The following is a 172,571-nucleotide window of genomic DNA, read 5'->3' on the forward strand; positions in this document are numbered from 1 at the left end:
GGGAAGTAGGTGGAGTCCTTGGCTTTGAAGTCGTCTTCTGACATGCCCCAGTGCACCCATTGTGTGCCGTCGCCGGGGCGCCATACGGCGGCGAACTTTCCGTCCTTGATCAGGAGGGTGGTGATGCGGAGTCCTTGTGGGAAGTAGGTGGAGTCCTTGGCTTTGAAGTCGTCTTCTGACATGCCCCAGTGCACCCATTGTGTGCCGTCGCCGGGGCGCCATACGGCGGCGAACTTCCCGTCCTTGATCAGGAGGGTGGTGATGCGGAGTCCTTGTGGGAAGTAGGTGGAGTCCTTGGCCTTGAAGTCGTCCTCCGACATGCCCCAGTGCACCCACTGCGTGCCGTCGCCCGGGCGCCACACAGTTGTGAAGGCATCGGTCATGGTGTCCCCCCTGTCAGGCGGTGGGTAAGGCGGTCGGCTCTATCGCGCCTCCTCTTCGCGTCCCGAGGCGTCTTGGACCCTGGTGGCGGCGGTGGGGCTGGGTCGAGCATCGTTCCCGGGCCGCATTCGGCGCCCATCATGACGAAACCTTCTTCGCCTCTTCCAGTGCCTTCTCGTACTCCTTCTTGGCTACCGTCAGTCTCGCCTGAAGTTCGAGCATGGCGTCGCGCCGCTGCTCGGCGGTTTCACCCGGCCTCACCTGACCCAGCAAAGCCTTGACCGACGGCGTGTTCATGGCTGGGGTGTAAGGGTTTTCGGGATTCAGGAGATGCTCGACATGGTTGAGCGCCATCGAGATGGTCTGGACTCTTTCGAGAGCTTGCAGCAGCCTGTTCTGCGCCTCCTGCTCCGCGGGGCTGAGATCTACCTCGTCCGAATCTGAGTCCATGAGCGCTCATCCTTACCGTGAGGACTGTTCGCAGGCCAATCGGTTGCGGTTGTCGTCCGAGTTTAAGAACTTTTCATCGGATCCACGTGACAACGGCCGTTTGTCCGACGCGGCGACATGAATCCACGGCGGCCCGGGCGCGCGGAGTTCAGGGACGAGCGGCGAGGGGGCCACAGGGGCCCACACGGACCAGCACGCGCAGCGGACCGCCGGATCACCGGCGGCCCGCTGCGTCTCAGCTCGTCGTACCGCTGGGCAGGCCGGCGGTCAGCTCGCGCAGACGGCGTACGCCCGCACCTTCCAGTTGCTGCTGAAGCCGTCCTCGTCCTCCGCGGCGCTGACGGTCACGGTGGTCGAGGTCGTGGGCAGCATCTGGGTCAGGCGCACCTGGCCGTCGCCGCCGAGGATCTCGCCGCCCACTCCGTGCACCCGGGTGCCGGGCGGGCAGGTGGCCACGGCCGACCGGGTGGCGGCGGAGTTGTAGAGGCTGTCGTTGATGACGCGCTGCTCACCGGGCAGCGGGTCGGCGCAGATCGCGGTGGCGTCCAGCCACCACGTGCCGGCGAAGCCGGTGCCGTCCTCGGCACCCGCCACCACGACGCTGTTCTGGTGGATGCGCAAATCCTCCAGGACGACCTCGCTGTTCGACGCCCCGACGACCGCGCCACCGACCCCGATGGCGTGCTTGCCGGGCGGGCAGGACTTCTCGAACCAGTTCGATGTGCCGAAGCTGCTGGGCGCCGAACTGCCGGACACGGTCACCAGACCCGCGGGCGCGGGGGCGCACACCGCGCTCGCCGTGACCGCCCAGTCGCCGCCGACCCCGTTCTCGTCCTCACGGCCGGTCACCGAGTACGTGTTGCCGTCGACCAGCGGTCGCATGATGTCCATGCCGACCTGCCCGAGGCCCGCGCCGGTGATCGCGCCGCCACCACCGATGACCTTGGTGCCGGACGGACACGTCGCGGGCTGCGACTTCGCGAAGGTGTTGCTGGGGCCGGTCGTCGTCTTGATGCTCAGGCCGGGCACCGCCGCCACCGGCCCGGTGAGGACCACCTGGCCGAGCACGAGCGCGCTCAGCGCCGCCCCACCCACGGCGGCCGTCCGACGCGACCACCGGGTGCGGTTCGATCCCTCTCGCATGATGTCTTTCCTTCCTGGGTTGTTCGTAGCGATGACACCGGTAGGAGCGCGGTGGGGTCGGGATGCCAACAGAAACTCCCGAAGAAAAAATTCGGCGGCTTTACTGGACGCGTCGAGGAGCAGCGAGGGACACGGATGGACACGGCGGCACAGGACGACACCGCACTGGTCGAGGCGGTGCGCCGCGGCGAGCGGGCCGGGCTGGAGGGCATGTACCGGCGGTACGCCGACCGGCTGTACACGTACGCCCGGACCATGCTGCGCGAGCCGGAGGCTGCCGCGGACGCCGTGCACGACGCCTTCCTCACCGCAAGCCAGCGCATCGGCCAGCTGCGGGAGCCCGACCGGCTGCGCTCCTGGTTGTACGCGATCGTGCGCAACGAATGCCTCCGGCAGCTCCGGGAGCGGGCCCGCTCCCTGCCGCTGGAGGAGGCCGACGAGCCGGTGGCCGACGCCGCCGACCCGGCCACGGGCGTCAACGCCGAGCAGGTACGCGACCTGGTGCACAGTGCCGCCGCCGCGCTGAACCCGGGCGACCGCGAGGTGGTCCACCTGGCCATCCGCCACGACCTGTCGTCCGCCGACATCGGCGCGGCCCTCGGAGTGCCCGCGAACCACGCGCACGCCCGCCTGTCGCGCGCCCGTTCGCAGCTCGAACGGGCGCTGGGGGCGCTGCTGGTGGCCCGTACCGGGGCCCGGGACTGCCCCACCCTCGCCGGCCTGATCGACGGCTGGCAGGGTCGGCTCACGCCAACCCTGCGCAAGCGGGTCTCGCGGCACATCGAGAGCTGCGCGGTGTGCGGACTGCTCCGACGGGAACAGCTCAGCCCGTCCGCGCTGCTGTCGGCGTACACGGCGCCGGCCTTCCTGGTCGTTGCCGACACGGTGTGGCCGAGGCTGGCCGAGGTCTGCGCGACCGATGTCCTGGCCGGGACGGCGGACACTCCGGCGAGTTCGGTCACGGCCGACCCGGCGACCGATCCGGCGCGTGCGGCGGACCAGCCCTCCGTGGCGGAGGGTGCCGGGCCGGCGGACGGACCGGTCGACGGGCCCGCGCCGGCGGCCGGCGAGGCGGTGACCCCGGCTGACGGGGCGGTGACCCCGGGCGGCGAGACCGTGGCCCCGGCCGGCGAGGCGGCGCCGCCGGACGGTGCGGCCGTGACCCCGGGCGGTGGGGCGGTGACCCCGGGCGGTGGGGCCGTGGCCCCGGGCGGCGAGGCGGTGCCGCGCGGTGCGGTGGTGCCGGGCGGTGCGACGCACCGTGCGGCGGCGCCACGGTCCGGCCGGTCTCGTACCGTTCGGCCCGCCGCCGGTGCGGACCACGCGGTGCGGGCGACCCAACCGGGCCGCGACCCGCGCCGTCGGCGAATGGCCGCGACCACGGCTCTACTGATCCTTCTCGCCGTCCTCGGCACCTGGGCACTGACAACCGGTCGCCCGACCGCCGGCCGGGACGGCTCCGGCCGACCGGTGTCCGAGGCGCTCGCATCAGCGGCCGGTGGCCCGGCGGAGCCCGCCGTCGCGTCGCTGCCGTCCGGCACGGCCATGCCAGCCGGCACGCCGGGGCCGGCCGGCGCCACCGGTGCGACATCCGGGACCGCTGCCGGGCCAGCGGGTGGCGACGGGGCCGCCCGGACGGATGCGCCCGCCGCGCCCGACGTCGTGCCGGACGGCTCCGCACCGGCAACCTCCAGACCACCGACCGTGCCCCGGCCGACCGGCACACCGCAGGTCGCCGCGCCGTTCACCGTTTCCGCCACCGCGCGGGTGCGGTGTGGCGCGGACACGTACAGCCTCACGGTGCAGGCCACCGGCAGCGCCGCGCTCAGCGGTGCCGAGATTCGCTGGACACCCACCGGGGGCAGGACGTCGGTCCGGGCCATGACGACGGACGGATCGGCCGCGCGGGTGACCGTCGGGCGGCTGCGGGCGCCGACGCTGACCTGGTCGGTAAGGGCGACCACAGCGGACGGCCGCACGGCGCGGAGCGCGACCTACACGGTCACCGATCCGTGTGTGCGACCGGGATAGCCGGGACGGCGCCTGCGCGGGCCGGAAGCGGGGATTGGCATACGGTGCCGGGTGGTGACCCTGAGGCTCGAGCCGATGACCGACAGGCAGTACCTCCGCTACCGGGAGCGGCGGAGGAAAGCTACGCGCGGAACATCTGCGATTCCGGGGCGATGCCGCTGCCGGAGGCGCGCCGAAGGCGCAGGAGGACTACGGGACACTGCTGCCCGACGGCCTGGCGACGGAGCGTCTTCGGCTTCAACCTTCCCGCCCGCGTTGTACGAACAGATGGGCTTCGAGGTGACGGCTCTCCGGATGCGCAAGCGGCTGTAGCCGGGAAGGCCGGTACGACGGTGCCGGCCGGCCCTCCGGTACGTGGCCCGTGACCCCTCGGCCCGGCCGGTTCAGATCCCGCGACGCGCGGCCCACTCGTCGGCGAGCATTGCGAAGACGAGTTCGGTGCTCCACCCGCCCTTGAAGAACTCGTTCTCGACCAGGCGGGCCTCCTGCCGCATCCCCAGCCGGCGCGCCAGCCGCGCCGACGGGTCGTTGCGCTCGTCGACCCGCGCGACGACGCGGTGCAGGCCGAGGTCCTCGAAGCCGAGGCGGAGCAGGGCCCGCGCCGCCTCGGTGGCGTAGCCGTGGCCGCCGAAGGCGGGATTCACCGCGTAGCCGAGTTCGCCGCTCGCGTGCACGCGGCTGTGCCAGAACAGCACCACGTCGCCCACCAGCTCGCCGGTGTCGGCGACCTCGACGCCGAGCGTCAGCGCCTGCCCCTCGTCGGTGAGTTCCCGGCGCGCCCACACGGACGAGATCCGGTCGACGACCACCTGGCGGGTCATCGGCTCGAAGGGCACGTAGCGGCACACGTCCGGTCGGCTGCGGTAGGCGAGCAGCGCGTCGACGTCACCGCCGGTCAGCGGCCGCAGCAGCAGCCGCTCGGTGCGGACCGGGTACTGCGGACGTAGGGCGACCTGCGTGGGAACGGACATCGCGTCATCGTGCCACCGCCTCGCCCCGTACGCCGCCCGCAGGGCCGGGGCGCACAGCTCCTCGGCCGCCCCGCCGCCGGACGGCCGGCGGATGGCGTACCGACGGGGTTGGATGAGGGGATGAGCTACGCGAAGGTCAACGGGCTGCGCCTGTGGTGGGAGGAACACGGCGAGGGCCGGCCGTTGCTGCTGTTGCACGGCGGCTTCGGGGCGGTGGAGATGTTCTCGGCGATCCTGCCGGCCCTGGCCGCGCGTCGCCGGGTGATCGCGGTCGACCTCCAGGGGCACGGGCGCACCGCCGACGTCGACCGTCCGCTGCGTTTCGAGTCGATGGCCGACGACGTCGCGGCGCTTGTCACCCGGCTCGGCCTGGCCGAGGCCGACCTGCTGGGTTATTCGCTCGGCGGCGGGGTGGCGCTGCGTACCGCGATCCAGCATCCGGCGCTGGTGCGCCGGCTGGTCGTCGTCTCCGCGCCGTGCCGGCGGCAGGGCTGGTATCCGGAGGTGCTGGCGGGCATGCCCGAGCCCGACGAGGAGGCGGGCGAGCGGATGCGCGGCACGCCGCCGCACCAGCTCTACACGCGGATCGCGCCCCGGCCCGAGGACTGGCCCACGCTCTGGGCGAAGACGGGCGAGCTGCTGCGGCGCGACTACGACTGGTCGGCCGAGGTGGCCGCCCTCGTCGCGCCCACGCTGCTCGTCTTCGCCGACGCCGACTCGGTCAGCACCGCGCACATGGTGGAGTTTTTCGGGCTGCTCGGCGGTGGCCACCGGGACGCCGGCTGGGACGGCGCCGACCGGCCGGCCTCCCGGCTGGCCGTGCTGCCCGGGCTCACCCACTACGACGTCGCGGCCTCGCCGGCGCTGCCGGCCGCGGTCCTGCCGTTCCTGACCCATCCCGTGGCGACGCCCGGCTGACGCCGGGACCCGTCGGGCCGGGCCGGGCGCGGACCGGGGCCGGGCGCGGCGGGACCGGGAGTACCGCCGCGCCCGGCGGCGGGTCAGCTGGTGAAGCCGCCGTCCACGTTGACCACCGCCCCGGTGACGTAGCCGGCCTCCGGGCTGGCCAGGTGCGCGACGGTCGCGGCGATGTCGGCCGGCGCGGCGTAGCGGCCGAGGGCGGTGAAGCCCGCGATCGCGGCGGCGTTCGGCCCGTCCGCCGGGTTGGCGTCGGTGTCCGTCGGCCCCGGATTCACCAGGTTGGCCGTGATCCCGCGCGGGCCGAGTTCCCGGGCGAGGCCCCGGGTCAGGCCGACCAGCGCGGTCTTGCTCATCGAGTAGAGCGACAGGCCGGGGAAGACGGCCCGCTCCCCGACGTTGCTGCCGATGTTGATGATCCGGCCGCCCTCGGTGAGGTGGCGCGCGGCGGCCTGCGCGGCGAGGAAGGGGGCCCGGACGTTGACCGCGAGCGTCCGCTCCACCTCGTCGTCGCCCAGTTCCGTGACCGGGCCGACCAGGAAGACCCCGGCGTTGTTGACCAGGATGTCCAGCCGGCCCAGCGCCGCGGCCGTCCGGTCGACCGCGTCGCGGACGGCGGCCGGGTCGGCGCTGTCGGCCCGGACCGCCAGCGCCCGCCGGCCGAGCGCCTCGACCTGCTTGACCACCACCGCCGCCCGGTCGGTGGAGTGCTCGTACGTGATCGCCACGTCGGCCCCGTCCTGCGCCAGGCGCAGGGCGACGGCGGCGCCGATGCCCCGGGCGCCGCCGGTGACCAGGGCGACCTTTCCGTTCAGTGTCGTCATGCCAATGATCGTCGCCGGGGCGGCCGATCCCGGTCTGGCGGCGATCGGACGCCTCGTTCCGGAGCCGACGCGGGGTCCGGTTCCCGCGTCCGCCCCCTCCGGCGGCCCGGTTACCCGGCTTCGGTGGGGCGGGCGTAGTGGAGGATGACGACGCCACTGTCGAACGGGCGGGTGCCCACCAGGTCGAACCGGCGCGGGTCGAATCCGCGGTCGGCGAGCGGGATGCCGCTGCCGATCACGTACGGGTTGAGCTTGATGATCAGCTCGTCGACCTCGGGCAGGAGCTGGCCGGCGAGCTGGCCGCCGCCGCAGAGCCAGATGTCGCGGCCGGGCCGGCGCTTCAGCTCGCGGACGAACTCGACCGGGTCGGTGGAGACGATCTCCACCTCCGGCTCGGCGGCCGGGGGCAGGGTGCGGGAGAAGACGTACTGCTTCAGGTGGGCGTACGGGCTGGTGACGCCGATCTTGAGGGCCGGGTCGTAGGTGGCCCGGCCCATCACCAGGGCGTCGAAGCGGCCCTTTGGCTCGTCGATGCCGAACTGCGGGTGGGTGAACGTGGGGAGCGTCTGCGACCAGTTCGCCGCCAGGTGCGCGGCTAGGTCGGCGTCCAGACGGAAGAAGTCGGGCGACCCGTCGGGGGCGGCGATGAAGCCGTCGAGGGTGCTGGCGATGTAGTACACGAGCTTGCGCAAACCGGTTCCCCAATCACTACTGGTGTCGTGGATGACTGTACTACAGCCGTCGTGGATCCTGCTAGGGTTCTTCTCATGGCGCGGAACGTGGAGCGGCGGACGGCCCTGGCGGACGCGGGGCTGCGGGTGCTGGCGGCGACCGGGGCGCGGGGGCTCACCCACCGGGCCGTCGACGCCGAGGCGGGCGTGCCTACGGGCACCGCCTCCAACTACTTCCGCTCGCGCGACGCCCTGCTCGGCGCGCTCGGCGAGCGGATCATGGAGCGGTTCGCCCCGGACGAGGAGGTCCTGGCCGAGCTGGGCGCCCGCGAGCCGTCGCTGGAGCTGTTCGTCGACTACCTGCGGTACATCGTCGAGCGGACCACCCGGCAGCCCGACCTCACCCGGGCCCTGATCGAGCTGCGGCTGGAGGCGGTCCGCCGCCCCGACCTGGCCCGGGTCCTCGGCGACACGCTGCGCCGGGGCTACCGCGACGACGTCGCGTTCCACGTCGCGTCCGGGTTGCCGGGCGGCGCGTTCGAGGTCGCCCTGCTGCACTACGCCATGGACGGGCTGCTGCTCGATCTGCTCAGCACGTCCATCGACGCCGGTTTCGACCCCGACGAGGTGGTCGTGGCGTTCGTGTCCCGGCTGGTGGGCGGCGCGACCGACCGGTGACCCACGGAACGTGACCACGCCCGGACACCGGGGACCGGACGCGACGGGGCGCGTCGCCCCGCCCGGGTCGGTCGCCCAGGAGTGTTCCCCGGCGCAGCGGGAATCCGTCCCCGGACGCACCTGGGGAGGAGCGACCGATGACGCGTGGCGGCGGACTGACGATCGGCGTGCTCGGCTCGTACGGGGGCCGCAACCTCGGCGACGAGGCGATCCTGACCGGGCTCCTGGCCGACCTGCGGGAGCAGGAGCCGGACGGGCGGATCATCGTCTTCTCCCGTAACCCCGAGCACACCCGGGTCGCCCACCCCGACGTCGAGGCGGTGCCGTGGGAGGGGATCAGCCGCACCGACTCCGCGCTGGTCCTGGGCCAGCTCGACGTGCTGATCCTGGGCGGCGGCGGCATCCTCTACGACCGGGAGGCCCGCCGCTACCTGCGGGTGGTCCGGGTCGCCCAGGAGCGCGGGCTGCCGTTGCTGACGTACGCGGTGGGGGTCGGGCCGCTCAGCGAGAGCATCGACACCGGGATGGTGCGGGAGACGCTGGCCAGCGCCGCCCAGGTGACCGTGCGGGACCAGGAGTCCCGGATGGTGCTGGAGGAGGCGGGGCTGCTCAACCCGATCACGGTCACCGCGGACCCGGCGTTCCTGCTCGAACCCGAGGACTTCCCGGCGGAGCTGCTCCGCGAGGAGGGCGTGCCGGCGGGGAAGCGGCTGGTCGGGATGAGCGTACGGGAGCCGGGCCGGGCCGCCGAGCGGCTCGACGTCGACGGCTACCACCGCCTGCTGGCCCAGATCGGCGACTTCCTCGTGCACCGGATCGACGCGTACGTGCTCTTCGTCCCGATGGAGCGCGACGACATCCGGCACTCCCACGGCGTGTTGTCGCACATGACCGCCGCCGAGCGGGGCCGGATCCTGCACGGCAGCTATCAGCCCGAGCAGGTGCTCGGGCTGATGCGTCACTTCGACCTGGCCGTCGGCATGCGACTGCACTTCCTGATCTTCGCCGCGATGGTCGGCACGCCGTTCCTGCCGCTGCCGTACGCCGGCAAGGTTTTCGACCTGGCCCAGCGGCTCGGTGTGCCGGCGCTGCGGGGCGTGGAGCGGGAGGTGGAGGGCCCGCTGCTGGCCGAGGTCGACCGGCTCTGGGACGAGCGGGAGAAGCGGGCCGAGGCCACCGCCCGGCGGGTGGCCGGCGTGTGCGACGAGGCCCGGGGGACCTCGCAGGTCACCCGGGCGGTGCTGGAGAGCCTCCGCGCCCGCACCCTGAGCGGGGTGTCCTGAGGCGGCGACGCCCACCGGCCCCGGCCCGCCGCCGAACCCGGGCCCCGGGCCGGCTCAGACCGCCGGCCCGCGCCAGCAGTAGCGCCACCCGTCGGCCCCGGCATCCACGGACTCCAGCTCGTAGATCTCCGCCTCGGCCAGCCCTTCCGGGCCGAGGTGGTGGTGGGTCAGCGGCGGGCGGCCGTTCGTGTCCAGTTCGACGGTGACCGTCTCGCCGTCGGCCGTGCCACCCACCAGCGGGATTTCTGCCGTTGATGCCATGCGCCCATCCTGCCCCGCCCGGCCCGACCCCGCAGCGGATAGCGCGGCAGCGCGCGGGCCCGCCGGACGGCACGGCGAGGGGCAGCGCGCCGGCCCGCCGGACGACTAGGGTCCGCGGATGGCGGAGATTCCGATCGACCCCACGCTCGGCCCGGTGCTGGCCCGTACGGGCGACGAGCGGGCCGTGCTCGAAGCGTTCCTCGACTTCCACCGGGGAGTGCTGCTGCGCAAGCTGCGCGGGCTCTCCGACGCCGACGCGGCCCGCCGGCTGGTGCCCTCGGCCACCACCGTCGCCGGCCTCGTCAAGCACCTGACCCTGGTGGAGCGGAACTGGTTCCCGTGCCTGCTCGCCCCCGGCCCGGACGACGTCTACCTCACCTCCGAGGAGGACGCGTCGGCGAGCTTCGCGCTGACGGCGGAGGACACCGTCGAGCGGCTCGCCGGGGCGTACGAGCGGGCGTGCGCCCGGTCCCGGGAGGTCGCCGGGCGGTTCGACCTCGACCACGTCGTCCCGCACCCGCAGCTCGGCGAGGTCTCGCTGCGCTGGATCCTGGTGCACATGGTCGAGGAGACCGCCCGGCACGCCGGGCACGCCGACATCCTCCGCGAGCTGACCGACGGCGCCACCGGCGCCGTCTGACGGCCACCCGGGGAGGCGGTGCCGCCCGCCCCCTGACGTCAGGGGCGTGGCAGCAGGCCGGCCGGGTACTCCATGCCGTCGTGGGTGCAGGCCGCCGCCGCGACCCGGACCCCGTACGCCGCCGCGGCGGCCGGCGGCACGCCGCGCAGCCGGGCGGCGATCACGCCCGCCGCGAACGCGTCCCCGGCGCCGTTGGTGTCGACGACCGGGGCGGGCGCCTCGGCGGCGGGCACCCGGGTCGGCCCGCCGTCGCCGGTGTGCAGGTCGGCGCCGTCCGCCCCGTGGGTCACCAGCACCGTGCGGGGCGCCAGCGCGGCGGCCAGCGCGTCGGAGCCCGCGCCCAGCCGGACCCCGCTGACGAAGACCACGTCGGCCGCCTCGGCGAAGGGGCGGTGGTAGGGGTTCTCGCCGTCCCAGTCGTGCAGGTCGGTGGAGAGGGCGGCCCCGTCGGCGAGCCCGGCGCGCAGGTCGGGCAGCAGGGGAGGGACCCAGTCCATGATCGACAGATGCACGTGCGCCGAGTCGCGGGCCAGCGCCGCCAGCTCGGCCGCCGCGAACGGGGCCGGCCCCCGCCACGGACGCGGGTCGTAGAGCGACATCCGCCGCCCCGCCGGGTCCACCATGTTCACCGACCGCCGCGTGCCGGCCGGGGCGTCGCCGAGCACGGCGTGCACACCGGTGCGGGCCAGCGCCGCCCGGACGACGTCCCCGGCCGGGTCCGCGCCGAGGATGTCGACCACCGCCACCCGGAGCCCGAGCGCGTGCGCGGCGAGCGCCAGCCCGGAACCGGTGTTGCCGATCCGCAGCTCGATGGGGTCGACGGTGACGGAGTCCGCGGCGGGCAGCGGGATCGCGGGCACCCGCACCCGCACGTCCACGCCGAGGCCGCCGATCACGAGGAGGTCGAACATTCGGCCGACCCTAGTCGGAGCGGGTCGGCAGGGCGCTGCCGGCCGACCCGCTCCGGGGGTCACTCCAGCGGCTGGGGTTCGAGCTGGTCGGGCGCGGGGGCGGTGCGCTGCCGCGGCGCCGTCGTCCGGCGGACCGCCGGGCCCTCGGCCAGCGCGAGGTCGAAGACGTTGCGGAAGAGCCGGGACATCGCCGCGTCGGTCGCCAGCGCCCCGGCGAAGGTGATCGAGGACGCGCTGAAGACGAAGCCACCGTTGGGCTTCTCGACCAGCACCATGGCCGCGCCCCCGCCGGTGTTCTGCCCCCGGGCGATGACCTCGGTCGAATCGGCCTCGCCGTCCAGGCCGAGCATGGCGTCGGTCTCCCAGCCGCTGGCCGCGCCGTTGTAGCCGGCGAGGCCGAAGCGGCTGCCCACGGTCAGGCCGGTGCCGGCCAGCAGCTTGTGGTCGCGCAGGACCGCGTACGGGGCGAAGGTGAACCAGCTGGCGCTGGTGTAGTTGACCCCGACGAGTTGCGAGGCGGGCAGGCCCAGCGAGTTGTAGGTGTCCCGCCGCCCCTCCGGGGTGCGGAACGTGACGGCGCTGCGGTCCGCGCTGAACCGCACCCGCTCGTAGAGACCGTTGCCGCCGGCGTAGATCACCCGGCCGCCGCCGGCGAGGTAGTCGGCGAGGTGCTGGCGCATCTCCTCCGACCAGTACTCGGGGTGGCTGCCGAGCACCAGCACCCGGTACCGGGCCAGCCAGCCGCCGGAGACGTGCAGGTCGGTGTCGTCGTAGCAGTCGAACTCCAGCCCCTGCCGGGTCATCCAGCGCATCAGCAGCACGTCCGACCAGAGGGTGTGCTCCAGGTTGCCGGTCGCCTCGACGTTCAGCTCCGTCGACGGCCGGCGCAGCGAGAACGTGCGTGTCCCCGCCATGTCCCCGCAGTACTGGTAGTGCCCGCCCCACGTGTTGTACGCGTGGTAGGTGTTCGTCGGCAGCAGCATCGCGATGTCGTGCCGGGGCGTCGCCGGCTTCACCACGAACGGCACGTGCCGGCGCAGCTTGTGCGGGCCCTCGAGCCGGGCCGCGTACAGGCCGGACGGCCAGCTCTCGGGGATCGACAGCGTCAGCGTGTCCGACCAGTCGCAGCCCGACTGGAGGTAGCCGGTCGGCAGCACCTGGAGTCTGCCCGTCACGCCGGTCGGCTCCTTCACCACCTCCGGCGCGCCCTCGCTCGGCGCCACCCGTACGACCGACGCGGTGAGCGTCGGGAAGGTGGTGGAGACCGCGATCCGGGCGGTCGAGCCGGCGGTCACGGTCGGCGTCCGCGCGTACCCCTGGAGGGCGGCCTGGCTCTGCAGGGTGAAGCCGCTGCCGACGGTGCGGCCGGAGCCGCCGTTGGCCCAGGTCGCCCGCCGGTCGGTGCCCGCCTTGGACCAGTTGGTGATCCGGTAGGTGACCAGGCTGCCGGTGGCGCGCCGGGTGGGGTCGCTCGGCTGCACGCCGTAGAGGGTGCCCTGCCCGACGCAGATCAGCCCGTTGATGGTCAGCTCGTTGAAGCCGTTGCCGATCCGGATGCCGGAGCCGGCCGCCCACCTGCCGCCGCCCAGGTGCTGGTACCAGTAGATGGCGCCGTGCCGGTACGCGTAGATCACCCCGGAGCCGTCCGCCACGCCCTGGAAGCTCTTGAAGCCCCGGGTGATCCGGCTGCCGCCGGTCCACTTCCCCGTCGACGGGGTGTACTGGTAGCCGTACAGGTCGCCCTCGGCGTCGACCCCGTAGACCGTGCCGCCGAAGCCGAACAGGCGGGGGAACTTCTGGAAGCCGCTGCCGATCTGCCTGCTGCCGCTCCAGTAGCCGGCCCCGGTGGTGTAGTTGGTGCAGACGTAGCGGTAGTAGTGGATCGTGCCGTCCGCCCGCACCCCGTAGAGCGAGCCGTCGGCGCTGCCGAGGACCGTGCGGAACTGGTGCCAGCCCGAACCGATCTTGCGGCCGGAGCCGGTGGCCCATCCGGTCACGCCGGTCTGCCAGCCCCAGTGCCGGTACCAGAGCAGCGATCCGTCGGCCTGGATGGCGAAGATGACCCCGTTACCGCCGCCCACGAGCTGGATGAAGCGCTGCTCGGGGTCGTAGCCGGGACCGTCGGCCCGGGCGGGGGCGGCGGGCGCCGCGAGCACCGAGGGCGTGGCGGTGGCCGCGGCCAGCGCGCCACCCGAGGCCAACACACGACGTCGGGTGATCCGACGGTGGACGCGCAGTGACATTTGCGAAGAACCTTCCCCGTTGTCGAGCCAGCGCAATCTAGCCGTCGGCCGAGGGCCGCGGGGGGAGGGGTGAGGGGGTGGCGCCGAAAGTCGTTCGGAAAACGGCAGAGACCGACCGATCGGACGATCCGGGCCCGTCCGGCGCCTCCGGTCACACCGGGCACGGCGTGCGCGCCGGGGTCGCGGCCGGCCCGATATCCTCGCCGAGTCGTCACGAGGAGGGGGACGCGTGCTGGTCGTCCACGGGGTGTGGCGGTGGGGCGTCGGGCTCGCCGTCTGGGCCGAGGACAGCACGCTGCCGGCCCGCGCGCCACGCCGCCCCGGCCGGGCGCCCCGGGAGCGGCCGCACCCGTTCGCGGCCGGCCACCCGACGCTGGCCGCCGCGCTGGCCGAGGCGGCCGATCCGGCCGACCTCGGCACGGCGCTGCTCACCCTCCCCACCCGGGCCGGCTCGCCGCTGGACTCGCCGGAGCTGGTCCGCACCGCCGTCGCGGAGCCGGTCCGTGGGCCGGTCACCCTCGCCGGGTGGCGCGTTCCCGTCCTCCGGTACGCCCCGGACGCCGCCCTGGCCCTGCTGCGCGGGCTCGACGGGCTGGCCGTCGTGCCCGGCGCGACCCTGCGTCACCTCGCCGAGCTGGCCGACTTCGCGGTCGAGCTGGCGGCCCGGGGCCGGGTCCTGCCCGGCCTCGCCGCCCCGGCGTCGGCGGGCTCCACCGACGGCGCCCCCGCGCCGACCGGGCGGCCCGAGGGCGCGGGCAGGTCGGGGAAAGCCGGCCACGACGGCACGCGCCGTCGCGCGTCGCAGGGCGGCGACTGGTCCACCGTGGACGAGCAACAAGTGCGGGTCGCCGCCCGGGCGGTGTGGCGCCCCCTGCTGACCGGCACGGACGCGGCCTGGGCGCGGGCGCTGGCGCTGGCCCTGCCGCCGGCCGCGCGCGCCACCGCCGACGCGCCGGCCCGCCCGCGCGCCGCCGCCGACGCGCCGGCCCGCCCGGGCGCCACCGGCGACGACGGGCCGGGCATCGACGACGGGCCGGGTGAGCTGGTCGCCGACGCGCTCGACGCGCTCACGGACGCCGCGGTCCGGGTGGCGCTCGCGGAGACCGCGCTGGCCCGGGGCGTACGCCCGAACGGCGCCGTGCCGGCCTGGCTGGCCGCCCTCTCCGGACCGGTCCGGGACTTCACCGCCGAGCCGGCCGCGCTGGAGACCCTCCGTGCCGAGCTGGCCGCCTGGCAGCGCGACGCGGCCGGCGGTGCGGTGCGGGCGAGCTTCCGCCTGGTCGAGCCGCCCGCCGACGAGATCGCCGAGCCGGTCGTCGTGGTGCCGGCCGACCCGGCGGCACCGGTCGCGACGAGCGGGACGTGGCGGGTCGAGTTCGGGCTCCAGGCGGCCGACGAGCCGAGCCTGCACGTGGACGCCGGGCAGGTCTGGCGGGCGCCGGAGACCGTCGCCGGGCTGGCCGGCCGGCGGGACGACCCGCAGGAGACCCTGCTCGCCGAGCTGGGCCGGGCCAGCCGGCTCTGGCCCGAGCTGGACACCGCCCTGCGCACCGCGACGCCGGAGGCGCTGGAGCTGGACGTCGAGGGCGCGCACCGGTTCCTCCGCGAGGGCGCACCGGTGCTGCACGCCGCCGGCTTCGCCGTGCTGCTGCCGTCCTGGTGGCGGCGCCCGTCGTCGCGGCTGGGCGCCCGGTTGCAGGCCCGCAGCCGGACCGCTCCCGGCACCGTCGCCGCAGGCGGCGGAGTCGGGCTGGACGCCCTGGTCGACTACCGCTGGGAGGTGGCCCTCGGCGACCAGCCACTGACGGCCGAGGAGTTGGCGTCGCTGGCCGCGCTGAAGACCCCGCTGGTGCGGCTGCGCGGGCGGTGGGTGGAGCTGGACCCGAAGCGCCTCGCGGCCGGCCTGCGGCTGCTCCGGTCCTCCGGCGAGCTGACCGTCGCCGACCTGCTCCGCCTGGGCCTGGCCGACGGCGGTCAGCCCGACGCCCTGCCCGTGCTGGAGGTGAGCGCGGACGGGGCGCTCGGCGACCTGCTGGCCGGGGCGGTGGAGCGGCGCCTCACCCCGCTCGATCCGCCGCCCGGGTTCCACGGCACGCTGCGGCCGTACCAGCGGCGGGGGCTGGCCTGGTTGGCGTTTCTGCAGTCGCTCGGGCTCGGCGGGGTGCTCGCCGACGACATGGGGCTCGGCAAGACGGTGCAACTGCTCGCCCTGCTCGCGCAGGACCCGCCGGAGGCCGGCCCGACGCTGCTGGTCTGCCCGATGTCGCTGGTGGGCAACTGGCAGCGGGAGGCGTCCCGGTTCACGCCGGAGCTGCGCGTACACGTGCACCACGGCGCGGAACGGGCGCGGGGAACGGCGTTCGCGACGGCCGTGCACGAGGCGGACCTGGTCGTCACCACCTACTCCGTGGCGGCCCGGGACGCGGTCGACCTGGCCGGCATCGACTGGCACCGGGTGGTGGTCGACGAGGCCCAGGCGATCAAGAACGCGGCCACCCGGCAGGCCGAGGCGGTCCGGGCGCTGCCCGCCCGGCACCGGATCGCTGTGACCGGCACGCCGGTGGAGAACCGGCTGGCCGACCTCTGGTCGATCATGCAGTTCGCCAACCCGGGCCTGCTGGGCCCGGCGGCGACCTTCAAGAAGGCGTACGCGGAGCCGATCGAGCGGCACGGCGACGCCGAGGCGGCCGAGCGGTTGCGCCGGATCACGGGCCCGTTCGTGCTGCGCCGGCTCAAGACCGACTCCTCGATCATCTCCGACCTGCCCGAGAAGCTGGAGATGGAGGTGCTCTGCAACCTCACCGCCGAGCAGGCGTCGCTCTACCGGGCGGTGGTCGACGACATGCTGGCCCGCATCGAGTCCAGCGACGGCATCGAGCGGCGCGGGCTGGTGCTGGCCACCATGACCCGGCTCAAGCAGGTCTGCAACCACCCGGCCCAACTGCTGCGTGACGGGTCGGCGCTGGACGGCCGCTCCGGCAAGCTGGCCCGGCTGGAGGAGATCCTGGACGAGGTCCTGGCGGCGGGGGAGCGCGCCCTGCTGTTCACCCAGTACGCCGAGTTCGGCGGCATGCTGCGCGGCCACCTGTCGGCCCGGTTCGGCCGGGAGGTGCTCTTCCTGCACGGCGGCGTCGGCAAGGCCGACCGGGACGCGATGGTCACCCGGTTCCAGTCCCCGGACGGGCCGGCGATCTTCGTGCTGTCGCTCAAGGCCGGCGGCACCGGGCTCACCCTCACCGAGGCCAACCACGTGGTGCACGTCGACCGGTGGTGGAACCCGGCCGTCGAGGACCAGGCCACCGACCGGGCCTTCCGGATCGGCCAGCGGCGCCGGGTGCAGGTCCGCAAGTTCGTCTGCGCCGGCACGGTGGAGGAGAAGGTGGCGGCGCTGATCGCCGACAAGCGGAGCCTGGCCGCCTCCGTCGTCGGCACCGGGGAGCAGTGGGTCACCGAGCTGTCCACCGCGCAGCTGCGCGAGCTGTTCACCCTGGAGGCCGGGGCGGTGGTGGAGTGAGCGGGCAGCGCGAGCGCGACGGCGGGGCGACCGGCAGGTTCGCCGACTACGGCCGGCCGCGCCGGGTCGACGGCGGGCTGCGGGCCCGCAGTACCCGGGGCGCCATCGGCCGGTCCTGGTGGTCGCGGCGCTTCCTGGAGGTGCTGGAGTCGTTCGCCCTCGGCACCCGGCTGACCCGCGGCCGGTCGTACGCGCGGGCCGGCCAGGTCGTCCGCCTGGACGTCGCGCCGGGCACCGTCAGCGCCGTGGTGCAGGGCTCCCGCGCGCAGCCGTACGAGGTGAGCATCGCGCTGACCCCGTTCCCGCCGGAGCTGTGGTCCCGCGTCGAGGCGGACCTGGCCGCCCAGGCGTTCTTCAGCGCCCGGCTGCTCGCCGGCGACCTGCCCCCGGAGCTGGAGGAGCTGTTCGCGGCGGCCGGCGCCCCGCTCTTCCCGGCCGGCGTGGCGGAGCTGCGCCAGCGGTGCAGCTGCCCCGACTTCGCCGTGCCGTGCAAGCACCTCGCGGCCACCTTCTACCTGCTGGCCGAGGCGTTCGACGCCGACCCGTTCCAGCTGCTGCACTGGCGGGGCCGGGGTCGGGCCGAGCTGCTCGACCGGCTGCGCGCCCTGCGGGCCGGGACCGCCGCCGCCGACCTGCCGGCCGGCCCGTCCACCGTGCCGTCGGGCGGCGACGCCGCCTCCGGTCCGCCCACTCTGGAGCGCCGGGATGCCGGCCCTGGGCCGTCCACACCGGAGTCCCGCGATGCCGGCGGGTCGTCCGCCGGGCAGCGCCACGATGCCGGTGGCGGGCCGTCCATCGTGGACCAGCGCGGCCCCGGCGACCGGCGGGACACCGTGGACCCTCCGCCGGCCGGGGCCGCGCGGGCGCTCGCCGGCCTGCCGCCGGCGCCGCTGGCCGAGTCGGTCGACCGGTTCTGGCTGCCGCCCGTCCCGCTGCCCGACCGGCCGCCCAGTCTGGCGACCGGGCCCGACCTGCTGCTGCGGCAGCTCGGCGCGCCGGCCCCCGCCATCGGCGGGCCCGGCCTGGTCGAACGGCTGCGGCGGGCGTACCGGCTGCTCGGCCGGTGAGGAGGTCCTTCCCCTCCGCCGGATCGCCGGCCGTTGTCACCCTGCGCGGTGTCGGCGGCGCGGCACGGCCGCGCCGGCCGGCGGATCGCCGGCCCGTCGGGACCGTCGTCGCCCGGTCAAAGCCAGCGGCGGCGGAACCGCCACATGAGTGCGGCGTTGGCCACCAGCACCACCGCGCAGATGGCCCCCGCCAGCCGGCCGGCCAGCACGGTCATCGCCGGGAGCGAGGCCCACAGCACGATGGTCAGAAGCATCAGCCACCGGCTCCGGCGGGCCCGGGCCCGGTGGTCGAGCCGGGCGAAGAACGCCGGGTCACTCTCCCGGAGGTGACGGGTGATCTGCTCGAACCTGCGCTGATCCTCTTTGCTGAGCATGTGCCTTCCCCTCACGCGTTCAGCGGTTCGGCGGCATACCCGCTGCGGCGGCGGCTCACGCTCCCGTCCTGGTGCTACTTTGCCGCCCGCGCGGGCGGCGGCGTGCCGGGCCCGGGGAACGGGCGCTTCAGGGCACGCTTGTCCGCACCTCAAATTCGCCTGTGCCACTGAACGCGGCGGCAAACGTCGGCTGACCGGAAATCGTTACGTCCGACCCGTGGCGTGCCGCGTACGCCCTGCTCGGGAGGTCCGTGCCGGGGCGGGTGGAAACCCCTGCCCGCCGCGCCGTGCTCCACCGCCTTCCCCAAAACCCCTGACCCGCCCCCGCCCCGCTCGCTCGCGCGATCTTGCAGTTTCGGCCCTCGTTTCGCGCTGAATGGCCGGTATGCCCGGGCACAAAGCGCAAGATCGCCGGGCCGGGCTGGGGCGGCTCAGGGCGGGGGTGGGGTGGGCTAGCGGAAGGGGCGGTGGGTGGTGGCCGGGCGGGAGCCGACGGGGCGCGGGCGGCCCGGGCGGGAGCCGGCGGGGCGGGTGGCCGCCCAGCGGCGGCGCGGATTGTGGTGGCGGGGCGGCGGCTCGGCCCCGCCCGGCTGACGCGCGGTGTCGTCGGTGGACATGTAACCCCCCGCTCCCGGCGCGGACGCGCCGTCGCCGTGCTCAACGAGCACCGGCCCTCCGGCGTCGCGTCCGAGGCGCTCGGCGGGAACCGGGGCTTCGGCGTCGCGCCCGTCGCGTCCGAGGCGCTCGGCGGGAACCGGTGCTCCGTGCGGCCGTCGAGGGGAGGCGGTCACATGCCCCGGCGGGGGAGCGGCAGGTGCCCGGGGAGGAGGTCGGAGGTGAGCGTGACGCCGGTGGCCCGCAGGGCGTCGATCAGGGCGTTCTGCACCAGGTAGGAGTCCGGCAACTGCCAGCGGGCCTGCTCGGGTGCGACCGCCCAGCGGACGGTGCCCTCGGGCAGCCGGGTCGGCGGGGCCGGGATCCACGAGCCGGGGCCGTGCCGGACCACGTGGAAGCAGTGGTCCAACTCGGGGCGGAGCGGATCACCGGGGCGGACCAGGAACATCCAGCGGCCGGTCGGGGTCACCAGCACCGGCCCGCGTACGCCGACGCCGGCCGGGTGGGTCTGCACCGCGTCCAGGACGTGCCGACCGAGGTGCGTGGGGACCTCCAGCACGTCGAACGCCCGCCCGGTGGGCAGCAGCACGCCGTGCGGCCGGGTGCGCCACCAGGTTGCCACCCGCGCCGGGTCGGCGCTCGCCGCGTGCTCCCAGTTCTCCAGCGCCGGGTGGCAGCCGACCGTCGGACAACCGGCGCGCCCGCAGACGAAGCGGCTGCGGGCGAGGCAGGCGCCGGGGGTGACGTCCCAGCCGTGCGCCGCGTAGCGCACGGCCACCCGACGCAGCCGTACGCGCTCCAAGGGCGACAGTTGCACGACGCGCGGCCCGACATTCCCCCACATGTGCCATCTCCCTTCGCCGCCCGGTCGGCGTCCAGGTCGCATGTCGAGCACCGTCACTGCCGTAACCCGCGATCGTTGAGCTGACGAACGGCTCATGCAACTTGCACGAAATCTACGAGAACTGGCTGTACGGCTGACGTACACGCTGTGCGACCAGCGGAAACCTGAGGCGTACCGCGCGCCCGCAACCGCGATGGGTCGACCGGCCGCCGGCCGGGTTCGGACAGGGGAGGGATGGGCAGATGGACGAGTTACCCATAGGGCGGCGGGTGGCCTACTGGCGGGGGCGGCGCAAGATGTCCCAGCAGGTCTTCGCGGACCGGCTGGGCAAGTCGAAGAGCTGGGTGGACAAGGTCGAGCGCGGGGTGCGCCGGCTGGACAAGTTCTCCGTCCTCTACGAGATCGCCGACATCCTCCAGGTCGACGTGCAACTGCTGCTCGGCAAGGACCCGGAGCGGCGTACGGACGCGTTGAACTGCATCGACCAGGTCGAGGTGCAGGAGATCCGGGCGGCCCTGGAGCGGTACGACTCGATGAGCGCGTACTTCGACGCCGCGCCGTACCCGCCCCCGCTGGACGACATGCGCAAGGCCGTCAACCACGCCTGGCTGACCTACCAGTACGGCCGCTACGGGATGCTCACCCGGGCGCTGCCGAAGCTGCTGCGCGACGCCCAGGCCGCCGACGCCGGCTACGGCGGCGACGAGGGCCGGGAGGCGGCCCACCTGCTCGGTCAGGTCTACCAGATCGCCTCGTCGGTGCTGCGGAAGCTGGGCGAGTGCGACCTGGCCTGGCTGGCCGCCGACCGCTCGATGGCGGTCGCCCAGCGCGCCGACGACCCGCTGCTGGCCGGCATCGCCACCACCCGGGTCTGCAACGCGCTGGTGGCGATGGGTCGGCCCCGCCCCGCCCTCGAACTCAACGTCACCATCGCCAACCGGCTCGCCCCCGGCGGCAGCAACGAGGCGTCCCCGGCCCGCCTCTCGGTCTACGGGATGCTGCTGCTCCAGGGCGCGATGGCCGCCGCCCGGATCGGCGACTCCGCCACGGTCGGCGACCTGATCAACGGCGCGCAGGAGGCGGCGACCCTGCTGGGCGGCGACCACAACCACTACTGGACCTCGTTCGGGCCGACCAACCTGGAGCTGCACCGGGCAGCCGCCGCCGTCGAGCTGGGCGACGGGGGCCGCGCGGTGGAGGTCCACCAGCAGCGGATCCAGGAGCCGACGTTCAACGCGCTGCTGCCCGAGCGCCGGGCCCACCACCTGCTCGACATCGCCCGGGGCTTCGCCCAGGTCGGCGACGTCTCCAACGCCGGCGAGATGCTGCTGCGCGGCGACCGCCTCGCCCCGTCGGAGATCCGCTGCCGGCCGATCGCCCACGAGGTGATGGCGGACATCCTGCGTCGCACACGTGGTGCGCCGCCTTCTCCGATTGCGGAGTTGGCTGAGCACATGGGAGTAGGGGTATGAGCGCGGAGCCGGCCTGATGACCGGCCCGCACCCGAGCAGCGAGCGCCGCGAGGTGCTCTACGTCATCGCCTGCGGTTCGCCGCTGGCCCGCCACGTCGGCCGGCTCGTGGAGCTGGCCCAGCAGGACGGCTGGGACGTCTGCGTGGTCACCACGCCGGACGGCGCGAAGTTCGTCGACCGGGCCGCGCTGGCCCGGCAGACGGGGCACCCGGTCCGCACCCACTACAAGAACCCGGGTGACCTCGACGTGCTGCCGCCGGCGGACGCGATGATCGTCTGCCCGGCGACGGTCAACACGGTCAACAAGTGGGCGGCCGGGATCACCGACACGCTGGCCCTCGGGCTGCTGGTCGAGGCGCAGGGACTGGGGGTGCCGCTGGTGGCCGTGCCGTACACCAACGCGGCGATGGCGGCCCACCCGGCCTTCCGGGCCGGCATCGCCCGGCTCGCCGAGTGGGGGGTGACCGTGCTCTTCGGCGACCACGTCGTCCCGCTGCACCCGCCCGGCACCGGCGAGCGCCACGTGCACGCCTTCCCGTGGGCGACGGGCCTGGCCGCCGTCCGGGACCGGCTCTGCCCCGTCGCCTGACGCGCAAGGAGGTGGTCCCTTGCTGACGCTGTACGTCAGCAAGGGACCACCTGGCGCGCCCGGTAGTGGCGGGGACACGCCGTCGCGTCGGTGGGCGACGCCCCCGGCCACGGCCCGCGCCGGTAAGCTGGCCCGCCGTGAGCACCAACGCGGACCCGCCGACCGTCTCCGACGTGGTCGCCGAGCTGGAGCGGCGCTACCCGCCGGCGTGGGCCGAGGAGTGGGACCGGGTCGGGCTGGTGCTCGGCGAGCCGTGCGCCCCGGTGCGCCGGGTCCTCTGCGTGGTCGACGTGGTGCCCGAGACGGTCGCCGAGGCGCTCGACGCCGGCGTCGACATGATCGTCGCCCACCACCCGCTGCTGCTGCGCGGCGTCTCCTCGGTGGCTCCGACGACCTACAAGGGTCGGATCGTCCACCGGCTGATCAAGGCCGACGTGGCGCTGTACGTCGCGCACACCAACGCCGACGTGGCCGACCCGGGGGTCTCCGACGCGCTCGCCGCCCGGTTCGGGCTGACCGGGCTGCGCCCGCTGCACCGGCCCGCGCCCGGCTCGCCGGCCCACGGCGCCGGCCGGGGAATCGGCCGGATCGGCGAGCTGCCGGAGCCGATGACCCTGGCGGAGCTGACCCGGCACGCCGCCACGGTGCTGCCCGCCACGGCCTGGGGAGTTCGCGCCGCCGGGGACCCCGGGCGTATGGTTCGAACCCTCGCGGTCAGCGGCGGCGCGGGGGACGCTTTCCTCGCCGACGCGACCGCCGCCGGGGTGGACGCGTTCCTCACCGCCGACCTGCGGCACCACCCGGCGGGCGAGCACCTCGCCGCCGACGGCCCGGCCCTGCTCGACGCCGCCCACTGGGCGACCGAACGACCGTGGCTGGACGACCTGGCCGCCATCCTGCGGGAGGCGACGGGCGTCGAGACGCTGGTGTCCGACCTGGACACCGACCCGTGGACCGTACACGCCGCCCCACCCGCGGTGGACGACAAGGAGCCCCGACCGTGAAGGCTGACCCGCAGGTCCAGCGCCGCCTGCTCGACCTCCAGGCGATCGACACCACCCTCGCCCAGCTCGCCCACCGCCGCCGCACGCTGCCGGAGCGGGCCGAGCTGGAGGCGCTGGCCCGGGAGCTGTCCGCGCTGGAGGACGAGCGGGTCCGCGCCCAGGTGGCGGTCGACGACCTGGACCGGGACATCGCCCGGCTGGAGAAGGACGTCGACCAGGTGCGCGCCCGCAAGTCCAAGAACGAGGACCGGCTGGCCGCCGGCACCGGCCCGGCCCGGGAGCTGGAGGCCCTCCAGCACGAACTGGCCTCGCTCAACCGCCGCCAGGGCGACCTGGAGGACGCCGAGCTGGAGCTGATGGAGCAGCGGGAGACCGCCCAGGGCGTGCTGGACGGCGTCGAGAAGCGGCTCGCCGAGGCCCGGGAGAAGCGGGACGCCGCCGAGCGGCGCCGCGACGAGCGCCTGGCCGAGATCGCCAAGGAGGAGGAGTTCAAGCGCGGCGCCCGCCAGCCGCTCGCGGTCGACCTCCCGGCCGACCTGGTCCAGCTGTACGACAAGATCCGCGAGGACTCGGGGCTCGGCGCGGCGCTGCTCACCGCCGGCCGGTGCGGCGGCTGCCGGCTGGACCTCTCGGGTGCCGACCTGGCCCGGATCCGCAAGGCGGCGCCGGACGAGGTCGTCCGCTGCGAGGAGTGCCGGCGCATCATGGTCCGCACCAACGAGTCCGGCCTGTAGCCGGTGGCGCCGCGCGTGGTCGTCGTCGAGGCCGACGGCGGGTCCCGGGGCAACCCCGGCCCGGCCGGCTACGGCGCGGTGGTCCGCGACCCGGGCACCGGTGAGGTGCTGGCCGAGCGGAGCGAGTCGATCGGCGTCGCCACCAACAACGTCGCCGAGTACCGGGGGCTGATCGCCGGGCTGGAGGCGGCCGCCGAGCTGGGCGCCAGCGAGGTCGAGGCCAGGATGGACTCGAAGCTGGTGGTCGAGCAGATGTGCGGCCGCTGGCAGACCAAGCACCCGGGGCTGCGCCCGCTCGCCGCGCAGGCCGCCGGCCTGGTGGACCGCTTCGCGGCGGTCCGGTTCAGCTGGATCCCCCGGGAGCGCAACCGGCACGCCGACGGCCTCGCCAACGCCGCCATGGACGCCGCCGCCGCGGGCCGCGTCCCGGCCCCGGCCCGGGTCGAGGCGCCGCGCGTCGTGGAGCCCCCGCGCGAGGTCGCCGGCCCCGATTCGGCCGCCCGGGCGAGGGCCCGCGAGGTGGCCGCCCGCGCCGCCTCGGCGGCGACCACCGGCACCGACCCGGCGACCGCGCCCGCCTCCTGGGAGCCGCGGCCGAGCTTCACCGCCACCCGGCTGATCCTGGTGCGGCACGGCGAGACCCCGTACACCGAACAGCGCCGCTACTCCGGCCGCGGCGACGTGCCGCTGTCCGAGCGGGGTCGGGCCCAGGCCCGGGCCACGGCCGCCCGGGTGGCCGAGCTGGCCCCGTCCGTCGCGGCCGTGGTCAGCTCGCCCCTGTCCCGGTGTACGCAGACCGCGGAGGCGATCGCCGGGGCGCTCGGCGGGGTGCCGGTCCGTCGGGAGGACGACCTCGTCGAGTGCGACTTCGGGGCCTGGGAGGGGCGTACCTTCGCCGAGGTCCGCGAGGAGTGGCCGGGGGAGATGGACGCCTGGCTCGCCTCCACGCGGGTGGCCCCGCCCGACGGGGAGTCGTTCACCGACGTCGCCGAGCGCTGCCGTCGCGCGGTCGACGGGCTGTGCCGCGCGTACCCCGGGGAGACCGTCGTGGTGGTCTCGCACGTCTCGCCGATCAAGCTGGTGCTGCGTGACGCGCTCGCGGCCGGCGACGGGTTCCTGCACCGGCTCTTCCTGGACGCCGCCGGCATCTCGGTGCTGGACATGTGGCCCGACGGCGGCGTCGCCGTGCGCACGGTCAACGACACCGCCCACCTTCCCGCCGACTGAGTCAGCCGGCGAGGAACCGTTCCACGGCCGTCGCGAACGCCTCGGGCTCGTCGACGAACGGGACGTGGCTGGAGCGCGGCAGCATCACCAGATCGGCTTTCGGCAGGATCCCGGTCAGCTCGTCGACGGCCTCCGGCGCCGGCGCGGCGTCGAGCGCGCCGGCCACGACCAGGGTCGGCACCGCCACGTCGGCCAGGGCCGCGCGCAGGGCGGCGCGGTCGACGTCGATCCCGGCGTAGAAGCCGGCGGCCGGGGCGGGTGCCCGGTCCTTCTCCTGCTCGGCGGCGTGGGCGCGGGCCCGGTCGGTCCACTCGCCGTACAAGAACGGGGCGGCGGCGAGCCGCAGCGGGCTGATCTCCGTGTCGTCGGCGCCGCGCGTCGTCGCCTTGCCCCAGGACTCCATCGCCGACGTCGCCTCGGCGTACCACGGTTCGTCGGCGCGGCGGGCGTGCGCCTGCGCCATTCCGAGCGGTGCGGTGAGCAGCAGGCGCAGGCTCGGCGTGACCAGCACCAGCCGGCGAAGGCGGTGCGGGTAGCGGGTGGCGTACAGCAGCGCGACGCTCGCGCCGGCCGAGTGGGCGAGGAGGTCCATCCGGTCCAGCCCCAGGTGGGCGCGGAGCGCCTCGACGTCGTCGACGATCCGGTCGCAGCGGTAGCTGGCCGGGTCCGCCGGTACCGCCGAGTCGCCGCTGCCCCGGCTGTCGAGCAGCAGCAGCGTCCGGCTGGCGGACAGGCCGCCGAGGTCGCCGAGGTAGCGCGACGCCTGGGCCGGGCCACCTGGCAGGCAGACCAGCGGCCGGCCCTGGCCGAGTCGGTGGTAGGCGAGGGTGGTGCCGTCGTACGACGAGAAGGTCGGCATCAGGGCATGGTGCCAGGTCCAGTTGGCAATCGGTGGCCCACCATTTGGCGCAGCGGATCAACCGTTCGGCGCAGCAGCGTCCTCGGGCTGAACGTGATGGCGGTCACACGGCCGTAACCTCCGGCCGTCACATGACGATCCACGACCACCCGGAGGTGTGTCAGATGGCCGCACCCGAACCGGCCGCCCCGGATCCGGAGGCGCGGGTGACCGCGTCGACCCGGGCGAAGGACAAGAGCCCCTGGAACTGGTTGCTCTTCATCCCGATCGTGGTCCCGCTGATCCCGGTGTTCTTCAACGGCGACTCGCCCCGGTTCCTCGGCTTCCCGCGCTTCTACTGGCTCCAGCTCGCCTACATCCTGCTCGGCGTGGCCACCACGACGCTGGTGTACCAGATGACGAAGAAGCGGGGTGGGCGCTGATGTGGCAGGACCACCTCACCGAGATCATCGTCTTCTCGCTGCTGTTCCTGCTGGTCAGCGGGATGGGGTTCGTGGCTGCCCGGTGGCGCGCCCCGAAGGACATGGCCCACCTCGACGAGTGGGGGCTGGGCGGGCGCAACTTCGGCGGCTGGATCACCTGGTTCCTGGTCGGCGGTGACCTCTACACGGCGTACACCTTCGTGGCGGTGCCGGCGCTGATGTTCGGGGCCGGCGCGGCCGGGTTCTTCGCCGTTCCGTACACCATCGTGATCTATCCGATGGTGTTCCTGGTGCTGTGCCGGCTCTGGTCCGTCTCGCACCGGCACGGCTTCGTCACCCCGGCGGACTTCGTCCGCAGCCGGTTCGACTCCCCGGTGCTGGCGCTGCTGGTGGCGATCACCGGCATCGTGGCCACGATGCCCTACATCGCGCTGCAACTGGTCGGCATCGAGGCGGTGCTCAAGACGATGGGGGTCACCGGCGAGAGCGCCCTGGCCCGGCACCTGCCGATCATCGTCGCGTTCGCGATCCTGGCCGCGTACACCTACCAGTCCGGGCTGCGTGCCCCCGCGCTGATCGCGTTCGTCAAGGACACGCTGATCTACATCGTGATCCTGGTGGCGGTCATCTGGCTGCCGTACAAGCTCGGCGGCTGGGGCGAGATCTTCGACGCCGCCGACGCGAAGTTCGACGCGTCGCCGAACCCGAACGACGGGGTGCTGCTGGGCGCCAACAACCAGCTCCAGTACGTCACGCTGGCGTTCGGCTCGGCGCTGGCGCTGTTCCTCTACCCGCACAGCATCACCGGCGTGCTGGCCAGCCGGAACCGGGACGTCATCAAGCGGAACATGTCGGCGCTGCCCGCGTACAGCCTGCTGCTCGGGCTGATCGCGCTGCTCGGCTTCATGGCCATCGCCGCCGGGGTGAAGCCGCTGCCCGGGGCGAAGGAAGGGAGTGTGGACAGCAACACCGTGGTGCCGGTCCTGTTCGACCAGCAGTTCCCTGACTGGTTCGCGGGCGTCGCGTACGCGGCCATCGGGATCGGCGCGCTGGTGCCGGCGGCGATCATGTCGATCGCGGCGGCGAACCTGTTCACCCGCAACATCTACAAGGAGTACCTGAAGCGGGACGCCTCCCCGGCCCAGGAGGCGAACGTATCGAAGATCACCTCGCTGGTCGTGAAGGTCGGGGCGGTGGCCTGCATCGTCTTCCTCGACCCGCAGTTCTCCATCGACCTCCAGCTCATCGGCGGCGTGATCATCCTCCAGACGCTGCCGGCGGTGGCGCTGGGCCTCTACACCCGCTGGTTCCACCGTGGCGCGCTCATCGCCGGCTGGGTCGCCGGCATGGGGCTGGGCATGTGGATGCTCTACCAGATCCCCAACGCGGCCACCGGGCGCAAGCACTTCGGCGGCTCGGCGTTCCCGCTGGCCGACTTCGGCTTCGACACCCCGAAGACGATCTACGTCGGGATCGTGGCCGTGCTGGTCAACCTGGCGGTGGCGGCGCTGCTGACGGTGGTGCTGCGGGCGGCGAGGGTGCGCGACGGCGGCGACGGCACCACGCCGGACGACTACTTCGCCGACGAGGGCGACCCGCGGGTCGTGCCAGGTGGGGGCCGGGACGCCGACGCCGCCCCGGAACCGGTCGCCTGAGCGGCTCGCGCAGTCCGTTCGCCCCCGGGTCGTGACCGGCCCGGGGGCGACGCGCGTCCGGGTGCCGGCGCGCGGCGGGTGCCCGGCGGGCCGCGCCGGCACGCCGACGCGGCGGGCGCCGCCCGCTCAGCGGCGGGGGCGGGACTCCAGGGACTGGTTGAGCCGGTGCAGCATCTCGGCCAGGGTCCGCCGGTCGTCGGGGTGCCAGTCGGCGAGGATGGTGCCGTAGAGCCGGGCTCGGGCGGCCCGGACGGCGGCCACGCGTTGCAGGCCGGTCGGGGTGGGGGAGACCACCGTGCCGCGCCCGTCGGTGGGATCGGGCTCGCGCACGATCAGCCCGTCGCGCTGCATCGCCGAGACCTGCCGGGTGACGGTGGAACCGTCGAGTTCGAGCCGGGCGGCGAGCGCGGAGACGTTCTGCGGGCCGGCGCGGTCCAGGTGGCGCAGGATGACGTACGCCGCGCGGTCGAGCAGCCGGTGCTCGGCGTTGCCGGTGCCCCGCCGGGTGGCCTCGCCGAGCCGCATCAGCAGCGCCACCTCGGTCTCGATCCGGCCGAGGACGTCGTCCTCGCTCTCCGTGGTCCGGTCGTCCGCCATGGCTGTATAGTACAGGAAAACTACCTGTACGATACAGCTATCTGGGAGGCGGAGTGGATCGGCGTTCCGAACCGAACCGCAGTGCCATCTACGCCACCGTGCTGGTGGCCTTCCTCGCCATCTCCGGCATCGCCGTCGTCGACCCGATCCTGCCCGCCATCGGCGAGGCCATCGGCGTCACCCACTGGCAGGTGGAGCTGCTCTTCACCGCGTACATCGCGGTGATGGCCCTCGGCATGATCCCCGCCACGCTGGCCAGCGGCCGGTTCGGCTTCAAGCCCGTCCTCGTCGCCGGGGTCTCGATCGTCGGCGTCGCCGCGATCCTCGCCTCGTTCAGCGGCGACATCGTGCAGCTCTCCGTGCTGCGCGGCTTCTGGGGGCTGGGCAACGCGATGTTCTTCGCCACGGCCATGGTGGTGCTGGTCAGCCTCGCCGTCGACCGGGAGTGGGTGGTCGGGCTCTTCGAGACCGCGCTCGGCCTCGGCTTCGCCGTCGGCCCGCTGCTCGGCGGCCTGCTCGGCGGGGTCAGCTGGCGGCTGCCGTTCTTCGTCTGCGGCGTCTTCATGGTCCTCGCGCTCGCCGTCGCCGCCCGCCGGCTGCGCGAGCCGGCAGACCGGCAGCCGCCCGTACGGGTGGGCCAGATCTTCGCCACCTACCGGCGGCCGGCGTTCGTCGCGCTCTGCGTCGTCACCGCCGCCTACAACTTCGTCTTCTTCGTCGTCCTCGGCTACACACCGCTGTTCCTGCACCTGGACGTCATCCCGCTCGGGCTCGCCTTCACCGGCTGGGGCATCGGCCTGGCCGTCGGCATCCTGCTGCTCGGCCACCGGCTCGCGCACCGGATCGGCGCCGTGCAGACCGTCGGCGTCGCGATCGCCGGCCTGCTGGTCTGCATGGTCCTGTTCGCCACCTCGGGCAGCACCACGCAGTCGCTGGTGGTGCTCGTCGTCTCCGGCCTGTTCATGGGGCTGGCCAACGCCAACCTCACCGACCTGGCGCTCGGCCTGGGCGGCGGCGACCGGCGGCTCGCCACCGGCGCGTTCAACCTGGTCCGCTGGGGCGCCGCCGCGCCCGCGCCGATCCTCTCCGGCAAGCTCGCCGAGCACTCCCTCGCCCTGCCGTTCCGGGTCGGCGCCGCAGTGCTCGCGGCCGGTGCGCTGGTGTATCTCGGCTGCGCGCACGCGATGGCCGCCGGCCACGGCGAGCGGGTGCTCTGGTCCCGCTGGAACCGGGCCGCCGCCGACGCCGAGCGCGCGCCGGAGGAGCCGGTCGGCGAGGCGTACTGAACCGACGTCCCTGCCCGCGCTGGCCCGGGTGACCCCGGGGGGTCTCGTCGCTCCAGGGGCGCGCCGGGTCAGCGCAGGGCGCGCGAGAGCAGGTAGAGGCCGATCACCGAGCCGAAGACCACGATCAGGGTCTTGAGCACCACCGGCGGCAGCCGGCGGACGATCCGGGCACCGGCGTACCCACCGACCAGCGTCGCCGGGGCGACCAACGCGACCGCCGCCCAGTTCACCGGGCCGAACAGCGCGAACACCACGAGCGTGGTCAACCCGACCGCGGCGGAGAGCAGGTTCTTGATCGCGCTGACCCGGGCCAGCGTCGCGTCCAGCACCAGGGCCAGGCCGGCGACCAGCATCACCCCGAGCGCGGCGCCGAAGTAGCCGCCGTACACCGCGCCGACCGCGACCATGGCCTGCACGCTGACCGTACGGCGGCGCGGCGACAGGTCGCGCGGATGCCCGACCAGCCGGCGCAGCGGGTCCTGGAAGGCGAGCACCGCCGTCGCCCCGAGCACAAGGAAGGGTACGACCAGTTCGAACGCCCTGGCCGGGGTCGCCAGCAGCAGCAGCGCGCCGGCGACCGTGCCGACGATCGTGGTGGGCAGGAGCGTGGCCAGCGCCCGCCCGCGCGGCAGGTCCTGCCGGCTGCCCGCCACGCTCGCCACGTACCCGGGGAAGACGGCCACCGAGTTGCTCACGTTCGCCGGCACCGGCGGCAGGCCCACGGCGATCATCGCCGGGAACGTGATGAGCGAGCCCCCGCCGGCCACCGCGTTGACCGTGCCCGCGGCGAGACCGGCGGTGAGCAGCAGCGCGACGTCGGAGAGGTCCATGGTCCCCAGAGGCTAGTACGCCGCCTGCCCGGCCGCCGGTCGCTGTGTCCCGGGGTGGTGGACGCCTATTCCCGGAAGGGGCGGCAATAGACGCGGGGTGCGCGTCGTTAGGATGAGTGCGCGACGGACGAGTCGACCGGGCGGTCGCGTCGGCGGGCTCCGGCCCGCCGCCGAGGAACGTCCGGACTCCACAGGGCAGGGTGGTTGCTAACGGCAACCCGGGGTGACCCGCGGGACAGTGCCACAGAAAACAGACCGCCGACCCCATCGGGGACGGTAAGGGTGAAACGGTGGGGTAAGAGCCCACCAGCACCCCGGGTGACCGGGGTGGCTCGGTAAACCCCACCCGGAGCAAGGCCAAGAAAGGGCCGTCATCGCAGGATGACGACCCGCGCAGACGCTTGAGGGCTGCCCGCCCGATGTCTGCGGGTAGGCCGCTGGAGCCTGCCGGCGACGGTAGGCCGAGATGGATGGCCGCCGCCGGCGCGTGCCTTCGGGCGCGTGCCGGTCACAGAATCCGGCGTACAGGTCGACTCGTCCGTCGCCCACCAGGTCGCAGCCTCGATCAAGGCTGCGACCTGCGCGTATGTCAGGCTGCCTATGGGTGTTGGTGGTCATCATTGGTCCGCGTTCGACGCCCCGGAGGCGCCTCGACGCCCTGGGGGCGCCCGGTTCGTCAGGGGGTCACCCGGGTAGCCGAGCTGTCGCCCGGCAGGCCCGACATGTTGGCCTCGCACCCCGCCGCCGGCGGGCTGCACGGTGAGTAGCGCGGCGGCCTGGCCGTGCTCGCTGCCCGACCAACGCACCCGCACTGTCGTGCGGAACCGCATCGACCTTCGGTGCGCGACGACGCCTCCTCCGGCGACCAGAAGCGTCACCGCCTGGTTGCCCGCGAGACGAAAATGATGCAATTCCACCTTGTGAGGGATTCCGGGCAGTCTGGCGTGACGTGCCCTTTTACTCCTCGTTGCCCCCGGTGTCAACCATCCATACCACGGGGGATTACATGAGGAAGACCTCCACGCCGCGCAGGCGGGGCGGCATCTACGCGCCGCTGACCGCGTTCGCGCTGCTGTCGGGTGCCCTGCTGCTCGCGAGTGGCTCGCCGGCCGCCGCGGCGCCGGCCGACCAGGGGCACGTGCCGTCGTCGGACCCGAAGCTGCACCTGACCAAGACCGCGGACCCGGCAAAGGACGTCAAGGCCGGTGACGAGATCATCTACACCTATACGGTGACGAACAAGAGCAAGGGTACGAAGCGCCCGATCACGTACATCAGCGTCGACGACGACACGGTCGCCGACATCACCTGCGAAGACACATCGCTCAAGCCCAAGGAGAGCACCACCTGCACCGGCACCTACACCGTCACGAAGGCCGACGTGAAGGACGGCAAGATCGTCAACACCGCCCGGGCGAGTGGATGGTTCGACAGGCAGGAGGTGGAGTCCAACGAGGCGACGTTCACCGTCCACACCAGGCCGCAGCAGGTCAGCCTGTCGATTGACAAGAAGGCCCGGGTCGAGTCGGACTGCAGCAAGAAGTGTGAGAACGACGGCTATGCCGCCAAGGGCGACAAGATTTTCTACACCTACCGGGTGGAAAACACCGGCACGGCCACCATCACCAACGTCGGCGTCGAGGACCCGACCGCCGGCAAGGTGGTGTGCAACAGCAACACGCTGGCGCCCGGCACGAAGACCGACTGCCACGCCGACAAGCCGTACGTGGTCGACAAGGACGACGTGAAGGCCGGCAAGGTGGTCAACACGGCCCGGGCGACCGGCACCTACTACGGCAGGAAGGTGGTCTCCGACCCGGTCACCGTCACCGTCTGCATCCGCGGGGGCAAGTACGACCACCGGCACGACGGCAAGGACGACGACAAGGAGCTGCCGGTCACCGGCGACAACACCGCTCCGGCCCTCTCCCTGGCGGGCGGCCTGCTGGCCGCCGGCGGTCTCCTGATCGGGGCCAGCCGGATCCGCCGCAGGGCGGGCGCCCAGGTCTGACCGGTACGGCAGGAACTCCGGGCATCGGCATCCGGTGCCCGGAGTTTCCTGTCTGCACCACGGCCGGGGCCGGGACGACGATCATCGGGCTCGCACCGCGCCTGCCGGCCCTCGCGACGAGCCGCCGACGGCGCGACCCACCCTCCTCGCCCCCACACCGTCCTGGCCCTGACGGCGCTCACCCGACCGCACCGGGCACAGCATGTCGGGTCGGGCACCCTCCCGCGCGCCTAGCGTTGCTGCTGGGAACAGGGAAGGAGAACCGGGTGCTGGAACGGCTCAACCAGGCCATGGAGCACATCGAGCGGCACCTCGACCAGCCGATCGAGGTGGCCGAGCTGGCGCGGATCGCGGTGACGTCGGAGTACCACTTCCGGCGGATCTTCTCCGCGCTGGCGGGCGTCGGCCTGTCCGAGTACATCCGCCGCCGGCGGCTCACGGTCGCGGGCGCGGAGGTGCTGGCGGGGGAGCGGACGCTGCTCGACATCGCCGTCCGCTACGGCTACAGCTCCACCGAGGCGTTTGCCCGGGCGTTCCAGGCCGTGCACGGCGTGGGGCCCGGCGAGGCCCGGCGTACGGGGGCGGCGTTGCGCTCCCAGCCCCGGATGTCCTTCCGACTCGTCGTCGAAGGGAGCAGCAGCATGCGATACCGGATCGTACGCAAGGAGGAGTTCCGGCTGGTGGGCCGCAAGGCGCGGGTACCGCTCGTGCACGAGGGGATGAACCCGGCGATCGTCGCCTTCGTCAGGGGCATCGACCCGGAGACGGTACGCCGGATCGAGGCACTGTCCGACCAGGAGCCGCAGGGCATCGTCAACGTCAGCGACAACGTGGCCGACGGCCGCGCGGAGGGCACCGAGCTGGACTACTGGCACGGCGTGGTGACGGGCGCCGACGCGCCGGAGGACCTGGACGCGGTCACGGTGCCGGCGGGCACCTGGGCGGTCTTCGAGACCTCCGGGGCGTTCCCGCAGGCGGTGCAGTACCTGTGGCGGGACGTGTTCACCCAGTGGTTCCCGTCCAACCCGTACCGCAGCCGGCCGGGGCCGGAGATCTCCCGTACCCGGATCTCGGCGGACGGCGCCGAGGCGGAGGCGGAGCTGTGGATCCCGGTGGAGCCGGTCAGCCGCTGATCTCGGCCAGGACGCGGCGCTGGAAGGCCCGTGCCTCCGGCCCGCTCGGCGGCGGCCCGCCCGCCTGCGCGGCGATCGACCGCGCGACCAGGTCGGCGGGCCCGCCGTCGCGGGCCGGAGCGGCGGCCGGGCCGACGGCGGGGTCGTTCGGCCAGGCTCCGGCGGTCGGGTCCGCCGGCCAGCCGTCGGCGATCAGCCGGCGGCCGGCGTCGGCCTTCGACAGCCAGACGCCGTGGCGGACCTTCACCAGGGACCGGCAGGCGCCGAGCACCGCGTCCTCGGCCCCGGGGGCGGGACCGTCGCCCGGCGGGGTCGGCAGGGCCAGCCACCAGCGCAGCGCGTCCGTCAGCAGGCGGCGCAGGTCGGCGGGGGAGAGGTCGGCGAAGGTCTCGGCGGCCGGCGGCCCGAGCAGGGCGTGCCCGCACTGGTGCAGGATGCTGCGGTCCAGGCCGTACCAGAACAGGCCGTCCCCGGCCGGCCGGTCGGTGGCGGCCCAGGTGGCCCGGAACGCCATCCGCGCTCCGGTGTTCAGCTCGACCTCGAAACCGGGCTCCGGCGTGCCGGAGGCGGCGACCGCCCGGCGGTAGACGACCAGTTCCAGCCCGCGCGCGGGGCACGGCAGGGCCTCGTGCCGCAGCCGCGCCACCAGTTCGTGCCTGCGCGCCAGGTCGAGGGCGTCCGCGCAGACCAGCGCCACGTCGACGTCGCTGCGCCCCGGCTGGTACGCGCCCAGCCCCACCGAGCCGGCCGCGTACGCCCCGACGAGGTCGTCGCCGAGGACGTCGCGGGCGGCGGCGACCAGGTCGGCGAGGTAGCGACGCAGGGCCGGGTCGAGGTCAGTCATCGGACTCGGTCCACACCGTGCCGGCGGGCAGGAACCAGGCGGCCTGGTCGGCACCGAGGGCGTACGCGAGGACCAGCCGGGCGTGCCGGTCCAGTTCGGGCAGCCGGTGCGGCGGGAACCACTCCACGGACACCGACTCGTCGTCGTTGACCCGGGCGGTGCCGGTCAGCAGCCGGCACTCGAAGCCGAGGTTCAGGTATTCGCAGCGGTCGCCGTTGGGATAGGTGTGCGGGTGGGTGAGGACGCTGCTCAGCCGCACCGGCTCCACGTGCAGGCCGGTCTCCTCCCGCACCTCGCGGACCACGGCCGTGGCCGGCTGCTCGCCGGGCTCGACGACGCCGCTGACCACCGACCAGCGCCCGTCGTCGGCGCGCTTGCCGAGCAGCAGCTCGCCGGCGTCGTTGCGGACCACCGCGCTGACGCTCGGCAACCAGAGCAGGCTGTGGCCGACGTGCTCCCGGATCCTCAGGATGTAGTCCGATGCGCCCACCCGGCGACCCTAACCCGCATTCCGGCCGGCGGCCCGCCCCGCGTCACCCCGCCCAGCTGATCTCCCGGGCGACCCGGGCGTACTCCTTCGCCAGCTCGGCGTCGATGCGCGCCATCCGGTCCTCGGTGAGCACCACCGTCGCCTCGTGCGCGGGCCGGCTCTCCATCATCCGCCGCCGCAGCCCGGCGGGCGGGTGCGAGGAGAAGAGCGACACCTCGTCGCGGACGGAGAGCTGGCGCAGCAGCGGCAGCCGCTCCTCGGCCGCCGCGCGGGCCTCGGCCGCCGCCGTCCGCCACCGGTCCGCGCCGTGCCCGGCCCGCGACTCCCGGCGTACGGCGAGCGCCGTCGACTCCATCGCGAGCATCACGTCCAGCAGGCCGACCGCGCCCGCCGTCCCGGCGGCCCGGGCGGACATCTCGTCGGCCAGGTACTCGGCGCGCTGGCTGTCCCGCAGCGCGATGCTGACCAGGACCAGGTGCGCGCCGAACAGCAGCCGGGACAGCACCCAGCCGAACGCCTTGCCCAGCGCCTCGCCGGCCATCTCCACCAGACCGCCGGAGGACACGGTGTCCACCGGTCGGACCAGGTCCGCCGCCGAGCCGAGCATGGTGAAGGCGGGCTGGCTGAGCAACATCCGGCGGGGGTCGCCGTTGACGAAGTGACCCAGCTCGTGGCCGAGCAGCGCCACCCGCTCCTGCGGGCCGAGCACGCCGAAGAACGGCAGCCCCAGGCAAAGCACCCGCCGCCTGCGCACCCCGACCAGACCCGCGTACGCGTTCAGGTCGCCGTCTACCCCGACGACGTCCGGGACGGGCGCGCCCACCGCCGCCGCCACCTCGTCGACGAGGGCGTGCAGCTCCGGCGCCCGCTCCCGGGTGAGCACCTCCAGGTCCGGGTCGAGCCGGCCGAACCGGGGCCGCAGCGCGACGGCCAGGCCGAGCAGCGCCACACCGAGCAGTACGGACAGGCTCGGGAAGGGGAACGCCACGACCAGCAGGACCCCGGTGACCGCGAGCGCGACCACCGCGCCGATCAGCACCAGCGACGCCGCCGCGGTCAGCAGCGCGGCGCCACCCCGCCCGTTCGCGCCGAGCGGGCGCCCGACCAGGCGGGCGTACTGGCTGCGGGTCATCCGGAACGCTAGCCGGTAGGTCCACCGGTCCACCCACGCCCAGCCGAACTCGCGGTCACGCCGCCGGCCGTCGTACGCGTCGAGGTTCCACTCGCAGCCGGCGCACCAGGGGACGGCCTCGGCCAGCGACACCGTGGCGGCGCCGCATCCGGGGCACGTCCGCGTGCCGGACGTCGTGTCGATCACGACGCCCGATCCTGCCGACGGTCACCGTCCACCGGAACCGGCTGTTCAGCCGATGCCCGCCCCGGGTGCCGTCGGGCGGCGGCGTTGACCGCACCTGTGGCGTGCGGGCGGGTCAGTCCGGGCAGGACAGCCGTTCGAGGGCGGCCGGGCCGGCCTCGGCGTGCACGACCTGCGCGAAGCAGGCCGACGCGTCGGCCTGCTGCCAGCCGAAGACGGACGCCGCCGTCTTGGTCACCCGGACCCGGAACACCAGCCGGACCGCCGGGGCGGACGCCGGCCCGTCGCTGCGCACCGTCAGTACCTCGACCCCGGCCACCGAGCCGGCCGCCTGCCGCAGCGTCGACTCCCCTGCCCCGGGGTCGGCGAGCAGCCGTGCGCGGACGAGCTGCGCGGTCGCGGTCACCTCCCGCTCCGTCCGCTGCTCCAGCCGCTGCTGCGACCGGTCCCGCAGCAGCGGCAGCCCGGCGACCACACCGATCGTCGCCAGCACGGCCGCCAGCACCGTGACGGCCAGCCCGCGCCGCAGCCACACCGATGTTCCTCCCCCGCGTCGCACGGGGGGATTGTGCGACAGCGGCGCGCCCGCGGCTGCCCCGTCGGGGCCCCGTTGGGTGGCCCCGAAGGGCCCGAACGCCCTGTTTTCGCAGTTCCCGCCCCCGCGGCCGGAGCCACGTCTACTGTGGAGAAGGCCGGCGACTTGTGGTGTTCCGGTGGCGGGCGGGTGGTTCGCGGTGCACAGTGATCCCATGAGCGACAGCGGAAGCGGTGCGCACTACTACTGGTGCACCCGCCACCACCGGGTCGAGACCGATGCCGACGTGTGCCCCGCCAAGCACGTTCTCGGGCCGTACGCCTCAGCCGCCGACGCGGAGAACGCCCTGCAGTTGGTGCGGGAGCGCAACGAAGCGTGGGACGCCGAGGACGCCCGCTGGGCCGGGGAGGACAGATAGGCGGCGCGGGACGGCCCGCGTCGAGGTACCCCGTGCTCCGCGAGGGCGAGAGCACGTCCCCAAGGAGGGAACCGAGATGGCCGAAGCACAGCAGGCCACCACCCGCCCGGCCGCCAGACGTACGCCCGCCAGGAAGACCGCCGCGGCGGAGCGCTCCGCGGGCGCGACCCGGACCGCGCGGCCGACCACCGCGGCGAAGAAGGCGCCGGCCAGCAAGGCCGCCGGCGGCGCCGGGCGGGCCCCCGCGAAGAAGACCACGGCCGCCGCGAAGAAGACGACGGCCACCGCGGCGAGGAAGGCCCCCGCGAAGAAGGCGGCGACGACGGCCGCCACCACGGCGAAGAAGACCACGGCCGCCGCGAAGAAGACCACGGCTGCCGCCGCGAAGAAGGCGCCCACCGCGGCGAAGCGGACGACGACGGCAGCGGCGAAGCGGACGACGGCCGCGGCGAAGAAGGCCCCGGCGAAGAAGGCGGCGACGAAGGCCGCCACCGCGGCGAAGAAGACCACCGCGCCGGCGAAGAAGGCTCCCGCCAGGACGGGCGCCGCCGCCCGCAAGGTCACCTCGGTGGCGAAGAAGACCGCCACGACGGCGGCGAGGAAGACCGCCACGGCGGCGAAGGCCCCGGCCAGGAAGGCCCCCGCCACGAAGACGACGGCGGCCCGCACGACGGCCGCGACCCGGCCCACCGGCGGTGCCCGCAAGGCGGCGGCGAAGAAGGCCCCGGCGAAGAAGGCGACCGCGACGTCGTCGGCCACCGCCCGCAAGGCGGCCGTGAAGAAGGTCCCGGCGAAGCGGACCACCGCCGCCAAGGCGCCGGCCAAGACGGTCACGGTCACCGCGCGCAAGGCGCCGGCCCGGGCCACCGCCGCCCGCGTCACCGCTGCCCGCGCCACCGCGCCCCGCGCCGGGAGGGCGGGCGCGCGCAAGACGACCGGCTGATCCCGGCGTCGCGGCTCGCGGCGCGTGCCGGGAAGCGGATCATCCGCCACACTGTCAGGATTGACCCCGTGGTGATCCGACGCGTACTCGCGCCCCGCATCGACTTCGGCGCGCTGCGCCGCGAGCTGGGACTGCCCGAGGGTTTCCCGGCCGCGGCGCAGCGCGAGGCCGACGACGCGGCGGCGGCGCCGCCCCGGCCGGCCGTCGACCGCACCGACATCCCGTTCGTCACCGTCGACCCCGCCGGCTCGCGCGACCTCGACCAGGCGATGCACCTCGCCCGCCGCGCCGGCGGCGGCTACCGGGTGACGTACGCGATCGCCGACGTGGCCGCGCACGTGCGCCCCGGCGGCGCGCTGGAGGAGGAGACCTGGCGGCGCGGGCAGACCGTCTACCTGCCCGACGGGACCGTGCCGCTGCACCCCGAGACCCTCAGCGAGGGCGCGGCGAGCCTCCTGCCGGCCGTCGACCGCGCCGCCGTGGTGTGGACCGTCGACCTCGACTCCGACGGCGGCACCGTCGGGGTCGCGCTGGAGCGGGCGCTGGTCCGCAGCCGGGCCCAGCTGGACTACGTCGGCGTCCAGGCGGCCGCCGACGCCGGCCGGCTGCCCGACCCGATCGCCCTGCTGCCCGAGATCGGGGCCCTGCTCACCGCCCGCGGCCTGCGCCGGGGCGCGATCAACCTGCCCCTGCCCGAGCAGGACGTGGAGGCCGACGGCGACGGCTGGCGGCTGGTGCTGCGCGGGCCGGTGCCGGTGGAGGAGCACAACGCCCAGATCTCCCTGTTGACCGGGATGGCCGCCGCCGACATCATGCTGGCCGGGCGGATCGGCCTGCTGCGCACGATGCCGGCGCCGAAGCCCGAGGCGGTGGCGCGGCTGCGGGCCGCCGCCGCCCCGCTCGGCGTGCACTGGCCCGACGGGGCCGGCCCCGGCGAGGTGATCGCCGGGCTGGACCCGTCGCAGTCCCGGGCGGCGGCCTTCGTCGACCAGGCGGCCGAGCTGATGCGCGGCGCCGCGTACACCGCCTTCGACGGCGCGCCGCCGGAGCAGCGGGAGCACGGCGGGGTCGCGGCAGCGTACGCCCATGTCACCGCGCCGTTGCGGCGCCTGGCCGACCGGTACGCCACGGAGGTCTGCCTGGCCCTGCACGAGGGCCGGCCGGTGCCCGACTGGGCCCGCGCGGCGCTGCCCCGGCTGCCCGAGGTGATGGCCGCCACCGACCGGACGGCCTCGGCGGCCACCCGGGGCGCGATCGAGCTGGCCGAGGCGGTGCTGCTCCAGCACCGGGTGGGGGAGACCTTCGACGCGGCGGTGCTGGACGTCGACGCGGCCCCGGACGGCCGGGCCCGCCCGGGTCGCCGGCCCGGCGGCACGGTGGCACTGGACGACCCGCCGGTGCGGGCCCGCTGCCTGGGCGAGCTGCCGCTGGGGGAGCGGATCCGGGTCCGGCTGGTCACCGCCGACCCGGTCGCCCGCTCGGTCGCCTTCGAGCGGGCCTGACCCGACCTGCCCGCCCCGACAGGGCCGGCGACGGCGGGCGCAGCGGGGTTTGTCACAGCGCCGGCCGCTGCTGCCGGCGGGGCGGGTTTGCGAGGATGGCGACATGGCTTACGACGCGAGCACCCTGCCCGACGTGTCCGGGCTGACCGTCGGCATCATCGGCGGCACCGGCGACCAGGGGCGGGGCCTCGCCTACCGGTTCGCCCGGGCCGGCCAGAAGGTGCTGATCGGCTCCCGGTCCGCCGAGCGGGCCGCGCAGTCCGCCCACGAGATCGCGGCGCTGCCCGGCGTTCCGGCCGGGGCCGAGGTCGCCGGTGCCGGCAACGAGGAGGTGGCCCGGCTCAGCGACGTGGTCGTCATCGCGGTGCCGTGGGACGGGCACGCGGCCACCGTCGCCGCGCTCGCCGGGCCCCTCGCCGGCAAGATCGTCATCGACTGCGTCAACCCGCTCGGCTTCGACAAGCAGGGCCCGTACGCGCTCGCGGTGCCGGAGGGCAGCGCCGTCCAGCAGGCCGCCGGGCTGCTGCCCGACTCCCGGGTCTGCGCCGCCTTCAACCACGTCAGCGCGCCGCTGCTGGCCGACCCGGAGATCGACCGGATCGACCTCGACGTGCTGATCTGCACCGAGGACCGGGAGCTGGTCGGCGTGGTCGCCGCGCTCGCCGCCCGGATCCCCGGCATGCGCGGCATCTACGCCGGTCGGCTGCGCAACGCCCACCAGATCGAGGCGTTCACGGCCAACCTGATCGCCATCAACAAGCGCTACAAGGCGCACGCCGGCATCCGGGTCACCGACCTCTGACGCCGGGCGGGGCGGGTCAGCCCCGCCGGGACCGCGAAGCGGTGTCGGGTCCGCCCGGGCAGCGACCCTCCACTGTGCCCTCGATGGCGGCCGGGCTCTGCGCGGCGCCCCCACGACGTCCAGCAGTGATCTCCGCCGGGCACGGTCCGGCGGCGCGTACGGCCGCCGGACCGGCTGACCGGCGTCAGAAGGTGTGCTCGGCGGCGGGGAAGTCGCCGCCGCGGACCTCGTCGGCGAAGCGCCGGGTCGCGTCGGCGAGGGTCCCGGCCAGGTCGGCGTAGCGCTTCACGAAACGGGGTGCCTTGCCGGCGCGCAGGCCGGCCATGTCCTGCCAGACCAGCACCTGGGCGTCGGTGTCCGGGCCGGCGCCGATGCCGACGGTCGGGATCGGCAGCTCCGCCGTGATCCGCTTGGCCACCTCGCCGGGCACCATCTCCAGCACCACGGCGAACGCGCCCGCCTCGGCCACGGCGCGGGCGTCGGCGATCACGTCGTCGGCCGCGTCGCCGCGCCCCTGGACCCGGTAGCCGCCGATGGCGTGCTCGCTCTGCGGGGTGAAACCGATGTGCGCCATCACCGGGATGCCGGCACCGGTGATCGCCGCGATCTGCGCCGCGCAGCGCCGGCCGCCCTCCAGCTTCACCGCGTGGCAGCCGCCCTCCTTCATGAACCGCACCGCCGTGCGCAGCGCCTGCGTCGGGCCCTCCTCGTACGAGCCGAACGGCAGGTCGCCGACGACCAGCGCGTGCCGGGTCGCCCGGACCACCGCGCGGACCAGCGGCAGCAGCTCCTCGACGGTCACCGGCACCGTCGTCTCGTAGCCGAAGACGTTGTTCGCCGCCGAGTCGCCGACCAGCAGCACCGGGATGCCGGCCTGGTCGAAGATCGAGGCGGTGTACTGGTCGTACGAGGTGAGCATCGGCCACCGCTCGCCGCGCTCCTTGGCGACGATCAGGTCGCGGGTGCGGACCCGCCGGGTGGCCGGACCGCCGTAGAGGGCGGTCACCTCGGACGGGGTGGACTCCACCATGACTCTCTCCTTCCTCGAGGCCGCGTGCGCGGTCCCCGGGTTCCGCCGCGATCGTCGCACCACCCGACCGGCCGGCGGCAGAGCTCAGTGGAGGATGTCACTCCCGGGCCGACGCCGAACCGGCCCGGGAGCGGCACGGCTCAGCCGTCCTCGCGCCACCGGTTCGTGATCGGCAGCCGCCGGTCCCGCCCGAACGCCTTCATCGAGATCTTCGTGCCCGGCGCGGACTGCCGCCGCTTGTACTCGGCGGTATCCACCATCCGCAGCACCCGGTCGACGACGGCCGGGTCGTGGCCGGACGCGACCAGCCCGTCGCGGCCGAGGTCGCCGTCGACGTAGCCGATCAGGATCGGGTCGAGCACGTCGTAGTCCGGCAGCGTGTCGCTGTCCAACTGGCCCGGGCTCAGCTCGGCGCTCGGCGGCTTGCCGATCGAGCTCTCCGGGATCGGCGGGGTCTCGCCCCGGCGGGCGGCGTCGGCGTTGCGCCACTTCGCGAGCCGCCAGATCAGCGTCTTCCAGACGTCCTTGACGGGGTTGAAGCCGCCGACCGAGTCGCCGTAGAGGGTGGAGTAGCCGACTGCCAGCTCGCTCTTGTTGCCGGTGGTCAGCACCAGGTGGCCCTCCTGGTTCGACAGCGCCATGAGGATCACCCCGCGGACCCGCGCCTGGAGGTTCTCCACGGACACGCCGGAGAGCGACATGTTCGCCAGGAAGGTGTCCACCATCGGCTGGATCGGCTCGACCCGGTAGTCCAGCCCGGTGCGCTTCGCCAGCTCCGCCGCGTCCTCCCGGCTGTGCTCCGAGGAGTGCTGGCTGGGCAGCGACACGCCGACCACCCGGTCGGGCCCGAGCGCGTCGACGGCCAGCGCGGCCACCACCGCCGAGTCGATGCCGCCGGAGAGGCCGAGCACCACCGACGGGAACCGGTTCTTGTTGACGTAGTCGCGCAGGCCGAGCACGAGCGCCTGCCACACCTCGGCCTCGTCGGCCACGGGGGCGATGGTGCCGCCGGTGGCGACGGGACCGCCGGCCGGCGGCGGGACGGCGTCGACCGCGGCGCGCACCACCCGCATGTCGTCGGCCAGCGCCTGGTCGGGGTCGGTCGGCTCCCCGGCCGGCGGCAGCTCGACGTCGTGCACCAGCAGGTGCTCGACGAACTGCGGGGCCCGGGTGAGCAGCGTGCCGTCGGCCGTCACGATCATCGAGTCGCCCTCGAAGACCAGCTCGTCCTGGCCGCCGACCATGTTGACGTACGCGATGGTCGCCCCGGCCTCGGCGGCCCGGCGGCGCACCAGCGGCAGCCGGATGTCGTCCTTGTTCAGCTCGTACGGCGAGCCGTTGATGTTCAGGACCAGGCCGACGCCGGCCTGGCGCGCGACGGCGAACGGGCCGCCGGCCTGCCACAGGTCCTCGCAGATGGTCAGCGCCACGTCCACCCCGCCGATCCGCACGACGGTCAGCGCGTCGCCGGGGACGAAGTAGCGGTCCTCGTCGAAGACCCCGTAGTTGGGCAGGTGGTGCTTGAAGTAGGTGGCCACGACGCCGCCCCGGTGCAGCAGGGCGGCCGCGTTGCGGGCGCCGTGACCCGGCTCGGCGTCGCCGCTGACCTGCGGCGGGCCGTCGGCGTCCAGGTAGCCGACCAGCACCGGCAGCTCGCCCAGCCCGTCCGCCGCGAGGTCGGCGGCGAGCCGCTCCAGCGCGGCCTTCGACGCGGCGACGAAGGACCGCCGGAAGACCAGGTCCTCGACCGGATAGCCGGTCAGCGCCATCTCCGGGAACGCGACGAGCTGGGCGCCGGCGTCGGCGGCGCGGCGGGTCCAGTCACGGACCAGGCCGGCGTTGCCGGCGAGGTCGCCGACGGTCGGGTTGACCTGGCACAGGGCGAGACGCAGGGTGGGCATGCCCTCATCTTGCCCCAGCCGTCCGGGCCCGACACGCTGGGCGGGGGCGAGACGGCGGCCACCGCCGCAGGGCGCTGCCGGACGGCGGCGGCAAGCCCGGCGGCGACAGCGACGACGGCGGCGGCCCGTCCCGTCGGGCGGGGCGGGCCGGTCGGGCGGGAGCCGCGACAGGGCGGGACGCGCGCCGGCCGGTCGCGTAACGTCGGCGTAACGAGGCGGGTGGAGACTGGTCGGTCAGGCCGGGGCGCCCCCGGTCGAAGGCGGACAACAGTGTCGCGAGGGGTGGAAGTGGACCGTCAGCAGGAGTTCGTCCTCCGTACGCTGGAAGAGCGGGACATCCGGTTCGTCCGGCTGTGGTTCACGGACGTGCTGGGCACGCTCAAGAGCGTGTCGGTGGCCCCCGCCGAGCTGGAGGCGGCCTTCGAGGAGGGCATCGGGTTCGACGGCTCGGCGATCGAGGGTTTCGCCCGGGTGTTCGAGTCGGACATGGTGGCCATGCCGGACCCGACGACGTTCCAGGTCTTCCCGTTCGAGGGCGGGGTCAGCGGCGAGAGCGCCCGGATGTTCTGCGACATCCTGCTGCCCGACGGCGGCCCCTCCTGGGCCGACCCCCGGCACGTGCTGCGCCGGGCGCTGTCCAAGGCGGCCGAGAAGGGCTTCACCTTCTACACCCACCCCGAGATCGAGTTCTTCCTGCTGGAGAACGGCCCCATGGACGGCTCGGTGCCGATCCCGGTGGACACCGGCGGCTACTTCGAGCACACCACCCACGCGGTGGCCCGCGACTTCCGCCGGCAGGCGGTGCTGGCGCTGGAGCGGATCGGCATCTCGGTGGAGTTCAGCCACCACGAGGTCGCCCCCGGCCAGCAGGAGATCGACCTGCGCTACGCGGACGCGCTGACCACCGCCGACAACATCATGACCTTCCGGCACGTGGTGAAGGAGGTCGCCCTCTCCACCGGAGTGCAGGCCACCTTCATGCCGAAGCCCTTCACCGACCAGCCCGGCAGCGGCATGCACACCCACCTGTCGCTGTTCGAGGGGGAGCGCAACGCGTTCCACGACGCCGGTGACCCGATGAAGCTGTCCAAGGTGGCCCGCGCGTTCATCGCCGGGCTGCTGGTGCACGCCCGGGAGTACACGGCCGTCACGAACCAGTGGGTCAACTCCTACAAGCGGCTCTTCCCGCAGGCGCTGCCGGACCGGGTCACCGAGAGCCCCGCGTACGTCTGCTGGGGTCACCTCAACCGGTCGGCGCTGGTCCGGGTCCCCGCCTACGGCAAGCCGAACTCGGCCCGGGTGGAGGTCCGCTCGCCGGACTCGGCGGCCAACCCCTACCTGGCCTTCGCGGTGCTGCTCGGCGCCGGCATGAAGGGCATCGAGGAGGGCTACGAGCTGCCGCCGGGCGCCGAGGACGACGTCTGGTCGCTGACCAGCGCCGAGCGGCGGGCGATGGGCTACGAGCCGCTGCCGGAGAACCTGGCCGAGGCGATCGACGTGATGGCCGGCTCCGAGTTGGTCGCCGAGGTGCTCGGCGAGCACGTCTTCGACTTCTTCCTGCGCAACAAGCGGGCCGAGTGGGAGCAGTACCGCCGCGAGGTCACCCCCTACGAGCGGCAGCGCTACCTGTCGCTGTAGGGCGGGGGCTGCCGCCGCTGGCGTACTGCCGCTATCGTCTCGATCACCGCGCCGGCACCCCCGCCGGGCGCAGAGGTCGGGGAGGCAGTCGGTGCTGGAGGATCTGCTCAGCGGAGCCTGGCAGAGCGTCGTGTTCGGGGTCGTCGGGGTGGCCCTGATGGCGGCCGGGTTCGGGCTGGTCGACGTGCTCACTCCCGGCAGGCTGCGGGAGCTGATCTGGGTGCGGCGCAACGGCAACGCCGCGCTGCTGCTCGCCGCCAACCAGCTCGGCATCGCCGGGATCGTGTTCACCGCGATCCTGACCAGCTACAGCGACTTCGCCAAGGGGCTGGCCTCGACGGTCCTCTTCGGCCTGATCGGGCTGGCCATCATGGCGCTGGCGTTCTTCGTGCTGGACCTGCTCACCCCGGGCAAGCTCGGCGAGATCATCTGCTCCGACGAGCCGCACCCGGCGGCCCGGGTCAGCGCCGCCACCCACTTCGGCGCCGCCCTGATCGTCTGCGCCTGCATCGCCTGAGCCGGTCCGCCCGCGCCCTGTCGGAGCGGAGTGACCCCGCTCCGCTCCGTGACCACGGTCTGCGGGCACTGCGACAACCGGGCCCGCGGGCGGAGCGGTCGCGTCGCACCCCCGTCGTAGGTTGCGGGGGTGAACCGGACGGACCGTCTCTACGCCCTGGTGGAGGAGCTGCGCGCCGTGTCGCCCCGGCCGCGCAGCGCCCGCTGGCTCGCCGAGCGCTTCGAGGTGAGCACCCGCACCATCGAGCGCGACATCGGCGCCCTCCAGGAGTCGGGCGTGCCGATCTGGGCCGAGCCGGGCCGCACCGGGGGCTACGCGCTCGACCGGGCGCGCACCCTGCCGCCGGTCAACCTCACCCCCGCAGAGGCCGTCGCCTTGGCGGTGGCGCTGCACCGCATGCGCGGCACGCCGTTCGGCGCCGCGGCCGGCACCGCGCTGCGCAAGCTGGTCGCCGTGATGCCGGCCGCCGACGCCGCCGAGGCCCACCGGCTGGCCGCGCGGGTGCACCTGATCGGCGAGGGGCCGGTCACGCCCGTCCCGGCCGGGGTCGCCGACGCCGTACGCGCACGGCGCGTGCTGCGCATCCGCTACGCCGACCGGGCGGGCGCCGGCTCGCTGCGCGACGTGGAGCCGCTCGGCTTCCTCGGCAACCCCCGGCACTGGTACCTGCTGGCCTGGTGCCGGCTGCGCGGCGGCATCCGGGCCTTCCGCACCGACCGGATCACCTCGGTGACCATGCTCGGCGAGCGGGTGCCGGAGCGTGAGCTGGCCGTCGACGACCTCGACATCCCGCACGACCGGATCCGCCGGCTCAGCCTCGTCTGACAAGGACCGGGTTGCCCTCCGGCGCGCGGCATCCTGCCCCTCTTGGACACTTCCGCCTGCTGCGGGATCCGGCCGAACCGCCGGAGAAACACCGACAGGACGGTGTCGCGGGCGGGGCCGAGGCTTTCTCCTGACGGCGCCGGTCGACCGGCCGGCGCGGGGAACGGGAGGCCACACATGACCATCAGCAACGCCGTCACCTGGTTCGAGATCGGCGCCGAGCGGCCGGACGAGGCCCAGCGTTTCTACGGCGACCTGTTCGGCTGGAGCTTCACCGAGGAGGGTACGGCTGAAGCGCCGTACCGGACGACCGAGGGTGGCGCCGGTGCGGGGATCAGCGGAGCGATCCGGGGCACCGGCGGGGCGGGCCCCGACTACGCCATCTTCTACGTGCAGGTGGCCGATGTGGCCGACGCCTGCCGGCGGGCCGAGGCGGCCGGCGGCAAGGTGCTGGTGCCGCTGAAGTCCACCGGCAACGGGCTCACCTTCGCCCACCTGGCGGACCCGGCCGGCAACCACGTCGGCGTCTTCGCCCCGCCACCGGGCGCCTGAGCCGCCCGCGCCGGCGTGAGCCGTGCGGCGTCGGCGTGAATCGCCCGCGAGCGGCGTGAGTCGTGCGGCCGGCGGCCCGAGCCGGGCGGCCGGCGGCCCGAGCCGGGCGGCCGGAGGCCGGCGCCGCCGCCGTCCGCCCCGGCGAGGTCGCCGGGGCGGACGGCGTACGGTCACTTGCCGGCCGGGCCGCCGTGCCCGCCGCGACCGCCCGGGCCGGGGAAGACGCCGGCCTCGGCGGCCGCGGTGATGGCGTCCGCCTGCTCCTGGGTGAGCTTGCCGTCCTCGACCGCCTGCGCCAGGCGCTCCTTCAGCGCGGCCTGCCGGTCGGCGGAGTCACCCCGCTCGGGCCGGTCGGCCGGCTTCCGCGCCTCGCGCACCTTCTCCAGCGCGGCCGTCACCTTGTCGGTGGGGACGCCCAGTTCCTCGGCCAGGGCCTCGGCGAACTCGGCCTGCCGCTCGGCCTGCTGCTGCTGCTGCCGCTCGTCGTTGCCGCTGCCGCTCTCGCTGGCGCTGGCGCTCGGCGTCGAGGTGCCGCCGTCCGCGGCGAACGCGACCGTCGGCGCCGCGATCCCCACGCCGAGTACCCCGGCCGCGGCCAGGCCGGCCAGCAGGTGCTTCTTCCTCGTGGTGCCGGACATGCTGTCCTCCATCAGGTCGGTGGGTGGTGCGATGACCTGACCGACGGTGACCAACCCGGCTGGAGGAAAGCCGTGGTGAACCTGTCAGCGAGCTGGCAATCCGCCCGCCGAGCCGGACAAACGGGTTGCCGCGGCGCGCGCCGGCGGTCAGGGTTGGCGGTCGGCAGGCCCACCGGGGCGGAGCAACGACGGAAGGTGACCCTCGTGGCGTTGGCGAAGATCCGGGAAGTGCCGCTCACCGGGGCGGACGCCGGCCCGTACGGCATCACCGTCGGCCCCGACGGCGCGCTCTGGCTGACGCTGGTCCATGCCGGCGCGGTCGCGAGGGTGGGCGCGGACGGCGACCTGCGCACCTGGCCGGTGGCGGCCGACAGCCGGCCGCTGATCGTCACGCCGGGCCCCGACGGCGCCCTCTGGTTCACCCGCTCCGGCGACGACCGGATCGGCCGGATCACCACCGACGGGGAGCAGAGCGCCGTCGCGCTCCCGCCCGGGAGCGGCCCCTGCGGCATCGCCGCCGGTCCCGACGGCGCCCTCTGGTACGCGGCGATGACCGCCGACGCGATCGGCCGCGTCACCACCGACGGGGAGGTGACCCAGTTCCCGCTGCCGGTGAGCGGCGGCTTCGCCTCGATGGTCGCCGCCGGCCCGGACGAGGCCGTCTGGTTCACGCTCAACCGGGCGAACGCGGTCGGCCGGATGGGCACGGACGGCGCGGTGGCGCTGCACCAACTGCCGACCGAGGGCGCCGCCCCGGTGGGCATCACGGCCGGAGCGGACGGCGCGCTCTGGTTCGTCGAGATCGGCGCCGGCCAGCTCGGCCGGATCACCCCGGACGGGCGGATCGACGAGTACCCGCTGCCGGACCGGGCCGCCCGGCCGCACGCGATCGTCGCCGACCCGGCCGGCGGCTGCTGGTTCACCGAGTGGGGCGGCAACCGGATCGGCCACGTCGCCCCGGACGGCACGATCGTCACCCACGACCTCCCGACCCCGGCCGCCGAGCCGCACGGCATCACGGTCGCCCCCGACGGCACGGTCTGGGCCGCCCTGGAAACCGGCGCCCTGGCCCACCTGACGCCCTGACCCGCCCGAGCCGGTTCAGCGGACGGCGGGGGCGATCGTGAGGGTGGCCGTCGTCGTGTCGAGGGTGGCGTCGGTGCCGACCGGGACGGTGAGTTGGCCGACGCCGTGGCCGACGGGCAGGCCGCCGAGGACCGGGACGCCGAGGTCGCCGAGGCGCTCGGAGAGCACGTCGGCGACGCTGGTCGACCAGCCGTCCGCGCAGCCGGTGAACTGACCGACCGCCACCCCGGCCAGCCCGTCCAGCGCGCCGGCCCGGCGGAGCTGGGTGAGCATCCGGTCCACCTTGTACGGCGGCTCCTGCACGTCCTCGACCAACAGGACCGCCCCGGTCAGGTCCGGCATGTCCGGGGTGCCCAGCGACGCCACGATCAGGCAGAGGTTGCCGCCCAGCAGCGGGCCCGTGGCCCTCCCCGGCACCCGCACCGGGAACGTCTCCTCCTCGGCGACGGCCGTCACCGTCACCGGCTCGGTGGTCATCAGGGCGGCGTGCAGCGACTCGGCCGAACGCAGCGGGGTGCGCTCGTCCAGCCAGGCCGCCCCGGGGCCGTGCACCCCGGCCAGCCGGGCGCCCCGCCACAGCGCCAACTGCAGCGCGGTGATGTCCGAGAACCCGGCGACCACCTTCGGGTCCCGGCGTACGGCGGCCATGTCGATCGCGTCGACGATCCGCTGCGCGCCGTACCCGCCCCGCGTGCAGATCACCCCGCGCACCTCGGGGTCGGCGAACGCCGCGTTCAGGTCGGCGGCGCGCAGTTCGTCCGCGCCGGCCAGGTAACCCTGCCGGGCGTACGCGTTCGGCGCCAGCACCGGCCGCAGCCCCCAGCCGGTGAGCAGCTCGATGCCCCGGGCCACCCGCTCGGGCCGGGTCGGCCCTGACGGCGACACCAGCATCACCGTGTCGCCGGGGCGCAGCACCGGCGGTCGTACGGCGGCGGCGGGGGTCGTGCTGGCATGGTCGGGCACAGCGGCAGAGCCTAGTCGCGGCGGGGCGCGGTGCACGTACCGGTCGGCGGACACCGCCGGGCGTGGGACGCCTGGTCCGGTCGGCCGTCGAGGCCGCCGCCGCGCCGGCGGAGGCGTTCGGGGCCCGCCGGAGTCACCGGCTAGCCTCGACGTCGTGGCTACCGCGTTGGTGATCGAGAACGACCCGACCGACGACGTCCGCCGGCTCGGCGAGTGGCTGACCGAGGCGGGCCTCGACCTGTGGGTGGTGCGCGCGCACGCCGGCGACCAGCTCCCCGCCGACCTGGAGGGATACTCCGCGCTGGTGGTGCTGGGCGGCGAGCAGCAGGCGTACCCGCTGCCCGACGGCTCACCCGGTGCGCCCTGGTTCCCCGCCGTCGAGGGGCTGCTCCGCAAGGCCGTCCGGCACCGGGTGCCCACCCTCGGCATCTGCCTGGGCGCGCAGCTGCTGGCCACCGCCCACGCCGGCGAGGTCGAGCGCAGCGCGTCCGGGCCGGAAGTCGGGCCCGGCGTGGTCGGCAAGCGGGACGCCGCCGACGCCGACCCGCTGTTCCGCTACGTCCCGCTGATCCCCGACGTGCTCCAGTGGCACGCCGACGAGATCACCGAGCTGCCCCGGGGCGCCACCCTGCTGGCCGCCTCCACCCGCTACCCGCACCAGGCGTTCCGCCTCGGTGACCGGGCCTGGGGCCTGCAGTTCCACATCGAGTGCGACACCGCGATGATCGCCGACTGGGCCACCGACTCGACCCTGCTGGCCGAGCTGGGCTACGACCCGGACCTGGTGGTGGCGGCCTGCCACGCGGTGATGGTCGACGTCGAGGAGGTCTGGCAGCCGTTCGCCGCCCGGTTCGCCGCGCTGGCCCTCGGCGAGCTGGGCGACGATTCGTCCCGCCGCAGCTTGCCGCTGCTCGGGCAGTGATGAGCCGGCCGACCAGCGCCGCGGGACGGCTCGCCCGCTACGGGTTCGGCATCGTCGGCGGCGACGGCGCCACCCGCGCCGCCGACCTGCTCGGCCCCGACGGGCTGGGCCTGTGGCGGCCGGACGTGCAGGAGCCGACCGACGACCGTGCGGCGGAGCTGCTCGCCGCGCTCTCCCGGGCCGCCGATCCGGACCTGGCGCTGCGCCAGCTGCACCGCATCGTCGAGGCCGAGCGCCGGGCCGCCGGTCCGGCAGCCGCCGGTTCGGCGCTGCTGGAGGCGCTCGCGGACGACCCGGGGCTGCGCCGCCGGCTGCTCGCCGTCCTCGGCGCCTCCTCGGCGCTGGGCGACCACCTGGTCGCCAACCCCGACCAGTGGCCGGCCCTGCGGACCGCCCCGGACGGGCTCGCGCCGACCGCGGAGGGCCGGCTCGACCTGTCCGGCGACGGGCAGCCGGTCGCGGTGCTGCGCAGGGCGTACCGGCTGGCGCTGCTGCGGATCGCGGCGGCCGACCTGACCGGCGGCCGGGGCCTGGAGCAGACCATGGCCGCGCTCTCCGCGCTGGCCGACGCGACCCTCGCGGCGGCGTACGAGATCGCCGTCGGCGAGCTGCCGGAGGGCACCTCCCGGCCCCGGCTCGCCGTCGTGGCGATGGGCAAGTGCGGCGGCGACGAGCTGAACTACGTCTCCGACGTCGACGTGATCTTCGTGGCCGCCGAGGACGACGACCTCGCCGCGGCCACCACGGTCGCCACCCGGCTGATCCACGTCTGCGGGCTGGTGGCCTGGCCGGTCGACGCCGCCCTGCGGCCCGAGGGCAACCGTGGCCCGCTGGTGCGGACCCTGGCCAGCCATCTCGCCTACTACCGGCGCTGGGCGCGGACGTGGGAGTTCCAGGCGCTGCTCAAGGCCCGGCCGGCGGCCGGCGACCTGACGCTGGGCCGGGAGTGGATCGACCAGCTCGCCCCGCTGGTGTGGCGGGCCGCCGAGCGCCCCGAGGCGGTCGAGGACGTCCGCGCCATGCGGCGGAAGATCATCGACAACATCCCGCCGAAGGAGCTGGAGCGCGAGATCAAGCGCGGCCCGGGCGGGCTGCGCGACATCGAGTTCGCCGTCCAGTTGCTGCAACTGGTGCACGGCCGGGGCGACGAGTCGCTGCGGGTGCCCGGCACCGTCCCGGCGCTGCGCGCGCTCGTCGCCGGCGGCTACGTCGGCCGGGCCGACGGGGAGGCGCTGCTGCGCGGCTACCGCTTCCTGCGCGGCGTCGAGCACCGCCTCCAGCTCCAGGGGCTGCGCCGCACCCACACCGTGCCGACGGAGCCGGCCGCGCTGCGCTGGCTGGCCGCCGCGCTGGACTATGCGGCCACGCCGGGCCGCAGCGCCGTCGAGGAGTTCCGCGCCGAGTGGGTCACCCACGCCACCGAGGTACGCCGGCTGCACGCCAAACTGCTCTACCGGCCACTGCTGGAGTCGGTGGCCCGGGTGCCTGCCGACGGGCTGCGGCTGACCCCGGAGGCGGCCCGGCACCGGCTGGAGATCCTCGGCTTCGCCGACCCCGCCGGGGCGCTGCGGCACCTCCAGGCGCTCACCGGCGGGGTGAGCCGCACGGCGGCCATCCAGCGCACCCTGCTGCCGGTGCTGCTCAGCGAGTTCGCCGACGCCCCCGAGCCGGACCGCGGCCTGCTCAACTACCGGCAGGTCTCCGACAAGCTCGGCAGCACGCCCTGGTATCTGCGCCTGCTGCGCGACTCCGGGCCGGTGGCCCGCCGGCTGGCCCGGGTGCTCTCCTCCTCCCGCTACGCCGCCGACCTGCTGGCCCGCGAGCCGGAGGCGCTGCGGATGCTGGCCGAGGAGAGCGAGCTGACCCCACGGCCGAGGGGGGTGCTCTGCGAGGGCTTCGCCGCCGCGGCGGCCCGGCACGCCGACCCCGTCGAGGCCACCCGGGCGATCCGCGCGCTGCGCCGCCGGGAGCTGGTCCGCGTCGCCTGCGCCGACCTGCTGAGCCGGGCCGGTTCGCTGGCCCCGTCGCCGCCCCGGCCCGCCGGCGGGCGGGCCGCGCTCGGCCTCGCCGACGTCACCGCCGTCGGCGCTGCCCTGGCGGATGTCACCGACGCCACGCTGGCCGCGGCGCTGCGCGCCGCCCGGGCGGCCCAGCCGCCCCTGCCGGGGCTGCGCTTCGCCGTGATCGGCATGGGCCGCCTGGGCGGGTACGAGTCGAACTACCTCTCCGACGCCGACGTGCTCTTCGTCTACGACACCCCGGCCGGCGCCGGCGAGAACGCGGCCGGTGCGGCGAGCGCCGCCCACGCGATCGCCGAGGAACTGCGCCGGCTGCTCGGCATGCCCGCGCCAGACCCGCCGCTGGGCGTGGACGCCGACCTGCGCCCGGAGGGCCGGCAGGGCCCGCTGGTGCGCAGCCTCGCCGCGTACGCGCAGTACTACGCCCGCTGGTCGAAGGTGTGGGAGGCGCAGGCGCTGCTGCGCGCCCGGTTCGTCTGCGGCGACGCCGACCTCGGCGCCGAGTTCGAGGCGATGGTCGACCCGGTCCGCTACCCGGCCGACGGGCTGACCCGCGAGCAGGTGGTGGAGATCCGGCGGATCAAGGCGCGGGTGGAGCACGAGCGGCTGCCCCGGGGCGCCGACCCGGCCACCCACACCAAGCTCGGGCGGGGCGGCCTCGCGGACGTCGAGTGGGCGGTGCAGCTGCTCCAGCTCCGGCACGCCGGGACGGTCCCGGAGCTGCGCGGCACGCGTACGCTCGACGCCCTCGCGGCGGCCCGGGACGCGGGCCTGGTCGACCCGACGGACGCCACCGAGATGGCGGCCGGCTGGACCCTGGCCGCGCAGGTCCGCAACGCGCTGATGCTGGTGCGCGGCCGGGCCGGTGACCAACTGCCCCGGCACGGCGTCGAGTTGGCCGGGGTGGTCCGGCTGCTGGGCCGCGACGATCCCGGCGAGTTCCTCGACGAGTACCTGCGCACCGGCCGCCGTTCCCGCGCGGCGATGGAACGGGTGCTCGACGCCTGAGCCGGCCGCGCGGCCGGGGTGTTCCGGCCGCCGCCGGGGCTACCGGGTGCGGCGCACCAGCACCACGTTGTCGACCAGGATCCCGGTCTCGCCGTCCGGGCCGGTGGCCTGGCGGCGCGACGTGTCGCGCCGTTCGGTGTGCCATCGGTCAGGGTCGAGGTCGAGCGACGCGAAGGTCTCCTGCGGGGTGGGGCAGCGCACGTCCGGGTGGTGGGCGCGCCCCCACGGCGGCATCTCGCCGTGCTCGACGACGAGCAGCCGGCCGCCGGGGGCCACGGCCCGGGCCGCCGACTGGAGCAGCCGTGCCCGGGGAAACTCCAGCGGCGACTGGAGGAACTGGGCGGAGACCAGGTCGTATTCGCCCGGCGGGAAGGTCCGGGTGAGGTCGTGCCGGCGGAACTCGATGCGGGAGGCGACCCCGGCGGCGGACGCCTCCTCGGCCGCCCGGTCGAGAGCGGTCTCGGCGACGTCGACCGCGGTCACCCGCCAGCCCTGCCCGGCCAGCCAGATAGCGTCGCCGCCCTCACCGCAGCCGAGGTCCAGCACGGTGCCGGCCGGCAGCGCCCCGGCGACCTCGACCAGGACCGGGTTCGCCCGGCCGCTCCAGACCCGGTCGCGCCGCTGGTAGAGCTCCTCCCAGAACCGCGCGGTCTCGTCGTCCACGTCCGGGTGCGGCCGCGGGGCGACCACCGGCGCCGCCGGAGCGTCGTGGTGGTGGTGATGATGGTGGCCCTGCCGGGTGTCTCCGGCCGTCGCGTCGTGGTGCACCTCTCGTCCTCCTGTGCGCTGCCCTCGGTGACCTGTCGCGTCGATCGTGCGCGGCGCCGGCGGAGGGAGCAAGGAACGTTGCCGAGATGGCAAAAAGACGGGAGGCGCCCGGTCAGCTGCCGAGGCGGTACGTTCCGGCGCGCGGCACGGTCACCGCGGTCCAGTCGCCGTCGGCGGCGACGGTGGCGCCGCCGGAGGCGGTCAGCCACCGGCTGTGCCGCACCCGGACCGGCACCGTGCCGGCGGCCGGCGCCCGGAAGGTCACCGAGGCGCCGTCCCGCGCGACGAGGTCGGCCGGCGCGCCGACGATCGGGGTCGGCTCGGCGACCGCCCAGACCCGCCAGTGCGGGCCGGACCAGACGGGCGTGAGATACGGCAGCCCGCCCGTGACCAGCTCGGCCTCGGCCCGCCCCACCCACGACAGCGGGGCGTCCGGCACCGCGACGAACTGCACCGCGTTCTCGGCCAGCCAGTCCCGGTAGCTCGCGGCGGTCAGCTCCACCCCGGTGCCGGCCGCGCCCGGGACGGTGGTGAAGAAAAGGGGGTTCCGGTCGATGTCGGCCTGCCGCAGCCAGCCCCGGGCCAGCGGCACCTCGCCCAGCCTCGCCGCCTCCCAGTAGTTGCGGGTCGGCGGCACCTCGACCCGGCCGGTGAGCCGCTGCCCGTCGAGGAACTCCCGCAGCGGCGCGAAGTACGCGGCCCGCCCGGTCGGGTCGTCGACGCTGCGCAGGTCGGCGGGGGGCGCCGGCGGCTGCCACCAGCACACCGCCGCCAGCAGCGCGGCCAGCGCGACCCGGCCCCGGACCGTGCCCCGCCGCTGCGCCCCGCCCCGGCCGCGTCGGGCCCACCACCGCGTCAGCCGGGCCGGGGGGCGGGCGGCGGCGGCCAGCAGCGGAAGGGCGAACATGACGGCCAGCCGCGTGGCGTTCAGCCCGACCGGGGTGTGCGCCAGCGCCGCCGCCAGCACCCCGGCCGCCGAGAGCAGCGCACCCACGCGCACCGGCCGGTACGCCACCAGCGCGGCGACCAGCAAACTGGTCAGCACGGCGCGCAGCGTGTCGGTGCGGCTGATGTTCATCCAGCCGCCGTCGCCGAAGAGCAGCGCGGTCGCCCCGAGCGGCAGCGCGGCGGCGACGCCGAGCGCCAGGCCGTCGGCGTACCGGCGGGTGAGCAGCAGCGCCGCGCCGGCCAGGCCGACGAAGAGGCCCGCGACCGGGCTCGTCGCCGAGGCCAGCAGCGCCCCGGCGACCGCCAGCCCGAGCCGCGCGAGCCGCCGTCGCCGCGCCCGCCGGTCCGGGGCGGAGCCGGCCGGTGCGGCCGGGCCGCGGGGAAGGGTGAGGGCGAGCAGCGCGCCGAGGCCGAAGGCCACCCCGAGGCCGTACGTCACCCGGCCCGAGACCAGGTTGCCGGCGATGGTGACGACCCCGACCAGGCTGCCGAGTAGCGGCCGCGGCACCCCGGTGCGAACCAGCAGCGCCGCGAACGCGGTCGCCGCCGCCACCAGCGCCAGCGCGCCGGTGACCCGCACCCCGAGCAGCGCCATCACCGGCTGGGAGACCAGGCTGTAGCCGAACTGCTGGACCCCGCCGTACCAGCGCAGGTCGACCGGGGCGAGGCCGTGGGCGGCGAAGAAGTCGGCCCGGGCGACCTGCGCGGCGAGGTCGGAACCGGTCGGCGGGAGGGCGAGACACGTCACGCCGAGGAGCACGGCGGACGCGGCGGCCACCGCCACCACCCGACTGCGCCGCATGCCCACCTCCGTACCGCGACCACCGTACTGGCAGCATGTCCGGCGTGCCTCACCACCTCGCGCGCTGGATCGGCCTGGCCGGCTCGACGCTGCTCGCCGTGGCCGCGTTCCTCGGCGGAGCGCTGCCCGACGGCGATCTGCGCCCCACCCCGGTCAGCATCTGGCAGGGTCCGCACGGCCCGCTGATCATCGCCGCCTGGGCGGTCGGCACCGGGCTGATGGCGTACGCCTGGTGGGCGCTGCGCGGCCGGGTGCCGTCGACCCGCTGGGCCCTGGTCACCGTCGGGCTCTGGCTGCTGCCGCTGCTGGTCGCGCCGCCGCTGGGCAGCCGGGACGTCTACGCGTACGCCTGCCAGGGCGCCAGCTACTCCGCCGGCATCAACCCGTACGAGCAGGGCGTCTCGGCGCTGCCCTGCCCGTGGCTGGACACCATCTCCTACATCTGGCGGGACACGTCGGCCCCGTACGGGCCGCTGTTCGTGCTGCTCGCCGGGGCGGTGGTGGAGGCGACCGGGTCGCTGTACGGCAGCATCGTGCTGTTCCGGCTGCTCGCGGTGGCCGGGGTGGGGCTGACCGCGGCCTGCCTGCCGGTGCTGGCCCGGCGCTGCGGCGTGCCGGCCGGCCGGGCGGTCTGGCTGGCGCTGGGCTCGCCGCTGATCGGGGTGCACCTCGTCTCGGGGGCGCACAACGACGCCCTGATGGTGGGGCTGCTCGTGGCCGGGCTGGCGGTGGTGGCGGCCCGGCCGGGTCGCCCCGGTCCGCTGCTGGCCGGGGGAGCGCTGCTCGGCCTCGCCGCCGCCGTCAAGATCACCGCGCTGGTGGTGGTGCCGTTCGCGGCGCTCGCCGCGATCGTCGGGGCGTACTCGATCAGGGCGCTGCTCCGCGACGGCGGGTGGGTGGTCGGCGGGGCGCTCGCGGCGGTCGTCGGCGCGACCCTCGCCACCGGCCTGGGCTTCGGCTGGGTCACCGGGCTGGAGCAGGGCGGCCTGGTGATCGCCTGGACCTCGCCGCCGACGGCGGTGGGGCAGACCGTCGCCTACCTCGCCGCGCCGTTCGGCTGGCACGGCGACCCGCTGCCGGCCACCCGGGGGATCGGGATGGCCGTGCTCGCGCTGGTGCTGGTCTGGCTGTGGTGGCGGGCCCGCACCCGGGAGCCGCTGTGGCACGCCGGCCTGGCGCTGGCCGCCACCGTCGCCCTCGCCCCGCTGTTCCACCCCTGGTACTGGACGTGGCCGCTGGCCGTGCTCGCGGCCACGTCGCGGCGCACCGGCTGGTTCGCGGTCGTCGCGGTGGTCTCGGCGTTCCTGGTCCTCGCGGACGGCACCGGGCTGGCCCGGTACAGCAAGACGGTCGGCGCCCCGCTGATGACGTTGTTGGTGATCGTGGTGGCCGTCCGCTTGGTACGGTCGGCTCGGGCGGCCCGCCGGCCGGCCGCCGTGGACTGAGGAGAGGACGCCGGTGACCACTCCCGGCTCCCTGCCGCCGACCCCGCCCGACACCTCGCGACCCACCTCGCCCGACACCCCGCCGACGCCCGGCGCCGCCCGCCTGGCCCGGTACGCCGGCCTGGCCGGGGCGGTGCTGCTGGCCGTCGCCGGCTGGCGGGGCGGGGCGCTGCCGTCGATCCCGCTGGACGCCACCCCGGCGGACCGCTGGCGGTCGGACTCCGGGCCGCTGGTGCTGGACGCCTGGCTGGTCGGCACGGCCCTGCTGGTCGGCGCCTGGTGGGCGCTGCGCCGGGGCGCGCCGTCGACGCGGTGGGCGTACCTGACCGCCGGGCTGTGGGCGCTGCCGCTGCTGGTCACCCCGCCGCTGGGCAGCCGGGACGTCTACTCCTACGCCTGCCAGGGCTGGGCGTACGCGCACGGCGTCGACCCGTACGCGACCGGGGTGGCGGAGGCCGGCTGCCCCTGGGTGGAGTCGGTCGCGCCGCTCTGGCGGGACACGCCCGCGCCGTACGGGCCGTTCTTCGTGCTGCTCGCCGCGCTCGCCGTGACCCTCGGCGGCGGCCTGGTGGGTACGGTCGTGGCGCTCCGGCTGGTCTCCGTCGCCGGGCTGCTGCTGGCCGCCCTCTGCCTGCCGGGGCTGGCCCGGGCGGCCGGCGTGCCCACCCGCCGGGCGGCCTGGCTGGTGCTGGCCTGCCCGCTGGTCGGGGTGCACCTGGTGGCCGGCGCGCACAACGACGCGGCGATGCTCGGTCTGCTGCTGCTGGGCCTGCTGGTGCTGGTCCGCCGGCCCGGCAAGCCGAAGCCGCTGCTGGTGGCCGGGGCGCTGCTCGGGCTGGCGGTGACGGTGAAGGCCACCGCCGTGGTGGTGCTCCCCTTCGCGGCGCTGGCCGCGGTGCTGGGCCGTTACACCGTACGGGCGCTGCTGCGCGACGCCGGCTGGGTGGCCGGCGGGGCGCTCGGCGCGGTGGCGGTCGCCTCGCTGCTGTCCGGCCTCGGGCTGGGCTGGATACGCGGGCTGACCCGCAGCGGCGACTCCGAGCAGTGGACGTCCCCGCCGACGGCGGTGGGCTTCGTCGTCGACTACGCGGGCGGGCTCGTCGGTCGGGACCCGGCCGCGGTGCCGGTGACCCGCACGGTGGCGCTGCTGCTGCTCGCCGTGCTCGTGGTGGCGCTGTGGTGGCGGGCCTGGTCGGAGTTGCGCGGGCTGAACGACGTCCGGCAGCGGGTGGCCCGCCTGGACGCTGCCCGCCCCCGGGTGACCCTGCTCGGCGCGGGGCTGGCGCTGGCCGCCACGGTCCTCCTCGCCCCGGTCTTCCACCCCTGGTACGCCACCTGGCCGCTGGCCCTGCTCGCGGTCGCCGCGGCCCGGACCACCTGGTTCGTGCTGCCCTGCGCGGCGGCGGCCTTCCTCACCCTGCCCGACGGCGCCAGCCTGGCCCGGTTCAGCAAGGCCCCGGGCGCGCTGGCGATGACCGCGCTGGTCGTCGGGCTGGCGGTGTGGGGTCTGCTCCGGCTACGCCGGTCCCGTGCCGCGCGCCACGGCTGACGGGTCGTGCTGGTCGACCGGGACGGTGCGCTCAGCGGTGCGCCCCGCAGGTTGGGCAGCGGGTGCCGTGGCCGACCGGGCCGGGCCCGCGCACCCGACGGCGCAGGGCGATCGCCAGCGGCAACAGCGCGGGGCCGGCGAGCCCGACCACGAGGGCCGTCGCGGCCAACGCGGTCCACCCCGGCCGGGGCGCAGCGTTCAGCAGACCGTCCGCCGCCCCGGCCAGCACATGCACCGACAGCAGGCCGATCGGGGTGAGCAGCACCAGCAGCGCCCAGCCGCCCCGGTGGTCGGCCCGCAGGGTGAGCCCCGCGCCGAGCAGCAGCACCACCACGAGCAGCACCACGGCGGCGCCGGGCAGGATCTGTTCCGCCGTCCAGCCGTAGTAGCTGACGTAGAAGTCGTAGCGGGGTACCAGGTTGACACCCGTGAGGCCGGCGGCGCCGACGGCGAGCAGGGGAGCCGCCCGGAGCCGCGCCGGCAGCCGCTCGGGCAGGCCGAGCGCCACCAGCCCCAACCCGACCTGCGGCAGCAGCACGAACAGCGGCGGGCGGGGCAGGCCGGCGAGGGCCGAGACCGGCACGACCGCGACCGTGAGCAGGAGGGCGAGGGCGAGGCCCCGGCGGGTCCACCGGCCCGGCGCCGCCGCGTGCACCGCCGCGACGAGCAGCCAGGCGGCCCACACCCCGATCCCGAGCGAGACGAACGGTCCGGCGCTCGGCACGCCCCACTTCGCCGGTGGTGGGTGCAGTTCCAGCACCGACCAGACCGCCGCCAGCGCGGTCGCGGTGAGGAAGGCGAGCACGGCGGCGAGGCGTACGCCCGGGATCAGGTCGGCGGCCCCGGCGGCCCGCAGCCGCTGGCGGAGGCCGCCGCGCAGCAGGTCCGCGGCGTCGGCCGGGGATGGCCAGCGCCGGCCCGGCCCGGCCAGGTCGAGGTACGTGCCGACGATCTCGGCGCCGCGCGCCCGCCGGTAGTCGGCGGGATAGGCGAGCAGCAGGCGCAGGTAGCGGCGCTCCAGGTTCGTCATGCCAGCCCTCCCGCGACGCGCGGCGCCGCCGGCCGGGCCTTCGCCACGCGGGCGCGCAGCCGGGCGGTGGCCGCCTCGACGTTGCGGCGCAGGCGCTCGGTCTCGGCGGTCAGCGTGGCGTCGCCGGTGGGGGAGAGGCGGTAGTAGCGGCGCAGTCGGCCGTCCACCACCTCCTCCCGGTCGACCTCCACCAGGCCGGCGTCCGTCAGCCGGTCGAGTGCGCCGTAGAGGGTGCCCGGCCGCAGCGCCACGCGCCCGTCGGAGAGGGCGGCGACCTCGCCGATCAGGCCGTAGCCGTGCATCGGCTCGCCGGCCAGCGCGGTGAGGATCAGGAAGGTGGGTTCGCGTAGCGGAGTGTCCACGCCTCGCAATATAACGGACGCGAAGGTATGCCGGCGGCCGTAACGCGACCGGTCGGAGGAACCGTTCCACCCGCGTCGCTCCCGCGCCGCGGTCGCCCGCGCTGCCCTGGCCGCCCACGCTGCCTGGACGGCCACGCTGCCCTGGACGCCCGCGCGCCCAGCGGATCGGTCGCGTCGAGTGGAACACCATGGGTGTCAAGAAGCTCCGGTAACACCCATGGTGTTCCACTGACCCGCGAGTAGCGGAGCCGGCCCGGTCGGGTGGAACCGTGGAGTCGCTGGTGGCAAGAAAGAAGGCCCTGGGCGAACCCAGGGCCTTCTTCCTGATCTCAGGTCAGCAGTCGAAGTACATGGCGAACTCGTGCGGGGTCGGGCGCAGGCGCACCGGGTCGACCTCGTTGGTCCGCTTCCACTCGACCCAGGTGGAGATCAGGTCGGGCGTGAAGACGCCGCCGTCGAGCAGGTAGTCGTGGTCGGCCTCCAGCGCGTCGAGCACCTCGGGCAGCGAGCCCGGCACCTGCTTGACGTCGCCCCACTCCTCCGGCGGCAGGTCGTACAGGTCCTTGTCGATCGGCGCCGGCGGCTCGATCTTGCTCTTGATGCCGTCGAGGCCGGCCATCATCATCGCCGAGAAGGCCAGGTAGACGTTGGCCGACGGGTCCGGCACGCGGAACTCGACGCGCTTGGCCTTCCGGTTGCTGCCGGTCACCGGGATGCGGGTGCAGGCGGAGCGGTTGCGCTGCGAGTAGACCAGGTTGACCGGCGCTTCGAAGCCCGGCACCAGCCGGCGGAACGAGTTGACCGTCGGGTTGGTGAAGGCCAGCAGCGACGGGGCGTGGTGCAGCAGGCCGCCGATGTACCAGCGGGCCATGTCCGACAGGCCGGCGTAGCCGGTCTCGTCGTAGAACAGCGGCTCGCCGTTCAGCCACAGGCTCTGGTGGGTGTGCATGCCGGAGCCGTTGTCGCCGAAGAGCGGCTTCGGCATGAAGGTGGCGGTCTTGCCGTTGGCCCACGCCTCGTTCTTCACGATGTACTTGAAGAGCTGGAGCTGGTCGGCCGCGTGCAGCAGGGTCGAGAACCGGTAGTTGATCTCGGACTGGCCGGCGGTGCCCACCTCGTGGTGCGAGCGCTCCACGGTGAACCCGGTGTCGACCAGCCGGCGCACGATGCTGTCGCGCAGGTCGGCGTAGTGGTCCACCGGCGGCACCGGGAAGTAGCCGCCCTTGTACGGGGTCTTGTAGCCGCGGTTGCCGCCCGGCTCCTCGCGGCCGGAGTTCCAGGCGCCCTCGATCGAGTCGATGTAGTAGAACGACTGGTGCGCCGAGGTCTCGTGGCGGATGGAGTCGAAGATGTAGAACTCCGCCTCCGCACCGAAGTAGGCGGTGTCGGCGATGCCGCTGGCCGCCAGGTACGCCTCGGCCTTCTTCGCCACGTTGCGCGGGTCCCGGCTGTAGGCCTCGCGGGTGAACGGGTCGTGGATGAAGAAGTTGAGCGCGAGGGTCTTCTGCGCCCGGAAGGGGTCGATGAAGGCGGTGGCGACGTCCGGGAGCAGGAGCATGTCCGACTCGTGGATCGCCTGGAAACCGCGGATCGACGAACCGTCGAAGGCCAGGCCCTCGGTGAAGAATTCGTCGTCGACGGACTCGACCGGCAGGTTGAAGTGCTGCATCACACCGGGCAGGTCACAGAAACGTACGTCGACGAACTTCACGTCCTCGTTCTTGAGGTATCGCAGGAGTTCCTCGGGATTGGCGAACACACGTCCTCCTGGCACGTCCACGGGTGGCTAGGCTCTTGGCGACGCTATGGCCGGGTGGTTGCCCGGCCATGTCTTGAGTGTTTCTGCCGTGTTACGTCCCTCGCGGAGCGTCATCCGCGCTGCTCCGGCGGGGGCGAGCGGGCGACGGAACACCGCCGGCTGTGCCAGTGTATTGACACTTGCTCGCTTTGGTCCCTTTTTGCGCCCGGGGTGCCGGCGACCGTCCCCGAGCCGCCCGTACGCCCTGGATACCCTTGACCGTTGTGAGCAACCCGCCTGACCGCCCCGTGCCGCCCGCGTCCGATCCCGCCTTCACCCCGCCCAGCCTGGGCCGCCGGTTCGGCGCGCTGGTGATCGACTGGGTGCTCTGCCTCCTCGCCGCCCGGGGCTTCGCCGATCCGGTCCGCGACGGGTGGGCGCCCGTGCTGGTGCTGATCCTGGAGTACGGCTTCTTCCTCGGGCTGTTCGCCCAGACGCCGGGCATGTTCATCACGAAGATCCGCTGCGTCGCGTGGGCCGACGGCGGGCGCATCGGCCTCGTCCGGGCGCTGCTGCGCGGCGTGCTGCTCGCCCTCGTCGTGCCGGCCCTGCTGATGGACAACCACCGCCGCGGCCTGCACGACCGCCTCGTGGGCTCGGTCGTCACCGACGCCCCCCGCCCCTGACCTCCCGCTCGTCCCGCCTCCCTCCCGCGATCTTGCACTTCCTGCCCGGACGTACGGGGCATCGGCGGTAGCGGTAGGGCCGAAACCGCAAGATCGCCGAGGAGCGGGAAACGGGGAGGGAGGGGAGAGACGCGAGAGCCGGGCCCGACAGGGCCCGGCTCTCGTTGCGTACGTCCCGGTGGGTCAGCGACCGCGCGACTGGCGGAACGCGCCGCGCGGGGGTCGCATGTTCTTCGGGATCGCGCCCTTGGGCATCTGCGGGCGGGCGGTGAGCGCCTTGAGCCGCTTGTCGAGGGAGTTGACGTCCTTGCCACTGAGCGTGCGCGGCAGCCGCATCAGGGTCATCCGCAACTTGCGGACCGGCAGTTGGCCCTCCTCCTGCCCGATCACGTAGTCGTGCAGCGGTGCGTTGCCGATGACCTTGGCAAGCCGCCGCTTCTCCTGGCCGAGCAGACCGCGCACCCGCTGCGGGTTGCCCTCCGCCAGCAGGATCACGCCGGGCCGGCCGATGACCAGGTGGACCATGTCCATCTGCGTGGTGGAGCTTACGGCCGGGGTGACCCGCCAGTCGCCGCGCATGCTCTCCATGATCTGGGCCGCCGCGCCCGGCTGCCCCTCGGCCGCGTTCATCATCGCCCGGTTGGACCGCAGGTTGAGCACGATCAGCAGGCAGAGCAGGGCGAGCAGGATGCCCAGCGGCAGCCAGATCCAGCCCCAGAGCAGGACCGCGACCACGGTGAGCGCGAGCGGGATCAGCACCGCGCCGGCGGCCAGCGGCGCGAACCACCTGTCCTGCTTGGCGGTGAACTTGAACACCATCCCGATCTGCTTCAGCCGCTGGCCGAACGAGACCTTCTCCTGGGGCTTTGCCATGCCGCTGAGTCTAGTGGTCGCCGCACGCCGCGATCACCCGCGGCCGGGCTGAGTACCTTACGCCGCCGTACCGCCCCCAGCGGTCGGGAGTAAGGCGGGGGAGCGGGCGAAGATCAGGCGGCGCACCCATGCCCCGGGGGCACCTTCGCGCGGAGAGTCAGAGTCGACAGCGACGACGACCTCAGGGAGCCCGAGATGTTCGGCACCGACGCGGACTTCATCCTCTCCATCCACCGTACGTACGCCGCCGAGCTGCGCGCCGAGGCCGCGGCCGACCGGCTCGCCCGCGCCCTGCCACGCCGCTCCACGCGCGGCTGGCTCGGCCGGCGGCAGCATCCGGGCCGCGCCGGCGACGTCCGCCGGTGAGCGCCCCCGCGCCCCCGGCGGCCGCCACCGTGCCGCCGGGGGCCGCCGACCCGTCGAGAGTCGCCACCGTGCCGCCGGGGACCGCCGCCGACCCGTCGAGAGTCGCCACCGTGCCGCCGGGGACCGCCACCGACCCGTCGAGGGGCGCCACCCTCCCGCCGGGGACCGCCACCGTGCCGGCGGGGGCCGGCGCCCCGCCAGGGCCCGCGCCGTCCGGCGGGCCCGCTCCGCCGTCCGGCGGGCAGCCCGCCCCGGCGACGGCCGGGCCGTCGGTCGCCGGCCGGCCGGTCAGCGGAATCGGGGGCGGCGAGGGGCGTGGCATGCTCGGTGCCGTGACCGCACGCGCCGCCAGCACCGTCCTCGTGGGCCGACAGCCAGAACTCGCGGCCCTGCGCGACGCCCTCGCCCGGGCCCGCGCCGGCGAGCCGACCACCGTGCTGGTCGGCGGCGAGGCGGGGGTGGGCAAGACCCGGCTGGCGGAGGAGTTCGGCCGGTCGGCCACCGACGCCGGGGCCCGCCTGCTGGTCGGCCAGTGCCTCGAACTCGGCGAGGCCGGCCTGCCCTTCGCGCCGTTCGCGGCGGCGCTGCGCGCGGTGCTGCGCCGCGACGGCCCCGGCGTCTTCGACGGGTACGAGGCGGAGTTCGCCCGCCTCCTGCCGGAGCTGGCTCGGGGGCCGGTCGGTGTCGCCGCGCCCGCCCCGGCGCCGGTCTCGGACGCCCCGCGCGGCTACCTGTTCGACCTGGTCGCCGAGCTGTTCGAGCGGCTCGCCGCCGGGCAGCCCCTGGTGCTGGTGATCGAGGACCTGCACTGGGCCGACCGGTCCACCCGCGACCTCATCGCCTTCCTGGTGCGGGCCGCCCGCACCGCCCGGCTGCTGCTGGTCTGCACCTACCGCACCGACGAGCTGCACCGCGGGCACCCGCTGCGGCCCTTCCTCGCCGAGCTGGACCGGGCCCGCGGCGTCGAACGGATCGAGCTGGGCCGCCTCGACCGGGACGGCACCGGCGCGATCCTGGCCGACCTGCTCGGCGCCGAGCCGCTCGCCCGGGCGGTCGACCACATCCACGACCGCACCCAGGGCAACCCGTTCTTCATCGAGGAGCTGGCCGCGGCCGGCGGCCCGGTCGGCTGCGCCGCGCTGCCCGAGACGCTGCGCGACCTGCTGCTGGCCCGAGTGGACCGGCTGCCCGACCCGGCCCAGCGGGTGCTGCGCATCGCGGCGGCCGGCGGCACCCGCTTCGCCCACCAGCTCATCGCCGAGGTGGCCGGGCTGCCCGAGCCCGAGCTGGAGGACGCGCTGCGCGCCACCGTCGCCGCCCAGCTCGTCGTGGCCGACCCCGAGGGCGACTACGAGTTCCGGCACGCCCTGGTCCGCGAGGCGGTGCACGACGAGCTGCTGCCCGGTGAGCACGCCCGGCTGCACGCCCGCTTCGCGGCGGCCATCGAGGCGCAGCCGCACCTGGTCGTCGCCGGTCGCGCCCCGGCCGAGATCGCCCACCACTGGTACGCCGCCCACGACCACCCCCGCGCACTGGTGACCGCCCGCACCGCCGCCCGCGCCGCCGCCGACCGGTACGCGTACGCGGAGCAGAGCCGGCTGCTGGAGCGGGTGCTGGAGCTGTGGGAGCTGGTGCCCGACGCGGCCGACCGGCTCGACATGGACCACCTCGCGGTGCTGGAGGAGACCATCGCGGCGGCCACCACCGCCGGCGACTACCAGCGCGCGCTCACCCTCACCCGGGCCGCCCTGGCCGAGGTGGACACCGACGCCGAGCCGCTGCGCGCCGCGCGGCTGCTGGACCGGCGCGGCCGGATGCTGGCCATGCTCGGCAAGAGCGACGGCACGACGGAGCTGCGGGAGGCGTACCGGCTGGCCTCGGGGGTGCCGGACGGGCCGGAGCGGGTCCGGCTCCTCGCCGACATCGCGGCGCACCTGATCAGGATCGACCCCGAGCAGGCCGACGCGCTCGCGGCCGAGGCGACGGCGGCGGCCGAGGCGCTCGGCGAGGACCTGGGGCTGCTGCCGGCCCGGATCGTGCTGCTCTGCCGCACCGCGGCCTCGGTCGACCTCGGCCTGGCCGAGCTGCGCCGGGTGGAGGAACGGGCCCGCGCGGCAGGGAACGCGCCGGCGCTGGTGAGCGCCCTGGTCCATCTTTCCGACGTGCTCTTCGAGCTGGGCCGGTACGCCGAGTCGGCCGACGCGGCCGCCGCCGGGGTGACCGAGGCGCGGCGGGTCGGCATCAGCCGCTCCACCGGCGCCTACCTGCTGTCGAACCAGGCCGAGGCGCTGATCGCCCTGGGCCGCTGGGACGAGGCCGACGCCGCCTGCGCGGACGCCGCCCGGATCGACCTGCCGGGCGTCTCGGGGCTGCACTGGCTCCAGCTCCGCGCCGGTCTGCGGCTGGCCCGGGGCCACCCCGCCGCGGACGAGCTGGTGGGCCGCGCCCTCGGCTTCCTGGCCCGGCCCTACCTGTGGCCGAACCACCGGCTGCCGCTGCGGGAGCTGCGGATCGAGGCGGCGCTGGCGGCCGACGACCGCGCCGAGGCCGTACGCGCGGCCCACGCGGCGCTGGCCGACGAGCGCCTGCCGCAGCTGCCCCGCGAGGGCTGGCCGGTGCTCAGCGCCGTCGCCCGCACGGCCGCCCGGGCCGGCGACCCCGAGCTGGCCGCCGCGGTGTCCGCGCTCGCCGCCGGCCTGCCGGCCCGCTGCCCGGCCGAGCGGGCGCACGCCGCCCAGGTGGGCGCCCTCCTGGCGGCCGGCGACGAGGCGCTTGCGGCGTGGCGGGCGGCGGTCGCGGCGTGGCGGGCGGACGGGCAGCCGTACCCGCTCGGACGCGCGCTGCTGGCGCTCGCCGAGGCGGCGGCTGCGGCGGGGGAGCGGGACGAGGTGGCGGCGGCGGTGGGCGAGGCCGCCGCGATCGCCGACCGGCTCGGCGCGGCGCCGCTCGCGGAGCAGGCCGCCACGCTGGCCCGCCGGGTCGGCCTGCGCGGGGCCACCCGGGGCCGCCCCGGCGCGGACCTGCTCACCCTGCGCGAGCGGGAGGTGCTGCGCCTGGTCGCGCAGGGGCACAGCAACAGCCGGATCGCCGAGCAGCTCTTCATCTCGCCGAAGACGGCCAGCGTGCACGTCTCCCGGATCATCGCCAAGCTCGACGTGAGCAACCGCGTGGAGGCCGCCGCGCTGGCCCACCGCCTCGGCCTGCTCGGCGAGCCCACCGCCCCCCGCTGACCCTCGATCGAGGGCCGCCCGAGGGGCGGAGGCTCGTCGCGACGTGCGGCGGTGCCGGCGCGCCGGCCGGGGTGGGTCAGCCCGCGGTGACCTGGGTGCCCTCGCGGGCCTCCAGCGCCTGCCGGTAGAGCCGGCCGGCCCGGTACGACGAGCGCACCAGCGGCCCGCTCATCACGCCCGCGAAGCCGATCTCCTCGGCCTCCTCGCGCAGCTCGACGAACTCCTCCGGCTTGACCCAGCGGGTGACCGGGTGGTGCCGCGGGGAGGGGCGCAGGTACTGCGTGATGGTGATCAGCTCGCAGCCGGCGTCGTGCAGGTCACGCAGCGCCTGGGAGATCTCGGCGCGTTCCTCGCCCATGCCCAGGATCAGGTTGGACTTGGTGACCAGCCCGTCGGCGCGGGCCTGCCGGATCACGTCCAGCGAGCGCTCGTAGCGGAACGCCGGCCGGATCCGCTTGAAGATCCGCGGCACGGTCTCCACGTTGTGCGCGAGCACCTCCGGCCGGGCGCCGAAGACCTCGGCGAGCTGCTCGGGGACCGCGTTGAAGTCGGGGATCAGCAGCTCCACGCCGCAGCCGGGCTGGAGGGCGTGGATCTGCCGGACGGTCTCGGCGTAGAGCCAGGCGCCGCCGTCGGGCAGGTCGTCCCGGGCCACGCCGGTGATGGTCGCGTAGCGCAGGCCCATCGAGACCACCGACTCGGCCACCCGGCGCGGCTCGTCGGCGTCGAACTCGGCCGGCTTGCCGGTGTCGATCTGGCAGAAGTCGCAGCGCCGGGTGCACTGGTCGCCACCGATGAGGAAGGTGGCCTCCCGGTCCTCCCAGCACTCGTAGATGTTGGGGCAGCCGGCCTCCTGGCAGACGGTGTGCAGCCCCTCGCGCGAGACGAGCCCGCGCAGCTGGGTGTACTCCGGTCCCATCTTGGCCTTGACCTTGATCCACGGCGGTTTGCGCTCGATCGGCGTCTCGGCGTTGCGCGCCTCGATGCGGAGCAGACGCCGCCCCTCGGGGGCGGGCGTCGCGGTGCGCGCTACCTGGCCGGTCGTCGGCGCGGAGTGCTCGATCGTCACGAAACCGAGCCTACGCCCGACGGCCGCCGTCGATGTACCGCGGGCGACCGGCGTCACGCCGGAAGCCTTGTGACGCCGGACACCGGAGGCGGGAAAATCGCGTCACAGCAGGCGTCGGCGGGGTGCTACGGTTCCCGGCAGAGCTGTGACGGAGCCGAGTAGCGGCCCGATCCGCCAGCCGAGAGAGCCGCCGGTTGCTGTGAGGCGGTCTGGCGCCGGACCGCGAAGACCCTCCCGAGCTGCGGGAAGAACGGCGTGTGCGCGCCAAGTAGAGCCCGCCCGGCTGGCCCCGGTGAAAAGGCGACGAACGAGGCCCCCGTCAGCGGGGGCGAAGGTGTGGTGGCACCGCGAGGTTCCCGCTCGCCCACACCTCCCGGGGATCGCGTTGCGATTGATCGAGGAGGTAACCGCCGTGCAACGCATCCTTTCCCACCAGCTCTCCGCCCATGTCGGCGCAACCGTCCGGATCGCGGGCTGGGTGCACCGCCGCCGGCTGCTCAAGTCGGTGGCGTTCCTGATCGTCCGGGACGCGGCCGGCCTCGCCCAGGTGGTGGTCGCCGACCCGGCCGTCCGCGCCGACCTGGAGAAACTGACCGAGGAGACCGTCGTCGAGGTCACCGGCACGGTGGTCGCGAACCCGACCGCTCCCGCCGGGGTCGAGGTCGCCGAGCCGACCGTACGACCGCTCGGCCCACCCGCCGTGCCGCCGCCGTTCGACCTCTACCGGCCGGCGCTGACCGCGAGCCTGCCCACCCAGCTCGACCACGCGCCCGTGGCGCTGCGTCACCCGACCCGTTCGGCGGCGCTGCGCGTCTCGGCGGCGGCGGTGGCCGGCTTCCGCGCCGCGCTCGACGCCCGCGACTTCGTCGAGATCCACACGCCGAAGGTGGTCGGCTCGTCCACCGAGAGCGGGGCGAACGTGTTCGCGCTGGACTGGTTCGGCCGGCCCGCGTACCTGGCCCAGTCGCCGCAGTTCTACAAGCAGCTCATGGTCGGTGTCTTCGAGCGGGTCTACGAGGTCGGGCCGGTGTTCCGGGCGGAGCCGCACGACACGGTGCGGCACCTGGCGCAGTACACCTCGCTCGACGCCGAACTCGGCTTCGTCACCGACCACCGGGACGTGATGGCCGTGCTGCGGCACACCGTGGCCGGCATGCTCGACGCGGTACGCGCGCGGGCCGGCTCCGCGCTCACCACGCTCGGCGTCGAGGCCCCCGAGGTGCCGGCGGAGATCCCCGCCGTGCACTTCACCGAGGCCCTGGAGATCGCCGGCGCGCCGGCCGACGAGCCGGACCTCGCCCCGGCGCACGAGCGGGCGCTGGGGGAGTGGGCGCGGCGGGAGCACGGCTCCGAGTTCCTCTTCGTCACCGGCTACCCGATGGCGAAGCGGCCCTTCTACACCCATCCCGACCCGGCGCGGCCCGCGTACTCCAACGGGTTCGACCTGCTGTTCAGGGGGCTGGAGCTGGTGACGGGCGGGCAGCGGCTGCACCGGCACGCCGACTACCTGGCGGCGCTCGCGGCCCGCGGCGAGCCCGTCGAGCCGTACGCCGGCTACGTCGACGCGTTCCGGCACGGGATGCCGCCGCACGGCGGTTTCGCCATCGGGCTGGAACGCTTCGTGGCCCGGCTGACCGGCGCGGCCAACGTCCGGGAGGTGACCGCCTTCCCCCGCGACCTGCACCGGCTCACCCCGTAGGCCGTTCTCGGTCGCTGTGGAGCCGGTGTCGATCACGACCCGCTCCACAGCGACCCGGCCCGGTTGCCGTCCTCGGCCCTGTCGGAGGCCGGCCGCGGCGTCCTCAGCCCCGGACCGGATTTCAGCCGCGGGCGCGCAGCCGGCCGCGCAGCGCCCGGCGGGCCACCGGGCCCAGATCCTCGACGACCTCCATCAGCACCGCGAGGCGTTCCAGCGCGTCGAAGGCGTCCCGTGCGCCGGTGGGGTCGACCCCCTCGAAGAGTTCCAGGCCGACGAACGCGGCCGAGACCGCGCTCGCCAGCCCTGCCGGGTCGGCGACCGGGGCGACCGGTGAGTCGCGCAGCACCCGGCGCAGCACCGTCTCGATCTCGGCCGTCCACATTCGGAGCGCGGCGGCCGTCGACTCGGCGAGCCGCTGGTCGGTCTGGGCGCCGGCGAGCAACTGGGCCAGGACCGCCACGTTGCCCTCGGCACGCTCCTGCTCGTGCAGGGCACGACCCAGGTCGAGCAGTTCGCGCAGCGACCGTACCTCCGCGAAGCGTTCCCGGTATGCCGCGACGCGGGCCGCTGTCGCGCTGCGGCAGGCCTCGGCGAGCAGGGCGTCGACGCTGCCGAAGTGGTAGAAGACCAGGGCCTGGTTCACCCCGGCCGCCGCCGCGACGGTGCGGGCCGAAACGCCGGCGATGCCGTGGGTGCGGATCGCCGCGAGCGCGCCGTCGATCAGCTTTTGGCGGGTGGCGGCCATGGCTGTCCTTTCGTCAGTGGCGGGGATTCTCTCGCAGCGGCCGCACGGCTGCCGGCACCGGTGCCCGGCCGGAACGGACGTACTGGACGGTGAAGCTGCCCGAGTATCCGAACAGCGGCCCGACGAGAGGATTGCTCACCCGCACCTCGATGCCGAATCGCCCGTGGTGGTCGTCGTACCACTCCCGTAGGTGCGCCTGCCCGGTCAGGACCGCCGGGCAGGGCACCCCGCCGCGGAAGCGCTGGGCACCGCTGCGGATGGTCAGCGCGCCGGTCGCGTCGACGCCCAGGTGCAGGTCGACCGCGAGGTGCTGGTGCGTGCCGAGGTAGTCGACCAGGACCTGGCGCTGCGGGCTGTAGACCATGGTGGCGTCGAAGCGGCGGCGACGGTGCGTCGACACCTGGAAGGTCCGCACGAACGTCAGCGTGGGTCGGTGGTACGAGTCGGCGTAGGCGTAGTTCTCGATGGTGAACGGAATGCCGACGCCGGTCTCCGGGAACAGGATGTGCCGCAGGGCGCCCAGCCGCAGGAACGGCGCGGTGAAGGCGGGCCCCCGCCAGAGGCGGTCCATGATGCCGGTGCCCACGCAGCCCACGTCGGTGTCGCCGTCGACGCCGAAGCGGCGCTGCAACTGCGGGTGCAGTCGGCCGAAGTTGGCGCCCAGGGCGCGCTGGAAGACGGAGGTCACAGCTTCTCCAGGACGGACGGTGGACGGGCGGCGAGACGGTCCGGCGGCCGGCGTCGACAGCGGGCGGCCGGGGTATGGAGACGGGGAGGCAGCGCCAGCACGACCACCGACGCGGCGAGCACCGCACCGGCCGCGGTCGCGGACCCGTCGGTGACCGACGCGACCAGCGCGCCGACGCCGGTCACCGCGAGCACCCGCAGGGCCAGCTCCCGCCCGGCGTTGCGCTGTGCGCGCTCCGGGGGCACGCCGTGCTCCAGCCACAGCCGCAGCCGGTCGAACGACCACGCGGTCGCCCAGCCGAACAGCGGGCGGAACACGAGATCGGCAAGCCGGCCCAGCGGGCCCCAGCGGGTGGCGTACGTGTAGCCGGTCAGGAAGCGCACCCCGCCCGGGCCTGGCACGTATCGCCAGTAGCCGGAGCCCGACGCGATCAGCGAACGCGGGTCGTCGGAGCCGAAGTGCAGGGCCGAGGTGCACGTGCCGTCCGGTCGCGTCCGCTCACCGGCGTGCACGCCGTGGCCGCCGATCCGCACCCCGGGCAACACGGTGGTGGAGTAGCGGAACCGGGCGGGCGTGGTGCCCGGCACCGGGTCGATCCGGCTGAAGCGGACATCCCACCGGCGATGCGCCGTGGGGTCCTGCGTCGCAGACCACACCCGTTCGACCGGTGCGGCGATCAGCGCCTCGACATAGACAGCCCGCACTGGAGCCTCCCCATTTTGAGCAGTCGCTCAAGGTGGACGGTACCTCACGCTTGAGCGACCGCTCAAGTGCGTGGAGTCGCGTCCACCGAACCGCGGCCGGGTCCCGGGGTATGAAGGAGCGGGGCCTCGGACGAGACCCGGACGGCCTGAGCCGTGGCCGGGCAGCGGGGTGTGGGAGGAGGGTGATGGGCGAGCGGTTCCGGGCGACGCTGCGCGATCTGCTGCACCTCCGCGAGGCACACGGCGCCCACCGGGTCGCGTTGCGGGCCGGCGTCAGCGTCCTCGTGCCGCTGCTCGCGGTGCTGGCGGCCGTCCACCCGGACTGGTCCCTGTACGCCGCGTTCGGCGCGTTCACCTCGCTCTACGGGCGCAACCACGTGCACCTGTCCCGGGCGGCGATGCAGGCGAGCGCCGGGGCGGCGCTCACGGTGTCGGTGGTCCTCGGGGTGCTGGTCGGGTCCCTGGAGTCGCGCGCGTGGGTCGCGGTGCCGGCCGCGGCGGCCGTCGCGGCGGCGGGAGCCGTGCTCGCCGCCGCGCAGGACTGGCACCCGCCGGGACCGCTCTTCCTCGTCTTCGGGTTCGGCGCCGCGGCGTCGGTGCCGCACGCGGTCTCCGACGTGCCGACTGCGGCGGCCGTGGCCGGGCTCAGCAGCCTGTTCGCGCTGCTCGTCGGCGCCGTCGGCAGTGTCCTGCGGCGGCAGCGGAGCCGTCCCGCGCGGCTGCGCCACGTGTGGACCTGGGAGCCGGTCCGTTACGCCGTCGCCGTGGTGCTGGCCGGCGGCGCGGCGACGGCCATCGGGATCGGGCACCCGTACTGGGCGATGGTGGCGGCGGTGGCGCCGCTCAGCGCCCAAGGCGTCACCGCCCAGTTGGTGCGCGCCGGGCACCGGATCGTCGGCACCCTGCTCGGGCTGCTGACCAGCGCGGCCCTGCTCGCGCCGGGGTTCTCGCCGGTCGCCACCGTCCTGGTGGTGGCGGTGCTCCAGATCGTCACCGAGCTGCTGGTGGGGCGCAACTACGGGCTGGCGCTGCTGTTCATCACGCCGATGGCCCTGCTGATGGGCCAGCTCGCGGCGGCCCGCCCGGTGGGGTCGCTGCTCTTCGACCGGGGCGTCGAGACGGTGATCGGCGCCGCCATCGGCGGGGCCGTCGTCCTGTGCCAGCCCTGGCTCCGGCGCCGCGGCGGTGCGCCGGAGCACCCGCCCGAACCGGCCGATCAGGTCTGACCGCCGGGGCGTGAGCGGGTGCCCGGTGCCCGTCGGCGGTCAGGCCGGGCCGGGGCAGCGTGAGCGGGGGTGCGTCCCGCTGCCGGTCAGGCCGGGCCGAGGAGGTCCCAGAGGTTGCCGGCGATGTCGCGGAAGACCGCCACCCGGCCGTACGGCTCGGTGCGCGGCGGCCGCACGAACTCGACGCGCGCCTCGACCATCCGGCGGTAGGTGGCGTCGAAGTCGTCGACCTGGAGGAAGAAGCCGACCCGGCCGGCGACCTGGTCGCCGACGGCCTGCGCCTGCCGCTCGCCGTCGGCGCGGGCCAGCAGCAGCCCGGTCTGCGCGCCGGGCGGTCGGACGACGACCCAGCGCTTCGGGCGGCCGTCGTTGGTCAGCGACGGCGTGTCCTCGACCAGGTCGAAGCCGAGCACCTCGGTGAAGAAGTCGATGGCCGGGTCGTACTCGGCGACGACGACGGTGACGAGATCGATCCGCACGGGCGGAGGTCAGGCCGCGACGAGGGCCGGCAGGTGGCGCTCGACCACCGGCAGCACGTCGGCCACGGTGACCGGGCGGCCCAGCTCGGCGGTGAGCGAGGTGACGCCGGCGTCGCGGATGCCGCAGGGCACGATCCGGTCGAAGTGGCCCAGGTCGCAGTCGCAGTTGATCGAGAAGCCGTGCAGGGTGACCCCGCGGGCGACCCGGATGCCGATGGCGGCCACCTTGCGGGCCGGGCCCCGGTCGTCCTCCGGCACCCAGACCCCGCTGCGCCCGTCGACCCGGCCGGCGGCCAGCCCGAACTCGGCGCAGACGTCGATCAGCAGCTGCTCGGTGCGGCGTACGTAGGCGACCACGTCCACCGGGTCGGGCAGCCGCACGATCGGGTAGCCCACGAGCTGCCCCGGGCCGTGCCAGGTGATCTTGCCGCCCCGGTCGACGTCGACCACCGGCGTGCCGTCCATGGGCCGGTCCCACGGCTCGGTGCGCTTGCCGGCGGTGTAGACGCTCGGGTGCTCCAGCAGCAGCACCGTGTCGCCCCGCTCGCCGGCCACCACCGATTCGTGCAGCCGGCGCTGCTCGTCCCAGGCGGCCTGGTAGTCGAGGAGACCGGCGCGGACGGCCGTGAGGCCGGAAGTCGTCGTGCTCACGCGCCAAGCCTAGACCCGTACCGGCCAGTCACCTTCGGTGACGCGGCTCACCACGTCGCCGGGCACGGGCCTGGGGCGGGTGCGGGGTGAACGGCGCTCATCCCTGCGGGACCCGCCACAGCCAGACGTCGTCCACCCGCTCGGGCGGGCCGAGCAACGCGGTCACGGTGCGGCGGATCGCGTCCTCGTCGACCGGCCATTTCGCCCCGTGCACCTCGTCGGCCAGCACCACCGTCTCGATCCGCCAGTGCCGCAGGTCGGCGCGGGCCTCCTGGATGCTGCCCTCGGTGATGATCGGCACCAGCCCGCTCCGACCGGCCTCGTCGAGCATGGCGCTGAACGGGCGCGGCGGCGGGCCGATCCGCCCCCGGCCGTCCGGGCCGCCCGGGCCGAGGAAGAAGCCGGAGGGGATGGCGAACTCGCCCTGCCGGTGCGCCAGCGCGTACGCCTGCCAGCGCTGCCCGTCGGGATAGACGTCGAGGGTCAGCGGCACGGGGGTCAGCACCCCGCCCGGGGAGACGTACTCGCGCCAGGTGCCGGCGGTGATGAAGCGCGGGATCGGCTCGCGTTCGATGGTCAGCAGCGGGGTCGGCACCAGCGGCACCAGCGCCACCGCGAACCCCGCCCACCAGGCCAGCCGCGCCGGGCGACGTCGGGGCGGATCGGCCCGCAGCCGGTCGACGGTGTACGCGAGCAGCACCCCGATCACCGGCGCCACCACCAGCGCCAGCCGGGCGGGCAGGGCGGCGTTCATCACCGGCAGGTGCCCGAGCAGGTCGAACGGCATCGGCAGGTCGGCGCGGTGCCCGTCGACCTTGGCCTCGGGGCCGAAGGAGAGCACCGTGAAGACCACGGCGGTCACGCCCAGCGCCCAGAGCGTCGCCCGCCGGCCCGCGTCGGCCCGGCGCCACAGCGCCACGAAGCAGGCGACGGCGAGCAGCAGCAGCGGGATCCCGAAGAACGAGTTCTCCTCGGTCGGGTTCGGCGCCAGCCGGGTGCCCAGCCCCACCTCGCCGGCCAGCGAGCGGCGCGGGTACGCCCCGAACGCGACGACGTCCTCGGAGTGGATGACCGCGTCGAAGCCGGTGCCGTGGAAGCGCTGCGGGCCGGCGAAGTGCAGCCAGAGCGGGTACGCCAGCAGCACCCCGGCGACCACGGCGGTCACCCCGAGCCCGCGCAGGAAGGTCGGCAGCACCGCCCGGGCCTCGGCGCGGTGGGCCGGGTGCAGCGCCCAGACGGCGACGAAGACGCCGAGCGCCAGCGCGGTGAAGAAGAGCCCCTCGGCGGCGATGGAGAAGGCGACGGCGACGAGCGCGCCGAGGATCGCGCCGTCGCGCAGCGGGCGCCGGGAGCGGCGCAGGGCGAACGTCCGCCAGACCAGCAGCGGCACCAACCAGCCGGCGGTCCAGTTCAGGTGGGCGTTGGCGTGCGACACCATGCCGGGGGAGAAGCCGATGAACAACCCGCCGACCGCGGCGGCGAGCGGGCTGCGGGCCAGGTGCCGGGAGAACAGCCAGTACCAGGCGAGCGCGGTGGCGGCCAGGTTGAGGGTGAGGATCACCAGGAACGTGGCCGGCGGCCCGATCAGGTACGTCAGGGGGGCGAAGACCACCGCGTACACGGTGATCGAGGTGTTGACCGCGAGGTTCACCCCGTCCGGGACGTTGACCAGGTGGGTGAAGAGCGGGTCGTCGCCGTGGGTCACCGCGTGGCCGCCGAAGGCCAGCAACCACTCGAAGAGCGCCTGGTCGCTGGAGTTGACCGTGATGGCGCGGACGTTCGGGTCCCGCCACAGCCCGCTGGTCACCCAGACGGCGAGCGCCAGCGCGACCAGCGCCACGATCAGGTCGGCCCGGCGGTCGCGGACGACACGGGGCGGCGAGGCCGGCGAAGGCGCCAGGGACGGGGAGGTCGGCACGCAGCGGACGTTACCAACCGGACCTGGACACGCCGGTCAGGACGCACATCCTCCCGACAGCGAATGTGTGACCGTGGCCCATGTCACAGCATCGACACATCGACGTAACCTCGCGGCAATTCGCGGGTGACCCAGTTCACAACCCGTCCCCAGGAGGCCCCCGTGCGCCGCTCCTCGTCCCTGCTCACCCGGCTGACCGGTGCGGTCGCCGGGCTGGTCCTCGCCGCCACCGCGGTCGTGACCGTCGCCGCCCCCGCCCAGGCCGCCACCCTCACCCAGGTCACCGGCTTCGGCTCCAACCCCGGCAACCTCGCCATGTACGCGTACCGGCCGGACAACCTCCCGGCCGGAGCGCCGGCGGTCGTGCTGCTGCACGGCTGCACCCAGGACGCCTCCGGCTACTTCGCCAACTCCGGCTGGCGCAAGTACGCCGACCAGTGGAGGTTCGCCCTGATCGTGCCGCAGCAGTCCAGCGCCAACCAGCAGCTGAGCTGCTTCAACTGGTTCGTGGAGCAGGACATCACGCGGGGCTCCGGCGAGGCGCTGTCGATCAAGCAGATGGTCGACTACGCCAGGAACAACTACGGCACCGACCCGGGCCGGGTCTTCGTCAGCGGGCTCTCCGCCGGCGGGGGGATGAGCGCGGTCATGCTCGCCACCTACCCGGACGTCTTCTCCGCCGGCTCCGTCATCGCCGGCCTGCCGTACCGCTGCTCGCCGCCCGCCACCACCAACGCCTGCCAGTTCCAGGGGGTGAACAAGACCCCGCAGGAGTGGGGCAACCTGGTCCGGGCCGCCCACCCCGGGCACACCGGCCCCCGCCCCCGGGTCGCCATCTGGCACGGCACCTCGGACTTCACGGTCGTGCCGGCCAACGCCACCGAGCTGCGCGACCAGTGGACCAACGTCCGGGGCGTCTCGCAGACCCCGACCAGCACCGCGTCGCTGCCCGCCAACACCAGCCTCGAGGTGTACGGCAACAACGACGTGCGGGTCTACCGGATCTCCGGCATGGGCCACGGCACCCCGGTCCACCCCGGCTCGGCCGCCGACCAGTGCGGCACCACCGCCCCGTACATCCTGGACACCATCTGCTCCGCGTACCACGACGCGGTCTTCTTCGGCCTGAACGGCGGGACCGAGCCGAGCCCCAGCCCGACGGCGACGGCGAGCCCCACGGCCTCCCCGACGGCGAGCCCGACCACCGCGCCGACCTGCGTGACCGCCAGCAACTACGCGCACGTCGGCGCCGGCCGCGCCTACCAGTCCGGCGGCTACGCCTACGCCAACGGCTCGAACCAGCGGATGGGCCTCTACAACACCTTCTACACCAGCGCCCTCAAGCAGACCGGCCCCAACCACTGGGTCGTCGGCTGCTGACCCCGCCGCGCCGACCGTGGCCGGACGCCCGCCTGGCGTCCGGCCCGCGCCGTGGCCTGGGGCACCGTCACGCTGTGGAGTGCGGCATCAACCGGCTCAAACGCAACCGCGGCGTCGCCACGCGCTTCGACAAGCTTGCCGTGCGCTACGGGGCCGTCGTACACATCGCCGCGATCAACGAACGGCTTTGACCCACTTCGGATACACGCTCTACTCGCTCTCGGGCCAGATGAGGCCCTGGTCGGTCCAGGTGACACCCTTGTTGCGGCAGAGGCAGAACGGGTGGCCGACGGGGTCGGTGTAGACGCGCCAGCCGTAGCCGTCGGGGCCGACGGAGTCCTGCTGCAGGGTCGCGCCGAGGGCCAGGACGCGGCTCTGTTCGGCCTCGATGTCGTCAACTTCGAAGTCGAGATGGAACTGCTTGGGGTGCTCGCCGTCGGGCCACTGCGGGGTGCGGTAGTCCTCCACCCGGATGAAGGCCAGCTCGATCTCGCCGAACCGGATACCGGCCCAGTTGCCGTGGCTGCCCCCCTTGACCGGGCGACCCGTCACCTCTGAATAGAAAGCTGCCAGCTCCATCGGGTCCGGGCAGTCGATGATGAAATCGGTGAGTCGCAGCATCCGGCGATCCTGCCACAAGATCAAATGAGCCGGAGTTTGAGACAGCCCTAGTCGCGCAGCGCGGCGCGCAGCGCGCCGGCCAGATCGGGGTGGCGGAACGCGAAGCCGGCCTCGGTGAGCACGCCGGGGAGGACCCGGGTGCTGGTCAGCGCCTCGTGGGCGAAGCCGCCGAGCGCCACCTTCAACGCCAGCGCCGGGATCGGGATGATCGCCGGCCGGCGCAGCTGCCGGGCCAGCTCGCGGGTGAAGTCGGCGTTGGTCACCGGGGCCGGCCCGACCACGTTGACCGGCCCGGCGACGTCGTCGCGGGCCAGCAGGAACAGCGCGGCGTCCAGCCAGTCGACCAGCGAGATCCACGGCAGCCACTGCCGGCCGCTGCCGAGCCGGCCGGCGATCCCCAGCCGGAACGGCAGCAACTGCGGCTTCAGCAGCCCGCCGTCGCGGTGCAGCGGCAGCCCGGTGCGCAGCCGCACCACGCGTACGCCCGCGTCCTCGGCCGGGCGCGTCGCGGCCTCCCAGACCCGGCAGACGTCGGCCAGGAAGCCCTCGCCGGCCGGGGCGTCCTCCTCGACCGTCCGGTCGCCGGTGTTGCCGTACCAGCCGACCGCCGAGGAGTTGAGCAGCACCCTCGGCCGGTCGCCGTCGGGCAGCCCGGCGATGGTGATCGCCAGGGCGGTGGTCGTGTCGACCCGGCTCGACCGGATTACCTGCCGGTACCCGTCGTTCCACCGCCGGTCGCCGACGCCCGCGCCGGCCAGGTTGACCACCGCGTCCGCCTCCGCCACCGTCGCCGGGTCGAGCTGTGCGGCGGCCGGGTCCCACTGCCGCTCGCCGGGGGCGCGTGGCGGCCGGCGGACCAGTCGGGTCACCTGATGCCCGTCCGCCGTGAGCCGGTCGACCAGCCGGGTGCCGAGGAAGCCGGACGCGCCGGCCATGAGGATCCGCATGCCCATATCTTCGGGTACGGACGCCGCGTCGGCTGCCTCGAGCCGCTCGCCGCGACGGACCAAACGTGGATGCCGTAGCGGGTCAGGCCGATCGACGTGGAATCGCCCAGCCCAGGAAACGGTCGAAGAGGCGGGTCGGGTCGGGGCTGCCGTCCGGGTGGAGCGTGTGCAGGTGACCGGCCGCGTCGTGCAGCAGGCCGCCGAGGTGGATCAGCAGCGCGATCCGGTCGTGTGCGTACTCGTGCAGCAGGGTGAGTCGCGCGGGGCCGCAGGGCCACGGTGCGCCGCATCCCCGGCAGAGCCAGAGCGGGCGCAGCGGCAGGTACGGTCCAGCGCTCGTCACCAGCGCCCACCGTTGGCCCGCCAGGCCTGCGCGGGCGTAAGCCGGACCACCCTTCCCACCTGCGGGTTCGCCCGGGTCGCCTCGTCCCACGACCGGGTGTTGCGCGGCGGCGGGGCGGGTGGCTCGGTCGGCACGGGCTGGTGCCGGTCGGGGCACGCGCGCCAGCGTAGGCCGCACGAGCACCAGCGCTGCCAGCCCCGCCACGTCCGCCGGTGCCGAGGCGCGAGCGGCACCGGCTCCGCGTTCCGCCGCCGGCTCGCCGCCATGTCAGCGCTTCCCATCGGGTACGCGGACGACCCGGCCGCCGTGCGCCACCCGGATGGCGAGTTTGAGGTCTTCGGTGGTCACGTACCAGGGCACCGGCAGGTCGCCGAGCACCCTCTCCACGGCGTCCACCGGCTGGCCGGTCACGGGCACGTCGTCTCCTTCAGAACGGTCGCGGCGCCGAGGCGGGCGGGGGCAGCCGTTGCGCGGGCGGCTGGAGCCCGGCACCCGCCCCGGGCCTGCTGGCGGTGCCCGCCGTCGTGCGGTGGGCAGGGTGTGGCACCCGGCCGACCTCGGGGGATTGGGCCGGCCGGGCGCGTTTCACGGGACGACCAACTCCGGGTTTGCAGACCAGGGAGCCAGCCGCCGTCAGCCTGACATAAGCGCTTATATAAAGCAAGGCATGAGTGGGCATTGGTTGCGATCACAAGTTGATGCGTGATCAAATGGCGGTGCAGACCAGGGAGATCAGATGCCCGCCATGCCCAAGTGGGCGCGCCTTGCCGACCATATCCGTCAGCAGATCGCGTCCGGCGAACTCGTTCCGGGAGACAAACTCCCATCCACCGCTCAGCTCTGCCAGGAGCACGGAGTTTCCACCATCGTTGTCCGGCAAGCCATCTTCGCTCTCCGGACCGAGGGGCTTGTCGAAGGTGTGCAAGGCGTCGGTGTGTTCGTCGCCGAGCACCCGACGACCTGACCTCGCCTCACCCGTACCCGAAGTCGGTGGCTCAGCCGGCGGCGGCGAGGCGGGCCAGCACCGGCGTGAGCGGGTCGAGGGCGTCGGCGCGGACGACGAACCGGGTGACGCCCCAGCGGTGCCGGTGGGCGGCGACCGCCGCGACGATCTCGTCCTCGGTGCCGGCCAGCACGAACGGCGTGGCCAGCAGCTCGGCGGCGGTCAGGCCGGTCTGCTCGGCGAACTGGGCGGTGGCGGCCTCGGCGTCGTCGGTGACGGCGACCAGCTGCACGAGCGCCTCCAGTGCCGGCGGCTCGGCCCGCCCGGCCGCCCCGGCCGCGACGCAGGCCAGCTGTGCCTCGATGTCCGCCTCGCGCCAGCGCACCTCGTGCATGTAGCCGTCGGGCAGGGTGCGCCCCAGGCCGGCCAGCCCGACGATGTCGGCGTGCGCGCCGGCCCAGCGCAGCATCGTGGAGTTCGCCGTGCCGAGGGTGATCGGGACATGCCGCTGCACCGGTCGTGGTGTCTCCAGCCGCGCGGCCCGCACGACCAGGTCGGGGGAGTCGACGGTGACCTCCTCGCCGTCGAGCAGCGCGCGGACGGCCTCGGCGACGGCCAGGCAGCGGCGCACCCGACCGGCGACGTCGGGGCGCTCCCGCCCGACCGCGTGCCACTCCGCCGGGGTGTGGCCGGCGCCGAGGCCGAGCCGTGCCCGACCGCCGGAGAGCAGGTCGAGGGTGGCCACGTCCGAGGCGAGCAGCATGGGCTCCCGGATCCCGGCGTTGGAGACGTACGAGCCCAGCTTGATCGTCGACGTCACCGCCGCCGCGGCGGCCAGGGCGACGAACGGCGACGTCGTCTTACCGGGGTGGTCGGCGGTGGACAGGGTCTCGAAACCGGCCGCCTCGGCCCGCCGGGCCAGGTCCAGCCAGCCCGGGCCGTCGGACGGGGTCGCCTGGAGGGAGAAGATCGCCATACGCCCACCCTGCCGGCCCCGGGGCCGGCAGGCCAACCCGACGCCGACAATTCTGCTACCGGCAGACCTACTCGGGGTCGGGCGGCGGGACGGGGACTCCGAGGAGCCCTTCGGTGGTGCCGTCGGTCAGCGCGTTGAGCGCGTCGACCAGCTTCTTCTCCTCGTAGACGAAGTGCGATTCGAGCAGCGCGGCGAGCGTGTCCAGCTCGGCCCGCACCTCGGCCGGCGGCGCGGCGGCCTCGGCCAGCTCCTCGACCCGGTGCAGGATCCCGGCCACCACGTGGTGGTCGGCCTCCAGCTCGCGCAGCACCGGGGCCAGCTCGGGGACGCGGTCGGCCAGCACCCGGAACGCCCCGGCGTCCTCGCCGGTGTGGTGCCGGGTCAGCGCCGCGCAGAAGGCCAGGCAGTGGGTCCGCAGGTCCCGGGGGCGTACGCCGGGCTCGCCCAGCCCGTCGCGGATGCGGGTGAGCTCCTCGCGGAGCCAGAGGTGGATCTCGATCAGTTGGTTGCCGAAGGCCCGCAGGCGCTCGTCCGGCGTGGATGGATGCACGCGTGTCCCATGCTGTCCCGCGCCTCCATGCCCTCGGCGGTCTCCTTGCCGGGTGCACCGCGACGCTGCGGCCAGCCTACGACAGTAACGGGTCCTGCTCCACCGACGAGTCGATGTCTGCGCGGAAGGCCTCGGCGTCGAGCACAGGGGCCGTGGCGAAGGCCGCGAGCACCTCGGCCCGCGGCACGAAGGTGCGACGGCGCAGCGGGATGAGCTTTCCGATCGGCGTGCCGTTTCGTGTGATGACGAAGGATTCGCCACGCTCGACGTTACGCATGATCGCGCCCGATTCGTTGCGCAGCTCTCGTTGCGTTATCTCCCGATGAGCGTGCTCTGCCACGGAGTAACTCTAGGTCGGTGTGCTACGACCGGCAGGATTCCTTGCGGTGTCAGGTTGACGGCTCCTCGCGGGTGGGCTCGCGCCAGCGGGCGCGCCAGGCGGCCTCGTACGCCTCGTGGCTGGTCTTCTCCTCGAAGACCCTCTCGCGCAGCGCGCGGCGGTCCTTCGCCTTGACCACCACCTCCACCCCCACCAGCCCGACGCAGATGGTGGTGAGCAGGGCGAGGGTGGCCAGCCCCGGCAGCATCAGGCCCACCGGGATGGCGGCGGCGAGCAGCAGCACCGCGCCGACCCTGGTCCAGTAGACGGTGTGCAGGGTGCGCGCCTGGAACAGCATGTTCGAGGCGAGATAGCAGATCACCCCGCCGAACAGCAGCGGGACGCCCGGCCCGTGCGTCGGCTCGGCGTACGGCACATGGGGGTCGGCGATGTCGCGCACGACCTCCTCCGCGCCGAGGGCGAACAGGATGATCCCGGCGATCATCGGAAGGTGGAGATAGGCGTACGCGTCCCGGGCCATCGCCACCCGGCTCCGGCCCTCGGCCGTGTGCAGGGCGATCCGGGCGGCCGGGCCGACCACGTCGTAGTGCGCCCACCACAGCGCGGCGGTGAAGAATATGCCGAGCACCGCCGCCGCCACCGCGGGCCAGGTCGGGGGCTGGCCGAGCAGGTTGCTGCCGACGCCGACCGAGATGACCGACTCGCCCAGCGCGATGATCAGGATGAGGTCGTACCGCTCGGTCCAGTGCTCGGCGGAGGTCACCGTCCAGCCCCAGGCGCCGGCCACCAGGCCCATGCCGTACTGGAGCAGGACGACGCTGATCCAGAGCCCGTCCCGCACCAGTACGGCCCGGCCCGGGTCGTCGATCTGCGGCGGGATCAGCGCGGCTGCCGTGAGCAGCAGGGTGCTGATCGTCAGCTCGGGGGAGTACTTCAGCAGCAGCCGGCGCTCGCCGGGCCTCTCCCGCGCGATGTGCCAGTACAGCAACAGGTGCACGCCGCGGATCACCACGTAGCTCAACGCGACCACCATCGGCCCGGCGGCCACGTCCTCCGTGTCGCCGAACGCCTGCGGCAGGGACAGCGCGAAGCAGAACAGCGCGGCCATGCCGACGACCATCAGCACCGGCACGAAGCCCTCGCCCAGCCGGACCCGGGTGGCCACCACGCAGTGCACCACCCAGCACCACCAGAGCACGGCGAGCACCAGCAGGGCGTGCAGCAGCTGACGGCCGGAGATGTTGGCGGCGGTCGTCCGGGTGATGATGAAGAACGAGAAGACGAAGACCAGGTCGAAGAAGACCTCGAAGCGGTCGACCCGGGCGCCGGGGGCGATCGAGACGGCGGGTCCCAACCGCTCGCGCCACCGGAAGCCGCCCACCAACCCACTCTCGCAGCGCCCCGGCCGCGCCGCGCCGGAATCGGGCCAGGGCCGGCCCTGGGACCGGCAGGGCGGCTCCCGGATCGGCAGGGCGGGCGGCGCGTCGGGAGCGGGTGGGCTGGCGGGGCGGCGTGCAGGTGCGAGGGACAGCGCGGCCAGGATCAGGCCGACGGTGGAGCGGGTCGACAACGACGAGGGCGCCCCGGTCCGTGACCGGGGCGCCCCTCTGTGCGTCGTGCGGGACTACAGCCCCAGCTCGGCCTCGAAGCTGCCGGCCTCCAGCCGCTCCTTGACCGCGACCAGGAAGCGGGCGGCGTCCGCGCCGTCGATCAGCCGGTGGTCGTACGACAGGGCCAGGTAGACCATCGACCGGACGGCGACCACCTCGCCCAGCTCCGGGTCGTTGACCACGACCGGGCGCTTGACCACGGCACCCGTGCCGAGCATCGCCGACTGCGGCGACGGCACGATCGGGGTGTCGAACAGCGCGCCCCGGCTGCCGGTGTTGGTCAGCGTGAAGGTCGCGCCCGCGATCTCGTCCGGGCTGATCTTGTTGGTGCGGGTGCGCTCGGCCAGGTCGGCGATCCGCTTGGCGATGCCGCCCAGGTTCAGGTCGCCGGCGCCGTGGATGACCGGGACCATCAGGCCGCGCTCCGTGTCCACCGCGATGCCGAGGTGCTCGGCGTCGGGGTAGGTGATCGTGCCCGCCTCCAGGTCCATGCTGGCGTTGACGATCGGGTAGGTCTGCAACGCCTCCACGGCCGCCAGGGCGAAGAACGGCAGGAACGACAGCTTCACGCCGTGCCGCTGCTGGAACGCGTCCTTGGCGCGGGCCCGCAGCTTGGCGATCCTGGTGACGTCCACCTCGACCACGGTGGTGAGCTGCGCCATCTCGTGCAGCGACTGCTGCATCCGCTTGGCGATGGTGGCGCGGATCCGGGGCAGCTTCTCGGTGGTGCCGCGCTTCGCGCTCGGCTGCGGCCTGGCGGCCGGCTTGGCCGGGGCCGCCGCGGCGGCGGGCTGCGGCGCCGGGGCCGGCGCGGCCTTGGCCGCCTTGGCCTTCTCCGCCGCGTCCAGCACGTCCTGCTTACGGATCCGACCGCCGACGCCGGTGCCGTTGACCGAGGCCAGGTCGACGCCGTGCTCGCTGGCGAGCTTGCGCACCAGCGGGGTCACGTAGCCGGCCGCCTCCTCGCCGCCCTGGACGGGCGCCGCCGGGCGCTGCGGGGCCGGGGCCGCCGGCACCGCCTTCTGCTCGGCCTGCGCCGGCCGCGCCGAGACCTCGGCCTCCGCCGCCGGCTCGTTGTACGACAGGCCCGGGGTCGGCTCCTCGACCTTGGGCTCCGGCTTCGGCTCCGGCTTGGCCTCGGCCTTGGGCTCCGGCTTCGGCTCGGGCTTGGCCTCCGCCGGGGCCGCGCCGGCGGCACCGATCACGGCCAGGTCCGCGCCGACCGCGGCGGTCTCGTCCTCGGCGACCTTGATCTCCAGGACGGTGCCGGCGACCGGCGACGGGATCTCGGTGTCGACCTTGTCGGTGGAGACCTCCAGCAGCGGCTCGTCCACCTCGACGGTCTCGCCGACCTGCTTGAGCCAGCGGGTGACCGTACCCTCGGTGACGCTCTCGCCGAGAGCCGGCATCTTGACCGGGGTGCCCTCGCCCGACGGCGCCGGGGCGGCCTGCGCCCGCGGCTCCTCGACGGCCGGCTGCTCCGCCTCGGCCTGCGGCTCCGCGGCGGCCTCGGCGGCTTCCTCGGCCGGCTCCTCCTGCTGCGGGGCGGCCTCGCCGCCGGCGGCCTCGCCCTCACCGGCGATCACGGCCAGCTCGCTGCCGACCTCGGCGGTCTCGTCCTCGCCGACCACGATCCGGCTCAGCACGCCCGCCGCCGGGGACGGGATCTCGGTGTCGACCTTGTCGGTCGACACCTCGAGCAGGGGCTCGTCGACCTCGACGGTGTCGCCCTCCTGCTTGAGCCAGCGCGTGACGGTGCCCTCGGTGACGCTCTCGCCGAGCCGGGGCATGGTGACCGATACCGGCATCTTCTAAGACTCCTTCATTCCCCTGGTGGGATCATCGCCCGTCGCCGGACGCCGCGGTTGTCGTGGTCAGGCGTGTGCGTGCAGCGGCTTGCCGGCGAGCGCCAGGTGCGCCTCGCCCAGGGCCTCGTTCTGCGTCGGGTGGGCGTGCACGAGCTGCGCCACCTCGGCCGGGTACGCCTCCCAGTTGTAGATGAGCTGCGCCTCGCCGACCATCTCGCCGACCCGGGCGCCGACCATGTGCACGCCGACGACGGGGCCGTCCTCCACCCGGACGAGCTTGACGAAGCCGGCCGTCTTGAGGATCTGGCTCTTGCCGTTGCCGCCCAGGTTGTAGTTGTAGCTCTTCACCTTGTCGGCGCCGTACTGCTCCTTGGCCTTCGCCTCGGTCAGGCCGACCGACGCCAGCTCCGGGTCGGAGTAGGTGACCCGCGGGATGCCGGCCTCGTCGATCACGGCCGGGTTCTGGCCGGCGATCTCCTCGGCGACGAAGATGCCCTGCTGGAAGCCGCGGTGGGCGAGCTGGAGGCCGGGCACGATGTCGCCGACCGCGTAGACGTTCGGCACGCTGGTGCGCAGCCGCTCGTCGGTCAGCACGTAGCCGCGGTCCATCTTGACGCCCTGCTCCTCGTAGCCGAGGCCGGCCGTGTTCGGGCCACGGCCGACGGCGACCAGCAGCAGCTCCGCCTCGACGGTCTCGCCACCGGCGATGGTCACCTTGACGCCGCTGTCGGTCTTCTCGACCTTCTCGAACGGCTTGCCGACCTTGAAGTTGATCTTCCGCTTGCGGAAGGCCCGCTCCAGCGCCTTCGACGACTCCTCATCCTCGGCGGCGACCAGCCGGGGGAGCGCCTCGATGATCGTGACGTCCACCCCGAAGGACTTCCAGACGCTGGCGAACTCGACGCCGATCACGCCGCCGCCGAGCACGATCGCGGAGGACGGCACCCGGTCCAGGACCAGCGCGTGGTCGCTCGTGATGACCCGCTCGCCGTCGACCTCCAGGCCCGGCAGGCTCTTCGCGTACGAGCCGGAGGCCAGCACGACGTTGCGGCCGGTGTAGCGCTTGCCGTCGACCTCGACGACGTTGCTGCCGACCAGCTTGCCGTGGCCCTCGACGATGGTGATCGCCTTGTTGCCCTTGAGCATGCCCTGCAGGCCCTTGTACAGGCGGGAGACCACGCCGTCCTTGTACGAGTTGACCGCGGCCATGTCGATCCCGACCAGCTCGGCCTTCACGCCGAACTGCTCCGACTCGCGGGTCTGGTCGGCGATCTCGGCGGCGTGCAGCAGCGCCTTGGTCGGGATGCAGCCGTTGTGCAGGCAGGTCCCGCCGAGCTTGCCCTTCTCGACCAGCGCGACCGTCAGGCCCAGCTGGACGGCGCGCAGGGCGGTCGCGTAGCCGCCGCTGCCACCTCCGAGGATGACGATGTCGAAGGTTGCGTCATTCGGCTCGCTCACGTCCAACTCCCAGGTCGCGTCACTGCTTCGGGGGGTCACGGCGGGGGGCCACGGACACACCCCACCTCGGTCATCTTGTCACCACCGGACACAGGCCGCGTAGTGAGGTGCCCAACGACACGTCCGAGACACGTACGCTGGGCACTGCCTTCGATGACGGAGCTTGGGGGAGACGGCCGGTGGGACTGTTCCGACGACGCAAGAAGGCGCGCGCCGTGAGCCTGGACCGCGCCGCCGACCGCGCCGATCTGGACCATCTGGAGAACTTCGTCCGGAGTCGGCGCGGGGTCGAGGCGTACATCGAGCCCCGCACGACCGTGACCGAGACCACCGTCATGCTGATCGCCGACGACGGCGAGTGGACCCGCCGCCGCGTCGACGGCCCGGAGGGCGCCCGCCGCTTCGCGTACCGGATGGGCATCCCCGTCTACGACGTCCGGCTGATGGGCTACCCGCAGCGGATGCGGGACTACAACGAGCGCCGCAAGCGCCGCCCCGAGCTGTTCTGACCCGGCGGCCGCGCCGCCACGTGGAACGAAGGAGGGGCCCCTCGTCCGAGGGGCCCCTCCTTACACACACCTCAGCCGTTGGCGGCGACGTCCTCGACGAGCTGGACGAGCGTGCGGACCGGGACGCCGGTGCCGCCCTTGGTCCAGTAGCCGGTCGGCTCGCCCGAGTGGTAGCCCGGCCCGGCGATGTCGATGTGCGCCCAGGCCACGTCCTCGGTGACGAACTCGCGTAGGAACACCCCGCCCTGGAGCATGTGACCGGCCCGGTCCATGCCGGCGTTGACCTGCGAGATGTCGGCCACGTCGGAGTCCATGCCCTTGCGCACGTCGTCCGGCAGCGGCATCGGCCAGGCCGGCTCGCCGACGGCGTCGCCGGCGACCCTGACCCGCTCGCACAGCTCCGGGCTGCCCATCACACCGGCGATCTTCTTGCCCAGCGCGATGACCTGCCCGCCGGTCAGGGTGGAGGTCTCGAAGAGGTAGTCGCAGCCGTCCTCGCAGGCCCGCGCCATGGCGTCGGCCAGGATCATCCGGCCCTCGGCGTCGGTGTTGAGCACCTCGACCTTCTTGCCGTTGTACATGCTGATCACGTCACCCGGCCGGTACGACCGCCCGGACGGCATGTTCTCCGCCATCGGCAGGTACGCGGTCACCGCCACCGACGGCTTGAGCGCGGCGATCGCCAGCATGGTGGCGCCGACCGCGGCGGCCCCCGCCATGTCGGACTTCATCTCCCACATGCCCTGCGCCGGCTTGATCGAGATGCCGCCGGTGTCGAAGGTGATGCCCTTGCCGACCAGCGCGACCCGCTTGCCGTTGCCGCCGCCGGCCGGCGTGTAGCTCAGCTTCACCAGGCGCGGCGGGGCCTCCGAGCCCTGCCCGACGGCGATGATGCCGCCGTAGCCGCCGGCGGCCAGCGCGGCCTCGTCGAGGACCTCGACCTCGAGGCCGGCCTCGCGGGCGGCGTCCGCCACCGAGTCGGCGAAGGACGGCGGGCGCAGCTCGTTGGGGGCGGTGTTGACCCAGTCCCGGCTGCGCCGGACCGCGCCGCCGACCGCCTGGGCGCGGGCGATCTCGGCCTGGGCGCCGGCGTCACCGGCGTCCGGGACGGCCACCAGCACCTCGGCCACCGGCTCCCGCCGGGCCGGCTGCGGCCGGGTCTTGTAGCCGGCGAACCGGTACCCGCCGAGCAGCGCCCCCTCCGCCACGGCCCGCAGCGCGGCCGGCGCGTCGGCGTCGTCCGGCAGCGGCAGGGCCAGCGCCACCCGCGGCGCGCCGGCGAGCGCCCGGACGGCCGCGCCGGCCGCCCGGCGCAGGGTCTCCGGGGCCGGGGCGGCGCCGGTCGGCTCCGGGCCGAGCCCGACCGCCGCGACCACCGGGGCCGTCACGGTGCCCAGCGTGGCCAGCTTGATCACCTCGCCGGGGCCGCCGGTCGCGCCCAACAGGGCCAGCGTCTCGGTCAGCTTGCCGTCGAAGGCGGCGGCGATGCTCTCCGCGCCGCTGGCCAGCAGCAGGGTCCCGGCGGGGCCGCTGGTGGCGTCCTGCTCTCCGGTCTGGCTGTGCACGCCGATCACGATCGCGTCGACGGCAAGCTCGGCGGGGTCGGTGTCGACCAGGCTCAGGGTGGTGCTGGGCGATGTCACTGAAGCTACTCCGGGCGGGCCGGGCCGGTCGCGTCGTGGCGTACCGGCGATGAAGGTCTCCGGCGGAACGTACCCGTCGGAGGTCGGGGCTGTCCCGCCGACGGCTCCGGCGGGTCCCGCCGATGCTAACCAGCCGTTCAGACCCCGGTAAGTTCCCACCCATGACCGACGTGACCTCCGACGCCGCCGCGACCCGGCTGCGCCGTTCCCCCCTGCACGAGCGGCACACCGCTGCGGGCGCCAAGTTCGCCCCGTTCGGCGGCTGGGAGATGCCGCTGGAGTACGCCGGAGGCGGCGTGCTCAAGGAGCACACCGCGGTGCGGGACGGGGTCGGCGTCTTCGACGTCTCCCACCTCGGCAAGGCGCGGGTGACCGGGCCGGGCGCGGCGGAGTTCGTCAACGCCTGCCTGAGCAACGACCTCCGCCGCATCGGGCCGGGCCAGGCGCAGTACACGCTGTGCTGCGACGACGCCACCGGCGGCGTGGTGGACGACATCATCGCCTACCTGCACGCCGACGACCACGTCTTCCTCATCCCGAACGCGGCGAACACCGCCGAGGTGGTGCGCCGGCTCCGCGCCGCCGCGCCCGCGTCGGTCACGGTCACCGACGAGCACGAGGCGTACGCCGTCCTCGCCGTGCAGGGGCCGCGCTCGGCGGAGCTGCTCGGCGCGCTGGGCCTGCCGACCGACCACGGCTACATGAGCTTCTCCACCGCGACCCTGGACGTGGCGTCCGGGCCGGTCGAGCTGACCGTGTGCCGCACCGGCTACACCGGCGAGCTGGGCTTCGAGCTGGTGGCGCCGGCGGAGCACGCCGTCGTGGTCTGGGACGCGCTCTTCGCCGCCGGGGAGCCCTTCGAGCTGCGCGCCTGCGGGCTGGCCGCCCGGGACACCCTGCGCACCGAGATGGGGTACCCGCTGCACGGGCAGGACCTGTCGCCGGAGATCACCCCGGTGCAGGCCCGCTCCGGCTGGGCGGTCGGCTGGGACAAGGCGGCCTTCTGGGGCCGCGACGCGCTGCTCGCCGAGAAGGCCGCCGGCCCGAGGCGTACGCTGCGCGGCCTGGCGGCCGTCGACCGGGCGATCCCGCGCCCCGGCATGGCGGTGTTCGTCGGCGACGGGCAGGTCGGCACGATCACCAGCGGCACGTTCTCCCCGACGAAGAAGCAGGGCATCGCCCTGGCGCTGCTGGACACCGCCGCGAACCTCGCCGACGGCGACCTGGTGGAGGTCGACATCCGCGGTCGCCGCGCCCAGATGCGCGTCACCCGCCCCCCGTTCGTCACCCCCTCGGTGAAGTGACCGCGACCTGTTGATCATGAAGTTGCTGCCGCCGGGCCGGTGTGTCCCGGCGGCAACTTCATGGTCAACGGGAGGCCTGGCGTGGTCAGACCGGGGGCGGGGGGCGCTCGCCGGCGTCCAGGACGGCCTGGGTCCAGCCGCCCTCGATGACGCCGGTGCCGTCGAGCACCGCCCAGTCGACCACGTCCGCCGCCTCCACCACGACGGGGGAGCCGATGCGCACGGTGGGGTCGGTGTTGGCGTCGCTGGCGCTCGCGCCGACGATCCGTTCCGCCGCGTCCCACGACGTCACCCCGGCCCAGACGTACTCCGGGCCGTCGTCGCCCGGCAGCCCGTACTTCACCACGAGCTGAGTCTCCGGCGGGAGCTGGCCGGCGAGGAACCGGGCCCGGACGGCGCCCAGCCCGGCGCGCGCGGTGGCGATCGCCCTGCTCATCGCGTCGCCCGGGCGGGCGTAGCGCACGTCCGGCTGGATGCCGGCGAAGAGGGTCGCGCAGGCGGCGGCGTAGTAGCGGCCGTCCGGCCCCGGGTGCCCGGGCGGCGGACGCAGGCTGAGGAACGAGTCGGCGTCCGGGTCGGTGGCCGGGTCCAGCTCCAGCCGCAGCAGCACCGGCGCCGTCGCCCCGTGCTGCTCCGGATTGCCGTACGCCACCGCGATGTCGTGCCCCGTCACCGTGGCCAGCACCGGCAGCTGCACGAACGCGGGCACCTCCTCGCCGGAGAGCCCGTCGGTCCAGTCCCGCAGCAGCCGCCGCGCCGCGCCGGTCATCACCGCGCCCCACGCCCGGGTCAGGTGGTCCGGCACGCCCTGGGTCTGCAGCTCCAGCAGCCCGAAGCGACGCAGCCCCTTCGTGGTGAACCAGAGGCCCTCGGCGTCCGAGGAGTAGGGCACCAGCACCCAGTCGACCAGCCGGATGCGCCCCTGCTCGTCGGGCAGCGAGCGCAGCGCCGTCGCCGGGTCGAGGAACTGCAGGCCGAAGACGTCCACCACGTCGCCGTCAACGGTTTCGGCGACGGCCGCTGCCACCGCCCGCGCCGCCCACTCGTGGGCCGGCGGCCAGCCGGGGCGGTACTCGGCCTGCACCACCACCAGGTGGCTCGCGGCGGCCAGCCGGGCCAGCTGCGCCTCCGTGGCGCCGAACGCGGTGAGCAGGTCCGGCGGCAGCGCGGGGAACTCGCCGATCGGGCGGGTGTCCACGGTCATCAGCGGGCTGTCCAGCATCTGCCGGGCCAGCCCGTGCACCGGCTCGGCCAGCCGGCCGCTGAGCCGCTGCACGGCCGTCTTCGTGCTCACCTTCGGCAGCCCCGTCATGGGCACCAGATAGGTCGCGCTCAGCGACTCCGGGACCGGTACGGGCAGGAAGTCGTCCGTGATGAGCATGTCGTCCCCCGGATGGCCGCGCCGGTGCTGTCGTGGGAGAACGCTACCCGCCGCAGCGTGCCCCGTTCAGCCGGACAGCACCAGTCCCAGGTAGACCAGCGTGGTGACCACCTCCACGGTCGCGCCGAGCACGTCGCCCGTGACGCCGCCGAGCCGGCGTACCACGTGCCGCAGCAGCCCCACCGCGACGGCGAGGGCGGCGGCGACGGCGAGCGGCCCCTGCCACGGGCGGCCCGGCACGGCCGCGAGGGCCGGCAGCGCGACGGCGACCGTCCCGCCCATCAGCGCGACGGGCCCGACGGTACCGGCGACCAGCGCGCCGAGCCCCTCAGGGCGGGCCGCCGGCACCCCGCGCCGGCAGGCCACCGCCACCCCGAGCCGGCCCGCGGCGGTCGCCGCCACCACCGCCGCGACCGCCGCCGGCCACGACCGGCCGGCCAGCTCCGCGAGGGCCGCCGTCTGCACCAGGAGCACGACCACCAGCGCGACCACCCCGAACGGGCCCACGTCCGGCTTCTTCATGATCTCCAGCGCGGCCGCCCCCCGCCGGTACGACCCCAGGGCGTCCACGGTGTCGGCCAGCCCGTCCAGGTGCAGCCCGCGGGTCAGCAGCGCGCCGGCGCCGACGGTCACGGCCGCCGCGACCAGCGGGGGCGCGAGCGCGCCCGGGAGCAGCAGGATCGCGGCCAGGACGGCGCCGAGCAGCGCGCCGACCACCGGGGCGAGGGCCATCGCCGTCCCCGCCACCGGCCGGTCGATGCGCCCGGCGCGCACCGGCAGGGTGGTGAAGGTGGTCAGCGCCAGCCGCGCCCCGTCGGCGAGCCGCGACTCAGCCGGCACGCCGGCCGGACGGGTCCACCGGCTCCGTCTCCGGCTCCGTGCTGGTCGGCCCGGGGCCGGCCGGCTCCGGCTCGCGGAAGTCGGGCTCGTCGGTGTCGACACCGGGCTCCGGCTCGCCGTCCCCGTCGTCGTCGCCGCCCTCCCCGCCGCCGGGCGACGGGCGGGCCGGCAGCGCGGCGGCCAGCGCCAGCACCGATCGCAGCAGCGGCAGCGCGGCCAGCGCGTTGGCGCCCTCGCCGAGATCGAGGTGCACGTCGAGCAGCGGGGTCAGGCCCAGCACGTCGGCGGCGAGCCGGACGGCGGGATCCCCACGGTGGTCGGCCAGCAGGCACCAGTGCCGGGCCTGCCCGGCCAGGTCGCGGCTGACCATGGCGGCGGCCACGCCGACCGGCCCGTCGAGCATGACCGGCAGCCGGCGGGCGGTCGCGCCGAGCAGGACGCCGGTGGCCACGGCGACGTCCCCGCCGCCCAGCTCGGCCAGCACGTCCTTGGCGCCGCGCGGCGAGCGCCGGGTCCGGTGCAGCGCGTCCCGCACGGCGGCGCACCGCCGCATCCAGGCCGCGTCGTCGATCTCGCCCGAGTCGGTGACCACGCGGCCGAGCACCGCGGGCGTCTCGGCGCCGGCCGTCGCGGCCAGCACCGCCGCCGCGGCGGCCTCGGTGCCGGCGCCGCACGCCCCCAGCACCAGCAGGTGTACGCCCGCGTCGGCGGCCTCCTCGGCGAGCCGCCAGCCCTCCCGCAGGGCCGCCTCGACCTGCTCGCCGGTCAGCGCCGGCTCGTCCTCCATCGGTGCCGAGGCGGGGGTCTCCACGACCTGGACGTCGGCGCCGCTCTCGGCGGCCAGCCGGGCCAGCACCCCCCTGCCGGCGCGGGCCTGCCGGGCCCGGCGCGCCGACTCGCCGTCCACGCTGCCGGCGGCGGCGCCGCCGAGGTGGTCGCCGTGCAGCAGCAGCACCCGTACGGAGCCCCACGGGGCCGGCGTGGCGGTGCCCTGGGTGGCGGCGGCGAACCCGACCACCCGCTCCAGGGCGCCCAGCCCCGCCCCGGGCACGTCCAGCGTGGCGAGCCGCTCGATCGCCTGCGGGCCGGCGTACTCGTCGGGCATGGGCAGTTCCATCCCGGGCTGGATGACCAGGCCGGTGGCGACCACCGGCAGCGCCATGGTCGGTGCGGCCCAGGCGGTGCCGTCGGGCTCGGCCGACGCGGGGGCGGGCCCCCCCGCAGCGGGCTCCGCGGCGCCCACCGGCCCGCCCGCCGCGCCAGTGGCGGTCGGCTCGGTCGTCGCGCCGGTGACGGTCGTGGCGGCGGCCGGCGCACCCGTCGCGGTGAGCGGGGCCGGGCCGGCCTGGGCCGGCACGACGCCCGGCTGCGGGGCGCCGGGCTTCAGCCAGGCCGCCTGCCCGGCGACCACCAGCACGACCGCGTCGCAGGCGTCGGCGACCGCCCGGTTGGCCGCGCCGAGCGCGTCGGTGAACGCCCGGCCGAGCGGGGTGGTCGGCACCAGCGAGAGCCCGACCTCGGGGCTGACCAGCACCAGCCGGGCCGCGCAGCCGCGTACCGCCGCCGCCAGTTCGGCGACGGTGGCGGTGTCGTCGGCCGGTTGGTGGGCCGGGTCGAGCAGCACCGTCACCCAGCCGCCGAGGTCGTCGACGAGCAGCGTCTCGTTCGGGCCGGCGGCGGCGATCACGTCCGCCAGGCGGCGCGGGTCGTCCGCGGTCTCCTCGGTGGTCCAGGTCTCCGGTCGGCGGGCGCGGTGCGCCGCCAGCCGGGCCGCCCACTCCGCGTCGTCGGCGGGCGCGTCGGCGGCGGTGGCCACGTAGCGGACCGTCGGCGCCTCGGCGACCAGGGACTCGGCGAACTCCGACTTCCCGGACCGGATGCCGCCGAGCACCAGGACCGTGTTCCACCCGTCAACCGACATGCCCGTACTTTAGAGCCAGCCCCCGGGGCGTGGCCCCCGGAGGTGCGAGGAGCCGGCGGCCCCGGCGGGCGAGCGGTCGGCGGCGCCCCGGCCGGCGGCCGGCGGGTCCGGCCGGCGCCGGGCGGGCGGGTGCGGTCAGCCGCCGCGGGCCCGCCCACGGCGGGTGAGGCGCCGCGGGCCCGCTCAGCCGCAGTGCTCGAAGCCGCTGCCGTAGCTGGCCCCGCCGGTCGACCCGCCCCACTTCACGCAGACCCCGGCGGCCTTCGCCCGCACCGGCCCGGCGTAGTAGGAGAACGACCCGCTGTCGGTGCTGCGTTCCCGCCCCTGCACCTCCAGCCACGCCGAGGCGGACGTGGCCGTGCCCACCGCCGACTCCTTCATCGTCACCACACAGTTGGTGCCGGTGCCCGCGTGGTAGAGCAGGTAGACCCGGCCCTTGCGGACGCCCGAGGCGGTCAGCGAGGCCGAGTCGATCACCTTGTACCCGCTGCCGCACGCCTCGACCGGCGTGTACGGGTTCGGCTTCGCCGGCTGGCTGGTCGTCGGGGCGGAGCTGGGCCGCCCCGACGGGGTGACGGTCGGCTCGCCGCCGGTGGTGGGGGCCGAGGAGTGGCCGGGCGTCGACGAGGGCGCCCCGGACGACGGGGCCGCCGACCGGGTGACGCCCGACGACGGCTCGACCTGGAACTGCCCCGTGCCGTCGCCGCCCTCCGGCTCCGAAGTCCCCGCCGCCACGGACTTGCCGGTCAGCGTCGTTGGCGTGTCCCCACCGGCCGGGTCCTCGCCGGAGAAGAGGGCCGTCGCCCCCACCACCCCGGCCAGCACCACGAACACGGTGGCCGCCGCGCCGACCAGCGCGGCCCTGCGCCGCCGCGACGGCCGCGCCTCGACCGGGTCCTCCCGGGTCGGCGGCGGCCCGCCCCACGTGTCGCCTCCGGCCGCCGGATGACCCGGGCGCCCGAACGGGGCCGCCCCGGCCGGCGGGGCGCTCACGTGCCCGAGCGGTCCGGCTCCGGCCGGCGGGGCACTGGCCTGGCCGAACGGTCCGGCCCCGAACGGCAGCGGGCCGGCGGGCGGGAACGGCGGGTGGCCGGGAGGCGGCGTACCGCCGGGGGTGCCAGGCACCGGCACGGGCGGCGCCGGCGGGGGCCCGGCGAAGGCGGGCGGTAGCGGCGCGCCGGAGCCGGTCTCCGCAGCCGGCGCGACCGGCCGGTGCCCGGCTGGAGCGGGCGGCAGCGCGCCGAACGGGTCGATGGGGGGTATGCGGCCCGCGTCGGCCCCGGCGGTGGGCGGCGCGGGCGCGGCGGGGGCGCCCGGCCCGGCGCCACGCCAGGAGTTGCCGCCCGGGCCGGTTCCCGTGCCGGCGAGGGACGCGCCGCCCGGGCCGGTTCCCGTGCCGGGGAGAGAGCTGCCGCCCGGGTCGGTGCCCCCGCCGGCCGGGGACGCGAGCGCGGCGGGAGCCGGCCCGGCGACGGCCCACGGCGGGCGGGCGGAGGCCGGGACGACGGCCAGCGTCGCGTCCCGCGCCTCGGCCGCCGCGTCGGCGAGCGCCGCCGCGTCCGGGTACCGGTCGCCGGGGCGCTTGGCCATCGCCCGCTCCACCAGCGCGACCACCGGCGGCGGGGTGCCGGGCGGCAGCGGCGGCGGCTCCTCCTGGACGTGGCGCAACGCCACCTGGAGCGGGTTGTCGCCGTCGAACGGCGGCTGCCCCGCCAGGCAGACGTACGCCACCGCGCCGAGCGCGTAGATGTCCGTCGCCGGGGAGACCGGCTGGTTCGCGGCCTGCTCGGGGGACATGTACGAGGCGGTGCCGAGCATCACGTTGGCGGCGGTGATGCCCGCCGTGGTGCCCGAGCGGGCGATGCCGAAGTCCACCAGCACCACCCGGCCGTCGGACTTCACCAGCAGGTTGCCGGGCTTCACGTCCCGGTGCACGATGCCGGCGAGATGGGCCGTGTGCAGCGCGTCGGCGGCCTGCGCCACGACGGACATGGTGGACGCCGGGTCGAGCCGCCCCGCCCGCCGCAGCCAGGAGCTCAGCGGCTGGCCGTCGACGTACTCCATCACCAGGTAGTCGGCCTGGCTGCCGTCGGCGAGGGTGGACCGGCCGACGTCGTGCACGGCGACCACGCCCGGGTGACGCAGCGCCGCCAGCATCCGGGCCTCGGCCCGGAACCGGGCGGTGAACTCGGGATCGGCGGTCAGCGCCGGCAGCAGCACCTTCACCGCGACCTCGCGCTCCAGCATGACGTCGGTGCACCGCCAGACCGCGCCCATGCCGCCGGTCGCCACCCGTTCGCTCAGCCGGTACCGCTCGCTCAGCACCACTCCTTGAGTCAGCACCGGGCCACGGTACCGGCACGTCGCCGCCGGATGATCAGCCCGTCGGAGCCCCGGCCGCGGAGCGTCGCGCCCGTACGGGCGCGGCCGACTACGCTGGCGGGGGTTCGTCCCACGGGACATCAGCGGCGAGGGGAGACGCGGCATGGCGTGGAGCTGGCGGTACGAGGGCACGAACGGCGAGTCGGTCGAGGGGCCGGCGGAGTCGTTCGGCAGTCAGGCGGACGCCGAGTCCTGGATCGGCCAGACCTGGCGCGAGCTCGCGGCGTCCGGCGTCACCTCGGTCGCGCTCGTCGAGGACGACCGGGTGGAATACCGGATGAGCCTGCTGCCCCCGGCGGAGTGATGGCCGGCGACCGCCCGGGGGGCGAGCCGCTGGTGCTCGGCGTGCCCCGGGCGGCGTTCCGGCCCAGCCCGGTCTTCCTCGCCCTGGTCGCGCTCTTCGCCACGAGCGGCGTGCTGACCTGGCACGGGTTCGGCAACGTGCGGCTCGACGTGTTCCTCTTCGTCGTGTCCGGCTGGTTGGTGTCGCTCTGCCTGCACGAGTACGCCCACGCGATCGTCGCGTTCCGGGCCGGCGACCGCAGCGTGGCCCACCGGGGCTACCTGACGCTGAACCCGCTGAAGTACAGCCACCCGCTGCTGTCGATCGGGCTGCCGGTGCTGGTGGTGCTGCTCGGCGGCATCGGCCTGCCCGGCGGGGCGGTCTGGGTGGACCGGCACGCCATCCCGGGGCGGCTGCGGCACACGCTGGTCAGCCTCGCGGGCCCGGCCACCAACGTGCTGTTCACGCTGGTGCTGGTGGCCGCCGTACGCCTCGGCGCGGCCGGCGGCGGCCCGGTCGAGTTCTGGGCGGGCGTGGCGTTGCTGGCGTTCCTCCAGCTCACCGCGAGCGTGCTCAACCTGCTCCCGGTGCCCGGCCTCGACGGCGGCAACATGATCCAGCCGTGGCTGAACGCGCAGTGGCGCAAGATGTACGACCTGTTCGCCCCGTTCGGTTTCATCCTGCTGTTCGCGCTGCTGTGGAACCCGCGGATCAGCGGCTGGTTCTTCGGGGCGGTCTTCGCCGTGGGCGACGTCCTCGGCCTGCCGCCGTGGCTCTACGCGCTCGGCCTGGACCTGATCCGCTTCTGGCAGAGCTGACCGGCGCGTCGCACCCGGCCCGCCGTCGCCCCGGCCTGTTCGTCGGCCCGCCGTCGCCCCGGCCTGTTCGTCGGCCCGCCGTCGCCCCGGCCGAGCCCGTTCGTCGGCCCGGCGCTGCCCTGCCCGGCCCGGCCGGTCCCCTCCGTGGGGGCCGGCCGGGCCGGGGGGTGTCACGGACGCTCGGCGGGGGACTCGGTCCGGGCCGGGTCGCGCTCGACGATCGGGTCGATGATCTCGTCGATCGCCTTGAGCAGGCCGGCGTCGAGCTGCACGCCGGCGGCCTTGACGTTGTCGTGCACCTGCTCGGGGCGGGACGCGCCGACGATCGCCGAGGAGACGTTCGGGTTCTGCAGCACCCAGGCGATGGCGAGCTGCGCCATGCTCAGGCCCGCCTGCTCGGCCAGCGGCTTGAGCCGCTGCACCCGCGTCAGCACGTCGTCGGTCATGAACTTGGCGATGAAGCCCGCGCCCGACTTCTCGTCGGTGGCGCGGGAGCCGGCCGGCGGCGGCTGACCCGGCAGGTACTTGCCGGAGAGCACGCCCTGCGCGATCGGCGACCACACGATCTGCCCGACGCCCAGCTCCTCGCTGGTGGGGACGACCTCGGACTCGATGACCCGCCAGAGCATCGAGTACTGCGGCTGGTTGGAGACCAGCGGGATGCGCAGCTCCCGGGCGAGCTGGTGGGCCTCGCGGATCTGCGACGCCTTCCACTCCGAGACGCCGATGTAGAGCGCCTTGCCGGAGTGCACGACGTCGGCGAACGCCTCCATCGTCTCCTCCAGCGGGGTGCTGTAGTCGTACCGGTGGGCCTGGTAGAGGTCCACGTAGTCGGTGCGGAGCCGGCGCAGCGAGCCGTCGATCGACTCCATGATGTGCTTGCGGGACAGGCCCCGGTCGTTGCGGCCCGGCCCCGTGGGCCAGAACACCTTGGTGAAGATCTCCAGCCCCTCGCGCCGCTCGTTCTCCAGCGCGCGGCCCAGCACGTCCTCGGCGCGGGTGCCCGCGTACACGTCGGCCGTGTCGAAGGTGGTGATGCCGGCGTCCAGGGCGGCCCGGACGCAGGCGAACGCCGCGTCCTCCTCGACCTGCGAGCCGTGGGTGATCCAGTTGCCGTACGAGATCTCGCTGACCATCAGGCCGGAACGGCCCAGGTGACGGAATTCCATGCTCACGACCCTACTCCCGCCGATCATGACCGGCGGAGACGCGGCTCAGAGCACCGGGTGGGTGTCGACGAGCAGCCGCTCGATCTCGGCGACGACCTCGTCGCGGTCGCGGTGCACCGGCTCGATCAGCGGCTCGCCCCGCCGGTCGAGCGCGCCCCAGTGCCCGGTGCCGTCGTCGACCAGGAACGCGACGGGGTGGATGACCAGCGCCGGATGGGCGGGCGGGACCAGCACCTTCCCGGTGCGGTCCACCACGCCCCGCCGGCCGGCCACGTCCACCACGGCCAGCCCCTCGTCGGTGAAACCGTCGACGTACCGGCCGTCGGCCAGCACCGTGGCGAACCCGTGGTACCGGGTGGGCACCACGATGCGGCCGTTGCGGTCGACCGCCCCCCAGCCCTCCCGGCGGACCACCGCCACGCCGTGGTGGAACGGGCGTACGTCCGCGAAGCCGTGCGGCACGACCACCTCGCCGACGGCGTCGATCGCCACCCATCCGGAGGCGCCGTCCGACACCCAGGCCAGCCCGTCGCTGAACGGGCGGACCACCGGGTAGGACGGCCCGAGCACGGTGGCGCCGGCGAGGTCGACCAGCGACCACCGCTCCGTCTCCGGCCGCCGCACCCAGGCCAGCCCCTCGCGGAACGCCTGCGCCTCGGCGTACTCGGCCGCGATGGCCATGTCGCCGTCCGGGTCGGCGAAACCCCACAGGTCGCCGTCGCGCGCCGGCACCGGGGGCCGGTCACGCTCCAGCACCTCGTCCCGACTCCGGGGGTACGGCCCGAAGCCCGTCTCCGCCACCCGCTGGGCCACCGAGTCCAGACTGAGCCGGATCCGCGCCTGGAGTTCGGGGTCCCCGTCGCCGCGCAGGTCGAGGGCCCGCTCGAAGTGGTGGCACGCCTCCATCAACCGGCCCTGGTCGTAGCACGACCGCCCCGCGTGCTCGTGCAGCGCCGCGCGCAGCCGGTCGGGCAGCTCCGTCGAGTTGGCCTCGGCGAAGAGCCGGTCGGCCTCCACGAACTCGCCCCGCCAGCGCAGCACGTGCGCCAGCCGTGCCTGCGCGACCGCCGTACGCCGCAACTCCCCGGTCGCCTCCGCGTACGTGAGCGCGAGCCGACCGTCGGCGAGCGCGTCGTCCAGTTCGCCGAGCAGCCGCGAGACCACCGCCCGCAAACTCAGCAGCCGGGCGCGCGACCGGTTGTCCACGGCGGCGCCCAGCTTCTCGGTGAGCCGTCGGCGGATCGTCCGGAACTCCTCCGGCGCCTCCACCACCTCGCGCAGGGTCTCCGGGTCGAGCCGCCAGCGGTAGGCCGCCAGCACCTGCTCCGGGTCGCCCTGCGCGGCACTCGTCCGGTCGACGTCCCGCGATTCCGGGCCGCGCTGCTCGGGGCCGCGCTGTTCGGGGCTGCGCTGTTCGGGGCTGCGCTGTTCCTGGGCGCGTTCGTGCCGTTCACCGGCAGTCGGCGGACCCTGCCCGACCGGCGTCGATACGGCCGGCGCGGACGCTGCGGAAGCCGGCTGTGCCGACGGCGCCGAGACGGGCGGCGCTGACACCGGCTGCCCGGGCGCTGCCGAGATGGGCGGTGTCGGGGCGGGGGGTGTCGGGGCGGGAGCTGCCGAGATGGGCGGTGTCGGGGCGGGCGGTGCCGGGGAGGCGACAGCCGGTGCCAGCGGTTCGGCTTGTGCAACTGGCGGCACCGAGACGGGTGATTCGGGCTCGGTGACGGCCGGCGTCAGCGGTCCGGCTTGTGCTGGCGCTACCGGATCGGGCGGTACCGGCTCGGTGGCGGAAGGAGCCAGCGGTTCGGCAACGGTCGGCGCGGGTGACGCTGGCATCGGTTGCGCCGGCGGTGTGGGCGCTGGCATCGGTTGCGCCGGCGGCGCGGAGACAGGCGGCGCGGCTGACTCGGAGACGGGCAGCGCGGATGCCGGTTGCGCCGGTGACATGGGAAGGGGCGATGCCGGCGGCGCGTCGACAGGCGGTGCTGGCGGCGCGGGTACCCCCTGTCCCGGCAGCGCGACCTCGGGGACGCCTGGTGACGCTGCCGGTGTTTCGGAGGGTGGCGTGGTGACCGGCTGAGCCGGCATCGGCGTGCTGCCGGTGGTTGCGGCGGCGGGTCGGGTCGGCGGGGCCGATACGGGCGCGACGGGCGGAGTGGGCAGGGCCTGTGCCAACGGCGCGGTGACTGGTGCGCCGGCCGGCGCGGCAACGGACGCGGAACCGTCCTCCTGGTGGTCTTCGGGCACCGGGGTGTGCCCTCCGGGTGGCGCGGGCAAGGGCCCGTCCACCGGCAGGGCGGGGAAGGCCGCCGGAGCCGGCAAGACACCCCCGGCCGCCGTATCCGCGAGGGGCGGCACGGGTGCGGCCTGTGTCGGGGTCGCGAGGGGCGGCACGGAAGCAGCCTGTGCTGGGGTCGCAGCGGGCGGCGTGGACACGGGCCGCGCCGTGGGCGAGGCAGTGGGCCCCGCCGGGGGCGCGGACACGGGCCGGGCGGATGGCCCGGGAATCGGCGTGGCCGAGGCCGGCACCGCAGCCGATGGAACGGCGTCGGGCGCGCTGCTCACAGCCGCCGTTCCAGGGACGAAGTCGCTCGGGGACGCGTCGACCGGTCGCGCGGGAGGAACCGTTCCGGTTGCGCCGCTCAGCGGTGCGGTTGCCCGCACTGCCGTATCCGGCGGCGTCGCGGACGCCGAGCGCGGATCGGTCGCGTCGAGTGGAACGCTATGGATGTCAAAACCCTTCGGTGACAGCCATGGTGTTCCACCGGTGGGCCCAGCCGTGGTCGCGGCGGCGGTGTCGGGGGTGCTCAGGGGCGCAACGCCCGTTGCGGGCGGCGGGGCAGAAGCGCCCGGGGCAGGCGCCGACACGGTCTGTGCCAGGTTCTCGGGCCTGGACTGGCCGGTCTGAAGGCCGTCAAGCGTGACCGGGGCAGGAGCGGCGTGCTCCCGTGGCACCGGATTTGACGCGGCAGGCGGCGTCGACTCCGGCGGGGCCGGGGGTGCCGATTCCGTCTGGGTAGGCGGTGTCGACTCCGACGGGGCCGGGGGTGCCGAGCCCGTCTGGGTTGGCGGTGTCGACTCTGGCGGGGCCGGGGACACGACCTCCGTCCGGGCGGGCGGCGCCGACTCCGACGGGACCGGGGGTGCCGACTCCGACCGGGCGGGCGGTGTCGACTCCGACGGGACCGGGGGTGCCGACTCCGGCCCGGCGGGTGATGCCGACACGTGCGGGGCAGGTGGCATGGAGACAGGGCGGGGGACAGGTGGTCCGGAGACAGGGCGTGCCGGTGCGGAGGCGAGGTGGGGATCGGCCGGCTCCGACCGTGTGGCGGCCGAGTGACTCGGGGGAGCCGGGTCGCCCGCCGCAGGGGTCGTCGGGGCGGGTGCCGTGGGCGGCACGGATACCGCTCCGGCAGGCGGACCGGAGACAGGCGGCGTAGCCGGCGGCGAGGACCCGGGCGAGGTGACCGACGGGGCGGCCGTCGACGAGGGCCCCGGCGAGGCCGGTGCGGGTGTCACCGGATCGGTCCCAGCCGCCCCGTCGAGGTGGTCGTGGATGGGCTCGGGCGATGGGAGGTCGTCCTGGACGGGCTTCGGGGCCGCCGCGTCGACCGGGGGTGTCGACATGGCGTTGGGGGAAGCGTCGGCCGGGGCAGTGGGGCGGGGGTTGTCCGCATCCGCGGGACGGGCGTCGTCCGTCTCTGCGGAAGGCGTCATGGGCTTGGAGGGCCGGAACCAGGCGTCCGCGCCGCTCGGCGCGGCCGGCTGTGGTCGGGGCGGGGCCGCCGGTGCCGGCGGATCGCTCGGTGGCGGCGGAACGTACACCCTGGGCGTGCCCGCTGCGAGCGGCATCGCGGCCGCTGGCGTCTCCGACGGAACCGCTGGCGTGGTCGTCGCACCCCTGTCCTCGGACGCGGGGCGCGGACCGGCCGGGTGGGCGTTCGCCGGACGGTCGGCCGGTGGCGTGGTGGCCGGTGGGCCGATCACGGGCTCGGCGCCGCGAAGTTCGGTACCGAGGCCCTGCTGCGGTGTGGGCGAGTACGGGTGAGGCGGCGGGACCGGCTCGGGGCGCGCCGGGGCCGGGCCGGAGGACCCGATGCTGGACGTGGCCCCCGGTGCCGGCAGGAACTCCAGCCGCAGTCGGGCGGCGGGCGGCGCCGGGACCGGCGTGACGTCGTCCTCGGGAGCAGGTCGCGGCACATGGCCGGTCGACTGGAACTGCTCCTCGACGGGCAGCGGGGGCCGAGAGCCAGCAGCCGGTGGCTCGCCGAGCGGACCCCCCGGCGACACCGGCCGGCTGGCGGGCGGGCCTGCCGGGGAGATCGGTCGGCTGGTGGTCGGGCCCGCGGGTGACACCGGCCGGCTGGTGACCGGAGCTGCGGGTGGCACCGGGCGGTCGGCGGCCGGGCCTGCTGGCGGTACTGCGTCACCCCGGAACGAACCGGCGGGCGACACCGGTCGGCTGGCAACCGGGCCTGCCGGCGACATCGGGGCTGTCGGCGGCACGGGGCGGCCGGCGGTCGGGCCTGCTGGCGGTACCGCGTCACCCCTGGCCGGGCCTGCTGGCGACACCGGGCCTGCTGGCGACACCGGGCTTGCCGGCGACACCGGGCGGGCGGTGGCCGGACCGGCCGGTGACGGCGGGCCGGTGGGGGGACCCGCAGCGGGGACCGGGCGCGGGACGGGACCAGCGGGCGACACGGGCAGGTCGCGGGACGGCGCGACCGGGCCGGTTCGGTCCGTGGGCGGCATGTCGCGGGACGGCGCGGGGGAGACCGGCCGGCCAGGGACCGCAAGCTCGTCACGCGGGGTCAGGAAGCCCCGAGGGCCGGAGCCGGGCGGTACCGAGGCGGGCGGGCCGGCGGCAGGCGGCATCGAGATCGGCGGGCCGGAGATCGGCGGGCCGGAGATCGGCGGGCCGGAAATCGGCGGGCCGGAGACCGGCGGGCCGGAGACCGGCGGGCCGGAGACCGGCGGGCCGGAGACCGGCGGACCGGAGACCGGCGGACCGGAGACCGGCGGTACCGAGACCGGCGCGCCGGACACCGGGCGGTCGCCGCCAGCGGGAACCCGCGACGGCGGGTACGGGCGCGGTGCGTCGTACCGGGGCTGGGCCGGTGGGGCGGCGGCCTCGTACGGGCCCCCGTGGTGGTGGGGACGGTCGGCCGGCTCGGCCGGCCGCCGGTGTTCGGGGCGGGGTGCGGTGTGGCGCGTGTCCCGGTCGACACCGGGCTGCGCCGGGCCGGACGACGGCCAGGGCAACCCGTCCTGCTGCGGGTGCCCCCGCTGCTCCCGGTACGCGTCAGGCCGGTACGCCTCCGGCCGGGCGGCCTCGCGCGGACGCCGGTCCGGGTACGCCTCGGCGCGTGCCGCCGCCTCGCGTGCCTGCCACCGCCCGTCCGGCTCCGGCTGGCGCCGTTCCCCGTCACGGTACGGCTGCCCGCTCGCGGCCCGGTCGGGGCGCTGCCACCCGTCGGCGGGTACGCCCGGCTCGCGGCCCCGTCCGCCCGGGGCGCGTTCCTCCCGCCCGTCGGAGCGCCGTTCCCACTGCCCCGACGCGGCGTGCTCCCACGGCCCGTCGCCGGCGCGCTCCCGCCGCTCGTCCGAGGAACCGCCCCACCGCCCGTCTGGGGAACGGTCCCGCGGCGCGTTCGAGGGGCGGTGCTCGGTGGGGGCATCCCACTGGTACCGGGGCCGGCGGGCCCCCTCGCCCGTCCGGCGGTCGTCGTCGGTCTCCGGCCGGCGGTCGTGCCCTGGTCCGACCCGCGGATCGTGGCCGCGCTCGGAACGGTCGTCGTGGCCGCGCTGTGTCCGGTCGTCGTGACCGCGTTCGCTCCGGTCGTCGTGACCGGGTTCCGGCCGGCGGTCGTGGCCCGGGCCCGGCCGGCGGTCGTGACCTGGCCCCGGCCCCCGGTCGTAGCCCGGTTCCGGCCGCTGGTACGCCGGCGACCGGCGCGGGTCCTCGCCCGGCTCGGGCAGCCAGCCCGGCTCCGAGTGGCCGGCGGGCGAGACGGGGCGGTCCCGTCCGGCCGGCTCGTGCCGTGGCGGGCGGGCGTCGTAGCGGTCGTGGCCGGCGTGGTCGCGTGGCCGGGGGGAGTCGACCGGCCGGCCCGCGCCGGAGCGGCCGGGCCCGTCGAAGCCGCCCCGGGCGTTGCGGTGCGGCGGCTCCTGCCGGTGCGGCGGCTGCCGGTCGTCCGGCCAGGTCGGCTCCGCGTGTGGCCGGCGGTACGGCTCGTCGTCGCGCCGCCGCCCGTCGGGGCCGCCAAGGGGGCCGCTCCAGCTTTCCTGCCGGCCCGTCCAGCCGTCGGGGTCGTCGTCCCAGGACCGGCCGAGGTAGGTCCCGTCGGGTCGGGTCGGCGCGAGCGGGGGCACCTCGGCGCGGCCGACGGCGGCCGCCCGGCCCCGGGGCGCGGGCGGGGCGTGCTGGATACCGATGTCGCCGGGGTAGCGCTGGCCCGGGAACTGGGGGTGCCACTCGTTGGTCGGTTCGACCATCCAGGACGGTTCGCCGGTGTCGTGCCACCGGTCGGCGTAGCGGCTCATCGTGGCGACCTGTCGCCACAGCGGGTGAGCGGAACGGCCGTAGCGCGCCGTCGGTGAACGGGCGCGCCGGGGTGGCCGGCTCGCGTCCGCTCGCTCACGGCGGCGCCCCGGTGGCCGGCTCGCGTCCGCTCGCTCACGGCGATGTCACCTCGTTGCAAATTGTCGCGCTGGGCGCCCCACGTGCCGGTAGAGTCGCCCGTCCCGGCATGGCGTGGCTGCGGAAGGAGGGTAGCGGCGTGGGCTCGCTCACCGCCACTGTGGCACTGCCCACCGCCCCAAACGTTATCCTATGGTTTCGGACATTTAGGGCTATAACCGGATCAGGCTTCCGACGTTACGCCACGTATCGGCAGGCGACCGTGGCGGGCGTCGTCACCAACACGGTCTTCGGCTTCCTGCGCTGCTACGTCCTCCTCGCCGCGGCCGGTGCCGCCGGCACGGTGGCCGGGTACGACCGGACCCAGCTCGCCAGTTTCGTCTGGGTCGGTCAGGGCCTGCTCGCCGTCGTCCTGCTCTGGGGGTGGACGGACCTGGCGGACCGGATCCGCACCGGCGACGTCGCCAGCGACCTGCTCCGGCCGGTGCACCCGGTGACCAGCCACCTCGCCACCGACCTGGGCCGCGCCGGCCACGCCGCCCTGGTCCGGCTGCTCCCGCCGGTGCTGGTCGGGCCGCTCTTCTTCGAGGTGTACGTGCCCCGGCGCTGGTCCACCCTGCCACTCTTCGCGCTCTCCGCCGTCGCCGCCGTGGTGCTCTGCTTCGGCTGCCGATTCCTGGTCAACGCGACCGCGTACTGGTTGCAGGACGTCCGGGGGCCGATGATCCTCTGGACCCTCGCCTCGGGGGTGCTCGCCGGGCTCTACTTCCCGCTGCGCTTCCTGCCGGAGGGGCTCCAGCACGTCCTCTGGCTGGGCACGCCCTTCCCGAGCCTGCTCCAGACCCCGCTCGACGTGCTCGTCGAGCGGGACCCGACCGGCACCCAGGTCGGGCTGGTCGGCCTCCAGCTCGCCTGGGCGGTGCTGGTCCTGGCCGCCTGCCGGCTCGTGCAGCGCCGCGCCGAACGCCGCCTGGTGGTGCAGGGTGGCTGACGGGGCCCTGGCGCCGACCGTCCGGCGCCGCGGCGGCGGGGCGCTGGCCGCGTACCGGGCGCTGCTGGGGGCGCAGGCACGGTCGCAGACGGCGTACCGGACCTCGTTCGTGGTCGACGTGCTCGGCAACGTCGGGTCCACCGTCTTCGACGTGCTGACCGTGCTGGTGATCTTCGGCGTCACGCGGGAACTGGGCGGCTTCACGCTCCGCGAGACGCTGGTGATCGTCGGCCTCTCGACCTGCGCGTTCGCCACCGCCGACCTGCTGGTGGGCAACATCGAGCGGCTGCCCCGCTACGTGCGCACGGGGCTGTTCGACGCCGTGCTGGTCCGCCCGCTCGGCGCGCTGCCGCAGCTGCTGCTCATGGACCTGCCGCTGCGCAAGGTGTCCCGGGCGGTCTTCGGGCTCGCCGTGCTGGTCGTCGCGGTCGGCTCGGCCGGCGTCGAGTGGACCCCGGCGCGGGCGCTGCTGGTGGTCCTCGCCCCGCTGGCCGGCGTGGTCTTCTTCGGGGCGGTCTTCGTCGCCACCGCCACCGTCTCCTTCTGGTGGGTCGACTCGGGCGAGCTGGCCAATTCGGTCACCTACGGCGGCCGGGACTTCACCTCGTACCCGGTCACCGTGTTCGGTGGCTGGTTCCGCGCCGTGTTCGCGTACGGCCTGGGCTTCGCCTTCGTCAGCTACCACCCGGCGCTGGCGCTGCTCGGCCGCGCCGACCCGCTCGGCCTGCCGGCCTGGGTCGGCTGGGCCGCGCCGGCTGTCGCGCTGGTCGCCGCCGCCGGGGCCGCGGCGGCCTGGCGCACCGGCGTCCGCCACTACCGGAGTACGGGGTCGTGAGCGACGACGTCATCGTGGCCGACGGGCTGCGCAAGGAGTTCACGGTCCGGGTGCGGGCCGGCCGGCTGCGCCGGGAGAAGCGTCGGGTCACCGCCGTGGACGGGGTCGACCTGCGGGTGCCCCGGGGCGAGATGCTCGGCTACATCGGGCCCAACGGTGCGGGCAAGTCGACCACGCTCAAGATGCTCACCGGGGTGCTGACGCCCTCCGCCGGCGAGGTACGCGTCTGCGGCCTGCGCCCGGTCGCCCAGCGCACCCGGCTCGCGCTGCGCATCGGCGTCGTCTTCGGCCAGCGCTCGCAGCTCTGGTGGGACCTGCCGCTGCGGGAGTCGTTCGCCTTGCTGCGGCACGTCTACCGGGTGCCGGCCGCCGCGCACGCCGCCCGGCTGCGCCGCTGCCGGAGCCTGCTCGACCTGGACGCCTTCCTGGACACCCCGGTCCGGCAGCTGTCTCTGGGGCAGCGGATGCGCGGCGAGCTGACGGCCGCCCTGCTGCACGGCCCCGAGGTGCTCTTCCTCGACGAGCCGACGATCGGCCTGGACGTGGTGAGCAAGCAGGCGGTCCGTGGCTTTCTCGGCGAGCTGGGCCGGGCCGGGGACACCACGCTGGTGCTCACCACCCACGACCTGGCCGACATCGAGCGGCTCTGCCGTCGCCTGGTGGTGGTCGACCACGGCCGGGTGGTGCACGACGGGTCGATCGCCGCGTTGCACGCGCGGTACGGCTCCCGTCGGCTGCTCGTCGCCGACCTGGAAGCTCCGCTGCCCGAGCCGCCGGCGCTGCCCGGCGCGCCGCTGTACCGGGTGGAGGCCGACGGGCACCGGTTGACCTTCGCGCTGGAGTCGGCGGGTGTGGCCGAGGTGGTGGCCGCCCTGGCCGCCCGGGGCTCGCTGCGGGACGTCTCGATCGTCGAGCCGGACATCGAGGACGTGGTGGCCCGGCTCTACCGGGGTGGCTGAGCCCCTCCGCGCGGTGGAGACTGCCTCCGGGTGAGCGGAGCCCGATGCCGGGGAGCCCGCGCCCGCTCCTGCCGCGGGAGGCGAGGCGGGCCGGGCGGTCAGGGGTGTTCCATCACCAGGACGGCGAAGGTGCCGGGGGCCAGCGCCTCGTAGCGGTGCGGCGCGTCACCGGGGAAGGTCACGTAGTCGCCCGGACCGAGCTCCACCAGGTCGCCCTCCGGCCCGACGCGCAGCCGCCCGGCGCCCACCACGATGTGCTCGACGCTGCGTGGGGTGTGTGACTCGGCGGTGCGCACCGTCCCGGGCTCCAGCTCGAGCAGGTAGACGTCGCGGCGGATGTGGGCCGTGCCGGCGGCGAGCAGCGTCGCGGTGAGGTCGGCGTGCTCGGAGCGGATCCGGGGGCCGTCGCCGGCCCGCACGACCCGGACGGCGGCCGCCGGCGGCTCGACCAGCCGGCTGAACGGCACGCCGAGCGCCACCCCGAGCGCCCAGAGGGTCTCCACGCTGGGGTTCCCGACCCCGGATTCCAGCTGGGAGAGGGTGGACTTGGCGATGCCGGCCCGGCGGGCGAGCTCGGTGAGCGAGATGCCGACGCGGTCGCGCTCGCGGCGGAGCGCGACGGCGATGGTGGCCAGCGGGGGAGTCGGGTCGGCGGACATTGTTCGCTCCAATGTTCCGTCTGTTCGGTTTGACGAACAGATGCGGCGCGTTCATCATGATGGACCATGCGTACGGTACAGCGAACGGTCGAGGGCGCGGCAGTCCGCGACGTCGCCGCCATCGGGGCGGCGATGGTCGCGGTCGGCGCCTCGTTCGGCGCGGTGGCGGTGGCCGCCGGCCTGCCGGGCTGGGCGGCCGTCGTCATGTCCGTACTGGTCTACGCCGGCGGCGCGCAGTTCATGGCGGTCGGGCTGGTGGCCACCGGGAGTCCGCTCGCGGCGGTCCTCGCCGGCCTGCTGCTCAACGCCCGGCACCTGCCGTTCGGGCTGGCGCTGGCCGACAGCATCGGCCGCCCGCTGTGGCGCCGGCTGCTCGGCAGCCACCTGATGACCGACGAGGCGACCGCCTTCGCGCTGGCCCGCCCCGCCGGGAACGCGCGCCGGCGGGCGTTCTGGCTCGCCGGCACCCTGCTCTTCCTGGCCTGGAACGTGGGGACCGTGCTCGGGGTGCTCGCCGGCGGCGTGGTCGGCGACCCCGCCGCGTTCGGCCTGGACGCGGCGTTCCCGGCCGGACTGATCGCGCTGCTGCTGCCGGCGCTGCGCGACCGCGACACCCGGCGGGTGGCGCTGGCCGGCGCGGTGCTGGCGGTGCTGGCCACCCCGCTGCTGCCGGCCGGGCTGCCGGTGCTGCTGGCGCTCGCCGGCCCGGCCGTGCTGGCCGTCGCCGCCGTACGCCGTGGTCGGCGGGCCGCGAACGTGAGCGGCAGCGCCACGCCGAACGCGCCGGTCGTGGGCGGCAGCCGGACGCCGAACAAGCCGGTCGCGGGCGACGGAACGGTCCCGGGGGCCGCCGTCGAGCCGCCGGGCGGGGTGGGGGAGCCGGTGCGGGCGGGGGAGCGGACACCGCGGGGCGGGTCCGTGCGCGTCGGCCGGGCGGGGGAGGGGCCGTGCTGATCGCCGTGATCGTGGCGCTGGCCGCCGGGACGTACGGCTTCCGGGTCGCCGGGGTGCTGCTGCGCGACCGGCTCGACCTGCCGGAGTGGTCCCGGCGGCTGCTGCCGGTCGGCGCCGCCGCCCTGCTGGCCGCGCTGGGCGCCACCGCCGCGCTGACCGAGGCCGGCCGGTTCGCCGGCTGGGCCCGGCCGCTGGGCGTGCTGGTCGGCGTGCTGCTGGCCTGGCGGCGGGCGCCGTTCGTGCTGGTGGTGCTCGCCGCCGCCGGCACCACCGCGCTGCTCCGCCTGCTCGGCGTGCCGTAGGCCCTACCCGGTCCGCTGACGACGAACGGCCCCTCGCCGCGGTGCGGGAGGGGCCGTCGGTGCGCGGGTCAGACCGGGTCGCCGATGTTGACCCGGGGCTCGGGCGCGCGCATCCGGCGGAAGGTGATCGACCGCATGATGGCGTAGAGGTAGAGCGAGCCCATCCGCTGCCCGGTGTTCGGGAAGCGCTCCCGGACCAGCTTGCGGATCTTGCGGGAGATCAGGAACGAGTCGACCACCACACCTAGCGCGAGCGCGCCCCAGAGGATGTTGGAGACCAGGCGGACGATCGGGGGCATCGCCGCGTTCGAGCCGATCAGCACGATCAGCGCGCCGCCGAAGAACCAGGTGCCGACCGTACGCCGGGAGTCGACCACGTTGCGGGCCAGCAGCCGCTCGGGGCCGCGGTCACGGGGCCCACCCTCGCGGCGGAACTCCGCCGCCGACTCCGCGCGCAGCTGGCGCCGGCGCTCCCGCGCCTCCTCCTTGGTCAGCGGCTTGGTGGCCGCGGCCGGTCGGCGGCCGGCGCTGGGCCGCTTCGGCGTGACCTTGCCCAGCTCCTTCTTGCTCGGGGTGTAGCCCCGGGGCTGGGCGGTCGAGGACTCCTCGTCGGGCGTCACCGGGGTGACGGCCTCGTCGACGAGGTCGGTGGACTTGCGGCGAAACAGCGACGGCACGCGGAAAGGGTAGCCAAACGACGGCGCCCGGTGCACATCGCGGTGCACCGGGCGCGGTCGGGAGTGGTCGACGTTACGGACGCTCGACGTGCGCGCCGAGGTCGGCGAGCTTCGCCTCGAAGTCCTCGTAGCCCCGGTTGATCAGGTCGACGCCGTAGACCCGGGAGGTGCCCTCGGCCGCCAGCGCGGCGATCAGGTGGCTGAAACCGGCCCGCAGGTCAGGGATGACCAGGTCGGCGGCGTGCAGCTTGCTCGGCCCCGCGATCACCGCGGAGTGCTTGAAGTTGCGCCGGCCGAAGCGGCACGGGGTGCCGCCCAGGCAGTCCCGGTAGACCTGGATGTTCGCGCCCATCGAGTTGAGCGCCTCGGTGTAGCCCAGCCGCTGCTCGTAGACCGTCTCGTGGACGATGGACAGGCCCCGCGCCTGGGTGAGCGCCACCACCAGGGGCTGCTGCCAGTCGGTCATGAAGCCCGGGTGCACGTCGGTCTCCAGGGCCACCGACTTCAGCTCGCCGCCCGGGTGCCAGAACCGGATGCCGCCCTCCTGGCCAGGGTCGCCCAGCTTCGGCGGCCGGGCGTCGGTGACCTCGTACTCGCCGCCGACCGAGCGGAAGATGTTCAGGAACGTCATCATGTCGGCCTGCTGCGCGCCGAGGACCTCGACGTGACCGCGGGTCGCCAGCGCCGCCGCGGCCCAGCTCGCCGCCTCGATCCGGTCCGGGATCGGCCGGTGCGTGTAGCCGTGCAGCTTCGGCACACCCTGGATCTCGATCACCCGGTCGGTGTGCACCTTGATGATCGCGCCCATCTTCTGCAGGACGCAGATCAGGTCGATGATCTCCGGCTCCACCGCCGCGTTGCGCAGCTCGGTGACGCCCTCGGCCATCACCGCCGTCAGCAGCACCTGCTCGGTCGCCCCGACGCTCGGGTACGGCAGCGAGAACTTGGTGCCGTGCAGCCCGTTCGGCGCCGACAGGTGCAGGCCCTCCGGGGTCTTCTCGACCGTCGCCCCGAACTCGCGCAGCGCCTGGAGGTGGAAGTCGATCGGGCGCGGCCCGATGTGGCAGCCGCCCAGGTCCGGGATGAAGGCGTGGCCGAGGCGGTGCAGCAGCGGCCCGCAGAACAGGATCGGGATCCGGCTGGAGCCCGCGTGCACGTTGATCTGGTCCGTGCTCGCGCTCTCCACGTTCGCGGGGTCGAAGACGAGCTCGCCGTCCTCCTCGCCGTCGCTGACCTTCACGCCGTGCAGGCCGAGCAGGCCCCGGACGACCTCGACGTCACGGATCTTCGGCACGTCGAACAGTCGGCTCGGGCTGTCGCCCAGCAGTGCGGCGACCATCGCCTTCGAGACCAGGTTCTTCGCGCCGCGCACGCGGATCCGCCCTTCCAGCGGAGTACCTCCGTGTACGACCAGGACGTCGTCGGTCAACGCAACCTCCAGCGCGTCGGTGCTGCCGTGTTGATGGTGGGCTCGCGAGGTCTTCGCTACCCGGAATGCGGTCATGTCGAAACGGCCGCGTGCGTCGTCGCCCCGGCAGCATAGCCCTCCGTGACGTAAATGGACCCGGTCAGATCGCCCCTGAGGGCACTAATCGGTGATCGGGCCCATTTCCGTACCAGTGGTGCTACCGAGAGTGATCAGCTCGCCGCGGGCGGCGGGGTGTCGGCCCCGGGCAGGGCGAGCATCTGGTCCAGCGCCACCCGGGCGTGGTGCGCGGTGTCCGGGTCGACCGTGATCTGGTTCACCACCCGGCCGGCCACCAGCTCCTCCAGCGCCCAGACCAGGTGGGGCAGGTCGATCCGGTTCATCGTCGAGCAGTAGCAGACCGCCTTGTCCAAGAACATGATCTGCTTGTCGGGGTGGGCCAGCGCGAGCCGGCGGACCAGGTTCAGCTCGGTGCCGACCGCCCACGCCGAGCCGGCCGGGGCCGCCTCGATGGCCTTGATGATGTATTCCGTCGAGCCGACGAAGTCGGCGGCGCTGACCACCTCGTGCCGGCACTCCGGGTGGACCAGCACGTTCACCCCCGGCACCCGCTCCCGCACGTCGTTCACGCTGTCGAGGGTGAACCGGCCGTGCACCGAGCAGTGCCCCCGCCACAGGATCATCTTCGCGTCGCGCAGCTGCTCCGGGGTGAGCCCGCCGTTCGGCTTGTGCGGGTCGTAGAGCACGCAGTCGTCCAGCGCGAAGCCCATCTCCCGCACCGCCGTGTTGCGGCCCAGGTGCTGGTCGGGCAGGAAGAGCACCTTCGACCCCTGCCGGTACGCCCAGTCCAGCGCCCGCTTCGCGTTCGACGAGGTGCAGACCACGCCGCCGTTGCGGCCGACGAAGCCCTTGATGTCCGCCGAGGAGTTCATGTAGGTAACCGGGACGGTCTGCTCCGCGATGCCCAGGTCGGTCAGCACGTCCCAGGCCTTCTCGACCTGCGACAGCACCGCCATGTCCGCCATCGAGCAGCCGGCGGCCAGGTCCGGCAGGACGACCTTCTGCGCGTCCGAGGTGAGGATGTCGGCGCTCTCGGCCATGAAGTGCACGCCGCAGAAGACGATGTACTCCGCGTCGGGGCGGGCCGCCGCCTCGCGGGCCAGCTTGAACGAGTCGCCGGTGACGTCGGCGAACTGGATCACCTCGTCGCGCTGGTAGTGGTGCCCCAGCACGAAGACCTTGCTGCCCAGCTTCGCCTTCGCCGCCGCCGCCCGGGCCACCAGGTCCGGGTCGCTGGGCGCCGGAAGGTCACCCGGACACTCGACGCCACGCTCGGTGGCGGGGTCGCTGCCCCGGCCGAGCAGCAGCAGTGCCGTTGCCGTGTTGGAGGGTTCCACCCAGGTCGAAGTCACGTACCCCATGGTCCCACAGGGTGGCCTGAGCGCAGCCTCCACCGGTGTGGGCTGCCACACTGCTCGGCATGCGCGTGCTGCTCTGCCCGGACAAGTTCGCCGGCACCCTGTCGGCCCCGGAGGTCGCCGACGCCGTGGCCGCCGGCTGGCGCGAGGTGGCTCCCGGCGACGACCTGCACGTCCGGCCGCTGTCCGACGGCGGGCCGGGCTTCCTCGACGTGCTCGGCGACGCGCTCGGCGGGCGCCGGATCCCGGTGCCGACCGTCGACCCGCTGGGCCGCCCGGTGGCCGGTGAGATCCTGCTCACCGACGGCGGGACGACCGCCTGGCTGGAGAGCGCCCAGGCGTGCGGCCTGCACCTGCTCGACGCGGGCGAGCGCGACCCGAAGACCACCACCTCGTACGGCCTGGGGGTGCTGGTCGCCGCCGCCGTGGAGGCCGGCGCCCGCACGGTGGTGATCGGCCTGGGCGGCTCCGGCACCAACGACGGCGGCGCGGGGATGCTCACCGCGCTCGGCGTGACCCCGCTGGACGACGGGGGCCGGGCGCTGCCGTACGGCGGCGCGGCGCTGGCCGCCGCGGTTGCGCTCGACGGGGCGCCCCGGCTGCGCGACGCCCGGCTGGTGGCCGCCACCGACGTGGACAATCCGCTGCTCGGCCTGCACGGGGCGAGTAACGTGTTCGGCCCGCAGAAGGGCGCCGACCGGGCGGACGTGCTGCTGCTCGACGCCGCGCTGGAGCGCTTCGCCGCCGTGCTGGAGCGGGACCTGCCCGGCTGCCCCGACCGGCTGGGCGCCCTGCCCGGCGGCGGCGCGGCCGGGGGCCTCGGCGCGGCCGTCCTGGCGCTGGGCGGGCACTGCGAGTCGGGCATCGGCCTGGTCACCCGGGCGATCGGGCTGGACGCCGCCCTGGACGCCGTCGACCTGGTGGTCACCGGGGAGGGCTCGTTCGACCACCAGTCGCTGCGCGGCAAGGTGGTGGCCGGGGTGGCCGGCGCCGCCCGGGACCGGGGCCTGCCCTGCGTGGTGCTGGCCGGCCAGGTGAGCACCGGCCGGCGGGAGGCGGGCGCGGCCGGGGTGACCGACGCGTACAGCCTGGTGGAGCACTTCGGGGGCGAGGAGCGCGGCGGGCTGGCCGCCGCGCTGGAACGCCCGGCCGAGGGGCTGCGGGCGCTCGGCGCCCGGCTGGCCCGGCAGTGGAGCCGCTGACCGGCCCGCGGCGTGACCTGACCGGCGGCCCGCCGCGCGCGCCGCGGGGCCGGGAGCCGCTCGCCCGCCGCCCGATCGGGTCCGTCGGCGCGCCGGCTGCGGCGGCCCGTGTCACGGCGGCGGGTGAGGCCGGTCGCAGCGGCGTACCATCGGATCTGGACCACACCGGGAATGGCTGGGCGACGTGAGATGTTGGCCAGTGCGTCCGGACCCAACCGCGCAGGGAGATTTCACGTGACCACGCCAGCGCAGACCGAGTCGACCGAGGCCAAGGCCCCCACGTCCGTCGTCCTCACCGACGTCGCGGCGCAGAAGGTCAAGGCCCTGATCGAGCAGGAGGGCCGCGACGACCTGCGGCTCCGGGTCGCCGTGCAGCCGGGTGGCTGCTCCGGCCTGCGGTACCAGCTCTTCTTCGACGAGCGCTCGCTCGACGGTGACGTCGTCACCGACTTCGACGGCGTCGAGGTCGTCGTCGACCGGATGAGCGCCCCCTACCTGGCCGGCGCCACCATCGACTTCGCCGACCGCATCGACGCCCAGGGCTTCACCATCGACAACCCCAACGCGGGCAACTCCTGCGCCTGTGGCGACTCGTTCAGCTGAGCCCACCTCCGCTCGCGACCAGCGGGGCCGTCCCCTCGGGGCGGCCCCGCTGCCGCGTTCGGGCGCGGTAGCGCAAGCCGAGAAGATGACCGGGGCCGGACCGACGGGTCATCCTGAGGGGGCCGGACCGGTAGGCTGACCGGCGCCCTGCTCCCGACCCCGAGGGTTGACATGAAGATCGCCGTGACCGGCTCGATCGCCACCGACCACCTGATGAGCTTCCCCGGCCGCTTCGCCGACCAGTTCATCGCCGACCAGCTGCACAAGGTGTCGCTCTCCTTCCTGGTGGACGACCTGGTGCTGCGTCGCGGCGGCGTGGCGGCGAACATCGCCTTCGGCATGGGACAGCTCGGCCTGCGCCCGGTGCTGGTCGGCGCGGTCGGCGCGGACTTCGCCGACTACCGCTCCTGGCTGGAGCGGCACGGGGTCGACTGCGACTCGGTGCACGTCAGCGAGGTGGCGCACACCGCCCGGTTCGTCTGCACCACGGACACCGACATGTGCCAGATCGCCTCGTTCTACGCCGGCGCGATGAGCGAGGCCCGCAACATCGAGCTGGAGCCGGTGGCCCGCCGCCTCGACGGGCTCGACCTGGTCCTGGTCGGCGCGAACGACCCGGCGGCGATGCTGCGGCACTCCGCCGAGTGCCGGGAGCGGGGATACCCCTTCGCCGCCGACCCGTCCCAGCAGCTCGCCCGGATGGACGGCGAGGACGTCGTCGCGCTGATCGAGGGCGCCGACTACCTGATGACCAACGACTACGAGAAGTCGCTGCTGCAGAGCAAGGCCGGGCTGAGCGACGCGCAGCTGCTCGACCGGGTCAAGGTCCGGGTCACCACGCTGGGCAAGCACGGCGTGGAGATCGCCGGGCGCGACATCGACCCGATCCACGTGCCGATCGCGCGGGAGATCCGGGCGGTCGACCCCACCGGGGTCGGCGACGGCTTCCGGGCCGGCTTCTTCACCGCGCTGTCCTGGGGCCTCGGGCTGGAACGGGCCGCCCAGGTGGGCTCCCTGCTCGCCACGCTGGTGCTGGAGACCGTGGGCACGCAGGAGTACGAGGTCCGCCGCGACCTGTTCGTCAAGCGGATGGCCGAGTCGTACGGCGACGTGGCCGCCGAGGACGTCCGGCCGCACCTGTTGCCGTAACCCCCGCCCCCGGTGTCGGGAAGGGCCCGTCCGCGTTGACCGGGTGCCCTTCCTGACACCGCTCAGTGGAGGCGGCGGACGTCGAAGGCGGGGCCGTCGGGGCCGGTGACCGTGCCGAGGAACTCGTGGCCGCGCATCCGACACCAGGCCGGGACGTCCACCGCCGCCGCCGGGTCGTCGGCCAGCACCCGCACCACCGTGCCGACGGGCAGCTCGGGCAGCCGCCGGGCCACCGCGATCACGGGCAGCGGGCAGCGCTGACCACGGCAGTCGAGGATCTCCGCCGGCGCCGTCACAGCCCCACCACCCCCGCCTCGGCGCGCAGCCGCGCCACGACGTCGGGCAACTCGGCGAGGAACCGCTCCACGTCCGTCTCCGTCGTCTCCCGGTGCAGCGAGACCCGCACGTTGCCGTGCGAGAGCACCCCCATCGCCTCCAGCACGTGCGACGGGCGCAGCGTGGAGGAGGTGCAGGAGGAGCCGGAGGAGACGGCGAACCCGCGCCGGTCCAGCGCGTGCAGCAGGGCCTCGCCGTCGACGTACAGGCAGGAGAACGTCACCAGGTGCGGGAGGCGGTCGTCGGGATCACCCACCACCTCCACGTCGGGCACCTCCGCCGCCACCCGGGCCCGGATCCGGTCCACCAGCGGCGCCAGCCGGGCCGCCTCGGCCGCCGCGTCGGCCGCCGCCGCGCGCAGGCTCGCCGCCGCCGCGACCACCGCCGGCAGGTTGAGCGTTCCCGGCGTACGCCCGGACTCCCGCTCGTCGGCCGGCCAGGGCGACTCCCACCGGGTGCCCTTGCGTACCACCAGCAGCCCCACCCCGGGCGGGCCGCCCCACTTGTGCGCGCTGGCGGTCAGCACCGACCAGCCCGCCGGCACGGGCTCCCGGCCGACCACCTGGGCGGCGTCCACGAACAGCGGCACCCCGGCCTCGGCGCACTCCCGCGCGGCCTCGGCGACCGGTTGGCGCGTGCCGACCTCGTGGCTGGCGGCGATCAGCGCGCCCAGCGCCACCCCCGGCGCCCGCACCGCCGCCGCCCAGCCGTCCAGGTCCAGCCGGCCCCACCGGTCCACCGGCACCGACGTCGCCGTGCCGCCGGCCGCGACGTGCTGCTCGGCGGCGTGCAGCACCGCCGAGTGCTCGATCGCGGAGTGCACCAGGGCCGGGCCGACTCGCCGCCGGCCGGCCAGGCCGCCGAGCACGGCGGCGTGCGCGGCCGTCGTACCGCTGGGGGTGAAGGAGACTTCGTCGGCGCGCACGCCGAGCGTCTGCGCGGTGGCCTCGCGGGCGGCGTCGAGCAGTTGGCGGGCGCGGCGGGCCTGGGTGTAGAGCCTGCCGGGGTCGGCCCAGCCGTCGTCGAGGGCGGCCAGCAGCGCCTGTCGGGCGACCGGGTGCAGCGGCGCGGCGGTGGCCGCGTCCAGGTAGACCGGGGAAGCGCTCACGGAAGCCAACGCTATCGCGCCGGCACGCCCAAGATCCCCCCGATGGGGGCGGAGAGTGACCCCAAGACGGTCGAGCCCGCCATGGTCGAGTAATCTGCGACCGTCGGTGACGCCTTTGCCGCCGGTGCTGTCGCTCCGCCCCGGCGGAGGCCAACAGAACAGAACAGACACCGCGGCGCGCTAGGGAGGCAGGACCAGGTGGTCGCAAGGAGTTCGGAGGTACGGCCGTCGGCCGTACGGCACAGCGCTTCCCCAGGAGCCGGTGGGCGCCGGGGGCGTGGTGCTGGTCGGATCGCCGGGCTCGGTCTCGGCGGGGCGGCGCTGCTGGTCCTGCTCACGGGCTGCGACGTCGGTGCCGCGTTCGGCGGCTTCGGCTGGCCGCAGGGCGGCATCTCGCCCGAGTCCCACCGGATGTACGACCTGTGGATCGCCTCGTGCATCGCGGCGCTCGCGGTCGGCGTGTTCGTGTGGGGCCTGATCTTCTGGTGCATCGTGCGCTACCGCAAGCGGGGCAACGAGCTGCCGGTGCAGACCCGTTACAACATGCCGATGGAGTTCCTCTACACCATCGCGCCGATCCTGATCGTCTCCGTGCTCTTCTACTACACGGCGGTCGTGCAGACCGACGTGGTGCGGACGACCAAGAACCCCGACGTCACGGTCGAGGTGGTCGCGTTCAAGTGGAACTGGCAGTTCAACTACCGCGACGGCCAGGGCAAGGACGCCAACACCGTCGCCTCGGTGCTCGGCACCAGCGAGGTCATCCCGATCCTGGTGCTCCCGACCGACCGGTCCATCCGGTTCGAGGAGACCAGCCGCGACGTCATCCACTCCTTCTGGGTGCCGGAGCTGCTGTTCAAGCGGGACGTCATGCCGGGCAAGATCCGCAACGTGTTCGAGGTCTCCAAGCTCGACACCGAGGGCGCCTTCGTCGGCCGCTGCGCCGAGCTGTGCGGCAGCTACCACGCGTTCATGAACTTCGAGCTGCGGGTCGTCTCGCCGGAGAAGTACGACCAGTTCCTGGCGGCCAAGCGGGACGGCAAGTCCACGCAGGAGGCCCTGACGGCCATCGGCGAGGAGCCGTACGCGCAGACCACGCGGCCGTTCGAGACCCGTCGCACCGAGGCCAACTTCAACCCGGACACCGCGCCGGCCGGTACGGGAAGCTGAGGGGGCTGGCATGAAGACCGAGTGGCGCATCTTCCTGGTCATCGCCGGGTTCCTGCTCTTCGCCACCGCCCTCTACGGGGGCTGGACCGCCGCCGACTCCGGTGGCCACGTCGAGTGGGTCGGCACGGTCGCACTGCTGCTGAGCTTCCTGCTCTGCGCGATGTGCGGCGGCTTCTTCTGGTTCGTCTCGCGCCGGATCGACCTGCGGCCGGAGGACCGGCCGGACGGTGAGATCGCCGACGGCGCGGGCGAGATCGGCTTCTTCAGCCCGGGCAGCTACTGGCCGTTCGGCCTGGCGCTGGCCGCCGCGATCTCCGGCTTCGGCCTCGTGTTCTGGCAGTTCTGGCTGATGGGCGTCGGTGCCGTGGCGGTCATCTTCGCGGCCTGCGGCCTGCTGTTCGAGTACTACAGCGGCACCCGGCGCACCGCCGAGCACTGACCGGCGGCCGACGACGGCCTCCTGCACGTGACGAAGGCCCGCCTCCCCTCGGGGAGGCGGGCCTTCGTGTCATGATCGCCGATGCGCGGGGGTTCCGAGGGCCGGGGGCCGGGGCCGGTCGTGCGCCGCGCTTCCGGTCGGGGCGGTGGGGCCGGCGCGGGCCGGGTCAGGCGGCGCGGCGGTGGCCCAAGTGGCGCGGACGGCGATAGCCCAAGTGGCGCGGGCCGGGTCGGGCGGCGACAGTTCAGGCGGTGCGGGCCGGGTCAGGCGGCGCGGCGGTGGGGCGACGGCTGGCGGTGCCGCGGCGCCAGGCGCGGGGCCCGGAAGGTGAACGTGGCGACGAGCAGCGCCTCGCCGCAGCCCGTGCAGGCCAGCTCGGGGCAGTCGGCGCCGTGGCCGTCGACGCACGGCGGTGCCTCGAACGGCTGAACGCCCTCGCAGGTGGCGCAGTAGAGCTCGCGCTCCGACACGGGCGTCTCCTCTCGCTCCGATCCCCGTCGGGGGCGCACGGCGGAACTGCCGCGCCGCACGGCGCACGACGGATGTGCTGTGGTGAACAGCGCATGGTGGAAGTGGAAAACTACTCAGTTGTAGTTTCCCACGCGGGTCCGACAACTTCCGCACGCCACCCGGCGCCGCCGGGGTGGCCGCCGGCGGTCAGTCGGCGCGGGCGGCCTCGATCCAGCGGTCCAGGACGCGGGCGGCGGCCCCGGAGTCGACGGACTCGGCGGCCCGGTCCATCCCGACACGCAACGCTTCGGTGAGGTCGCCGTCGAGCGGACCCTGGGTGGCCAGCGCCGCCGCCGCGTTGACCAGGACGGCGTCGCGCACCGGGCCGGTCTCGCCGGCCAGCAGCCGGCGCACCACGCCGGCGTTGTACGCGGCGTCTCCGCCCCGCAGGTCGGCCAGGGTGGCCCTGGGCACCCCGAGGTCGGTCGCGTCCAGCAGCGCCTCCCTGACGGTGCCTGCCTGGATGGCCCAGACGCGGGTCGGCGCGGCGGTGGTGAACTCGTCCAGCCCGTCCTCGCCGCGCATCACCAGAGCCGAGTCGCCCCGGGCGGCGAAGACGCCCGCCATCACCGGGGCCATCCGGAGGTCGAAGCAGCCGACCGCGGCGGCCCGCGGCCGGGCCGGGTTGGTCAGCGGGCCGAGGAAGTTGAAGAAGGTGGGCACGCCCATCTCCCGGCGTACCGGGCCGGCGTGGCGCATGCCGGGGTGGTACCGGGCCGCGAAGCAGAAGCCGATGCCGGCCTCCGCGACGCACCGGGCCACCCCCTCCGGCCCCAGGTCCAGCGGCACGCCGAGGAATTCCAGCACGTCCGCCGTGCCGCAGGAGGAGGACGCCGCCCGGTTGCCGTGCTTGACCACCCGGACCCCGGCGCCGGCCACCACGAGGGAGGCCATGGTGGAGATGTTGACCGTGTGCGCGAGATCACCGCCGGTGCCGACCACGTCGAGGGCGGTGTCCCGCAGCGCCTCGGGCAGCTCGACCGCGACCGCCCGGCCGAGCATCGCCTCCACCAGGCCGGCCAGCTCGGCTGAGGTCTCGCCCTTGGCGCGCAGCGCGACGGCGAAGCCCGCGATCTGCGCCGGGGCGGCCGCGCCGGACATGATCTCGCCCATCGCCCAGGCGGTGTCGGCGGTGGAGAGCTCCTCCCCGCGCAGCAGCGCGGCGAGCAGGTGCGGCCAGGTCCGATCGCCCATGGCGGGCCTCCCGAGCGTGCGAAGCGGGTGGGATGGAACCGGCGCCGGGTGGTCCGGCGCCGAGATGGGGCCGGAGCGGGGGACGTCAGGCGGGGGCGTGCGTCCGCAGCAGCTCGGCCACCGTGGTGCCGGTGGTCACCGGGTCGAGCGGGTGCACCAGGGTGGCGTCGACCTCGGCGTAGGCCGCGAGCCATCGGTCGGCGGCGCGGGCGATCACCACGCAGGTCGGGGGAGCGTCGTCGCGGTCGTCCTTGATCTGCCGGGCGATGCCGATGCCGCCGCCCGGGGTCGCCTCGCCGTCGAGCAGCAGCAGGTCGATCTCGTAATCGTCGACGAGCCGGACGCATTCCGCGTAGGTGGACGCGTCGACGAACTCGATCCGCAGACCGGGTGCGGGACGCGTGCCGACGGCGAGCCGCATCCGGTCACGGACCTGCGGGTCGTCGCTGTAGAGCAGGACGGTGCAAAGACGATCACTCATGCCGACACTCCGCTTCGCCGAACGGTCCGAGTCCAGGCCGCGCCGGTGGATCCCACAGCGCCGCCACGGCCTCGGCCGGGGATCGGACTGTGAGCGGTGCCGTCATGAGGCACCGTCGCACTGCGCTTGGTGATTCGCTCGCTGCGCTCACTCATTGGCTGGACAGGCTCCCACCTCGTTACTGCCCGCTGATCCTACCCGTCGGTGTGAGGTGCGTGACGTCCGCCCGTCGGGGGCGCCGGGGCGTACCGTCCGCGCAGGTCAGGCGGCGGACTCCGCGGCGCGCTGGCGGGCCTCCTGGCGATCCAGCTCGCGGTCGATCCGGCGGGTCTCCCGCTCGGCGTGGCGCATCCACTGCACGACCAGCACGGCCAGCATCGTGACGCTGACGAACTCGCCGCCGGCCCAGAGGATGCCGCCGGCGACCACCTGGTCCTCCCAGGGGTCGGACCAGGTCAGCCCGAGCGACGGGTACCAGTCGCCGCCGAAGAGCGTGCTGCTCTGCATGATGGTGAGCCCGAGCACCGTGTGGAACGGCACGGAGAGCAGCATCAGCAGCGCCCGGCCCGGGTACGGCCAGCGCCCCGGCAGCGGGTCGAGGCCGAGCAGCGGCCAGAAGAACACGCAGCCGGTCATGATGAAGTGCGCGTGCACGACCTCGTGCGCCCACGCGTGCTCGAGCGTGTAGCGGTACAGGTCGGTGAAGTAGAGCGCGAACGGGTTGACCACGAAGATGGTGAACGCCACCAGCGGGTAGCTGTAGATCCGCGCGACCCGGCTGTGCACGATCGCCAGCAGCCGCTTGCGTGGTCGCAGCGGCAGGGTGCGCAGGGCCAGCGTCACCGGCGCGCCCAGCGCGAGGAAGATCGGCGAGATCATGGAGAGCACCATGTGCTGGACCATGTGCACCGACAGCAGCGCCGTGTCGTACGCGTGCAGGCCGCTGACGGTGACCGCCGCGATCCCGCCGAGGCCGGGGCCGAGGAAGAACACCGTCCGGGCCACCGGCCACCGGTCGCCCCGGAGCCGGAGCCGGTGCACCCCGTAGAGGTAGATGCCGGCGGCCAGCACCAGGCCGACGGCCAGCCAACTTTCCAGCCGGGTCTCGGTGAACACGGAGGTGACGGTGAACGGCGGCGGGGTGGCCGCGAGCACCGTCGGCGCGGCGGCCGAGGTTGCGGTGGAGATCGGATCGACGTGCAGCACGCTTTTCAGCCTAGGTCAGGCGAACCGGACGACCCCGATCGGGCTGCCGATGCCACGGGTTTGCCACCCCGCTGATCGCCGGCCCCGGTCAAGGGCAATAATGACCGCGTGACTGCGGCCCCAGCCATTGACAAGAGCCGGATCCACTCCCTGACCCGACCCAACATGGTCAGCGTCGGGACGATCGTGTGGCTCTCCAGTGAACTCATGTTCTTCGCGGCGCTGTTCGCGATGTACTTCTCCATCCGTGCGGCGGCGCCCGAGCTGTGGGCGAAGCACACCGAGGTGCTCAACATCCCGTACGCGACCACCTTCACGGTGATCCTGGTGTTGTCGTCGGTGACCTGCCAGCTCGGTGTCTTCGCTGCCGAGAAGGGTGACGTCCACGCCCTGCGGCGCTGGTTCACGATCACCTTCGTGATGGGCCTGATCTTCGTGCTCGGTCAGGTCAACGAGTACCGCGAGCTGGTGCACGAGGGCATCAAGATCAACTCGGACGGGTACGGGTCGATGTTCTACCTGACCACCGGGTTCCACGGTCTGCACGTGACCGGCGGTCTGATCGCCTTCATCATCTTCATGATCCGCACGACCATGGGCCGGTTCACCCCGGCGCAGGCCACGTCGGCGATCGTCGTGTCCTACTACTGGCACTTCGTCGACGTCGTGTGGATCGGGCTCTACGCCATGATCTACTGGCTTCAGTGATCTTGGCGCGTCACGAACCGCGCCGCTGCTCCGTCCCCTGAGACAAGGTCCAACCGGTTAAGGACACAGGTCATGACTTCTGACAACGACCGCCGACGCGGTCTGCTCGCGCGGCTGCGCGAGCGGCCCGCGGCGCGCAGCAGGGGCCGCCGCCGGCTGGGTGCCGCGGTCCGGCTGCTCGCCGCGCTGATGCTGGCCGGCGGCGCCTACACCGTCTTCGCCCCCGGCGTGCAGGCGCAGGACGCCCCGCTCACCGGCGCCGCCGCGGAAGGCAAGGCGCTGTTCGACGTGAGCTGCGTGACCTGTCACGGTCGCAACGCCCAGGGCGTCGAGGGCCGTGGGCCGAGCCTGATCGGCGTCGGCGCGGCCTCGGTCGAGTTCCAGGTCAGCTCCGGCCGGATGCCGATGGCCCGCCAGGAGGCCCAGGCGGAGCGCAAGCCGGAGCTGTTCACCGACGAGGAGACTCGCCAGCTCGCGCAGTACATCCAGGAGCTCGGTGGCGGTCCGGTCCTGCCCGACGGCGAGAACCTCCACGCCGACGGCAACGTCGCCGCCGGCGGCGAGCTGTTCCGGATCAACTGCGCGCAGTGCCACGCCTTCGGCGGTAGCGGCGGCGCCCTGTCCTCCGGCAAGTACGCCCCGAGCCTGCACCCGGCCAGCGACCGGCAGATCTACGCCGCGATGCTGAGCGGCCCGCAGAACATGCCGGTCTTCGGCGACAACCAGATCTCCCCGGAGCAGAAGGCGGACATCATCGCCTACATCCAGCAGACCCTGAAGCACGACCAGGACCCGGGTGGCTTCAACCTCGGTCGGTACGGGCCGTCCACCGAGGGCTTGGCGATCTTCCTGGTCGGCATCGTCGCGCTCGTCTTCGCGAGCCTGTGGATCGCGGGGAAGTCGTGACCGGGCGGATCATTCGATTCAGTGCTGTGGTGCCGGGGTCCGGCACCGCCCGTAGCGAGGTGACGGCATGACCACGCACACCGAGCACCAGGCCCAGCAGGGCCGGGAACCGCTCGACGTGACGACCCCCGGGCTCAGCCAGTTCGACATCGTCCGCGAGGGCGCGCGCCGGGACGACATCGAGATCGTCCACTACGAGCCGCAGGTCGCCCCGGGCAGCAAGGCCGAGCGCCGGCTGACCCGCACGGTCGCGTCGTTCTTCCTGCTGACCGGGCTGGCGGCGACCGCCTTCCTGGTGGTCTACATCTGGTGGCCCTGGGAGTACGCTCCCGGCCGCGGCGGCGACACGTGGTACACCCCGCTGCTCGGCGTCACCCTCGGCGTGGCCCTGCTCGGCGTCGGCTTCGGCATCCTGACCTGGGGCAAGAAGCTGCTGCCCAAGGAGGTCTCGATCCAGGACCGGCACGAGGGCGCCGTCAGCGAGGACGACCGGATCATCACCGGCCAGACCATGCTCTACATGGCCGACGAGCTGGGCGTGAAGCGCCGGCCGCTGCTCGGCATCTCGCTGCTGGCCGGTCTCGCGCCGGTCGGCGCGGTGGTCGCCGCGCCCCTGGTCGGTGGCCTGATCTCCCAGCCGCACAAGAACAACCAGATGTTCACCACCGGGTTCGCCCCGACCGAGGGCGGCGGCAAGGTCCGGCTGGTCCGCGAGGACGGCCGTCCGGTCCGCCCGGCGGACATCAGCACCGGCGGCCAGATCACGGTCTTCCCCGGCATCGACCACGGCGTGAGCAACCTGCACGCCGACTCGCCGACCCTGCTGATCCACCTGCGGGACAGCGACGCGCAGGAGTCGCGCCGGGCCAACGAGCGGGTCGGGCACGGCGACTACATGTGGGGCAACTACGCCGCCTACTCGAAGATCTGCACGCACGCCGGCTGCCCGGCGAGCCTGTACGAGCAGCAGACCAACCGTCTGCTCTGCCCGTGCCACCAGTCGCAGTTCCTGATCACCGACAACGCCCGGCCCATCTTCGGTCCGGCCAGCCGGCGACTGCCGCAGTTGCCGATCGAGGTGGACTCCGAGGGCTACTTCGTGGCCAAGTCCGACTACACCGAGACCGTCGGGCCCGACTTCTGGGAGCGGCCGTGAAGCGGCGCAAGTTTGACATGGCAGCTGTGCCGGGCAACGCCGCCCGGGGAGTGGACGACCGCTTCCAGGTGGCCACCCCGCTCCGCCGGCTGCTGAACAAGGTCTTCCCGGACCACTGGTCCTTCCTGCTCGGCGAGATCGCGCTCTTCTCGTTCATCGTCCTGCTGCTGACCGGTGTCTTCCTGACCTTCTTCTTCGAGCCGGCGATGACCGAGGTGGTCTACAACGGCAGCTACGCCCCGCTGCGGGGCACGCCGATGTCGGCCGCGTACGCCTCCAGCCTGGACATCTCGTTCGACGTCCGCGGCGGCCTGATCATGCGGCAGATGCACCACTGGTCGGCGCTGCTGTTCATGGCCGCGATCGTGGTGCACATGCTCCGGGTCTTCTTCACCGGCGCGTTCCGCAAGCCGCGTGAGACGAACTGGATCATCGGCTCGCTGCTGTTCTGGGTCGGCTTCCTGGCCGGCTTCACTGGCTACTCGCTGCCGGACGACGGCCTCTCCGGCACCGGCCTGCGGATCGCCTCGGCGATCATGCTTTCCATCCCGGTGATCGGCTCCTGGGTCACCTCGTCGATCTTCGGCGGGGAGTTCCCCGGCACCATCATCATCAGCCGGTTCTACATCGCCCACGTGCTGCTCATCCCGGGTCTGCTGGTCGCGCTGATCAGCGTCCACCTGGGCCTGGTCTTCAAGCAGAAGCACACCCAGTGGCCCGGTCCCGGCCGGACCAACGGCAACGTGGTCGGCGAGCGGATGTTCCCCCGCTACGCGATCAAGCAGGGCGGCTTCTTCATGGTCGTCTTCGGCGTGATCGCGCTGATGGGCGGTCTGTTCCAGATCAACCCGATCTGGCTGTTCGGCCCGTACGAGGCGTGGGTGGTCTCGGCCGCCAGCCAGCCCGACTGGTACGTCATGTTCCTCGACGGCTCGACCCGCCTGATGCCGGCCTGGGAGATCAACATCCCGATCGGCGACGGGTACGTGATCCCGCCGCTGTTCTGGCCGACGGTGGTGCTGCCGGGCATCCTGGTGGGGCTCTCCACGCTCTACCCGTTCCTGGAGGCCCGGCGCCTCAAGGACACCCGCAGCCACAACCTGCTCCAGCGGCCCCGGGACGTGCCGGCGCGCACCGCGGCGGGCGCCATGGCCATCGCGTTCTTCATCGTGCTGACCCTCTCCGGCGCCAACGACGTCATCGCCGACAAGTTCATGATCAGCCTGAACGCGATGACCTGGGCCGGCCGGATCGGCCTGCTGGTGCTCCCGCCGCTGGCGTACTACTTCACCTACCGGATCTGCCTCGGTCTGCAGCAGCACGACCGTGAGGTGCTCGCCCACGGCGTCGAGACCGGCATCATCCGGCGGCTGCCCGACGGCCGGTTCGAAGAGGTGCACCAGCCGCTCAGCGCGGGGGACCACGACGGCCACGGCGGGCTCGAGTACGCCGGCTGGGTCGTGCCGAAGAAGATGAACCGGCTCGGGGCCCTCGGCCCGGCCATCCGGGGCTTCTTCTACCCGATCGAGAAGCCGGCCGAGGCGCCGGTCTCGCCGGGCCACCCGCCGGTCGAGCCGCGGCCCGACCGGGAGCAGGTCGGCAGCGGCGAGAGCCGTCGCTGATCTCGCGACACCCGACGTGGCGTCCACCGGAGTCCTCCGGTGGGCGCCACGTCCGTTTCCGCCCCTCCCACGGGTCCGCGCGTGGCGTGTCGTCCGTCGCCCCCGGGGGCGGGGATCGCAGGAATAACCCCGGTCAGCCGGGTATCCGTGCGGTCCAACGTCTCGAGGGGGAGGAAGCATGTTGGGTATCAAACGCCTCGGCCTGCTGGCCGCGCTGGTGCTGGTGGGAATCGCGCCGGCAGCGGCGGCGCAGGCCGCGGTGCAGCCGTCGCAGCAGGACACCCAGTACCTGCAGGCCATGCACCAGGTGAACCTGTTCGAGATCACCGCGGGTGACCTGGCCCAGCAGAAGGGCCAGAACCAGGGGGTCAAGGACCTGGGTGCCCGGTTCAAGACGGACCACACGCAGCTCGACCAGACGGTGCAGCAGACCGCGTCCCAGCTCGGGGTGCAGTTGCCGGCCGAGCCCACCGCGGACCAGCAGTCCGTCCTCGACCAGCTCAACAACGCCAGCGGCGAGGAGTTCGACCGGATCTGGGTGACCAGCGAGCTGGCCGGCCACGTCCAGGCCATCCAGGCCACCCAGACGGAGATCTCGCAGGGCTCCGACCAGACGGTGGTCCAGCTGGCCCAGACCGCCCTGCCGACCCTGCAGGCGCACTACGACGCGCTGGTCCAGCTCGCCGAGCAGCTGGGCATCCCGGTTCCGCAGGCCAGCGGCACCGCCACGCCGAGCCCGGGTGGCACCACCGGGACCCCGGCTCCGGGCGGCACCACCGAGTCGCCGGCTCCGGGCGGCACCACCACCGAGACGCCGGCTCCCACGCAGAGCTGACGTCGCCGTACCACGACGGCCGGTCCACCAGTGGGTGGACCGGCCGTCGCACGCCCGCGCCGGCCCGGCCGGCGTCCGTGGTCAGTCGGCGTTCGCGAGCCCGATCGCGAACGCCTCCTCCAGGTCGTGCTGGGAGTACGCCCGGAACGCGATGTGCGACTCGGTGTTCAGCACCCCCGGCACCTTGGAGATGCTGCCGGCGATCACCTTGGCGATCTGGTCGAATTCCCGCACCCGGACCACGGCGATCAGGTCGACGTGGCCGGCCACCGAGTAGACCTCGCTGACGCCGGGGAGGGCGGCCAGGGCCTCGGCCACCTCGGGGATGGAGTCGGTGGCGCAGTCGATCAGCACGATCGCGGTGATCACGGGACATTTCTCCGTTCGTCGGCGTCGTCGCCCATGCTAGATGTTCCCGGGCCCCGGGACGGGGGGTGTGGCGGGGACGGTGAGGGCGGCGCCCGCGCGGATCGCGTCGCGCAGGCGCTCGCCGGGGCCGACGGTGGCGCCCGGCCAGACGACGGCACGCTCCACGTCGCCCTGGACGACCGCGTCGGCGCCGACCACCGCCGCCCGGCAGCGCCCGGTCACCGTGGCCGTGGGCGCCACCAGGCTGCCGCCGCCGGCCGCGTGCAGGTTGGCCGCCAGGTAGTCGGCCGGGGTGCCGGTGTCGTAGAACGTGCCGGAATAGGGCACGACGGTCAGCGCGCCGGCCGCCTCCGCCGGGCGCCAGACCGCCCGGACGAGGTCGCCGAACCCGATCGGCAGCTCCCGCACCAGCCGCCACGGCAGCAGCGAGAAGCCGGTGAACACGTGGCCGTCGAAGGTGCCCGGCGCCCGCGGGTCGGCGGCGGGCTGGCCGAGCAGGCGTACGGAGTCGCCGTCCCAGTCGCGCAGCAGCGCGGCGATGTCCGGCCCCGGGGGTCGCGCGGGGTCGGCGAGGTAGGCGTCGGCGTTGCCGACCAGCACCCCGCGCCCGGCGATCCAGTCCCGCAGGTTCGCCACCCCGCCGGCGGTGCCCAGCGGCGCGCCCGGCTCGACCGACAGGTGGGCGCGGTCCCCGACGTGCGCGACGACCTGCGCGCCGAGGTAGCAGGCGTTGACCGCGACCCGGGCCGGCCCGAACAGGCCGAGCCCGGCCAGCCGGTCCAGCGCCCGGTCCAGCAGCGGCACGTTGCCCACCGGGCAGAGCGCCTTCGGCAGCCGCTCGGTCAGCGGCCGCAGCCGGGTGCCCTCGCCGGCGGCGAGCACCACCGCGCAGACGTCGACCGGGACGGCGGCGGCGTAGGCCCGGTCGGCGGTGGTGGCCGCGCCGTGGTCGGCCGTGGCGGCCGCTCGGTTGGCCCGGTCGGCGTTCACGGCCGCGTGTCGGGCACCGGGGGCGGGAACTGTCCGGCCAGCGGCCCGATGTCGTAGTACGCGAGCAGCCGGGCGGTCGGCCAGGTCAGCTTGGGCAGGTCGTCCAGCGGGTGCCAGGCGGCCTCGAAGACCTCGGCGCCGTCGACCTTCAGCTCGGTGGTCGACGCCGGCACCTCGGCGGTGAACACCACGTCCACCCAGCCCTTGGCGTGCACGATCGCGTTGGGGACGGCGGGGCACAGTTGGCGGGGGGAGAGCCGGATGCCGGACTCCTCGTACAACTCCCGGGCGGCTCCGACCACCGGCGCCTCGCCCTTCTGCAACAGGCCAGCGGGCAGCCCCCAGCCCCGGCCGGGCGGCTGGCGCAGCAGCAGCAGCCGCCCCGCGCCCTCGGCCTCGGCGTCGCGGACGAGGGTGACCGCGCCGACGATGTACTTCGGCACGGCCAGCCGGACCAGGCGGCGGCGCACCGGCAGCGGCAGCCGGTAGAAGACCTGGTAGGCGACGGCCCGGCCGGTGGCGCGCGAGCGGGGGATCATGACTCCAGGCTAGTGGCCCCGAGGAACGTTCGGACGACCCGGGCCCGACGGGCGGTCACTGCCGGTGGTCCACCAGGTCGATGAGTTGGCGTACGACCGTGTCCGGCTCGATGACCCGGTCGAAGACCGCGACCAGCAGCGTCTCCAGGTCGGGGTAGCCCAGCTCCTCCGACAGCCGCAGCAGCGGCAGGTCGCTGGCCAGCCCGCGGTCGTGCTTGCGCAGCGCCAGCCCGATGGTGGCCCGGCCGAGGCGGACCTTGTCGGTGATGGAGATGCCCGGCTCGGTGTGCTCGGCGAACCACCGGCTGATCTGCATCTGCGCGTGCGGCGACTTGACGAAGCCGAGCCACTCCCGGCGCGGGCCGCGGGGGGCGACGTCGGCGTCGAAGCCGTTCGCCGCGTCGGTCTCGGTGAAGATCTCCACCACGTCGCCCTCCTCCAGCGCGGAGGAGAGCGGAGCCAGCCGGCCGTTGATCCGCGCCGCCAGGCAGTGGTCGCCACGGTCGGTGCCCAGCTCGTACGCGAGGTCGACCGGGGTCGCCCCGGCCGGCAGCACGATCTGCCGCCCGTCGGCGAAGACCTGGATCTGGGTCTCGGCGAGGTCGCAGCGCAGCGACTCGAGGAACTGTGCCGGGTCGGCCGCGTCCTGCTCCCAGTCGAGCACCCGGCGCAGCCAGTCGAGCTGCTCCGCGCAGGCGGCCGTGCCGCCCGGCCGGGGGAAGCGGAAGTCGGCGGCGACGCCGTACTCGGCCGAGCGGTGCATCTCCTCGGTGCGGATCAGCACCTCCACGGTGCGGTCCCTCGGCCCGCAGACGCTGGTGTGCAGGGAGCGGTAGAGATTGTTCTTCGGGGAGGCGATGAAGTCCTTGAACCGGCCGGGGACCGGCCGCCAAAGGCCGTGGACCGCGCCCAGCGCCGCGTAGCAGTCGGTGGCCGGGCCGTCCACCACGATCGCGATGCGGGGCAGGTCGTAGGGGGCGGCGTGGCTGCCGGCCACGGTGTCCTTCCAGATCGAGTAGAGGTGCCGGGGGCGGGGGGTCACCTCGGCGTCGACCCGGTTTCGGCGCAGCACCGACTTCGCCCGGGCGACCACCTCGTCGAGGTACGCGTCCCAGCCCGGCCGGTCGTGCACGTGCCGGGCGATGCGGGCGTGCTCCTCCGGCTCCAGGTGCAGCAGCACCACGTCGTCGAGCTCCCGCTTGAGCAACTGGATGCCCAGCCGGTCGCAGAGCGGGACCAGCACCTCCTGCGTCTTGCGGGCGATCCGCTCCCGGGACGCGGCGGACCGGACGCCCAGGGTGCGCATGTTGTGCAGCCGGTCGGCCAGCTTGATGATCAGGACCCGGACGTCCTTGCCGGCCGCGATGATCATCTTGCGGATCGTCTCGGCCTCGGCGGCCTTGCCGTAGAACGCCTTGTCGAACTTGGTCACCCCGTCGACCAGGTGCGCCACCTCCCGCCCGAAGTCCTCCGCGAGAGCCTGGAGCGTGTAGCGCGTGTCCTCCACGGTGTCGTGCAGCAGCGCGGCGACCAGGGTGGTGGCGTCCATGCCGATCTCGGCGCAGATCTGGGCCACCGCCAGCGGATGGGTGATGTAGGGCTCGCCGCTCTTGCGGAACTGCCCGCGGTGCATGTTCTCCGCGATGGTGTAGGCCCGACGCAGCACGGAGGGCTCGGTGCCCGGGTGGATCGTCCGATGAGTCCGGACGAGGTGGTTCACCGGGTCGGTGTCGGCGGTGGGCCAGCTCAGCAGCGACCGGAGCCGGCGGGCCAGCGGCAGCTCGCCCGGTTGGGTCGGAAGGGCGCCCCCCAGGGCGGCGCCGCGTCCGGCGTCGACGTCCACGTGGGACACCTCCTCACCCCGGCCCCACGGCCGCCGGGAACCGGCAACCGGGAGCAGGCCCACGAAACGGGCAGGACTGCACTTCTCTAACAGCCTAAGCGAGTCGACGTCGTCCGATCGGACACTTGGTCATGAGCGTTCGGTCGAGAGTTGGTGGGACGCGGCGCTCTCGGCCTTGCTCAACAGGTCGCGGAAACGCGCCGCGCCCGCCACCGGGGAAGCCCATCCGGAGGACATCTCGACCAGCCGGGTCTCGGGCCGTTCCAACCAGGACAGGATGCGTTCGGTCTCCTCCGCGGAGGCGTGCGGGACCGGGCCGTGGCCGGGCGGCACCGTCTCGGCGGTCGCCCGGATCGCGGCGATCGTCGGTCGAGGGTGGACGCCGGGCGGGGACACCCCCGCCCCGGCCAGCCGGCCGTACCGCACGAGGGCCAGCTCCCAGCCGCCCCGGGCCGCCGGGCGGGCCGCGGCCAGCTCGGCGATCCCGGTCAGCGCGGCCAGCCGCTGCATCCGCACCGTCGCCCGCAGCACCGCGGCCAGCCGCGAACGCACCACCGCCGCCTCCTCGTAGCGCTGGTCGCGGGAGAGCACCTCGATCCGGGCCAGCAGCGCGTCGACCACCGGCTGCGGGTCGCTGGCGGTGGCGGTGCGGAACGGCGCGACGGCGCGGACGTCGTACTCCTCCGGGGCGATCCGGTGCTCGCAGGGCGCCGGGCAGCGGCCCAGCTCGGCCAGCGCGCAGGCCGGCGTGACCGTGCGCAGCGAGAGCCGGTGGGTGCACTGCCGCAGCGGGACGGCGTCGTGGAAGCCGGCGGCGGCCAGCTCCGCCGCCCGGCGGGAGCTGAACGGGCCGAGGTAGCCGGCGTCGCCGGGGGCGATGTCCCGGACCACCGAGAGCCGGGGGTAGGGACCGTCGGTCAGCTTCAGCCAGACCGCCCGCTCCGGAAACTTCGACCGCCGGTTGTACGGCGGCGCGTGCGCCCCGATCAGCCGCAGCTCGCGGACCTCCGCCTCCAGCGAGTGGGCGCACTCGACCGCCTCCACCCGCTCGGCCGCGGCGAGCATCTCGGAGATCCGGGCCCGCTTCTCGGCGGCGGTGAAGTAGCTGCGCACCCGGGTGGCGATGTCGCCGGAGGTGCCGACGTAGAGCGGCCGGTCGTCGGCGGCCCGGAAGATGTAGACCCCAGGTGCCTTGGGCAGGCCCTCCGCCAGGTGCCGTTTGCGCCGCTGGGTCGGGGTGACCGCCCGGGCGAACTCGATGGCGTCGCCGATCGTGTCGACCCGGTGCCCGCCGAGCCGGGCGATCAACCCGTGCAGCACGTCGACGGTGGCCTTGGCGTCGTCGAGCGCCCGGTGGGTCGGCTGGGTGGCGGTGCGGAAGTAGGCCGCGAGCGTGCCGAGCTTGCGGTTGGGCACCTCGTCGCGGGTCAGCACCCGGCGGGCCAGCGCGGCGGTGTCGAGCACCCGGGGATTGGGCCAGCGGTAGCCGTGCTTCGCGCACGCGGCCTTCAGGAAGCCGACGTCGTAGGGGGCGTTGTGGGCGACCAGCACGGCGTCGGAGACGAACTCGAGGAAGCTCGGCAGCACCTGCTCGATCGGCGGGGCCGGGACCAGCATCGCCTGCGTGATGCCGGTGAGCACCGTGATGAACGGTGGGATGGGCACGCCCGGGTTGACCAGGGTGGCCAGCACGCCCAGCTCCTCGCCGCCGCGCACCTTCACCGCGCCGATCTCGGTGATCCCGCCGCCGTCCGGCGCGCCGCCGGTGGTCTCCAGGTCGACCACCACGAACGTCGTCGCGTACAGCGGCAGCGCGGGATCGATCCCGCCCGCGCCCGGGTCGAAGCCGGCCAGCGGCTCCTGGACGTACTCCGTCTGTGCCATCGGCGGCACGCTAGCGTCCCGGTCCGACACTCCCGTCCCACCGGCACCAGCCGTCGCCACCGGTCTAGGATGAGAGATCGGCTCACTCACCGGGCGGTGGGCCCGGTCGCGGTGGGAGACTTGCCACATGCCCCTCACCGAGCCGCACGACGACCGCCTCCCGCAGGAGGAGCCGGTCGACACCGTGCGCGACGCCGGTGGGGCCGGCCCCGACGAGGGCGCTCTGCCCGCGGCGGTCGAGCCGGGGCCTGAGGCGGCCGGTGTCGAGCCCGGTCGCGAGGCGGCCGAGGAGGTCGTCGCCGACGGCCCGGCGGACGACGGGTCCACGCCCGAGCCGGAACCCGTGCTGCCCGAGCCGGTCCGCCAGCGGATCGTGGCGCTCACCGCCGCCGTGCTGCCCGGGCTGCCCGCCGACGAGGTGCCGGTGCCGCTGCGCCGGGTCGCCAAGTTCGCCCCCAACCGCCGGGCCCGGCTCGGCGCCCCGGCGATCGCCGCCCAGCTCACCGGGGACCCGCTGTTCCGGCAGCGGATCACCGCCCGGGTGCTCGCCGACACCGGCGACCTGGGTGCGGCGGTGCTCGAGGGCACCGCGCCCGCCGCCGCCGACCCGGTCGAGGTGGCCGCGCTGGCCTACCTGGCCCGGCCCCGGGGGTGGCGGGAGCTGATCGAGGCCAGCGGCGCGGCGGTGCGCGCGGAGGCCGACAGCGCGGTCGTCGCCGAGCTGGTCCGCGAGGCCGAGCAGCGGGCCACCCGCGCCGAGCACGACCGGGCGGTGGCCCGGGTGGAGGCGGAGAAGCTCCGCGACGAGCTGGCCCGGGTGCGCGAGGAACTCGGGCAGCTGCGCGAGGAGAGCCGGCAGCTGGGCCGGTCGCTGCGCGAGACGCAGGCCCGCGAGCGCAAGGCCAACGAGTTGCTGGCCACCGAGCGGGGCCGGGCCGCCCGGGCGGCGGCGGACGCCGACGCCGAGCTGCGCCGGGTCCGGGCCCGGCTGGCCGAGGCGGAGGCGGCGGCCGGGGTCGCCCGGGCCAGCGCCAAGGAGGCCCGGTCGGTGGACGACGCCCGGCTGTGGCTGCTGCTGGAGACCATCGGGCAGGCGGCCGTCGGGCTGCGCCGCGAGCTGGCGCTGGACCCGGTCGACAAGCTGCCCGCCGACTTCGTCGCCGACGCCTTCGCCGACCAGACCGCCGCCCCGGCGGCCGGCGCCGCCACCCGTGCCCGCGACACCGACGACCCGGCCCGCCTCGACCAGTTGCTGGCGTTGCCCCGGGCGCACCTCGTCGTCGACGGCTACAACGTCACCAAGCGCGGCTTCGGCGAGATGTCGCTGGAGCAGCAGCGCAAGCGGCTGATCACCGGCCTGGGCGGGATCGCCGCGCAGACCGGCGACGAGGTCACCGTGGTCTTCGACGGCGCGGAACGGATGCACGGGCTGCCCCCGTCGCCGCGCGGGGTCCGGGTGCTCTTCTCCCGCAAGGGCGAGACCGCCGACGAGCTGATCCGGCGCCTGGTCCGCGCCGAGCCGCCGGGCCGGCCGGTGGTGGTGGTCTCCTCCGACCGGGAGGTCGCCGACGGCGTACGCCGGCACGGCGCGTACCCGCTCGGGGCCGACTCGCTGCTGCGGCGGCTCGCCCGGTCCTGATCGGGGTGCTTGATCGCATTCCGGCCGTCCACGACCCCGTTGTCCCTTTCTGTCGTACCCCGCGCCTAACGTCATGGTGACCGACGGTGTTCGGGTGGCGACGGTGACGCCGCGCCCGGTCGCCGCAGCGCACCAGGAGGCGTGATGATCATCGACTGTGCGGGGTGCGGGATCCGGGGGAGCGGCTGCTCCGACTGCCTGGTCACCGCCCTGCTCGACGATTCGTCCCCGGCCGCCGGGCTGGGCGGTGCCGAGGCCCGGGCGGTCGAGGTGTTCGCCCGGGCCGGGTTCGAGGTGGAGGTGCTGTCCGCACCCCGGGCGGCCCGCCGGCCCGCCGGGCGGCACGAGGCCGCGTGACCGGGCCGGCCGCGGGTGGCCACGTCGGGACTCCGATCCGCACCGCGACCACGGGTGCCCCGACCGGCCGGCGGTCGGGGGATCCGTGATCGGTGCGAGTCAGCGGGACGGGTCCCGGTTGAACAGCTTCTTCGCCCAGAGATAGCCGACCAGCGCGATGGCGGCGCACCAGGCCGCCGCGAGAGCGGCGTTCGTCCCCACCGGCCCGCCGGTCAACAGCCCGCGCAGGGTCTCGATGACGGGGGTGAAGGGCTGGTACTCGGCGAACTGCCGCAGCCCGTCCGGCATCGAGTCGGTGGGCACGAATCCGCTGCCGATGAAGGGCAGGTAGGTCAGCGGCATGGGGAGGTTGCTCGCCGTCTCGACGCTCTTGGAGACCAGACCCATCGCGACCGAGAGCCAGGTGAACGCGAAGGTGGTCATGGCCAGCACCCCGGCCGCCGCGATCCAGGCCGTGGCACCCGTGCTGGGCCGGAACCCGATGAGCAGCGCGACGCCGGTGACCACCGCCAGGCTGAGCATGGTCTGCACCATGCTGGCCAGGACGTGGCCGGTCAGCACCGACACCCGGGCGATCGCCATGGTCCGGAACCGGGCGATGATGCCCTCGGTCATGTCCATGGCGACCGACACCGCCGTCCCGGTGGCCGCCAGGCCGGTGGTCATCAGCAGGATCCCCGGGGTGACGTAGTCGACGTAGTCGCCCCGGTCGCCCGAACCGCCGCCCAGCCCGGCGCCGAGGGTCGCGCCGAAGACGTAGACGAACAGCAGCAGGAGCAGGATGGGCATGCCGGCGAGCAGCACCGTCATCGACGGGTAGCGCATCCCGCGCCGCAGGTTGCGGCGCAGCATCGTGCCGGAGTCGCGTACGGCGTAGGTCAGGGTGCTCATCGGGGGGTTCCCACCTTCTCGGGCTGGCCGGTGAGGGCCAGGAAGACGTCGTCGAGATCGGGCGTGTGCACCGACAGCGACTCCACGGCGATCGACTGGCTGTCCAGCAGGTCGAGCACGTTCCGCAGCGACCGGACACCGCCGTCGCTGGGTACGTGCAGGGTGAGTTCGGCGGCGTCCCGGGACGAGTCGCCGAGAGCGACCACGGCCGAGTCGAACCCGGCCCGGTCGGCGAAGCGCAGGCTGATGTGCCCGCCGGGCACGAGTCGCTTGAGTTCCGCCGCGCTGCCCTCCGCCACCAGCCGGCCGTGGTCGAGCACGGCGATCCGGTCGGCGAGCTGGTCCGCCTCCTCCAGGTACTGGGTGGTGAGGAAGATGGTGACGCCGTCCGCCACCAGGTCCCGTACGATCTGCCACATGGCCTGCCGGCTGCGCGGGTCGAGCCCGGTGGTCGGCTCGTCGAGGAACACCACGCGGGGGCGGCCGACCAGACCCATCGCCAGGTCGAGCCGCCGGCGCATCCCCCCGGAGTAGCTGGCGGCGGGCTTGCCGGCCGCCTCGACCAGGTCGAACATCCTGAGCAGGCTCCGCGCGCGCTGCCGCCCCTCGGCTCGGGACAGGTGGTGCAGGTCGGCCATGAGCCGCAGGTTCTCCTCGCCGGTGAGCAGGCCGTCGACGGCGGAGAACTGGCCGGTCACGCCGATCGCGGCGCGTACCGCGTCGGGCTCCCGGGCGACGTCGTGACCGGCGACCCGCGCCTCGCCGGAGTCGGCGCCGATCAGGGTGGACAGGATCTGCACGGTGGTGGTCTTGCCGGCGCCGTTGGGGCCGAGCAACGCGAAGATCGTCCCTGCGGCGACGGTGAGGTCGATCCCGTCGAGCACCACGTGGTCGCCGAAGGACTTCCGGAGGCCGGCGACCGTGATGGCCGCCGGGGTCGAGTTGGGGGGCACGTCTTCTCCTTCCACGCCGGCCGTCGGGCCGGTCGGGGGCTGGGCCGGCCGCCGAGCCGGCCGGGAAGTGGTGGCGTGGGGGAATCAGCGGCGGCGGATCACGATGTCGCCGAAGGAGGTCCGGGCGCTCACGCGCACGGCGCTCTCGGGCTCGCCGGGCGGTTCGTACGCCTCGAGGTGGTTGTCCACCCGGCCGAACTGGGTGTGCAGGTCGAGCAGCGCGGCGGTGCCGGAGCGCACGCCGATGTCGAGCCCGCCGCTCGCGGTCCTGACCGACACCGTGCCCGCCGAGACCTCGCCGATCCGGACGTCGCCGTTTGCGGTGGTGGCGGTGACCGAGGCGTGCGCGCGGTCGACGGCGATGTCGCCGTTGGCCGCCTTCACGCGCGCCTCGCCGGTGACGGTGCCCAGCCAGCTTTCGCCGTTGGAGTTCTTGACCACCGCGTCGCCCTCGACCTCCTGCACCCGGATCCGGCCGGACCCGGTGCTGATGCGGGCCTGGCCCGCGACGTGCTCCACCCGGACGCCGCCGGCGGAGGTGTCGAGATCGGCGTCGGCCGTGCGGTCCAGCTCGATGTCGCCGGCCGCGATCCGGATCCGGCAGTTGCCGAGCCGACCGGTGCCGTGGAACGCCCCCGCCGAGGCGTCGCCGTGCAGGTGTGAGCCGGCGGGCAGCGTGATCGTCACGTCGATCGAGCCGGGCTTGCCGACCAGGCCGAATCCGCGCGGCCGGGGCGCCTTGACCAGGAGCCGGCCGTCGGCGTACTCCACTCGGGTCTGTTCGGCGGCCCGGACGTCGGCGTCGGCGGCGGCGTTGCTCGGCCGGACGTCGACGACGGTGTCCGTGCGGTCGGTCGCGGTGATCCGAGCGTCACCGACGACCAGGTCGACGGTGGCCGAGATCGGCGCCGGGGTGTCGAATGTGGGCACGACGGTCCCTTCTGAACGGAGTGGACGTCCCGGAACGGGACGGATGGTCGGAGGTGGTGACGCGAACCGGTGGCGGGCGCTCAGCGAGCCCAGCCGGTGTAGCGCTCCCCGCCCCGGGGGGCGCGTCGCGGCGCGTGCCGGCCCGCCGCCCCGGTCTGCGCCACGGCGGCGGTCGCCGCCCGGACGAGCCAGGCGTTGACGGAGAGGCCGTCGCGGGCGGCCGCCTCCTCGATGCGGTTCTTGAGGTGCTCCGAGAGGCGGAAGCTGATCCGCGAGGTGGCGCCCTCCTCGATGTCCGCCGGTGGTGGGGTGGCCGGCTCGCGAGCCTCGGGCTCGCCCTGGAACTCCGGGCCGGTCGGCGGTGGCGTCACGACGAAGCTCGGCTCGCGCCCGCGCAGGCGCAGCTCGACCGAACCGGGTGCCAGGTCGCGGGTGATCTCCGCCGCCGCGGCGGTCAGCGCGTCCAGCAGCGCCAGACGGAGCGCCGACTCGAGCGGCCCGGCCAGTCGCTCGGCCAGCGCCCGGGCCTCCTCGCCGCCGAGTTCGGCGACGCCGGCCAGCTCCTGCCGGAGGTTGTCGACATACGTCGTCAGGTCCATGACGTCACTATGACATCACTACGACGCCATGACAAGACAGATTTGGCGTCCTATGGCGTCATGATGGCGCGCGATGGCGTCGGTGGGGCACGGCGGCGGCCGACGCCGGGCTGCGGCAGCCACGCCCGACCTCGACGAGCCGCCAAGCGGGCAGCCGGCGGCGGGATGCGTGTCCGGCCGGGGCGGGCGCCGCCGACGCGGGCAATAGGATGGGCGCTCACGGCGGGAGGGAGCGGCGCATGACGCGGGTACGGCGCGGTGGCGGCAGCCCCGCCGCGATCGGCGGCGCCGCGGGTCCTGGTCCCCGACGGTCGCGGGCGGTGCCGCCGGCGGGCCGCCGCGCGGTGCCGGGTGGGCCCCGGTGAGCCCGCGCGGCTGGGCGGTGCTGACCCTGGTCGGCCTGACCGTGGCCCTGGTGGTGACCGCCGCGGTGCTGATCCCGTGGCAGCGCCCGCCCGCGCCGCGGGCCGACCAGTTGGCCGCGCTGGGTGACCTCCCCGCCGACCAGGTGGCCCGCAGCCGGGAGTTCCGCTCCGCGCTGCGCCCCGCCGGCTGGACCGCGCTGGCCCTCGGCCTGCTGGTCGCCCTGGCGTTCGGCCTCACCCCGCTGGGCAGCCGGCTGGTCGAGCTGGCCGGCCGTCCCTTCGGCGGCCACTGGATCGCCCAGGCCGTGCTCGGCGGGCTCGCCGTGGTGCTCGTCGCCGACCTGGTCACCCTTCCGTTCGCCGCCTGGCGCCAGAGCGTGCTCACCCGCTACGGGCTCGCCACCAACGGCTGGAGCGGCTGGACCGTCGACCTGCTCAAGTCGTACGCGGTCAGCGCCGTCATCGGCGCGGTGGCGCTGCTCGGCTTCTACACCGTCATCCGGCTGTCGCCGCGCTGGTGGTGGGCGTTCGGCGCGGCCGGCGCGGCGACCCTGGTGGTGCTGCTCTCCTTCGTGCTGCCGGTGCTGGTGGAACCGGTGTTCAACAGGTTCACCCCGATGGAGCAGGGCCCGCTGCGCACCGAGCTGATGACGATGGCGGCCCGCGACGGCGTCCCCGTGCGCGACGTGCTGGTCGCCGACGCCTCGCGGCGCACCCGGGCCGTGAACGCGTACGTCTCGGGCCTCGGGCCGACCCGGCGGGTGGTCGTCTACGACACGCTGCTGCGCGAGGCGACGCCGGCCGAGGTGACCGCCGTCGTGGCGCACGAGCTGGGGCACGCCAAGGACCGCGACGTGGCGGTCGGCACGCTGACCGGGGCGCTGGGCGCCGCCGCCGCGGTGGTCGCGCTCTACCTGATCGGGTCCTCCGGCCCGCTGCTGCGGCTGGCCGGCGTCGACTCGGTCGCCCAACCGCGCGCGTTCCCCCTGCTGATCGCCCTGGTGACGGTCGCCGGGCTGGTCTCCACCCCGGTGCAGGCGCTGATGTCGCGGCGGGTGGAGGCACGCGCCGACGCGCACGCGCTGGCCCTGACCGGCGACCCGGCCGCCTTCGAGGCGATGCAGCGCCGGCTCGCCGGGATCAACCTGGCCGACCCCGATCCGCCGCGCTGGGAATACCTCTACTCCGCCACGCACCCGTCCACGGTCGAGCGGATGGCCGCCGCCCGCGCCCACGCCAGGGAGGCCGGCCGATGAGCCGTACGCTGCTGATCACCAACGACTTCCCGCCCCGCCCGGGCGGCATCCAGTCCTTCGTGCACAACCTCGCGGTGCGCCAGCCCGTCGGCTCGGTGGTCGTCTACGCCTCGACCTGGCGCGGCGCGGAGAAGTTCGACGCCGACCAGCCCTTCGAGGTGGTCCGGGAGCGCACCGGCGTGCTGCTGCCCACCCCGCTGGTGGCCCGCCGGGCCGCCCGACTGGCCCGGGCGTACGACTGCGACACCGTGTGGTTCGGCGCGGCGGCCCCCCTCGGGCTGCTCGCCGCCGGCCTGCGGCGCCGGGCGGGCATCCGCCGGGCGGTGGCGCAGACCCACGGCCACGAGGTCGGCTGGGCCGCGCTGCCGGGCGCCCGGGCCGCGCTGCGCCGGATCGGTCGCGGCGTGGACGTGACCACCTACCTGGGCGAGTACACCAGGGTGCGGCTGGAGCGGGCGCTGCACGGGGTGACCGAGCTGCACCGGCTCGCGCCCGGGGTGGACGTGGACACCTACCACCCGTCCGTCGACGGCGAACCGGTGCGGCGTCGGCTCGGCCTGGCCGACCGCCCGGTGGTGGTCTGCGTCTCCCGGCTGGTGCCGCGCAAGGGCCAGGACATGCTGATCCGGGCGATGCCCGAGATCCGCCGGCGAGTGCCCGACGCCGCGCTGCTGGTGGTCGGCGGCGGGCCCTACCGGGCCACGCTGGAGAAGCTGGCACGCCAGGCGGGGGTCGAGCGGGACGTGGTCTTCACCGGCTCGGTGCCGTCCGCCGAACTGCCCGCCCACTACGCCGCCGGCGACGTCTACGCGATGCCGTGCCGCACCCGCAACCGGGGGCTGGACGTCGAGGGGCTCGGGATCGTCTACCTGGAGGCCTCCGCGACCGGCCTGCCGGTGGTGGCCGGCGACTCCGGCGGCGCGCCGGACGCCGTCCGCGAGGGCGAGACCGGGTTCGTGGTGCGTGGGCGGGACGTCGCCCAGCTCGCCGACCGGGTGGCCACGCTGCTCGCCGACCGGGACCTGGCCCGCCAGTTCGGCGCGGCCGGTCGCGCATGGGTGGAGCGGGAGTGGCGCTGGGAGACCCAGGCGCGGCGGATGGCGGCCCTGCTGGCCGGCTGACGCCCGGCTGGTGCCCGCCTGGCTGGGTGCCCCGTCCCGTGGGGCAGGTCGACAGTGGTCGGCAGGGGCAGGGGTGGCCGGCGGTCAGCGGAGGCGTTCCAGGAGGCGCTCGGCCGAGTCCGGGCGGCCGAAGTGCCAGCCCTGGGCGGCGTCGCAGCCGATCGCCCGCAGCCGCTCCGCCTGCCCGGCGGTCTCCACGCCCTCGGCGGTGACGGTCAGGTCCAGCGCGTGCGCCAGGGACACGAGCGAGGCGAGGATCCGCTCGTCGGCCCGGCTCTCCGGCGCGCGCAGCCCGGCCACGAACTGACCGGCCACCTTCAGCTCGGTCACCGGCAGGTCCCGCAGGTACGCCAGGTTGCAGTAGCCGGTGCCGAAGTCGTCGATGGCGATCCGGACGCCGAGGTCGGCCAGCACCCGCAGCGCCCGGACGGGCTCCTCGGCGGTGCTCATCATGGTGCTCTCGGTGATCTCCAGCTGGAGCCGCTCCGGCGGCAGGCCGGTGCGCCGCAGCAGCCCGCGGACCTCCTGGACCAGGCCGGGGCGGCGGACCTGCCGTACCGCCAGGTTGACGCTGACGAACGGGGCCGTCGCGACTCCGGCGGACCAGCTACCCGCCTGCCGGCACGCCTCGGCCAGCACCCACCCGCCGAGCGGGACGATGAGCCCCGTCTCCTCGGCCAGGCCGATGAAGCTGTCCGGTCGCAGGACGCCCAGCTCCGGGTGGCGCCAACGCACCAGCGCCTCCACGCCGACCACCCGACCGTCGCGCAGCGAGGTCAGCGGCTGGTAGTCGAGGTAGAACTCGCCCCGCTCCAGGGCGGCCGGGATGGCCGCGGAGAGCGCGTACCGGGCCAGCTCCCGGCGGTCGCGGTCGGCGTCGTAGAGCGCCCAGCGGGCGCCGCCGGCGGCCTTCGCCCAGTGCAGGGTGCTGTCGGCCGCCCGCATCAGGTCACCAGGGGAGGTGCCGGCGACCTGCCGCTCCACGATGCCGATGCTCGCCGAGACGCACAGCTCGTGCCCGTCCACCAGCACCGGCGCGCGCACCGCCGCCAGCGCCGCCTCCGCCACGGCGACGACGTCGTCGGTGCCGGTGGTGTGCTCGACCAGGACGACGAACTCGTCGCCGCCGAGCCGGGCCACCAGATGCCCGTCGATGGCCCGGCGGAGCCGGTCGGCAACGGTGGCCAGCAGCCCGTCGCCGACCTGGTGCCCGTGCGAGTCGTTGACCACCTTGAACCGGTCCAGGTCCAGGAAGCAGACCCCGATGCGTTCCCCGCCCGGGCCGGGGGAGTCGATCGCGGCGCTCAGCCGCTCCGTGAACAGCGCGCGGTTGGGCAGGTCGGTCAGCGGATCGTGGGTCGCCTGGTGGCGGAAGCGGGCCTCGCTGGCGCGCAGCGCCCGCTCCGCCTGCGCCCGGGCGGTCATCGCGGCCCGCCGGATCGACTCCTGCTCGTCCAGCGTCCGGTCCCGCAGCGCCCGGGAGTACCCGATGGACACCGCGGCCAGCAGCCGGGCCAGCCGGTCCCCGACCTCCTCGCCGACCAGCCCGAGGTCGCGGGCCAGCCGGAGCTGGACGACCTCGACCGTACGCCCCAGCGCCTCGGGCGACGCGATGTGCGCGGCCACCAGTTCCGTGCCGACGCGGTGCCCGACCCGCAGGTCGAACGGGTCGGACAGCAGCGCCGCCGCGAGCTGGTCGGTGAGGCGTTGCAGCAGCGCCTCCAGCTCTGCCTGGGTCATCGGCAGGTAACTGGTGCCGGAGACGGCCTTGGCCCACGCCCGGGCGAACGCCCCCGGGCGCGACGGATGCCCCACGGTCGTCCCGGGCGGCACGGCGAGGGCCGCGGCCCCCGGCGGCTCACCCATCGAGCCGCCCGACGCCGCCGATGAAGGCCGCCCGCTCGGCGTACTCGGCGCTGTCGGCGGACTCCGGGCGCCACTGCGGCACCCAGACCACGCCGGGCTCGACCAGCTCGAAGCCGTCGAACAACGCGGTCAGCTCGCCCCGGCTGCGGATCCACAGGGGATTGTCGGTGCGCCGGTAGACGCGCTCGGCGTCGGCCCGCTCCTCGTCGCCGCGGCCGTCGGCGCTGGCCTGCGAGAGCACCAGGTAGCTGCCCGGCGCCAGCGCCTGGCGCAGCGTCCGCAGCAGCTCGGCCGGCCGGTCGTCGTCGGACACGAAGTGCAGCACCGCCACGATCATCACGGCGATCGGCCGGTCGAAGTCGAGCAGCCGGCGGACCTCGGGGTGGGCGACGATGCGCTCGGCATGGCGCAGGTCCTCCTGCACCACCGCGGCGCGGTCGTTGCCGTCGAGGATCTCCCGGCTGTGCGCCACCGCCACCGGGTCCACGTCGACGTAGACGACCCGGGCGTCGGGGGCCTCGCGCTGGGCGATCTCGTGCACGTTGCCGACGGTGGGGATGCCCGAGCCGATGTCCAGGAACTGTCGGACGCCGGCGTCGAGGAGGAACTGCACCGCCCGGCGCAGAAAGGCCCGGTTGGCCTGCGCCATCAGCGGCGCCTCCGGCACGGCGGCCACCATCGCCTGGGCCGCCGCCCGGTCCACCGCGAAGTTGTGCGAGCCGCCGAGGTAGTAGTCGTACATGCGGGCCACGCTGGGGCGCTCGATGTCGATCTCGTCGGGTGCCCAGTCCGGCCGCTGCATGCGCTCACCCCTCGTGTCGGCGGTGCGGACGCCGTTGCCCGCGCCGGTATTCTGCCGGTTGCCCGGCGGGGAGACCATAGCGCGCCGCCCCGCAAGGTGACGACGTCGATCGATGCGCCGGCAGGCCCGCGCCGGCGTCGGCGGGCGCGGGCCTGTCGGTGGTGCGTCGCTGGGCTCCCCGGAGGGAACCGTTCAGAACTTCGGGGCGTCCGGAGCCTCGAGCAGGCCCAGCCGCAGCGCGGTCATCAGCGCCTGTGCCCGGTTGGCCGCGCCCAGCTTCTCGTAGAGCTTCGAGATGTGGGTCTTGGCGGTGGACTCGCTGACGAAGAGCTGCTTGGCGATGCCCGCCACGCTCATCCCGTCGGCGAGCAGCCGCAGCACCTGGCCCTCGCGGGGGGACAGCTGCGGCCCGGACGGGGCCAGCCGGCGCTTCATCGCCTCGGCCAGGTCGGCGGCGGTGAAGGCGCTGGGGGAGGAGGCGGCGTGCCGGGCGGCGGCGACGACCTCGTCGGCCGGCGCGGTCTTGGGCACGAAGGCGCTCGCCCCGGCCTCCAGGGCGCCGAAGAGCTGGTCGTCGCCGGCGTACATGGTGAGCACGACGATGCCCATCGAGGCGCTCGACTTGCGCAGCGCTCGGGTGGCCTCCAGGCCGCTGCCGTCGGGCAGCCGCAGGTCCATGATCACCACATCCGGCTGCAGCGCACCGGCCTGGCGTACGCCCTCCGCCGCCGTGGCGGCCTCGCCGACGACCTCGAACTGCCGGTCACGCTCGAACGCGTGCCGCAGGCCCTTGCGGATCAGGTCGTGATCGTCGACAAGGAGGACCTTGGTACGGGTCGCCGGTGTCGGACTTGTGGTCATCCTCGGGTTACTCCCCTTCTGCTGCCGCTACGCTACCGCGCACGTTATCGCGCCGGGGCGACGAGCCGAGCACCACCGCGACGGTCGTGCCGCTCGGTTGCCGCGGCCTGATCTCCAACCGGCCCCGGATACGTTCCGCCCTCTCGGCCATGATCGCAAGACCGTAGTGCCCGTCCGAGCGCTGGTCAGCGATTCCCTGACCGTCATCCGACACTTCGATCTGGGCGTACGGGGGGTCGACCTCGCAGGTGACCCACAGATTCGCGGCTCCGGCGTGCTTGCGCGCGTTGGTGACCGCCTCCTGGGCGATGCGCAGCAGTTCGGCCTCGGTGGCGGCCGGCAGCCGGGCGGTGGACTCGTCCAGGGACAGGTGGACCCGCAGTCCGCCGGAGGCGCCGACCGTGCGGGCGTACTCGGCGATCGCGGCGGCCAGCCCGCCGTGCCGGTCGACCTCGCTGCGCAGCTCGAACAGGCTCAGCCGCAGCTCGGTGATCACCCGGGTCACCTCGTGGCGCAGCGCGCGCAGGCTCTCGGCGGTCTCCTCGGCGTCGTCGTGCACGGTGGCCAGGGCGTTGTCGATGCCGTAGCCGACCATCACCAGCTCCTGTGCCACCCCGTCGTGGATCTCCCGGGCCAGCCGCTGCCGCTCCTCGTTGGTGGCCAGCGAGCGGACCTCGTCGAAGAGCAGCGCCGCCTCCAGCCGGAGCGCGGCCGGGCGGGTCAGCCCGGTCACCCGGGACACCACCCCGGCCGGGTACGCCTGCGCCGCGTCCGCCTCCAGCACCACCAGGCCGACCGTGCGCACCCCGGCCACCAGCGGCACGATCAGCGCGGAGACCTCGCCGCCCCGGTGCGACCGGGCCTGCGAGCGGGCGGCGGTGTGCGGCTGCTGGCTGGCCCACGCGTCGGCGATCGCCGAGTCCGCGTCCAGCGTCGTCTCCCAGTCCACCCGGTCCACGCCCACCTGGGCGAGCACCACGAGCCGGCCGCCGCCGCTGGCCGACAGCACCGCCGCCCGGTCCGCCCGCGCCACCGCGCGCAGCTCCTCGAGCAGGTGCTCGGAGATGCCGCCCGGGTCGAGGGTGGCCCCGGGCAGCTGCCGCGCCACCGTGCGCAGCTGGGTGAGCAGCCGGGTGGCCTCGGCGTACGGCTGGGGTTTGCCGTCGTTGCGGACCTGCATCAGCCGGTGCAGGGTGCCGGCCGCGTAAAGGCCGAGCCCGGCCAGGATCAGCCACTGGGCGCAGACCGCGAGGTAGCCGAGCTGGCCGATCTGCCGGCCGCCGTCGACCCCGGTGAGCGCGCCGGCCACCAGCAGGGTGGCCGCGGTGACCGCCAGCAGGGCGGCGCCCTCGGCGAACCGGCGGCGCAGCGCGGTGACGGTCACCGGGACCGCCAGGTAGGGCAGCACCGCGGAGGCGCCCAGCCCGCCGACGTCCCCCCCGATGGTCGCGACGGCGGCGACCTGGCTCGCGGCCAGCCCCAGCACCACCACCTCGGCCACCCGGCTGAGCGGGCCGACCAGCCGGTGCTCGGGCGCCAGCAGCGCGGGCAGCCCGGCGGCGGCGAGCAGCGCCACCCACCAGAGCTGGGTGACGTCGCGCGTGGCGAACAGGGTCAGGACGGCGACGAGCGCCAGCATGACCCCGCGCGCCGCGGCGGCGAGCGGATGCGGCTGGGGCCGGGTGGGCGTCGAGGCGGGCACGTGACGGATGGTAGTCAGCGTCGGTAGATGTCGGCGATCTCCGCCGCGTACGACTTGTGCACGACCTGGCGCTTGACCTTCAGCGACGGCGTCAGCTCGCCGGTCGCCTCGGTGAAGTCGCGGGGCAGGATCCGGAACACCTTGATCGCCTCGGCCTTGGAGACCGCCTGGTTGGCGGTGTCGATCGCGCCCTGGATCTCCGCCCGCAGCCCCTCGTGCTCGCGCAGCTTCCCGACCGGGGTGTCCGCCGGCAGCCCCACGGAGGACAGCCACCGCGGCAGCGCCTCCTCGTCGAGGGTGACCAGCGCGGCGATGAACGGCTGCCGGTCGCCGACCACCAGGCACTGGCTGACCAGCGGGTGCGCCCGCACCTGGTCCTCCAGCACGGCCGGGGCGACGTTCTTGCCGGCGGCCGTCACGATGATCTCCTTCTTCCGGCCGGTGATGCTCAGGAAGCCGTCGGCGTCGAGGTGACCCAGGTCGCCGGTGCGGAACCAGCCGTCCGGGCTGAGCACCTCGGCGGTCGCCTCCTCGTTGCGCCAGTAGCCGCGGAAGACCAGGTCGCCGGAGATCAGGATCTCCCCGTCGTCGTCGATCCGGATCGTCACGCCCGGCAGCGGCCGGCCGACCGAGCCGATCCGGGTGGCGTCGGGCAGGTTCGCGGCGGCGGCGGGGGAGGTCTCGGTCAGGCCGTACCCCTCGCAGACGCTGACGCCGATGCCGCGGAAGAAGTGGCCCAGCCGGGCGCCGAGCGGAGCGCCGCCGGAGATGGCGTCGCGGCACCGGCCGCCGAGCGCCGCCCGCAGCTTGCGGTAGACCAGCCTGTCGAAGAGCGCGTGCTGCACGCGCAGCGCCAGGCCGGGGCCACCGGCGGTCTCCAGGGCCTCGCTGTACGCGATGGCGACCTGCTCGGCACGGGCGAAGATCCTGCCCTTGCCGTCCGCCTCGGCCTTCTGCTTGGCCCCGTTGTAGACCTTCTCGAACACCCGGGGCACGGAGAGCACGAAGGTGGGGCGGAAGTCCTGCAGCTCGGCGACCAGGTTCTTGGTATCCGAGCAGTGCCGCATGGTGGCCCGCGCCTGGACCACGCCGATCTGGATCAGCCGGGCGAAGGCGTGCGCCAGCGGGAGGAAGAGCAGGGTCGACGCGTCGGGCCGGAAGAGGTTCGGCAGCACCGGCACCGCGTTGGCGATGTCGGCGTACATGTTCCGGTGGGTGAGGACGCAGCCCTTGGGGCGGCCGGTGGTGCCGCTGGTGTAGATGACGGTGGCGAGGTCGTCGGCGCGTACGGCGGCGCGCCGCCGGTCGATCTCGGTCGGGTCGACCGACGTGCCGGAGCGGACCAGGTCGTCCACCGCGCCCAGGTCGATCTGCCAGAGGCGCCGCAGCTCGGGCAGCCGGTCCCGCAGGCCCGCGACCAGGGTGGCGTGGGCGCTGCTCTCCACCACGCAGGCCACCGCACCGGAGTCGGCGAGGATCCACGCGGCCTGCTCGGCGCTGGAGGTCTCGTAGATCGGCACGGTGACCGCGCCGGCCGCCCAGATCGCGTAGTCCAGCAGGGTCCACTCGTAGCGGGTGCGGCTCATCAGGCCGACCCGGTCGCCCGGCTGGACGCCGGCGGCGACCAGGCCCCGGGCCGCGGCGACGACCTCGTCGCGGAACTGCCGGCAGGTGACGTCGGCCCAGGCCGTCCCGCCGTCCGCCGCCCTGCTCGGGCGGACGAACTGGACCGCGTCCGGGGCGACCTCGGCGTTTTCCCAGACCGGATCGGTGAGGTTGGCCGCGTCGCCGACGGTGACGATCGGCGGGACGGAGAACTCGCGCACCTGCACTCCTCGTGCTCACTGGCCGTGCCGGCCGCCACCACGGGTCGGCTCTGTCGAAACCTACCCGCCTCGGCGGGCGGGCAGAATAGGCAGGTAGCCCCGGTGCTCCCCGTGCCGGCGCGGGACACGCCCCCGGTGCGTGCGGGGGCGGCGCGGCGTACGCGCGGCCGGCGCCGGGTAGCCTCCCCCCATGGCGGACTCCTCCACCCAGTCGATCGTCGTCGGCGCGCCACCGGAACGGGTGGCGGCGGTCGTCTGTGACTTCCCGAGCTACCCCGAGTGGACCGAAGCGGTGCGGCGGGCGGAGGTGATCGAGGAGTACGAGGACGGCTACGCCAGCCAGGTTCGGTTCGTCATCGACGCCGGCGTGATGGCCGACGAGTACGTGCTGGCCTACGAGTACGCCGAGGACCTCTCCCGGATCGAGTGGCACCTGGTGGCGCCCTCGAAGATGCAGAAGTCCCAGCGCGGCTCGTACGACCTGGTGGGCAACCCGGACGGCACGACGACGGTGACCTACACCCTTGAGGTCGAACTCTCGGTCGGGATGCTCGGGATGTTCCGCCGCAAGGCCGAGAAAATGATCATGGATACCGCGTTGAAGCAGCTCAAGCGCCGGGTAGAAGCACCCGGTGCGGCGCAGTGACGCGTCCGGCGGCAGGGTAGAGGAGCCGACCATGGGTGCAACGGATCCGGGTTCGGCCCGGGAAGAGGCGGAACGGCTGGTCGCCACGCTGCTGGCCGGCGCGCGCCTCGCGACGTCCGGCTCCGGGACGGGCCCGTGGGGTCCGCTCGGTGGGATCGTGTCGGGTGTCCTCGGTCACAGCGCCGCCCCGGGCGAACCGACCGGGGGATCCGGGGGCGGCTTCGCCACCGGCGGGCCGGAATGCTGCGTCTGCCCGGTCTGTCGGGGCATCGCCGCGTTGCGCGATCCGAGTCCGGAATTCGCCGAGCGCCTCGCCACCGGCGCCGGCGACCTGGCCGCCGGCGTGGCCAGCCTGCTGCGCGCGTTCGCCCCGCCGGAGCCCCCCGCCGAGCCGGCCGCCGCAGCGGCGTCGACCGCCGAACCGGACGGGGCGGACGACCACGTCTGGCGCGAGGCCACCCGTAGCGGGCATGATTCTCAGCCGGCAGCGGAGCGGGACGTCTGGTCCGCCGCCACCCGGGCGGAGGACGTGGCCGTCCCGGCCGCCGCACCGCCCGTCGACGCCGCCGGGCCGGCCGTCGCGGCGACCGTGCGGACGTCCGCCGACCGTCCCGTGGTGCCCGCGACGCGGGCGCCCGGCGACGCAGGCGAGCACCCACCAGGCGACGCGGCCTGACCATCGCACATCCCGACCACGCGCCGGTCGTCCGGCGGCGCGGGCGCGGGCAGCACAGCAGAGGGGAGTGGCAGCGGTGACGCTGACCATCGGAGTCGACGTCGGTGGCACGAAGGTGGCCGGTGGTGTCGTGGACGCCGCCGGCACGGTCCTCGTGCAGGCCCGACGGGACACCCCCGCCGACGACGTCGCCAAGACCCGGGACGTCATCATCGAACTGGTCACCGAGTTGGCCGTCGGGCGGTCGATCGAGGCGGTCGGCATCGGCGCGGCAGGCTGGATCGACGCCGGCCGCTCCACCGTGCTGTTCGCCCCGAACCTCGCCTGGCGCGACGAGCCGCTGCGGGACTACGTCAGCGCCGCGACCGGCCTGCCGGTGATCGTGGAGAACGACGCCAACGTCGCGGCCTGGGCGGAGTTCCGCCACGGCGCGGCCCGGGACGCCGACGACTCGATGGTCATGTTCACCATCGGCACCGGCGTCGGCGGCGGCATCGTGCTCGGCGGGGAACTGCTGCGCGGCGCCAACGGCATCGCCGCCGAGCTGGGCCACATGCTCACCGTGCCGGACGGCCACCAGTGCGGCTGCGGCCGGCTCGGCTGCATCGAGCAGTACGCGAGCGGCAGCGCCCTGGTGCGGTTCGCCCGCGCGGCCGCCCGGCAGGAGCCGCACCGCGCCGTGGCCCTGCTGGAGCTGTCCGGCGGCGACGCCGAGGCGATCACCGGGCGCATGGTGACCGCCGCGGCGCAGGGCGGCGACCCGGTCGCCACCGAGGCGTTCGCGCAGGTCGGGCGCTGGCTCGGCACCAGCCTCGCCGACATGGCGCAGATCCTCGACCCGCAGGTCCTCGTCGTCGGCGGCGGCGTGATCGACGCCGGTGACCTGCTGCTCGGCCCGACCCGCCGGTCGTTCACCGAGGCGCTCGCCCAGCGCAGCCGACTTCCGGTGGCCGAGATCCGCCCGGCCGAGCTGGGCAACACCGCCGGTGTCATCGGCGCCGCCGACCTGGCCCGCCGGATCTGAGGCGGGCCGTGACGCAGAGCCCGGGCGTGCCGCTGCGCGTCGTGTCGTACAACATCCACGGTCAGCGGGACGACACGGCCGCGTTGGCGGCGGTGGTCCGCGCCGCCCGGCCGGACGTGGTGGTCGTGCAGGAGGGGCCGCGCCGGTTCCGGTGGCGGCAGAAGTCGGCCGCGTTGGCCGAGTCGTTCGGCCTGGTGGTGGCCGCCGGCGGGCTGCCCGCGCTGGGCAACCTGCTGCTGACCAGCCTGCGGGTGCGGGTGCTGGAGACCCGGTGCCGACGCTTCCCGCTCACCCCGGGCCGGCACCTGCGCGGCGCCGCGTACGCCGAGTGCGTGGTCGCCGGTGGCGCCCGGTTCACCGTGGCCGGCTCGCACCTGTCCACCGACCCGGCCGAGCGGCCCGGGCAGGCCGCGCTGTTCAAACGCGACCTCGACGCCGCCACCACGCCGGTGATCGCCGCGGCCGACCTGAACGAGGGGCCGGACGGGCCGGCGTGGGCCACCGTGGCGGGCGGGCTGACCGACGCCGCCGTGGCGATGGACCGGGCCGACCGGCTCACCTACTCGTGCGCGAGCCCCCGGCGGCGGATCGACGCCCTCTTCGTCGACCCGCGCGTCACGGTGGTCGACTACGACGTGGTCGACACCCCGCAGACCCGCCGGGCCAGCGACCACTTCCCGGTCCTCGTCGACCTGCTGCTGCCCGGGGCCGGCTGACCGTCGTCCGTGCCCCGGGGCTGGACATCCCGCTCCGTTGTGGAGAGGATGCTGCGCGACCCCGGCCCTCGTGCCGCACAGAAGGAGATCCCGGTGTCCACCTCCACCGATCACGGCCGGCCCGACCCGGAGGCGAGCACGCTCGCCCTGACCCGCGACGGTCGGCCGGTCTCCGACCGGGGCGACACCGTCTGCGTCATCGGCGCGGGGGCCAGCGGGCTCGTCGCCGTCAAGAACCTGAAGGAGCACGGGTTCGGCGTCGACTGCTACGAGCGGGAGACCGGCGTCGGCGGGGCCTGGAACTGGCGGCACGACCGCAGCCCGGTGTACGCGAGCACGCACCTGATCTCGTCCCGGCCGTTCACCCAGTTCCCGGACTTCCCGATGCCCGACGACTGGCCCGACTACCCGCACCACAGCCAGCTCCTGTCGTATCTGGAGCGGTACGCCGACCACTTCGACCTGCGGGCGCACGTCTGGTTCGGCACCGAGGTTGTCCGGGTGGAGCCGGCCGAGGGCGACCGCTGGGACGTGACCACCCGCAGCACGGGCGGCTACGGCCCGGAGCGCACCTCCCGCTACGCGGCCGTGGTGGTCGCCAACGGGCACAACTGGTCGCCGAAGCTGCCCCGCTACGAGGGGTTGGCGGAGTTCCGGGGCGAGGTCGTGCACGCCTCGTCCTACAAGGACCCCGCGCAGCTGCGCGGCAAGCGGGTGCTCGTGGTCGGCGCCGGCAACACCGGCTGCGACATCGCCGTCGAGGCCGCCCAGCAGGCGTCGCGCTGCTGGCACTCCACCCGCCGAGGCTACTGGTACGCCCCGAAGTACGTCCTCGGCCGCCCGGCGGACCAGGTCAACGACGCGCTGCTGGCGCTGCGGGTGCCGCTGCGGGTGCGGCAGTGGCTCTACCACTGGACGCTGCGGCTGACCGTGGGCGACCTGACCCGGTTCGGCCTGCCGAAGCCCGACCACCGGGTGTACGAGACGCACCCGATCGCCAACAGCCAGCTCGTCTACTACGTGGGCCACGGCGGGATCTCCCCGGTGCCGGACGTCGCCCGCTTCCACCCGTACGCCGTGGAGCTGTCCGACGGCCGGGAGATCGACCCGGAGCTGGTCGTCTTCGCCACCGGCTACCTGCCGCGCTTCGAGTTCCTCGACCCCAAGGTGCTCGGCGACGACGCGGGGACGGGCCGGCCCACGCTCTGGCTCAACGCCTTCGCCCCCGGCCATCCCACGCTCGCCGTCGCCGGGCTGGTGCAGCCGGACTCGGGTGTCTTCCCGCTGTCGCACTGGCAGACGGTGCTCTTCGCCCGGCTGCTGCGGCTGCGCCTGACCCGTCCCGACCGGGCGGCGGCCTTCGCCGCCCGGGTGACGGCGAAGGCGGGGGAGCGCTACGCGGGGCCCGTCAAGGACAGCAGCCGGCACTGGTTCGAGGTCGGCCACGCCGACTACCTGCGCGCCGTCCAGCGCGCCCTGCGCGACCTGGAGGGTGCCCGATGAGTGCAGCAGCGAGTCGCCAGGTGCGGATCATGCGGGGGCGGGAGTGGGCGCGCCCGGTCCGCCCGGTCCGGCGTGAGGTGCTCGGCGTGGCCCCCGAGCTGGAGGAGGGGCGACCACCGCTGCTGTTCGTGCCGGGCTTCGGGCACGGCGCGTGGGCGTTCGCCGAGCACTGGCTGGGCCACGCCGCGTCCCGGGGCTTCCCGGCGTACGCGCTGAGCCTGCGTGGGCACGGCGGCAGCGGCCCGGCGCCGGAGGCGACGCTGCGGGCGTACGCCCACGACGTGGCGCAGGCGGCGGCGGGCCTGCCGCGCCAGGCGGTGCTGGTGGGGCACGGCGCCGGGGCCCTGGTGGTCGCGCACGCGCTGGCCCGCTACCCGGCCCGGGCCGGCGTGCTGGTCGCGCCGGTGCTCGGCGGCTGGGCGACGTTCGGCGCCGCGCTGCGCCGCAATCCGCTCGGCACGCTGCCGGCGGTGTTCGGCGGGCCGCTGCGCCTGCACCGCCGCCAGCTGTTCAGCCGGGAGCTGCCCGAGGCCGAGGCCCGGCGGTACGCGGCCCGGCTGGGGCGGGCGAGCCGACGGGCCCAGTGGCAGCTGCTGACCGGGCGGGCCGCGGAGCCCGCGGTGGGCGACCCGCCGGTGCTGGTGCTCGGCAGCCCGGACGACCGGGTGGTCCCGGCGGCGGCGCTGACCCGGGCGGCCCGGCGGTACGGCTCGGCGCCGCTGCTCTTCCCCGGCATGGGGCACGACATGATGCTCGACGCCCGGTGGCGGGAGCCGGTCGACGCGATCCTGGACTGGCTGGCGAAGGACCCGGCCCCGGACAGCCGGCCCTGACCCCGGGCCCCGTCTTCCGGCGTCAGTCGGCGGCGCCCAGCCGGGTGAGCAGCGAGCCGCTCTCGTCCAGCGCCGAGAGGTAGGAGCGGGCCCAGGCCCGGATGTCGTGCCGGTGCAGGTGCGCCCGCATGGCCCGCATCCGCGCGCCGACGTCGTCGGGGCTCGCCCGCAGCGCCGAGAGCAGCCCCTGCTTGAGCCCCTCCAGGTCGTGCGGGTTGACCAGGTACGCCTGCGGCAGCTCGGCGGCGGCGCCGGCGAACTCGCTGAGCAGCAGGGCGCCCGCGTCGTCGACCCGGGCGGCCACGTACTCCTTGGCGACGAGGTTCATCCCGTCCCGCAGCGGGGTCACCGCCATCACGTCGGCGACCCGGTAGAGGGCGGCCAGCTCGGCCCGGTCGAACGGCTGGGTCAGGTAGTGGATCGCCGGCTCGCCGACCCGGCCGAACTCGCCGTTGATCCGCCCGACCTCGCGCTCCACCCGCTCGCGGAGGATCTGGTACTGCCCGACCCGTTCCCGGCTCGGCACCGCCACCTGCACCAGCACGGTGTCGCGCACCTTGACGTGCCCGGCGGCGAGCAGCTCGCTGTACGCCTTGAGCCGCTGCTCGATGCCCTTGGTGTAGTCCATCCGGTCGACGCTGAGGATCACCTGCTCGGGGCTGCCGAGATCGTGGCGCAGCCGGCGGGCCCGGTCGGCCACGTCGGGCCGGGCGGCGAGCGCGGCCATCTCGACGGTGTCGATGGAGACGGGGAACGCGCCGATCCGGACCACCCGGTCGTCGACGGCGATCCGACGGTCGGTGGCGGGGAACTGGAGCACCTTGGCCACCAGTTGGGCGAAGTTGTGCGCGGCCTGGGCCCGCTGGAAGCCGACCAGGTCGGCGCCGAGCATGCCGCGCAGCAGCTCGGCGCGGCGGGGGAGCTGCATGAACAGCTCGGGCGGCGGGAACGGCACATGCAGGAAGAAGCCGATCCGCAGGTCCGGCCGGAGCGCCCGGAGCAGGCCGGGCACCAGTTGGAGGTGGTAGTCCTGCACCCAGACCATCGCGCCGGGCTCGGCCACCTGGGCGGTCGACTCGGCGAACCGCTGGTTGACCCGCTGGTACGCCTCCCACCAGCGCCGGTGGTGCTCCGGTTGCTCCACCGAGTCGTGGTAGAGCGGCCACAGGGTGGCGTTGGCGAAGCCCTCGTAGTGGTCGCGTAGCTCGTCGCCGCTGAGCGGCACGGTGTGCATCCGCACGCCGTCCACGTCGGGCACGGCGGGCGCCGGCCCCGTGCCGCCGGCCCAGCCCACCCAGGTCGCCGGGGTGTGCCGCAGCAGGGGGTGCAGGGCGCTGACCAGGCCGCCGGGGCTGCGGCGCCACTCGCACGCGCCGTCCGGGGCCGCGCCGTCGTCGATGGGCAGGCGGTTGGCGACCACCACGAGGGAACTCTGTCGCATGTCGGGCATTCCGATCCGCAGAGGAGGGACCGCCGCAAGGGAGGAACAACCGGGCAGTCGGCGAGGGAAGTGACGGACAGCGGTATTCCTACTGACAGTAAGTTACACCACTGTCACGACCGCGGCGTGGGGCGGCGGTCGTCCCGGGATGCGGGCGCGGCTCCCGCCCGGCCGGGGCGGTCAGACGACCGCGCCGTCGTCCGGGTCGTGGTCCTCGTCGCCGCCGGGGCGCAGCCGCCAGATCAACGCGACGAAGCCGGCGAGGATGCCGGTGAAGCCGAACAGGTTGACGACCGAGGGGTCGGCCACCGGGAAGATCGACGGGAACAGGAACAGCACGAAGCCGACCACGATCGCCAGGACGCCGACCACCGTGTACTTGGAGAAGCGCGGCAGGGGCGGGGGCGGCGGCGGGGTGTAGCGCTCGTCGTCCGCGTCGCCGTCGGGCAGGTCCGCGCCGAAGGTGTCCAGCCCGTCCAGCAGCGAGGGCTCGTCCTGGCGGCCCGGGCCGACGGAGATCCCCGAGACGTCCGCGGCGTACGGCAGCCGACGCACGTCGGTGGCGGTCGGCCCCGCGGGCTCGTCCGGCGCGGCGAGGGCCACCGGGCCCGTGGCGGGCCCTGGCGGGTCGTCCACGTCCTCCGCGGCGGGCCACGGGTTTTCGCCCGGCGCGGGGGTGGTGTGGAAGCCGGCGACGATCCGGGCCCACTCGGCGTCGATGTCCGGCTCCGCGTCGCGGGACCGTTCGGTGGCCGTCTCGTCGGCGAGCTGGGTCAGGTAGTCCCGGGCGGTGGTCAGGTGCGACCGGTCGACGTAGAGCCGGTCGACGGGGCGGGCGGGGACGGTGGTGGTGCGGGTGACCGGGTTCAGGTCGGCCGAGGGCTGCAGGTAGGCCGCGATCCCGCCGGCGGCGAGGACGTCGAGCAGGTGCTCGCCGACGCGCGGATCCACGTCGCCGGCGACGGCGTACTCGCTCGCGTCGAGCCCGTTGTCCCGCCGTCCCCGGCGGGCCCCACCCGCTGACACCGGACATCCTCCTCATCACGCGCCCGCGGCGCGGTCGCCTGAGCCCCCTCGGCACCGCCCCGGGCGCCGTGCCTTGAATCGTGACACGTCGGGACCCGGTTCCGGGAGTGCGTTGTGGCGCGCCGCTCCCGGTTCGTAGGCTCATCCCTGACGTCGCCTGCCCGCCGGGAGCGCCCGCGCGGGTCGTCGGGCCCGCCCGGCGACCCGGTCCGCCCCGGCGGCGCGGGTGTCGCGACCCCTCCAGAAGAAGGACACCGGTGCTGTACTGGCTGATGAAGTACGTCATCCTCGGCCCGTGGCTGAGGCTGATCTTCCGTCCACAGGTCGAAGGGCTGCACCACGTGCCCGACACGGGTCCGGTGATCCTCGCCAGCAACCACCTGTCGTTCTCCGACTCGATCTTCACGCCGTTGATCGTCAAGCGAAAAGTCACATTCATCGCCAAAGCCGAATACTTCACCGGCAAGGGCATCAAGGGCTGGCTGACGAAGATGTTCTTCGTCGGCTCCGGCACCATCCCCGTCGACCGCTCCGGCGGCCGGGCGGCCAGGGCGGCGCTGGACACCCAGTTGCAGGTGCTGCGCGCCGGCGGCATCGCCGGCATCTACCCCGAGGGCACCCGCTCGCCGGACGGGCGGCTCTACCGCGGCAAGACCGGGGTGGCCCGGTTGGCCCTGGAGAGCGGCGCCCCGGTGATCCCGATGGCGATGCTCAACGCCGACGAGATCCAGCCGCCCGGCAAGCTGATCCCCAAGATCGCCCGGGTGCGGATCCGGTTCGGCGCGCCGCTGGACTTCTCGCGTTACGCCGGCATGACCGGTGACCGGTTCGTCGAGCGCGCGGTCACCGACGAGATCATGTACGAGTTGATGGAGCTCTCCGGCCGCGAGTACGTCGACATGTACGCCCAGAAGCTGAAGACCCAGCCGGCCGAACCCAGCCCCCGCGAACCGGTCGCCGCCTGACGCGCACGCGCCGCCCGGCGGCGGGTCAGCAGGCCAGGGCGGGGTTGGCGGGGGCCGCCGGCGGGCGGGCCAGGTCCAGCAAGCCCGGCGCGCCGTTGCGCAGCGCGAACGCGCGCAGCTCGGCCAGCTCCGGGCGGCCGGCCGTCGGCTCGCCGGCCCGCTCCAGCTCCGCGGCCGCGAAGGTGAGCGCCAGCATCCGGTCGGTCACGTCCGGGATGCCGGCGTAGATCCCGGCGCCCGCCAGGTGCAGCTCGGCGGCCCTCCCGTGGTCGCCGTCCGCGGCGGCCAGCGCCCCGGTCACGGTCCGCAGCGCCGCCTCCGACCAGGGCGTACGGTGGCCCACCCGGTCCAGCATCGCGTGCACCTGGGCCGCCGCGTCCCGCCCGGCGAGGCTGGCCGCGTAGGCGGCCGCCGCGATCCACTCGCCGCTGGCCAGGGCGGGCACCGCCGACCAGGAGGTGGCCAGCTCGTCGATCAGCGCCGCCGCCTCGTCCCGGCGCCCCTGCAACGCCCGGCAGAGCGCGCCCATCGCCAGCATGGTCCAGTGCAGCCGGTGGAAGCCGCTGCGCCGGGCGGCGTCGAGCGCGGCAGCGACGTCGTCGGCGGCGGGGTCGGCCTGGGACCGGGCCGGCGGCACCGGCTCGCCCCGCAGGACCAGCAGGCAGGAGCGCAGGCCCCGGACCTGCATGTCCCAGCTTCCGGTGGGGGTGTCCACGAACGCCTCGGCCGCGGTGAGCAGCCGGCCGAAGTCGCCCTCGAACCAGGCCTGCATGGCCTCCGCGGAGGAAATCGTGGTCAGCGTCTGCCCGCTGGCCTTGCGCGTCGGCGACGACGAGAGCAGGGCGTCCGACCGCAGCCAGTCGCCCTCCTCCCGGACGGCGTACGCGAGGTTCTGGATGGCGCGGGGCAGGGCGATCAGCTGGCTGGCACGGCTGACCTCGACGATGGAGTGCAGCTCGTCCAGGCCCGACCGGTCGCCCGCCTGGTAGCGGGCGGTGGCGGAGGTGATCCGGGCGTTGGTGCGGGTCTCGGTCAGCCCCAGCCGCTCGCCGATCTCCGCCGCCCGGTCGGCCGCGGCCACCGCCGGGTCCCGCTCGTAGTTGAGCATGTGCAGCCGGCCCAGCTCGGCGTAGGCGTCCGCCTTCTGCGGGCTGTCGGGCAGCGGGGCGAAGAGCTGGACGGCCCGGTCCAGGCAGGCCAGCGCGGCGGGCCGGTCGGCGCGCAGCCACGCGGCCTGGCCGAGCAGCGTCCAGGCGCGCGCCGCGCAGGCCTCGTCGCCGTGCGACAGCAGCCGGTCGGCGAGCGCCTGCACCTGCTCGGGGCCACCACCGGAGAGGAAGGCGTTGCCGTCCCGGTAGAAGGAGATCTCCGTGCTGAGCAGCTCCAACTGGAGGCGGCCGACCGGGTCGGACTCGTCGGCCAGCCCGAGCGCCCGGCCCGCGTGGCTCGCCGCCACGTCGAGGCTGTGCAGCGCGTACGCCCGCCGGGCCGCCCGGTGCAGCGCCGCGCGGGCGGTGCCGGCGTACCGGGCGGTGTCCATGCCCAGCGTCCGGGCGATCTCGTGCGCCGCCCAGCGGTGGTGGGCGAGCACCTCCGCCAGGTCCGTGTCCCGGCTCTGCGACAGCGTGTCCAGCCACTCCGCCGTGCGCTCGTGCCGCGCCACCCGCTCGGTGCGGGGCAGCCGCTGGTAACACACGTCGCGCACCAGCACGTGCCGGAACCGGTACTCCGGCTGCCCCGCCATGGTCGAGGCGGCCTGCTCGTGCACGAAGTCGCGCTGCTCCAGCCGGCGCAGCGCGCGCTCCACCGACTCGACGGGCTGCCCCAGGGCGGCGGCCACCGCGCCCGGCCAGAACTGCACGCCCACCACGGCGGCGGCCAGCAGCACCGTGCGTTCGTTGGCGTCGAGCAGGTCGATCCGGTTGGCGATGACGGCGTGCACGCTCTCCGGCATGGGCAGGTCGAGGTGCTTCTCCAGCGACCAGCTCCGCCCGGACTGGCGCAGCGCGCCCTGCTCGATGAGCATCCGCACGTACTCGTGGGCGTAGAGCGGGTTGCCGCCGGCCACCTCGACCAGCGGCGTCAGCATGTCGGCGGAGAACGCCGCCTGGCCGAACATGTGGGCGTACAGCGAGGCGATGCCGGTGTCCCGCAGCGGCGGCAGGGTGATGGTCACCGAGCCGGTGATCGTGCCCGCCCAGCTCGGGTCCCGGTCGACCAGCTCCGGCCGGGCGGTGCAGAGCAGCAGCAGCGGCACGTCCCGGGCGGCGGCGCCGAGCAGTTCCACGAAGCGCAGCATGGCGTCGTCGGCCCAGTGCAGGTCCTCGAAGACCAGCACGGTAGGCCGGCGCGCGGCCAGCGCCAGCAGGAAGCGCCGCCACGCCGACTCGGTCTCCTCGGCCGGCAGCGGGGTCCCCGGCAGGCCGACCAGCGGTCGCAGCGCGTCCACGACGCGTTCCCGCTCACCCGGGCCGACCAGCTCGCCGACGGCCGAGGCGAGCCGCTGGGCGGCGGTGGACGCGGGGTCGGTGTCCAGGATGCTGGCCTCGGCCTTGACGATGTCGGCCAGCGCCGCGAACGTCACGTTCTCGCCGAACGGCGGGCACCGACCGGTACGCCAGGTCAGCGGCTCGTCGACCAGCCGGTCCACGTGCCGGTACAGCTCGCGCACCAGCCGGCTCTTGCCGAGCCCGGCCCGGCCGAAGACGGTCACCACCTGGGGGCGCCGGTCGCGCAGCGACCGGTGCAGGGCGTTGACCAGCATCCCCAGCTCGTGTTCGCGGTCGATGAGCGGCGTGGTGTCCGGCTGCCGGTCGGTCGGCTGCCGGCGCACGGGGGAGAGGGCCAGCCACACCTCGGTCGTCGTCGACCGCCCGCGCAGCATGACCGGCGGCTGCTCGGAGTAGCGGATGGTGTCCCGGGTGAGCGCGTAGGTGGTGCCGCAGACCAGCACCCCGCCGGGCGGCGCGACGGACTGCATCCGGGAGGCCGTGTTGACCACGTCACCGGCGACGATCGCCTGACCGCCGTCGCGGGCGGCGGCCACGTCCACCAGCGCCTCGCCGGTGGCCACGCCGACCCGGAAACGCAGCGCGTCCGCACCGGTGGGGGTGAAGCGGGTCAGCACCCGTTGCAGCTCCAGACCGGCCCGGACGCAGCGCAGCGCGTCGGTCTCGGTCGCCACCGGCGCCCCGAACAGGGCCATCACCGCGTCGCCGATGTACTTCTCCACGACGCCGCCGTACTGGCCGACGACCCGGCGGGCGGCCGAGAAGAACCCCGTCTGCATGCCGCGGACCAGCTCCGGGTCGGCCCGCTCGACGTACGGGGTGAAGTCGATCAGGTCGACGAAGAGCACGCTGACCCGGCGGCGGTCCTCCTGCGTGGCTGCCGCCCGCCGGTCGGTGCCGGGCCGGGGCGCGCCGCAGGAGGTGCAGAACGCCACGTCCCGGGCGAGCGGGCGGAGGCAGTGCGGACACACCGCGCCGAGCTCGTTGCCGCAGCCGCCGCAGAAGCGGTCGCCGGCGGCGGCCGTGCGTCCACAGCGGTCACACTGCGTGGCGATGACACCCTCCACTGGCGGTCCCGCCGGCGCCGGGGTCGGCGCCGATCCGGTGCCAGTATCACCACAGGCCCCAGCTGTCGGGTACCGGGCTGTTGGCTTGTGGACAGTCCACCGGCCGGTCGTGCGGCTACAGTCAGGCGGCTGATTTGTCGAACAACGACCACAGGGGGACGCCCGATGGTGTACGTGATGCTGCAGAGCGACTGGACCGACAGCAACGGGGTGAGCCACCTCGCCGGGGACTCCGTCGACGTGGACGCCGCCACGCTGGCGACGCTCCAGGCGCAGGGCATCGTCAGCGAGCAGTCCGGCGGCGGCAGCAAGGACGGCACGGAGTGGGTCGGGCCGGGCAGCACGACCAACTGGGTCGGGCCGGGCAGCGCCACGCCCTGACGCCTCGCACCCGTGAAAAGGGGCCGGAGCAGCCGCTCCGGCCCCTTTTCCGCGCGGTTGACGGGGCGGTGCGGCGAGCGGGGCGCGTACGCCTCAGCGGTCGTTCATGCCGGCGCGGCGGCGCAGCGCCGCGACGTCGGTGACCACGATCCGGCGGCCCTCGGTGCGCAGCCAGCCGCGGTTGGCGAACGACCCGATCGCCTGGTTGACGCTCTGCCGGGAGCCGCCGGCCATCTCGGCGAGCTGGCTCTGGTTGAGCTCGATCGTGATCATCGGGGCCTGGCTCTCGCCGGCCAGCCGCACCAGCGTCTTGGCCACCCGGCCGGGCAGATCCAGGAAGACGTGGTCGGCGTTCTGCTCGGTGAGCCGGCGGATCAGCCCGCCCAGCGAGCGCATCACCGCGTCGAGGATGCGCGGGTTGGAGTGCACCAGCTCCATGAACGCGCCCCGGGACAGCGCGAGCGCCGCGCAGTCCTCGATCGCCTCGGCCGAGGCCGAGCGGGTGGACGCGTCGAGCAGGGAGACCTCGCCCAGCACGTCGGGCGGGCGGATGACCGACAGCACCGCGCGTTCGCCGGTCGGCGCGGTGCGGAAGACCGCCACCGCGCCCCGGCGCAGCACGATCAGCGACTCGCCGGGGTCGTTCTCCACGAACAGCAACTGACCCTTGCGGTACGTCCGGGGGACCGCCGCCGCGATGACCCGTTGCCGGACCTCCGGCTCGAGCCCGGCGAACATCTCCACACCCGTGAGCGCGTCACCCGGCTCCGGCAGGCGCATCTCCACGGCCCAACCCCTCCCCGGTCCAGGACCACAACTCGCTCACCGGGTGAACCTGAAGGCCCTCGACGAGGTGAACTGACACCGGTTCGGCGTCCGGTAGCGGTACACATCAGATCATGACTGTCCTGTCGCTTGCTGTACACCCCTCAAATCACTTCCGTGACACTCCCGAGCTGCGACGACCGGCATCGTGGGAGCCGGATCCGGTTCCCGGGCGGACCGCCGGGGGGCGGGGGCGGATCCGGTCGCACCGGTGACCACGGTCGGCGGACGCGGGGGGCGGGACCACCCTCGCGCCCGCCGGCCGGCGGGCCCCGGTGCCGCCGGCGGCCGGGCGCGGCAACCCCGGTCGCCGGCACGGGGCCGGCGTGGGCGAGGATGGCGGTGATGGTCTACCGCTACTTCTACGACTGCGAGTTCATCGAGGACGGCCGCATCGTCGACCTGGTGTCGATCGGCGTCGTCGACGAGTACGGCCGCGAGTTCTACGCCGTGTCGACCGAGTTCGACGACTCGCGGGCCGTGCCCTGGGTGCGCCGCAACGTGCTCGACAAGCTGCCGTCGCCGGCGGACCGCGCCTGGCGGTCGCGGGAGCGCATCCGCGACGAGCTGTACGACTTCCTCGTCGAGCCGGTCAGGGACCGGCCGGGCGAGCAGTTGGAGCTCTGGGCCTGGTACGCCGCGTACGACCACGTCGTCCTCGCGCAGCTGTGGGGGGCGATGCCGGCGCTGCCCCGGGAGATCCCCCGGTTCACCAAGGAGCTGCGCCAGCTCTGGGACGACCGGGGCCGGCCGACGCTGCCGGACGCCGCGTCGGCCCGGCACGACGCGCTGGTCGACGCCCGGCACAACCTGGCGCGCTGGCGCGCGATGACCGGCTAGTAGGTTTGGTCGGTTCTGTCCCGGGCACCGGTGCGACGTCGAGCCGATGCGAGGGAGTGGTCCCATGAGCAACCGACCGAGCAGCGCCGCCGACGTCCGACGCCGGGTCACCGAGCTGGTCCGGGAGGCCCGGATCTGCATGCTGACGACGATCGCCGTGGACGGCCGCATGGTGAGCCGGCCGATGGGCCTGCAGGAGGCGGAGTTCGACGGGGACCTGTGGTTCTTCGCGTACGCCGACTCCGCCAAGGTGCGGCAGATCCGGGTCAACCCGGAGGTCAACGTCGCGTTCTCCGACTCGAAGCGCGGCGCCTGGGTCTCGATCTCCGGCACCGCGCGGGAGGGCTACGACCGGGCCAGGGCGGAGCAGTTGTGGAACCCCCTGCTCAGGGCCTGGTTCCCGGACGGGCTGGACACCCCCGGGCTCACGCTGATCAAGGTGCACGCCGGCTCCGCGGAGTACTGGGACTCGCCGTCCGGCACGGTGGTCAACCTGTTCGGCTACGCCAGGGCGGCGGTGACCGGGAAGCCGCCGAAGGCGGGGGAGAACCGCGAGGTCAGCTACTGACCGGTAGGCCGACCGGCGGGTGGGACGGCCCGGGGCGCGGTGCCGACGTACACCCGCGCCGACTACAGTGCGCACTGACGGCCCGCCCCGGGCCGGCAACGGCGCCGATGGTCTGATCCGACACATATCCTGGGGCAAATCGGGCTTCACCTGATGCTCCAGGAGGATGAGCAGATCATGCGTATCGGCGTGCTCACCGGCGGCGGCGACTGCCCAGGTCTCAACGCGGTCATCCGGGCGGTGGTCCGCAAGGGCGTCGCTAGCTACGGCCACGAGTTCGTGGGTTTCCGGGACGGCTGGAAGGGCCCCCTGGAGGGCCTGTCCCGCCCGCTGGGCATCGCGGAGGTCCGCGGCATCCTGCCGCGCGGCGGCACCATCCTCGGTTCGTCCCGGACGAACCCGTTCAAGATCGAGAACGGCGTCGAGCGGATCAAGGACAACCTCGCCGCGCAGGGCGTCGACGCGCTCATCGCGATCGGCGGTGAGGACACCCTCGGCGTGGCCACCAAGCTGCACGAGCTCGGCGTCCACGTGATCGGCGTGCCGAAGACGATCGACAACGACCTCGGCGCCACCGACTACACCTTCGGCTTCGACACCGCGGTCAACATCGCGATGGAGGCCATCGACCGGCTGCACACCACCGCCGAGAGCCACCACCGCACCCTCGTGGTCGAGGTGATGGGCCGGCACGCCGGCTGGATCGCCCTGCACGCCGGCCTGGCCGGCGGCGCCAACGTGATCCTGCTGCCCGAGCGGCAGTTCGACGTCGACCAGGTCGCCGGCTACGTCGAGAAGCGCTTCCAGCACCAGTACGCCCCGATCGTGGTGGTCGCCGAGGGCGCGCACCCGCTGGAGGGCCAGATGGTGCTGCACAACCAGGAGCTCGACGCGTTCGGTCACGTCCGCCTCGGCGGCATCGGCCAGTGGCTCGCCGAGCAGCTGGAGGCCAAGACCGGCAAGGAGGCCCGCACGGTCGTGCTCGGGCACATCCAGCGCGGCGGCACCCCGACCGCCTTCGACCGGGTGCTCGCCACCCGGCTCGGCCTGCACGCCATCGACGCCGCGCACGAGGGCGACTGGGGCAAGATGGTCGCCATGCAGAGCACGGACATCGTCCGCGTTCCGCTCGCCGAGGCCACCCGCGAGCTGAAGACCGTGCCGCTGGAGCGGTACGCCGAGGCCGAGGTCTTCTTCGGCAGCTGATCGAGGTGTCGACGGCGCGGCGGGCCGCAGGTCCGCCGCGCCGTCGGCCACGACAGGAGGGGGTACGCCCGCGATGTCGTCCGGGGTGCACACGGTCGCGGTGATCGGGGCAGGCAAGATCGGTGAGCTGATGCTCTCCGGGCTGCTGCGCTCCGGATGGCCGGTGGACCGGCTGCTGGCCACCGCCCGCCGGCCCGCCCGCGCCGAGGAACTGACCGCCCGCTACGGCGTACGGGTGGTCGACAACCTGACCGCGGTGGACGAGGCCGAGGTGCTCGCCGTCTCGGTCAAGCCGCAGGACGCGGCGGCGCTGCTGGAGGAGATCGGGCCGAAGGTGCCCGCCGACAAGCTCGTGATCTCGCTCTGCGCCGGCCTGCCCACCAGCTTCTTCAACCGGCGGCTGCCCGACGGCACCCCCGTGGTGCGGGTGATGACCAACACCCCCGCCCTGGTCGACCAGGCGATGACCGCGATCTCCGCCGGCGCGCACGCCACCGGGACGCACCTCGCGCTGGCCGAGGAGATGTTCAAGCCGCTCGGCTCGACCATCCGGGTGCCCGAGTCGCAGCAGGACGCGGTGACCGCGCTGTCCGGCTCCGGGCCGGCGTACTTCTACCTCCTGGTCGAGGCGATGATCGACGCGGGCATCCTGCTCGGCCTGCCCCGGCAGGTCGCGCACGAGCTGATCGTGCAGACCGCGATCGGCTCCGCGGTGATGCTGCGCGACTCCGGCGAGCACCCGGTGAAGCTGCGCGAGGCGGTCACCTCGCCGGCCGGCACCACCATCTCCGCCGTGCGCGAGCTGGAGAAGCACGGCGTACGCGCGGCGCTGCTCGCCGCGCTGGAGGCCGCCCGGGACCGGGCCCGGGAACTGGCCGCCCAGGCCGACTGACCCGTCGGAGTCCGACCTCGCGGGTCGGGACTCCGACACGCCTGTCGGCCGGTGGTCGCTACGACCGGCGCGGACGGATCGACGCGGTCCGGAGCGCGCGATGTCGCCGGCCCGCCGCGCGGCCGGTCAGTCGAGGCAGAACTCGTTGCCCTCGGGGTCTGCCATCACGATGTGACCGGCGCCGAGCGGGGGAGCGGGCTCGTGGCGCTGGAGCCGGGTGGCGCCGTGGGAGACGAGCCGCTCGGCCTCCGCCTCCAGGGCCGCCATCCGCGCGTCGCCCTGGAGCCCCGGGGCGGCCCGCACATCGAGGTGTACGCGGTTCTTGGCCTGCTTGCCCTCCGGCACCCGTTGGAAGAACAGCCGCGGCCGGGATCCCTCGGGGTCGACCAGCGCCGAGGCGTCGTTGCGGCGCTCGGGCGGCACGCCCATCGCGTCGAGGGCCTGCTCCCATGATGCGAAGCCCGCGGGTGGGTCCTGCAACTGGTAGCCGAGGGCCTCGGCCCAGAACGCCGCCAACTTGGCTGGGTCGGCGCAGTCGAAGGTGATCTGAACGTCGCGGGCCATCTCAGCTCGCCTCCCGTCGGGTCTGCTGGTCATTGTGCGGGTAGAGGTCGCGGAGCAGGCACACCTCGGCCAGATGGTGGATCAGCTCGCGGTTGATGTGCAGCACCAGCGCTGCCAGGGGACGCTCGGCGTACGGCCCCTCGGCCTCCCCGCACGGGCGGGCGAGGCCGGTTTCGCCGAGGGACTCGACCCCGGCCAGCCAGGTGGCGTACTCCGCGTCGAGCTGGGCGAGCGCCGCCTTCGCGGTCGCGGCGTACTCGAACGACTGGTAGTCGGTGGGCGCGTGACCGAAGTGCGCGGCGTTGCGCGCCGCGAGCACGCCGACGATCACGTGCCCGAGTCGCCAGGCGATCGTCGTGACCGGTGGCGGATCGGGCTGCGGCACCGCGAAGTCGATGGTCATCGCGCCGGACCCGGCCTGCACCGGGGCGGCGCCGGTCCCGCGCGGGCGCACGCTCCAGCAGCCGGGCGCCGGCTCCCAGAAGTACTCGTCATCGGTGAGTCCGTCGAGACGACCGCGTAGCTGGCGGGTCCAGTGCCAGGAGAGCTGATCTCGGAGCAGGAGATTCCAGGTCTGGTCGGTCATGGTGCCAGCCTCCCGCAGATAGCGGACAGGATCGTTCCGCGTTCTGTGGAACGATGAACGCGTGACCGTCGAGGCGACGACCGAGCGGGTGCTGCGGTTGCTGGCGTTGCTGCAGCACCGGCCGTCCTGGACGGCCGCCGAGCTCGCCGCAGAACTGGGGGTCACCGACCGCTCGGTGCGCCGCGACGTGGAGCGGCTGCGCGCGGTCGGCTACCCCGTGCACGCGACGCCGGGCGTCGGCGGCGGCTACCAGCTCGGGGCGGGCACCCGGCTGCCGCCGCTGCTCCTCGACGACGAGGAGGCGATCGCGACGGCGGTGTCCCTCCGGCTGGCGTCGGGTGGCACGGTCGCCGGGGCGGGCGACGCGGCACTGCGGGCGCTCGCGAAGCTCGACCAGGTGATGCCACCCCGGCTGCGCGCCGAGGTGCGGGCGGTGCACGGCGCCACCGAGACCCTGGTCGGCCCCGGGGTCGAGATCGACGCGGAGCTGCTGCTGACGCTCGCGCGGGCCTGCCGCGACGCGGTGCGGGTGCGGTTCCGCTACGCCGGCCGCGACGGCGGGGAGGGCGAGCGCACGGTCGAGCCGGTGCGGATGGTCACCACCGGCCGCCGCTGGTACCTGATGGCCCGGGACGTCGACCGCGACGACTGGCGCACCTTCCGGCTGGACCGGATGCGCGAGGTGGTGGCGACGACCTGGCGCTTCCGGGCGAGGGAGCATCCGGACCCGGTCGCCTACGTCCAGCGCTCCGTGACCGAGGCGCCGTACCGGTATCTCGCCCGGGTGCGGGTGCACGCCCGGCCCGACCGGGTGCGGGAGCTGGTGCCGCCCCAGGTGGGGCGGGTCGAGGACGATCGCGACGGGTGGTGCGTGCTCGTCGTCGGCGGGGAGAACCTGGACTGGCTCGCCGTGCACGTGGCCCGGCTGGGCTTCGAGGCGGAGGTGCTGGAGCCGCCGGAGCTGCGGGAGGCCGTCGCCGTGCTCGCCCGCCGCCTCACCGCGATGGCCGGGACCGGCTGACGCCGGGCTTGACGGCCTTTCCTGTGGGCGGAGGGCGTCGGCACCCACCCCACGGGTCCGTGGTGGATCAGCCGGAGCGCAGCGCCAGGTCGTCGGCGCGGTGCGCCCGGCCCGCGCCGGCCTGCGCGGGGACCCGGGCGAACCGCGTCCAGGCGGAGACCACCTGCTCGGCGGCGTGCCACGGGAAGGGGTCGCCGACCTCGTCGGCCGCCTCGGCGGGCTCGGTGACCGTCACGCCCCAGTGCCGCAGCCGCGCCAGGCTCTCCAGGAAGGCGGGGTGCCGGGCGAGCGTCGGTTCCGGGGCGGGCACGACGAGGACCGGCAGGCCGACGGCGGTCGCCTCGTTGAGCAGCCGCAGGGCCAGGTTGTCGTTGAGGCCGTACGCCCACTTGTTGACCAGGTCGAAGCTGGCCGGCGCGACCGCGTAGGCGTCGGCCGGCGGCAGCGGGTACAGCGTCTCCGGCTGCTCCTCCTCGTGGACCGGGTGGCGGGTGAGGTCGGCGAGTGCGGCCCGGTCGATCGCGGCTGTCGCGTCCGGGGCGGCGATGACGTGGACCTCCCAGCTCAGCTCCTGGCAGGCCGCGACGAACGGGGCGAGTCCGGCGGCGGGCTCGGCGCCGCAGACCACGAGGTGCAGGACAGGCGATCGTGACTTCCCGGGCATGACGCTCCTATCGGCGTGACGTGTCCCGCGCCAGTCGTGGCGAGATGCCGCCGGTCGTGCGGCGGGACGTCGATCGCCTGCGTCACCGGCGATCTCGCCGATCGAGTGGCTCCGGATGTCCGTGGGGGATCCCGAGAGCCGAGAGTATCGAGCCGGTCACCAACGTGAGCCCGTTTCCGGTGAACCGGCCGGACCGGCGGCGGCAGGCCGCCGAACAGCTGAGCGTCGGGTCAGCCGGACGTCCCTAGTAGAGCAGGTGGGGCGCCCGCCGCCGGTCGAACTGGGCCAGCTCGTCGGCCCAGGCGCCGACCACGTCGGCCACGTCGGCGCCCGCGTCGATCATCGTGCGCAGCCGCGGCGATCCGGTCAGCTTGTCCACCCAGTACGGTCGCACGGCGTCCCACGAGTCGCTCCGCCACGCGAACGCCGGGTACTTGCGCGCCTCCACCAGCATCGCGACCGCCGTCCGGATCGGGTCGTACGTCGCCCGGTCGACGACCTTCACCTCCACCCCGGCGCAGAGCTTGTTGAGCAGTGCCGGCTTCTGCCCGGCCGCCGTCGGCGTGAAGTACGCCTCGCGGAACTCGACGCCGGGCAGGTCGCGCGCGTTGAGCCGGTCTGACCAGTGGTAGTCGAAGTCGCCGGCCAGGCCGCCGATCAGCTCGAACGGCTTGCAGGTGCCCCGGCCCTCGGTGAGCGAGGCGACGCCCTCGAACAGACCGGTGCCGGGATAGACCAGCGCGGTGTCCGGGGTGGGCATGTTCGGGCTGGGCATCACCCAGGGCAGGTCGATGTCGGCGGCCAGTTTGTCGCGCTTCCAGTGCCGGCACCGGACCACGTGGAGGTCGACGGGCCGCCCCGCCGCGGCGGGCAGGAACTCCGCGTTGAAGAACCCGGCCAGCTCGCCCACGGTCATCCCGTGCTGCTGGACGATCTCCTTCAGACCCACGCCGGAGGTGTAGGCGGGCGTCATCATCGGCCCGTAGGCCCGGCCGCCGACCGGGTTCGGCCGGTCCAGCACGACGTACCGCTTGCCGACGCGGGCGGCGGCCACCATCGAGGTGTACATCGTCCAGATGTACGTGTAGAAGCGGACGCCCACGTCCTGGATGTCGAAGACGACGGTGTCGACGCCGGCCTCGGTGAACATGGTCTCCCACTTGGCCTGGGAGGCCCCGTACGCGTCGTAGACGGTGATCCCGGTGCGGGCGTCGACGCCGGTGCCCTCGCTGCCGCCGGCCTGTGCCGAGCCGCGGAAGCCGTGCTCGGGGCCGAACGCCGCGGCCAGCCGCACCGCGTCCGAGGCGTGCATCAGGTCGACCAGGTGGCGGTAGGACGCGTCCACCCCGGTGGGGTTGGAGATCACACCGACCCGCTGGCCGGCGAGGTCCGCGAAGTCGGACCCGACGAGGACGTCGAGGCCGGTCTCCACGCGGCGGATGCCGGGCACCGCGTTGCCGGGCGTGCCCGGGGCCGCCGCCGCGACCGCGCCCGCGGTCACCGCACCCGCACCGGCCAGGAACTTCCTGCGCTCCATGTCGACCTCCCGTCGGTTGCGTCGAAACTTAGCTACGCATTGATGCCCCGTCAAGGAAGGTTAGCTACATGGAGGGAGGTGGTGGGGACCGCGCGGTCCTGCGGCGTCCCGGCCGGCCGCCCGGACGTGGTGCTCCATACTGGCCCGGTGTTCACCCTCGCCCAGGCCCGTCACCTGATCGCCACGCTGCGCCCGCGCGTCGACGAGCTGATCCGGCTGCGGGCCGACCTGGCCGAACTGCGCGCCGACCTGGCCGACCGGGGCGCCAGCCCGCTCGGCGGACGGGCCGAGGCCAAGGGGCTGGAGGCCCGGCTGCACGCCCTCGTCGAGGAGCTGCACTCCCACGACATCCAGGTCAAGGGCATCGCGCCGGTGCTGCTCGACTTCCCCGGCGAGCGGGACGGCCGGCCGGTGCTCTGGTGCTGGCTGGAGGGAGACACCGACGTGCGCTGGTACCACCGCGTCGAGTGCGGCTTCGCCGGCCGCCGCCCGGTCTGACCCGGCGGCGCAACGGCCAGGTTCACCACCCGGCCGGCGGCCTTCGGGTCCGGCACGGGGCGCGCCGGCCGCCTGCCTGGGGGGGTCGCCGGGTGGGCTACCGGAATGCGGGCCAGTGCTCCGCCCTTCAGGGCGGGGTGAAGGCCCGCGCTGGGAGGGCCGTCAGGCCCGAGCAGTGCCTTAAGCCGGACGGTTCTGCTGCTCGATGTACTGCTTCACGACACTCAGCGGTGCCCCTCCGACGGAGCCCGCGAGGTACGAGCCCGACCAGATACGGTGCTTTTCGTGCAGCTCCGTTACCAGTTCCGCGTCTATCCGACGCCGGGCCAGCAGATTGAGCTGGCTCGGGCGTTCGGGTGTGCGCGGGTGGTGTTCAACGACGGGCTGCGCGCACGGCAGGAAGCCCGCGAGGCCGGACTGTCGTACGTCTGCGACGGCGAGTTGTCCAAACGGGTCATCACGGAGGCGAAGAAGACCGCGGCCCGCGCCTGGCTGGGCGAGGTGTCGGCGGTCGTG

The 172,571-nt window shown here is 74.6% G+C and carries 160 protein-coding genes, 1 other RNA gene and 2 pseudogenes; 77 read left to right on the top strand and 86 right to left on the bottom strand.

The window, feature by feature from the left end; all coding sequences use genetic code 11:
- The 3 genes from ABT006_RS18255 to ABT006_RS18265 form a co-directional block, all read right to left on the bottom strand.
- On the bottom strand, positions 1-383 hold a 383-nt coding region (locus ABT006_RS18255; RefSeq protein ID WP_350707768.1), incomplete at its 3' end, for a hypothetical protein.
- A 136-nt stretch (positions 384-519) separates the two neighbouring features.
- The gene (locus ABT006_RS18260) at positions 520-831 is read right to left on the bottom strand and encodes a hypothetical protein (RefSeq protein WP_350707770.1); all 312 of its coding nucleotides are present in this window, start codon (positions 829-831) and stop codon (positions 520-522) included.
- A gap of 267 nt (positions 832-1,098) precedes the next feature.
- Positions 1,099-1,974 carry a hypothetical protein gene (locus ABT006_RS18265; protein ID WP_350707772.1) on the bottom strand — a complete coding sequence of 292 codons (876 nt, stop codon included), beginning with the start codon at positions 1,972-1,974 and terminating at the stop codon, positions 1,099-1,101.
- Positions 1,975-2,109: 135 nt separating this feature from the next.
- On the opposite strand from ABT006_RS18265, the gene ABT006_RS18270 reads away from it, so the two are divergent.
- The gene (locus ABT006_RS18270; protein WP_350707774.1) at positions 2,110-4,005 is read left to right on the top strand and encodes a sigma-70 family RNA polymerase sigma factor; all 1,896 of its coding nucleotides are present in this window, start codon (positions 2,110-2,112) and stop codon (positions 4,003-4,005) included.
- Between the two features lie 383 nt (positions 4,006-4,388).
- Here the strand turns inward: ABT006_RS18270 and ABT006_RS18275 are convergent, their stop codons facing one another.
- A complete protein-coding gene (locus ABT006_RS18275; protein ID WP_350707776.1) occupies positions 4,389-4,976 on the bottom strand; it encodes a GNAT family N-acetyltransferase in 588 nt (195 codons plus the stop codon).
- A 120-nt stretch (positions 4,977-5,096) separates the two neighbouring features.
- On the opposite strand from ABT006_RS18275, the gene ABT006_RS18280 reads away from it, so the two are divergent.
- Positions 5,097-5,894, top strand: coding sequence for an alpha/beta fold hydrolase (locus ABT006_RS18280; protein WP_350707778.1), 798 nt, complete (start codon positions 5,097-5,099; stop codon positions 5,892-5,894).
- A gap of 83 nt (positions 5,895-5,977) precedes the next feature.
- Here ABT006_RS18280 and ABT006_RS18285 read toward each other — a convergent pair whose 3' ends face one another.
- Entirely contained in the window at positions 5,978-6,718 is a 741-nt protein-coding gene (locus tag ABT006_RS18285; RefSeq protein WP_350707780.1) for an SDR family NAD(P)-dependent oxidoreductase, read from the bottom strand.
- 110 nt (positions 6,719-6,828) lie between these two features.
- Entirely contained in the window at positions 6,829-7,410 is a 582-nt protein-coding gene (locus ABT006_RS18290) for a dihydrofolate reductase family protein (RefSeq protein ID WP_350707781.1), read from the bottom strand.
- Between the two features lie 75 nt (positions 7,411-7,485).
- Between ABT006_RS18290 and ABT006_RS18295 the strand changes: the two genes are divergently transcribed.
- The gene (locus tag ABT006_RS18295) at positions 7,486-8,067 is read left to right on the top strand and encodes a TetR/AcrR family transcriptional regulator (RefSeq protein WP_350707783.1); all 582 of its coding nucleotides are present in this window, start codon (positions 7,486-7,488) and stop codon (positions 8,065-8,067) included.
- 137 nt (positions 8,068-8,204) lie between these two features.
- A complete protein-coding gene (locus tag ABT006_RS18300; protein WP_350707785.1) occupies positions 8,205-9,350 on the top strand; it encodes a polysaccharide pyruvyl transferase family protein in 1,146 nt (381 codons plus the stop codon).
- 54 nt (positions 9,351-9,404) lie between these two features.
- Here the strand turns inward: ABT006_RS18300 and ABT006_RS18305 are convergent, their stop codons facing one another.
- Positions 9,405-9,611, bottom strand: coding sequence for a DUF8847 domain-containing protein (locus ABT006_RS18305; RefSeq protein WP_350707787.1), 207 nt, complete (start codon positions 9,609-9,611; stop codon positions 9,405-9,407).
- A gap of 118 nt (positions 9,612-9,729) precedes the next feature.
- Here ABT006_RS18305 and ABT006_RS18310 point away from each other — a divergent pair, with 118 nt between their 5' ends.
- Positions 9,730-10,251, top strand: a complete 522-nt coding sequence (locus ABT006_RS18310) for a DinB family protein (RefSeq protein WP_350707788.1) — start codon at positions 9,730-9,732, stop codon at positions 10,249-10,251.
- A gap of 38 nt (positions 10,252-10,289) precedes the next feature.
- Here the strand turns inward: ABT006_RS18310 and ABT006_RS18315 are convergent, their stop codons facing one another.
- Together ABT006_RS18315 and ABT006_RS18320 are read right to left on the bottom strand one after the other, a co-directional pair.
- Positions 10,290-11,162, bottom strand: a complete 873-nt coding sequence (locus ABT006_RS18315; protein ID WP_350707790.1) for a carbohydrate kinase family protein — start codon at positions 11,160-11,162, stop codon at positions 10,290-10,292.
- 59 nt (positions 11,163-11,221) lie between these two features.
- A complete protein-coding gene (locus tag ABT006_RS18320) occupies positions 11,222-13,405 on the bottom strand; it encodes a N,N-dimethylformamidase beta subunit family domain-containing protein (protein WP_350707792.1) in 2,184 nt (727 codons plus the stop codon).
- 229 nt (positions 13,406-13,634) lie between these two features.
- On the opposite strand from ABT006_RS18320, the gene ABT006_RS18325 reads away from it, so the two are divergent.
- A complete protein-coding gene (locus ABT006_RS18325) occupies positions 13,635-16,919 on the top strand; it encodes an SNF2-related protein (RefSeq protein ID WP_350707794.1) in 3,285 nt (1,094 codons plus the stop codon).
- Positions 16,916-17,986 carry an SWIM zinc finger family protein gene (locus ABT006_RS18330; RefSeq protein ID WP_350707796.1) on the top strand — a complete coding sequence of 357 codons (1,071 nt, stop codon included), beginning with the start codon at positions 16,916-16,918 and terminating at the stop codon, positions 17,984-17,986. Before ABT006_RS18325 ends, ABT006_RS18330 begins: the two co-directional genes overlap by 4 nt.
- A gap of 116 nt (positions 17,987-18,102) precedes the next feature.
- On the opposite strand, the gene ABT006_RS18335 is transcribed toward ABT006_RS18330, so the two are convergent.
- From ABT006_RS18335 to ABT006_RS18345, 3 genes are all read right to left on the bottom strand, one after another.
- Positions 18,103-18,360: a DUF3040 domain-containing protein gene (locus ABT006_RS18335; RefSeq protein ID WP_111132775.1), complete on the bottom strand. Its 258-nt coding sequence runs from the start codon at positions 18,358-18,360 to the stop codon at positions 18,103-18,105.
- Positions 18,361-18,812: 452 nt separating this feature from the next.
- The gene (locus ABT006_RS18340; protein ID WP_350707797.1) at positions 18,813-19,028 is read right to left on the bottom strand and encodes a hypothetical protein; all 216 of its coding nucleotides are present in this window, start codon (positions 19,026-19,028) and stop codon (positions 18,813-18,815) included.
- Between the two features lie 119 nt (positions 19,029-19,147).
- Complete coding sequence (locus tag ABT006_RS18345; RefSeq protein WP_350707799.1) at positions 19,148-19,819, bottom strand: bifunctional DNA primase/polymerase; 672 nt, start codon at positions 19,817-19,819, stop codon at positions 19,148-19,150.
- A 242-nt stretch (positions 19,820-20,061) separates the two neighbouring features.
- On the opposite strand from ABT006_RS18345, the gene ABT006_RS18350 reads away from it, so the two are divergent.
- The 5 genes from ABT006_RS18350 to ABT006_RS18370 all read left to right on the top strand — a co-directional run bounded on the left by ABT006_RS18350 (position 20,062) and on the right by ABT006_RS18370 (position 24,845).
- A complete protein-coding gene (locus ABT006_RS18350) occupies positions 20,062-21,291 on the top strand; it encodes a helix-turn-helix domain-containing protein (protein ID WP_350707801.1) in 1,230 nt (409 codons plus the stop codon).
- Positions 21,292-21,307: 16 nt separating this feature from the next.
- Positions 21,308-21,880 (top strand): flavoprotein, encoded by a 573-nt coding sequence (locus ABT006_RS18355; protein ID WP_350707802.1) that lies wholly within the window; start codon positions 21,308-21,310, stop codon positions 21,878-21,880.
- A gap of 173 nt (positions 21,881-22,053) precedes the next feature.
- On the top strand, positions 22,054-22,884 hold the full coding sequence (locus ABT006_RS18360) for a Nif3-like dinuclear metal center hexameric protein (protein ID WP_350708021.1): 831 nt from the start codon (positions 22,054-22,056) through the stop codon (positions 22,882-22,884).
- Positions 22,881-23,618, top strand: coding sequence for a zinc ribbon domain-containing protein (locus ABT006_RS18365; protein ID WP_350707804.1), 738 nt, complete (start codon positions 22,881-22,883; stop codon positions 23,616-23,618). The genes ABT006_RS18360 and ABT006_RS18365 overlap by 4 nt, the downstream gene beginning before the upstream one ends.
- A 3-nt stretch (positions 23,619-23,621) precedes the next feature.
- Positions 23,622-24,845 (top strand): bifunctional RNase H/acid phosphatase, encoded by a 1,224-nt coding sequence (locus ABT006_RS18370; RefSeq protein ID WP_350707806.1) that lies wholly within the window; start codon positions 23,622-23,624, stop codon positions 24,843-24,845.
- Position 24,846: 1 nt separating this feature from the next.
- On the opposite strand, the gene ABT006_RS18375 is transcribed toward ABT006_RS18370, so the two are convergent.
- Entirely contained in the window at positions 24,847-25,704 is an 858-nt protein-coding gene (locus ABT006_RS18375; protein ID WP_350707808.1) for an alpha/beta fold hydrolase, read from the bottom strand.
- A gap of 164 nt (positions 25,705-25,868) precedes the next feature.
- On the opposite strand from ABT006_RS18375, the gene ABT006_RS18380 reads away from it, so the two are divergent.
- Both ABT006_RS18380 and mctP read left to right on the top strand, forming a co-directional pair.
- A complete protein-coding gene (locus ABT006_RS18380; protein WP_350707810.1) occupies positions 25,869-26,126 on the top strand; it encodes a DUF3311 domain-containing protein in 258 nt (85 codons plus the stop codon).
- On the top strand, positions 26,126-27,781 hold the full coding sequence (mctP, locus tag ABT006_RS18385; RefSeq protein ID WP_350707812.1) for a monocarboxylate uptake permease MctP: 1,656 nt from the start codon (positions 26,126-26,128) through the stop codon (positions 27,779-27,781). Before ABT006_RS18380 ends, mctP begins: the two co-directional genes overlap by 1 nt.
- A 126-nt stretch (positions 27,782-27,907) precedes the next feature.
- On the opposite strand, the gene ABT006_RS18390 is transcribed toward mctP, so the two are convergent.
- On the bottom strand, positions 27,908-28,378 hold the full coding sequence (locus ABT006_RS18390; protein WP_350707813.1) for a MarR family winged helix-turn-helix transcriptional regulator: 471 nt from the start codon (positions 28,376-28,378) through the stop codon (positions 27,908-27,910).
- A 53-nt stretch (positions 28,379-28,431) separates the two neighbouring features.
- Here ABT006_RS18390 and ABT006_RS18395 point away from each other — a divergent pair, with 53 nt between their 5' ends.
- Complete coding sequence (locus ABT006_RS18395) at positions 28,432-29,664, top strand: MFS transporter (RefSeq protein WP_350707814.1); 1,233 nt, start codon at positions 28,432-28,434, stop codon at positions 29,662-29,664.
- 68 nt (positions 29,665-29,732) lie between these two features.
- Here ABT006_RS18395 and ABT006_RS18400 read toward each other — a convergent pair whose 3' ends face one another.
- Complete coding sequence (locus ABT006_RS18400) at positions 29,733-30,494, bottom strand: sulfite exporter TauE/SafE family protein (RefSeq protein WP_350707816.1); 762 nt, start codon at positions 30,492-30,494, stop codon at positions 29,733-29,735.
- 128 nt (positions 30,495-30,622) lie between these two features.
- On the opposite strand from ABT006_RS18400, the gene rnpB reads away from it, so the two are divergent.
- From rnpB to ABT006_RS18415, 3 genes are all read left to right on the top strand, one after another.
- Positions 30,623-31,035, top strand: an RNA gene (gene rnpB, locus ABT006_RS18405) — RNase P RNA component class A.
- Between the two features lie 465 nt (positions 31,036-31,500).
- Positions 31,501-32,505, top strand: a complete 1,005-nt coding sequence (locus tag ABT006_RS18410) for a CLIPPER-2 domain-containing protein (protein ID WP_350707817.1) — start codon at positions 31,501-31,503, stop codon at positions 32,503-32,505.
- Between the two features lie 266 nt (positions 32,506-32,771).
- Positions 32,772-33,638 (top strand): AraC family transcriptional regulator, encoded by an 867-nt coding sequence (locus ABT006_RS18415; protein ID WP_350707819.1) that lies wholly within the window; start codon positions 32,772-32,774, stop codon positions 33,636-33,638.
- Here the strand turns inward: ABT006_RS18415 and ABT006_RS18420 are convergent.
- The 4 genes from ABT006_RS18420 to ABT006_RS18435 all read right to left on the bottom strand — a co-directional run bounded on the left by ABT006_RS18420 (position 33,628) and on the right by ABT006_RS18435 (position 36,846).
- Positions 33,628-34,482 (bottom strand): nucleotidyltransferase family protein, encoded by an 855-nt coding sequence (locus ABT006_RS18420; protein WP_350707821.1) that lies wholly within the window; start codon positions 34,480-34,482, stop codon positions 33,628-33,630. The genes ABT006_RS18415 and ABT006_RS18420 overlap by 11 nt on opposite strands.
- Complete coding sequence (locus ABT006_RS18425) at positions 34,475-34,972, bottom strand: NUDIX hydrolase (protein WP_350707823.1); 498 nt, start codon at positions 34,970-34,972, stop codon at positions 34,475-34,477. The genes ABT006_RS18420 and ABT006_RS18425 overlap by 8 nt, the downstream gene beginning before the upstream one ends.
- 43 nt (positions 34,973-35,015) lie before the next feature.
- The gene (locus tag ABT006_RS18430; RefSeq protein WP_350707825.1) at positions 35,016-36,290 is read right to left on the bottom strand and encodes a M48 family metallopeptidase; all 1,275 of its coding nucleotides are present in this window, start codon (positions 36,288-36,290) and stop codon (positions 35,016-35,018) included.
- Between the two features lie 112 nt (positions 36,291-36,402).
- On the bottom strand, positions 36,403-36,846 hold the full coding sequence (locus ABT006_RS18435) for a hypothetical protein (RefSeq protein ID WP_350707827.1): 444 nt from the start codon (positions 36,844-36,846) through the stop codon (positions 36,403-36,405).
- A gap of 190 nt (positions 36,847-37,036) precedes the next feature.
- Between ABT006_RS18435 and ABT006_RS18440 the strand changes: the two genes are divergently transcribed.
- The 4 genes from ABT006_RS18440 to npdG all read left to right on the top strand — a co-directional run bounded on the left by ABT006_RS18440 (position 37,037) and on the right by npdG (position 40,487).
- Entirely contained in the window at positions 37,037-37,240 is a 204-nt protein-coding gene (locus ABT006_RS18440) for a hypothetical protein (RefSeq protein WP_350707829.1), read from the top strand.
- A 76-nt stretch (positions 37,241-37,316) separates the two neighbouring features.
- Positions 37,317-38,183 carry a histone gene (locus tag ABT006_RS18445; RefSeq protein ID WP_502890999.1) on the top strand — a complete coding sequence of 289 codons (867 nt, stop codon included), beginning with the start codon at positions 37,317-37,319 and terminating at the stop codon, positions 38,181-38,183.
- Between the two features lie 68 nt (positions 38,184-38,251).
- Positions 38,252-39,685, top strand: a complete 1,434-nt coding sequence (locus tag ABT006_RS18450; RefSeq protein ID WP_350707830.1) for an RNB domain-containing ribonuclease — start codon at positions 38,252-38,254, stop codon at positions 39,683-39,685.
- A gap of 103 nt (positions 39,686-39,788) precedes the next feature.
- The gene (gene npdG, locus ABT006_RS18455) at positions 39,789-40,487 is read left to right on the top strand and encodes an NADPH-dependent F420 reductase (protein ID WP_350707832.1); all 699 of its coding nucleotides are present in this window, start codon (positions 39,789-39,791) and stop codon (positions 40,485-40,487) included.
- Positions 40,488-40,671: 184 nt separating this feature from the next.
- On the opposite strand, the gene panB is transcribed toward npdG, so the two are convergent.
- Positions 40,672-41,517, bottom strand: a complete 846-nt coding sequence (panB, locus tag ABT006_RS18460; RefSeq protein WP_350707834.1) for a 3-methyl-2-oxobutanoate hydroxymethyltransferase — start codon at positions 41,515-41,517, stop codon at positions 40,672-40,674.
- Between the two features lie 140 nt (positions 41,518-41,657).
- The gene (locus ABT006_RS18465) at positions 41,658-43,418 is read right to left on the bottom strand and encodes an NAD+ synthase (RefSeq protein WP_350707836.1); all 1,761 of its coding nucleotides are present in this window, start codon (positions 43,416-43,418) and stop codon (positions 41,658-41,660) included.
- 288 nt (positions 43,419-43,706) lie between these two features.
- Here ABT006_RS18465 and glnA (ABT006_RS18470) point away from each other — a divergent pair, with 288 nt between their 5' ends.
- From glnA (ABT006_RS18470) to ABT006_RS18485, 4 genes are all read left to right on the top strand, one after another.
- Positions 43,707-45,056, top strand: a complete 1,350-nt coding sequence (glnA, locus tag ABT006_RS18470) for a type I glutamate--ammonia ligase (protein WP_350707837.1) — start codon at positions 43,707-43,709, stop codon at positions 45,054-45,056.
- A gap of 91 nt (positions 45,057-45,147) precedes the next feature.
- Positions 45,148-45,573, top strand: a complete 426-nt coding sequence (locus tag ABT006_RS18475; protein ID WP_350707838.1) for a DUF350 domain-containing protein — start codon at positions 45,148-45,150, stop codon at positions 45,571-45,573.
- A gap of 129 nt (positions 45,574-45,702) precedes the next feature.
- The gene (locus tag ABT006_RS18480; protein ID WP_350707840.1) at positions 45,703-46,398 is read left to right on the top strand and encodes a helix-turn-helix transcriptional regulator; all 696 of its coding nucleotides are present in this window, start codon (positions 45,703-45,705) and stop codon (positions 46,396-46,398) included.
- Positions 46,399-46,575: 177 nt separating this feature from the next.
- The gene (locus tag ABT006_RS18485) at positions 46,576-46,950 is read left to right on the top strand and encodes a VOC family protein (RefSeq protein WP_350707841.1); all 375 of its coding nucleotides are present in this window, start codon (positions 46,576-46,578) and stop codon (positions 46,948-46,950) included.
- A 170-nt stretch (positions 46,951-47,120) separates the two neighbouring features.
- Here ABT006_RS18485 and ABT006_RS18490 read toward each other — a convergent pair whose 3' ends face one another.
- A complete protein-coding gene (locus tag ABT006_RS18490; protein ID WP_350707843.1) occupies positions 47,121-47,588 on the bottom strand; it encodes a hypothetical protein in 468 nt (155 codons plus the stop codon).
- A gap of 204 nt (positions 47,589-47,792) precedes the next feature.
- On the opposite strand from ABT006_RS18490, the gene ABT006_RS18495 reads away from it, so the two are divergent.
- Positions 47,793-48,674, top strand: coding sequence for a Vgb family protein (locus ABT006_RS18495; RefSeq protein WP_350707845.1), 882 nt, complete (start codon positions 47,793-47,795; stop codon positions 48,672-48,674).
- A 15-nt stretch (positions 48,675-48,689) separates the two neighbouring features.
- On the opposite strand, the gene ABT006_RS18500 is transcribed toward ABT006_RS18495, so the two are convergent.
- Positions 48,690-49,565: a S66 peptidase family protein gene (locus ABT006_RS18500; protein ID WP_350708023.1), complete on the bottom strand. Its 876-nt coding sequence runs from the start codon at positions 49,563-49,565 to the stop codon at positions 48,690-48,692.
- A 226-nt stretch (positions 49,566-49,791) separates the two neighbouring features.
- On the opposite strand from ABT006_RS18500, the gene ABT006_RS18505 reads away from it, so the two are divergent.
- Entirely contained in the window at positions 49,792-50,559 is a 768-nt protein-coding gene (locus ABT006_RS18505; protein ID WP_350707847.1) for a type 1 glutamine amidotransferase, read from the top strand.
- A complete protein-coding gene (locus tag ABT006_RS18510) occupies positions 50,559-53,585 on the top strand; it encodes a bifunctional [glutamine synthetase] adenylyltransferase/[glutamine synthetase]-adenylyl-L-tyrosine phosphorylase (RefSeq protein ID WP_350707849.1) in 3,027 nt (1,008 codons plus the stop codon). Before ABT006_RS18505 ends, ABT006_RS18510 begins: the two co-directional genes overlap by 1 nt.
- A 39-nt stretch (positions 53,586-53,624) precedes the next feature.
- Here ABT006_RS18510 and ABT006_RS18515 read toward each other — a convergent pair whose 3' ends face one another.
- Positions 53,625-54,353, bottom strand: coding sequence for an SAM-dependent methyltransferase (locus tag ABT006_RS18515; RefSeq protein ID WP_350707850.1), 729 nt, complete (start codon positions 54,351-54,353; stop codon positions 53,625-53,627).
- Between the two features lie 112 nt (positions 54,354-54,465).
- Entirely contained in the window at positions 54,466-56,103 is a 1,638-nt protein-coding gene (locus ABT006_RS18520; RefSeq protein WP_350707852.1) for a hypothetical protein, read from the bottom strand.
- A 44-nt stretch (positions 56,104-56,147) separates the two neighbouring features.
- Here ABT006_RS18520 and mptB (ABT006_RS18525) point away from each other — a divergent pair, with 44 nt between their 5' ends.
- Positions 56,148-57,548, top strand: a complete 1,401-nt coding sequence (gene mptB / locus ABT006_RS18525) for a polyprenol phosphomannose-dependent alpha 1,6 mannosyltransferase MptB (RefSeq protein WP_350707854.1) — start codon at positions 56,148-56,150, stop codon at positions 57,546-57,548.
- Positions 57,549-57,651: 103 nt separating this feature from the next.
- Positions 57,652-59,097 carry a polyprenol phosphomannose-dependent alpha 1,6 mannosyltransferase MptB gene (gene mptB / locus ABT006_RS18530; RefSeq protein ID WP_350708024.1) on the top strand — a complete coding sequence of 482 codons (1,446 nt, stop codon included), beginning with the start codon at positions 57,652-57,654 and terminating at the stop codon, positions 59,095-59,097.
- A 31-nt stretch (positions 59,098-59,128) separates the two neighbouring features.
- On the opposite strand, the gene ABT006_RS18535 is transcribed toward mptB (ABT006_RS18530), so the two are convergent.
- The 3 genes from ABT006_RS18535 to glnA (ABT006_RS18545) all read right to left on the bottom strand — a co-directional run bounded on the left by ABT006_RS18535 (position 59,129) and on the right by glnA (ABT006_RS18545) (position 62,248).
- The gene (locus ABT006_RS18535) at positions 59,129-60,127 is read right to left on the bottom strand and encodes a hypothetical protein (RefSeq protein ID WP_350707856.1); all 999 of its coding nucleotides are present in this window, start codon (positions 60,125-60,127) and stop codon (positions 59,129-59,131) included.
- On the bottom strand, positions 60,124-60,489 hold the full coding sequence (locus ABT006_RS18540; protein ID WP_350707857.1) for a PadR family transcriptional regulator: 366 nt from the start codon (positions 60,487-60,489) through the stop codon (positions 60,124-60,126). The genes ABT006_RS18535 and ABT006_RS18540 overlap by 4 nt, the downstream gene beginning before the upstream one ends.
- 334 nt (positions 60,490-60,823) lie before the next feature.
- Positions 60,824-62,248 (bottom strand): type I glutamate--ammonia ligase, encoded by a 1,425-nt coding sequence (gene glnA, locus ABT006_RS18545; protein ID WP_350707859.1) that lies wholly within the window; start codon positions 62,246-62,248, stop codon positions 60,824-60,826.
- Positions 62,249-62,511: 263 nt separating this feature from the next.
- Here glnA (ABT006_RS18545) and ABT006_RS18550 point away from each other — a divergent pair, with 263 nt between their 5' ends.
- On the top strand, positions 62,512-62,913 hold the full coding sequence (locus ABT006_RS18550) for an RDD family protein (protein WP_502891000.1): 402 nt from the start codon (positions 62,512-62,514) through the stop codon (positions 62,911-62,913).
- Between the two features lie 183 nt (positions 62,914-63,096).
- Here the strand turns inward: ABT006_RS18550 and ABT006_RS18555 are convergent, their stop codons facing one another.
- Positions 63,097-63,786 (bottom strand): DUF4191 domain-containing protein, encoded by a 690-nt coding sequence (locus ABT006_RS18555; protein WP_350679779.1) that lies wholly within the window; start codon positions 63,784-63,786, stop codon positions 63,097-63,099.
- Between the two features lie 195 nt (positions 63,787-63,981).
- On the opposite strand from ABT006_RS18555, the gene ABT006_RS18560 reads away from it, so the two are divergent.
- Entirely contained in the window at positions 63,982-64,152 is a 171-nt protein-coding gene (locus tag ABT006_RS18560) for a hypothetical protein (RefSeq protein WP_350707860.1), read from the top strand.
- Positions 64,149-67,382, top strand: coding sequence for a helix-turn-helix transcriptional regulator (locus tag ABT006_RS18565; RefSeq protein ID WP_350707862.1), 3,234 nt, complete (start codon positions 64,149-64,151; stop codon positions 67,380-67,382). The genes ABT006_RS18560 and ABT006_RS18565 overlap by 4 nt, the downstream gene beginning before the upstream one ends.
- A 76-nt stretch (positions 67,383-67,458) precedes the next feature.
- Here ABT006_RS18565 and lipA read toward each other — a convergent pair whose 3' ends face one another.
- Positions 67,459-68,508, bottom strand: a complete 1,050-nt coding sequence (gene lipA, locus ABT006_RS18570) for a lipoyl synthase (RefSeq protein ID WP_350707863.1) — start codon at positions 68,506-68,508, stop codon at positions 67,459-67,461.
- Positions 68,509-68,863: 355 nt separating this feature from the next.
- Between lipA and aspS the strand changes: the two genes are divergently transcribed.
- Positions 68,864-70,150, top strand: a complete 1,287-nt coding sequence (aspS, locus tag ABT006_RS18575) for an aspartate--tRNA(Asn) ligase (protein ID WP_350707865.1) — start codon at positions 68,864-68,866, stop codon at positions 70,148-70,150.
- A 121-nt stretch (positions 70,151-70,271) separates the two neighbouring features.
- On the opposite strand, the gene ABT006_RS18580 is transcribed toward aspS, so the two are convergent.
- Genes ABT006_RS18580 through ABT006_RS18590 form a run of 3 tightly spaced genes read right to left on the bottom strand, consistent with a single transcriptional unit; the run spans position 70,272 to position 72,287 of the window.
- Entirely contained in the window at positions 70,272-70,895 is a 624-nt protein-coding gene (locus tag ABT006_RS18580) for a TetR/AcrR family transcriptional regulator (protein ID WP_350707867.1), read from the bottom strand.
- 13 nt (positions 70,896-70,908) lie between these two features.
- Positions 70,909-71,583, bottom strand: a complete 675-nt coding sequence (locus tag ABT006_RS18585; protein ID WP_350707868.1) for a DUF4166 domain-containing protein — start codon at positions 71,581-71,583, stop codon at positions 70,909-70,911.
- Positions 71,580-72,287: an SRPBCC family protein gene (locus ABT006_RS18590; RefSeq protein ID WP_350707870.1), complete on the bottom strand. Its 708-nt coding sequence runs from the start codon at positions 72,285-72,287 to the stop codon at positions 71,580-71,582. The genes ABT006_RS18585 and ABT006_RS18590 overlap by 4 nt, the downstream gene beginning before the upstream one ends.
- 185 nt (positions 72,288-72,472) lie before the next feature.
- Here ABT006_RS18590 and ABT006_RS18595 point away from each other — a divergent pair, with 185 nt between their 5' ends.
- Positions 72,473-73,513 carry an FUSC family protein gene (locus tag ABT006_RS18595; protein WP_350707872.1) on the top strand — a complete coding sequence of 347 codons (1,041 nt, stop codon included), beginning with the start codon at positions 72,473-72,475 and terminating at the stop codon, positions 73,511-73,513.
- 86 nt (positions 73,514-73,599) lie between these two features.
- Here ABT006_RS18595 and ABT006_RS18600 read toward each other — a convergent pair whose 3' ends face one another.
- The 3 genes from ABT006_RS18600 to ABT006_RS18610 form a co-directional block, all read right to left on the bottom strand.
- Positions 73,600-73,992: a VOC family protein gene (locus ABT006_RS18600; protein ID WP_350707873.1), complete on the bottom strand. Its 393-nt coding sequence runs from the start codon at positions 73,990-73,992 to the stop codon at positions 73,600-73,602.
- A gap of 9 nt (positions 73,993-74,001) precedes the next feature.
- Complete coding sequence (gene lipB / locus ABT006_RS18605) at positions 74,002-74,643, bottom strand: lipoyl(octanoyl) transferase LipB (RefSeq protein ID WP_350707875.1); 642 nt, start codon at positions 74,641-74,643, stop codon at positions 74,002-74,004.
- 97 nt (positions 74,644-74,740) lie between these two features.
- On the bottom strand, positions 74,741-76,561 hold the full coding sequence (locus tag ABT006_RS18610; protein WP_350707877.1) for a DUF6311 domain-containing protein: 1,821 nt from the start codon (positions 76,559-76,561) through the stop codon (positions 74,741-74,743).
- Positions 76,562-76,723: 162 nt separating this feature from the next.
- Between ABT006_RS18610 and ABT006_RS18615 the strand changes: the two genes are divergently transcribed.
- Together ABT006_RS18615 and ABT006_RS18620 are read left to right on the top strand one after the other, a co-directional pair.
- On the top strand, positions 76,724-77,941 hold the full coding sequence (locus tag ABT006_RS18615; RefSeq protein WP_350708028.1) for an extracellular catalytic domain type 1 short-chain-length polyhydroxyalkanoate depolymerase: 1,218 nt from the start codon (positions 76,724-76,726) through the stop codon (positions 77,939-77,941).
- Between the two features lie 65 nt (positions 77,942-78,006).
- Positions 78,007-78,132: pseudogene (locus ABT006_RS18620) on the top strand (IS5 family transposase); the annotation flags it as partial.
- Between the two features lie 19 nt (positions 78,133-78,151).
- Here the strand turns inward: ABT006_RS18620 and ABT006_RS18625 are convergent.
- From ABT006_RS18625 to ABT006_RS18640, 4 genes are all read right to left on the bottom strand, one after another.
- Positions 78,152-78,562 carry a VOC family protein gene (locus tag ABT006_RS18625; protein ID WP_350707879.1) on the bottom strand — a complete coding sequence of 137 codons (411 nt, stop codon included), beginning with the start codon at positions 78,560-78,562 and terminating at the stop codon, positions 78,152-78,154.
- A gap of 47 nt (positions 78,563-78,609) precedes the next feature.
- Positions 78,610-79,509, bottom strand: a complete 900-nt coding sequence (locus ABT006_RS18630; RefSeq protein ID WP_350707881.1) for a TIGR01777 family oxidoreductase — start codon at positions 79,507-79,509, stop codon at positions 78,610-78,612.
- Positions 79,510-79,591: 82 nt separating this feature from the next.
- The gene (locus tag ABT006_RS18635; RefSeq protein WP_502891001.1) at positions 79,592-79,852 is read right to left on the bottom strand and encodes a hypothetical protein; all 261 of its coding nucleotides are present in this window, start codon (positions 79,850-79,852) and stop codon (positions 79,592-79,594) included.
- Between the two features lie 267 nt (positions 79,853-80,119).
- Positions 80,120-80,269 (bottom strand): hypothetical protein, encoded by a 150-nt coding sequence (locus tag ABT006_RS18640; RefSeq protein ID WP_350707883.1) that lies wholly within the window; start codon positions 80,267-80,269, stop codon positions 80,120-80,122.
- A gap of 319 nt (positions 80,270-80,588) precedes the next feature.
- On the opposite strand from ABT006_RS18640, the gene ABT006_RS18645 reads away from it, so the two are divergent.
- Positions 80,589-80,816: a GntR family transcriptional regulator gene (locus tag ABT006_RS18645; protein WP_350707885.1), complete on the top strand. Its 228-nt coding sequence runs from the start codon at positions 80,589-80,591 to the stop codon at positions 80,814-80,816.
- A gap of 31 nt (positions 80,817-80,847) precedes the next feature.
- Here the strand turns inward: ABT006_RS18645 and ABT006_RS18650 are convergent, their stop codons facing one another.
- From ABT006_RS18650 to lpdA, 6 genes are all read right to left on the bottom strand, one after another.
- The gene (locus ABT006_RS18650) at positions 80,848-81,771 is read right to left on the bottom strand and encodes a TIGR03621 family F420-dependent LLM class oxidoreductase (RefSeq protein WP_350707887.1); all 924 of its coding nucleotides are present in this window, start codon (positions 81,769-81,771) and stop codon (positions 80,848-80,850) included.
- A 67-nt stretch (positions 81,772-81,838) separates the two neighbouring features.
- Positions 81,839-82,321, bottom strand: a complete 483-nt coding sequence (locus tag ABT006_RS18655; RefSeq protein ID WP_350707888.1) for a hemerythrin domain-containing protein — start codon at positions 82,319-82,321, stop codon at positions 81,839-81,841.
- 76 nt (positions 82,322-82,397) lie between these two features.
- Entirely contained in the window at positions 82,398-82,661 is a 264-nt protein-coding gene (locus ABT006_RS18660; protein WP_350707890.1) for a type II toxin-antitoxin system Phd/YefM family antitoxin, read from the bottom strand.
- A 49-nt stretch (positions 82,662-82,710) separates the two neighbouring features.
- Positions 82,711-84,042, bottom strand: coding sequence for a low temperature requirement protein A (locus tag ABT006_RS18665; RefSeq protein WP_350708032.1), 1,332 nt, complete (start codon positions 84,040-84,042; stop codon positions 82,711-82,713).
- A gap of 243 nt (positions 84,043-84,285) precedes the next feature.
- Positions 84,286-86,079: a 2-oxoglutarate dehydrogenase, E2 component, dihydrolipoamide succinyltransferase gene (gene sucB / locus ABT006_RS18670; protein WP_350707892.1), complete on the bottom strand. Its 1,794-nt coding sequence runs from the start codon at positions 86,077-86,079 to the stop codon at positions 84,286-84,288.
- Between the two features lie 66 nt (positions 86,080-86,145).
- Positions 86,146-87,576, bottom strand: coding sequence for a dihydrolipoyl dehydrogenase (lpdA, locus tag ABT006_RS18675; protein WP_350707894.1), 1,431 nt, complete (start codon positions 87,574-87,576; stop codon positions 86,146-86,148).
- Positions 87,577-87,716: 140 nt separating this feature from the next.
- On the opposite strand from lpdA, the gene ABT006_RS18680 reads away from it, so the two are divergent.
- On the top strand, positions 87,717-88,046 hold the full coding sequence (locus ABT006_RS18680) for a hypothetical protein (protein WP_350707895.1): 330 nt from the start codon (positions 87,717-87,719) through the stop codon (positions 88,044-88,046).
- Between the two features lie 71 nt (positions 88,047-88,117).
- On the opposite strand, the gene ABT006_RS18685 is transcribed toward ABT006_RS18680, so the two are convergent.
- The gene (locus ABT006_RS18685; protein WP_350707897.1) at positions 88,118-89,689 is read right to left on the bottom strand and encodes a leucyl aminopeptidase; all 1,572 of its coding nucleotides are present in this window, start codon (positions 89,687-89,689) and stop codon (positions 88,118-88,120) included.
- Between the two features lie 161 nt (positions 89,690-89,850).
- Here ABT006_RS18685 and gcvT point away from each other — a divergent pair, with 161 nt between their 5' ends.
- Complete coding sequence (gene gcvT / locus ABT006_RS18690; protein WP_350707899.1) at positions 89,851-90,993, top strand: glycine cleavage system aminomethyltransferase GcvT; 1,143 nt, start codon at positions 89,851-89,853, stop codon at positions 90,991-90,993.
- Positions 90,994-91,078: 85 nt separating this feature from the next.
- Here the strand turns inward: gcvT and ABT006_RS18695 are convergent, their stop codons facing one another.
- From ABT006_RS18695 to ABT006_RS35125, 4 genes are all read right to left on the bottom strand, one after another.
- A complete protein-coding gene (locus ABT006_RS18695) occupies positions 91,079-92,374 on the bottom strand; it encodes a DUF2314 domain-containing protein (protein WP_350707900.1) in 1,296 nt (431 codons plus the stop codon).
- A gap of 66 nt (positions 92,375-92,440) precedes the next feature.
- A complete protein-coding gene (gene cobS, locus ABT006_RS18700; RefSeq protein ID WP_350707902.1) occupies positions 92,441-93,214 on the bottom strand; it encodes an adenosylcobinamide-GDP ribazoletransferase in 774 nt (257 codons plus the stop codon).
- Positions 93,204-95,135: a bifunctional adenosylcobinamide kinase/adenosylcobinamide-phosphate guanylyltransferase gene (locus ABT006_RS18705; RefSeq protein ID WP_350707903.1), complete on the bottom strand. Its 1,932-nt coding sequence runs from the start codon at positions 95,133-95,135 to the stop codon at positions 93,204-93,206. Before ABT006_RS18705 ends, cobS begins: the two co-directional genes overlap by 11 nt.
- A 183-nt stretch (positions 95,136-95,318) precedes the next feature.
- Positions 95,319-97,478, bottom strand: a complete 2,160-nt coding sequence (locus ABT006_RS35125) for a serine/threonine-protein kinase (RefSeq protein WP_502891002.1) — start codon at positions 97,476-97,478, stop codon at positions 95,319-95,321.
- 142 nt (positions 97,479-97,620) lie between these two features.
- On the opposite strand from ABT006_RS35125, the gene ABT006_RS18715 reads away from it, so the two are divergent.
- Positions 97,621-97,821 (top strand): hypothetical protein, encoded by a 201-nt coding sequence (locus tag ABT006_RS18715; RefSeq protein ID WP_350707905.1) that lies wholly within the window; start codon positions 97,621-97,623, stop codon positions 97,819-97,821.
- Positions 97,821-98,618, top strand: coding sequence for a site-2 protease family protein (locus ABT006_RS18720; RefSeq protein WP_350707907.1), 798 nt, complete (start codon positions 97,821-97,823; stop codon positions 98,616-98,618). Before ABT006_RS18715 ends, ABT006_RS18720 begins: the two co-directional genes overlap by 1 nt.
- A 170-nt stretch (positions 98,619-98,788) precedes the next feature.
- On the opposite strand, the gene ABT006_RS18725 is transcribed toward ABT006_RS18720, so the two are convergent.
- Together ABT006_RS18725 and ABT006_RS18730 are read right to left on the bottom strand one after the other, a co-directional pair.
- Entirely contained in the window at positions 98,789-99,787 is a 999-nt protein-coding gene (locus tag ABT006_RS18725; protein WP_350707908.1) for an aldo/keto reductase family protein, read from the bottom strand.
- A 45-nt stretch (positions 99,788-99,832) separates the two neighbouring features.
- Positions 99,833-101,341 carry a WG repeat-containing protein gene (locus tag ABT006_RS18730; protein ID WP_502891003.1) on the bottom strand — a complete coding sequence of 503 codons (1,509 nt, stop codon included), beginning with the start codon at positions 101,339-101,341 and terminating at the stop codon, positions 99,833-99,835.
- A gap of 5,225 nt (positions 101,342-106,566) precedes the next feature.
- On the opposite strand from ABT006_RS18730, the gene ABT006_RS18735 reads away from it, so the two are divergent.
- Genes ABT006_RS18735 through ABT006_RS18745 form a run of 3 tightly spaced genes read left to right on the top strand, consistent with a single transcriptional unit; the run spans position 106,567 to position 109,212 of the window.
- Entirely contained in the window at positions 106,567-107,418 is an 852-nt protein-coding gene (locus ABT006_RS18735; RefSeq protein ID WP_350707912.1) for an ABC transporter permease, read from the top strand.
- The gene (locus ABT006_RS18740; RefSeq protein WP_350707914.1) at positions 107,411-108,253 is read left to right on the top strand and encodes an ABC transporter permease; all 843 of its coding nucleotides are present in this window, start codon (positions 107,411-107,413) and stop codon (positions 108,251-108,253) included. The genes ABT006_RS18735 and ABT006_RS18740 overlap by 8 nt, the downstream gene beginning before the upstream one ends.
- Positions 108,250-109,212 carry an ABC transporter ATP-binding protein gene (locus ABT006_RS18745; RefSeq protein ID WP_350707916.1) on the top strand — a complete coding sequence of 321 codons (963 nt, stop codon included), beginning with the start codon at positions 108,250-108,252 and terminating at the stop codon, positions 109,210-109,212. The genes ABT006_RS18740 and ABT006_RS18745 overlap by 4 nt, the downstream gene beginning before the upstream one ends.
- Before the next feature lie 98 nt (positions 109,213-109,310).
- Here the strand turns inward: ABT006_RS18745 and ABT006_RS18750 are convergent, their stop codons facing one another.
- Complete coding sequence (locus ABT006_RS18750) at positions 109,311-109,871, bottom strand: helix-turn-helix domain-containing protein (protein ID WP_350707918.1); 561 nt, start codon at positions 109,869-109,871, stop codon at positions 109,311-109,313.
- 66 nt (positions 109,872-109,937) lie between these two features.
- On the opposite strand from ABT006_RS18750, the gene ABT006_RS18755 reads away from it, so the two are divergent.
- Together ABT006_RS18755 and ABT006_RS18760 are read left to right on the top strand one after the other, a co-directional pair.
- Positions 109,938-110,825, top strand: coding sequence for an AzlC family ABC transporter permease (locus tag ABT006_RS18755; RefSeq protein WP_350707920.1), 888 nt, complete (start codon positions 109,938-109,940; stop codon positions 110,823-110,825).
- The gene (locus ABT006_RS18760; protein WP_350707921.1) at positions 110,819-111,127 is read left to right on the top strand and encodes an AzlD domain-containing protein; all 309 of its coding nucleotides are present in this window, start codon (positions 110,819-110,821) and stop codon (positions 111,125-111,127) included. Before ABT006_RS18755 ends, ABT006_RS18760 begins: the two co-directional genes overlap by 7 nt.
- A gap of 68 nt (positions 111,128-111,195) precedes the next feature.
- Here ABT006_RS18760 and ABT006_RS18765 read toward each other — a convergent pair whose 3' ends face one another.
- The 3 genes from ABT006_RS18765 to nadA all read right to left on the bottom strand — a co-directional run bounded on the left by ABT006_RS18765 (position 111,196) and on the right by nadA (position 114,642).
- Positions 111,196-111,804 (bottom strand): DUF3043 domain-containing protein, encoded by a 609-nt coding sequence (locus ABT006_RS18765; protein ID WP_350707923.1) that lies wholly within the window; start codon positions 111,802-111,804, stop codon positions 111,196-111,198.
- A gap of 73 nt (positions 111,805-111,877) precedes the next feature.
- Entirely contained in the window at positions 111,878-113,233 is a 1,356-nt protein-coding gene (gene murA, locus ABT006_RS18770) for a UDP-N-acetylglucosamine 1-carboxyvinyltransferase (RefSeq protein WP_350707925.1), read from the bottom strand.
- A gap of 209 nt (positions 113,234-113,442) precedes the next feature.
- On the bottom strand, positions 113,443-114,642 hold the full coding sequence (gene nadA / locus ABT006_RS18775; RefSeq protein WP_350707927.1) for a quinolinate synthase NadA: 1,200 nt from the start codon (positions 114,640-114,642) through the stop codon (positions 113,443-113,445).
- Between the two features lie 68 nt (positions 114,643-114,710).
- Here nadA and ABT006_RS18780 point away from each other — a divergent pair, with 68 nt between their 5' ends.
- The 3 genes from ABT006_RS18780 to ABT006_RS18790 all read left to right on the top strand — a co-directional run bounded on the left by ABT006_RS18780 (position 114,711) and on the right by ABT006_RS18790 (position 117,602).
- Positions 114,711-115,850, top strand: a complete 1,140-nt coding sequence (locus ABT006_RS18780; RefSeq protein ID WP_350708034.1) for a glycerate kinase family protein — start codon at positions 114,711-114,713, stop codon at positions 115,848-115,850.
- Positions 115,851-116,084: 234 nt separating this feature from the next.
- A complete protein-coding gene (gene erpA / locus ABT006_RS18785) occupies positions 116,085-116,453 on the top strand; it encodes an iron-sulfur cluster insertion protein ErpA (RefSeq protein WP_091104634.1) in 369 nt (122 codons plus the stop codon).
- Positions 116,454-116,624: 171 nt separating this feature from the next.
- Positions 116,625-117,602: a carbohydrate kinase family protein gene (locus tag ABT006_RS18790; RefSeq protein ID WP_350707929.1), complete on the top strand. Its 978-nt coding sequence runs from the start codon at positions 116,625-116,627 to the stop codon at positions 117,600-117,602.
- Positions 117,603-117,664: 62 nt separating this feature from the next.
- On the opposite strand, the gene ABT006_RS18795 is transcribed toward ABT006_RS18790, so the two are convergent.
- Together ABT006_RS18795 and ABT006_RS18800 are read right to left on the bottom strand one after the other, a co-directional pair.
- Positions 117,665-117,898: a sulfurtransferase TusA family protein gene (locus tag ABT006_RS18795; protein WP_350707930.1), complete on the bottom strand. Its 234-nt coding sequence runs from the start codon at positions 117,896-117,898 to the stop codon at positions 117,665-117,667.
- A complete protein-coding gene (locus ABT006_RS18800) occupies positions 117,895-119,046 on the bottom strand; it encodes a cysteine desulfurase family protein (protein ID WP_350707932.1) in 1,152 nt (383 codons plus the stop codon). The genes ABT006_RS18795 and ABT006_RS18800 overlap by 4 nt, the downstream gene beginning before the upstream one ends.
- Before the next feature lie 198 nt (positions 119,047-119,244).
- On the opposite strand from ABT006_RS18800, the gene ctaC reads away from it, so the two are divergent.
- Both ctaC and ABT006_RS18810 read left to right on the top strand, forming a co-directional pair.
- Entirely contained in the window at positions 119,245-120,216 is a 972-nt protein-coding gene (gene ctaC, locus ABT006_RS18805) for an aa3-type cytochrome oxidase subunit II (protein WP_350707934.1), read from the top strand.
- Between the two features lie 10 nt (positions 120,217-120,226).
- Complete coding sequence (locus ABT006_RS18810) at positions 120,227-120,655, top strand: cytochrome c oxidase subunit 4 (protein ID WP_350707936.1); 429 nt, start codon at positions 120,227-120,229, stop codon at positions 120,653-120,655.
- Positions 120,656-120,918: 263 nt separating this feature from the next.
- On the opposite strand, the gene ABT006_RS18815 is transcribed toward ABT006_RS18810, so the two are convergent.
- From ABT006_RS18815 to ABT006_RS18830, 4 genes are all read right to left on the bottom strand, one after another.
- Positions 120,919-121,125 carry a hypothetical protein gene (locus ABT006_RS18815; RefSeq protein WP_350707937.1) on the bottom strand — a complete coding sequence of 69 codons (207 nt, stop codon included), beginning with the start codon at positions 121,123-121,125 and terminating at the stop codon, positions 120,919-120,921.
- Positions 121,126-121,312: 187 nt separating this feature from the next.
- Positions 121,313-122,359 carry an anthranilate phosphoribosyltransferase gene (gene trpD, locus ABT006_RS18820; protein WP_350707939.1) on the bottom strand — a complete coding sequence of 349 codons (1,047 nt, stop codon included), beginning with the start codon at positions 122,357-122,359 and terminating at the stop codon, positions 121,313-121,315.
- An 85-nt stretch (positions 122,360-122,444) separates the two neighbouring features.
- Positions 122,445-122,840 (bottom strand): response regulator, encoded by a 396-nt coding sequence (locus tag ABT006_RS18825; protein WP_350682093.1) that lies wholly within the window; start codon positions 122,838-122,840, stop codon positions 122,445-122,447.
- Positions 122,841-123,101: 261 nt separating this feature from the next.
- Entirely contained in the window at positions 123,102-124,046 is a 945-nt protein-coding gene (locus ABT006_RS18830; RefSeq protein WP_350707941.1) for a cytochrome c oxidase assembly protein, read from the bottom strand.
- A 108-nt stretch (positions 124,047-124,154) separates the two neighbouring features.
- Between ABT006_RS18830 and ctaE the strand changes: the two genes are divergently transcribed.
- From ctaE to ABT006_RS18855, 5 genes are all read left to right on the top strand, one after another.
- Positions 124,155-124,754: an aa3-type cytochrome oxidase subunit III gene (gene ctaE / locus ABT006_RS18835; RefSeq protein ID WP_350707943.1), complete on the top strand. Its 600-nt coding sequence runs from the start codon at positions 124,155-124,157 to the stop codon at positions 124,752-124,754.
- A 72-nt stretch (positions 124,755-124,826) separates the two neighbouring features.
- Positions 124,827-125,660: a cytochrome bc1 complex diheme cytochrome c subunit gene (qcrC, locus tag ABT006_RS18840; protein ID WP_350707945.1), complete on the top strand. Its 834-nt coding sequence runs from the start codon at positions 124,827-124,829 to the stop codon at positions 125,658-125,660.
- Positions 125,661-125,727: 67 nt separating this feature from the next.
- Positions 125,728-126,816: a cytochrome bc1 complex Rieske iron-sulfur subunit gene (qcrA, locus tag ABT006_RS18845; protein ID WP_350707946.1), complete on the top strand. Its 1,089-nt coding sequence runs from the start codon at positions 125,728-125,730 to the stop codon at positions 126,814-126,816.
- Positions 126,813-128,438, top strand: coding sequence for a cytochrome bc1 complex cytochrome b subunit (qcrB, locus tag ABT006_RS18850; protein WP_350707948.1), 1,626 nt, complete (start codon positions 126,813-126,815; stop codon positions 128,436-128,438). Before qcrA ends, qcrB begins: the two co-directional genes overlap by 4 nt.
- A 178-nt stretch (positions 128,439-128,616) precedes the next feature.
- Entirely contained in the window at positions 128,617-129,273 is a 657-nt protein-coding gene (locus ABT006_RS18855; RefSeq protein WP_350707950.1) for a DUF4142 domain-containing protein, read from the top strand.
- 81 nt (positions 129,274-129,354) lie between these two features.
- On the opposite strand, the gene ABT006_RS18860 is transcribed toward ABT006_RS18855, so the two are convergent.
- The 5 genes from ABT006_RS18860 to ABT006_RS18880 form a co-directional block, all read right to left on the bottom strand.
- Positions 129,355-129,642, bottom strand: a complete 288-nt coding sequence (locus tag ABT006_RS18860; RefSeq protein WP_350707952.1) for an Lrp/AsnC family transcriptional regulator — start codon at positions 129,640-129,642, stop codon at positions 129,355-129,357.
- A gap of 36 nt (positions 129,643-129,678) precedes the next feature.
- On the bottom strand, positions 129,679-130,527 hold the full coding sequence (locus tag ABT006_RS18865; RefSeq protein WP_350708036.1) for a nucleotidyltransferase family protein: 849 nt from the start codon (positions 130,525-130,527) through the stop codon (positions 129,679-129,681).
- 101 nt (positions 130,528-130,628) lie between these two features.
- Positions 130,629-131,171, bottom strand: coding sequence for an NUDIX hydrolase (locus ABT006_RS18870; RefSeq protein WP_350707953.1), 543 nt, complete (start codon positions 131,169-131,171; stop codon positions 130,629-130,631).
- Positions 131,172-131,226: 55 nt separating this feature from the next.
- The gene (locus ABT006_RS18875; RefSeq protein ID WP_350708038.1) at positions 131,227-133,014 is read right to left on the bottom strand and encodes a RelA/SpoT family protein; all 1,788 of its coding nucleotides are present in this window, start codon (positions 133,012-133,014) and stop codon (positions 131,227-131,229) included.
- 129 nt (positions 133,015-133,143) lie between these two features.
- Complete coding sequence (locus tag ABT006_RS18880; protein WP_350707955.1) at positions 133,144-134,898, bottom strand: DEDD exonuclease domain-containing protein; 1,755 nt, start codon at positions 134,896-134,898, stop codon at positions 133,144-133,146.
- Positions 134,899-135,025: 127 nt separating this feature from the next.
- Between ABT006_RS18880 and ABT006_RS18885 the strand changes: the two genes are divergently transcribed.
- Together ABT006_RS18885 and ABT006_RS18890 are read left to right on the top strand one after the other, a co-directional pair.
- Positions 135,026-136,537 (top strand): NYN domain-containing protein, encoded by a 1,512-nt coding sequence (locus tag ABT006_RS18885; protein ID WP_350707957.1) that lies wholly within the window; start codon positions 135,026-135,028, stop codon positions 136,535-136,537.
- A 144-nt stretch (positions 136,538-136,681) separates the two neighbouring features.
- A complete protein-coding gene (locus tag ABT006_RS18890) occupies positions 136,682-136,894 on the top strand; it encodes a hypothetical protein (RefSeq protein ID WP_350707959.1) in 213 nt (70 codons plus the stop codon).
- 99 nt (positions 136,895-136,993) lie between these two features.
- On the opposite strand, the gene ABT006_RS18895 is transcribed toward ABT006_RS18890, so the two are convergent.
- The 4 genes from ABT006_RS18895 to ABT006_RS18910 form a co-directional block, all read right to left on the bottom strand.
- Positions 136,994-137,785 carry an ABC transporter permease gene (locus tag ABT006_RS18895; RefSeq protein ID WP_350707961.1) on the bottom strand — a complete coding sequence of 264 codons (792 nt, stop codon included), beginning with the start codon at positions 137,783-137,785 and terminating at the stop codon, positions 136,994-136,996.
- A complete protein-coding gene (locus ABT006_RS18900; protein WP_350707963.1) occupies positions 137,782-138,738 on the bottom strand; it encodes an ATP-binding cassette domain-containing protein in 957 nt (318 codons plus the stop codon). Before ABT006_RS18900 ends, ABT006_RS18895 begins: the two co-directional genes overlap by 4 nt.
- Before the next feature lie 84 nt (positions 138,739-138,822).
- Complete coding sequence (locus tag ABT006_RS18905; protein ID WP_350707965.1) at positions 138,823-139,668, bottom strand: DUF4097 family beta strand repeat-containing protein; 846 nt, start codon at positions 139,666-139,668, stop codon at positions 138,823-138,825.
- An 80-nt stretch (positions 139,669-139,748) separates the two neighbouring features.
- Complete coding sequence (locus ABT006_RS18910) at positions 139,749-140,267, bottom strand: hypothetical protein (protein ID WP_350707966.1); 519 nt, start codon at positions 140,265-140,267, stop codon at positions 139,749-139,751.
- A gap of 361 nt (positions 140,268-140,628) precedes the next feature.
- On the opposite strand from ABT006_RS18910, the gene ABT006_RS18915 reads away from it, so the two are divergent.
- Entirely contained in the window at positions 140,629-141,888 is a 1,260-nt protein-coding gene (locus ABT006_RS18915) for a M48 family metallopeptidase (RefSeq protein WP_350707968.1), read from the top strand.
- Complete coding sequence (locus ABT006_RS18920) at positions 141,885-143,009, top strand: glycosyltransferase family 4 protein (protein ID WP_350707970.1); 1,125 nt, start codon at positions 141,885-141,887, stop codon at positions 143,007-143,009. Before ABT006_RS18915 ends, ABT006_RS18920 begins: the two co-directional genes overlap by 4 nt.
- Before the next feature lie 84 nt (positions 143,010-143,093).
- Here the strand turns inward: ABT006_RS18920 and ABT006_RS18925 are convergent, their stop codons facing one another.
- The 5 genes from ABT006_RS18925 to ABT006_RS18945 all read right to left on the bottom strand — a co-directional run bounded on the left by ABT006_RS18925 (position 143,094) and on the right by ABT006_RS18945 (position 150,066).
- Positions 143,094-144,875 (bottom strand): putative bifunctional diguanylate cyclase/phosphodiesterase, encoded by a 1,782-nt coding sequence (locus ABT006_RS18925; RefSeq protein WP_466022113.1) that lies wholly within the window; start codon positions 144,873-144,875, stop codon positions 143,094-143,096.
- Positions 144,868-145,677 carry an SAM-dependent methyltransferase gene (locus ABT006_RS18930; protein WP_350707972.1) on the bottom strand — a complete coding sequence of 270 codons (810 nt, stop codon included), beginning with the start codon at positions 145,675-145,677 and terminating at the stop codon, positions 144,868-144,870. Before ABT006_RS18930 ends, ABT006_RS18925 begins: the two co-directional genes overlap by 8 nt.
- A gap of 192 nt (positions 145,678-145,869) precedes the next feature.
- A complete protein-coding gene (locus tag ABT006_RS18935; protein WP_007072219.1) occupies positions 145,870-146,538 on the bottom strand; it encodes a response regulator transcription factor in 669 nt (222 codons plus the stop codon).
- Positions 146,539-146,545: 7 nt separating this feature from the next.
- Entirely contained in the window at positions 146,546-148,240 is a 1,695-nt protein-coding gene (locus ABT006_RS18940) for a sensor histidine kinase (protein WP_350707973.1), read from the bottom strand.
- A 14-nt stretch (positions 148,241-148,254) separates the two neighbouring features.
- Complete coding sequence (locus ABT006_RS18945; protein ID WP_350707975.1) at positions 148,255-150,066, bottom strand: AMP-dependent synthetase/ligase; 1,812 nt, start codon at positions 150,064-150,066, stop codon at positions 148,255-148,257.
- Between the two features lie 190 nt (positions 150,067-150,256).
- On the opposite strand from ABT006_RS18945, the gene ABT006_RS18950 reads away from it, so the two are divergent.
- The 6 genes from ABT006_RS18950 to ABT006_RS18975 all read left to right on the top strand — a co-directional run bounded on the left by ABT006_RS18950 (position 150,257) and on the right by ABT006_RS18975 (position 155,464).
- Positions 150,257-150,712, top strand: a complete 456-nt coding sequence (locus ABT006_RS18950; RefSeq protein ID WP_350707977.1) for an SRPBCC family protein — start codon at positions 150,257-150,259, stop codon at positions 150,710-150,712.
- A 31-nt stretch (positions 150,713-150,743) separates the two neighbouring features.
- Positions 150,744-151,388, top strand: a complete 645-nt coding sequence (locus ABT006_RS18955; RefSeq protein ID WP_350707979.1) for a hypothetical protein — start codon at positions 150,744-150,746, stop codon at positions 151,386-151,388.
- Positions 151,389-151,464: 76 nt separating this feature from the next.
- A complete protein-coding gene (locus ABT006_RS18960) occupies positions 151,465-152,412 on the top strand; it encodes an ROK family glucokinase (RefSeq protein WP_350707981.1) in 948 nt (315 codons plus the stop codon).
- An 8-nt stretch (positions 152,413-152,420) separates the two neighbouring features.
- On the top strand, positions 152,421-153,128 hold the full coding sequence (locus ABT006_RS18965) for an endonuclease/exonuclease/phosphatase family protein (RefSeq protein WP_350707983.1): 708 nt from the start codon (positions 152,421-152,423) through the stop codon (positions 153,126-153,128).
- Between the two features lie 93 nt (positions 153,129-153,221).
- On the top strand, positions 153,222-154,631 hold the full coding sequence (locus ABT006_RS18970; RefSeq protein WP_350707985.1) for a flavin-containing monooxygenase: 1,410 nt from the start codon (positions 153,222-153,224) through the stop codon (positions 154,629-154,631).
- Positions 154,628-155,464, top strand: a complete 837-nt coding sequence (locus ABT006_RS18975; RefSeq protein ID WP_350707987.1) for an alpha/beta hydrolase — start codon at positions 154,628-154,630, stop codon at positions 155,462-155,464. Before ABT006_RS18970 ends, ABT006_RS18975 begins: the two co-directional genes overlap by 4 nt.
- Positions 155,465-155,486: 22 nt before the next feature.
- Here the strand turns inward: ABT006_RS18975 and ABT006_RS18980 are convergent, their stop codons facing one another.
- Together ABT006_RS18980 and ABT006_RS18985 are read right to left on the bottom strand one after the other, a co-directional pair.
- Positions 155,487-156,905, bottom strand: coding sequence for an alpha,alpha-trehalose-phosphate synthase (UDP-forming) (locus ABT006_RS18980; RefSeq protein WP_350707989.1), 1,419 nt, complete (start codon positions 156,903-156,905; stop codon positions 155,487-155,489).
- A 180-nt stretch (positions 156,906-157,085) separates the two neighbouring features.
- Entirely contained in the window at positions 157,086-157,931 is an 846-nt protein-coding gene (locus tag ABT006_RS18985) for a DUF308 domain-containing protein (protein ID WP_350707991.1), read from the bottom strand.
- Positions 157,932-158,188: 257 nt separating this feature from the next.
- On the opposite strand from ABT006_RS18985, the gene ABT006_RS18990 reads away from it, so the two are divergent.
- Positions 158,189-158,896 (top strand): lysophospholipid acyltransferase family protein, encoded by a 708-nt coding sequence (locus tag ABT006_RS18990; protein ID WP_350707992.1) that lies wholly within the window; start codon positions 158,189-158,191, stop codon positions 158,894-158,896.
- A gap of 25 nt (positions 158,897-158,921) precedes the next feature.
- On the opposite strand, the gene ABT006_RS18995 is transcribed toward ABT006_RS18990, so the two are convergent.
- Positions 158,922-162,473, bottom strand: coding sequence for an ATP-binding protein (locus ABT006_RS18995; protein ID WP_350707994.1), 3,552 nt, complete (start codon positions 162,471-162,473; stop codon positions 158,922-158,924).
- Positions 162,474-162,638: 165 nt separating this feature from the next.
- Here ABT006_RS18995 and ABT006_RS19000 point away from each other — a divergent pair, with 165 nt between their 5' ends.
- Complete coding sequence (locus ABT006_RS19000; protein WP_091104720.1) at positions 162,639-162,854, top strand: hypothetical protein; 216 nt, start codon at positions 162,639-162,641, stop codon at positions 162,852-162,854.
- A gap of 93 nt (positions 162,855-162,947) precedes the next feature.
- Here ABT006_RS19000 and ABT006_RS19005 read toward each other — a convergent pair whose 3' ends face one another.
- Entirely contained in the window at positions 162,948-163,640 is a 693-nt protein-coding gene (locus ABT006_RS19005; RefSeq protein WP_350707996.1) for a Crp/Fnr family transcriptional regulator, read from the bottom strand.
- A gap of 384 nt (positions 163,641-164,024) precedes the next feature.
- Here ABT006_RS19005 and ABT006_RS19010 point away from each other — a divergent pair, with 384 nt between their 5' ends.
- The 4 genes from ABT006_RS19010 to proC all read left to right on the top strand — a co-directional run bounded on the left by ABT006_RS19010 (position 164,025) and on the right by proC (position 167,185).
- Entirely contained in the window at positions 164,025-164,519 is a 495-nt protein-coding gene (locus tag ABT006_RS19010; protein ID WP_350708042.1) for a polyadenylate-specific 3'-exoribonuclease AS, read from the top strand.
- 64 nt (positions 164,520-164,583) lie between these two features.
- Positions 164,584-165,087 carry a pyridoxamine 5'-phosphate oxidase family protein gene (locus ABT006_RS19015; protein ID WP_350707998.1) on the top strand — a complete coding sequence of 168 codons (504 nt, stop codon included), beginning with the start codon at positions 164,584-164,586 and terminating at the stop codon, positions 165,085-165,087.
- Between the two features lie 177 nt (positions 165,088-165,264).
- Positions 165,265-166,293, top strand: a complete 1,029-nt coding sequence (locus ABT006_RS19020; RefSeq protein ID WP_350708044.1) for a 6-phosphofructokinase — start codon at positions 165,265-165,267, stop codon at positions 166,291-166,293.
- Between the two features lie 73 nt (positions 166,294-166,366).
- Complete coding sequence (proC, locus tag ABT006_RS19025) at positions 166,367-167,185, top strand: pyrroline-5-carboxylate reductase (RefSeq protein WP_350708000.1); 819 nt, start codon at positions 166,367-166,369, stop codon at positions 167,183-167,185.
- 126 nt (positions 167,186-167,311) lie between these two features.
- Here the strand turns inward: proC and ABT006_RS19030 are convergent, their stop codons facing one another.
- Both ABT006_RS19030 and ABT006_RS19035 read right to left on the bottom strand, forming a co-directional pair.
- Positions 167,312-167,749: a VOC family protein gene (locus ABT006_RS19030; RefSeq protein WP_350708001.1), complete on the bottom strand. Its 438-nt coding sequence runs from the start codon at positions 167,747-167,749 to the stop codon at positions 167,312-167,314.
- Between the two features lies 1 nt (position 167,750).
- Complete coding sequence (locus ABT006_RS19035) at positions 167,751-168,335, bottom strand: DinB family protein (protein ID WP_350708003.1); 585 nt, start codon at positions 168,333-168,335, stop codon at positions 167,751-167,753.
- Between the two features lie 61 nt (positions 168,336-168,396).
- Between ABT006_RS19035 and ABT006_RS19040 the strand changes: the two genes are divergently transcribed.
- Entirely contained in the window at positions 168,397-169,356 is a 960-nt protein-coding gene (locus tag ABT006_RS19040; protein ID WP_350708005.1) for a helix-turn-helix transcriptional regulator, read from the top strand.
- A 67-nt stretch (positions 169,357-169,423) separates the two neighbouring features.
- Here ABT006_RS19040 and ABT006_RS19045 read toward each other — a convergent pair whose 3' ends face one another.
- Positions 169,424-170,020, bottom strand: coding sequence for a flavoprotein (locus ABT006_RS19045; RefSeq protein ID WP_350708007.1), 597 nt, complete (start codon positions 170,018-170,020; stop codon positions 169,424-169,426).
- A gap of 244 nt (positions 170,021-170,264) precedes the next feature.
- Positions 170,265-171,557, bottom strand: a complete 1,293-nt coding sequence (locus ABT006_RS19050; RefSeq protein ID WP_350708009.1) for an exo-beta-N-acetylmuramidase NamZ family protein — start codon at positions 171,555-171,557, stop codon at positions 170,265-170,267.
- Between the two features lie 147 nt (positions 171,558-171,704).
- Here ABT006_RS19050 and ABT006_RS19055 point away from each other — a divergent pair, with 147 nt between their 5' ends.
- On the top strand, positions 171,705-172,055 hold the full coding sequence (locus ABT006_RS19055; protein WP_350708046.1) for a DUF2203 domain-containing protein: 351 nt from the start codon (positions 171,705-171,707) through the stop codon (positions 172,053-172,055).
- Between the two features lie 180 nt (positions 172,056-172,235).
- Here ABT006_RS19055 and ABT006_RS19060 read toward each other — a convergent pair.
- Positions 172,236-172,346: pseudogene (locus ABT006_RS19060) on the bottom strand (transposase); the annotation flags it as partial.
- On the opposite strand from ABT006_RS19060, the gene ABT006_RS19065 reads away from it, so the two are divergent.
- Positions 172,341-172,571: helix-turn-helix domain-containing protein (locus ABT006_RS19065; protein WP_350708011.1), on the top strand; the 231-nt coding region annotated here is incomplete at its 3' end. The pseudogene ABT006_RS19060 and the gene ABT006_RS19065 sit on opposite strands and share 6 nt — an antisense overlap.

The organism is Micromonospora sp. NPDC002717 (assembly GCF_040295705.1).
GTDB lineage: Bacteria > Actinomycetota > Actinomycetes > Mycobacteriales > Micromonosporaceae > Micromonospora.

What these genes read in the sequence shown, in the direction of transcription:
- ABT006_RS18335 (WP_111132775.1), bottom strand. Translation starts at nt 18,360, where the DNA reads ATGCTCAGCAAAGAGGATCAGCGCAGGTTCGAGCAGATCACCCGTCAC.
- ABT006_RS18625 (WP_350707879.1), bottom strand. Translation starts at nt 78,562, where the DNA reads ATGCTGCGACTCACCGATTTCATCATCGACTGCCCGGACCCGATGGAG.
- ABT006_RS18410 (WP_350707817.1), top strand. Translation starts at nt 31,501, where the DNA reads ATGAGGAAGACCTCCACGCCGCGCAGGCGGGGCGGCATCTACGCGCCG.
- ABT006_RS18520 (WP_350707852.1), bottom strand. Translation starts at nt 56,103, where the DNA reads ATGCGGCGCAGTCGGGTGGTGGCGGTGGCCGCCGCGTCCGCCGTGCTC.
- ABT006_RS18720 (WP_350707907.1), top strand. Translation starts at nt 97,821, where the DNA reads ATGGCCGGCGACCGCCCGGGGGGCGAGCCGCTGGTGCTCGGCGTGCCC.
- ABT006_RS18260 (WP_350707770.1), bottom strand. Translation starts at nt 831, where the DNA reads ATGGACTCAGATTCGGACGAGGTAGATCTCAGCCCCGCGGAGCAGGAG.
- ABT006_RS19030 (WP_350708001.1), bottom strand. Translation starts at nt 167,749, where the DNA reads ATGGCCCGCGACGTTCAGATCACCTTCGACTGCGCCGACCCAGCCAAG.
- ABT006_RS18980 (WP_350707989.1), bottom strand. Translation starts at nt 156,905, where the DNA reads ATGCGACAGAGTTCCCTCGTGGTGGTCGCCAACCGCCTGCCCATCGAC.
- ABT006_RS18375 (WP_350707808.1), bottom strand. Translation starts at nt 25,704, where the DNA reads ATGCCGACCTTCTCGTCGTACGACGGCACCACCCTCGCCTACCACCGA.
- ABT006_RS18265 (WP_350707772.1), bottom strand. Translation starts at nt 1,974, where the DNA reads ATGCGAGAGGGATCGAACCGCACCCGGTGGTCGCGTCGGACGGCCGCC.
- ABT006_RS18300 (WP_350707785.1), top strand. Translation starts at nt 8,205, where the DNA reads ATGACGCGTGGCGGCGGACTGACGATCGGCGTGCTCGGCTCGTACGGG.
- ABT006_RS18645 (WP_350707885.1), top strand. Translation starts at nt 80,589, where the DNA reads ATGCCCGCCATGCCCAAGTGGGCGCGCCTTGCCGACCATATCCGTCAG.
- ABT006_RS18580 (WP_350707867.1), bottom strand. Translation starts at nt 70,895, where the DNA reads ATGGCCGCCACCCGCCAAAAGCTGATCGACGGCGCGCTCGCGGCGATC.
- ABT006_RS18870 (WP_350707953.1), bottom strand. Translation starts at nt 131,171, where the DNA reads ATGATCCCCCGCTCGCGCGCCACCGGCCGGGCCGTCGCCTACCAGGTC.
- ABT006_RS18420 (WP_350707821.1), bottom strand. Translation starts at nt 34,482, where the DNA reads ATGACTGACCTCGACCCGGCCCTGCGTCGCTACCTCGCCGACCTGGTC.
- ABT006_RS18380 (WP_350707810.1), top strand. Translation starts at nt 25,869, where the DNA reads ATGGCCGCACCCGAACCGGCCGCCCCGGATCCGGAGGCGCGGGTGACC.
- ABT006_RS18320 (WP_350707792.1), bottom strand. Translation starts at nt 13,405, where the DNA reads ATGTCACTGCGCGTCCACCGTCGGATCACCCGACGTCGTGTGTTGGCC.
- qcrA (WP_350707946.1), top strand. Translation starts at nt 125,728, where the DNA reads ATGACCACGCACACCGAGCACCAGGCCCAGCAGGGCCGGGAACCGCTC.
- ABT006_RS18935 (WP_007072219.1), bottom strand. Translation starts at nt 146,538, where the DNA reads ATGACCACAAGTCCGACACCGGCGACCCGTACCAAGGTCCTCCTTGTC.
- ABT006_RS18955 (WP_350707979.1), top strand. Translation starts at nt 150,744, where the DNA reads ATGGGTGCAACGGATCCGGGTTCGGCCCGGGAAGAGGCGGAACGGCTG.
- ABT006_RS18780 (WP_350708034.1), top strand. Translation starts at nt 114,711, where the DNA reads ATGCGCGTGCTGCTCTGCCCGGACAAGTTCGCCGGCACCCTGTCGGCC.
- ABT006_RS18535 (WP_350707856.1), bottom strand. Translation starts at nt 60,127, where the DNA reads ATGACGAACCTGGAGCGCCGCTACCTGCGCCTGCTGCTCGCCTATCCC.
- ABT006_RS19035 (WP_350708003.1), bottom strand. Translation starts at nt 168,335, where the DNA reads ATGACCGACCAGACCTGGAATCTCCTGCTCCGAGATCAGCTCTCCTGG.
- ABT006_RS18950 (WP_350707977.1), top strand. Translation starts at nt 150,257, where the DNA reads ATGGCGGACTCCTCCACCCAGTCGATCGTCGTCGGCGCGCCACCGGAA.
- ABT006_RS18715 (WP_350707905.1), top strand. Translation starts at nt 97,621, where the DNA reads ATGGCGTGGAGCTGGCGGTACGAGGGCACGAACGGCGAGTCGGTCGAG.
- ABT006_RS18930 (WP_350707972.1), bottom strand. Translation starts at nt 145,677, where the DNA reads ATGCAGCGGCCGGACTGGGCACCCGACGAGATCGACATCGAGCGCCCC.
- ABT006_RS18275 (WP_350707776.1), bottom strand. Translation starts at nt 4,976, where the DNA reads ATGTCCGTTCCCACGCAGGTCGCCCTACGTCCGCAGTACCCGGTCCGC.
- ABT006_RS18885 (WP_350707957.1), top strand. Translation starts at nt 135,026, where the DNA reads ATGCCCCTCACCGAGCCGCACGACGACCGCCTCCCGCAGGAGGAGCCG.
- ABT006_RS18895 (WP_350707961.1), bottom strand. Translation starts at nt 137,785, where the DNA reads ATGAGCACCCTGACCTACGCCGTACGCGACTCCGGCACGATGCTGCGC.
- ABT006_RS18560 (WP_350707860.1), top strand. Translation starts at nt 63,982, where the DNA reads ATGTTCGGCACCGACGCGGACTTCATCCTCTCCATCCACCGTACGTAC.
- ABT006_RS18510 (WP_350707849.1), top strand. Translation starts at nt 50,559, where the DNA reads ATGAGCCGGCCGACCAGCGCCGCGGGACGGCTCGCCCGCTACGGGTTC.
- panB (WP_350707834.1), bottom strand. Translation starts at nt 41,517, where the DNA reads ATGGTGGAGTCCACCCCGTCCGAGGTGACCGCCCTCTACGGCGGTCCG.
- mctP (WP_350707812.1), top strand. Translation starts at nt 26,126, where the DNA reads ATGTGGCAGGACCACCTCACCGAGATCATCGTCTTCTCGCTGCTGTTC.
- ABT006_RS19015 (WP_350707998.1), top strand. Translation starts at nt 164,584, where the DNA reads ATGAGCAACCGACCGAGCAGCGCCGCCGACGTCCGACGCCGGGTCACC.
- ABT006_RS18925 (WP_466022113.1), bottom strand. Translation starts at nt 144,875, where the DNA reads ATGGGTGAGCCGCCGGGGGCCGCGGCCCTCGCCGTGCCGCCCGGGACG.
- ABT006_RS18890 (WP_350707959.1), top strand. Translation starts at nt 136,682, where the DNA reads ATGATCATCGACTGTGCGGGGTGCGGGATCCGGGGGAGCGGCTGCTCC.
- ABT006_RS18555 (WP_350679779.1), bottom strand. Translation starts at nt 63,786, where the DNA reads ATGGCAAAGCCCCAGGAGAAGGTCTCGTTCGGCCAGCGGCTGAAGCAG.
- ABT006_RS18305 (WP_350707787.1), bottom strand. Translation starts at nt 9,611, where the DNA reads ATGGCATCAACGGCAGAAATCCCGCTGGTGGGTGGCACGGCCGACGGC.
- ABT006_RS18755 (WP_350707920.1), top strand. Translation starts at nt 109,938, where the DNA reads ATGCGTACGGTACAGCGAACGGTCGAGGGCGCGGCAGTCCGCGACGTC.
- npdG (WP_350707832.1), top strand. Translation starts at nt 39,789, where the DNA reads ATGGCTTACGACGCGAGCACCCTGCCCGACGTGTCCGGGCTGACCGTC.
- sucB (WP_350707892.1), bottom strand. Translation starts at nt 86,079, where the DNA reads ATGCCGGTATCGGTCACCATGCCCCGGCTCGGCGAGAGCGTCACCGAG.
- trpD (WP_350707939.1), bottom strand. Translation starts at nt 122,359, where the DNA reads ATGGGCGATCGGACCTGGCCGCACCTGCTCGCCGCGCTGCTGCGCGGG.
- ABT006_RS18445 (WP_502890999.1), top strand. Translation starts at nt 37,317, where the DNA reads ATGGCCGAAGCACAGCAGGCCACCACCCGCCCGGCCGCCAGACGTACG.
- ABT006_RS18750 (WP_350707918.1), bottom strand. Translation starts at nt 109,871, where the DNA reads ATGTCCGCCGACCCGACTCCCCCGCTGGCCACCATCGCCGTCGCGCTC.
- ABT006_RS18280 (WP_350707778.1), top strand. Translation starts at nt 5,097, where the DNA reads ATGAGCTACGCGAAGGTCAACGGGCTGCGCCTGTGGTGGGAGGAACAC.
- ABT006_RS18920 (WP_350707970.1), top strand. Translation starts at nt 141,885, where the DNA reads ATGAGCCGTACGCTGCTGATCACCAACGACTTCCCGCCCCGCCCGGGC.
- ABT006_RS18630 (WP_350707881.1), bottom strand. Translation starts at nt 79,509, where the DNA reads ATGCGGATCCTCATGGCCGGCGCGTCCGGCTTCCTCGGCACCCGGCTG.
- ABT006_RS18295 (WP_350707783.1), top strand. Translation starts at nt 7,486, where the DNA reads ATGGCGCGGAACGTGGAGCGGCGGACGGCCCTGGCGGACGCGGGGCTG.
- ABT006_RS18855 (WP_350707950.1), top strand. Translation starts at nt 128,617, where the DNA reads ATGTTGGGTATCAAACGCCTCGGCCTGCTGGCCGCGCTGGTGCTGGTG.
- ABT006_RS18350 (WP_350707801.1), top strand. Translation starts at nt 20,062, where the DNA reads ATGGACGAGTTACCCATAGGGCGGCGGGTGGCCTACTGGCGGGGGCGG.
- ABT006_RS18825 (WP_350682093.1), bottom strand. Translation starts at nt 122,840, where the DNA reads ATGAGTGATCGTCTTTGCACCGTCCTGCTCTACAGCGACGACCCGCAG.
- ABT006_RS18975 (WP_350707987.1), top strand. Translation starts at nt 154,628, where the DNA reads ATGAGTGCAGCAGCGAGTCGCCAGGTGCGGATCATGCGGGGGCGGGAG.
- ABT006_RS18725 (WP_350707908.1), bottom strand. Translation starts at nt 99,787, where the DNA reads ATGGAATTCCGTCACCTGGGCCGTTCCGGCCTGATGGTCAGCGAGATC.
- ABT006_RS18880 (WP_350707955.1), bottom strand. Translation starts at nt 134,898, where the DNA reads ATGGCACAGACGGAGTACGTCCAGGAGCCGCTGGCCGGCTTCGACCCG.
- ABT006_RS19050 (WP_350708009.1), bottom strand. Translation starts at nt 171,557, where the DNA reads ATGGAGCGCAGGAAGTTCCTGGCCGGTGCGGGTGCGGTGACCGCGGGC.
- qcrC (WP_350707945.1), top strand. Translation starts at nt 124,827, where the DNA reads ATGACTTCTGACAACGACCGCCGACGCGGTCTGCTCGCGCGGCTGCGC.
- ABT006_RS19020 (WP_350708044.1), top strand. Translation starts at nt 165,265, where the DNA reads ATGCGTATCGGCGTGCTCACCGGCGGCGGCGACTGCCCAGGTCTCAAC.
- ABT006_RS18270 (WP_350707774.1), top strand. Translation starts at nt 2,110, where the DNA reads ATGGACACGGCGGCACAGGACGACACCGCACTGGTCGAGGCGGTGCGC.
- ABT006_RS18500 (WP_350708023.1), bottom strand. Translation starts at nt 49,565, where the DNA reads ATGCTGGTGTCGCCGTCAGGGCCGACCCGGCCCGAGCGGGTGGCCCGG.
- ABT006_RS18910 (WP_350707966.1), bottom strand. Translation starts at nt 140,267, where the DNA reads ATGGACCTGACGACGTATGTCGACAACCTCCGGCAGGAGCTGGCCGGC.
- ABT006_RS19045 (WP_350708007.1), bottom strand. Translation starts at nt 170,020, where the DNA reads ATGCCCGGGAAGTCACGATCGCCTGTCCTGCACCTCGTGGTCTGCGGC.
- ABT006_RS18595 (WP_350707872.1), top strand. Translation starts at nt 72,473, where the DNA reads ATGGGCGAGCGGTTCCGGGCGACGCTGCGCGATCTGCTGCACCTCCGC.
- ABT006_RS18345 (WP_350707799.1), bottom strand. Translation starts at nt 19,819, where the DNA reads ATGTGGGGGAATGTCGGGCCGCGCGTCGTGCAACTGTCGCCCTTGGAG.
- ABT006_RS18400 (WP_350707816.1), bottom strand. Translation starts at nt 30,494, where the DNA reads ATGGACCTCTCCGACGTCGCGCTGCTGCTCACCGCCGGTCTCGCCGCG.
- ABT006_RS18810 (WP_350707936.1), top strand. Translation starts at nt 120,227, where the DNA reads ATGAAGACCGAGTGGCGCATCTTCCTGGTCATCGCCGGGTTCCTGCTC.
- ABT006_RS18440 (WP_350707829.1), top strand. Translation starts at nt 37,037, where the DNA reads ATGAGCGACAGCGGAAGCGGTGCGCACTACTACTGGTGCACCCGCCAC.
- ABT006_RS18390 (WP_350707813.1), bottom strand. Translation starts at nt 28,378, where the DNA reads ATGGCGGACGACCGGACCACGGAGAGCGAGGACGACGTCCTCGGCCGG.
- gcvT (WP_350707899.1), top strand. Translation starts at nt 89,851, where the DNA reads ATGACCGACGTGACCTCCGACGCCGCCGCGACCCGGCTGCGCCGTTCC.
- ABT006_RS18790 (WP_350707929.1), top strand. Translation starts at nt 116,625, where the DNA reads ATGAAGATCGCCGTGACCGGCTCGATCGCCACCGACCACCTGATGAGC.
- ABT006_RS18490 (WP_350707843.1), bottom strand. Translation starts at nt 47,588, where the DNA reads ATGTCCGGCACCACGAGGAAGAAGCACCTGCTGGCCGGCCTGGCCGCG.
- ABT006_RS19000 (WP_091104720.1), top strand. Translation starts at nt 162,639, where the DNA reads ATGGTGTACGTGATGCTGCAGAGCGACTGGACCGACAGCAACGGGGTG.
- ABT006_RS18310 (WP_350707788.1), top strand. Translation starts at nt 9,730, where the DNA reads ATGGCGGAGATTCCGATCGACCCCACGCTCGGCCCGGTGCTGGCCCGT.
- ABT006_RS18485 (WP_350707841.1), top strand. Translation starts at nt 46,576, where the DNA reads ATGACCATCAGCAACGCCGTCACCTGGTTCGAGATCGGCGCCGAGCGG.
- ABT006_RS18315 (WP_350707790.1), bottom strand. Translation starts at nt 11,162, where the DNA reads ATGTTCGACCTCCTCGTGATCGGCGGCCTCGGCGTGGACGTGCGGGTG.
- ABT006_RS18650 (WP_350707887.1), bottom strand. Translation starts at nt 81,771, where the DNA reads ATGGCGATCTTCTCCCTCCAGGCGACCCCGTCCGACGGCCCGGGCTGG.
- ABT006_RS18695 (WP_350707900.1), bottom strand. Translation starts at nt 92,374, where the DNA reads ATGCTCATCACGGACGACTTCCTGCCCGTACCGGTCCCGGAGTCGCTG.
- ABT006_RS18355 (WP_350707802.1), top strand. Translation starts at nt 21,308, where the DNA reads ATGACCGGCCCGCACCCGAGCAGCGAGCGCCGCGAGGTGCTCTACGTC.
- ABT006_RS18705 (WP_350707903.1), bottom strand. Translation starts at nt 95,135, where the DNA reads ATGTCGGTTGACGGGTGGAACACGGTCCTGGTGCTCGGCGGCATCCGG.
- ABT006_RS19010 (WP_350708042.1), top strand. Translation starts at nt 164,025, where the DNA reads ATGGTCTACCGCTACTTCTACGACTGCGAGTTCATCGAGGACGGCCGC.
- ABT006_RS18465 (WP_350707836.1), bottom strand. Translation starts at nt 43,418, where the DNA reads ATGCCCACCCTGCGTCTCGCCCTGTGCCAGGTCAACCCGACCGTCGGC.
- ABT006_RS18285 (WP_350707780.1), bottom strand. Translation starts at nt 6,718, where the DNA reads ATGACGACACTGAACGGAAAGGTCGCCCTGGTCACCGGCGGCGCCCGG.
- proC (WP_350708000.1), top strand. Translation starts at nt 166,367, where the DNA reads ATGTCGTCCGGGGTGCACACGGTCGCGGTGATCGGGGCAGGCAAGATC.